Origin of the sequence: Shewanella pealeana ATCC 700345, assembly GCF_000018285.1 — a bacterium.
GTDB classification, from domain to species: Bacteria; Pseudomonadota; Gammaproteobacteria; order Enterobacterales; family Shewanellaceae; genus Shewanella; species Shewanella pealeana.
Window position 1 is genome coordinate 3,472,280 of record NC_009901.1, and the last position, 230,686, is coordinate 3,702,965.

The following is a 230,686-nucleotide window of genomic DNA, read 5'->3' on the forward strand; positions in this document are numbered from 1 at the left end:
TACGTGATCAGACCATTTCACAGCAGGATCATTTTTAAATGCATTAGACACATTTTTACAGTGGGTTAAGTCTGAAATTTGTTTAACGTCTGCGTGGGCATTTGAAGAGACTGAAATATTAAGACTAAAGACTATTGCCAGTGAGGATATTGATTTGCATGATTTTAGCTTCGCGAACATAGCCTAAATACACCTTATTTTTATTACTCAGCCACAGTCTAAGAGTAAGGGTTGTGATGACAATTAAAACGTAGTTTAACAGAATGAAGCCCCGAATCTGAGATAAACTCTCTCATGGCTTATAACGCCCAAATAATGGGCTAAAATGGAGCGAAGCGAACAGCCCGCTGTTTTTAGTCCTGATTAATTTGCTTGTTAGCTTTAATTGTATTCCGAATACTGTTCAATTTGTCTTTTAAGGCCATTCATAACAGTATTTATAAGCGTATTAGGCCAGCCATATACTGCATAAGTGTTGAAGCTGCCTTGATTAATAATTTGCTTTCTACAATTCCAAGCATTAGGAATGCCACTCGGAAATGAATCAGGGTGCACACCAAATTGCGCTTCTAAATTGTGCGTGTATAGGTTTCTAACTTCATACAAATACTTCTTCTTATCTGCTTCATTGCCAAATTCGGAAGTATCGTCATTAATTCCATTTTGATAAATTCTTATAGAGTTCAACAGTTCATTCAGATGATTTTTATCAAGTATGTTATCAATGAAATTAAAAAAGGAGTTTTTGACTCCATATAACCTCTGATATTCTGAATGGTATAGCTCTGCTATTTTGTCTTGAGCTGTGTTTGTTGGTATTAAAACGTTGTCTCTTTCTGATTTATACTTACTCCCTTTAATCCAGCCTCCAAAATCAGTATATCTTTCTTTTTGACCCAGTAGGTCGAAACAAGTAAGACAGTGATATTCTATCAGCGGAGACCAATGAGAAGACAATCCTCGGCCCACATCAGGATTCATAAGAATTCTGCACAAATCCATTCTGTTAAGAACTCGCACCCATTTTCTAAATTGCTGACACTCAAGCTCCCTTGTTTTATGTAACTGCTTTGAACGAATCTTATTAGCAGAATACATAACGGATTTTTGAACCACATTCTTTGATACTTTATTTTCTACAAAGTGACCATTTAACTCGCCAAAGATATAATCGACTTCACCTTCGATATTAAGTGATCCGTCATGAACTTGAATAACGCAGCTTTTTTTTGCAATGTGCCCAATATAATATTTTTCAAACTTCTTCTTTGGGTGCAAGGCTACTTCTTTAGTATTTTCATTCACATATATGGCATCACCCAACTTTAAATAATCTATATTTAATTCACATTCAAAACGAAACGCTGTGTCGTAATATATTGTAACTAAGGTCATGACATTCCTATGCTTTATAATCACCCACTGACATTCAAGCGTTCCTCATACGAAAGCTAACGCCTTTAGCAGCGGCCGAGCAAAGCGAGGTCCAGACCAGCCGTCTTTTTGGCTGGGCCATGCTGGCTAAACTTGTTAGTTGCATTTATTTTCTAGGCCCCAATATTACTCTTTTTATGGTGTTCTTGTTGTAGTTACCACCATATGACATTACCGCTTTGTGGAACCGAGCCCCTGCCAAGTAAAACGGGAATAGAAAGACCGCCAACCACAACAGAAATAGCAGAACAAAAAGCGGAGCAGACCAATTTGAAATACTTACATCAGCTGCCCTTGAAATCATAGTGCCAGTTGTAAGAGCAACATATAATTGATAGCAGGCAAAAAGCCACAACAATGTACCGAAAAATATGTTCCAAGTTTTATTCATAGTAAGCAACTAACAGCTTATTATCTAGCTGCTCGATAATCTTCCGGCTAAAATTCAACTTAGCAGCAACCATAACAAGGCAACCGACTGTTTTATATTGATAAAACTAAAATATAAGACCAATTTTATTAATATCAAACCCGCAAAAGTGAGCATCTTGATGTCGAGAGGTCTCTACAATCTTTTACCAATAATTGTAAATTCAATAAGTTATCAAAAAACTAGAAGTTTATCGAGCATAAATCACCCGATTTTTGCTCACTTTACTCACGAGTCATCAACGTACAATTATAACTGTATATCTATCTAGTACTTTAAAGTCAGATCTGAGTGCCCAAGACATTAGAAAATATAAGGCGCTATTGCAGTTCTCCGGTCGAAAATTTCTATCGCTAAATCGTTTTGGGGCATTTCCTCGTTAGAAACCGAACAGCTACAGCCAAAAGGTTCCACCAATTATCCCGTGTAGATAATTGGACTCCCCACTCTTTAATTCGTTACGGTATAAGTCAATTCTCACGAGATTTCGGAGTTTAAAATGAAAGGTACGATTGTTGGCGTTGATCTGGCTAAAAATGTAATTCAAGTTTGTGTCTTCACAAATAACAAGGTGCACTCAAATACTGAAATGACACCGAATGAATTTATCGACTGGCTGGCTAACTTTGCCACCGTAACCATCGTGTTCGAAGCTTGTGGAATGTCTAATTACTGGAAACAAAAAGCAATGACGTTTGGCCATGAGGCTAAGTTAATTTCAGCAAAGTTAGTCTCAGCTGTCAGGCAAAATCAAAAAACAGACAAAAATGATGCTTTAGCGATTGTTCAGGCGGCACTCTTGCCCGAGGTCAACTTCATCACGGGTAAATCAGTCGAGCAGCAGCAACTGCAATCTATTATGAGACTACGAGAGCTGGCTATTAAACAAAAAACGGCGATGACTAACCAGCTCACTTCATTATTAGCAGAGTTTAATCTGATGACGTCAACCAAACATGGCGGCTTACGCGGTGTGATTGAATCAACGTTAGAAGACGCTGAAAATGATTTTTCTTCTGAGTTTCGTAACGCTCTTGCGGCGGCCTGGCAACAGTATTTAGCTGTCGTCACATCTATAGCAACTTATGACCAGTGCTTGGAAAAGTCACTTAACACTCATCCTGAGGCTAAAAAACTATTAAAAATTGAAGGGGTGGGTACTCTCAATGCTATTAATCTTTATATCGCATTAGGTTGCGCTGATATTGGTGTTGTTTCCACAGGAAAAGATGCATCTGCCTGTATTGGATTAACGCCGATTCAATATTCTTCAGGTGGAAAGGCCAAACTGGGGTCCATAGGAAAACACGTTAAGAATAGCATTCTCAGAAGCCAGTTAATCACAGGTGCGTTGTCAGCGGTTAGTCAAATGGTCAAAAGAGAACCCAAAACGACGAAGGAGCGCTGGGTTCAGGCTTTGGTTGAGCGACGGGGTAAGAAATGCGCCGCGGTGGCGTTAGCCAATAAGACGGTCAGAACTGCCTATGCCATGCTTACACAGGGTACAGAATATAAAGCAGAGTTAATTTCAGCGTAAAAGCGTTCAAACAACAAAAATGCACAATCGAAGATTAAAATCAGCCAGTTAAGGTAGCCCGTATCAAAGAGTCTTGAACTCGTCGTGTAGAATTATCAACTGGTTCGCGTAAATATCATAGAGCCTGAGTTCGCTACTCAATTGAGAGCTCGTACATAAGTTCGCATTTATTCTTTAAGAGTGCCTGTTTGTTGTTGACACAGGGGAGTCCACATAAGATACGGCTGCGGGCTTCGGTTTCAGGGATGAAACCGCAGAGCGTATAGGGACATATTTACAGCGTCTCGCAGCAGTATCTGCACATGCCCGCTGGAGGCGATTGATAGCCATGAAGCTAAAATGAAGAACACGTTTCCCCGTAGAGCCAGATCAGAGACAATGTGATGGTCAAGAGGGGGAAGCTGTTGCCCCCCTCTTGCCCAGGTGTGGGATGGAATCCCACGACGTTTATCAAGCGCAGCTTGATTGCTTAAGTTCAGGCGCAGCCTGATACCCTACTAGGGCTAAAGCCCAGGCCAATGGGCTATAAATTAGGTTTATACTCAAACCCAGCTTGTGCTTCACTATCACTAAAGCTTGCGATTTTCTGCTTACGTACCAAGATGCTATTAATAAGCGAGCCAGGGAACATCTCAATGGCGTTGTTAAAGTCTTCTACATTGGCGTTGAAAATACGAATTGCCGCACCAATCTGCTCTTGTTGCTCGCTAATTTCTGCCATCAATTTCATGTACACATCAGATGCTTTAAGCTCTGGATAAGCTTCTACTGTGACTTTAAGGCCTTGCAATAACTCATTGGTGCGCTGCTCAGCTGCTGCGAGCTTTGCGGTATCAACACCGGCGCTCATATCAGCAATGGCGCTACGTAGCTCAGTCACCTTGGTTAATACTTCAGACTCGTGCAGTTTATATTGCTCGACTAACTGCTCAACCAGAGGAATAATCTTATTCTTCTGGCGCTCTTGAGTCAGTACCGACGCCCATGCGCGATCCACAGCGTTATGTTTACCGATAATGCCGTTGTACACCATGATGATCGCGACGACCACTACGGCAACAACAATCAAGCCTATTACTGAACTATCCATTTAACTTTCCTTTTTATCTTTTCTTTGACTAGTAGAGGGTATAACTCACTGGCTATAACCGAATGGGTATAACTGGGTAAATTGTTTTGGGCTTAAAACGATTAAATACCTTGCCACCTATTTAAGCGCTGACCTTAAAGTTGTTATCGCTATATCGCATCATCTCGTGCACTATTTCGAGCATTTGGTTCATTTGCTTTAACTCGGTATGTCCTGCTAATTCTTCGGCAAAGGCTTTAGGATTATCTAAACCATGTACCCGTTTAACCGCTAGTAAGTCATCGGTTACCGCCAAACACAGTCGTCCTTGTTGACCGAACTCAAATACTGGCTTTTTTAACTGCTTAGCAAATACAGCGAGCTTTTCTTCAACCGCAGGCGATAGCAAACGTGCTGCAACCATCAACTCCTTGGCATGCACTCGATATTGGCGATTAAACTCATTAGAAGCACTTTTATAGCGTTCACCTCGGCGTTTAATGCCAAAGTCATTGCTAATACTCATGTCCTCTGCAAACGGAAAATCTAATAACACACCGTGGCGATAGTAGCTGTCTCTAACCGTTCGCGTAGTGGTTTTACCATTAGCGTCAGTGGTGGTTTCAGTGCGCTTTACAATGTAGTGAAAACGATACAGCTGATAATCAAATTGATGAATATCGCCTTGATAAGTGCTTTTATAGAGGCTTTGAATTTCTCGTAGATCATTACCACGATCAAACTCTTTAAAACTGGCTTCTAACTCTTTAGCCAGCTTTTTGCCCTCAAATGGCACTGCTTGTAGATTATTATTAAACAGCGCATCTTTTAAAAAGATGTTATCCGACAGCTTGTTACGCCACTTCATTCGGCTTCTAAGCCAAAACAGTATAATTACGCCTATCACGCCATTATGGGCAGCAAAACCTGAGCTCGGATACCACAAGCCCAAAAACGAGGCTAAGGTATCGAAATACATATCCCAATACCAATGCGGCCATTGTGGGATAAGATTTAGCGCCGCGCCCACAGCTGCCATCAATAGCATCCGTCCCCATTGTGGGCCGGGGATAGGTAAGCACTTACCCTTGTCTTCAAAATAGCGGGTTAATGTTGCTAAGCCCAACATCGGGTACCAGATCACACTGTAGCCCAGTGCGCTTTTAAGGATCTGCATCACAAAATCGGGGACCACTAACCCCAACTCAAAAGCTATCGGCAACAAGGCGAAAAACAACGAAAGCGCGCAGAAAAAACGATACCAGTTATCCCGGTAATCTAGTGGCCCCTCATGGTGCTCGACTCGATGCACTAATGCTATCAAGTCATCTTGGCTTTTTGCTGCTTCAACATCACCGCGAATAGCCGCAATATTGCGAGTCACTTGAGCGTTATAAGCCAGCATGAGTGTTGATCTCCCTATCATTTAATTGCGTTGAGTCAGTTGTTTTATTCGCATCACTTACAAAATTGTTATCCGACAGACGCATAAGCTCATGGATCGCTGCAAGCAGTTTTTGCACCCGCTTTAACTCGGTATGGCCGGCAATTTCCTTATAAAATTCATCTGGCTTTGCCAGTGAATGTTTACGTTTTTCAATAATCAGCTTACTGGTAGAGGCTATACACAAACGGCCATCGGGGGCGATCTCTACCATAGGCGAGATAAAATTGCGGTTGAGATCGAGTAAGGTTTCTATCATTGCGGGCGTTAAAAAGCGTGCTGCGGTGAGTTTATCGCAGGCCTGTACTCGATAAATGTCATTAAATGCATTTGACTCTGTTTGATACTTTTCTTGATAAACCGAACCTTTAAGCTTTACCTCGTCTTCAGCATCTAGGCACAAACCGTTAGCGAATGGAAAATCGAGCAACATACCGTAACGGTCCCGATGCTCATGCACGGTTTTGGTTTTATAACCGCCATTACCATCAGAACTAGTTTGAGTGCGTTTTACCGTATATTGAAAGTGATAAAGCTTATAGTTAAAGCTGTGCTGCTCACCTTGATATTGCCCCTCAAACATCTGCTCTATATCACGCGTGCCACTACCGCGACGAAACTCTGCAAACTGCTTTACAAGTGCATCTAGTTTGTCTTCGGGTGCAGGCTTACTCTGTGTTAAGCCATTATTAAATAACGCGTCACAGAGGAATATTTTATCGGAAAGATGTTTACGCCAATTAGCGCGATAATCTAACCATACCCAGGTGATTGAACTGGTGATGATCAGAATAAACCACAACGCAAACTGCTGGTTGTCAATTTCTCCAACACTAATCACATAGCCAAAAATACGCAGCGCAGTCCAATAGGCTTCTGGCCATTCAGGTACATATATTGTCACCAGAGCCATTGCCGCCACCAGCAAAGCAAAGCTAACCGGCACGGGTATTGGTAGCCATCCGCGCTCGTGGCAAAAACTGACTAACAATGTGCTCAGCGCTACTGGAAGCCAATAACAAGAGTAATCAATCACTAACTTAGCTAATGGCTCAACTTGTTCATACCAGAGGCGCATAAAGATGAAGACGATACACAAGACGCTAGCGCTGATCAGTAACCACTTAATCCCGTGGGTGATCTTATCGCGGTAATCTAACGGCCCAGGATGATGTTTAACTTGAGTGATGATATCGAGCAGATCATCTTGTGAACTAGCTGCATCTACATCACTGCGTAACTTGGCAATATGCTTGGCAACTATTTGGTTATGCTGCATTGTGTGTCCTTTACCACTTTCCTTTTACTTCTATCCTTTTACTACATGCACAAGGTTAGATTTAGAGCCGTATAATAAACGGGGATTATAATGAAAGGCGGCAATAACAACAGAGACTTAAGTCCGTTAACCTATAATTAAACACAAGTTTTTAGTTATTAACTCTGTCTCTACGCTATGTGGGCTATAAAGAAGCAATCACAGATATATCGAATAGCAAGGATCTTAAGGTTTCACTCCCTGATAGCGATGATAGCTTTCATTCAGGCAGGTATTAATCGGCAAAATTCAAAGAAGTTGACCAATAAAAAAGGCTAACACCATAACAGCGTTAACCTCTTTTATTTCTCTGGACTCAGTAATACCAATCACTATAAAGATTTGGTCGCTCAGCGAGAGTTTAGCGGTTCTGAGGCTAGGCAACGAGTGAAGAGCATAGTTATTCTACGTTTAAGCTCGTTAACACAGTATCAGAGCCGCTAAAACTCGCCATTCTGGAGCGTTTTTGGCTGCCTACTTCTGCGTTGAACAGCTTCACAAGGGAATAACCATTCTTTCAACTATTCGCCTTGAATTAGTTTGCCAAAAACCGCTCTGAGTAGATCAACTTCTTATACTGATTGGTATAAAACCTAATCCCAGATAAATTCCCTGAAGTGCTTACGGCACACAGACTCGTAGCTTTCGTTACCACCAATCGCCACCTGCTCACCTTCACGCATTGGCTTACCATTACCATCGAGGCGCACCACCATATTGGCTTTACGGCCGCAATGACAAATGGTTTTTAGCTCAACTAATTTGTCTGCCCAAGCTAACAAATATTGACTACCACTGAATAATTCGCCCTGAAAGTCAGTTTTCAGGCCATAACAAAGCACTGGAATGTCGAGAATGTCGACTACATAAGTTAATTGCTTAACCTGCTCTTTGCTTAAGAACTGAGATTCATCAATCAATATACAGTGTAAGGTCTTTTCGGCGTGGCTAGTGCTGATCATCTGAGTCAGATTATCGTTGCTACCAAAGACTTGAGCGTCGGTTTCGATACCTAGACGTGAAGCCACTTTACCCACACCATAACGATCGTCAATTGACGCTGTCATCACTAAGGTATGCATTCCGCGTTCGCGGTAATTATAAGAAGACTGCAATAACGAAGTTGATTTACCCGCATTCATCGCTGAGTAATAGAAATATAGCTGCGCCAAACTAATGTCCTTAAAGGTGGATTCGGCGCTAGTTTAGCACTATTCACAATAAAAAATCATCTTACAGGCCCCATTCAATGACGCTTTTCATCGAGAAAACGATAAAAATCTGCGCCTGACAATGTACTTAGATTTGAGTGAACTTTGGCAGGTACAGCTTAGAATTTTATTAAAGTGGTTAAATCTCACTATTTTGAATGTTGAAATAGGCATAAACCATAGTGCAAACACTTAGTTACTCACCACCACATTATGTGACAAACACTACAAAACTCACACAAAACCATGCATCTGCGCACAAAATCAATCAAATTAAGACACGTTTAATACTCAAATATTAGATTAAAAGCACAATTATAATAAAGGAAGTCAAAAATCTATGCATAAGACAATCATTGCTGCGGCCATTGCCGCCACCTTAGCCTTGAGTGGCTGCTCATCAACAGCTCCGTCTCAAAGTTCGTCGGTAGAGATGGTGCAAAGTCAAAACCCATTCCTTCAAGCAAGCAAGTTGCAATATGAGGCGCCAGACTTCACTCTGATAAAAGATGAGCATTTTCAGCCTGCACTAGAGCTTGGGATCAAAGAGCATTATCAAGAGATCTTAACCATAGCTAACAACCCTAAGGCGGCAACGTTTGAAAACACCATTGTGGCGATGGAGAAAAGCGGCGAACTACTCAACCGTACCTCAAAAGTGTTCTACAACTTAACTGGATCGAACAGTAATCCAGAACTGCGCAAAATACAGGGCGAAATGGCCCCAAAAATGGCCGCCCACTCAGATAATATCAATCTCAACCCTGCTCTATTTAAACGGATTGAGAGCCTCTATAAACAACGTGCGGATCTGAGCTTATCAGCGGAAGAAAATCGCTTAGTCGAGGTTTACTACAAGCGCTTTGTTCGCGCTGGTGCCAAGCTCACAGAAGATCAAAAACAGCAGATCCGAGTGCTCAATGAAGAGCAATCGACTCTGACCAATGAGTTTGCTCAGCGTTTAATGCGCCAGACAAAAGAGATTGCCGTCGTCGTCGACAGCAAGGAGCTACTAACTGGTTTGTCTGACAGCGCTATCCGCGCAGCAGCACAAGATGCAAAAGCAGCAGGCCATGAAGGTAAGTATCAACTTAATATTACCAATACCACTCGCCAACCCGTTTTGACTCAGTTACAAGACCGGGAGTTGCGTCAACAGATCTGGCAAGCCTCTGCTAATCGTGGTCTTGAGGGTGATAATGAAACAGCCTCTTTAGTTGCTCGTCTAGCCCAACTGCGCGCCGAGCGAGCAGAGCTGCTTGGCTATGAAAACTGGGCCGAGTATCGCCTAGAGCCACAGATGGCTAAGACCCCAGAAGCGGTTTATAAGATGTTTGGCTCTATGGTGCCAGCTGTTGTTAAGAACACGCAAAAAGAAGCCAGCGATATTCAAGCCATGATCGACAAAACTGGCGGCGATTTTGAGCTAGCACCTTGGGACTGGGCTTATTACGCCGAATTAGTACGTAAAGAGAAGTTCGACCTAGATGAGAACGCCATCCGCCCCTATTTTGAATTTGACCGTGTACTTGAAGACGGCGTGTTCTTTACCCTCAAAGAGCTCTACGGCGTAACGCTAAAGCCACGCCCTGATCTGCCTGTTTACCATGAAGATGTGAAAGCCTACGAGATGTTTGATGAAGATGGTAGCAGCATGGCGATCTTCTATGCCGATTACTTCTCTCGTGAAGGCAAGCGAGGTGGTGCATGGATGAGCTCGTTCGTGACGCAGTCGGAGTTACTTAATAGCAAGCCCGTTGTCGTTAACGTGATGAACATTAAGAAGGCGCCAGCAGGCGAGCCAACTTTTGTCAGCTACGATGAAGTGACTACCATGTTCCATGAGATGGGCCACGGCACCCACGGCATGTTCTCGAAAGTCGTTTATCCAACTCTTTCAGGTACCGCGGTTTCACGTGACTTTGTTGAGTTTCCATCAACCTTCGAGGAAGATTGGGCTGCACATCCAAAAGTATTAGCCAACTATGCTAAGCACTATGAAACGGGTGAGCCTATCCCGCAGGAGCTACTCAGCAAGCTATTAAAATCGCGCAGCTTTAACCAAGGTTTCGACACCTTAGAGTATATGTCTGCCGCTCTTTTAGATCTTGAATGGCATACACTCAAGGCCGGTAGCCCACTGCAAGATGTTGCCAGCTTTGAGGCGGCAGCGCTTAAGAAGCACGGCGTCGATCTTGCTGCGGTTCCACCTCGCTATAAGTCGACCTACTTTGCCCACGCTTTCCCAGGTGGTTACTCTGCAAGCTACTACGCTTATATGTGGAGTGAAATCTTAGCGGCAGATGCCTTCGCCTACGTACAAACACAGGGCGGCTTAAATCGCGAAATAGGTATGAAGTTTAGAAAGACCATTCGTGAAGTGGGCAACACCGTTGCGCCTATGGATGCCTATAAGGCTTTCAGAGGCCAAGAGCCAACAACCGATGCCTTGTTAGAGCGTCGTGGCTTAAACTAAGGCTAAGTCAGTTTATTGCTTGCCGATGTCATGATAAATGGCTCCCTTTAAAGGGAGCTTTTTTTATGGCTGAGCTAGATAAATTCAGCCCACAAAAAAACCGCTCGATAAGGAGCGGCTTTAGGAGAGTCGATTAGATTTTATAAGCAGCGACTAATACAAGCAGTATAGCGCTAGCAGTATAGCGCTAGCAGTATAGCGCTAGCAGTATAGAATCACCTTCTCATGCAATTTAGATTATAAACCCTTACTGTTTACACGCTGCATCTGGCGAACATGCCTTGATGCGCAGTACGATAATGCTAATCACAAACAGTACGCTACAAGCTATTAGGCCAGCTGTTACTGACTCAGTGAAGCCCAGTACTAAGTAACCTACCAAGCTAATGCCTGCAACGATTAAGGCATAAGGTAACTGAGTCATCACGTGGTCAATATGGTGACAGTTTGCACCTGTTGACGACAAAATCGTGGTATCAGAAATCGGTGAACAGTGGTCACCAAATACCGCACCAGCGAGTACTGACGCAAGCATAGGTAGCATCATTCCGGTATGACTACCCATCGCCATATCGGCAGCGATTGGTAACATGATACCGAAGGTACCCCAGCTGGTACCGGTCGAGAATGCGGTTAGGCCTGCAAGAATAAATAGCACGGCAGGTAACATAGCAAAAGGAATATTGCCTGTTGCTAAGCTCGCCATATATTTACCGGTTTCAAGCTGACCAATCACACCGGCGATTGTCCAAGCAAACAGTAGAATATAAATCGCAGGTAGCATCGACTTAGCACCTTCAAACAGCCCTTTAGCGATCATCAATTTCTCTACGCCTTGGTAGATAACCAAAGCTAAAGTAACCGCTAGACCAATTGCAGCACCGAAGAACAATGATGAACCCACATCGGTATTTTCGAATGCACCAATTAGGCTAAATGCTTGGCCCTTTGCCGCTAGCGCATCGCCGCCGCTGCTAACCATAAAGTAGAAAGTGGCAAACACTAATACTGTGATAGGTAGGAATAGCCCCATGATCTTACCGGTATCCGCTTCTGGTAAGTCTGAATTGGCTCCTGGTGGTAGACCTTTAGATTCGTCATAAAGCTCGCCCTTCTGCGCTTTTAATTCATGTTGGCGCATTGGACCAATATCTAGACCCATCAAGGCAACACAAAGTAGCAGCAAGAGTGCAAAAATGGCGTAGAAGTTCATTGGGATCATCTGTACGAACACACTTAAGTGTCCTGTATCTGTGAAGCCGTGAGCCGTAAGAATGCCGCCAATCAAGGCGATAATATAAGCCCCCCAGCTCGATACTGGCGAGATAACACAAATCGGCGCTGCTGTAGAATCAAGCAGGTAAGCGAGTTTGCTGCGTGAGATGTAGTAACGGTCGGTCAGTGGTCTGGCGACGCTACCCACAACTAAGCTGTTAAAGTAGTCATCGATAAACACAACACAACCTAAGAACATAGTCAGTAGTTTAGCATCACGTTTATTGCGGATATGGGTACGAGCCCAATCGGCAAAGGCTCTGGCCGAGCCACTAACGGTGATTAGCGCGGTGATCATTCCAAGTAACACTAAGAAACCAAGAATATATAGGTTCCAACTGTTCAAGGCGCCATCATCCCAAACCAGAGCTGACACCTTTTCACCAAGGTACTGCGCTGTTTGCATGGCAGAGAAATCGGTAAGCAGCAATGCCCCCAATACGATACCCACACCCAAAGACAGTAAAACACGGCGCGTTAACATCGCCAGTACGATTGCCACTACCGGAGGCAGTAGCGACAGAGCCGAATCGGCATAGCTTATAATTGTCATTTTTTAATTTCTTCGCTAAATACGAATGGAGGCCGACTGAACTGGTGGGATATAGCATAGATATCTGTTTACACCTGCCCTATCAGTAGCGCTCCATAGCCATATTAATGGTTCGTCATTAATATAAAAATTCTTATCTTCCAGATAAGAAATACTATGGCAGTGCTGTCCCTATTTGGTCACAGCCCCAGCAACTAGCCCCGATATGCTATGTCACTTCGGCATCAAATCCTTTCTCGATAGATCAGCGGCATCACCCTACTTATCGATACTGATATTTAATGCACCTCTACTTCTCAGGACGCAATTTAAGGCTAGCTCAAAAAGCGTGACGGACATAAAAACATAAGCGGCTTTAGAGATGCTACCCTAAAGCCGCTTATCGTGACACAGATCACGAACAATACCAAATTAACTCACATCCACTAACAAGCTGACTACTAGTGTGAAACAACTTCACGCTGCATAGGTGTTGCACAGGATATAATCATTAGATTAAAGCTTGGCTAATAATTCAGGTACCGCTTCAAACAGATCCGCCTCTAAACCGTAATCCGCAATTTGGAAAATCGGCGCCTCAGGGTCTTTGTTAATTGCCACTATCACCTTAGAGTCTTTCATGCCTGCTAAGTGTTGGATAGCACCAGAAATACCGACGGCAATATACAAGTCAGGCGCAACTATCTTACCAGTCTGACCCACCTGTAAGTCGTTTGGTACAAAGCCTGCGTCAACTGCAGCGCGAGATGCACCAACGGCGCCACCTAGCTTATCTGCTAGTTGCTCAAGAATACCAAAGTTTTCGCTGTTACCTAGGGCACGGCCGCCTGAAACAACTACCGACGCACTGCCTAGCTCTGGACGCTCAGATTCAGTTAGGCTCTGTTCAACAAACTCAGATTGTGCCGCCATGTCTTGGGCAAGGGGCACACGCTCTGCATTGCCATCTGTTGCGACAGCATCAAACGCACTCGAACGTACCGTCATCACTTTCTTATCGTCTAGGCTCTGAACCGTTGCAAGCACGCTACCGGCGTAGATAGGACGGACGAATGTATCGCTGCTAACCACTTCTACAACTTCTGAGAGTTGAGACACATCCAAAAGTGCAGCCACTCGCGGCAGCACATCTTTACCAAAACTTGAGGCTGGCGCTAACACATGCTCATAATCAGACGCGACGCCAAGCACTAGTTCAGAAATATTTTCAGCGAGATGATTGGCATACGATGCTGAATCGGCAAGCAGTACATTACGCACACCTGTTAACTGTTGCGCTTCGCTTGCCACGCCATCACAGTTATGTCCGACTACTAATACGTCTATATCTCCACCAATGGCTTGACCGCATGCAACCACTTTAGCGGTATCTAGCTTTAAACTGGCGTTATCGTGTTCTGCTAATATTAAAATTGCCATTAGATCACCTTCGCTTCATTCTTTAACTTTTCAACCAACTCTTCTACAGACGCAACCATCACACCACCGCTACGCTCAGCTGGTGGGGCAACCTTAAGGATATTCTGGTGAGACTTAAGGGTGACATCAAAATCTGCTGGTGTCAGAGCTTCAAGAGGTTTGCGCTTTGCTTTCATAATATTAGGAAGCTTGGCATAGCGTGGCTCATTTAGACGAAGGTCCGCAGTCACAACCGCTGGCAGTGGCAACCTGATTGTTTGTAGGCCACCATCGATTTCACGGATCACAACGAGCTTATCACCATCGAGTTTAACTTCTGAGGCAAACGTTGCTTGTGGCATCTTGGCAATAGCGGCAAGCATCTGTCCGGTTTGATTGTTATCACCGTCAATTGACTGCTTACCTAAGATAACCAACTCTGCCTGCTCTTTTTGTTGCACAGCATGAATCAGCTTGGCGATCGACAGCGGCACTAAGTCCTCTTCTGTTTCGATATGAATGGCACGGTCTGCTCCCAACGCAAGCGCTGTTCTTAACTGCTCTTGGGATGCTTTAGGGCCGATGCTTAATACGACAATTTCAGAGGCGCTTCCTGCTTCCTTTAAACGAACGGCTTCTTCAACGGCAATTTCACAAAAAGGGTTAATCGCCATTTTTAGGTTTGCGGTATCAACACCAGTATTGTCAGCATTAACCCTGACTTTTACATTGGCATCGACGACACGTTTAACTGGCACCAATACTTTCATAGGGCTTCCTTCTTACGTCTCTTATAATGTTCGAAATTAAGTAACGAGCCACAGGTATAACGCTGTTGCGACTATTACCGAAATTAAAGCCACTTTACGTGCTGTTAACGTTAACGTCAACCAAGTTTCAAACACCTGTCCACCCAGCTTGACACAACATAAGCCTTTATTGAATTAAACACTCTTAAAACATTTATTAACCCACAATGATAGTTAAGTTATTCATATTAACGATTTAACGATATAAATAATTCAAAAATAATATTTGATCCTTATCCAAATAGTTTCTATTATTTAAGCCAATAGAGTTATTACCTATCTTATTCTTAATTGGACCTAAATAATTATGAGCGATTTTCTTGAAATATTGACACATGGTCGTCGTTTTAAAGCTGCAGTGAAAGACTTGTCACTAAATGATTTAAAAGAACTATCAGTGAAGTTAGAAAAAATCATTGAAGAAAAATCTTCTCAAGATGCTGCAGAACAAGAAGCGATGGCTGAGCGTAATGCTAAAATCGAAGAGATCCGTAAGCAAATGGAAGCTATCGGTTTATCTGTTGACGATATTGGTGGCGCTGCCGTTAAAGCCGCTCCTAAGAAGCGTGCTCCTCGTCCAGCTAAATATCAAATTGAAGTTGATGGCGAAATGGTACAGTGGACTGGTCAAGGCCGTATGCCAACTGTATTTAAGAACCAACTTGAGAACGGCCGTACAATGGAAGACTTCTTGATCTAATATCGAGTCATCCAAACTAAGAGCCCTGCGATTGCGGGGCTTTTTCATTTTAGGTTAAAATTTTCACATTGGTCGTTACAATTACTGCTTAGTCATTGTTAATAAGTTAGGATATGCTCATCATTTCCCTGTTTATCTAACAATAATAAGTAGAATAATGCGTAAACATATAATCACATCTCCTATCGCTTTACTTAGCTTGTTATATAGCCAAGCGCTATTTGCTAATGAGCAATTGTCCGACAACACCCCCAGACTCACGGCATTAAGCCATGCAAACCTGATGCTGGCACCAGGCAACATGCTAAAAGATGCTACCCTATTGATTGAAAACAATAAAATCAAAGCCGTCATTAAGGATAACGATATTCCCGATGGGGCATTTGAAATAGATTTGTCGGGGCACACTATATATTCAGGCTTTATTGATCCCTTTACTGAATATGCCATCGACTATGAAAGAGAGATTCAAGATAAATCAGGCCCCGTATATGAAATTAAACGTATCGGCGGTAACGCAAGCAATGGTGCAATCCATTCAGAGATGCAGTGGTTCAATTATGTCTATCCAGATAAAGAACAAGCAAAGAAATGGGTTGATAATGGTTTTACCAGTGTCCAGTCTAGCTATTTAGATGGAATATTTCGCGGGCAGGGTGTGACATTATCGTTAGCCAATAAGAAGGCTAATGATGTTATTTATAATGCACATACGAGCCAATTTATGGCCTTTAACAAAGGCTCTTCTGTTCAAGATTATCCACAATCTTTAATGGGCAGTATGGCATTAATTAGACAAACCTTGTCCGATGCAAACTGGTATAACCAAAATAAGAATAAAAGTTCTGGAGAGACGGTTGAGTTTAATATTGCATTTGAGCGGCTAGCCGACGCCAAAAAGCAAAGTTTCATCTTTGAAACTAAAAACCTCAATAATCAGCTCAGAGCTGCTCAATTATTAAACCAACATGAGTTAAGCGGCAGCCTAATTGGCAATGGTCGTGAATATGCAAGATTAACGGAATTAAAGTCCTACCCTTTCAGCCTCGTCCTGCCACTTAATTATCCCGCCGCACCTGAAATAATCGACGGTGATAGTGAGCGTGAAGTCAGCCTAGCTCAATTAAGGCATTGGGAGCGCGCCCCAAGTAATTTAGCCAAGGTTGCAGATGCCGAAATTCCGTTCGCATTAACTCAATACGGAATAGAGTCTGATAAATTTTGGCCAAGGCTTAAATTAGCCGTTGAAAGAGGTTTGTCTGAAGAAGCGGCCCTAGCCGCATTAACCACCGACGCCGCTGAAATATCAGGGATCGATCATTTAGCGGGTAAACTCGAACCTGGCTTTATGGCAGACTTGGTCATCAGCGACGGTAATATTTTCGATGACGGTAAGATTGTCAGTATCTGGTTACAGGGTGAAGAGCGCCAGCTTATCAATCGCAATAGAGCCCTACTCGACAAGCCCTATCAGCTGCAGCTTAACGAGCTGGCCTTCGATCTCAACATTAGCCAATCTCCGTCTTTAAGTGGTACGCTTTCTAGCGGTGAGAATACCATTGAGCTAGCCAACCTTGATTACCAACAAGGACGGCTCACGTTTAGCGCCGACCTATCTGAGGCGGGATTTAAAGGCGTTAGTCGCTTCACCCTCTGGTTAGATGACCAAGGCCTGACGGGTAGACTGCTCGACAGCAGTAACCAAACCATTCCTTTTGGTGGAATAAAGCTCAAGCCAGTTACTATAGAGAGTAAGCAAGATAAGCCAACGCAAACCGCGCTTATTTCCAAGCTAACTTCGCCTAATGTGGCTTATGGTTTAAATGAGCGCCCGGCGCTAGATAAGGTACATATAAAAAACGCCACTATCTGGACCTCAGATAAGAGCGGCGTACTCAGCAATAGCGATCTGATCATTGCCCGAGGAAAAATTGAAGAGATAGGCCAAAACCTCAAGACCCCTTCTGGCTATGCCAGTATCGATGCCACAGGTAAGCATGTCACCGCTGGCATTATCGACGAGCACTCTCATATTGCCCTTAACGGCGGTACAAACGAAGGCACTGACGCTATCACCTCTGAGGTGCGTATTGGCGATGTGATCAACCCAGATGATATCGCCATCTACCGCGGTCTTGCTGGCGGTGTCACCACAGCACAGATCCTTCACGGCAGCGCCAACCCCATTGGTGGCCAAGCGCAGATCATTCAGCTTAAATGGGGCGATAATGCCGAGCAACTGAAGTTTGAAGATGCGCCAGCAAGCATTAAGTTTGCCTTAGGTGAAAACGTTAAACAGAGTAACTGGGGTGACGATTATACCCGTCGCTTCCCTCAGAGCCGCATCGGGGTTAAATCCCTATTTAGCGAGGCTTTCAACGAAGCACTCGCCTATCGCAAGGCTCACTCCGATTATAAAAAAATGCGCTCAAGCGAGCGCAGGCGCACGGTCGCGCCGCAGTATAACTATCGCTTAGAAGCAATTGCTGAGGTGTTAGAACAAACCCGCAATATTCATATTCACTCTTATGTGCAATCTGAAATACTGATGTTCTTGCGGCTTGCCGAGGCGTACAACTTCAAAGTCAGCACCTTTACCCATATTCTGGAGGGCTATAAGGTCGCCGATGAGATGGCCGAGCACGGCGCCCATGCCTCCACTTTCTCCGATTGGTGGGCATACAAGTTTGAAGTCTATGATGCTATCCCACAGAACACCTGCTTGATGCAAAACAAAGGCGTTCTCACCAGCATCAACTCCGACGACTATGAAATGCAGCGCCGACTTAACCAGGAAGCGGCAAAGTCGATGATGTATTGCGGCATGGCGGCAGAAGATGCGTGGAAGATGATCACCATCAACCCTGCTATTCAACTCGGTATTGAAGACAAGGTCGGCTCATTGGTTGAAGGTAAACAAGCCGATATCGTGTTATGGGATCACCAGCCACTTTCTGTTTACGCCAAGGTCGACTCTACCTGGATTAGCGGCCGCCGCTATTTCAGCCGCGAACAAGACAGAACTGCACAAACTGAGGTTGCAACAGAGCGCGCTGCACTTATCCAAAAAGTCCTTCGCAGCGATGATGCCCATAAACAAGGCGAAACCCCGATAGAGTTAACCGAGCCTGAATGGCACTGCGATACCCACTTTAATGCATGGCAGCAGTCAGCCAAAGGAGCACTGTAATGACGTTAAATGCCTCTTTTAGAGCCACTGCTTTTAAGCAAACAATTTTGAAGCAGACTATCGCCCTACTAAGCCTGCCACTGTGTTTTATGGCCAATGCCCATGACATGCTGCCGGCTAAGGCGCAAAGCCAAACCATACTATTTACTAATGCTACGGTGCACACCGTTACTAATGGCGTGATGCAAGACAGCGATGTACTGATTGCTGATGGTAAAGTTATTGCCGTGGCGCAAGACTTAGATGTAGCCAAAGCTGAAGTAACTGAGCCAGCAACAAGCAATTCATCAAACACGTCATTAAACTCCTCAATGAGCCAGGACTATTCAGAGCTGCTTGATGGTGTACAAATTATCGATGCCAGTGGTAAACACCTGTATCCTGGGTTAATTGCGCTGGATACCACCATGGGCCTGATTGAAGTGGAGATGATGCGCCCAAGCAATGACGCCTACGAGGTGGGTGACATCAACCCTCAGCTAGAGGCTATTTCAGCCTTTAACCCTGACTCGGAGATCATTCCAACGGTCAGAGTCAATGGTATTACCCATGCCCAAGTCGTACCTCAGGGTGATGGGTTAGCCGGACAATCTGCGCTAGTGTCGATGGACAGCTGGACTGTTGAAGATGCCTTAGTCGAATCGAATAAGCAGTTCCACCTTTACTGGCCTCATATTCGTTGGTTATCCAAAGATAGCGACAAACGTAAGGAACAACAGCAAGATTTAAAGCTTCGAATCGAGAAGGTTTACGCCGCGTTTCTAGATGGTCAGCGTTATCAGCTTGCCGCCAAGTCGGGCAATGTGAATAAGAAAGATCTTCGCTGGCAGGCTTTAGCGCCACTCTATGAAGGCAAGGCGCAGCTATTTGTTCATGCTCAGTCGCAAAAGCAGATTGAGGAAGCTATCGCCCTAAGCAAACAGTTTGGTTTTAAGTTGGTGATTGTTGGTGGTTACGACGCCTGGCGCGTCGCTGGCGCACTTGCCGAAGTTAACGCCAAGGTGATTTATAACCGAACGCTAACGCTGCCTAAACGTAACGATGAACCGATCGATCTGGCCTTTAAAATTCCTGCTCTACTCAAGCAGGCTCAGGTGCCGTTTGCCCTCGCCTTCTCGTCTGACTGGAATAGCCGCAATCTGCCTTTTGCCGCTGGGCAAACTGTTGCCTATGGCTTAACCAAAGAGGAAGCGCTAAAGAGCATCACCTTAGATGCAGCCAAAGTGTTAGATATCCATGATATGGGAGCGATAGCACCGGGTTTTAGAGCCAATATTATCTTGGCAACGGGTGACATATTGGACCCAATGCAGGCAGGTATTGAGTCAATCTATATCGATGGTCGTAAAATTGATCTTAATAATCGTCATCAACAGCTTTATCAAAAGTACCTAAAGCGCTAAAATTTCAAACTTATAGTGCGAATAAAGCCTAACGGTAGGAAAAGTGCTCATTATGAGCACTTTTTTATTGCAGCTTTATTCATCAAAACGGCTCATTCACCTCAATAATAAAACAGGCCAACGATCATGAAATACCTATTACCTTCAGTTTTTATTCTTTTGCTCGGTGGCTGTGCGGGTGAGTACACCTTTAACAGTAATCTCGATAGCGATGCCATTAATGATTATTTTAAGGCATCCGATGTCACTGTCTATGAAGGTACACTTCAGCCTGTAGGCCCTTTTGAAGTGAAAGGCATGGTCGAAGGTGAAACCTGCCAAGTATCAGAAAATGATGCTCCGGCCTCGGTCAGTGAAGCACGCACTCTGGCTCGCCGAGCTGCAGCCGATAAACAGGCCAACGGACTAGTGATCAAAAACTGTTTATTGATTGAAGAAGCCAGTCAAAATTGCGTAAGCCGAGCGCTTTGTGTCGGCCAAGCGATTGTGACAACCAACATCCAACAGTAATTATTTACTATTTTATAAGTAGCCTTAATGTCTTTTAGTAACCAAATTCAAGCCGTCGCCTATTGCCGCACTCCTTATAAACAAAAGTTTGGTATCCCCAGACAACCAGGTTTGGTAAGCGCTGCACGCGGCTTTGTCGAGTTAGCCCCGCCCTTTAACCAAATTGATGCAGTTAGAGGCTTAGAGCAATACTCACATTTATGGCTGCTATTTTGCTTCCATGAAAACTTAGCGGCAGGCTGGAAGACAACGGTTCGTCCTCCAAGGCTGGGTGGCAATGAAAAGCTTGGCGTGTTTGCCACTCGCTCGACCTTCAGACCTAACGGCATCGGTCAGTCAGTGGTAAAACTGCATGCTGTGCATACCCATAACGGTAAGGTCAGTCTCGAGATCTCTGGTATGGATCTGCTCGACGGCACACCGATTATCGACATTAAGCCCTATATTCCGTTTTCAGATTCTATCGAGAATGCTCAAGGCGGTATTGCCCAGGACGCCCCGGTTTTAGCCAATGTTTACTTCAATCAGCAAGCACAAACTCAGCTTGAAAAATATCTGCAAAACCCCGCTTACCCGCGCCTTGCTGAATTAATTGAAGGGGTGTTAGCCCAAGATCCACGCCCAGCCTATAAGAAGGCCAAAGCCGATCCAAAGCTTTATCAAGTCGCATTATATGACTTAGATATCTTATGGGTGATCACAGATAAAGGTATTGAAGTCACTGAACTGCGCCCGTCAACGATTGGTAAAGATTTACCGTCTGCTCCGCAATCAGTTCAGCCAACATCGCAGAGTTAAGCAAACCTATGGAAAAGCCAGCAGTAACTAAGCCCGATTACCGAACTCAGCATCAAAAGCGCTTGTCTTACATGCCTTGGCTTTATTTCTCACTAAAAGAGAAACATCTTCAGTGGGCCAAGCCATGGCAAGCTGAAGTGCAAGCTCATTTTAGTGCGGTAGAAACCATCTCTATTGGCGATAACTGTTTCGTGGCGCCAGAGGCGAACCTTTTTGCAGAGCCTGGACGTGATATCAATATCGGCAATCAATGTATGATAGCCGCTGACAGCTTCTTGCACGGCCCTATTACATTAGGCAATGAAGTGGCGATTAATCACGGTTGCTCCCTCGATGGTGGCCGTCACGGGATCAAGATAGGCAATCAAACCCGCATCGCTAATAACGTTACCATCTACGCCTTTAATCACGGTATGGCGCCCGATACCCCAATCTATCAACAAGCCTCTAACTCCAAAGGTGTGGTGATAGGGGAAGACGTATGGATTGGCGCTCAAGCGGGGATTGTGGATGGTGTCACCATAGGTAATCACGCCGTAATAGGCATGGGGGCCGTGGTGACCAAAGATGTGGCCGACTACGCGATTGTGGCGGGTAATCCAGCTCGAGTAATTGGCGATAGACGAGAAAAGCGCTAACAGCGTCACTCTCGTTAAATTTCAAATCTACCAATGTGAAAGTATAAAAGTGACTATCGATTTAAATCACTTTCAATTTAGGTCACTTTATGCTCTTTTCTAAAAAATATACACGTCCATAGCTCGCCGCAGTAAAGATTGTTCCCCGTCATTTCCACTGTTTTAATTTTCGTTTACCAACAAATTTGAGCCGCAACATGTATCCGCCTATATTTAAGGCTTATGTTTAAGACTTATGTCTACGGCTTGTGGTTACGGCTTAGATTTTCCAATACTTGGTTTTTTATGGAGGGGTTATGGGTACTCACGATATCTTGTGTCCGATAGATTTTTCAGAAACATCGACTCATGCCTTAGGTTATGCCGTAGAGATGGCAAGCTTATATAAGGTCAACATTAGGCTATTAAATGTGATGTCCCTACCTAACGTTGCACCGGATTTTGGCATAGTGATAAACGGCCCAACCGAGCAGTTTCAAGATCCTGAAGCCTATGCCAACGATAAGATAAAACAGATTGTGGCAGAGGTGCGAGAGCAAATGCCTAGAGGGTTAATGGTACATACCAACGTTCGCAGTGGCGGCGTAGTCGAGCAAATTTTAGAGGAAGCTGACGAGCAAAAAGTGGGCATGATAGTGATTGCTAGCAATGGTTTAACAGGCCTGTCTCACCTGTTAAACCCCAACGTCGCCGAGGCCATCGCCAATCAGGCTAAGTGTCCTGTTCTCGTCGTTAAATAATCCTATCTACTAGCATGCATTAATGATGCTTTGTAGCCAGCTTAAAGGCTAAGGCTTATCACTTAAGGTTAGGACATAACACTGCATACTTAATAAAAGAAAATCACAAGGGCGATAAACGCGCTGACGACGCCTAAAAAGCTCAAGCCTCGTAGCACTGTCGATGAATACTGATTCTGGATCTCTGGGTACATATAAAAGAAGTATGAAATGGAAGGTATGCCAATATAAAAACTACCTAACCTTGAATTTAGGGGTAAGGTTAGCGTTGCTAACGTTACTGCGTAGGCGAGAAAAAACAGGGTAAAGCACCACTCTGAACGGCCGAATTGCTTGTACTTAAAAGGCACGATAAGTAGCGGTAAAAATATCAATTGCATTATCTAAACTTGTCTCTGAAAAAGCCCTTGGATAGAGCGACTACATCCTGCCTTAATCTAACACCTAGTTCACTAATGGGAAACTGGTATAAAAGGTGCTCTCACGCAAAAGTTAACACTGCTGAGTAAGTTTCGCTTAGTTAGCTCTGATTCTTAAAGCTGACTGGTGACTGACGAGACTTATCGACTTCTAATTTAAACACATCCGGCCTAGAATAATGCCCTGCAACATCCAGCGCCCGCTTTGAGCTAGCCGCCTTTGCCACATCAATATCTAACAGTAAATAGCCCTTCTCTTTAGACATGGGGCCTGCCATGATTTCGCCATTTGGGGAGACGATGAGCGAGTCTCCGGGATTAATCCAATCCTCATCTGCCGGGTAGAGTCTATCGAGATCGGGAAAGTCTTCTGGTAGATCTTTTCTTTGCAGCGCGACACCACAGCACAGTACCCAACACTTTCCCTCTCTAGCAATATGCTGCATAGTGCCAATCCAAGCTTCACCGCTGTCATAGGTTGGTGCGATATATATTTCTACCCCCTGTGAATATAGGGCGTACCTCGCCAGTGGCATATAATTTTCCCAGCATATGAGGCTCGCTATTTTTCCTACTGGCGTAGCAATCACGTTTAGCCCATGGCCATCACCAAAGCCCCAAACCATACGCTCCGGATTCGTCGGCATAAGCTTACGGTGATGGTTAACGATTTTCCCTTGGGGATCGATAGTGATGGCGGTGTTATAGATGGTCGACTGGCTATTAGCATTATCTCGCTCGTTTAACCCACAAACTAGAGTCACAGCTCTCTGTTTGGCCGCCTCTAATAGCGGCTTAAGATCATCCGATGACATATCCACCGAGTTTTGTAGCAAACGCGTATGTAAGGCTTCACTCACGCCCCAGTCCGCCCCAGGTCTTAAGCGCCATATCCAGGCTGGGTATCCTGGAATAAATGCCTCAGGGAAAACAATAAGTTCAGCACCTTTTTCTGATACCGAATGAACAATTTCTACGGCTTTTTGAATCGTTGCTTTCTTATCTAGCACACAGGGCGCCTCTTGAATAATTGCGACTTTTTTCATGATTTGCTCCCTTGTAATGAACGGTTTAGTTAATGGCGTGTTCATTGACGTATTAAAAGGATGGCGCCAGAAAGTTTTAACTCGAGGCTAGCCAGCATATTCAAGTTTAGCTTAATCGAAACAGATGGCTTTGCCGCCCTCTCAAACCCGAGCATTGCGATTACCGACGCTCCTATAATTAACGGCATAATGAACGACTGAGAAAGTAATAATGGCAAAGCGTCAGTGCAAGTCTATACGGCGCTGTATTGCTTAATTTTTAGTAACTTAATGCTGTTCGTTTTCACGCAATAGTCCATTGAGACAAAACAAAGCCAATAAATTCCACCTAATCGCGAAATCCATAGGTGACAGAACCCCTACAAATGATAAAATAGCGCCCATTCAACTCAAATTTGGACACCGGTAATGCGCGTAAGCAAGTACCTGCTATCAACTCAAAAAGAAACTCCTGCAAACGCAGAAGTCGTTAGTCATCAGTTAATGTTACGTGCGGGCATGATCCGTCGTAACGCATCAGGCTTATACAGCTGGTTGCCGACAGGTTTGCGTGTACTACGTAAAATCGAAGCGATTGTTCGTGAAGAAATGAACAAGGCCGGCTCAGTTGAAATTCTTATGCCTATGGTTCAACCAGCTGACCTTTGGGTTGAAACGGGTCGTTTTGAAAAATTTGGTCCTGAGCTACTTCGTTTCCAAGACCGTCACAACCGTGACTTCGTACTTGGCCCAACTCACGAAGAAGTGATCACCGATATCGTGCGTAAAGAGGTTAACTCATACAAGCAGTTACCACTTAACCTATACCAAATTCAAACCAAATTCCGTGACGAAGTTCGTCCACGTTTTGGTGTAATGCGTTCACGTGAATTCTTGATGAAAGATGCATATTCTTTCCATATCGATCAAGAAACTATGGATGAAACCTATGAAGCGATGTTCCAAGCTTATAGCAACATTCTTACTCGCTTAGGCCTAGCTTTCCGTCCAGTTATGGCTGATACGGGTTCTATCGGTGGCAGCATGTCACACGAGTTCCACGTATTGGCTAACAGTGGTGAAGACTTAATCGCTTACTCAACGGAAAGCGATTACGCGGCAAACATTGAAAAATGTGAAGCGCCTCTGCCAACTGAAACACGTCAAGCCGCAACCAGCGAAATGACGTTAGTTGACACACCAAACGCTAAGACAATTGCTGAACTTGTAGAACAGCACGGTATTGCGATTGAGAAAACAGTTAAGACACTAATCGTTAAAGGTGCGACTGAAGAAGCGCCATTAGTGGCTATCGTTATTCGTGGCGACCACGAGCTAAACGAAGTTAAAGCTGAAAAGTTAGATGCAGTATTAGCACCATTTGAGTTTGCTGATGAAGCGGCTATCCGTGATGCTATTGGCGCAGGCACAGGTTCTATCGGTCCTGTTGGCCTAAATATGCCAGTATTTGTTGACCACAGCGTTAGCATCATGAGCGACTTTGGCGCCGGTGCAAACCAAGATGGCAAGCACTACTTCGGCATTAACTGGGAGCGCGATCTACCAGAAGCACCAGCATTCGATTTACGTAACATCATCGAAGGTGAGCCTAGCCCATGTGGTAAAGGCACTATCGCCCTACTTCGCGGTATTGAAGTCGGCCATATCTTCCAGTTAGGTACTAACTACTCTGAAGCGATGAATGCCAACGTACTTGACCAAAATGGTAAGTCACAGACTCTACTAATGGGTTGTTACGGTGTGGGTGTAAGCCGTATGGTAGCTGCTGCAATTGAGCAAAACAATGATGATCGCGGTATTATCTGGCCTGAAGCGATTGCACCGTTCACAGTTGGTATTTTGCCAATGAACATGCACAAGTCGCATCGCGTTAAAGATATCGCAGAGCAGCTTTATCAAGACCTAAACGATGCAGGTATCGAAGTGATGTTCGATGACCGTAAAGAGCGTCCAGGCGTGATGTTTGCTGATATGGAGCTTATCGGTATTCCACACGTTGTGGTTATTGGTGATCGTAACATCGATAACGGCATGTTCGAATACAAGAACCGTCGTACTGGTGAGAAGCAAGATATTCCACTAGACCAAATCGTTGAGTTCTTAAAAGCGCAACAAGCTTAATCGTCTGCACACTTAACAGACCGTTCGCTAGAACAATAAAAAACGCCGATGACATCATCGGCGTTTTTTTTGTAAATACATCCGCTAAAACTGACTCCCGATACAAATTTGTTTAAGTTTCGCACTAACAACTTGAAGATCCTTGTTGACTCACATATTCTAAAATCAAGCAGATTTTTTGAATAAGTTTTAGTTTTCAAGCGATAAGGAGCGTCTAATTGCCAAATAAAACGGCCCTAGTACTAGGTGGTGGTGGCGCAAGAGCCGCCTATCAAGTTGGCGTGCTCAAGGCTATAGTGCAGTTTTATCCTCGTAACCATGGCATTCCTTTTAGAATTGTCTGCGGCACTTCCGCAGGTGCAATTAACGCGACCTCTATCGCTACCCATGCGTCTTGCTTCCACTTAGGAGTGCGTAAACTTGAATGGGTATGGCGTCACATCCATGCCCGAAAAGTCTATCAAGCATCGATTCATGGCGTGCTAAATCACTTAAGTAAAATGGCCTTAAAAGGGCTACAAAGTGATGGCGCATCTAGCAGTGCTGGCAGCCTATTTAATAGCGATCCTTTAAGAACATTACTCAACGATTTAATTAGCTTCGAGCGAATCGACCGTAATATTAATAGCGGCGCACTGGAAGCCGTTAGTCTCGACACCTCATGCTATAACAACTCGCGTTCAGTCACTTTTTTTCAGGCTAACGCCCATGTTGAGAATTGGCAAAGAGATAGACGACACGGATTGCGTACCCGCTTAAATACTGATCATCTACTGGCAAGCTCAGCTATCCCTATGGTATTTCCCTCTGTGCGTTTAAATCAGGAATACTACGGTGATGGCTCAGTACATCAGTTGGCGCCACTCAGCAGCCCCATTCATCTGGGAGCAGAAAAAATCATGGTGATTAACCTTGAAAGCCCCCATAAGATTCAGCCGAAAGAGCTTGAGCACCACCCAAAGACAGCAACAATAGCGGGTCACTTACTCGATACTATTTTCTCTGATACGCTCAATAGCGATCTAGAAAGGCTAGAAAGGATCAATAGCACCCTAGATTTGATCCCTGAAGCAAGTAAAAGCAAATTAGCGCTGAAAAATATTGAAACCTTAGTGATTAAACCTAGCGAAGATCTCAGTGCAATGGCATCACGGTACTTTCAAGATATGCCATTCGCCATTAAATCTATGATGAAGGTGCTTGGAATAAACGAGCACTCTGATTCGAGTATCGTTTCTTATCTACTGTTTGAGCAAGGCTACTGCAGTGCTTTAATAGAATTGGGCTATGAAGATGCCATGTGTCAGATTGATGAAATTAAGCACTTTTTTAATATCAATTAACGTCAGAGCTGCTTTCTTGCGCCAAAAGCACATTCACCACGCTCTTTCCCCAGTCTTTATAAATTAACTCTCCCGGATGAAAGCCATCAGTCGCCATTGCATCACAATTAAGTTGATGCCCAAAATCTAACAGAGTAAACCTTGGTTCTCGCTGTGCATAACGCAGTAACTGGCGATTGAAGGCTTGACTGCGCTGACCTAGAAACCAACGCAATGGCTGCGGCAGCACGGGAAAATCTCCCATAGGTGGCACTCGCGTCAGGATCAGGTGCCGGCAGTTCAACTCTCGAGTTATAAGCTCAATTAAAGCTTGTTGTTGTCTTATCCATTTATTGACGGTTAATGGACTTAGAACATCATTTACACCAAGCGAAACAACCACAGCCTCAAAGCGCATGCCATGCTGATTAGCTAACGCTTGTTGCAACATATCAATTGTCTGCGCAGTGTTATGGCCAGACTTAGCTAATAAACGCCAATCGACCTGATATAACTGAGCAAGATGATTAACAACAACGCCTGTTAATGCTTGATTCTGATATTCGACACCGACTCCCGCTGCCGCGCTATCACCTAAAATTAATACCGACATTGCTTTGCCTTCACCAGCAGAGCCATGCCTTGGACCTGCTGCTTCGGGTAATTGAGGGGTGATTTTCTTAACTATTCGGCCCTGAAAAAATAGGATGGGCGCTAGCAAGATAAACAAAAGATAATGCACTAGACCACTCCTTGCTTTTACGACTGCTTAAGCTAATAACAAACAACTATAGCCAATCTTTGCTCTCTAGCCGCAACCTAACCTTGCAAAAGAAATATCTCCGCTTTCTCTATTCGTCTTGGCTTGCCTAACAAGATCAGAATATCACCGGACTTTATCTTCCAATCTAATTCTGGATTTTCAACTTCTGCACCAGCTCGCCTTACCGCTCTTAACTCCACCTTGAGTTTACTCCAAGGGATCTGGGATAAGGTCTGCCCCACCGCGTTAGCGCCTTTTGGTAAAGCAACCGCATGCAATAGTTCCAAGGTTAAGTCAGTTTCCGCTCCAGAAAAAAAGCCGTGTAAGTATTGATAATGATTTCTCCGCTCGGATTCTAGCCGCTTTAAAATTCGTGCCAGGGGCACACCACACTGATACAGTACCTGCGACACCAACATCAAGCTACCTTCGAGTGTTTCAGGGATCACTTGACTGGCACCCGCCTTTTCTAACTCTTCCATTCCTGAGTCATCACGGGTGCGAACGAGAATTTTAGCTTCTGGAGCAAGCTGCCGGCATAGGGGCAAGACCTCTTCGAGTATTCTCTCGCTGCTGAAGGTCAACACGATGAGTTTTGCTTCGCGGATCTTGGCCTGCTTAAGGATGCTTCTCTTGCAGACATCCCCAAAATAAACTGGCTCTCCTGCCGTTTTCGCCTCAGAAACCCTTTTGGGGTCAAGATCTAACACTAAATAGGGGATCGCCTCTGTTTTCATAAATCGTGCAATGGTCTGGCCGACGCGACCATAGCCCAAGATTAGAACTAGGTCTCCCTTAGTGTCGACCTGAACATTAAGCGGCTCACTCTTCTCAGCCTTAGGCTTTAGCCCTTGAAGCATTCTGGCAATGTCTACACTATGGCGTACCAACCAAGGCGCTAATGCCATAGATAAAACCGCAACCATCACCAACATGGTACTGGTTTTAGCGTCCAATAACTGATAGTTGACTGCCAGCGCCAGCACCACAAAACTGAATTCTCCCACTTGCGCCAAACTCAGTGCCGTTGCCACCGAAGAGCGAAAAGACTCTTTAGCAAGCTTAAGTAATGAATAGATAATAAGTGACTTACCTAAGATAACAGCAATCAAAATTAAGATGATTTGCCACCAAAACTGCGCGACTAATCTAAAGTCCAACAGCATGCCTATTGATATGAAAAACAATCCCATCAATAGATCTCTAAACGGGCGAATATCGGCCTCGAGCTGACGCCGATACTGACTCTCCCCCAATAACATCCCCGCCATAAAGGCGCCCAATGCCATAGATAAACCCAGCCACTGGGTTATTGCTCCAGTCACTAAGGCAACGACTAAAGTCGATAGTACAAATAGCTCATTAGAGCGTGAGCGCGCCACCTCATCGAATAATTTAGGCAAAGCCCACTTACCAAACGCCATCAAGGCAATAAAGGCGAGAACCCCTTTGAGCAAACCGTAAACCACATCGCTCCACATCAAGGCGTCACCATCGCTTGCCAAGATGGGCATAAGAATCAGCAGGGGAACAACGGCAATATCTTGAAATAACAGCACACTTACGGAGAGCTCACCATGGCGTCGCCTCAGCCAACCTTGTTCATTGAGGAGTTTAAGCACAATCGCTGTAGAAGAAAGTGCGATTGCAGAACCAACGATAACAGACTCGGTTACGCTAAGATTACATAACAGCGCGATTGCCATGCTCAAAACGGTGGTCACAACGACTTGAGCGCTACCTAGACCAAATACAGTACGGCGCATCGCCCAAAGTCTTGGTAAAGAAAACTCGAGACCTAGGCTAAACATCAGTAACACAACGCCGAGCTCGGCAACCGACTGCATCTGATGCTGAGTAAACCAATGAAAACCACTTGGACCGCTTATCACACCTGTCACTAGATACGCCAAAATAGCGGGTAATTCGGCGCGCCTTAATATGGCAATTGAAACAATGGCAATGACCAGCATCAGCAATATTTGGATCAGAAAGCTGTGTTCCATGCGTGCGGTGTTCTCCTTAGCCCATCGATATCCGTCAAAATATCGACACCAATATTTTCCATTCGATTAACTAGAGATTAACTGAATGACAAATAAAGACAAATGATTATTCCTATCACACCAATTTCCATCTGTTCTTGCTGTTGTTCAAGTTCAATACAGTTAAGGGAAGTGATAATAAAAAAGATAACAACGAACCCTACAAAGATAATACACCACAGTAAAGGCACGATTTTTGCTTACTTAGACAAGGTAAGTCATATTGACGCTGTAACAAAACACTGGGAGAAAAAACCAATGGAACTTGGCTTAGCAACAGAGTCCTTCCCTATCAAGTATCGCCAGCAGACTGAGATAGGAATGTCGACGTCGTTGGATATCGATCTTGTCAATATTATCCAACAACTGCATCAACACTTAGATCCAAGGACAGTGTTTGCCTGCTTTGGCCAGATAATGGGACAACATTTGCCGCTTTACGGTGTACGTCTGACTTATAAACAATATCAGTTTCATTGGGGTCAAACATACGGCTATGCCTTCGAGCAAAAACTGACCTTTTCCGACCAGCAAGTTACCATTAACTATAATCTAAAAGCTGCCTTAGTGCCGTCGCAAACCTTGATGTTAAATCAGCTTAAAGACCTAGTGTTACAACCGCTTATTAACGCCATTCAATATCAAGAAATGTCACAGCAAGCCATGTATGATGCGCTCACTAAGCTAGGTAATCGTCATTACTACCAACAATCTCTAAAAAAGGAGATTGCCCGAGCCAAACGTAACCAAAGCAGCTTTTCTCTTATCGTCTTAGATTTAGACAATTTTAAACAACTTAATGACGATTTTGGGCATCAATTAGGTGACAGCGCCTTAGTTGAATTTGCCGACATGCTCAATGCCACGATAAGAGACACTGACCAAGCATTTAGAATTGGTGGTGATGAGTTTACTTTGCTAGTACAAGCCGATGTTGATGAGGCTCGAGTTTTATGCAATCGCATCCTCGATGCACTTCTCAATCATCACTACTTAGAAAAGTATCAAGTAAGCACCAGTATGGGGGTTACTCAATGGAAAGATAAAGATACTGAAAGTAGCCTATATCAGCGCGCCGATAATGCCTTATATGAAGCAAAAGCGGCAGGTAGACAATGCTACCAAATTTGTGCCGCTTAGAAGCAGTCAGATGAATGAAGAATTGTAGACAGGGCTAACTGCCCACTCAAGCGTGTCTAAGACTCAGATTGAGTCCCAAAGCTTGGTTGCTCGCTAAATAGGATTTCTCTACCCAATAACCACAAGCCGCCACCAGTTTACCGTCAAAACACAGCAGAGGCACTCGTCCACGCTCCCAAGGGGGTAATTCGAGTTCTTGCCACAACTTCTTTAGCTCGCGACCTTTGCTACGGTTATGGGGCTGACATCGCGTACTACCAGGCAGTGCAAATACAATGGAAACCTGTTCTAAGTCAGTTGGTAATCTAAGTCGAGCGCCAGTTGTACAAGTTTGTGCAAATAGATGGCTACCGGTTGGCAATAAAACGTCACCACTCAATAACACTTCAATATTATTAAGTGCTAACGCTGGATAGGTTTTCTTCGCTTTATGCTGCGTTGAAATTAGCGATAAAAAATATCCATCTCGTTTAAAGCGCCTGATGACCACATCTGCTAGGCGTATTTCAACACTCGCATCAGCCTTTGCCTCTAACAACTGAGTTAAGATCTCCTCACCTTGTACCTTAGATGGCGGAGCAAAGCCTAACGACTCCATATGGCCACGCAGCAACAGGGACTGCCAGGCCTTAGAATAAGTTGCGAGCTTGTCTAAATCTAAGGTGCACTCCCCGGCTTTGTGATGCTGAAGTTGCGGTAATCTAACTGCAGTCTCTTCATCGATAACCGATTGCTGCAGTGCACATATTTCGGCGCTGCGACTAGCCGTTGCCGCAATGGCACTCCAGCGCTGCTTAAGTGTTGGAATAACTTCTAAGCGAAGAAAGTTTCTGTCGTACTTATCATCGAAATTACTTTCATCTTCAATATGGGAAATATTGTGCTGTTTTGCGTAGACTTCAATCTCTACTTTACTGAAATCTAGCAGTGGCCTAATCAGCCAGTGTTGTTGTTCAAAGCACTGCACCTTGCCCATGGCGGCCAAGCCTTTAGGGCCGAGACCTCGCTTTAATGCCAGCAAAACGGTTTCGAGCTGGTCGTCTTGATGGTGCGCAGTCATCAACACATCACCTTGCTCAAGCTCAGATAACAGTGCCTGATATCGAACAGTGCGAGCCTGCGCCTCTACACTCACCCGTGGGGCGAGCTTAACCTCGACTCGCTTAATAGCGCAGCCGAGTTCATAGTACTGAGCCTGAGAAGCGCAGTGCTTTGCCCATGAGTCAGCATTGAGGCTTAAGCCGTGATGAACATGAACCAGAAGACACTCAATATCCAAATTGGCTTTAGCGAACTGTGAAAGGCCGTGAGCCAATATTTCAGAGTCGACGCCACCACTGTACGCCAGCACCAGCTTGCGCCTTTTCTGGCACACTTGTTCGCCTGTTACCTCGGTGTTTATTGAGCGCTGAGGTAACAACTTCATGCACTCTGAGATAGAAGCCGAGATATCCATATTAGAAAGCCATTACCTTAAAAAGAGTTTTAAAAACAGTATTAAAAAACGATCTTAACTTTGCCTGAACCTGTTAACGACTCTAGCGCCAACATAAGCTCATCGGTCGGGTTTACGCGCCACTCATCACCTAGGGTAAATTGCGCTTGTGATTGTGGCTGAGCATAGTTTATCAACACAGGCACAGCTCCTGCTTTCCATGGCTCTACTGCAGCCTTGAATTCATTCAACCACAGGGCATTAACCTTATCTGATTGCAGCTCCACCTCTACCGCATTAGCAAAGTGACTTCTTGCCTCGCCCATATCGATGATATTACGCGCCGTCATCCGGTTACCACCGGAGAAATCATCAAAACTCACCTCTCCTTCGATAATCAAAATACGGTCTTTCTCGAGCAGATGATTAAACTTCTCGAAAGCCTCGGTAAATAGCATCACCTCTAAACGTGCGCTCTTATCGTCAAGCGTAACAAGTCCCATCTTAGAGCCACGCTTGGTCATCATCACACGGGTTGCAACCACAAGACCGGCGGCCTTCATTGTCTTACCGCGCTCCGTTGGGTGGACATCTTTCAAGCGACCTGATGTATAGTGTTTTAGCTCTTTCAAATACTGATTAATCGGGTGACCTGTCAGATACAGACCTAAGGTATCTCGCTCACCTTCTAACCAGACTTTGTCAGGCCAAGGCGTACACTCAACAAATTGCTGCTTACTGTCTTCGGGCTCGCTATTAAGCAAACCAAACATATCGTGCTGGCCGATAGCTTCGGCTTTGGCATGTTGATCCGCTGCGCGAATCGCCTCTGGCAAGGTTGCCATCATTGCCGCACGATGCGGACCTAAGTTATCGAGTGCACCAGCGCAGATTAGCTTTTCAATCACGCGGCGGTTAAGTTTTTTTAAGTCGATACGAGCACAGAAATCAAACAAGTCGATAAAAGGTCCGTTCTCACGTGCTTTAAGAATAGAATCAACTGGGCCTTCACCCACGCCTTTAACTGCGCCAATGCCATAAACAATGTTTAAGTCATCATCGACGGTAAATCTAAACAAGCCCTTGTTTACATCGGGTGGTAGCAATGGCATTCCCATGCGCTCACACTCATCAACTAAGGTCACGATCTTGTCGGTGTTATCCATATCCGCCGACATTACCGCCGCCATAAACTGCGCCGGATAATGCGTCTTTAGCCACAGAGTTTGATAAGAAACCAAGGCATAAGCGGCGGAGTGTGATTTGTTAAAACCGTAACCCGCGAACTTTTCCACCAAGTCGAAGATTTTCATCGACAGGGGTCCATCTACACCGTTTTCTATTGCACCCGCTTCAAACGTACCACGCTGCTTGGCCATCTCTTCAGGTTTTTTCTTACCCATGGCACGACGAAGCATGTCGGCGCCACCCAAGGTATAACCGGCGAGCACCTGCGCAATCTGCATTACCTGTTCTTGATACAGAATAATGCCGTAAGTAGGTGATAACAGCTCTTTTAGCGACTCATGCTGATATTCAGCATCAGGATATGACACCTCTTCTCGACCGTGCTTACGCTCGATAAAGTTATCAACCATGCCAGACTGCAGAGGGCCCGGTCTAAACAGAGCAACCAGTGCGATCATATCTTCGAAACAATCTGGCTGAAGACGCTTAATCAAGTCTTTCATACCACGGGATTCCAGCTGGAATACCGCAGTGGTTTCATAGCGCTGTAATAACTTAAAACACTTAGGATCGGTCAGTGAAATCGACTCGATACGAACCCGCTCTTCACCATTCTTGTCTTTGACGCTGTTCACCATCTGTAGTGCCCAGTCGATAATGGTCAGCGTCCTTAGGCCCAAAAAGTCGAACTTAACAAGACCAGCTGTTTCAACATCGTTCTTGTCGAACTGAGTGACCGGATTTAAGCCTTCTGTATCGCAGTAAATAGGAGAAAAGTCGGTGATTTTCGTCGGCGCGATGACCACACCACCGGCGTGCTTACCCGCGTTACGGGTTACACCTTCAAGAATACGACACATGTCGATGAGATCTTTAACATCTTCATCGCCATCATAAGATTCTTGTAAGCCTGGCTCGACCTCGAATGCTTTAGCCAAAGTCATACCAGGCTCAGCCGGGATCATTTTAGAGATACGATCGACGAAACCATAGGGGTGGCCAAGCACACGGCCTACGTCTCGAATTACCGCTTTAGCAGCCATGGTACCAAAAGTAATGATCTGAGATACCGCGTCACGACCATAAAGGTCTGCTACGTGATCGATTACCTCGTCACGTCTATCCATACAAAAATCGACGTCGAAGTCGGGCATTGATACACGTTCAGGGTTTAGAAATCGCTCGAACAGTAAATCGTATTCGAGTGGGTCTAAATCGGTAATTTTAAGGGCGTAAGCCACCAAGGAACCGGCGCCTGAACCACGACCTGGGCCAATTGGGATATCGTTATCTTTGCCCCATTGAATAAACTCCATTACGATAAGGAAGTAACCCGGGAAACCCATCTGGTTGATTACTTTAAGCTCAATATCGAGACGCTCATCGTATTCAGGGCGCTTCTCCGCTCTGACTTCAGGGTCAGGAAAAAGAAACTCTAGTCGCTCCTCTAAGCCCTTTTCTGATACATCTACTAAAAAGTCTTCAATGGTCAAGTCGCCCGTAGGGAAGTTAGGCAGAAAGTACTCGTGCAGTCTTACTGTAGCGTTACAACGCTTAGCAATTTCGACCGTATTTTGAATCGCTTCAGGAATATCTTCAAACAGCTCACACATCTCATCGCTGCTTTTAAAATACTGCTGGTCGCTGTATTTCTTCGGTCTGCGGGGGTCGGCAAGGGTAAAACCATCGTAGATGGCCACTCGAATTTCGTGGGCGTCAAACTGCTCTGGCTTGTTAAATACCACCTGATTGGTAGCGACCACTGGCAAGTCTTTTTGCTCAGCAAGTGCGATAGCCATGTGTAAATAGCGCTCTTCGTCAGGACGACCGGTACGCAACAACTCTAAATAATATCTATCGGGGAAATGAGTCTTATAGAACTCAATTAGTGAGTCCACCTGGTTTTGGTTCTCTTTCAATAACGCACGGCCGACATCGCCATCTTTAGCGCCCGAAAGCAAAATGAGACCTTCGCTATACTTGGCTAGCCACTCGTGATCGATCACCGCTTTATCGTTGATGTTACCGCGAAGATAAGCGTCACTGATCAACAAGGTCAGATTTGAATAACCTGTGTTATCCATCGCTAAAGCTGTAATAGAGCAAAATTCATCGAACCCCGGGACTTTGACCCAAAAGTCGGTGCCGATGATTGGCTTAACACCGTTACCATGACAAGCCTCGTAAAACTTAACCAAACCACACATATTTGTTTGATCAGTTAACGCAACTGCCGGCATCCCAAGTTCAGCCACTTTAGCAATAATGGGCTTAACTTTAGACAGTCCATCAGACATTGAAAAGTCGCTGTGGACGCGCAAGTGAACAAAACGTGGTTCAGACATAATATGGAGTATCTTTCTATTTGATAGTTGAAGACTGCTAGTCAATCTTACAGAGTAAAACATGGGGTGACTGCAAACAAGTTTAACTGCAATCTCAGAGGCTGATGAGTTATTTTTCCGGCAAAAAAGAGGCTATGGCGAGCGATTTTTTTACCGGAAAATGATTCTGAGCTTAAGCCAATGCCTCGCGTACGGGTCTAAAGCTTTTACGATGTTCAGGTAGTACGCCGTGCTGTGCTAACGCTTCAAAATGAGCTTTGGTCGGGTATCCCTTATGCTTTTCAAAGCCATACTCAGGATACAGCAAAGCAAGGGCATCCATTTCGCGGTCACGGACAACCTTAGCTATGATGGAGGCTGCACTAATCGCATCGATAAGGCCGTCACCTTTAATGATAGCATGGCTTTCAACGCCAAAGTCTGGTGTGCGGTTGCCGTCAACTAGCACGCTACTTGGCTTAATATTTAGACCTGCTACTGCACGTTGCATCGCTAACATAGTAGCGTGCAAAATATTAAGCTCATCAATCTCGGCTGGTGTGGCAGAACCAACACTGACACTTAAGGCTTTTTGCTGAATTTGTTCAAACAGCAACTCACGCTTTTTCTCTGATAGCTTCTTAGAATCATTTAATCCCTCAATAGGATTGTTTGGATCTAAAATTACCGCGGCAGTCACCACGTTGCCAATCAAAGGCCCACGGCCTACTTCATCGACACCGGCATATTGTCCGACACAAATTTGAGCTATCTGCTCAGGTGTAATACCTTTAATCACCGCCATTAGACATTATCCTCTACTAACTTAATCACTGCATCAGCGGCTCGTGCGCTGGCATCACAGCGAAGGCCCTTATGCATCTGCATAAAGCGGTCATACATTGGGGTAAAGTCATTATCTAGCTGAGTTGCAACAGCCGCCGCTATTTTCTCTGGCGTACAGTCAGCTTGAATAAGCTCCTCAACCACATCATCATCCGCAAGGAGATTTGGCAAGGAGTAACGCTTAGTGAGCATCATGCCTTTAGCAATGCGATAAGTGATTGGGCTGACTCGATAAGCCACTACCATAGGGCGCTTAACAAGCATGGCCTCTAATGTTGCCGTCCCCGAGGCCAACAGTATGCAGTCAGCGGCAGCCATTACCTCTCGTGAATGACCTTCAATTAAATGGATCTCTAGATCCGGTGCATGCTCACGTAACGCTTGCTCAAATTGATCGCGACGCTTCTGGTTAACTAATGGCGTGACGAACTTAATATCAGGATAGCGCAGCTTGATTAGGCTAGCCGCTTTGACAAACGGCTCGGCCAACATCTTGAGCTCGCCACCGCGAGATCCGGGTAATATTGCTAAGTACTCGGCTTCTTTATCAAGCCCAAGTAATTCACGGGCCTGTGCTTTATCACTTTCAAGCTCAATATCATCGGCTAACGTATGACCAACAAAGGTACAAGGCACCTGATATTCATCATAAAACGCTTTTTCAAAAGGCAGCAGTGACAACACCATGTCGGTTGCCTTGGCAATTTTGAAAATACGCTTTGGTCGCCATGCCCACACAGATGGGCTAACGTAATGAACCGTTTTAATACCGCGGTTCTTAAGCTTTAGCTCTAGTCCAATATTAAAGTCTGGCGCATCGATACCGATAAAACAGTCTGGTTGTGTCTTAACCAACTCATCGATCAGCGTTGCCCGTACTTTTAGTAATCTTGGCAAACGCGATAAAACTTCCACAATGCCCATAACAGCCAACTCTTCATAAGAGAAGATTGACTCAAAACCAAGGGCTTCCATGCGGGGCCCACCAATGCCAACAAATTTAGCATCTGGGTACTGCTTTTGCAGTGCTTTAATTAAGCCTGCACCTAAAATGTCACCCGAGATCTCTCCGGCAACCATTGCAAATACACGAGGATTGTTTGAACTCATAGAAAGGCGTCTGTCACTGATGAGATGAAAACAAAGAACCCGCTTTTACACGGGTTCAGGTCTTGGACTAGCGAATGATGCCTCGTTGAGAGGAAGCAACAAAGTCTATAAGTGACTCAACCTGCTCATCATCCACTGCAGCCTCTTTAAGCTGCTCAATCGCTTCAGCAACCGTTAAGCTGCTGCGATACAAAGTCTTATAGGCTCTGCGAACCGAAAGCTGAGACTCTTTAGAGAAGCCTCGACGCTTCATGCCCTCGATATTCAAACCTCTAGGAATGGCTGGTTGACCCGATGCCATTACAAATGGAGGTACATCATTTAGGATCAATGAACTACCAGCGGTAAACGCATGTGCACCAATATGCACAAACTGATGAACGCCTGTCATGCCGCCTAAAATAGCCCAGTCACCAACGTGTACATGGCCTGCGATCGAAGCGTTATTCGCCATAATCACATTGCTGCCTACCACACAGTCATGGGCAATATGCACATAAGCCATAAATAGGTTATTTGAGCCAATACGTGTTTCCCACTCATCCTGAGTCGTACCGCGGTGAATCGTTACCGATTCGCGGATCACGTTATTATCACCAATTATCAAACGAGTTGCCTCGCCCGCATACTTTTTATCTTGGCAATCTTCACCTACAGAGGCGAACTGGTAGAACTTATTGCCTTTACCAATAACGGTAGGTCCTTTCACAACAACGTGTGAGCTGAACCAGCAATCATCACCAATCTCAACGTCAGCACCGATATAAGTCCAAGGACCGATCGTCACATTGTTGCCAATCTTGGCATCTGGGTGGATGTAAGCTAATTTATCAATCACTTAGAAATCTCTCTACGTGCACACATGATCTCGGCTGAACAAACTACCTCGCCATCCACTTTAGCAACGCCAGTAAACACGCCAATCCCGCGGCGCTCTTTAATCATTTGCACTTCAAAATGAAGTTGGTCACCTGGTTCAACTACACGCTTAAAACGCGCTTTGTCGATTCCGGCGAAATAGTATAACGCGTCATTAGACGGCTCTTCACTCATGGTTTTAAAAGCCAACAAGCCAGTTGCCTGTGCCATCGCTTCTAAAATCAGTACACCAGGCATCACAGGCTGAACCGGGAAGTGTCCCTGAAAAAATGGCTCATTGATGGTGACGTTCTTAATGGCATGTAGGGTTTCACCTGGAGTGAAATCTAGCACTCTATCGATCAATAAAAATGGATACCTATGAGGTAAAAATTTTAGGATCTCTTTAATATCCATTGTATTCAATTGATTTGACACGAATTTTTCCTTTATCTGCTCACTGCAGTCATTCATTTACTTTACGTTATTTTCCAGTGTTTTCACACGTTGGAATAGCGTATCTAACTGTCTAAAACGCACGGTATTCTTACGCCAAAGCTTATTATCCATCGCAACTGTGGCTGATGAATAAACGCCTTTATCGCGGATAATACTGGTAACATTGGTGCCACCAGAAATATGAACGCCATCAGCAATAGTTAAATGTCCTGAAATCGCACTATTACCACCAATAATACAATGCTTACCGATAGTCACGCTGCCTGCGACAACAGTACAGCCCGCAATAGCCGTATTAGCGCCGATGATATCGTTATGAGCGATCTGAACTTGGTTGTCGATAATCACACCATCATGGATTTCAGTATGCTCGATGGCACCTCTATCCACAGTCGTGTTTGCACCGATCTCAACCCTGTCACCAATGCGAACGCCACCTGTTTGTGGAATTTTAATCCATTGACCACGCTCGTTAGCATAGCCAAAGCCATCGGACCCCAAAACTGCGCCAGAGTGGATAATACAATCTTGGCCTAGATGGACATTGTGGTATACGGTAACGTTTGCCCACAAGCGAGTATTTGAGCCAATAACACTGTCTTGACCAATAACACTACCAGCACCAATCTGTACATTGTTGCCTAGAATAACATTCTCACCAATGACCGCGTTAGCACCAATCGCCACACCTTCGCCTAACATAGCTGATTCAGCTATTTGCGCTGAAGGGTGAATATTATCGGCTGCCTTTGGTGTTGTATCGAGAAACTGTGCGATGCGTGCAAAACCCACGTAAGGATCTTTTAATACAATCGCATTACCTGTGTAGCTTTCTGCATCTGTAGGCGTCATCAAGATCGCCGACGCAGCTGTGGTTTGCAGCTGCGAGCGATATTTAGAATTTGCCAAGAAAGAGATTTGACCTGGACCTGCACCGTCCAAGGTGCCTACAGCTGAGATCTCAACTGTATCATCACCTTGAACATCTGCATTTAAATGGTCAGCCAGTACTCTTAAAGTATAGCTTTTCATCTATTTACTTGCCTTTACCTAAAGCTTCAACCACTTTGTTACTGATGTCAGCGCTAGGCTTAACATAGATAACGGCGCCGCGTTGAAGCACCATGTCATACTGCTCTTTTTCAGCAATAGAGTTAATTGTCTTTTGAACTTCTAGAAGCAGCTTGTTTTGCTCTTCACCGTTACGACGACGCATATCTTCATCTAACGCTTTGCCCTTTAATTGTAGCTCAGCTTTCATAGACTCCATTTTACGCATCATGTCAGTCTTCTGAGACTCGCTCATTAGCGCCGCATCACGTTGTTGCTTTTCAAGCAAACTACGAAGCTCTTCCTGCATTTTTTGCACGGCTGCAACACGATCACCAAACTCAGCTTTTAATGTCTCATTCACTTGCTCACGCTGAGGTAACTGCTCAAATACAGCCTGCATATCAACTACTGCAATCTTCTCTGCATGCGCCGCTAAAGGTGCACCCATAAGAACCATAACCATCACTGCGCGATTCAACATCTTATTCAAAACATACTCCTTTATCTCAGCAAAACTTGCCGATTTTTTTAAATTGATTTTAGAAAGTTTTACCAATATTAAACGAGAAGATCTCTGTTTCATCATCCTCGTATTCCTTGATTGGCCATGCCAAGCTAAACACCATAGGTCCCATCGGTGATAACCACTGCACGCTCATGCCCCAAGAGGCACGAATACGGCTCGGATCGCTATAATCTTGCAGTCTATCAAACTCTTCAACCGGAAGATAACGATATGAATCGTAGTCAAACTCAGTGTCCCATACGTTACCAGCATCGACGAAGAAACTAGTCCGCACAGAATTTGTATAAGCCTCGTCCAAGAATGGTGTTGGCACAATTAACTCTAAGCTTGCTGTTGCAATGGCGTTACCACCAATTGAACGACCAGAGCTAACCTGAATTTGGTTAGGATCACCTGGCAAGCTACAACCTTCTCCCGATGGATCCGGTGAACATGGTTCACTTCCTCGGTACAAGTAGAACGAACGCGGACCGACCGAGTTAGATTTAAAGCCTCGAAGCGAACTACTACCACCTGAGTAATAGTTTTCCCAGAACGGTAGAATTTGGTCGTTATCATTGAACTGACCGTAACCGTTACCGTAACCTAAGCGACCACGCGCTAGCATAACAAAACTGTGCTTACGATCGATCGGGAAATAGAAGCTAGTGTCAAAGTCTGCTTTAAAATACTGCAGATCCGAACCTGGCACAGTCATCTTACCGTTCAAACGTTGTGATGAACCATCTGATGGGAAGGTTCCTCGGTTCAAGTTACTACGTGACCAACCTAGACTCAGTTCGAAGTTATCAAAACTTAAACCTGCATTGGGATCATCACTATCACGATAAATATCGTAGAAGCGAATCGCCTGCTCATAGGCTGAAATTTCAGAAATTTCGTTATGACGATAACCGATACCACCGTTAATACGGTTATATTCGTTAATAGGGAAACCAGAGTTTAATGACACACCATAAGAACTGTTCTTATAGGCTTCAAGGTTTGCCTCGTCTGCATCAAACTCACTCCAGTAGATGCTACCACCTAAGCTGACACCATCTTTAGTAAAGTAAGGGTCGGTGTAGTTGATATTAACGTTCTTCGAGTACTTGTTAGTGTTTAAGTTAACACCCGCTTGGTTACCCGTACCTAAGAAGTTACTCTGCTGTACGCCAAACTGTAGGCTTAGCCCTGATTCAGTACCGTAACCTACACCTGCGTTAAATGACCCAGATGGCTGCTCTTTAACGTTAAATGCCACATCAACTAAATCGTCTGTACCTGGTACTTGTACCGTTTCTGTATCAACGGTCTCAAAGTAACCTAGACGGTTAAGGTTTGATTTAGACAATTCAACTTGCGCAGAGTTAAGCCATGCACCTTCCATCTGGCGTAACTGACGACGCATCACTTCATCTTTAGTAACTGTGTTACCAGTGAAGCTGATGTTTCGTACATAAACGCGCTTACCAGGGTTGATGTTGATATTAAGATTAACTTCTTTAGTCTCATCATCAATTTCTGGATAGGTTTTTACTTCTGGATAAGCGTAACCGAATCGACCTAGGTATTTACCGTACATCTCTTCGGTAAATGTCACATCGCCGCCGTTATACATGTCACCAGCCTTTAATGGCAAGATGGCTTCTAACACCTCTTCCTTACCCATTAAGTCGCCAGTTAGATTAACGTCTTTGACTTTATACTGTTCACCTTCATCAACGTTAATCGTAATGTAGAGGCCTTTACGATCAGGTGTCATTGCAACCTGAGTAGAAGTCACGTCAAAACGGATATAACCACGGTTTTGATAGTAGGTCTTAATTGTTTCAAGGTCAGCTTGCAGCTTCTGCTTCTGATAGCGACGTTCACCGAACAGATCCCACCAAGCGACATAATCTTTAAGTTCTAGCATGCCAATCAACTCAGCATCACTAAACTCGGTGTTACCCACGACATTGATCTGGCGAATTTCAGCGGCTAGACCTTCGGTAAAGGTAAACTTAAGCTCAACTCGGTTACGAGGTAAGTTAATGATCTCTGCCTTTACTTTAGCGCCGTACTTGCCTACACCGTAATAGAAATCTTGTAAGCCTTTTTCGATACCAGATAGCATGGTGCGGTCTAGCGACTCACCGACTTTTACGCCGGAGCCATCAAGACTCTCTTGCAACTGCTCATCTTTAATATCTTTGTTACCTTCGAAGGTAACTGAGCTAATGGTTGGACGCTCGGTGACTTTAACTACGAGCACGTTTCCGTCTCGCAGCACTTCTATTTTTTCGAAGTTAGTTGACGCATACAAGCTTTTAATCGCCTGCTGCAATTTTAATTGATCAACAGTATCCCCAACCTTTACAGGTAGGTTAAGCAAAGCCGCACCGAGTGCCACTCGCTGTAAACCTTCAACTTGGATATCAGCTACTTCAAAAGGTTGGAATGTCTCTGCCCAACCGTTCCCTGAAAAAGACGCTCCGACTAATAACATCGAGGCAAAAAGTTTATTCAATCTCATAAAGCACTTCTAATTATTTGTCTGTCCTTGCTCAGAGTCGGGAAAAGTCATTGAAAAGCGCTACACTCATCAACATCAGCAGCATAGCTGCCCCAATTCTGAATCCAATTTCCTGTACCTTCTCCGGTACAGGCCTGCCTGTAATTACCTCTACGAAGTAATACAAAAGGTGTCCCCCATCTAACACTGGCAAAGGCAATAAGTTAATAATGCCTAAGTTCACGCTTATCAATGCAAGGAAACCTAAAAAGTATACCAGTCCGACGTTTGCGCTATTTCCAGCACCTTGTGCAATAGAAATAGGACCGCTCAAGTTTTTAACTGAAACGTCACCAGTAAGTAACTTGCCGATCATCTTAATGCTGACAGAGACAAGTTGCCATGTTTTATCGACCGCAACCGGAAATGAATCTAAAAACCCATACTCCAATTGCACTTTCATATTCTCAGGCCAAGGTTCTGAAGTCGGTGCCACACCGATAACGCCTTCGAGTTTACCTTCGCTATTTTCTCGTGATTTAGGTGTAACCTTAATTGCAAACTGCTCACCGTCTCTTCGTACCGTAATGGTGACAGGCTTATTCGCTGAGCCTTGGATTATCTCCACGAACCGAGGCCAATCTTTATAAGTTTCGCCGTCAATCGCAACTAAGGTATCTCCAACCTTAATCCCTGCCAGTCCCGCTGCGCCATCTTCACTGACCAAGCCAAGCTTAGGGAGAATAGCCGGACGATACATGCCAAGACCAATTGCGGTGATCGGTAACTCTTTCTCTGGATTAACCTTCCAGTCTTGAGTATCTAAAGAATAGGTTTTCTCATCGCCTGAAGAGCCCTCTAAACGAGACAATGGCGCAACAGTGATATCGACTCTACTGTCACCAATATGTCCAGCTAAAGCAAGGTTAACCTCTTCCCAGTCTCTGACCTTTTGAGTACCAACCGCCATCACCTGCATCGGCTCTTTCACCACGATTTGTGCCGCAGGTGTACCTGCAACAGTCGAGTCAATAACGGGTTTAATAGCGGGCACACCAATGAGATACATGGCGTAGAGAGCAATAATGGCGAAAAGGAAGTTAGCGATGGGGCCAGCGCTAACGATTGCGATTCGCTGCCAGACAGATTTACGGTTAAAAGCTTGATCTTTTAGTTCTTCAGGGACATCGTCGACACGCTCATCGAGCATCTTAACGTAGCCACCAAGTGGGATAGCAGCAACAACGTATTCTGTACCGTCTCGGCCTGTTTTACGCCAAATAGCTTTACCAAAGCCGATGGAGAAGCGTTCAACTTTAACACCACAGCGACGTGCTACCCAAAAGTGCCCATATTCATGGGCAGCAATTAAAATCCCTAAAGCAACAATAAAAGAACCTAAGTTCCATAAAAAATCGATCATTCCTTTCCTCTGAACTAATTCAGCTTAGTAATAGCGTTTAATGTGTATTGACGACTTTGAAAGTCTAAAGCCAAGATATCATCAATACAGTTTAATGGATGCGTCGCCGTATTCATTAAGCTTTGTTCGTTTATTTTTGCTATATCGGTAAAGCGGATCTTGCCATCTAAAAATGCCTGCACAGAGATTTCATTGGCGGCGTTTAATACGGTTGTCGCTTCTTGCCCTTGCTTACATGCTTCTATCGCCAATGCTAAACAGGGGAACCTATTAAAATCAGGTTCTAAGAAGCTTAACTGTCCGACTTTAAAAAAGTCTAAAGGTTCAACTCCCGAGCTAATTCTTTGTGGAAATGACATACAATGGGCAATCGGTGTACGCATATCTGGATTCCCCAATTGCGCTAACACTGAGCCATCACGGTATTGCACCATAGAATGAATCACACTTTGAGGGTGAATCACAACCTTTAACTGGTCGCTACTTGCATTAAACAACCAACGCGCCTCAATATATTCGAGACCTTTATTCATCATGGTCGCAGAATCAACCGAGATCTTACGCCCCATAGACCAATTAGGGTGTTTACAGGCCTGATCAGGCGTCATATTTACCAGTGACGATAAATCTGAGGTTAAAAACGGACCACCAGAACCTGTCAGCAAAATATGAGAAACCCCTGCACCAGTTAGGTCACAACGACCTATCTCAAGCTGTGAACGCTCAGATAAACACTGGAAAATAGCGTTGTGTTCACTATCTACCGGCAATACTTGTGCGCCAGAGTTTTGCATCGCTTCAATAAACAGCTGGCCAGACATGACTAACGATTCTTTGTTAGCCAGCAATACTCGTTTACCCGCATTAACCGCGGCGAGAGTTGAAGGTAGACCCGCGGCGCCGACAATGGCCGCCATCACGGTATCAACCTCACTGCAGCTCACAAGAGACAACAGCTCATCTTCACCAGTAGTCACTTCAATTTTGAGATGACTTGGAAGTTGCTGCTTGAGCGCTTGAGCCGCTTTTGCATCGACCATATGGGCAATCTTAGGCTGATGCGCAATACAGATCTCTAGCATTTTGGCGACATTAGTATTTGCCACTAACGCAAAAACCTTGTACTGCTCAGGATTACACGCCACAACATTCAAGGTGCTTGCACCAATGGAGCCTGTTGCGCCTAAAATCACCATATTTTGCATTTAGTTACATCCAAAAAGCTATATAGATTAATGTGAATACTGGTAGGGCAGCCGTTAAGCTATCGATGCGATCTAACACGCCACCATGACCTGGAAGAATGCTGCCAGAATCTTTAATCTTAGCGACGCGCTTAAACATACTTTCAGATAAATCACCAACAGCCGAGGCTAAGGCGATAAAGAGTGTCACGCCGATAATTAAACCTATCTCCTGCTCAGGAGAGAAATACATCACCCCCGCAACCACGATCATTGTGGTTAACAAGCCACCAAGCAAGCCTTCAATGGTTTTCGCTGGACTCACATTTGGCATCAACTTACGCTTACCAAACTTTTTCCCCGCAAAATAGGCGCCAGAGTCTGTCGCCCAAACGACCAACATCACCAAGAAGACCAAGATCCCACCGTAATACGGTGAAGCTTGAGTACTAAGAGCCTTAAGGGAGATAAGTGACACGAAGCATGGGATCAGCGTCAACTGACCAAACATCGATTTAAGCATGTGACTCTTTTCCCAGAAGCGAGCGCTTTTAGGGAAGGACAACACCATGATAAAGGAGATAAACCACCAGAAACCACCAATGAGGATGACCCCTAAGAATATCGGGTGCATCATGCCTCGTAGCCAAATTTCATCGGTTGGTACTAAGATATTCAGCGCGGTTAACAAGACGCCAATAGTGACTGTGAAACTCCACTGAGTCATTTCACAGTTACTATCGATAATACGCCCCCACTCTTTAGCGGCGATTAAAAAGACTCCCAATAGTGCCCAAGAAAAATACTCAGTAGGTAGACCGAAGATGGCACCAAAAACTAAGGGGATTAACCAAATTGCTGTTATTATTCGTTGTTTTAGCAAAAAACTTCCCTCACAAATTATTACAAAGATCGGATGGTATCGATTTGAGTTCCTGTCAAACCGAATCGACGCTGACGATTAGCAAAAATAGCAATCGCGTCTTTAAACGCATCCTCATCAAAATCCGGCCACAAGGTGTCAGTAAAGACTAACTCAGCATAAGCAGCTTGCCACAAGACAAAATTACTTATGCGATAGTCACCACCGGTACGGATCATTAAATCAACTTCGGCTTGATTTTGCATGCACAAATGCTCACTTAAGGCCTCTTCGGTAAACTGAGTGCTGCTCATTTCGCCAGATTCAACCTTCGCAGCCAATTTTTGTGCCGCTTGCATAATGTCCCAACGGCCACCATAGTTGGCTGCCACGTTAAGCACTAAATCTTTATTGTCGGCCGTTTTCTCTTCTGCCGCAGCAATTTGCTTTTGCAAACGCGGAGAAAATCGACTGATATCACCGATAATATTGAGGCGAACCCCATTGTTGTGCAGCAACTTAAGTTCACGCTGCAACACGGTAAAAAATAGTTCCATTAACAAACTGACTTCTTTGTCAGGTCTGCGCCAGTTTTCGCTAGAAAACGCAAACAAAGTTAATGATTCAACCCCTAAATTACGGGCCGTACTTACTGCTCGTCTAACAGCCTTCACACCAGCTTTATGGCCAATAACTCGAGGCTTTCCCTGAGCCTGTGCCCAACGCCCGTTACCATCCATGATGATAGCAACATGTTTAGGGATCGACTGTTTTACCAAGGCGGATATTTCGCTTGGTAAGGTCTGTGTCACTTCAGTGTCAGACTGGGAATCGATTGACATCTATTACAACCCTTAAAAATAGACAAACGCCGTGTAGTATACCTCTACACGGCGTCTTAACTCTAGGGCATGTTGACTATTCGAGTTCAATTTTTACTCAAGCTCAGCGCTTTTATTACAAGGCGTGAGCTATGAAGCTTAATAAGCTAGGCGAAAAGTTTGCTATCTCTCACTAAAAAAGCAAGAAACACTCAAAAGCGTATTAAAAACCAACTCAAACGGTGAACACCCCTTTAACTGAAGAGCTCTATTTAGAACTCCATCAGTTCCTTTTCTTTAGCAGCCAGAATTTCATCAATCAGCTTGATGTGAGCATCAGTTAACTTCTGCACGTCATCTTCACTGCGACGAACATCATCTTCTGTACACTCTTTCTCTTTCTCTAACTCTTTTACATTTGAGTTAGCGTCACGACGTACGTTACGAATCGCAATACGGCCGTTCTCGGCTTCAGCGCGAACAACCTTAATAAGATCTTTACGACGCTCTTCAGTCAATGCAGGTAATGGAATGCGAATTGTCGCCCCCGCTGACATTGGGTTCAGACCAAGATCTGAACTCATGATTGCTTTTTCAACAGCTGCAATCATAGTACGGTCGAATACTGATACAGTTAATGTACGCGCATCGCCAATAGATACACTTGCAACTTGCTTAAGCGGAGTGAGCGAACCGTAGTAAGGTACTTGGATGGTATCCAATAAGCTTGGATGTGCACGGCCGGTACGAACTTTAGCCATTTGAGTTTTTGTCGACTCAACACACTTGTCCATGCGAGTTTGCGCATCGCTTTTAATTTCGTTTATCACGTTATATGTCCTTTTAAGTCACTAAATATAGCTTAAACAGCTTTAATCATTGTGCCTTCTTGCTCGCCCATGATAACGCGGCGCAGTGCACCAGGTTTATTCATGTTAAAAACGAGCAATGGCATATTATGGTCTCTGGCCATAGTGAATGCAGCCAAATCCATTACTTTCAATTCTTTTTCGAGTACTTCATTGTACCCCATAACATCATACTTGACGGCTTCTGGATTTTTAACTGGATCATCTGAATAAACGCCGTCAACTTTGGTGCCTTTAATCACTACTTCTGCTTCAATCTCGATACCGCGTAAACACGCAGCAGAGTCAGTCGTACAGAATGGGTTACCTGTACCAGCAGCAAAAATAACAACACGGCCTGATTTAAGCAAACTAATTGCTTCAGCCCAGTTATAGTCATCACACACGCCTTTAAGCGGAATAGCTGACATTAAACGTGCATTTACATATGCACGGTGCAACGAATCACGCATTGCTAAGCCGTTCATCACTGTTGCCAACATGCCCATGTGATCGCCCACTACACGGTTCATACCCGCGTTCGCTAGACCTTCGCCACGGAACAAGTTACCACCGCCAATGACAACACCCACTTGAATACCTAGCTCAACTAGCTCTTTGATCTCCTGCCCCATACGATCAAGCACTTTAGGATCAATGCCGAAGCCTTCTTCACCCATTAGGGCTTCACCACTTAGTTTTAAAAGAACACGACGAAAAGCAGGTTTAGGATTGGTACTCATATTTATTAGTCCTGATTATGGCGATAGGGGATCTACACTGGAATAGTTTTACCGAATGTTACTTAACAAGACAAAAACTATTCGAGTATATACGATAAGACCGCAGCAATTGCTACGGTCTTATGTTTGCTAAATAAGGAGATTAAGCCTTAGTAGTAGCAGCGATTTGTGCAGCTACTTCAGCAGCAAAATCTTCTTCTTTTCTTTCGATGCCTTCACCAACTTCTAAACGAATGAAGTTAGTTACTGAAGCGCCTTTCTCTTTAAGAATTTCGCCAACAGTTTTCTTTGGTTCCATGATGAAAGCTTGACCAGTAAGAGAAACCTCACCAGTGAACTTCTTCATACGACCGATAACCATCTTCTCAGCGATTTCAGCAGGCTTGCCTTCGTTCATAGCGATTTCGATTTGAAGAGCTTTTTCTTTCTCAACAACTTCCGCAGGAACATCTGAAGGGTTAACGTATTCAGGCTTAGAAGCAGCAACGTGCATAGCAACGTGCTTTAGAGTCTCTTCATCAGCAACACCGGCAACAACAACACCGATACGCTCGCCGTGACGGTATTCAGCTAGGTTTGCACCATCGATGTACTCAACACGACGTACGTTGATGTTTTCACCGATTTTAGCAACTAGAGCAACACGAGTTTCTTCAAACTGCTCTTTTAGTGCTTCGATAGTTACTTTAGATGCTGCAGCAACATCTAGTACTTCGTTAGCAAATGCTAGGAAGTTAGAATCTTTTGCAACGAAGTCAGTTTGACAGTTAACTTCTAGTAGAGCAGCGTAACCTTCGCCTTGCTTGATAAGGATAGTACCTTCAGCAGCGATGTTACCCGCTTTTTTAGCAGCCTTAGCAGCACCGCTCTTACGCATGTTATCAATTGCTAACTCGATGTCACCGTTAGTTTCAGTCAGTGCTTTTTTACAGTCCATCATGCCAGCGCCAGTGCGGTCACGAAGTTCTTTAACTTGGGCAGCAGTAATTGCCATTGCTAAATCCTCTACAGATAATTTTTCAAATTCAATAGATAAGAAACAGGGGCCAATCATATTTAATGAAAGAGCCCCTGTTCACCAATCATGTATCTTGGTTAATAAGGGTGATGAAAATTCATCGACCGTTATTATTCAGCTTCTACGAAACCGTCTTGCTCAGCTTGAACAGCTAGGTCTTGACCACGGCCAGCTTTCGCAGCAGCAGCAACAGACTGAGTGTATAGACGGATAGAACGCATAGCATCATCATTACCAGGAATGATGTAGTTGATACCGTCTGGAGAAGAGTTTGTATCAACAACAGCAACAACAGGAATACCTAAGTTGTTAGCTTCTTTAATAGCGATATGCTCGTGGTCAGCACCGATAACGAAAATTACGTCTGGTAGGCCAGCCATGTTCTTGATACCACCTAGAGACTTCTCTAGCTTATCAAGTTCACGAGTACGCATTAGCGCTTCTTTCTTAGTCAGCTTGTCGAAAGTACCGTCTACAGACTGGCTTTCAAGGTCTTTAAGACGCTTGATTGATTGACGAACTGTTTTCCAGTTAGTCAACATACCACCTAACCAACGGTGATCAACATAGTACTGGTCACAAGAAACAGCAGCTTCTTTGATAGCTTCGCTTGCAGCACGCTTAGTACCAACAAAAAGAACTTTACCTTTCTTAGATGCAACGTTGCTGATGAAAGCAAGTGCTTCGTTGAACATTGGTACAGTGTGCTCTAGGTTGATGATGTGTACACCGTTACGAGCGCCGAAGATGAATGGCTTCATCTTTGGGTTCCAGTAACGTGTCTGGTGACCGAAGTGAACACCGGCTTGTAGCATGTCGCGCATTGAAACTGTAGTCATTTTATTTACCTTAAATAAATTAGGGGTTAGACCTCCACATATCCCATATCTTCGACCCAATAAGGGCACCCCGAAGAACGTGTCGATATGTGTGTGATTTAGTATTTATCAATAGCCATGTATAATGGCCGCCATCTTAACTCGGGCGAACCACCTTGAGGTGGGATCGACAAGAGTCAAACATAACGGCGCGCTTTATACCATAATTTGAAAAAAAGCACAAATATTTACGTCGTTTTTTGGACAAAATCGTTATATCGAAACACGACTAATTTTAGACATTGAAAGACATTAAGAGACATTAGAAATGAGTATAGTAATTAAGACTGCTGAAGAGATTGAAAAGATGCGTGCCGCGGGTAAGCTGGCCGCTCAAGTGCTCGAGATGATCGCCCCGCACGTAAAAGCAGGCGTAACCACAAACGAGCTTAACGATATTTGTGCCAAATATACCGAAGAGCAGGACGCGATTTCAGCTCCACTTGATTATCATGGTTTCCCGAAATCTATTTGTACTTCAATCAACAATGTGATCTGTCATGGTATTCCAAGCGATCGTCCTCTCGTTGATGGCGATATCGTCAATATCGATATCACGGTAATCAAAGATGGTTACCACGGTGACACTTCAAAAATGTTCCTTATTGGCGATGTAAACCCAAAGAACGTCCGTCTTTGCCGCATCGCCCAAGAAGCACTTTACACCAGCATTAAAAAAGTAAAGCCTGGCATGAAACTCGGTGAGATCGGTACCTTGATTGAAAAATTCATCAAGTCGAAGAAGACCGGCCTTGAGAAGTACAGCATTGTTACCGATTACTGCGGCCATGGTATTGGTGCTGGCTTCCATGAAGAGCCACAAGTTATGCACTATAAAAATAATGACAAAACCGTACTTAAAGCTGGCATGTGTTTTACTATCGAGCCGATGATCAATGCCGGTCGTCACACTAGTGTTTTAGATAAGAAAGACAACTGGACGGTTACCACTTCTGACGGTAAAAATTCAGCTCAGTGGGAACACACGCTTTTGGTCACTCAGACTGGCGTAGAAGTGTTAACCTTAAGAGAAGAAGAAAAAGAGCTACCAAGAGTGATTAACCACTAATTTTCGTTACCTCTTTGTAGGCTAAGTTTAGAAAGGCGTGATGATTCACGCCTTTTTTGTATCTATATATCCTTTAAAAGAGATTAATCTCCATGCAATTTTCTGCACCAAAATAAAGCAAGTGACTCGATTAATGCCCAGCTAAATATTAATCATGATAAAGCCCTTTAAATTCGTGGTTTTTGCATAGATAATCGTTGCCAACGGATCCGTTCTCGAAGAAGAGATTTGATGAATAGTGCTCAATCTGCCAAAAACGCTTTAATCGACTTAAACAAAACGATACTGGAAAGCTTTAACGCAAAATCAGATATTCGCTCGATAGTGAGTACTCGCTGTCAACATGTCGATAAGCTACTTCAGCAGCAATGGAGTGCGCACAATCTACAACAATACCCCATAGCTCTGGTTGCCGTAGGCGGCTATGGACGAGGAGAGCTACATCCTCAATCCGATGTGGATCTACTGTTTTTGACAGAAGGCGAGTTATCTCATGACGCCGAACAGGCATTAAGTGCCTTCATCGCCTTTATTTGGGATGCGGGGCTAGAGGTAGGCCATAGCGTTCGCAGTATTGAAGAAACGTTAGAACAAGGCCGCGCCGATATCACTGTTGCGACCAATCTACTCGAGTCGCGCCTTTTATGCGGCCCTCAAGCCCTATTCACCCTACTCTATCGCAATATTCGGCAAGATAATTTTTGGCCAAGTAGTGATTTTTATGTTGCCAAAAAAAATGAGCAAATGGCCCGACATAACCGAGCCAATGCATTTGACTTAGAACCGAATTTAAAAAGTTGCCCTGGCGGCCTTAGAGATATTCAGACTGTCGCTTGGGTCGCCATGCGTCACTTCAATGCTGAAAAGTTTGAAGAGTTGGTTTACCACGGCTTTTTAGACCCTATCGAACTCGATGAACTGCTAGAGGCGCAAGACTTTTTATGGCAACTGCGCTGTTCACTGCATTTAGTTTCAGGACGGGACGAAAACCGGCTATTGTTTGATCTACAGCCTCAAGTCGCCAAGTTGATGGGCTATGAAGATGGTACCCAATTGGCAGTTGAACAGATGATGAAGAACTATTACCGCACCGTAAGGCGCGTAATGGAGCTCAATCAGATGCTGCTTCAGCTGTTCAAACGCGCCACTTTAGGTCATATCAAAGCGCTCGAAGTTGTACCAATCGATGATAATTTCCAACGACGTGGAAAATTCATAGAAAGCCTAAGCAGTGAACTGTTTGATAACCCTGAAAACATCTTAAACCTGTTTCTGTGTGTGGCTAAGAACTCAAACATTCAAGCTATCTATGCAGTCACATTACGCAGTTTGCGCCGCGCACGACGTGCCCAGCCTCAGGCACTAATGTATCACGACTCTTGCCGTCAGTTGTTTATGCAGATCCTGCGTCACCCTCGCGGTATCGTGGCACTTTCTCTTATGCATAAACACGGCGTACTGTCGGCATACCTCCCGGCTTGGCGTGCGATCGAAGGTCAGATGCAATTTGACCTATTCCATGCCTATACCGTTGACGAGCATACCCATAGATTACTACTGAACATCGAAAGTTTTTCTCAGCCGGATCAGAAAGAAGAGTTTCCTCTAGGTTCAGTACTGATAAACCAATTGCCTAAGAAAGGCTTATTGGTACTGGCAGCAATTTTTCACGACATTGCCAAAGGTCGCGGTGGCGATCACAGCAAGCTTGGTGCAACTGATGCGCTTGATTTTTGCAAGTTACATGGAATGAACGATCATGATGGTCGCTTAGTCAGCTGGTTAGTTGAAAATCACCTAGTGATGTCTGTTACTGCCCAGCGCCGTGATATTTCCGATCCCGATGTGGTTGCAGATTTTGCTGAACGTGTACGCGATGCGGTGCATTTAAGTTACCTATATTGTTTAACCGTGGCAGATATCTGTGCCACCAACGAGCGAACCTGGAACAGCTGGAAAGGTTCACTACTACGTGATCTTTATTTTTCAACTCAGAGAGTCCTCTCTCGAGGCAAAGAAAAGCCAGTCGATATCCGCGCTCGGGTGCGTGAACACCAGGCTAAAGCGAAGAAAGAGTTACTGCGACGCGGCATCAAAGAGAAAGATCTAGACGCGTTATGGCAACGTTTTAAAGCCGATTATTTTCTGCGTAGCCAACCTAATCAGATTGCTTGGCATGCAGAAGCCATCATCAAGCATAAGCAAAATGAAACCTTAGTTCTGATCTCTAAACATGTGACGCGCGGCGGTACTGAGCTGTTTGTCTATGGCAAAGATAAACCCAAGCTATTTGCCACCGTGATGGCAATATTAGATAATAAAAATATTACGGTTCATGACGCTAGTATCATGACTTCCAAAGACAACTATGCACTAGACTCTTTTGTTATTTTGGAACAAGATGGCGAGCCAGTATCGCAACTGTCTCGGATCCAAGGGATCAAGAAGACGTTAATAAAAGCTTTAAGTAATGAAACGCCTAAGTTGCCAAAATTTAGAAATCTTTCAAGAAAGATGAAACCTTTTAAAGTTGCAACCCAAGTGAGTTTCCCTACAACCCGTAGCCATGGTAAAAGTATGATGGAGCTCATTGCTCTCGACTCCCCAGGGTTACTAGCCAGAGTCGGTGAAGTATTTTATCGCTGTGAAGTGACGTTACTCGCGGCAAAAATCACCACCATTGGTGAAAGAGCTGAAGATTTCTTTTTGTTGCAAAGCGCCGATGGCCAGCAACTAAATGACACGCAACAAAACACATTACGTGAAGCACTTATGAGTGCTTTATAGATTTATCATTAAACAAAATATGGGAGAAGTTAATGGAGGCTTTACGCCAACGAATTGAGGCGGCTTTTGAAGCGCGCGCAGAGATAACTCCGGCAACAGTTGAGCCAAGTGTTCGCGCTGATGTTGAAAAAGCGATTGCCATGTTAGACACTGGCGAAGCGAGAGTTGCTGAAAAAATTAATGGCGAATGGCATGTTCACCAGTGGCTGAAAAAAGCGGTACTACTTTCATTCCGCATTTTCGACAACGGCGTAATTGAAGGCGCAGAAACCAAATACTTCGACAAAGTACCAATGAAGTTTGCTGATTACGACGAAGCGCGTTTCCGTAAAGAAGCTATTCGTGTTGTACCACCAGCAGCGGTACGTAAGGGCTCATTTATTGGCAAGAACACAGTGCTAATGCCATCTTACGTTAACCTTGGTGCTTTTGTTGATGAAGGCACTATGGTTGATACTTGGGCGACTGTTGGCTCTTGTGCTCAAATTGGTAAGAATGTTCACTTATCTGGCGGTGTCGGGATCGGTGGCGTTTTAGAGCCTCTACAAGCCGGCCCTACCATTATTGAAGATAACTGTTTCATCGGTGCACGCTCTGAAATCGTTGAAGGCGTTATCGTTGAAGAAGGCAGCGTTATCTCTATGGGCGTATATATCGGCCAAAGCACACGCATTTTTGACCGTGAAACAGGCGAAGTTCATTATGGCCGTGTTCCAGCAGGTTCTGTCGTTGTGGCCGGTAACCTACCCTCTAAGTGTGGTACTTACAGCCTATACGCCGCCATTATCGTTAAGAAAGTTGATGCAAAAACCCGCGGCAAAGTGGGTATTAACGAGCTATTACGTATCGTAGACTAAGCGCTTATAGCTAACCGCTAAGTTGACTCAAAAATCCCGCCTTAGGCGGGATTTTTCTTATTCTTTCACAATTGACACACTTTGACATCTACAGACACACTCTGTGCTCTGTTCAACATTTTGATACAACTCTCCCCCCCTTATTTAGGTGAACATAGGACATTAAGCTTTACTCAAGAGTGAACCCCAATGAGAGTGAAGGAGCAAGACATGATTAAAACGTACGTTTTAGCAGGAGCCGCGCTAGCAATGTCATTTGGCGCTTCGGCAGCTATGTCATCTCAATTAGAAAACACACTAATCGCCGTTTGTAAGGCTGGAGCGAGTAACAGTGTTTTCCAATTTAATAGGACGATGAAAGATTATCGTATCAATAAACGCAGAGTGTTTCCCCGCTTAGTCTGTAATGGTGAGAGTTTCTATAACTTCACGGTAAGTGCAGGGGCCGACAAGACGGCTAAAAAAATTGCCCCATATAACCGAGGAACAGTGACGATTAAAGATATCGCGATGACAGAATATGATGCCGAGGTTTATGCAGTCAATTATGAATAAGTGATTTATGGCATGTAAAGCAGTAAAAGAGGCTGACGCCTCTTTTCTTTTGTCTAAAACTTATCAATTACATGGGCTATGAAGGCTAGCTAGGGCTAGCGAATATAACCCAATAAATAGCAGTGTTAAGCAGCAAGTTCGGTATCTATCAGCAGATTCCAACACGGTAGCCAAGCTAGGGCCTCGACTTCAGGCTCCATTGTTTCACCCGCGTCTATTTTTAAAAACTCTCCTAGCTGTTTCGCCCCTAACTCTTCAAATAGACCTAAGAGTTGCTCTGCCGCACCGCAGTAGGTTTCATAGCTAGAATCCCCTAACCCAATCAATCCAAACTTAAGCTTAGGTAGATAAGGAGCCTTCGATTTCATCTCGTTAAACCAAGGCTGAATATCATCCGGAAGATCACCTTGGCCGGTTGTGGAGCAGATGATTAAGAGCAGCTCGTCTTCAGGTGGTACAAAACCGACAAGTTGCTCTGGTTGGTAAAGACAAGTCTCTCGGCCTAACTCAAGCAAAGCCTGCTCAAGCATCTCTGCAACGTATTGAGCGCCACCATAAACTGTCCCAAAAACTAGATTCACTTTTTTCATGTTTTACTTCGCCTAAAAGCCTTTTAGTTATATCCTTACCATACTGTACTGATAAACGTTGCGGCAAGCGTTGTCGCAATCAAGAAGTGAATGCTAACAGGGATCCACCTCAATGAGACACTCTTGCAGACAAAGACACCGTAAACATCTTCAGCGCAGCGCCCACGTTCGCAGGATGTGCTATTTCCATACGGTGCAGTGCTTCAAATTAAGTATGACCCCGATTAGTAACCTTGAACTCGACTCCAGCAAAGATAACACTCAACAGAAATCATAGTTCCAATAGAAAATATAGTGCTATTTCACTAGGTTTTTAGCTATAACTGCTAAGCCGATTACTGATTGCGACTATCAGGCTATAATAATCGGCTGAGCGTCCAGGGATAGTGTCTCCTCATGCCAACCTAGACCTTCAAACAAACTTAACCACTCCGCCTCAAGCTCGGTCTCTACGCTCATGCGCTCACCGCTCCTAGGGTGATTAAAGCTCAGTTTCTTGGCGATTAGCCACAATCTATTGATGCCAAAATGAGAACGGAAGAACTTATTCTGTTTACCGTCGCCATGAGTAGTATCACCCAGAATAGGGTGGCGTAAATGTGCCATATGACGTCTTAATTGATGCTTACGACCAGTGTGAGGAGAAAGTTGAACTAAAGCGTAACGACTGGTTGCATAACGACCCGAAGAGAAAGGGATCTCACTGTTCAATAATGGCTTATAGCTAGTTACTGCATCTTGCGCAGCCTTGTTAGGATCCACATCTTTATCGCCTAGCTCATCAAGCTCCTCTTTGAGGGCATAGTCTAGCGTACCCGCCTCATGCATGTTGCCACGAACAATCGCTAGATACTCCTTATCGACCGTATGAGCAGCAAACTGCTCACACAGGACATTAGCCATTTCACTGCTTTTGGCAAACAACAAAATACCTGACGTCGGTCTATCTAGCCTATGCACCGGGAATACGTGACAACCAACTAGATCTCGAGTCAGTTGCATAGCAAAGAATCGCTCACGTCTGGCAAGATAACTGCGGTGCACCAACAAGCCTGCAGGCTTGTGGATCACCACAATATCATCATCTTCAAATAGCACTTCGATATGCGGCGCTATCTCTTGTTCTTCATCTTGACATAAGTCTTGTTCGAGTAGGCTCTCATCAAGTTGTTCACTTTGAGAGGGATTTTTAGTGTTATCACTCATTGTATATATCTCTTGTAATACCGTTATGGTGCATGACTCAACAATGCATCTAGCTCAGTGAGCAGCTGAATGACTCGCTTATACTCAATGTTAGCGGCCCAAACATGTTCCGCCATTGGTGCTATCGATATCGCTGTCGGTAGCGGCATTTGATTGTCTATCAAGTAATGCATTTTCGGTAAGAATATAAACTGTAACCATTGCTCAAATGGCATCACATCGCACGCAAATGGCGTAGTGCTAGCCAACGCTTGCTCTGTTGGTGCAACTGTACTTAACAAGCCTTGTTTCGCCAACTCGGTTTCTAAAGCTAATAGCTTTTCCCTTGCATTTACAGTTCTCAATTCGCCCCTCTCACTGTCATCAATTTAATCTTTTCACCGCTGGAAAATTCGCGCGAGATGATACCATCTAGACTGACTTATCCCTATAATATGCGCTAATTAACCTACACTCGATAACGATATGACTCAAATAACAACTCTCAGCGATTTTTTAAAAACGGCTAATACTCAATTCCAAGTTTACGACATGGGCCGTCGAGTACAACATATCGATATGATGGCGTTTCATCAGATAGAAGAGCTACACTGCCCTTACCCTGCACCTATCCAAGGACACGCGCAGTTTGCCATTGTGTTCTGGGATGCCAGCCAGCAACACTATATTTGGTTTATTAAACTTCCTCTCGATGAGCGTGGATTATTGTCTCCTGCACCACGAACACAATTCATCAAAATGATTGTTGAAGCCCTAGGTCGTGATCCGACTCAGCCTCTAACCGAGCAGCAGCAAGAGCAATTAGCTAATCATCCATTTAATTTTAAACCGAGCCAAGAGAAACTGGCTGTCTTTAACGCCTTAGTCCGCAAGCAACTAGGCCAAAAAGCATCGCCACAGTATGAGTTTGCTTATCAATACCTGTCAGGGCAACATCCGAGTGAAAACTGGCAAAATATCGGCCTACAAGGCATTGCTGATGTGTGCATCAGAGCCAACGAGCTTGACCACCAAGCCCAGCTGACAAACGGCTTTGATAATTGGGCTATAGAGGTTCAAGTTGCGGTGTGCCAATGTTTAGAGCACTTAAATATTGATGAAACACTGGCGATGAAAATATTGAATAAGTTCGATAGTGCTGAAGATAGCGATAAGGCCTATTTTCTGCGTGCTTTAGCGTCCCGCCCTGAACTTAGTCAACAAGCAATTGCGAGCTTAAATAACGCTAACGCTTTATCCGCCGAGATGCTCATTACTATTGCAGCACGTAACTGGTCGGCATTAAAAGATGAGCAAACTCTCACTATCTACTTAGAAGCCTTAGCAAAACAGCAACAACACTTCTTTAACCAGATTTTTGCTGATATTGTGGCTATTCCATTAATTCGCACTCAGCTACTCGCTCAACTACGTAATCCAAATCGTAGCACAGAGCTTGCAACTGCAATCGGCGGTTTGTTCAAGGTAACGAAAGGATGATGACAGATTTTTTGATTATTGCCGCAGTGATCATGGTTGCTGCATTTTTTTGGCAATTGAGGCAAATGGCTGAAATAAGCCGTGTTTTTACTAATAAAGAGTGCCAAAAACAAAAAGTTCAGCTGCTCGCGATTGCACAAGAATCCGCAAAACCTAGCCTTGGCGGCAGCAGTGGATTGACCTGGAAAGTTAAATATCTATTTGAATTTAGCACCGATGGTATCAATCAGTATCGTGGTAACTTATGGATGCACGGTAAAAAGATACAAAAAATACAGTGGCCAATATTCCCTGAGCCAGAGTGGAGTGAAGCGCCAGAGGCGAAGGGGTCGTTAGGTGGTGGATGTGGCGGACGCTCTCGAGGTGGTTGTAATTCAGGCCGTTGTAAATAAATATCCGCAACACCAGCCCTGAATGAAGTAAAGGCACGGCCCCAGAGGAGACGTGCCTTTTCTATTTTTGTGTAAGCTCATCCAGCTATATGAGTGCTCCCTGCACCATCCATGCGTAACTTTGCTCCTGCATCATCCATGAACCTTACTCTTCCTTGTACCTTACGATACATGTCCATTTGTTCTCGGTATTCCATTTACCAAGCTTGCTCTATCCTGAGCGTGCCCAACATCTTCCTTGAGAATCCATTCAGATACCTTCCGTAGCATTCCACCTTCCTAGGTAGTAAACCTTCCATCCTGGAGTGTTTAGCCGCCCTTGGTCGTATCCTTAGATGTCGTTCCTTCAACACCAGATTATCCTGAACCTTTGAGATAACCAGCTTCCTTGCACATATAAATAATAATTCAAAAGTTAACTAAAAATACGGGGTTAAACATTTATTTAACATGCCAGTTATCAAGCGTCACGATTGCACTACTTGTTAATTAACTGTATTTAATGAGTTTATTGATAAATCCCTAGACTTAACAACCATAAGTAGGACTCATTTCTTACGAAGCTGTAAGAGATCTCTCACATCAAAGTAACTAATAGTCCTAATCAGCATTGGAAAAAGAAAGGGCGTACCATTCGGTACGCCCTAGCACTACTTTATTTTAGCTTTCCCGCTATAAACGTGCATTCCCTGCATCATCCTTGGTTAACTTGCTTCCAGCATCTTCCTTGTAAATCCATTTATATCCTTGTACTTACGTACCGAATCCTTTCATTAGCTTATCCTAAGCTAAATTCCTCTTCCTGAGGTTGTCCTTGTTGCATCCTGCAAAACCATTATGTTCAACTAAAAAAGCTTGATAAGCATAAGTTTAGGCAAAAATAATTGGTTTCATTACTAAACAACTAGAAAGAGCTAAGTGCTATCCTTAGTACTCGTCACTTTCTGATGATAAGTTTACTCATAAACCTAAGATTTTTCTTACCGAACATTAAAGACACATGTGCACAACAAACAACCAACAAGACGAGCTTTGCATAACATATTGATTTTTAGATATTTAAAACCCAGAGCCAACTATTATCTTCATGTTCCCCAATTTATCTCCCACAGCAAGGTGAGAGATCTCGCACATAATCACTGTCTCAAAGCGAATAATCAGTACTTTCTATGAGTTAGCGCTCTATACAACATTACCCAATCCGCCATAAAGCTATACAAAGGGTATTTGAAAGTCGCTGGCCTATTTTGCTCAAAAACAAAGTGCCCGATCCAAGCAAAGCCATAACCTATTACGGGTAACAGCAATAACATGCCCCATTGCGAATTTAACACACAATAAACTAGTGTTAGGATCACCAAGCAACTTCCAATGTAGTGAAGTATTCGGCATGTCTTATCTTGGTGTTGCGAAAGATAAAAAGGATAAAACTCAGCAAATGAGGAGTAAGGTTTATTCATTCACCAGTCCTCTATAGAACAGTAGCTCTCCGCTTACTTTACCTATGGTAAGGGGCTCTATCATTTCAAAACCATGGTGTGTAAATAGTTTGATATGAGCGGAATGGTTGGCAAATACTCCGATGCCATCAAGATGAGGCTGTTCATCACACCAACTCAGTACGGCGTTCACCAGTAGTCCACCATAGCCCTTACCTTGCTCATTATTGGCAATCGCGATAAATTGCAAAATACCGCACTGCTTGCTGGGCAAGTTTTCGATTATTTGGTTTTCTTTATTAATCAGGGCTTGAGTTGATTGCCAGCCTGCACTTAACAGCATTTTTAGCCGCCAGTGCCAATAACGAGCCTCACCTAAGGGCACTTGTTGAGTCACGATACAGGCTACCCCCACCAATCGCGCCCCTGCGAACATACCAATAAGCGCTTGCTCTTGTTGCCACAATTCATTCAATTCTTCTCTAATAGCGCCACGCAATTTTTGTTCATATTGTGTTTGGTCACCGGTAAAAAGCGCTTCAATAAAGAAAGGGTCATCATGGTAGGCGTTATATAGGATTGAGGCCGCAATGCGTAAATCTTCTGCAGTTAAATATACAGCGCGGCATTCTTCCATGGCTTGGTTTTCCATTGCAAATTCCTTGATCTAGATCACTCTCAACCAATGTATCAAGCTATTGAGAAAGTGCAATTAATAATCAATTAAAAGTGCTAATGCCTATAGTTTTGTAAATGAAAGCTATCAAGAATATTGCAGCCAATTCTGCTATTTCAACCATACTTATGTCAGCAGCAATAAAATTTTCAGGAATGAAGATGGATATGACGACACAAAACTTTGCCAATTTGTTTTTGCAGCTAGGGCTTGAAAATGATGATGCAGCAATAGAAACATTTATTAAGGATCATCATCTGCCCGATGCGATGCAGTTATATGAGGCACCATTTTGGAATGAAGCGCAAAAGCATTTCTTGGCTGAATCACTAGCACAAGATGCCCAATGGTCGGAAGTTATCGATCACTTGGACACCTTGCTAAGAAAGTAAGCTTATCTAGATCTTGCTATAAGCCATTTCCCCCCACCCCACTACGGTATTATTACTGATCACCACTGGCGTACATTCATCTTTTGTCGTTTTTCCATCACCATGGGTGCGTTGGGTACGATAGAAAAGCACATACACTTCTTTATTTTGCTGCACATAGGCTTCGTTAAAATCGGCGGTTCCCATTAGGGTCACAACTTGATCCTTAGACATACCCAAGGAGATTTTTGATAAGTTAGCACGATTTTTTTCCTGAACTTTTTCCCATGACCCATTATTATCCCAGCCAGATTCCCCATCACCGAGATTGACCACACAGCCTGTTAGCCCTAAGCTTGCAATCCCAAAAAACGCTAAACTTAATAATTTATTTTTCACTTTAATTCCCTGTATGAACATTGCTTTTAGTTTTATTTAAAAAGCAATTAACATGCCAAACATCAAGCGACTGTTTTTACTTACATTTATATTTAAGTAGACCTTAACAATTATGAGTCGGTTGACAAAAAGACTAACGAGTAAGGAATTTAACTAACCATGAGTCCATTAGAACAAGTACTCAGTGCTGCTAAGAAGATCAGTGATGAAGGTAGAACACCAAGCCTCGCACTCGTTAAAACCAAGCTCGGCACTAGCATTCCAATGCCAATACTGATCCAAGGATTACAGCAATTTAAATCCATGAGCGCCGACGATATTAAACAACTATCGGCAGATTGTTCCGTTCAAGCTGTAGAGGATGCTCCTAAACAGTCATTAATGGCGCAACAAGCCTATGCGATAACGAGGCTCGAGCAAGAACTTTCCGAGCTTAGAACTGAGTTTGGCTTGCTAAAACAGCAGCTAATCAAACTAGAAAAACAATGTAATAACAGCGAAGGATAGAAAACAGATGCATGTGGTTGAGTTAAGATTCGAATGCTTTGATAACACTACCATTAGCGCTGCTGAAAAAGCGATAAATGGCCTACTAGAAGCTTATCGTGCTAATGGCCAAGTTTTAGGACGCGAATTCGCCGTCGCTTTTAACGAAGGTGAGTTTAGAGTAAGGCTATTAATGCCTGAAAAGAGCAGCTTATCTAAGCGCTTCAATAGTCCTTGGGTTGAAACAGCATTAAGTGAGCTAACAGACGCTAAACTACTCGCACCACGGGAGAAATACATTGGCCAAGACATTAATTCAGAAGTGTCGAGTCTAGACACGCCAAGTTGGCAACTACTTTACACTAGCTACGTACATATGTGCTCACCACTGCGAAACGGCGACACTTTGCAGCCCATTCCTCTATATCAAATTCCGGCAACTGCCAATGGCGATCACAAGCGCATGATCCGCTGGCAAACTGAATGGCAGGCCTGTGATGAACTACAGATGGCCGCAGCCACAAAAGCTGAATTTGCAGCGCTTGAAGAGTTAACTAGCCATCAGAGCGATCTATTTAGACGTGGCTGGGATCTGCGCGGAAGAGTCGAATACTTAACTAAAATTCCGACTTATTACTATTTATATCGTGTAGGCGGCGAAAGCCTAGCGGTAGAAAAGCAGCGTCCCTGTCCAAAGTGTGGCAGTAAAGAGTGGTTACTCGATGAACCTTTATTAGATATGTTTCACTTTCGTTGTGACACTTGCCGTATCGTGTCTAATATCTCATGGGATCACTTATAACTTTCAGACTGGCATATAAACAATTATAAAAATGGCGCTTATATTTCAGCGCCATTTTTGTTTAACCCTAATATTTAAGCACCACTCCCCCATGACGAGAAGATACCTTCACATTTAAACTGGACTATTTGCCGCGTAAATTATTCCACATCAGCTTCATACGCTGCCAAATACCGGGATGGTCAAGCTCTGGCATAGACTCCTCTATCGGTTTTACTGGCGGCATGACTCTTGGTGTCAATAAACTAATAAACTCATCTAATGACTCAGCAAGTTTAGTGCTTTGAAGCTCACCTGGGATCTCAACCCAAACACTGCCATCGGCATTATTCACCGTTAGCATCTTATCTTCATCGTCTAACACACCGATAAACCAAGTTGGCTCCTGCTTAAGCTTTTTCTTCATCATCAAATGACCAATGATGTTCTGCTGCAGATACTCAAAATCGGTTTGATTCCACACCTGAATAAGCTCGCCACTTCCCCACTTGGAGTCAAAAAACAGCGGCGCAGAAAAATGGCGTCCATAAAATGTGTTTATCTCAGGACAAAGCGTCAACTCAAGCGCCGATTCGACGTTCTCAAACTGCCCAGGATTATCGCGAACAACCCCTTGCCAAAATACAGCTCCGTCGCTATCCATTTCGCCCACAACGCAGTCAGACTCTTGCTCTTGGGCATAATATCTTGGCTGTTCGCCGAGTTGATCAACGTAGGCTTGTTGATATTTAGATAAAAAAAGATCTAAAGCGGGTAAAGAAGACACTGAAGACAGTTCCAAATCAGTTATAATAGGGGTCTATTTTGACATGGAAACCGTATTGATGACACAACATCATGATCCCTATAGTAACGCCCCCGAACTTTCTGAATTAACATTAGGAAAGTCGACAGGTTATCAAGAGCAGTATGATGCATCTTTACTTCAAGGCGTGCCGCGTAAGTTAAACCGTGATGCAATAGGCCTCACTCAAGAGTTGCCATTTCATGGCTGTGATATCTGGACAGGCTACGAGCTCTCTTGGTTAAACGCTAAAGGCAAACCTATGGTTGCCATCGCCGAGTTCAGCCTAAGTTTTGACAGTAAAAACCTTATTGAGTCTAAGTCATTCAAGCTGTATTTAAACAGCTACAATCAGACACGATTCGAAAACGCACAAGCGGTACAGGAACGACTAGTCCAAGACTTAAGTGCCTGTGCTATGGGTGATGTTACCGTTAAGGTTATCGAGCCTAAACAGTTCAGCCACCAGCGCATTGTTGAGCTACCGGGTACTTGCATCGACGATCTTGATATTGAGGTTGATGACTATAGCTTCAACCCTGACTACTTAGTTGAAAGCGTCGATAATAAAGCGATTGTTGCAGAAACGCTGACATCTAACCTGCTTAAATCAAACTGCTTGATCACCTCGCAACCTGACTGGGGCACTGTGATGATCCGCTATCAAGGGCCAAAGATTGATCGTGAGAAGTTGCTGAGATACCTCATCTCATTCAGACAACATAACGAGTTTCACGAGCAATGTGTTGAGCGTATTTTTGTTGATCTCAAACGCTTCTGCCAATGTGCCAAGCTGACGGTTTATGCCCGTTATACTCGCCGTGGTGGTTTAGATATCAATCCATATCGTAGCGATTTTGAACACCCGGCTGAAAATCAACGTCTCGCCAGACAATAATCGAACTCCAAGCAAAGACCTGTAACGCCCTGCATTACAGGTCTTTTTTATTAAGTTCAAAGCTAAAACTAAGCCTGTGTTCGCCGTGTTATCGCTTGATTAAGCAAATCCCTTAACCAAATATTGGCACGGTTTTGCTGCAGTTTATGACTCCATACCATGTAATACTCGATAGGCTCTGCCGCAAAGGGCAGCTCAAATACCTGTAAGCCAAACAGCTGTGCATACTCATCGGTATAAGACTTAGACACAATAGCTAAGGCATCACTTTTAGAGGCCAAGGCCATCATACTTAAAATTGATGATTGTTCACTGTGCATCTTGCGAGCAGGCAAAACTTGCTTGGTTAAAAGATCTGCAACACTTAAGTTATCTCGGCGCATCTTAAAGATGATATGCTTTTCATTAAAATACTGCTCCTGCGTAATCGCACCACTTATACGCGGGTGGCCTTTTCTGGCCACACACACCAATTTATCCTGCATCACCTTCTGACTCTTGAAAGAGCTCGATTCCGGTAGCCAGATATCCAGTGCTAAATCCACTTTCTCAAGTTGCAGATCCATCTGCAGCTCCTCTTCGATTAATGGTGGTTCACGAAACACCAGATTAATCGACAACTCTTCAAGGAACTGCTCAACAATCCCCTGCAGCAACAAAATCGCAGACTCACTGGCATAAACATAGAAGGTGCGTTCACTACGCTTTGCATCAAAGAGCTCAAAGCTTGAAGCTACCTGCTCAATTTCAGATACGGGACTTGCAAGCTGCTGATACAAGTTCATCGCACTCGCCGTTGGCTTAACTCCCCTGCCTACGCGAATAAACAGCTCCTCCCCCACCGCGAGTTTAAGCCGCGTAATAGCGTTGCTCACCGACGATTGAGTCAAATCCAGCTCCTCGGCTGCGCGACTAAATGACGAGGTACGGTACACCGCAGTAAAGATACGAAATAGATTAAGATCGAACGACTTCTGCTGTGACATAAATTGTTTCGCTTACCGTTAATAACATCAGACTTAATATTCATATTATAAATATTAAAAGTAAAGTCTACGCTAATTATTAATCAAATGACCATGGTTATACTGGCTACATTCAATCGAAAGACGTCTTCTATCACAGAGTTAATCAGCTAGGATTAAGACGTAAAACTTTGAACTAAATCAATTTACTAAGGGGAACTCATGAAGCAGACTCTACTTACTCTCTCAATCTTGTCAGTTTTTTCATTTAACGCCGCAGCTGCCCAGCACGAACATGATCACATCACTGTGCACTATCAAGGTAAAGATGCCACCGAGCACACCATAGCGCATAACCAAGCTGTAGCGGATACCCTTAACTTTGCCGATACCCGCGCATTCGAGCAATCTTCTAAGAATCTCGTAGCCAAGTTTGATAAAGCTACTGCTGATATTTTACGGGCCGAATTTGCCTTCATCACCGACAAGACGCCGGACTCAGTTAACCCGTCGCTGTATCGCCAAGCCCAACTCAACATGGTACCCAACGGCTTATACAAGGTCAGCGATGGGATCTATCAGGTACGCGGTACCGATCTGTCGAACTTAACCCTTATTCGCAGTGACAATGGCTGGATTGCCTACGATGTTCTATTAACAAAAGAAGCTGCTAAAGCATCACTTGAGTTTGCTTTAAAGAATCTCCCAAAAGATGGCGACTTACCTGTAGTTGCCATGATTTACTCTCATAGCCACGCCGATCACTTCGGTGGCGCTCGCGGTATTCAAGAGATGTTCCCTAACGTAAAAGTCTATGGCTCAGACAACATCACTAAAGAGATTGTTGATGAAAACGTGCTGGCCGGCAACGCCATGAGCCGCCGCGCCGCCTATCAATATGGTGCCACTCTAGGTAAGCACGATCACGGTATTGTCGATGCGGCACTGGGTAAGGGCCTATCGAAAGGCGAGATCACCTATGTCGCTCCTGACTACACTTTAAACGGTGAAGGAAAGTGGGAAACCCTGACGATTGATGGTCTAGAGATGGTATTTATGGACGCATCGGGTACCGAAGCCGAGTCTGAGATGATCACCTATATACCCTCTAAGAAAGCACTTTGGACCGGTGAGCTTACCTATCAGGGGATGCACAATATCTACACCCTTCGCGGGGCAAAAGTGCGCGATGCTCTGAAATGGTCAAAGGACATTAACGAGATGATCAATGCCTTTGGTGATGATGTAGAGGTGCTGTTTGCTTCCCATTCGGCGCCAGTTTGGGGAAATCAAGATGTGAATGAGTTTCTGCGTCTACAGCGTGATAACTATGGCTTAGTGCATAATCAAACCTTGAGACTAGCTAACGATGGCGTAGGTATTCAGGATATAGGCGATGCAATTCAAGATACCATCCCAGAGTCTATCTATAAGACATGGCACACCAACGGTTACCATGGTACTTATAGCCATAATGCCAAGGCGGTTTACAACAAGTACCTGGGTTACTTCGACATGAACCCTGCCAACCTTAATCCGCTGCCAACTAAGCTAGAATCGGCTAAGTTTGTCGAGTATATGGGCGGCGCCGATGCAGCGGTTAAACGCGCGAAGAATGACTACGCACAAGGCGAATACCGCTTTGTGGCAACGGCATTAAACAAGGTGGTAATGGCCGACCCGCAAAATGATGAGGCTCGTCAACTGCTCGCCGATACTTATGAGCAGCTAGGCTATCAATCTGAAGGTGCTGGCTGGAGAAATATCTACCTAACCGGCGCACAAGAGCTCAGAGTGGGTATTCAAGCTGGCGCACCAAAAACTGCATCTGCAGATGTGATTAGCGAGATGGATATGCCGACGCTATTCGACTTCTTAGCGGTTAAAATTGATAGCCAGCTTGCTGCGAAACACGGCTTAGTGAAGATGAATATCATCACCCCAGATACTAAAGATATTCTCTATATCGAGCTAAGCAACGGTAATCTAAGTAACGCAGTGGTCGATAAAGAGCAAAAGGCCGATGCTAACCTTATGGTGAACAAGGCTGATGTGAATCGTATCTTACTAGGGCAAGTTACTCTCAAAGAGTTACTCGCTAACGGAGATGCAAAATTGACTGGTGATAAAGAAGCCTTTAATAAAATCGCCAGCAGTATGGTTGAGTTCAATCCAGACTTTGAAATTGTGCCTAAGCCAGTGAAGTAGGCTGCGCTAAGTATCAATTAAACACAAAACGGGGCGCATTTAGCGCCCCGTTTTAATAAACCTACCGATAATGGCATTAACGAAGACCGTGATTTCTCTGCGTCTGCGCATAAAAACTATAAGCTTGCTAACAAGCTTGGCAGGTTTACCAGCTTAGCTTCGATGCTTGCCTGCTGGCACTTGCCTACACTCACCGCAAAACGATAACTGTCATCCAGATGACCAAGCCAGCAATGCCAATCTTTCGCAGGTTTCATCAATTGTGACTGTGGATCATTTACTGCTTGTTTATCTTCACTCGCTTGTTGCAGCGAAAGACCGATATTCTGCTTACAGAGGACATGCTGAGTATCGAGTCTGGCTTTAGTTGTCGCTGCAATAAGATTAACGCTTTGGCTCACATCAAGCTCGAGTGAGGTTTCAATTGAAGGGGCAAAATCAAAGGCAAACGATTTAAGCGATAGGGCTAAGCCCAATCCCTTAGCTTTAATATAAGACTCTTTAAGCGCCCATAGATCGAAGAAACGCGTCCTTTGTAACTCTTGTGGTAGTGCTAAAAGAGCCGCCTTTTCAGGTTCAGAGAAGTAATTGCTAAGTATAGAATGGATATTAGTACTATCACGACAACGCTCAATATCTACGCCAAACTCAACAGCCTCCATACCATTAATGTTTTCACTTCTTGAATTGGGCAAACAAATACCAACCAATAACCAGTCACCACTGTGACTTAAATTAAAATGGATCCTAGTTTGCTTAAACTGAGCTTGATTTAATCTAGGTTTACCTTTGCCTCCATACTCGAAGCACCATTCATGTGGCAAAATATCGCTATGCTTAGATAATAAGGCACGCAGATAGCCTCTCACCATCAAGCCCTGCTCCTGCGCATCTTGCTTAATATAACGGTTAATTTTCGCCAGCTCGTCGGCAGGTAACCAAGATCTAATCTCTTCACTTGATTCACTATCTAGCGCCGATACCGATAAGGGACAAATGTATAAGGTAATGGAATAACGCTCTAACAAGGGATTCTCAAAAGCAAACTCATGATAAAGACTATTGTTACTTGTTTAGTTAAAAAATAATAGCTATCAAACTCATTGATTTCTATCATCACTAAGCCTATCTCAACTTGCTAAACAGGCCGAAACTAAACATTGCTGAAAATCTTTTACCACAAAAAACACCACGCAAGGCAACAATATCGCAAACACCACCAAGCAAGATTTAGATCACACTTTTTTATTCATCACTGATTTAACTACATAAAATACCGACTTAGCTTACAAGTGTTCACTCAATCTGGTCGTATCAGCAATTAATCAGTCCCAGGTGATTGTATTGCCGCACAGCCTCAGGTAGTCTGCTCTTCCATTAGCCAAAAAACATCGGCTTTATTGCGATAGAGAGTGACCTAAGGTCCAATCCACTAAGAGTGTCATCGCCATAGAGTCCCAACAGATTATTAACGGGTAGCCGCTAAACTGATGGTAAAAACAAGCAGTAAACACTTGAGGGAAGAAAACAACAACCCGAATGAGTGTACGCAACATGAGGCGGAAACAAGGCATAGTAACGCCACAACAACGCCAGAGATGCGCCGATTCATCCAGGAATCGGATCTCAGTGTCAGCCAATTATCTAAGATACTGAATATCAGTGAAGCCACCGTTCGCAAATGGCGTAAACGCGACTCTGTCGAAAACTGTCCAAATACACCTCACCACCTTAATACCACGTTAACCCCCCTACAGGAGTACGTGGTGGTTGGACTGCGTTATCAACTGAAGATGCCGCTAGATACCCTATTAAAAGCCACGCAAAAATTTATTAATCCGAATGTATCCCGTTCTGGCTTAGCAAGGTGCTTAAAGCGCTATGGTGTTTCTAGGGTCAGCGATATTGAAAGTCCCCATGTCCCCATGCATTACTTCAATCAGATCCCCGTCACCCAAGGCAGCGATGTGCAAACCTACACCTTGCACTATGAAACACTCGCGAAAACCTTGGCCTTGCCTAGCAACGACGGCGACAATGTGGTTCAGGTGGTTTCACTCACCATTCCACCGAAATTGACAGATGCAACACCCAGTTCAATTTTGCTCGGAATCGATCCACATAGTGATTGGATCTATCTCGACATCTATCAAGACGGCAATACCCAAGCCACCAACCGTTATATGGCCTACGTGCTTAAGCATGGGCCGTTCCATCTTCGAAAGTTACTCGTGCGTAACTATCACACCTTTTTACAGCGCTTTCCTGGTGCGACGCCAAATCGCCACACCTCTAAAGAAACGCTTATAACAAACAACAAGACGCCTGACACTCAGGCACCCAGCGGAGACTCATAATGAGCCAGACCTCTAAACCTACAAAGTCAGCTAAAGTGACTGAGCAAGCACAAGACTCACAAGCTGATTCACGCTTAAATAAGCGCCTTAAAGACATGCCTATCGCCATCGTTGGCATGGCAAGCATCTTTGCTAACTCTCGTTACTTGAATAAGTTTTGGGACTTAATCAGCGAAAAAATCGATGCCATCACCGAATTGCCATCGACTCACTGGCAACCTGAAGAGTATTACGATGCGAACAAGAGCACCCCAGATAAGAGCTACTGTAAGCGCGGTGGCTTCTTGCCAGATGTTGACTTCAACCCAATGGAGTTTGGCCTGCCGCCAAATATCCTAGAACTAACCGACTCATCACAGCTGCTTTCTCTGATTGTTGCTAAAGAAGTACTAGCCGATGCCAACCTGCCTGAAGGTTACGACAGAGATAAGATTGGTATCACTTTAGGTGTCGGTGGCGGCCAAAAAATTAGCCACAGCCTAACGGCGCGTCTACAGTACCCGGTACTGAAGAAAGTATTCGCGAGCAGCGGCATTAGCGACCAAGACAGTGAAATGTTGATCAAGAAGTTCCAAGATCAATATGTTCACTGGGAAGAAAACTCATTCCCTGGCTCTCTCGGTAACGTAATTGCTGGTCGTATCGCTAACCGTTTCGATTTTGGTGGCATGAACTGTGTGGTCGATGCAGCCTGTGCTGGCTCACTCGCGGCTATGCGCATGGCTCTTACCGAGCTGACCGAAGGTCGCTCAGAGATGATGATCACCGGTGGTGTGTGTACCGACAACTCGCCGTCTATGTACATGAGCTTCTCAAAAACACCAGCCTTTACCACTAACGAAACTATTCAGCCATTTGATATCGATTCAAAAGGCATGATGATTGGTGAAGGGATTGGCATGGTCGCACTTAAGCGCCTTGAAGATGCCGAACGCGATGGCGATCGCATTTACTCAGTCATTAAAGGTGTGGGCGCTTCATCAGATGGTAAGTTTAAATCTATCTACGCCCCTCGCCCAGAAGGCCAAGCAAAAGCATTAAACCGCGCCTATGATGACGCAGGTTTTGCGCCGCACACTCTTGGGCTTATCGAAGCGCACGGCACAGGCACCGCTGCTGGTGACGCCGCTGAGTTTGCCGGCCTTTGCTCAGTATTTCGCGACGAGAACGACACTAAACAACACATCGCACTGGGCTCAGTGAAGTCACAAATTGGCCACACTAAATCAACTGCGGGCACTGCAGGCCTAATCAAGGCTGCATTGGCACTACACCACAAAGTGTTGCCGGCAACAATTAACGTCAGCCAACCAAGCCCGAAGCTTGATATCGAGAACTCACCGTTTTATCTCAATACTGAGACTCGTCCATGGTTGCCTCGCGCCGATGGTACGCCGCGCCGTGCAGGTATTAGCTCATTTGGTTTTGGTGGCACTAACTTCCACTTCGTACTCGAAGAGTACAACAATGAGCACAGCCGCATCGATAGCGAGAAAGCTAAGTATCGTCAGCGTCAAGTTGCCCAAAGCTTCTTAGTCAGTGCTAGCGATAAAGCGACGCTGATAAATGAGCTAAGCACACTGAGTGCTTCTGCTACTCAAGCTGAGTTCATCTTAAAAGATGCCGCAGCAAACTATCCACTGCGTGAACTTAAAGCCAATGCACCACGTATCGGCCTCGTCGCAAATAGTAGCGAAGAGCTAGTCAACCAAATCAAGCAAGCGGTCTCTAAGCTTGAATCGAGTGATGATAGCGCATGGCAGCTTCCAGGCGGCACTAGCTACCGCGCAAATGCTGCAATTGATGTTGCAAACAAAGAGTCGGGTAAAGTTGCCGCGCTGTTTGCAGGCCAAGGCTCGCAGTATCTAAACATGGGCCGCGAGCTGACTTGTTATTACCCAGAGATGCGTCAGCAATTTGTAACTGCCGACAAAGTCTTTGCCGCTAACAACAAGATGCCACTGTCGCAAACACTTTATCCAAAGCCTGTGTTCAATAAAGATGATTTAAAGACACAAGAAGCAACACTGACCAATACCGCTAATGCACAGAGTGCAATCGGCGCTATCTCTATGGGTCAGTATGAGCTATTCACTGCTGCCGGTTTTAATGCCGATATGGTTGCGGGTCATAGCTTTGGTGAGCTGAGCGCATTGTGCGCTGCCGGTGTTATCTCATCTGATGATTACTACAAGCTCGCTTTTGCTCGCGGTGATGCCATGGCGACTAAAGCACCAGCAAAAGATGGTGTTGAAGCCGACGCTGGCGCCATGTACGCGATTATTACCAAGAGTGCAGCAGATCTTGAAGCCGTTGAAGCGACTATCGCTAAATTTGATGGCGTAAAAGTGGCAAACTATAACGCCCCTACTCAATCCGTGATTGCAGGTCCTACCGATTCAACAGGCGAAGCGGCTAAAGCGCTAAGTCAGCTGGGTTACAAGGCGATTAATCTACCAGTATCAGGTGCATTCCACACCGAACTTGTGGGTCACGCCCAAGCACCATTTGCTAAAGCGATTGATGCAGCCAAGTTTACCAAGGCTTGCCGCGCACTTTACTCCAACGCGACTGGCACAGTTTACGATACCAGTGCAACAAAGATTAAAGCTTCGTTTAAGAAACATATGCTGCAATCGGTACGTTTCACTGCGCAGCTTGAAGCCATGTATGACGCTGGCGCTCGAGTATTTGTCGAGTTCGGTCCAAAGAACATTTTACAAAAGTTGGTACAGGGCACTCTGGCAGATAAAGCAAATGAAATTTGCACTATCTCAATCAACCCTAACCCTAAAGGCGATAGCGACTTCCAGCTTAAACAAGCCGCGGTTCAGTTAGCTGTTGCAGGTATCAAGCTTGACAACATCGACCCGTACCAAGCCGATATCGCAGCTCCAGAGAAAAAATCGCCAATGAGCATCTCGCTTAACGCTGCTAACCATATCAGTAAAGCGACACGCGCTAAGATGGCCAAATCATTAGAAACTGGCATCGTCACCTCTAAAGTCGAACATCTGATTGAAGAGAAAATTATCGAGGTCGAGAAAGTTATCGAAGTCGAAAGGATTGTCGAAAAAGTCGTTGAAGTAGAGAAGCTTGTTGAAGTCGCAGTACCAGCCCAAGCTGGTGTAGTACAAGGCAGTTCAATTCAAGCCAGTTCAGTTATAGATTCAGGTATAGAGAGTCAAGTCGTGTCTAAAAACAGTAAGCCAGCAGCTCATAGCGTTAGCGGTGATGCACTAAGCAACTTCTTTGCAGCCCAGCAGCAAGCTGCCCAGCTTCATCAACAGTTCCTAGAGATCCCGCAGCAGTATGGCGAGACCTTTACCACCTTGATGACAGAGCAAACTAAGCTTGCAGGTTCAGGTATTGCGATCCCAGAGAGCCTACAACGCTCGATGGAGCAATTCCACCAGCTACAAGCTCAAACACTACAGAGCCACACTCAATTCCTTGAGATGCAAACAGGTAGCAACATTGCCGCGCTAAACCTGCTAAATGGCAGCCCTGCAACTTATGCTCCTGTAATTGAGAATAAAGTCATTCAAACTGAAGTGGTTCAAAGAGAAGTTGTTGCTCAGCCTGCGATTATTGCAACGCCAGCCACTCCTGTTCAGCCTGCTCCTGTTCAAACTACAGCAGTTCAAACGGCTCCGACTCAAGCACCGCAAGTTAAAACAGCACCAGTTGCTACGACTCCTCAAGTGCAAGCACCGCAAGTTGTTCGCCAAGCTGCGCCAGCTCAAGCCGCTGTTGTACCGACTAATACAAGTCCAGTAGCAGTTATTAGCGCTGAAACAGCCCTGAGCGCGACTCTTTCTTCAGAGAAAGTTCAAGCGACTATGTTAGAAGTGGTTGCCGAGAAGACTGGCTACCCAACTGAGATGCTTGAACTTGAGATGGATATGGAAGCCGATCTAGGCATCGACTCTATCAAGCGTGTAGAAATTCTAGGTACAGTGCAAGACGAGCTACCGGGTCTGCCTGAACTAAGCCCTGAAGATTTAGCCGAGTGTCGCACACTAGGCGAAATCGTTAACTATATGAACTCTAAGCTGACTAATACAAGTGCCGCGGCGGCTCTTAATGTTAGTGCCGCTGAAGGCTCTGCTGTTTCATCTACGCCAGTACATAGCGGTCTTTCTGCAGAGACAGCCCTGAGCGCACAAAAGGTGCAGGCTACTATGATGTCAGTAGTTGCCGAGAAGACAGGCTACCCAACTGAGATGCTTGAGCTTGAGATGGACATGGAAGCCGATCTAGGTATCGACTCGATCAAGCGTGTTGAGATCTTAGGCACGGTTCAAGACGAGCTACCGGGTCTACCTGAGCTAAACCCTGAAGATTTAGCCGAGTGTAGAACACTGGGTGAAATCGTGGCTTATATGGGCAGTAAACTGCCGGCTGAAGGCTCTGCTAATACAAGTGCCGCCGCGGCTCTTAATGTTAGTGCCGCTGAAGGCTCACTATCTGCAACTCAAGTCCAAAGCACTATGATGTCAGTGGTTAGCGAAAAGACAGGTTACCCAACTGAAATGCTTGAACTGAGCATGGATATGGAAGCCGATTTGGGTATCGACTCTATCAAGCGCGTTGAAATTCTAGGTACAGTACAAGACGAGCTACCGGGTCTACCTGAGCTTAACCCTGAAGATTTAGCCGAGTGTCGCACACTAGGCGAAATCGTGGCGTACATGAACTCTAAGCTGACTAATACAAGTGCCGCAGCGGCGCAAGTTCCTCAAGTGAATGCTGCACCAACTACAAACGGCCTTTCTGCTGAAACAGCCTTGAGCGCAACTCTTTCTTCTGAGAAAGTCCAAAGCACCATGATGTCAGTAGTAGCAGAAAAGACGGGGTACCCAACTGAAATGCTTGAACTAAGCATGGATATGGAAGCCGATTTAGGTATCGACTCTATCAAGCGCGTTGAAATTCTAGGTACAGTACAAGACGAGCTTCCAGGTCTACCTGAGCTTAACCCTGAAGATTTAGCCGAGTGCCGCACACTAGGCGAAATCGTGGCTTATATGGGAAGCAAGCTTCCAGCTGAAGGCTCTATGAACTCTCAGCACTCTTCGACTGTTGTTTCTACAACAGAGACGCCAGTAAACGGTCTAAGCGCTGCCAAAGTCCAAAGCACCATGATGTCAGTAGTAGCAGAAAAGACGGGTTACCCAACTGAAATGCTTGAACTGAGCATGGATATGGAAGCCGATTTGGGTATCGACTCTATCAAGCGCGTTGAGATATTGGGTACAGTACAAGATGAGCTTCCAGGCCTGCCTGAGCTAAACCCTGAAGATCTAGCCGAGTGTCGTACACTAGGCGAAATCGTAAGCTATATGAACAGCAAGCTATCAACTGCTGGCGCAACAGTTGCTTCAACTGTTGCAGCTGCAACCGATGCAGTTAAATCAGTAGCAGACACAATAGCATCTACTCTAGAGCTTCCTCCTCATAGCGAGGTAGCGCTAAAAAAGCTTAATGCGGCGGACAAACTACAAGACTGTTTCGCCGCAGACACGACCATTGTGATCAACGATGATGGTCACAATGCAGGTGTGCTAGCCGAGAAACTGACTAAGCAAGGCCTTAAAGTAGCCGTAGTTCGACTACCTGACGGTCAGCCGCAATCTCCGCTTTCAAGTGATGTTGCCAGCTTCCAAGCGACCAGCATCGATGAAACAGGGATAACTGCCATTATCAATCAAGTTGAACAGCAACTTGGGCAAATTGGCGGCTTTATTCACCTGCAACCTGAGGCGAATGAAAGCAATCAAGCCGATGCGGTTAACCTTAACGAACAAGGCTTTACTCACCTAAGCCAAGCGTTCCTATGGGCTAAGCTGCTACAGCCGAAGCTGACAGCATCAAGTGATAAGCGCCGCAGCTTTATCACGGTTAGTCGTATCGATGGTGGCTTTGGTTATCTTAATATCGATGCGCTTAAAGACGCAGAGCTAAATCAGGCAGCGCTAGCAGGCCTAACCAAGACGCTAAGCCATGAGTGGCCAAGTGTTTTCTGTCGAGCGCTCGATATCGCTGTCGATGTTGACGCAACGCATTTTGCCGATGCTATTGCTAGCGAATTATTTGATGCTAACAACCAACTTGCAGAAGTAGGCATAGCAGCAGATAAGCAAGGTAATGTTAGCCGCGTAACCTTAGTTGCCGGTGAAGCAAGTGAGAAACACAGTGCATCAGCACTAAACAGTTCAGATAAAATACTGGTGACCGGGGGCGCAAAAGGAGTGACCTTCGAATGTGCCCTTGCTTTAGCTAAGCGTACACAGTCTCACTTTATTCTTGCAGGTCGTAGTGAGCTACTAGCTATACCTGCATGGGCTGAAAACAAGCAAATTAGCGAGCTTAAACCCGCTGCCATTGCGCATATTATCTCTACAGGTAGCAAGCCAACACCTAAACAAGTTGAAACCTTAGTTTGGACAGTTAAGAGTTCAATCGAGATCAACACAGCGCTAGAAGCATTTAACCAAGTTGGTGCAAGTGCTGAATATGTCAGCATGGATGTGACTGACACTGCAGCTATCACAGCTGCGCTTAATGGTCGCTCAAATGAGATCACCGGCCTTATCCACGGCGCTGGCGTACTTGCTGATAAGCATATTCAAGATAAGACAATTGAAGAGCTAGCTCGCGTTTACGGCACTAAGGTTAACGGCCTTAAAGCTCTGCTTGCCGCGCTCGACTCAAGCAAGGTAAAACTACTTGCTATGTTCTCATCTGCTGCAGGTTTTTACGGCAACACAGGTCAGAGTGACTACGCCATGTCAAACGACATCCTGAACAAGGCCGCGCTGCAGTTCTCTGCACGTAATCCACAAGCAAAAGTGATGAGCTTTAACTGGGGTCCTTGGGATGGCGGTATGGTTACCGATGCGTTGAAGAAGATGTTCACCGACCGTGGCGTATACGTTATCCCACTAAAAGCGGGAGCAGAGCTATTTGCTACTCAGCTATTAGGTGAGACTGGCGTGCAACTGCTAATAGGTACTTCTATGCAAGGCGGTGACTCTACTAAAGCTGACGGCTCTTCTCAGGCTGAAGGCTCTAAAGAGGCTGCTTCTGTAAAAAAGCTTAATGCGGGTGAGGTGTTTAACACATCGCGCCCGCTAGCACCTGTTGCTTTAACGCCTATGACGTTAACAAGAGCCTTAAACCCTAACGCGATGGTCTTTATCCAAGACCACCGCATTAGCGGTAACCCTGTGTTGCCCACTGTATGTGCAATACAGTGGATGCGCGAGGCAGCAAGTAAGATGCTCGGCGCTCAAGTTAAAGTACTCGATTACAAGCTACTGAAAGGGATTATCTTCGACAGCAAAGATGCTCAGGAGATAACCCTTGAATTGACGCCTACTGACAACGGCCAAATGAGCGCATTAATCAGCAGTCAAGGTCGCCCTCAGTACAAGGCTACGCTTGCAGTGTCAAGTGAGAGATTTACCACTAAATCGTTCGATTTAATGGGTGATGCTGTTACATCGGCATCTGAGCTCTACAGCAACGGTACCCTATTCCATGGACCGCGTTTACAGGGCATAAAACAGGTATTTAACTTTGATGATGCCGGTCTACTGGCGCATTGTGAACTACCACAGGTAGATAGCAGTGATTGCGGTGAGTTTGTCGCTACAACGCATATTGGTGGCAGTCAGCCGTTTGCTGAAGATCTACTGCTACAGGCGATGCTGGTCTGGGCAAGACTTAAGTACGGCGCAGCAAGCTTACCTTCTTCTATCGGTGAATTTATCTCAAATAAACCGCTAGCATTTGGTGACAAAGCAATACTTGAGCTTGAGGTCGTGAAAACAAATGCTCGCTCACTTGAGGCGAATGTTACGCTTTACCATGAAAATGGTGAGCTTAGCGCGATGATGAAAGGGGCAAAAGTCACTATCAGCAAGAACCTCAATAGCGCTTTTTTGAATGAAACAGCCTTGAGCGTTGGTGAATCAGCCTTGAGCGATAGCAAGAAAGCCTTGAGCGCTGAAGAAAAAGCCCTGAGCAAGGGAGAGCGTGCTTAATGGTCAACTCGACAACTAACGTTAGTACATCTAGCAATAGCGTCAGTGATCAAGTTATCAAGAGTGAGATGCCTCTGCGCATCGCACTCTTGATGCTTCCTGCATCACTAGACTTAAGCTTAAGTTTAACTGCAAAGTCTCAGGCTCCCTCAGAGATGGCCAAGCAGCTTTCAGTGCTAATGCCAGAGCTGTATAACTCTAAATTGCTAGAAACAACTGAGCTTGTCTCTATCAAGGTAGATGATTTTGAGGCTAATCTAACAGCCACTATCGAATCGATTGAGCAAGGTAAGATAGTGCAAATCTCAACAGCGACAAACTCGCTGTTGATGATGCATGCACTAAAAGCGGCGCAAAATAGGATCCATCCTCATGCGCAACTTGCTGCTATGCAAATACAAACAGGGCAGCTCCAAGCTGGTGCAGCAGCGGTTACTGACGCTTGTATAGCTGATGCTTGTATGGCCGATTCTTGTATGCAGAGCGCATTAAATCAGGCAAAGCGTCAGCCTGCGAGTGTTAGCAAACGCTTCGACCTACCACAGCTAAATAGCACAGAGCAGTTTGATGCCGTGTGTGAGCTCATCAAAGATCTCGCCTCTCGTACCCACCATAGAGATGCAGCATCGATTAGCCCTAAGCAAGCGACGAGTCATTACTGGTTTACCGAGCACCATCAAGCTCGCGTAGTGGCGATCAACCTAACTAACCATGCACCTAGCCGCTCTGAGCTCTGCTCAGACTCTAACAGTTGCATTAGTTTCGTGATCTCCCAAGGCACAGGCTTTATCGCCCCGAAATCGATTATCGGTACTAAGCGATTGCAGCTCATCGTTTGTGCCGATACCCAAGCCCAGCTTATCGCCGAGCTTGGTACACTACAGATAAAACTCAAAGCTCTGACAACAGAGCCAACGCCAAACGGCCCACTATTGACCCTGATGCGCGATAACTTACTTCGCTATGAGGCCACTCGCAGCGCCACCTACGCCATCACATTGCAGGCAAACTCAGTTGAAGCCATGCTTCAAGAGCTCAATGCAATGATTGAAAATGTGCCTAAGGTGCTAAGTGAAAAAGACGAATCGTCACAATATAAGACGCCGGCTGGGAGCTACTTTACAGCTGAGCCATTAGGTTCAAACGCATCTGGCGGCCTAGCGTTTGTCTACCCAGGTGTTGGAACTGTCTATAGCGATATGTTCAGTGAGCTACATGGATATTTTCCGTCACTGTATTCACACCTTGAGCGTGAAGGTGATCTAAAGTCCATGTTCCAAGCGGACGCCATCTATCACCTCGATCCAAGAGTGGCGTCAGCCATGCCACTGGGCGATCTGGCGATTGCCGGTGTGGGTAGCAGTTATCTGCTAACTCAGCTATTGGTGCAAGAGTTCCAGATCACACCTAACTTTGCACTGGGTTATTCCATGGGTGAAGCATCGATGTGGGCAAGTCTAGGTGTATGGAAGAACCCACACGCCTTGATAGAAAAGACTAAGACAGATCCACTGTTTACTCGCGCAATCTCAGGCAAGCTCACGGCAGTTAGGCAAGCGTGGCAACTGGATGACAATGCGCCAGATATTGTCTGGAACAGCTTTGTCGTTCGCTCTCCAGCGGCGCCAATAAAGGCACTTCTACCAGAGTTTCCCCATGCGTACCTTGCGATTGTTCAGGGGGATACCTGTGTGATTGCAGGCTGTGAAACTCAGTGCCGTGGTCTACTCACTCAGTTAGGCAAGCGAGGTATTGCTGCAAACCGCGTCACGGCAATGCATACCACGCCAGCAATGGAAGAGCATAGCAACGTAGCGCAGTTTTATGAGCAGCCGCTTGAAGAGTCATTACCGACCGACATTAAATTTATTAGTGCAGCCTCAGGCAATAGCTCTGTATCGAATAGCCAAGGCACCTTCGACAGCCAAGTTGTCGCAAACTCAATAGCCGATACCTTCTGCAACACCTTAGATTTTACCGCGCTGATCCATAGCGCGCAAAAGCAAGGCGCCAAGTTATTTGTGGAGTTAGGCGCAGACAGACAAAACTGCACTCTTATCGACAAAATAGCCAAACAAGATCGTCAATGTGGCGCCGAGTCAACAGACTATCCGTGCTGCACAGTACCTGTTAATGCCAAAGGTGGAGATGATATCACTACCCTACTCAAGGCATTAGGCCAACTCATTAGTCATCGAGTCCCACTCACCGTGGCGCCACTTATTGATGGCTTAAATCGTGAGATTGCTCAGACCCAACTGCAAGCTGCATCGACCGCACTACAAGTCACGGCAGAGCAGATGACAAACCTAACATTACAAGGAGAAGTCTAATGTCTTCTTCAGACAAGCAACAACAAACAGGTAAGCAGGGCAAGATCGCCATTGTCGGTCTCGCCACTCTCTACCCAGATGCAAAATCGCCACAAGAATTTTGGCAGAACTTACTCGATAAACGCGACTCGCGCACAACACTGACCAACGAAAAGTTAGGCGCGAACAGCAGCGATTACCAAGGCGTTCAAGGCCAGTCAGACCGTTTTTATTGCGATAAAGGCGGCTACATCGAGAACTTCCAATTCGACCCAAGCGGTTACCTACTGCCAAGTGAAAGTCTTTTAGGGTTAGATGACAGCTTCCTTTGGGCGCTAGACACCAGTCGCAAAGCACTCGATGATGCCGGTATTGCCCTTAGCAGTGATTCACTAACTCGAACCGGTATCGTCATGGGGGCGCTTTCGTTCCCAACGACTCGCTCAAATGATCTGTTTCTGCCTATCTATCACAGCGCCGTTGAAAAAGCCTTGCAGGATAAACTAGGAAACCAAGCATTTAAGCTAAACCCAACCAATGCTGGCAGTGAAAGAGCGCGCAGTGAAACTACGCTCGATAGCGCTAACGGAGCAATTGCTCACAACGCCTCTAAGGTTGTGGCTGATGCATTAGGCCTAGGCAGCGTACAGCTTAGCCTAGATGCCGCCTGTGCCAGTTCAGTTTACTCACTTAAACTTGCCTGTGATTACCTAAGCGCTGGCAAAGCAGATGTGATGCTAGCTGGCGCAGTTTCTGGCGCCGATCCCTTCTTTATTAACATGGGCTTCTCAATCTTCCACGCCTACCCAGATCATGGCGTGTCGGTCCCCTTCGATGCTAACAGTAAAGGCCTATTCGCCGGTGAGGGCGCGGGTGTTTTAGTGTTAAAGCGCCTTGAAGATGCCGAACGAGATGGCGATAAAATCTATGCCGTTGTCAGCGGTGTTGGCCTGTCAAACGATGGTAAGGGTCAGTTCGTTCTTAGCCCTAACCCTAAAGGTCAGGTAAAAGCCTTCGAGCGAGCCTATGCTGCCAGTGATATCGAGCCTAAAGATATCGAAGTAATTGAATGTCATGCGACAGGCACACCTCTGGGTGACAAGATTGAGCTGACTTCGATGGAGACCTTCTTTGAGGGTAAGCTTCAAGGCAGTGATGCACCGTTAATTGGCTCGGCTAAGTCTAACCTAGGTCACCTACTGACTGCCGCAGGCATGCCAGGGATCATGAAGATGATCTTCGCCATGAAAGAGGGTTTCTTACCACCGAGTATTAATATCAGCGACGCTATCGCCTCGCCTAACAAGCTCTTTGGTAAACCGACCCTGCCAAATATGGTTCAAGGCTGGCCAGATAAAAGATCAAATAATATTTACGGCGTTAAAACCCGCCATGCTGGTGTATCGGTATTTGGTTTTGGTGGCTGTAATGCGCACCTGTTACTGGAGTCCTACTCAGCTATTCAGGCTGCAGGCGCCCAAGCCGCAGGCGCTGGCTCACAAACTGTAAGCAAGCAAGCTGTGCAAGCAAGCAAACCTGAGTCGATGAAGATCACAGGCCTCGCATCACACTTTGGGCCTCTAAGCAGCATTAATCAGTTAAATGCTGCCATTGTGAGTAATAGCAACGGCTTTATTTCGCTACCTAAGCAGCGCTGGAAGGGACTAGAAAAGCATACTGAACTGCTTGCCGAGTTTGGTCTAAACGCAGCGCCAAAAGGTGGCTATGTCGATAGTTTCGAACTCGACTTTTTGCGCTTTAAGCTGCCGCCAAACGAAGATGATCGCCTGATCTCACAACAGCTGATGTTGATGAAAGTCACCGACGAAGCTATTCGTGATGCCAAGCTAAATCCTGGGCAGAAGGTTGCCGTGTTAGTCGCCATGGAAACTGAACTTGAGCTACACCAGTTCCGCGGCCGCGTTAATCTACATACTCAGCTTCAAGAAAGCCTGTCTGCCATGGGCGTGACCTTAAGCACTGAGGAATATCAAGCCTTAGAAGCTATCACTATGGATAGTGTGCTCGATGCAGCCAAGCTGAATCAATACACCAGCTTTATCGGCAATATCATGGCTTCGCGTATTGCGTCATTATGGGACTTTAATGGTCCAGCGTTTACTATCTCTGCCGCTGAGCAGTCGGTGAGTCGCTGTATCGATGTCGCCCAGAATATGATGGCAAGTGAAGCACTGGATGCAGTGGTGATTGCTGCGGTCGATCTCTCGGGTAGTTTCGAGCAGGTGATCTTGAAAAACAGTGTCGAGCCCGTATCACTCGATGCCACAGCCGCTCAAAACAGCCAAGGCTGGAATGTCGGTGAAGGCGCTGGTGCTATCGTACTAGTACCAAGCGATTCAAGCGCTGCTGATGGCCAAGGCGCTTATGGGCAAATAAGCTCACTTGCCTTTGGCAAGGCGACAGAGGCGAAGCAGGTCACTGATCGCTTGTTGACTCAAGTCGGCGCAGAACATAGCAGCATCAAGCTGGTTGAAACCAGTGTTGCACCGGGTAGCCTCTATTCATCGGTAAACGATATGTTCCCTCACGCCAACAGCACTAGTGCTGAAGAGCGTATCGGCCATAACTTTGCCGCTGCCGGAATGGCGAGTCTTCTTCACGGTCTACTCAACCTTTCTTTGCAAAATCAGCAAGGGCTAGCCCCACTGAGCGCATTGGTCGTCAACACCAACGAAAATCAAATCTCTCAGCTTTTGATTAGCCAAAGTGCAAACCAGCAGCGTGCGCTGTCATCTCGCTTAAGCTGTGAGCTTAAGTCTGATGCTAAGCATCAGTTACTCAAACAGGTAACCCTAGGTGGCCGTGATATCTACCAACATATCATGGATACACCGCTTGCCAGTTTAGCTTCCATTCAGAATAAGCTCGCCCAAGGCACAGCTTCATCTGTTACCAAGCTAAACAAACCGCTCATTACCCGCACTGTTGCACCTGTTAGCCCTACACCAGTATTAGGTAACCCTATGACCAATCAAGCTAAAACAATTACAACTGAAGCGCAGCCGACTAAAACTGCAACTATTGATGTATCTGCAGGCAACTTAAGCGCATTTCAACAAAACCAGCAACTGACTCAAGCGGCCCATCAGGCATTCTTACAGAGTCGCTCAGCGGGTATGAAAGTCGCCGACGCTTTGCTAAAGCAGCAACTAGTCCAAGAAATAGCTCACGCCACAGGGCAAACAGGGACGGAAACTGTCGAGACTATGCCAGCACCGGTTTCCTATGCTAATACCCTAAGCACACCGCTTAAGCCCGATCACGCTAACGTGCCACCTTACACCGCGCCGACGCCAGAGCTTAAGCCTTGCATCTGGAACTACGCCGATTTAGTCGAGTACGCAGAAGGCGATATCGCCAAGGTGTTTGGCTCTGACTACGCGGTTATCGACAGCTATTCACGTCGCGTACGCCTGCCAACCACAGACTACCTATTAGTATCTCGAGTGACTAAGCTCGATGCCACCATGAACGAATTCAAACCATGCTCGATGACCACTGAGTATGATATTCCTGTTGATGCGCCATACCTTGTCGATGGCCAAATTCCATGGGCTGTAGCGGTTGAATCGGGTCAGTGCGACTTGATGCTGATCAGCTACTTAGGCATCGACTTTGAGAACAAGGGCGAGCGAGTATATCGTCTACTCGATTGTACCCTCACTTTCTTAGGTGACCTGCCACGTGGCGGCGACACCCTGCGTTATGACATTAAGATCAACAACTATGCTCGCAACGGCGACACCTTGTTGTTCTTCTTCTCATACGAGTGCTTCGTTGGCGACACCATGGTCCTTAAGATGGATGGCGGCTGTGCAGGCTTCTTTACCGATGAAGAACTTGCCGACGGTAAAGGGGTTATTCGCACCGAAGATGAGATAAAAGCTCGCAACCTTGTGGTTAAGCAACGCTTTAACCCGTTACTGGATTGCCCTAAAACACAATTTAGCTATAGCGACATCCATAAGTTGTTAACGGCTGATATTGAGGGCTGCTTTGGCACAACTCATCAAGCTCTACAGCAACCATCGCTATGTTTCGCGTCAGAAAAATTCTTGATGATTGAACAGGTGAGCAAGGTTGATCGCACTGGCGGCACATGGGGTCTTGGCCTAATCGAAGGTCATAAGCAACTTGAAGCTAATCACTGGTATTTCCCTTGTCACTTTAAGGGCGACCAAGTAATGGCTGGCTCTTTGATGGCTGAAGGCTGTGGTCAGTTGCTGCAGTTCTATATGCTGCACCTAGGCATGCATACTCAAACCAAGAATGGTCGTTTCCAACCACTTGAGAACGCATCACAGCAGGTACGCTGTCGTGGTCAAGTACTGCCACAATCTGGCGAATTAACTTACCGTATGGAAGTGACTGAAATCGGTTTTAGCCCGCGCCCATATGCTAAGGCTAATATTGATATTTTGCTAAATGGCAAAGCCGTGGTGGACTTCCAAAACCTAGGCGTGATGATTAAAGAGGAAGATGAGTGTGCTCGCTACCCACTTTTGACTAACGCGGCTAACACTACAACAACTATAGCTCAAGCGCCTGCGGCTTCTCTTAACAAAAAGGCATATCAACCAGCATCGGTAAATGCGCCGTTAATGGCACAAATCCCAGATCTAACCAAAGAGCCTAACAAGGGCGTTATTCCAATCTCTCACGTTGAAGCGCCAATTACACCGGACTACCCTAACCGAGTGCCTGATACCGTACCGTTTACGCCGTATCACATGTTTGAGTTTGCTACGGGTAACATCGAAAACTGTTTCGGCCCAGAGTTCTCTATCTATCGCGGCATGATCCCACCACGTACACCATGTGGTGACTTACAGGTGACGACCCGTGTTATCGAGGTAAACGGTAAGCGTGGTGAATTCAAGAAGCCATCATCGTGTATTGCTGAATATGAAGTGCCAGCTGACGCTTGGTATTTCGACAAAAACAGCCATGGCGCAGTGATGCCATACTCGATTTTGATGGAGATCTCCCTGCAGCCTAACGGCTTTATCTCGGGTTACATGGGCACGACTTTGGGCTTCCCTGGGCTTGAGCTGTTCTTCCGTAACTTAGACGGTAGTGGTGAGCTACTGCGTGATGTCGACCTTCGTGGTAAAACGATTCGTAACGATTCACGTCTACTATCAACCGTGATGGCTGGTACCAACATTATCCAAAGCTTCAGCTTCGAGCTAAGCGTTGATAATGAGCCTTTCTATCGCGGAACCGCTGTATTTGGTTACTTCAAGGGTGAAGCGCTGAAAGATCAGTTAGGTCTTGATAACGGTAAAGTGACCCAACCTTGGCATGTGGCCAATGGCGTTGCAGCGACCACTAAGGTGAACCTGCTTGATAAGAACTGCCGTCACTTTACAGCGCCGGCTAACCAGCCACACTACCGCCTAGCCGGTGGTCAGCTGAACTTTATCGATAGCGTTGAGATTGTCGATAATGGCGGCACCGAAGGTTTAGGTTATTTGTATGCTGAGCGCACAATCGATCCAAGTGACTGGTTCTTCCAGTTCCACTTCCATCAAGACCCTGTAATGCCAGGCTCACTAGGTGTTGAAGCGATTATTGAAACCATGCAGACTTATGCTATTTCAAAAGACTTAGGCGCTGGGTTTAAAAACCCTAAGTTTGGCCAAATCTTATCCAACATCAAGTGGAAGTATCGCGGTCAGATCAACCCGCTGAACAAGCAGATGTCTATGGATGTCAGCATCACCTCTGTTAAAGATGAAAACGGCAAGAAGGTGATCACAGGTAACGCTAGCCTAAGCAAAGATGGCCTGCGCATATACGAGGTATTCGATATTGCAATTTGCATCGAAGAGGCTTAAAACGAAGTTTTAAGCCTAAGTTAATGACTAAAGAAAAACACTTTAGTCATTAACCTCCTTCGAAGTACAAGAATCAAAGATTAATTAGTGTGAAAGAGACTGATAAACAGCTTCACACTGAACTAAAAGAATAAATTACTAAGGGTCTACACATAATGAATCCTACTACAACCAGCGAAATGCTTTCACCGTGGCCATGGGCTGTGACAGAGTCAAATATTAGCTTTGACGTGCAAGTGATGGAGCAGCAGTTAAAAGACTTTAGCCGTGGCTGCTACGTGGTAAATCACAGCGAAAATGGTGTTGGTATCGCCCAGTCTGCAGCAATCGTATCAGAGCAGGCAGCTAACAACACAGGGCTGCCAGTCAGTGCCTTTGCCCCTGCTCTTGGTACAGAAAGCCTAGGCGACAGTAATTTCCGCCGCGTTCACGGTGTTAAATACGCCTACTACGCGGGCGCAATGGCGAATGGTATTTCATCGGAAGAGCTGGTTATCGCACTGGGTAACGCCGGTATTTTATGTTCATTTGGCGCAGCGGGTCTTATTCCAAGCCGCGTCGAACAGGCGATAAACCGCATCCAAGCAGCGCTGCCAAACGGTCCATACATGTTTAACCTTATCCATAGCCCAAGTGAGCCAGCGCTAGAGCGCGGCAGCGTTGAGCTATTTTTAAAGCATAAGGTTCGCACCGTTGAAGCATCGGCGTTCTTAGGCTTAACGCCACAAATCGTTTATTACCGCGCCGCAGGCCTAAGCCGCGATGCCCAAGGTAAAATCGTTGTCGCTAACAAGGTTATCGCTAAAGTAAGCCGCACTGAAGTAGCTGAAAAATTCATGATGCCTGCACCAGCCAAGATGCTACAAAAACTGGTTGATGACGGTTCAATCACGCCTGAGCAGATGGAGCTTGCGCTACTTGTCCCTATGGCCGACGACATCACTGCAGAAGCCGACTCTGGTGGTCACACAGATAACCGTCCATTGGTCACATTGCTGCCGACTATCTTGGCACTAAAAGATGAGATCCAAGCAAAATTCAATTACCCAACACCAATCCGCGTCGGTTGTGGTGGCGGTGTTGGTACACCCGATGCAGCGCTTGCGACCTTCAACATGGGCGCAGCCTATATTGTGACTGGTTCGGTTAACCAAGCCTGCGTCGAAGCCGGCGCTAGCGATCATACCCGTAAACTGCTAGCGACTACTGAGATGGCCGATGTCACCATGGCGCCAGCGGCTGATATGTTCGAGATGGGCGTTAAGCTACAGGTGGTTAAGCGCGGTACGCTTTTCCCAATGCGAGCTAATAAACTGTACGAGATCTACACCCGTTACGACTCAATCGAAGCGATTCCGGCGGATGAACGCGAAAAGTTAGAGAAGCAAGTATTCCGCTCAAGCCTTGATGAAATCTGGGCGGGCACAGTTGCACACTTTAATGAGCGCGATCCTAAGCAGATTGAGCGCGCCGAGGGTAACCCAAAGCGTAAGATGGCACTTATCTTCCGCTGGTACCTAGGGCTTTCGAGCCGCTGGTCTAATTCTGGCGAAGTAGGCCGTGAGATGGATTACCAAATTTGGGCTGGCCCTGCACTTGGGGCGTTTAACCAATGGGCTAAAGGCAGTTACCTAGATAACTACCAAGACCGTAATGCCGTCGACGTAGCTAAGCACCTAATGTATGGCGCGGCTTACCTAAGCCGAATTAACTCATTAACTGCACAAGGCGTTAAACTACCAGCAAGCCTATTACGCTGGAAGCCGACCCAAAGAATGGCTTAAGGGCAGCCTTGAGCGGCTCGTAGAATGTAGAGAGTCAGCCTTGAGTAGCTTTTATAAAAAGACAAACCAACCTAAAAGCCACTAATCTCCATTAGTGGCTTTTTTATTTTGACACTGAAGCCCCCTTCAGACCCAGCACTGGGCGCCCTTAACCAGTGGGCAAAAGGTAGTTACTTAGATAACTCATTCAGAAAACAAGCAAGCTCGTAATGCGGTCGATGTGGCCAAACACCTGATGTACGGCGCTGCGTACTTAAGCCGTATTAACTCAACCTTTCACAACATAAGGCTCAAGGCGTTAAACTGCCAGCACAGCTACTGCGCTGGAAGCCAACTCAAAGAATGGCTTAATCGCTCACTCTGTTTGCTACACAGAGGACACGAAGAAAACAAAAATCTCAGAGGCTTTTCTTCGTGATCTTCGTGTCCTCTGTGGTCGATTCTTATCTTTCAAAGTCATCAAATTTTGGCAAGCTCTGCATTGGGCGCCTTTAACCAGTGGGCTAAGGGAAGCTACTTAGAAAGTAGCTTTCAGAAAACTATCAAAACCACTAATTTTTATTAGTGGTTTTTTATTGATACGTTTGTACAAAATCAGTTGTCAGATCACGGAAGAATACCCCGTAAGCAACGCATACTACTGAGCATAAAATCTCTTATAAAATAAGCTGACTTCTAGTAAAAATCTGGATAGTCGTCAATTATTAAGCTTTACTAGAGTAATACTCTGTTTTGAAAGGTTTCTAATTATCATCCAGCTAAAATCTCAAACCTTTAATCAGCTGCAACTTAAGATTTCGGTCGCTATTTTTGTCTTGTTTGCCAGCGCCGTATTTGCCTACCGGATCTGGGTACAGGCTCCAGCTATTGAGCGCTCATTATTAAAAGTATCCGAGCAAGAGCTCGTTGCATTAAATTTCGCCTTTGAACAGATGAGCAAGCCACTGCATACCATCAATTACGACTATGCAGTTTGGGATCGAACCTACAGTTATATGAAATCAAACAGTGTTGCGGATAAGCGATATTATGAGCAACACGAATACCCAGATGACACCTTTAAAAGTTTAAAAGTTGATGGCGTATTTATCTTCGATAACCAAAATAATGTCGTTTTTAATAAGGGGTTTCGCCACAATAGCGAGCATGAGAAGCTTCAATTTGATTTGATGAACTTTGCAGAGTCGCCTGAAAATAAGCTCCTCTCACCTCTGAATAAAATAGCCCTACCGCCTCAGGAGCATCCTTTTAGCCACCCCAGTAGTGTGCCGACGAAAAGTGGGCTTATCGCCACAAAATATGGCCCAGCGCTATACAATTCCAGCAGTATTTTACAGTCTGACCGCACCGGGCCAATTATGGGCTACATTGTGTTTATCCGGCTCATTGATGAAGAATTTATGGCAGAGCTATCTAAGTATACTGCTGCTGGCATAGAAATGAGTGTGGTAACAGCTTCTGACGATGTCGCTCAAATTCCCTATTTAGGCGCGGATTTTGAATTAACTAAATTGCATGCGATTTCAGAGCGGCTTGTACGTAATATTGACGGCCAACCATTGATAAAGTTTACCTTATATCACACCGATGCCGAGCCCTCCCCTATATTAGGTAGCGATATCTATATCCTATTGGCAGAAATGTCAGTATTGCTATTATTAGCCTACTACCTCTATTCATACTTCTTAGTGCATCCAGTAAGAAAGCTTGCTGTCGATATTGAAGAGATGGCTAAGAGCCGAGAGATTAAAAAGCTCAAACACCGCTATCCAATAACTGAGTTAGTGAACGTTGCCACTCACTTCAACGCACTTATGGGCACGATTCAAGAACAAACAAAACAGCTCAACGAGCAAGTTTACATAGATAAGCTAACCAATATTCCTAATCGCCGTGGATTTGAGCAAAGGCTAGAAACTTATTGCCAACTGCTCGCTCGGCAACAAATTGGCTTTACCCTGATCATTGCCGACGTGGATCACTTCAAAGAGTATAACGACACCCTTGGTCATTTAGCCGGTGATGAGGCGCTGGTCAAAGTCGCTCAAACCTTGAGTCAGCAATTTTACCGTGCAGACGACATATGCGCGCGTTTCGGTGGAGAAGAGTTTATTATGCTCTACCGTGATATTCCTGACGAGCCGCTGCAACGTAAACTAGACGCCATGCTGCAGAGCTTTGAAGATTTAGCATTCCCCCACCCAAGCTCGAAAACGGCTAAGTATGTCACTGTCAGCCTTGGTGTCTGTAAAGTGTTAGCGGTCGAAGATTTTGAGTTCAAAAGTGACGCTAATATTATTGGCCGTCAAGCCGCATTACTAGCAGATAAAGCCTTATATCAAGCAAAGGCCTGTGGCCGCAATCAATACAAGAAGGTCAGCCTATTAATCGATGAAATAGAAGCATTAGAAAGCAATCACCCGAGCGCTCGACCATAAATGACTTGAACACAAGCTATAACAGCAAAGAGCTATTATTAGGAATAGATCAAATAAAATGTAAGTTTAACAATGTAAACTTGCGCCCCAAATTCAAATTGACCATAGATAAAGAGTAGTAATGAGGCAGAACACAAAAGGGTTTACATTAATTGAGTTGGTGGTTGTCATCATCATTTTAGGCATCCTTGCCATTGTTGCTATTCCCAAATTTATTAACTTACAAAACGATGCCAGAATGTCTGCAATGGCAGGGCAGTTTGGGGCATTTAAAAGTGCCGTAGGCCTTTACCATAGTGGTTGGGCCGCTGACGGAAATAGTGGCGCGATCGATAAGCTTGCTAGCTTTGGTGAGGGTAACGTGTCATCTAGCCCGACGGGGTACCCTTACTCTACATCTGGGGTTGATACTGAAGTCTTTACTGCATGCGAAGAGCTTTGGCATGGGATTACCTCAACAGATTTTACTATCGCACACGTGACCGATGACGACTTAATGACTTCGGATGTCGACATAGCTTACACATACCGTGCCGACCAATGTATCTACCGTGATCTCTACTTTATTCAGCGCGGCGAAACAACAAGGGTAATGAACTATAACTTCAACACAGGTGAAATCACCATCAACGATGCTTTCTATAATTCAGATGGTAGTGTTCAGCCTTAGCAAGCACGAGATAAAGCCCTCCTTAGACAAAGGCGCTTTATCTCGAACATATCAGCTAAATAGTTACTCATAACCCCGCTTCACTTCAGGGGTGATCTCCAGTCGATGAATCGCCTCTCCCGGGAGTAACGGTGTACTTTGCTGTGTCACATAGTCATCGAAACCGGAGCGATAAAAAGCGGATAGCGGATGCCCTGACTGGCCACCCGGTATCGTCATTATGGCATTGACTTCATCACCCGGCTGTACAATAAAGCGCTGGGATGCACCAAACGATGCACCTTGCACTGCGGGCATAAAGCTGTCACCAAAGCCTTCAACTACCGGCATATCCAGCAAGCTACTCAGCGCCGGGATCTGCTTAGAAAACGGATGCTGGATCTTAAGTTGATTCACCTTGCCCCAAGCCAAATCTGCCATGTCATTATTGTCACTGTATTTAGCTAAACTCGCCTCTTTAACGTTTAGGTAAATTTGTAGCAGATAGCCTGACCAGCTGTGCTCATCCTGAGGTAACCAGCTAGGCTCTTGCGCATTAATCAGCTGCCATATTCCCGGCTCTAAATAGCGCTTTATAGCTGAGAGACTGAGCTCACTTTTAGCAAGCTCAGTTTCAATTGGCGCAAAGGTGGTATCGATAACTCGCGTTCTAAAGTGGCGAACTAAGGTATAACCGACAGAATCACTGCAAGCACATGCCTGCCATGATGTTAAGTACTCAATATCTTTAGCAAAACGTTCAGGTTGTTGGCTTAATTGATTAAGCAGTAACTGCTGCCAGTCCATCAAAAAACGCGCTTCATTATCTAGCTGTAACTGATAAAAATCCTCGACCGAGAAACGGTCCGACTCAAACAGTCTGTCTCGGATCTGCATACTGCGAGCCCCAAGGGCATAACCACCATCTCCTAGCAGCTGTTGCTGTTCAACCGATACCACACGAGAGTTTCCGGTCCATAGTCGGTTATTTTCAGGATTGATAACCTGCGGTAATACTGCTTTATCTTGTTGCCAATTTACACTTTGAAAATCTGTTGTTGCCATGGCAACATTACTGGGATTCGTCCTCGATGGATATGCCCCCGCCGGTTTCCAAGCCACACTGCCGTTACTGTCAACTAACAGCATATTTTGCACCGGGATCCCCATTTTCTCGGCAACCTCAATGCCTTGCTCAACATTGCCGATGCTATCTAGCTCAATTAACTGCATATCCACCGCATAATCGCTATGGCCAACCCAAGATAGCGCATACCTTTTATCACCAACCTCTTTGACTGGCCCGAAAGGCGACATCTCGATGGTATAGCTTACCTCTGAATCGGGTAAGGCAATGGTTTCATGTTCAAAATAGATAGGTGTTTGCTCATCAATTGCTATCCAATCTGCGGTATCGATATAAGCATTGGTGAAGCCCCAAGCCACCTTGCCATTACTGCCCACAACAATCGCTGGCGCGCCGGGTAGTGAGACTCCGGTCACCTGTTGCTCAACGCCCTCTTTTTGATAATTCAATTGAGCCCGATACCAGATAATCGGCACGGCAAAAGACAGATGCATATCATCGGATAACATAGCCTTACCGTTAGCGGTTAACTCTCCGGTGACCGCCCAGTTATTACTGCCAATATCGAGTGGCTCAGCAATCTGTTGGAACTTGGCCTGTGCAAGCATGTTATTAGAGAGCGGTGGGATCGGCATTGCTGTTAACGCAAGTTGACTGCCATCCAGCGCCGCTTGATATTGACTCGGCTGAATAAGAAAATCGACCATCTTCTCGCCAAATAGATCTTGAATTTGAGTAAGCGCTAAGTCGCGCTTAATGGTGTTGCCCTGCAGGTCGAGATACATGCTGTAGATCACCAGCAAGCTGTCTGCTGGTACCCAAGGTTTTGGATTTGCCCCTGTTACAATATACTCAAATGAAGAGAGACTCTGAGCAGCAAGCGCATCATTCACCCCTTGAGCGTAGGTGGTGAGCACCTTCAAATGCGTTGCATCTAACTTTGTGACAATAAGCTCTGCACGTTTACGTAACTGATGAAAACGACGACGCTTATCTAAATCTAAAGCTTTTTCACCGAAGATCTCCGCGAGTTCACCGGCGGAGTTGCGGCGCAGCAGATCCATTTGAAAGAATCTGTCCTGTCCATGAGCATAACCTAGACCATAGGCCGCATCCTGTCGGTCACTAGCGTGAATAATTGCAGTACCTAGCCTATCTCGCGCTAGGCTCACTGGCTGCTTAATATTTTCGCTGATTACATCGGTATCGAGCTTGGGTAAACTCAAAGACAAAGTTAGGTACAAACCACCAGCAACGGCCGCTGCAACTGACGAGGTTCCAATGAGTGCTATTTTTATTGTTTTATGCATCGCTTCTGCTGTCCCTGCGCTAAATATATCTAATGCATCATAAACTGGGTTACAAAATTGTTAAACAGTCATTTGAATTTTATCTTTATTTCAAACAAATACAGCTCATCGTGCTGGCTATAGCCTCAATCCTAGCGAGCAACACTTTTCGATAGCTTCAAAAATTGATCCCTGTCTTCCCCCCCAATTTAGAGCGATTTATGGCAAAATAGCGGCAAGCAAATCTAGGAGTCATATGGCTAAACCCAATAAGAAAGGGCCGACACAAACGGTGGAGATCTTCTGCGCTAAATGTAAAGCCCAGTTATTTAAGTACCGAAAAGGTGGCAAGGGCTCGCTGGTTAAATGCTTTAAAGAGCGCATCGTCGATGACTACACCCAAATCCCCTGCCAATGCCCAAGCTGCGAGCAAGTCTTCGCACGCGATACCCTGATCCGCGGCGCGCCAGCGTTTAAGATGATAGGTGGTAAGGTCACAATGAAGTAGCCAGCCTTGGAATGAAGGCTGGTTACATTTTTCTTTGTGCTGTTGGCACATGTAAGGCTGAGCCTGACTAACATCATCAAGTTAGACTTCGTCTAACAATTAACGTCGTGGCGCTTCGCCCCTTTCTGTTGTTAAGAGTCGAGCCAAGAGGGAAAGCGCTTGTCCCCGCTCTTGATTTCATAAGAGTAAACCCTCAGCGCCCCTGACGAAGTTGTCACCCTCACGCTTATGGATAAATCACTAACGCTTCCGATGGGGAATTGGTGTTACCTGCGAGTTTCGTAACTTAGTTTTGCCCCTTTCCTCGTTAGTACAATTACTCTGTCATTTCTTAGTTCGCATAGTTATCCATAGTAAAGATAATGCGAACTCACAAATTCAGACCCTCGACAATACTTCCCGTTTGGCAATGCAGACATTACAAGGCTAGTTTGATTTTTTCACCTACAAATTAGAAATAATGCTTTTACAGCAATTAGTTGCAGATGATATCCTTACCTAAATGGTCAAGCAGACTAGAACATTATCGTGCCGCTATTGAATAAGACGTTATGTTTCAAATATGGAGCAATAAATGTACAAAGAGAAATTAGGAATTCCAGATGAGCATGAGTTTATTCAGACAAACTCAAAGAATGAGGCTCGAAAAGGTCGTGATACAGACATCTATAGCTACGATGAAAAAGATTCATCTGGAAAACTAGTTGGAAGTTATGTAATCCGCGACAGTATGAGTATTTACCCGCCACAAAGCACAATAGTTTCATTTGAAAAATTTGATTCTGATGGCAATAAAATTGATTCAGGCAGAATATAAACATAAGTACATAAGATACATTTATTTGATGATTGTTATATTTAACAAGGCTAATATATGAAAATGCAATGGAACAAACTACTTTCTAGTAAACGATTAGGTTCGTCAGAATGTCTAGGTGATGGAATTAGAACTGAATATTATAGAGATTATGATCGCATTGTTTTCTCTGCTTCATTTAGAAGATTAGCTAGAAAGACTCAAGTTCATCCTTTGTCATTTAATGACCATATTCATAATCGATTAACTCATTCAATTGAAGTTAGTAGTGTTGGTCGAAGTTTAGGTTTAGCTGTTGGTTTAGCGATTAAAGATAAGTTACCTACTGATATAACTGCCGTTGATTTCGCCTCTATAATTCAAGCAGCTTGCGTCGCACATGATATTGGAAATCCGCCATTTGGTCATGCTGGTGAATATGCAATTCGACAATGGTTTACTGAAAATGAAAATTTATTGAATAGTACATTAACCATTGCGGAACAAAATGATTTAAAGTATTTCGAGGGTAATGCTCAAGGGTTAAGAATTGTTACTCAATTGGAAGGTCATTATAAAGACGGTGGTTTGCGATTAACTTATGCAACCCTTGGAGCTCTAATTAAATATCCTTGGAAATCTGATAATAAATTAGCGTCAGAAAAGGAGAAGTTTAATGTATTCCAATCTGAAGTTGATATTTATTCAAAAATTTCTGAAGAACTTGGACTAATTAAGCTAGATGATGAGCGTTATTCAAGACATCCTCTAGCTTACTTAATGGAAGCAGCTGATGATATTTGCTACAAAATCTTAGACATAGAAGATGCTTTAGAACTTGACTTATTAAGAATTGAAGATGTGATCCCTATATTTAAAAAGCTATCTAATGCTGCTGAATTTAATGAAATTAATGATATTGGTTCTGAATTTTCATCAAGAAAACGTATTGTAGCTTATAGAGCTAAGGTTATTGATAATTTGATAAGAGAAGTTGTAGCGATCTTTGAACATAATTATAACGATATAATGGAAGGTAAGTTTGAAGGTGATTTGATATCTAAAGTTACAGGTGATTGCCAGGTTGGTATTCAAGAGATAAAAGAAATGACCACTGATAAAATATTTTCTTATAGAAGAAAAATTGAACTAGAAGTCGGTTCTTATTCTTCAATTGAAAGCATATTAAGTGCGTTCATAACGGCAATTAATCAAAAAATCGACAATATAGCTACATTTAAATCAAAGAGAATACTTGATTTAATGCAAGATGACCTTCCTAGTGGCGAGTCGACTACTCCTTATGAATATTATATGGCTATAACCGATTTTGTTTCAGGAATGACTGATAACTATGCAACATTCATTGCAAAACAAATTAATGGCAATGCTAAGTAATTCTTAATTGAAAACCCACTCCTTACTTATGTTAGGAGGTTTCAAGATACTTTTTGCTTATCTAAATTAACCTAGTTAGACTAAATATTCTAACTAGGTTCTGTCCAGTTCTGTGTTTCAACCTCTTTTCTTAAATTAGATAAACAGTAGTATCAATATCTCCTTCACTTTGCTTAGTAATTATCTTCACAGTTCTAGATTACTGCTAAATTGATGGGACTTGTAATTTATCAGTTAGTTATAAGGTTTTTAACGAATGAAAAATGTGGTTAATGACGATAAGATCGGAGACTTTCGAGATTTAGTGAATTCTAACTCAAGTTTTGTTTATCACACTTACAAAGATAAAAATGGAAAAAATCTCTTCCACCTAGTCTGCTCTTGTATGGACTGCGGTGTTTTTCAAGGTAGTTGGCACTCTTTACTTAAATTTTAAGCTGCATTTCTTGTTTCAGTTTCAGACTCTTTTTCTGGGTTCAACACTACCTCACCGATAACGTCACAGTTCCTTATACCGTTTGGCCAGCGTTTAGGGTTTCTTGATCTTGCTTCTTCTAGTACCTCCTTACGCTTAGATAAAATCGCTTTATCTTGCATCGCATGTCGCTCACTCGGTGATACAAAATTGAGCTTACTGTGCTTATGTTTGGTATTGTACCAAGTCACGAACGTTTCTACCCATTCCCGTGCCTCGGTGATGTTTTTAAAGCCAGAGCTAGGCCATTCTGGCCGATACTTTAAGGTTCTGAATAATGCTTCGGAGTAAGCGCGCAATGTCAGGGTAGATGCCCGCTATAGTGCGAAGAGTTATATTGATCACGAAAGAGCATGGGGCAATCTCTTTCCAACTCTCATTGCCTTTTGGCCACAGCGTATAAACCACTTCCGCTGTTTCTCACGTGACGCACCTTACGCGGATTCACTTATGTTCATCATACTGACTACCTAGCACTCACCCGATTTGTGGTTATCAGGAGGATCGTTCTCTCACGATTCAGCTCCCGCTCAGTTATGGTACTGAACTTCGTTACATTGTCAGACTCGCTACTTTATTCAGAGTCCTAGGGTCATCTGGTGATACAGATGGTTCACTCAAAAGCGGTGAACAGCGCTTCATACGACCTCACGTCGCACGCCCCATTGTGAGCTACAGGCGATAAGTTGCACCGTTGAGTAACAAGCCAGTTGACCTACTTTTACTAATCGATAAATGTCAGTTACTGATTACGTTCGTTAAGGCATCAATATCAATGCTCACTTCTCAATTCCCTATGCTCGTTTGTTCAGCATGACTCTGGTAGAGTGCTTATTAATCAATTAGCTGAGGTTCCCAGAATGAATTCATACTTGGTTTCGGATAAGCCTATTATTTATACCGACATGAACGTATTTAGATATTTGGCTTGCGGAGACATTTCTATTGCGGAACCAGAACGATTCAAGTGGGTTTACTCACATGTTCACCTTGACGAAATTTATAGGAATGGAAACCAAGATGCTCTCGAAGGAATGAAATTACTGAAAGCCATTGAGATTTCAGATGTTCTGAATCAAGACTTTCAATCTGAAGGTAATATTGTAATACGAGATTTCATAGATCCTTATTTAAGGTATGAGCAACACTTAGAAGCAATTGCTGGGTATGAGGGAACTTCAGATCATATGATCGAACACCTTATACGTTCTTTTGGAGCTGACAACTTTAACGAATTAAGTGAAACACCAGAGCAAATGCGAAATGAGATAGAAAGAATAACTAGTATTATTCCTGACGATAGGCGTGAAAATTTAATCAATAAAGCGTCAGCGGTGTCGAATGATATGAATGACACTATTGAAAAACACCTAAAAAATAGGATGCCGATTGATAAAACAAGAAGCGCTTTGGGGATTACAAGTGAAAATCGGAAAGGTATTGAGAAGTCTAAATCCGCAATAGATGACATTTGGGATTTAATTTCACCTTCAATACAAAATATCACAAAAAATCAATTCTTTGGCTTTGAGCCAATTCAAGGTATTGAGGGAGTTCAGCATACTCAGCACGGTGCAATATCTGGAGCATATATTGTACTTAATATGATAGGCATAAGCCCTGATAAAGGCTTAGCGAAAAGAGACAAAATCAAAAATGTAATGTCCGATGGGCAGCACGCTGGAATGGCTTCTTATTGTAACGCCTTAGTTTCTGCAGACAGAGGAATAATTAATAAATCATCGTGCATATATTCATACTTGAATAATATAACCAATGCTTTGCATTTTGAATTCCAAAAAGGGTTTCAGCTTAGTCTTGGTGTAAGTGAAACATAACAAGTAGCTGCAACGGACTTGCCATACTTTCCCTAATGCCAATCGTCGTTTTCAGAGCTTAAGCTCTAAAACGTTTCTGTCCACTTTCGAGTCAGCGAGATCTTCGCTGACTTACGCACGCCCTGAAATCACTTAGAGTAAAAGCTCATTCACATTCAGTTAGTGCGATTTTTCCTTATCACAAATTATTCGAAGGGGCACTCAAATGTCGAGCGTATTGACCTTAGCTGTGTAACGCCCCAACACAATACTGTTTTTATATCCAGTAGCATTGTTCAGTGTCCCATAATAAGCAAATTATGGACATTTGTCGTTTTTTACGCACAACGTATTTCTATTTCTAGATAAAACACCTTAAAATTTTATAGTTGACACAGTTCCCCGTCCTTGAACCTGGATTATAGGAAGTCCAACTAGTACACATTTTGTCAGCTAAGAACAACTGTTATATGGCAATGCAGCTCACGTTAAGTGGCAGGGTGGGATTATACTTTGTTAATTCCCCTAATATTTATCCTTTCTGTTCATTTTTCGACCCAAAAAGAGAGTATTGGTTTATATAAACAACCCGTAATCGAATAAAAAACGTTCAACCAAATAGGGTTGTTAATTAATTTTACAATGCATAATCCGGCCACTGCGTTAAGTGGGGATAATAATTAGAATAGGAATTTATACTAATGTATGAAGTTTATTGCATCAGTGCTGGGCAGTTGGATGTTAAGAAAGATGCAAATGTTATAAATAAAAAGAATAATTACTTGAACTATGGCTTACTGTCTTTGACATCAATTATTAATGAGTTTGGTCTAACTCCAATTCAGTTACATGGGCATTTTTCTGCGCCAAGGGCTTTTGCTGAATATTGTGTGCAGTTAGGTATTACTAAGACGAAGTTTCCTGTATTTATTTCTATACCTAGCTTTTATGCAATAAGTTGGGTTAACGATTTTACTAAGATACTTAAATATGAATTAAAAATAAAAGAAATTATAATTGGTGGACGCTGGGTAATAGATGGCGAAATTGCACAGTTAACTCAGTTATTGCCATATGCAGACAAAATAGTCGATGGCTTAGGTGAAAATCAGATAGCCACACTTCTCAACATAAAAGCAGATAGAGTTTCGGGTTATGTACCTTTAAATTACAACCTGGTTGATAAAAGAGAATTTTATCAACCAGGTATAGAAGTTTCTCGTGGATGTGGAATGAAATGTGATTTTTGTCAAGAACGTGATGAGAAGCTACAACCATTAAAATCTGCATTAGCTCTTACATCTGAAGCAAGCCATATTTTATTGGAAGATGACTTAAACCCTATGTCGCCGTACTTTGAGGCATCAATATTTAAACCTTCATCACAGTGGCTAGAAGAGTTAACTGAGCAGAGAGAGTTACATTCACAAACCTATTCTTGGCGAGCAGAGTCGAGAGCTGATAATTTCACATCTAAGGATATCTCAGCACTAGCTAAGGCTGGTATGAAAGTTTTAGATCTTGGTTTGGAAAGCGCGAGCCCGAAACAAATAAAAAATATGGGCAAAGCTAAAGATCCTGAAAAGTATCTAACGCGAGCTTCAAGGCTTCTAGAGGACGCTCATGAAGTAGGAATTGATGTTAAAGTTAATGTCTTACTTTATGCAGGTGAAACTAGTAAGACAATAGATGAAACATATAAATGGTTAGACCAACATAGAGATTACATTAAAGGTGTTTCTGTAGGCCCTGTATTAGCTTTTGGTTGGGATAATAGAAAATCAAACTTTATTAAAACCTTAGAATCGTGTGGGGCTAGTGTATGTCAAGATAGTTCGTTTACTGGAGTAACTGGTTTTAATTTAAGTGATGCAATTAATTATGAAAATTCATTACAAATTTCAAAGGAACTATCTAGAGATTTTATGACTGCAAATGATTATTTCTATCTGAAATCATTCTCATATTACTCTCGTGACTATAAATATCAGGATTTTTTAGATGATATTCAAAGGGAAAAAGGTAGTTATTCATTTGATGTGAAGTACTGAGGGGATCCCTCTGTACTTAGTGTTTGCTGTATTCCAGGCGTTTTCGAACTGCGCCATGGGTCTTTGCTTGTGATGTAGCGTTAGGGTAACTTTATCTGAACAACATACATTTACTAATCCCACGACCTACCTTTAGAGCATTTGCACTAACTGATAATTGTCCAAAAACTAGTTTGTAGCATCTAAGAGAGCTAAATAGGAAATGAATATTCAGATGTCGGTACGGCTGTGGGCTTCGGTTTCAGGGACGAAACCGCAGAGCGGCCAAGGACGGCTTTATAGCGTCCCACTGAAGTAACGACATCTGAGGTTACTGCGAACAGTAGCTTTTCTTCGTGTAGCGTAGCGCTCCGTGTCCTTCGTGGTGAATGGCTTTTGTCTAAAAATCAGCCAACTCTTTAGTCATAACTCTACATGCCAAAGGTTATGTTGTTCTAACTACTTTTAGAAACGGCTTAGACCTTCGAAAACAAGGATCTTTGCTGCGATAGCAAGCAACATCAATAAAGCGCATTAGGCTACATGCTGTTATAATGGCAAACAGCAACACAGTTATCAGCGTCTGTCCAAAAGACTAGCCACCCATTCTTAATCAATTACATACTTACCTATTCCTGCTACTCACAGTTCTGCGTCGAGAATGAAGCAGTCAGTTTCTCTTAAAGCGTGATATGTCGGTACACAATGCGCTAACCTAATGTATTAAGCTAAGATTTGACGAATTTGAGACAAAGAGAAACAGCTCTGAGGATGAGCCTAAGAATTGATCAAGAAGGTTGTTTGGGGTATTTGGATTGCTTAGCTTACCAAAAGGTACTGACAACTATTGGCAAAGTGCCGTCGTCGCTTTTCTAAATGCTCACAATAGTCAGTTAACTCCTGAAGAGAACCAACAGGCCCATGGAACAACTTGCCAAAATCAGAAGTGATTTTAATCCAGTTATCAGTTGCAATATTAAGCCTATTCAGGATGTTCTCTACTTTGGCACAAAGCGCGCCACGTTTATCATCACGAATGATGCGACCCGTTTCATCTACCAGCATTAAATAATCTTGCAGTAAGAAATTAATTCCTTTTGGCTGATGCTTTCTTTCATTGCCAATAAAAGGTAGTAATTTAGCAGGCTGATTTCCTTTAAGTGCCGCATTTACCCTTAATTGCAAACTGGTGTAATCTGACTTTTCGGGCGTTTTAGCCATCTTGGCACGAATGGGGTTGAGCTCTACATAAGCCATGCAAGCAAGTACAGCCGCTTCATCAAGTAATGCTTGGCTCTTGAAGCGCCCCTCCCAGAAGTGGCCTGTACAGTTATCTTCATAGTTAGCTTGTCGTGCGATAGGTTCATTCAGACAACGCATAAACCAGCTAATGTCACACAAGCGCGAACGATAGGTCGCTATTAGCCGCTTTAGTAATGCAACCATACACTCATCTATCACTTCACCTTTAGCAAACTTTTGTGTTAAATCAGTCCCTTTAAACAACTTTTGCCATTGCTCAACGACCTCCCTATCTGACCAGCTATTGACCGTATCAAGGTCGATATAAAGCACCACATGCAAATGGTTACTCATCACAGAATATGCAGCAACATCAATGGCAAAGACCTCTGTTAACTTGAGAATTTGCGCTTCAACCCAGCCGCGGCGATGGTCATAATTCTTACCTGTAAACTTATCATCACCGCATAAGAAAGCGCGCCTAACCACACGGCTACAACAATGATAATAAGGCGTGTCTTCAAGACTGATTTGTGTACTTCTGGCACGGGGCATAACAACCTCCTACTTCAGCAATAATTAAAGCTTAGTTAGAGGCCGGTAAACATGCCATTATGTATGGGTGTCTAGGGTTGCTATTTTTTGCCATTATGTATGGGTGTCTAGGGTTGCTATTTTTAATATCAGAAATAACAACTACTTATCAGGCAGTTAGGTTTCAGCTTTAATCTAACAAGAGACCCGATAAATGTTCTGCATTACTTTGCGGGGATGGTAAATTCAAACTTTGTTAATACCAGTAAGATTAACTGCTTTACATCAATGAGTTACGTTGCTAGTTTTGATGTAGACTAATAAAATGCAGAGATTTATCCGAGACGCTGGATAATAAGCTGTTAGCAATATTGCAGGAGGCATAGTTGGGTAGATATCAATTTAAAAAGCATTATTATATTAGTCCCTTAAGTGAACCTCTATTATGTCTTCTTTTATGTATTCCATTTTGGTTTTTTAGAGAAAGCGTTCCTGATAATCTCTGGGGAAAAGCTATTTTTCTTATAGGAGGTATACCGTTCCTATTAATTTGGCTAGTGGAACGTATTTATAAGGTAATTAAACACCCAAAATTATTTATATTTGATTTAACTTCAAACAGTTTAATTATTGATGATGCTGCTTACTCCTTTGATGACTTAAAGTTTTTTTACATATCAGAAAAAGATGATGCTTTTAAGATGGAGTTTGAGTTTCCTAGCCCTAAACAATTTGAAGCTGGATATAACCTTAAAACACTTGGCATGTATAAACTTGACTCATCACTACAGGAGTTTAATGATTCAATACAAAACATGAAGCATATAAAAACGTTCTCATCGGATTAAACATATTGCTAATAAGGCAATTAAACGGAAAATTTACAGTTGGCTATTTTTCGTTACTCAAACATTTTTGCCAACAGTAATTTTCCGCTTATTGCGGTGTTATGTGAAGTGAAGGATTCGAGATTGAGAAAAATATTAGTTTTTGGAAACTCCGGAGCAGGCAAGTCTACGCTCTCAAAAAGATTAAGTGCTGATGGTAATCTAGCTCATCTTGATCTCGATACATTGGCATTTAAAAAAGAGTCTCCAACAGAAAGAAGAGATATTCAGGAATCTCTCAAAGAAGTTAATGCATTCCTTGAAAAGAATGATAGTTGGGTTATTGAAGGAGGATATGCTGATATTTTCGAGCAAATCCTTAGTCATGCAAATGAAATGATTTATCTCGACTTATCAGCAGAAAGTTGCCAAGAGAATGCACGTAACAGAGAATGGGAGCCTCATAAATATGAATCAAAAGAAGCTCAAGATAAAAATCTGGATATGCTTATCAATTGGATTTTAGATTACTATTCAAGAGAAGATGCTTTTTCAGAGTTAGCTCATAATAATCTTTTTGATCAGTTCTCTGGCAATAAAAAAAGGTTCACAAGTAATCAGGCAATCACATAGCAAGCGCCAGCAATCTGACCTCCGGCAGTTGAGGCGGGCGTTATGCGTAAAGGAAGTCATGAGAATCATTCAGGAAATTAAAGAGTCATGGGGCTGGGTCGGGATTGACCCTATCGAGATCGTAGGACAAAACGATTTCGGAAATCTTATGATTGAGGATTCAAAGGGTCAGTACTGGCGGCTATGCCCAGAAGACGTCTACTGTGAAGTTGTTGCCAAGAATAGAGAAGATCTTGATCGCTTATCCACAGATCAAGAGTTCTTGGAAGATTGGTACATGCAAGCGTTGGTAGAGCAAGCTAACCAACATCTTGGTCCGCTTAGCGAGGGAGATAAATATTGTCTCGTTACACCCGGTGCTCTCGGTGGCGAGTATGCTATCTCTAATATTAAAACGGCACCACTAATTGAGCTTGTGCGTTTCTCTGGTGATTTGGCCAACCAAATCAAAGACCTCCCCGACGGCGCTCAAATTCAACTAAAGGTTGTAGATTGATCACGAAAAAAATAGGACAGTCATATCTTTCTGCCTTTCCTCCTTTACTAGGCTTTTAGTTACCTTATTTGTACTGCGATATTAAGGGGAGAGCTCATGACCTCCGCTAGAAGAACTCTCATCGATGCTGAAACAACACCCTTCTACCACATCGTAAGTACCTGTGTAAGAAGGAAAATCTAGGACAGGCATAACTCTTTAAAAGCTCGAATCTCACCACGAAGCGCTTCGCTTTCACGGAGGTCACGGAGAAGATCGTAGAGCAAAAGATCAAAATGTTTGATGCCGAGCCTTTTACTGTTGCTTTGTTCTAGCCGTTGCTTTTCTTCGTGTAGCGTAGCGCTCCGTGTTCCAATAACATCCTTGTTTAACAGCCAGTTCGCTATCCCTAGCTCTCGCTTATTAGCGCATGGTTTAACCATATTCGCCGTGGTGAATGGATTTTGTCCAAAAATGAGCAGGGGCTTTAGTCATAACTCAAAATTTCAAAGATTGTGCTGTTCTAACCTCGTGTAGATACGGCCGTGACCGTCCATGACATGGATGTCATAGCCGAGCTTCCAGAGATGGACTTGTTGCGTGTCACGGAAGTGTCTGCACATATGCCGGCCGCAGGCCATTGGAACCACTTTTGTTGGATGCCACTCTTAGCCTAAAAATATATCGAGCTTATATGGGCTTTGATATAAAACGAAGTTTGATTGATTTGCCTTTTAGATGTGGCTGAGCTGCTAGCTCCAACAAACTTTTGTCCATAAAAGAGTTATTAATCTTTCCCATAACACTATTTTTAGCTTCTCCAGAGAACCGATAACATCAATAAAGCGCACGAGGCTACATGCTGTTATAATGGCAAACAGCAACACAGTTATCAGCGCCAATCTGCGCAAAATCGATAGCTGCAATAGATAAATCAGACACATTATCGAGACTCGCATGCCGTTTTCTAAGCTTGGATTAAGCACACCTATCGTTAAAGCCGTTACCGAGCAAGGCTACACTAGCCCTACTCCTATTCAAGCTAAGACCATTCCCGTTATATTAAGTCAACGCAACTTGATTGCCGCTGCGCAAACCGGTACGGGTAAAACCGCCAGTTTTGTACTACCAATTCTAGAGATGCTGAGTAAGAGCGAGACCCAGCGTAAGAAGCGCATTCGCGCCTTAATACTTACGCCAACTCGTGAGCTCGCGGTGCAGGTTGAAGACAACATCAGTCAATACGGCAAGCATTTAGATCTGACGTCAATGGCCATGTATGGCGGCGTCGACTCTAAGCCTCAGCGTGAGCGCTTAATCCAAGGTGTCGACATCTTAGTCGCGACGCCGGGGCGTTTACTCGACATGTATACCCAGCGCGCAATTCATTTCGATGAGCTAGAATTTCTAGTACTCGATGAAGCCGATAGAATGCTGGATATGGGCTTTATTGAAGACATCAATAAGATCATCGAAAAGCTGCCAGTCGATAGACAGAGCCTGCTTTTCTCGGCGACCTTATCACGCCAAGTAAAAGAGCTGGCAAGAGCGACCATCACTCGTCCAATCGAGATTTCGGTCACCCATAACACTGATAACAAGCCTAAGATTGAGCAGTGGTTAGTTACCGTAGATAAAGACAAGAAGTCAGCCTTATTAAGCCACTTAATTCAAGAGAATAACTGGCAACAGGCGCTTATTTTTATTGAGACTAAGCAAGGCGCAGCCAAGCTGGTGAGCCAGCTTGAAAAACGTGGCATTACGGCTGAATGTATCCATGGAGGCCGTAGCCAAGAGATCCGTGAGCAAATTCTGGCAGACTTTAAGTCCGGTAAAATTGGCTTATTGATTGCTACAGGTATTGCCGCCCGAGGTTTGGATATCGATGAGTTGCCTTTAGTGATTAACTACGACTTGCCATATCCTGCAGATGAATATATTCACCGTATCGGCCGTACTGGTCGTGCAGGTGCTAACGGTGAAGCGGTAGCGCTGGTATCTAAAGATGACTTTAAAAACCTGTGTATGATTGAGACCCGTTTAGGCCATTTGATTGAACGCAGAGAAATTGAAGGCTTTGCGCCACGTAAAGAAGTGCCAATCTCAATTCTGAATTTTAAGCCAAAGAGCAAACAAATTACTGGCGCCGATAGCAAGCCAACAAGTGATAAAAAGCCTGCGAGAGACACTCGCCGCACATCAGCGCACGAGACTAAAGTTCATGGAGCTAAAGTTCATGGAGCTAAGACTCACAAGGTGAAAGTTGATAGAGCTAATACTGATACAACTAAAGCAGGTAATGCTAGCAGTGATAGTTTACCGCAAGATCCTTGGGCATTTTCAAAGTCAAAGTTAACCAAATAGCCCAACATTAACTTTCACTTTCGACCTGACAGCATTTAACTAATTGCTATTAGCTAATGGCTCTTAACTAATAGCTAAGTGCTAAAAGCTTTGGCTGTCAGGTCGATAAGTCTTTATCTGCCAGCCCTCAAATCCCCACTACCTACCGCCAAAATTAAAAATATGATAATTGTTTTCAATCAAACAATTAAGCACCACATCCTTAGATTAATTCGTTTATACTAAACTAAATAAACTTAAGGATAAGTATGTTTGCATTCATCGAAAAACTCTCCCATACGCAGCGTAAATATGCGCTTATTCTAGGATCTGTTAGCTTAATTTTAGCCGCAGTCTTGCTATGGAGTTTAAGCGATTCTCAGCAACCTAAGCTCGCAAATGGCGCCATTATCGTACTGCCTATCAAGCAACAAACCGATAGTTATAGCACTGATTGGCAAGCCTATGCCCACATGGAAAAAGTAATTAACCAACTCGGCACGTCGACGAATTACCCCGTTCTATTGGTTGAAGATGTGATTACTATGCTGTCTCAAGCATCGAGCTTTATTGATGATGGACAAGCTATCGACCTTAACCGCTTATTTAATGTGTCAGGTGCTGCTTTAGTTGTTGAGTCATCTATCTCGACGAATTCAACTAACTCGAGTAACTCAACTAACTCAACTGCGCCTCAACTTCAGCTCAGCTATCGCTTACTCAACACTGAAAAAATTAAACAGGGAGTGATTAAGGCCGACTCAGTTGACGCTTTGCTGTCGGCTCTTGTCGAGACCGTTAAGCAATTTATTGATGTTCCCTACACCCAAACAGCCAACCGAGACTGGTTTAGCGACCCGCTCCTTATTGAAGCGCTAAGGCAAATTCAATATCGTGACATAGAACAAGCTAAATCCAGTCTGCAGCAGCTATTAACTAATGACTCTACAAACCTGATAGCCACTAGATTATTAGCACAGCTGCATATCGATGCGCAGCAGTTGACTGCGGCAGAGCACCTCCTCAACAGTGCGGTTGAACAAGCTAAGTCCAATAACAATCGCCAACTTGCCAGACTCAAGCTCAGCCTAGCCCAAGTCAAACTTGGAAATGAACAACTCGAACTGGCGATTAGCGAGCTGTCTCAGGCAAGAAGCTTAGCCGCCAATACACAAGACTGGTTATATCTGGGTTATATCTCTAACTGGTCAGGACATATCTATCAGCGGCTCAATCGATACAGCAATGCTAGGGCGCAGTATCAATACGCCTTCGAATACCAGAACAAATCAGGCTACCCCGCAGGCCAAGTTACCGCCTTAAACAATCTCGCCCGCCTTGAAGTGTTAGAGCATAACTACAGTGCGGCGTACAAAGCGATCAAACAATCGGTTGCGATTGTCAGCCAAAGACAGTTAACTCACCTTCATGAGGAAACCTTTACGCTGTTGTCCAAAATTGAAAATAAGCTGCAGCGTATACGTTAATTCATGTCCTCCCCTTTAGCCTCAAAGCAAGCTTTAAGCAAATAAGCTAAGACACAGATGAAGATTACATTTCTGCTTATGGCTGATTGAATAAGTCAATCGCGGCTTTGCTCATGGATCTAACCCCGGTACTAATCGTTACAGGGTAATCCGGTGCAAATTTACTGGAGTGCAGTGACGGTAAAGCATGGCCCGTGTCTAGGCTAGATTGATATTCACTCGGCTCTACAGCACCTAACCAAAAAATCGTGATTGGCCGTTTATCCTCGGTTAACCCGTAAAGCCCAAAATCTTCGCCCGCCATAACAGGCAAGGCATCTATCACATTATCATCACCCATCTCAGACTCAATACTCGCTCGCACTCGGCTCACTAACACAGGATCATTATAGGTTGATGGGATCCGCTCCTCTTCATGGACATACACCTCAGGATACAAAGATTCATCAAGGCCTGCGCTCATGGCAATTCCTTTGGTTAATCGCTTAAGTGCGGCTATTTGTTGCAGCCTAACCTCTGGATTATAGGAGCGCAGAGTAAGCTGTAATTTAACTTCATTAGAGATAATATTGTGCTTAGAACCGCCATGAATCGAGCCGACAGTTATCACGCTAGGCTCTAATGGCGATAACTCGCGGCTGGCAATCGTTTGTAACGCTAATACAATTCTCGAGGCTAATACCACAGGATCTTTGGTTAGATGAGGATATGCGCCGTGACCCCCCTCGCCTTTAACTGTGATATCGACTGAGTCTACATTCGCTAAGGCATAGCCAGAGACTATCCCCACCTTACCAGCAGGTATTGATGCGCTAACGTGCAAGCCGAGAATATAATCAGGCGTATCAAAATCAGTAAATAGCCCCTGCTTCAACATGGCTTTTGCACCGCCGCCAACCTCTTCAGCAGGCTGTGCGACCATCATCAAGGTACCTTGCCAATTGGCTTTATTGGCCACCAGCTGCTGAGCCGTACCCACCAAACTCGTCATATGGATATCATGACCACAGCCGTGCATGACTCCCACCTCTTGGTTATTGGCATTTGTTGTGATGACTTTAGAGGCGTAAGACTTGCCCGTTTCTTCCGTTATCGGCAAAGCATCGGTATCGGCGCGGATCATCACCGTTGGCCCCTCGCCATTTTTAAGGACACCTACTACGCCATAACCACCAAAATTTTCGGTAACCTCGAAACCCAATTTTGCTAACTCTTTGGCTATACGAGCGCTACTGGCTTTTTCTTGATAAGACAGCTCCGGGTTTTGGTGTAGATGCAGGTATAAGGCTTCTAGGTTAGGCATGGCCTTGGCCGTAGAGTCGGCTAAATTAGTTGCATGACACGGGGTTGCCAAACTACACCCAATGAGTAGTGCAAGCGAAGATACTTTTAGTAAGCTCATGATATTCCTCTACTATTATTTTTTATAGGCCATTAATTTCATGCGCGCGACACCTATTTACTGAAACTAAAACAGCTCTACACTTATATGCCAAGTGAGACATCTTTACTCACTGATGCTCTTATCCGATCTAGTTGATATATAACAAGCAACAAAGGTAACACTTAAATACTTTTGTTAAAAACAATTAACGGTTCGACTAATAAGTAGCCAGTTGTTTTTCTGAAGAAAAAGATAAATGTGATCCACTTTCAAAATTTGTTTTTTAGTCCAATAAAGCCAAGAAATTAGCCCTATCTAAACGAGACCCTACCTCAATTAGGGTATAAGATATCGCGCGTCAAAAAAGAGAATAATTCTCATTTGGTTAATCAGTTAAGGTGCGTAATGAACAAGCTTAAAGTTAGTGTGCTCGCTATCGCGGTAAGCACAGTGCTCCATGCCCAGGCTCAAGAGGCCTCTATCGATTCTCAATCTCCGCAAGCACCCAATGCTAAAATGCACGAAGTGATTGTTATTTCTGGTTCGCGTATGGAACAGGAAATTGAACAGGTTGCTGGCTCGATTATGGTCATCGATGAAGAAGCCATTGAAAAAAGCATGAGTAATGACTTTGGTAGCTTGTTCAGAAATGAGTCCGCTATTGCCGTTAAAGGCGGGGCTGGTAAACCAACCTCTGTGACCATTCGTGGTATCGGTGGTAACCGTGTAATGATGGTTAAAGACGGTGTACGCGTTAACAACCAATATGCTTCACCGCTAGGTCCTGGCGCTGAAGGCACAGGCCGTGGTCTTACCGAAGTGCAAAGCCTAAAGCAAGTAGAAGTCGTTAAAGCCGCCGCATCGACCATGTATGGCTCTGATGCATTGGGTGGCGTGGTCGTGATGCGTACCAAAGACGCCAGCGACTACCTAATGGGTGACGACTATTATGTGTCGGTAAATGCTGGCTATGCAGGCGTCAACGACGAATATGCAGCGGGCTTTACCAGTGCGGCAGCCTATGGCGGATTTGAAAACCTGTTGACCTACCAGCACCGTACAGGTGAAGAACAGCCTAATTACTATGACACTCAGCCAGACAGTGATCTTGTGCAAGACAGTGTACTGTTCAAGAGTAAATACCATTTCAATGACTACACCTCGGTGCAGCTGACCCTAGATTATCTAGAACAGACCCTAAAGCGCTGGCAATACGAATTCGATAAGGTCGGTGAACTGGACGAAAATATCGATACCGACCGTGACACTCAAGTCAATAACGGCGCGCTACAGCTAGTATCAAGCAAGCCAACTCAAATGCACGACACCCTAACGGTGACTGCTTACTTTGGCCAAACCGAACAGTTAGAGCATAGAGACTATTTCGAATGGAATAAGGCGAACACTGTTTACGGTTTAAGCGAAGTCCGAGATTACAGCTTCGAAGACCAACGTATCGGGCTTAATAGTACTTTTAGCAAATATGTTGGTGGCGACAACTATGGTCATCAGATCACCTATGGTCTGGACTATGAGTTTTCCACCATGTCACGTCACCGTACGGTAAATAACTCTCTTACAGGCGAAACGACGACACCGTTTACCTTTGCCACGACCGACAGCCAACGCCTAGGTGTGTTTGTGCAGGACGATGTCACTCTACTTGATGGTGATTTAAATCTAATCGCGGGTCTACGTTACGACTATTTCGATAACACGCCAGATCAACAACAAGCTATAGATGCAGGTAAAGATCCGGCAGATTTTCAGAGCATGAGTGATAACTTCTGGTCACCTAAGCTGGGCCTTGTTTATCAGTTATCAGACTCTGTAAGTGTCTATGGTCAGTACGCTTATGGCTACAAGATGCCAACCCCGGATCAGAAATGGGGTGAACTTGAAGTCGATGCAGGTTCGATGACAGATGTGCTTATTCAGGCTAACTATGATCTAGAGTCTGAGCAATCTCATACCTGGGAAATCGGCGTTCGTGGCAATCATAGCGACACAAATTATGAACTAACTGCCTTTTATACTCAGGCCAAAGACTTTATTGACTGGCAGTATGTGAGCTATAAGCCTCCTGTATTTTTCCCAGTGATGAAGCCTATGGAGTTTAAGTACCAGTACTACAACCGCGATGAAGTGATCTTGTACGGCGCTGAAGCTCAGGTTAACCATTGGCTAACCGATAGCATTGAGTTATGGGGTAACATCTCTTACACCTATGGTGAAGATGAAAATGGCGATTACCTTAACAGTGTCAGCCCACTCAAGGGTAACGCGGGTATTAACTGGTATACCGACATCGCCGATATGGAAGCAGACTTTGCCGCAGTAGTGCGCTGGGCGGATGATATGAGCCGGACTAATGACATTGAATTAGCCGAGGATGATATTTGTGCCATGGGGATCTGTATTCCTAAAGAGCAGTTTAATGAGGTATACGGAACAGCGGGTTATGCGGTTATGGATCTGACCTTTGGCTTACGTATTGATGATAACTGGAAACTACGCGCGGGTGTTTATAACCTGTTCGATAAAGAGTATATCGATTATGCCGATGTGGCTGGCCAATCAGTATTCTTACTAGGTGCGAGTATGGACTTAGAAAAAGAAGACTTTACCCAGCCGGGTCGCTACTTCAACGTGAGCGTGAACTATCAGTTCTAGCACTTAGCTTGATGATATAGCACGAATAAAAAATGCAGCCTAGGCTGCATTTTTTATTCGGCTAAAATCACGCTTAATCTGGATCTATAAACGATAGGTCAGTGTCAGCTTGGCATTGCGCTCTTCGCCCGGCATACCGCCTAAGAACATAGCCTTACTGTAATACTCTTCATTGAATAAGTTGTTCACATTCAACTGCAGCTTCCAGCTGTCAACATCATAGCTAATCGCACTATCTAGCACGGTATAACTTGGCACATAGCCGTCTGGAATACCAAATGAGGTTGAGTTAGTACTTCTGTCGTCAACATACTTGGCGCCAAGGCTGATGTTAATTGGACTGGATAGTGAGAACCAATCAGCCCCATAGGTTACCCAAGCACTTGCCGTGACATAAGGAACACCTTTTTGGCGGGTATCATAGCTAGAACGATTAGGATCTTTCTTGTCGCGGGCATCTTGATAAACCGCATTAACGTTAACCATCCACTGCTCATTGAGGTGAGCGTTCATATCCAGCTCAACACCCGTGGTTTCTTCGCTGCCATTATAGAAATACTTAGCTACGTTCGGCCCAGACACGCCCTCTTCATAATCCACATTTGTGTATTGCAAATTAGTACGTGAACTCTTAAACAACACAATTGAAGTCAACATTTGATCATCAAAAGCTTTAAAGCGCATCCCTAAGTCATCACTGACCGATTCACTGTCATCTCTATCGGTATCGTTTCCGGCAATGCTGCCAAGAATGCTATAGGCTGTGCGCCCTTTCGAGTGATTAACGAAAAACGACAAGTCGTCGGTTGGCATGTAAGTCAAACCTAAGTTATAGGTCATGCCATCATCAGTGGTATCGGCTTCTGGTGTTGGTTGGGCGCGGCTGGCACTGTATCTAGAGTCGACGCCTAAGTGCTCATAGGTCTGCTTAATTTGATTAAACGCCACGCCAATGCGAGAAGTAAAGCCATAACCTAAGTACCCCACATGCTGTACACCCACTCCCCAAGCACTGACTTTCTTGTCGTAGTTGCTGGTTAGTAGCGGATCATGATCTTCGAAGCTACCTTCCGCCCAATTAGGGTTACGGATATCATAAATGTACGGCAGGCTGCCTTGGTAGATCACCTCACCGGCTTTATTCTTGATGACTTTATCAGCATCGTAGATGGAGTATTGCTTGAACGCGATGTCTCTATCTTCATAGTTGGCATTTATCAATAATTCATTATCAATATCGCCTATTTGGAAGTCATAACGAAGATCTGCAAAATACTGCCAGGATGATTCATCGGCATCCACTTTACGATACTCCTGACGACGAGCGGCATAGGGATAAAGCACACCATCTTCGACAAGTGGTGCTCGAGGGTCGGCATTAATCACACCTCGGCGGTCCCAATACACATAGTTATAGGCACCCGTTTGGCGAGCAAAGCCTGAGGTGTAATCGCGATACTGCAATTGTTGATTCAAAAACAAGTTATCGGTGAAATAAATATTGTGGGTCAGCTTAAAACGCAGCTCTTCGCCCTCATTATCCTTGGCCATCGGTGAAATAATGCCTGCATTGCCAAATGCGTAGGGAGTTAAACCATCATTTGAGGCTAACGAGTCCACTAACTGCTTACGCTGGGCCTCTGTTAGCTGAATGCCGGCGTTGTTCGGATCGTTAATCAAATCTTCCCAGCTAACTTCACCTGCAGTTTTACCGCCAACAGATGCTGAGTTAAAAATGCGAATAGGATGACCAATTGAGTCCACAGCAATGGCGTCTTTGATATAGCTCGCCGACAACATCAGGTCTTGGCTATCATCGAGCACATACTTAAGCGAGGTGTAGATCTCATCACGGTCGGTGCCTATGTCTCGGTAACCATCGCTACGCGCCGTTTTAGCGACGACGCGATAGGCTAAATCATCGGTGATCGCCGCGGTGCTGTCGGCTTCTAAAGAATAAGTATTCCATTGACCGACTTCTGCTGTGAACGCATGCTTAGACTCAAATTGCGGCTTCTTCTCAATGAGGTTAATCACGCCACCCGCACTGCCCATACCGTAAAGCCCCGTCGCCGGGCCTTTTAGCACCTCGACCGATTCGACATTGGTTAACGAACGTGTAGGGTTAAAGGTGTTGCCAAGCCCCGCTCCGCCATACATACCATCATAGGTGTAGTTTGCCCCTAAACCGCGGATAACTAGGTTATCGCCAATGCCGTAGTTATTACCCGCTTGAGTCACACCACTGATGTTACGCACTAAATCTTGTAGATTGGTCAAAGCTTGAGCCTGTATGAGCTCTTGATCCACAACCACAACCGCAGCAGGCGTCTCCATTAAGGACATATCGGACTTAGTCGCTAAACCTGAATTCATGACAACCTGATTCTGGCGGCCATAGACAGTAATGCGCTCAACATTATCGAGTGCTGTATCTGTTACTTCAGCGTATACACTGGTTGGTAAAAAAGTCGATGCACAAGCAATTGCTAACATCGAATAACGGAAATGTTTCATCAAATAACCCCACTTTAGTATTATGCGGCGAGATGATAACGATTATCATTAGCTTTTCAACACTTGTTTCAGCACTGATACATCTGGGATTTGTTTGTGATTGTTTTGGCTTGATTTTATTGTTCGGGATTTACAATGTAAATTTAAAGGTAATACTTTAAAACCAATGAGATAGGTGACGAAGATCACAAAAGCGCTGTGCAAAAATCAGCCTCAAGTTTTACGCCAAAATGATTCAAACTCAAATGTGTTCAATCTTCATCCAAGCTATTTAAAGCCGCTTATATTTACAGCCATTCTATTTAAAGCCACTTCCTACTTAGAGCCACTTGCTACTTAAAACTATTTGCCCATCACCGCTCCCTTTTGGCAAAACTCAGCGAGCCAATAACTTAACGGGAACGGCAATCGATACTCAAATATTACGCTGACATTCAGTTTGCAAAGGCTAGACTGTGAAACACTTATCGCAATTACCTGTTTTTCAACGCACTAGAGTGTCGGTAACATAGCAGCGTAAGGAGCATTAACAACATAGCTATTGACACGCTACCGCCATGGTAATCCTCTTCAATGTAGTAATCGTCTCTATCACGGCTCTCCAGCGGCAGCGCATATAAGCTGTCGAAATCATTTGAGCTTACCGTAGCCACAATATCGCCATAGCCCACCTCATAGAGATCGATGAGCACATCGTAATGATCGGTTCGGTAACCAGACTCCAGCGTCGTTAACACTTCAAAGTCATCATCGGTAGCATTACCAACAATCCTGAAGATATCTGTGGTGTAGTAATGCTCCCAGGGCCCACCGTTGCGACTCAGGTATAGCTCGGCAAACACGTCTGCACGCTCATTAGCATAATAACCCTCTACATCGGCGTCGAAGGTCACGCTAAAGGTCTGATAGAAGCCGTCGTAATCGTTATCGACAAATAAACGGCTATAAGCATCGTAGATATAAAAATCACGATAAATGCCATTAGCAAACTGCTTAACCGAACCGCTCTTGGCTAACTCAAAATTCGCCTGCATCGCCTTGTCGATATGGGACTGGACTATTTGCTCACGGGTCAGTTTTTCTCGAGTAAGTGGCTCTGGGCTAGTAGTGCCTGTTGTCTGCATCGCCTGTAACTGCGTTTGCTTAACTCGCTGCAGTTCGAGCTTGCTGATTTGCAGCTCAGATAAGGTATTGCCGTCTTGAGCGGCTTGAGAACTTTGGTCGTCACTGGAAACAGTTTGTGCAACCGAGGTGCTTTGCGGCTGCGAAAGCATACTCATATCCGAACTGGCACTGGCAGACTGCACTAGCGTCATAGGCAGCATTAATAGTGCAACTCGCGCTAATTGCGCCAAGGTCCACTTTTGCTCACTTGTATTCGTTATGTGAGTTGTATGAGTTTGGTTTGTGTTCATCTTCACCTCGAAAATTCATGCTTAATGAGGCCATTAGAGTCCACTGAGTGTGAACACAAGCTGAACGTTATGAAGCGGATGCGCTTCATCCATATCTGAGATTTAAAGCATCAGGCTACGCCTGACTAAAGTCGTGGCGCTTCGCCCCTTTCTCGAGTCAAGAGTCGAGCCAAGGGGGAAAGCGCTTGTCCCCCTTAGCGAACCCTCAGCGCCCCAGACGAAGTTGTCTTCCTCGTACTTATTCGAAATAACCTAACGCTTCCGATGGGGCATCTGATGTGAATGGATTCACAAATGCCGTGATGGCATGGATGCCAAAGAACGGCCTGCCCCGCGAAAGCTATACCCACATCCGTGTGGGTATCACGGTACTCTTGTTTATAAAGAGTCTTCAACGTACTTCGGCAACTCCTATAGGGAATGGGTGTTTCCTGTGAGTCTCGTAACTTAGTTTTGCCCCAAAGTAAGTCAGCCTTCGAATGAAGGCTTATTACATTTATCTTTGTGCTTGTTGCTACGGGGGAGTGTGTTCTACATTTTCGCTTCATGGTTATCAATCGCCTGCAGCGGGTGCTGGACAGGATGTCCGAATGTCGTGATCACATGGATGTGAAGGAACGACCTTATGTGCAGACACTGCTGCGAGACGCTGTACTTCTTTATAACGGAAAGTATCCCTATACGCTCTGCGGTTTCCAATAACTTCCCTGTTAAACTGCCAGTTCGGCATCCATGCCGCTCGTTCGAACAGTATCTCTTTGAGATACCTCACCCTGAAACCGAAGCCCGCAGCCGTATCTTATGTGGACTCCCCTGTGTCAACAACAAACAGGCACTCTTAAAGAATAAATGCGAACTTATGTACGAGCTCTCAATTGAGTAGCGAACTCAGGCTCTATGATATTTACGCGAACCAGTTGATAATTCTACACGACGAGTTCAAGACTCTTTGATACGGGCTACCTTAACTGGCTGATTTTAATCTTCGATTGTGCATTTTTGTTGTTTGAACGCTTTTACGCTGAAATTAACTCTGCTTTATATTCTGTACCCTGTGTAAGCATGGCATAGGCAGTTCTGACCGTCTTATTGGCTAACGCCACCGCGGCGCATTTCTTACCCCGTCGCTCAACCAAAGCCTGAACCCAGCGCTCCTTCGTCGTTTTGGGTTCTCTTTTGACCATTTGACTAACCGCTGACAACGCACCTGTGATTAACTGGCTTCTGAGAATGCTATTCTTAACGTGTTTTCCTATGGACCCCAGTTTGGCCTTTCCACCTGAAGAATATTGAATCGGCGTTAATCCAATACAGGCAGATGCATCTTTTCCTGTGGAAACAACACCAATATCAGCGCAACCTAATGCGATATAAAGATTAATAGCATTGAGAGTACCCACCCCTTCAATTTTTAATAGTTTTTTAGCCTCAGGATGAGTGTTAAGTGACTTTTCCAAGCACTGGTCATAAGTTGCTATAGATGTGACGACAGCTAAATACTGTTGCCAGGCCGCCGCAAGAGCGTTACGAAACTCAGAAGAAAAATCATTTTCAGCGTCTTCTAACGTTGATTCAATCACACCGCGTAAGCCGCCATGTTTGGTTGACGTCATCAGATTAAACTCTGCTAATAATGAAGTGAGCTGGTTAGTCATCGCCGTTTTTTGTTTAATAGCCAGCTCTCGTAGTCTCATAATAGATTGCAGTTGCTGCTGCTCGACTGATTTACCCGTGATGAAGTTGACCTCGGGCAAGAGTGCCGCCTGAACAATCGCTAAAGCATCATTTTTGTCTGTTTTTTGATTTTGCCTGACAGCTGAGACTAACTTTGCTGAAATTAACTTAGCCTCATGGCCAAACGTCATTGCTTTTTGTTTCCAGTAATTAGACATTCCACAAGCTTCGAACACGATGGTTACGGTGGCAAAGTTAGCCAGCCAGTCGATAAATTCATTCGGTGTCATTTCAGTATTTGAGTGCACCTTGTTATTTGTGAAGACACAAACTTGAATTACATTTTTAGCCAGATCAACGCCAACAATCGTACCTTTCATTTTAAACTCCGAAATCTCGTGAGAATTGACTTATACCGTAACGAATTAAAGAGTGGGGAGTCCAATTATCTACACGGGATACTAGGTGCGTTTATTTAAGGTAATCTTGTACAGGTATAATGGTCTTGATGAATCAGACAGATTTATCGAGGCTAGAAAGTGAAATAGTTGCATCGATAATTTTATAACATATTAAATAACAATTGCTTATCATACAGTTAGGTTTCCGCTTTAATCTAACAAGAGACCCGATAAATGTTCTGCATTACTTTGCGGGGATGGTAAATTCAAATTTTGTTAATACTAGTAAAACTAACGGCTTTACATCAATGAGTTACGTTGCTAGCTTTGATGTAAACTAATAAAGCGCAGGGATTTATCCAAGACACTGGATAATAAGTTGTTATATTTAAAAGGAAAATTATGAATAAAATATTCACCTACCTAATTATAGCAACCGTTTTATCTGTATCCTCAGGCTGCGCTTCACAAAAGTTTTCAGAGGGTGTTGATTTAAACCTGAAAAGTAAAGAATACGAAGATTCCAAGGCTAGGTTTAATTTCTACGATGCATCAGAGGGTTGTCCCAGCTACAAAGATGGCCCCCTTGCTAAACATTATCTAGGGCGCACTATGGTTAGCAGCGCTGGAACAACTATGCACCTTCCTGCAAATAAAAAAATCCATGTTTTCTATTTTAAGCCAAGTAATACACCTGGAATTATGGCTAAAGGAGGTGCGAAAGAGATTAGACGACGCAGTGTTCAAATTGAATTATCTGGTGAAAATGCCGAATTACAACTGATAAAAGATGAAAATGATAAAATGAAGTGGGTTGTGCAAGGCTCTATACAACTTGAGCCAGCCACAAATTGTGCACCGAACGAAAATAGTAATAGTACCCCGCAAATATAACAAGTGGCTGCAACCGCATATCTGGTTGCATTACTTTCGCTGATGCCGATAGTCATTTCCAGAGTTTTAGCTCTAAAATGATTCTCTCTAAAAACGAGCTAGAGCTTTAGTCATAACTCAAAACCTAGTAGCGCGTTTAGGCCTGCAGAAAACCCCCTTTCCCCATCGAAGTTGCCGAAATAAGTTGAAGAAATAGTCGTAATGCCCACACGGATGTGGGCATAGCTTTCGTAAAAGATAGGACAGCCATATCTTTTTGCGATTTAGTCTATCCTATACTAGGCTTTTAATTACCTGATTCGATAGTGTAATTAAGGGGGGATCATGACCTCAGCTAGAAGAACTCTCATCGATGCTGAAACAACGCCTTTCTATCACATCATAAACCGTTGCGTAAGAAGAGCTTATCTCTGCGGTAATGATGAACTTACAGGTAAAAGTTTTGAGCATAGACGCGGTTGGATTGTCGATAAAATCAAAGCGCTTTCAAACATATTCTGTATCGATATCTGCGCCTATGCAGTCATGAATAATCACTATCATTTAGTCCTTAAGATTGACATCGATAAGTCTAAGTCCCTGACGAACCACGACATCATTACCCGATGGAATCAGGTCACTAAGGGGCATGAAGTCGCAACTAAATATTTGAATGGCGACACCTTGATTGAAGGTGAACGTATGCTCCTCGATGGTTTACTTACTGAGTGGAATGAACGTTTATCGAGTATCTCTTGGTTTATGCGGTGCCTTAATGAAGATATTGCCCGCAGGGCTAATCGCGAAGATGAGTGTAAAGGGGCTTTCTGGGAGGGACGCTTCAAATCTCAGGCGCTACTTGATGAACAAGCACTGTTAGCTTGCATGATGTATGTGGATTTAAATCCTATCAGAGCAGGAATTGCCGATACACTACAAGCCTCAGACTTTACTTCAATTCAAGAGCGGATTGTTGAGCTTAAAACAACTAGTTATAAATCAACAATAACCCTCTCGGAGCGCTCAACTGAGGAGCCATTAAAATCCCTTGTCCAACTTGATGGTTCAAGCCACCTTGCCACTGAATCAGAGGCTCAATCAGGTATTCCGTTTCACTTCTCTGACTATCTGGAGCTTATCGACTGGACTGGCAGAGCAATCAGACCAGATAAAACAGGCTATATCGATTCAAGCCAGCCCAAATTGCTTAATGAACTTGGCATATCCGCTGATGCATGGATAACGTCTTCCAAATCATTTAGGCGCCAATACAGTGGCGCTAGTGGTCGTTGGGAGGCTATGTGTGAGTTTAAAAAACAACATCAACATGGAAAATGGTGTAAAGGCAAATCCTATAGCGATGCATTGCACCCATCTCCCTAAATCACGTAGGCAAAACGATATCAATGATGTCGATTCCATTAGGGGGCTAAGTAAGCCAAAACGCTTCTTATAATCAACGCTACATGATTAGGACTCATCCCTCATAAAGCTAATTCCGTAACAACCTACAACCGAACTAGCCATATTCAGCCAGTGTTCATCTAACCTTATGTATATCTAAAGCGGTGTATTCTTGAAGCGTGGGATACGCCCCCCAACTTGGCATAGGCAGATAATGACTAATCGAATAGGATCTTTTAAACTGGCTGTATCTCAACCCTTTGGTACCTTTAATGAAAACTGCTTTATTTCTTATATTGCTCTCAGCCTCACTATTTACTGCACAGCCTGCTGCGGCGAGTACTGTGCATGCCGTTACATCTATGATGTCGGTCGCTATGAAGGCCAATAATAACCAGCAGCAGAAACAGAAATTAAAGGTTCGCAGCAAAGAGCAAGCTGTACAGCTGGCAAAGAGGCAGTATCGCGGCAAGGTGCTGAAGGTTCAATCTAGTCGAGTTAATGGCAATCCCGGTTATAGCGTAAAGCTGCTATCCAATGACGGCGTGGTTTTTTATGTCAATGTCGATGCCAAAACAGGCCGTGTTTCTCGTAATTAATAGCCAAAACCAGCGGCCTTAATAGGCATAAATAAGCATAAGCGCTGACTTAGAAACAACACCAGTTCAGAATAACTGAACGCGCCTTACCAACATCCAATAACGAGGGCTTAAGCATGAGATTGTTATTAGTTGAAGATGATTTAGAACTGCAATCTAACCTCAAACAGCACCTTATCGAGGCCAATTATACCGTCGACACTGCAGATGATGGCGAAATAGGCCTGTTTCAGGGCCGTGAATACAATTACGATGCGGCGATTATCGATGTTGGCTTACCCAAGCTTGATGGCATCGCCCTCATTAAAGAGCTTAGAGCGCTCGATATCGGCTTTCCTATTCTCATTTTGACTGCCCGTGATAGCTGGCAAGATAAGGTCGAAGGACTAGACGCCGGCGCCGATGATTACCTCACGAAACCCTTTCATCCTGAGGAATTGGTCGCCAGATTAAAAGCCTTGATCCGCCGCTCTGCCGGTAAGGCGAGCCCAATTGTTAGCAATGGGCCTTTTAGCCTAAACACCAGCAGTTTAGAGATCACCAAGTCTGGTGAAACCATCACCTTGAGTGGCTCAGAGTACAAGTTATTTGAGTACTTTATGCTGCATATCGGCGAGGTGAAATCGAAAACCGTGCTAACAGAACACATCTACGATCAAGATTTTGATTTGGACTCCAACGTGATTGAGGTGTTTATCAGACGCTTACGCAAAAAACTCGACCCAGATAATCAACTCGGCCTTATCGAAACTCTTAGAGGTCAAGGTTACCGTCTTGTCTCACTCGATAATGATGCTAAGAAATAACCCGTTGATGATTCGCCTTAAGCACTTACCCAGATTATTACACTCGTTAAAGGCACGCCTCATCGTCAGTGCCATGTTGTTGATCTTGGTCTTGCTGCCCATCGTGGGACTCACCCTTAACGATGCCTTTAAATTGCAGGTTAAAAGTGCCTCGCTCAAAGAGCTTAAAGCCTACGTTTACTCCATCTTGGCGGTGACTGAAGTCGACAATCAGCAAGTGTTTATGCCCGAGGTATTATTAGAAAACCAATTTAATGTGATCCAGTCTGGCCTGTACGCCTTGATTACCGTCCCCAATCAGCAACAGCCGCCCAAAACCAGTGAGGACAAGCAAGGAACTAACTTCGATGCTAAATTTGTTGGGCCAGACACAGACGAGTCCAAAGATGAGACGATAATGGCTGAGCAAACCGCTGACGGCAGAAAGGTCGCTTGGCGCTCCAATTCATTGCTTGGCATCGACCTCACTTCGGCAATCACCACTGCGGTTCATACTGACCCGGTGTTTCCCCAACCAGAAAAGGGTCAGGGAGAATTCAGCGAAATTATCCTTAACGGTGAACCCCACTTGGTCTATGGCTTTAGTGTCAGCTTTGAAACGCAACACACAGGGGCTGATGGAACAGATGAAAAAACCAGTCGTTTTCCTATCACTGTCTATATCATTAAAGATCAGAGCGACTATCTGCAGCAGGTTAAGGAGTTTAATCAGCACCTGTGGCGTTGGTTAATGATCTTGATGATTGCCCTTCTCACAATCCAAATATTATGGCTGTGGTGGACACTCAAACCCCTCACTCGCCTGCAGCGTGAATTAGCAGCAATTGAAAACGGTAAAGCCGATCAGCTAGCGGATAATTATCCCACCGAACTGAGCGCCGTTGCCAAGCAGCTCAATACCTTGCTCAATACCGAGCAAAATCAGCGTAAGCGCTATCGTAATGCGCTCGCAGATTTAGCCCATAGCCTTAAAACACCTTTGGCTGTTATTCAAAGTCAGAAAGATTTAAGTCCACAATCATTTGAGCAGGTCAGCCATATCAATCGCATTATCGGCCACCAGCTCAAACGAGCGCAGACGGCGGCGGGGTCGGCGTGGCACTTAGGCGTTGAGGTAGTGGAAGTGTCAGATAAGCTGGTGCGTAACCTGCCCAAAATTTACTGCCAGCCTCCCATCACTATCACTGAAGAGGTCGACAGGCACGCCGTCTTTAAAGGTGATGCCAGCGATTTAACCGAGATCTTAGGTAATCTGCTGGACAATGCCTGTAAGGCTGCTGTCAGCCAAGTGTTATTAAGCGTTAAAAGCGCCGGTGCGAGTTTAGTTATCAGTATCGAAGATGACGGTAAAGGCATCGACGAGAGCCTGCACTCTCAGATTTTTGAGCGGGGAATTCGAGCCGACTCCTACCAAACCGGCCACGGCATAGGTTTGGCAATCGTTCGCGATCTCGTTGACAGTTATCAAGGGCAACTGCAGGTTAGTCGCTCGGTTAAACTGGGGGGAGCAAAGTTCGAACTGCGCTTTAACACCTGATCTAACACTTAATCTCACGGCGCTAATCTAGCTGTTTTTTAGCTTTCAGCTTATGTTCATCTTGGCTTTTTTATACTGATGTTAACGTATACAAAGGTCAGGATTTCACATGAACAGACTTAAAAAATACTGTTGCTCATGGATCGGCGCATTGGTCATGGCAATACCTTTGATGATTGCCACCAGCTTTGCCAATGCACAGGATTACGATCAAAAAAACTCTGCATTTAGTGGGAGTCAGTACAGCGAAGGGCAATTGGCACAAATGCTGGCACCTATCGCACTCTACCCAGATAGTTTACTGACGCATATCCTCATTGCAGCCACTTATCCACTGGAAGTGGTTCAGGCCCATCGCTGGCAACAGAGTAAACAACACTTATCAACCCAAAAGCAGATAGACAAGGCAGAAGATAAAGACTGGGATCCCAGTGTGGTGGCGCTGATAGCCTTTCCAAATGTGCTACAAAAACTCAGTGAGGATCTCAATTGGACCCAATCTCTAGGTGATGCCTTCTTGCAAGATGAAGCGCAAGTGTTAGCCAGCATTCAAATGCTGCGACAAGAAGCGGATAATGCCAATAGTTTACAGCAGATGGAGAATATGCAGGTCACTCGCGTCAGTAATCAGATAGTGATCGAGCCTGTTAGAAAAGAGATTGTCTATGTGCCCTACTACGACCCGCGCACCGTTTACGGCTATTGGCGTTGGTATAACTACCCACCAATCTATTGGGCGGTTTACCCCGGATACGTAAGACCTAGCTATGGCCATTTTTATTGGCGCGCAGGGGTGCACATCAGCTTTAACTATTACTTCAGCGCGTTCCATTGGCATAAGCGTCATGTGGTGGTTGTGCATCACCATAACTCACATAAATATCGTCATCGCGGCCGTATCGTAACCAGTCATGGTGCAAAACGCTGGACCCATAAGCCTCAACATAGACGCGGCGTGGCATACAGTAACAATGCGTTACGACACAAGTATAACAGTCATCACCCAAGTCGTGCCCAAAGCAAGGCGCTGCGCCACAACGAGCGCAAACATATTAACCGTAACAACAGCCTTGAGCGGATAAAGAGCCCTCAGCGAGCTAAGAGTCATGAGCGAGCTAAGAGTCATGAGCGGGTAAAGAGCCCTGAGCATATTAAGAGCCATGAACGAATTAAAGGTCAAATGCGAGTTAACAGCCATGAGCGCATTAAAAGCCATGAGCTCAGTAAAGGTTATGATCGGACTAAAAGTCAGATGCAGACTCACCAGCAAATCAATCACAAACGTGAGCAGCAGGTGCGCAGCAAGCTCGATTCAAGCTCAAAACCGCATCATAAACAAAACAGCCAACCTAAAGCCAATAAAAACTACAGCAACAGGCAGAAGCATCAAAGCCCGCCTCGTCATAGCACTAAGCCACAGCAAACAGCTAGGAGCCAAGCAAGCCGCAACCCTTCGCCACGAGCCCAAACGCCTCGTAGCAATGGTCAACACAAACCAAGGAAAGATTAGCCAAAGACGGAGCAAATCTATCAAACTGTTCAAACAAAAACGCCGTCAATTGACGGCGTTTTTATGTTTAATGCTAAGCAATCTCTAAGCGCTAACTCTAAGCACTAACTCTAAGCACTTAAACAAGCTTCAGAATCGAGCTGCTCACTCATTTGCTGTAACAGCACATGTACCTCTTTAAAGCGTGGGCGTAATCCCAAACTTGGCTGTAAACATGCCTCTTTCAACTGCAATAACTCAGTAAGCATCACTTGGTTTACTTGCATTGGATTTTGCAGACAATGCTCGACTAAATCCTCTATTAAGCAACCTAAAGCTCGCACTTCTATTGCCTCCATAGCCTCTCTTTGCTGCATAGGTAACTGGCTTAAGTTGGTTGCAGCACCAAAGTCGCCAAATAGGATCTCAGCATGGGTATTGAACATGGTGTTATGAGCGTAGATATCGCCATGACTGATTTGATTTTGATGTAGATGAGCAAGACCCGACGCCATCTGTTTCAAGATAAGCAGTATTGCTTTAAGCTCAAACACAGACTCATTGGCGAAGGTATCTCGAGTACAAGTCTCTAGTGACGGTGGCAGACCTAAGTTTTGGTAGTGACTCGGAATAAGCTCCATCACGAGTCCCGTTTTATCCGCTTGCTTAAGCTCTGCAACAACCTTGATCAGATTACTGTGTTGCCCAGCTTGCAAACAATTAGCCAATTCATCTTTTGGGTAACCGTCACTGGTGACCTCCCCCTTAAATATTTTGACTGCAATATAGACAGGCGTTGTCATCAACTCAAGAGGTTGGTTAACCCATTTAGCGCGGTAAATCACACCCGATGCACCTTGACCAATGACTTCTTGCAGCTCGATATCGTCAAGACCCACTCTTGGCATAGAGATAAGCTCTACACCAGCTTCTGCGGTTGAGTCTTGCTGCGATATAAGTGGACTGCCATCAACTGCTAACCAGCTCAGGCGTGGTAGCTGAAATAACCAATCTGGCAATGAGTCAAAGTCATTTGCCGATAAGCGAGCTAATTCTAAGTTAGTACACTTAGCCATACCCTCGGGTAAGCAAGTGAGCTTATTACCCGCTAATGCAAGCTTTTGCAGTCGATGCAACCTGCCCATATCTTCAGGCAAAGAGGCAAGCTTATTATCCGTTAGAATTAACCAGCGGGTATTATCGGGCAGTGCTTTTTCAGGAAGTTGCGTTAAGTTGTTCGACTTAAAGCTGATCATTTCAAGCTTAGGGCACTGTGCAAGCACTAACGGAACAGATTCAAAACAATTTTCGGTGAGGAACAGGATCTTTAACTGATGCAAATCACTTAGATTATCTGGTAACTCACTCAGTTTATTGCCTGATAGATCCAGTACTTCCAAGCTATCGGCTAGAGAGAAAATTTCTTGTGGAAACTGCGTTAAGCCTTCAGCAATCTGTACGCGTTTAATTCCTTTTAACTGCCCCGATTTTAACTGCTCGATGGTGTGCAAAATCTTAATCCTAAATGCCGATGAAAAACAGCGCGCAATATTATACGATTCAAAGGCTATCGTCGCGGAAAATTCAAAAGTTAGAGATTAATCATCCAACTTAAACTTATTGGCCCTTTCAATCTTTAGCAGCTCCTGGCCTCTAGTAATCGCCACCACGGCCTTAGATTTAAACTCGCGTCGATAGAGTGTGTACACCACAAAAACACTGGCAATAATCAAGACAAATGGATGGTAAAACCAACACAGTGCCGCCATGGCAAAGTAGTAACAACGCAAACCGTAATTATAAGAGTGAGCCGCCTGATCTTGCACCACCGCCATCTGCTCAGCATAGCGAAGTAGGTTGTCATTAGAGCCAGTTTTATCGACAGGTGCAGCTCCCACCATCACATTTAAGAAGCCATATTGGCGCATCGACCAAGTGAACTGGAAAAATGCCATCACAAAAATAAATGTCAGCATGCCTAGCTTAACTTGAACTAACGCGTGATTCGGGTTGGCAGCATAAGGAATGGTTGCTATCACAGTTTCGAGACGTTCGGCCTGAGCAAACAGGGTTAACACACCCGCAAGCACAAACATGGTAGTCGATGCGAAAAAGGCAATATTGCGCTCAAGATTAGCAAGCAAGGCGGCATCACCGACTCGTACCTCACGGCCTAATAATTCATACATCCAGTTGATGCGGTGCTTATGTAAACAGCGAGCGATGCAGTTAGTGTCTTTGGCTTTACGCTTAGCAAAATAGGCATAGCCGACCCAGCAAGTAATAAAACAAAATGGCGCAAAAAGGTCGAGTAACGAAATAGTCATGCATGAGTCCATCGAGGATAAACGAGTCAAAATCAGTTCTAACAACTGGCTATTTCCAGTCTGTAGATTTATAGGTTAATCAAATACAAAAATAAGCCTAGTGTTATTAAGTCAGCTTTGCCTCTAGATCCATTTTAACGATTTCAAGCGCAGCTAAGGCAACACTAGGCTCAATCTGATGACTCTCTAACAAAAAGATAAGATCCACTGCAAGTTTCACCTCTTCAGGGGCCGTATCTAACTCACTTGCTGGCGTGCGGTCACTCATATTTAGTTAACTCTAATTTTAAGGATAAAAGGGTGGCTAAGTATACTCAGAGCCTTTAGGCATCTCAATTAAGAAACGGCTAGGGCTAGAGCAAACTCAAATAATCTCCCTTAATTGCTATTCATAACACTAAGGCTTTATTACCGCTGCAAGCCTAGATATACTCGGCCTTAGAAGACGCAATCAATATTGTGGATAGACATTACAAAGGCAAAAATTATTTATGGCAAAAATGGATTTCTCGGTGATCAATGACACCACAGCAAAATCTTTTAATGAACAGAAAAACCTCATAAAAAGAGTTTTTAAAGGTAACACTGTTCTGTGCCCAGTGTGCAATCAAGCGCTTGAGATGAAATTGCCTGTAAAAGGACAACAAGATAGTGTTTCTGGGATCTGCTGCAAGAAAGGCTGCACCGATATTGAGTTAGATATGGAACTGGTGCTTTAAAGCACATCAGCTTCTCTCAATAAAAAATAGTCGAATAAAAATGGCTGTCAGCCTATGCTGTACAGCCATTTTTGCTTTCTGCGACTTACTAGCCCTTCAAAGGCTAACTCTCACTCGTCCAGTGTCTGTAATCGCGCAGCGTATGCAAAGCACCAGTGTGGTTGATACCGATATAGATAAAGTAACGAAAATAGCCACCGAGATCACCAGTTGATACTTAATGGCAATAAGCGGATCCACGCCGCCTAAAATCTGTCCGGTCATCATGCCAGGCAAGGTGACTAAGCCCATGGTGGCCATAGAGGCTAGAATAGGTGCGAAAGATTGCTGCATTGCCGTTTGCATAAAGGGTAAGCTCGCCTGAGCCGGAGAAGCCCCTAGTGCCAGCGCACCTTGATACTCAGACTTTCTATCATTAAAGGCACCAAATAGCCGCTGCAGTGCAACAATGTTGCCGCTCAAACAATTACCCAACAGCATGCCCGCCGTAGGAATTAAATACTGCGCGGTATAAAGCGGCTCAGGTGACAATAGATAAACCATCATCAGCCAAAGCACCGGAAACATTCCCAATGCTAAGCCAAAAAATACTGGCGAATAGAGTAATCTTTTAGGTAATTTAGCCTTACTAATAATGGCGCTCGAACCTACCAGTAACATCACCAGTAACCACCCAAGATTGACCCAGAGGTTATCGAGCAAGAATAGGTATTGCAGGTAGAGACCAACCAAGATCAGCTGTGCCGTCATGCGTATAACCGCCCATGTCATATCGCGGCTTAGGCCTAATTGAAAATATCGCCCAATTGCCATAGGGATCAGTAGCACCAGCATAAATAGGCCTAACTGCAGCCAACCTATATCCATTTATATTTATCTCTTAAACAACAAAACCAGTGGCCTAATATAACCAAACTATGAGCTGTGCGGTAGCGGCGCACTCGCTGATATTTATCTCTATATTAGCCTCACTAAAAATTCACCTATTGAGAAAAACTTGATCAATATCTAATGAATTCATATTTTGCCTTGTTAGACTCTGATCACTTTTTGCTATTTTAGAAACCAAGATTATGAAGCAGCAGTTACTTGAGCGATTCTTAAGTTACGTCAGTTTTGATACCCAATCTGACGGCCAAAACCAGAATGTACCTAGCACTCATAGCCAATTTGTATTTGCCCAGCATTTACGTCAAGAGCTTGTCAGCCTTGCCTTTGAAGATGTACAACTTTCTGATAAAGGTTATTTAACCGCTACGGTGCCAGCTAATGTTGAAGGCGTACCAAGCATAGGTTTTATCGCTCATTTAGACACGGCTCCCGATTACAGTGGCAAAAATGTTTCACCTCAAGTGATTGAAAACTATAACGGCGAAGATATTCAATTAGGCCTTGCAGAGGTGTTGTCACCTAAGCAATTTAGCAGCCTGAACCAATATATTGGCCAAACGCTTATTACGACTGACGGGACTAGCCTATTAGGTGGTGACGACAAAGCCGGTATTGCCGAGATCATCAGTGCACTGCATCATCTACTGACTCATCCTGAGATCCCTCACGGAAAAATTAGGCTCTGCTTCACCCCAGATGAAGAAATTGGCCGCGGCGCCGACCATTTTGACGTTGAGAGTTTTGGCGCTCAATGGGCCTATACCATTGACGGGGGGCAAGTTGGTGAACTGGAATATGAAAACTTTAACGCAGCAACGGCGATGATCACTGCAACAGGTAATAACTGCCACCCAGGTACCGCCTATGGCGTGATGGTCAACGCCCAAACCATCGCTGCACGCTTTCACGCTAAAATGCCGTTAAAAGATACACCTGAGCACAGCCGCGATTATGACGGTTTCTTCCACCTGCTTGGCATGGAAGGCGTGACCGAAAAGGCCACACTGACTTATATTATTCGCGACTTCGACTTGGAGCTTTTCGAGAAGAGAAAGCAATGGCTAACTGAGTTAGTGGAAAAATATAATGCCGATCTCAGCATAGGTCAGCTAACCATAGATGTTCAAGACTCCTACTTGAACATGAAACAGCAAGTGTTACCGCATCCGCATATTATCGACATTGCCAAACAAGCGATGCAGAACTTGGGCATTGAACCGATCATTAAGCCTATTCGTGGTGGTACCGATGGCTCACGCCTGTCCTATATGGGATTGCCTTGCCCTAACCTGTTTACTGGCGGACATAACTTCCACGGCAAACACGAATATGTATGTGTCGAGTCTATGGTGAAGGCTACCGAAACCATCATTGAAATAGCCAAACTCACGGCTGAGCATAAATAACTCGCGCTAGTTATTCACCTAATAAGGTCTACCATGCAGGTAATGCTATTCACTTAAGTTGGTTACTCAGAAAAGTCTTATGACTTTGAAAGATAAGAATGAACCACAGAGGACACGAAGAGCACGAAGACAATCCACTTTAAGTTTGTTGTTTTCTTCGAGTCCTCCGTGTAGCAAACGAAGTGAGCGCTTCGTGGTTTATAGCTTGTAAGGCAAAGAACCTGTTTGTGCTTGGTTCTTAGATTTCTGTTTTAGATTAACTTACCGGCATTACCGCCATGTAGGCTTTTTTTGTTTGCCCTGCCCCATAAGTAAATAGTATTTGCTTCCCAGTACACACTCTCTAAACTGACACTATTAACCCTCTTAGCTAAGACTGAAATGAACGCTGCGATCATAGGTGCCACAGGACTTATCGGACAACTTCTGCTACAGAAGTTAATCGACTCGGGTCAATATGAAAATATTCTTCTGCTGGGTAGAAGTCAGCCGCACTACCGTAATGAGCATAGCGCAAACGTCTGTTTCATCTCGTGCCAGCTAAGTGAGCTCCCCACTCTAGAGTTACCCTTTAGCATCGATCACGCCTTTTGTTGCCTAGGCACTACGATTAAAAAAGCCGGTAGCCAAGTCGCATTTATCGCTGTAGATAAAGTTGCCTGTATCGATTTTATTGCCAAGTGCCAGGCCACGAATAACTATGTGGTTACGGCGCTCGGGGCCAACAGTCAATCAAAGACCTTCTATAATCGCGTCAAGGGTGAAACTCAAGAGGCGCTTGCTGAACTGCTAAACCAAAGCCAAACGCCAACATCGGCTAAACGCTTGTGGCTGTTTCAACCAAGCTTACTATTGGGTAAGCGTAGCGAAGCTCGATTGCTTGAAGATATTGGTAAACAGCTATTTAGACTTATCTCGCCTATGTTTATCGGCCCACTCAAGCAGTATCGACCTATCGAGGCCGAGAAAGTCGCCAGCGCCATGCTAGCTCATGCCCTGTCTGTACAAGCTAAGTCAGTACAAGCCTTGCCTACACAAGACAGGTCTACACAAGTGACGTCAACTCAGCTTGTCACCCTAGTTTCTAATCGCGAGATGCTCTAACTCACACTCCTGCGCATCCAATACTCTGGGACTAGAGCTGGCGGCTATTGACTCACCACCTATGAGATCATTTAAAATAGCCGCCCTTAATAGATGTTACCGAGAACTCCCTTGAAGATTAGCCAGCGCCTGCAGCACATAAACACCCTAATTAACGCTCATTACGACCATATTTGGGATTGTTGCTGTGATCATGGCTTATTAGGCGCCGCGCTGTTAAAACGAAAGGCTGCTAGCAATATACATTTTGTCGATGTGGTCCCAAGCCTGATGCTTGAGGTCGAACAAAAACTACAATACTTTTATCCAAAATCCGCAATAGACTCGCCCAGCAGTCAATGGCAAGTACACTGTTTAGATGTGGCTAAGCTCGCTCTAGCCGACAAAGAGCAGCGCCAACTCATTATCATCGCAGGAGTGGGCGGTGAACTCACCATAGAACTGGTTCAGCAGATTATTGCCCGTCACCCTGAGCATACACTTGAGTTTATTCTTTGCCCCGTGCATCACATCTATAAGGTTCGTACTGCGATGCAGCAGTTAGGTTTGGGATTGGTCGATGAGCATTTGATGCAAGAGAACAAGCGTTTCTACGAGATCTTACATCTATCAACGTCTAGCCAAATACCACTGAGCCCTGTGGGTTCCAGCATGTGGGACTTAAACCGTGAGCTTGATCAGCGCTATTTACGCAATACACTAAAGCATTATCAACGGATAGCTCAGGGCTTTTCGAAGCCGCAAGTATCAGTTGAGCTACAATCTGAACGAGCCTTTATCGATACTGTTATCGCTGATTATCAGGCGTTAAGCCCGTACACTAGCATTTAGGTAATGCTTACCGATACTAAGCTGTAGGCTTCAACTTTCAATATACCAATTTATGAGTCACTCAATGCGCCTGTTAAAATCCACTATTCATGCCGATATCGCTCACCTAACCGCAGATGAGCTTAAGGCAAAGAGTTTTCACCGCCAAGCTGCTCGCGGCATTATTTTAAAGGGTGAAGAGATCTTAATGCTCTATACCGAGCGCTATCATGATTACAGTATTCCAGGTGGTGGCGTCGATGAAGGCGAAGATATTTGCAGTGGCCTCATTCGTGAATTAGAAGAAGAGACTGGCGCGCAGCATATCGAGATCATCAGTGAGTTTGGCCGCTACGAAGAGTTTCGTCCTTGGTATAAAGACGATTTTGATGTGGTTCACATGGAGTCGTTCTGCTTTGTCTGCGATATTCATCCAGAGCTTGGCGAAACCAAGTTAGAAGCCCATGAGATCCAAAACGGCATGACCCCAGTTTGGATCAATATTCATCAAGCCATCGCCCACAACGAACACACTATGGCCAACAGCCCTAAGAAAGGCATGTCGATTGAGCGAGAAACTTTTCTGCTAAAGCGTATCGTGGCTGAGCTTTTATAACCGACAAAACCTCATAGCTAAACTGTAATTGCTAGGCCCCAAAAGCGTGAACCGATCCGAATACAACTGCAATAACTCAGTTGTAGTATCCCTGTCGTAATAGCTCGGTCCACGCTCCATAAACTAATCATCTACGGATTTAAGTTTAGCGATAGCCAGCTCCAATCGTTTTATCTCCCGTGCAGTCGCATTACGATTCATTTCATTATAGATCCACATCTTAATCGCGATCTGCATCATACTTGCCAGCAGAAGCGTCACGCCCCACTTGATTAGCGCCACTGGGCTCTCGACCACAAAAAAGAATTGATAGCCGGACCACAACATAAGCAGACTCAACAGAAAGGCGATAATGCTCATTAAGATCATCCAGCCACCAAGGCGCCCCTTAAAAGCATCGCCCAACATGGCAAACAGGCTAGGATCACGTTTAAGCTGACTGTTTATCTGCTCTGATTCTTTTAATAACTGCTGGCGGATCTTTTCATCGATATCCATAACTTATCTCCTACTCTGACTCTTGTTCTTACGCCTTTTTTCAAACAGCCTTGGCTAAGTGCCGAACTCTAACACTTGCTTTAGCCGCTCTCTGGCTCTGAACAAACGTGACTTAACGGTTCCATGTGGGAGCTCAAGCACCGTGGCGATATCCTTTAAGCTTAACCCTTCAAGATAAAACAGATGTATAACTTGCCCCTCAATACTGGGGAGCTTGCAATCGCTTTCGCTAGATCACGATCTTCAAACTTGTCATCACTGTAAATTGGCTCACTACCTTTTATTTATTTCTTTTCCATCTAAGTAAAAAGGGAGCATTTGCTCCCTTCTACTAACCACGATTACCGCTAAGTCTGAAAGATTAAATCTTAAAAATAGACGAATAAATTAATGATCATCGCATTGATAATATCGATAAAGAAGCCACAGACTAGCGGCACGATAATAAAGGCCCTGTGAGCCGCACCGTACTGCTGCGTCACAGCTGTCATATTCACAATCGCCGTTGCCGTCGAACCTAAGGTCACGCCACCAAAACCTGAGCAAATCACTGCCGCCTCATAGTCTTTGCCCATCATTCTAAATACCACAAAAATGGTAAATACCACCGACAAGAATACCTGCACCGACATGACCACCGATATATAGAGTAAGCTGCCCTCTAATTCCCACACCTTAAGACTCATCAAAGCCATGGTCAGGAACATACCCAAACAGATATCTTGAATAAGAGACAAGCCCTGTGAGGCATCATCTAAGTAGGCTCTATCTTTGACCTCTCTGCGATTGATGATGGCTCTTCCTACATTACCGATAATAATACCGGCTAATAGGCAGGCGACGAACATAGGCAGTTTAACCCCTGCCTCTTGTAGGGCCAGATCGATAAAGTAGCCAATAATCAGGGTGACGTTTAACCATAACCAAGCTCGTAATACGCCAAAGTAGTCGACCTTAATATGTGATGAGCCCGCCTGATGGCTAGTACCAATATCCAGCTCTGAGTCATGATTAGCTTGCACCTTATGACGTTTCATCAAGTAAGCCGCAATAGGGCCACCAATCACACAGGCAGAAATAAGTCCTAGGGTGTTAGATGCTATACCCAACTCACTGGCGTTGACGATACCCAATTCTTCAACAAAAGTAGGGGTCCACGCCATGGCAGTGCCAACCCCACCGATGAGTGAAATGGAGCCAGACATCAAGCCAGCCTTGGGATCTAAACCAAACAAGGTGGCAATGGTGACGCCGGTAAAGTTTTGCAAGAAGATGAACACACTCGCTAGGGCAATTAAGATAAGTAGCGGCTTTCCGCCCTTTAATAGGGTGGCAAAGTCGGCTTTCAAGCCAATACCTGCAAAGAAATAGAGCAATAGCACATCGCGGATCTCGAGGTTAAACTCGATTTGAATATCGAAGGCATAATAAAGAATGCCTACAATCGCGGCGCAAGCAAAGCCGCCAACAACAGGCTCTGGGATACTGTACTTTCTGAGTAACTCGTATCGAGAGATAATATATTTACCGATAAATAGCGCTATTATCGCTAAGGTAAAAGAGACAAAGTCTTTTATTTCAATTAACTGTGGTTCCATGACAATCGTTCAATCCCTTTATATCTATAAAATAAGAAACAGCTGAAATGCCCCTCCTCGCTAACGACCAAGCCCGCACAAGCTGAAGCCCGCTGGGGGTCGAGAAAGTAATCAGCAGTAACATCATCATAGAGGCATTAAGCAAATTAATCACCCCGTTATTTTACAATCAGTTAACCTAACGTCAATCAAGTCATACTCACCACCGTGGCCACAGCCTATCAGCCACAGACCCGCCACGACACAAGGCTAACGCCCTAGCAACAAAACGGCAAACTTGCAAACAAACATCGGAAGATATACGTTAAACAACACAAAAAGGTTAACAGCTTGATAAAGACTAGTTTTATTGCTGAGTATAAATAATACAAATCACATCAAAAAGCTTGGTCGGACTTGTGAACCACGTCTCTTTAGTTGAATACTTTTTATACCAATCAGGGAGCGTTTATCTAAGGAAGGAAGTAACCAACATCATTGAAGGCAGCAGACTTATGTTCAAATCATTATCATCCCGTATATTCGTTGGCTTATTTGCCGGCTTATTACTGGGCACACTTTTCCAATATGGCTTTAGCGAAAATAGCTTTGCCAATACCACACTTGTCGATATCGCATCAGGCGCTGGCAGCATGTTTGTCCAGCTCATCATGATGCTGGTTGTACCGCTAGTCTTTTTCAGTATCGTTAGCGGTATTATCGAGCTGAAAGATCTAAAGTCATTCGGCCGACTCGGCAGTAAGACGTTTGGCTTGTACCTAGTCAATACCGTTATTGCGATTGCCGCAGCGATAGGTCTAGCACTACTGATAGCTCCTGGGCAAGGCATGCAGCTAACCGGAGAAGATGGCGCAGCCCTTACCTCCACCAGCTTGCCTAGCTTTATCGATATGATTGTTAATATTATTCCAAGCAACCCTTTCCAGGCGTTTGCTGACGGCAATATGTTACAGATTATCTTTATGGCATTGCTCACTGGCGGCATCATTAAGGCCCTAGGCGAAGATGTAAAACCCATAGTCACCTTCTTCAAGTACGGCAATAAAGTCATGCTTAAGGCGATTACCGTTGTTATGCAAGTCGCCCCTATTGGTGTGTTTGCGTTAATGGTAAAACTGGGTGCCACCTTCGAGCCATCGGCATTTGTCAGCGTATTGAGCTACATGGCGGTGATCTTAAGCTTACTCGCTGTATGGGCGCTTGTGGTGTATCCGGTAGTAGTTGGTATGACAACCAATATCTCCGCGGGTGAGTTTCGCCGTAAGACCCGCGAGCAGTTTCTGTTTGCCTTGTCGACCGCGAGTTCAAATGCGACTATTCCCGTCACCATGCGCACCTTAACCGACAAGCTTGGCGTAAAACCTAGCGTTGCAGGCTTTGGTGTACCTATGGGCGCGACCATGAATATGAGTGGTGTCGCGATATATATTACTGTCGCCGCTTTCTTTGTCGGTAATGCCTTTGGCTACCCTATCACCACAGATCAAATTCCAGCACTCGCCTTTAGTGTATTCCTACTGTCTATTGGTGCCGGTGGCGTTCCTGGTGGCGGTATTGTGATGATAGGTGTGCTTATTCATCAGATGGGCTTGCCTGTCGAAGCTATCGCATTAGTTGCTGCACTGGATCGTATCATCGATATGTTCTGTACTAGCACCAATGTGGTTGGTGACTCTGCTGTCGTCAGTATTGTTGATCACAGTGAGCAGCATGACTTATCTGCAGCAGCGTCACTGGATCTAAATACACAAACGCAAACTTAGCCGCGTACATAATCAGCTAGCTCGTCAATAGTCACCTATCACGTTAATAAACACTGATACGAAAAAAGGCACCCTAAGGTGCCTTTTTATTCGCTATCACTTTCGCTTACTTAGCGTATTCAACCGCAATGTTTGCAGCCAATTTTGCGTTATTAAACACAAGCTCGATGTTTGCCGCTAAGCTTACGCCTTTAGTGGTTTCAGCAACTTTAGCCAGTAAGAATGGTGTAGACGCCTTACCAAAAATGCCTTTGCTGTCCATTTCAGCAACCGCGTCAGCAATCACCTGATCGATCATAGCTCTGTCTAACTGATGTGCCTCTGGGATTGGGTTAGCAACAACGATGCCGCCTTTAAGATCCATATCCCACTTAGCTTTCATTGCCGCAGCAATTTGTGCTGGCGTATCAAGTTGGTAGTCAACACCAAACTCGCTCTCACGAGTATAGAAAGCAGGTAGTGTGCTAGTTTGATAACCGATAACTGGTACACCTTGAGTTTCTAGGTATTCAAGTGTTAAACCGATATCTAAGATTGACTTAGCACCCGCACAAACAACTGTTACATCAGTATTGGCTAACTCTTGCAAGTCAGCAGAGATATCGAAAGTCTGCTGCGCGCCGCGGTGAACGCCGCCAATGCCGCCCGTTGCGAACACTTTAATGCCCGCCATCTGCGCCAAAATCATAGTCGATGCAACTGTCGTCGCACCGTCAACACCTTTAGCAACGATAAACGGAATATCACGGCGGCTGGTCTTAATCACATCAAGACCTGCTTTACCTAAATATTCGATTTCTTCATGGGTCATACCCACTTTAAGACGACCTTTTAGAATCGCGATAGTTGCCGGTACAGCACCGTTGTCACGAATGATCTGCTCAACTTTAAGCGCCGTTTCTACGTTTTGCGGATAAGGCATACCGTGAGAAATGATGGTCGATTCCAATGCAACCACAGGCTTACCTGCTGCTAATGCTGCTGCAACTTCTGGATTAATATCTAGGTACTGCTCTAACATAACGACTCCTTGATAACGCGCTTAACGGTAATTTCAGACATATTAGGGTTTATTGTGGCTAAGTGAGACAGCGCGACGACTGCAGCTCCTATAGCAAATTGAGTTGACTCTTCAGTGCTCCACTGCTGGATCCAGCCGTGGGCAAGACCTGCAAGAAATGCATCACCCGCACCGTTGGCATTGACCATAGACACTGTCATAGCGGGAACTAAGGCTTGTACGCCCTCATCGCTATAAAACACGCCATCGCTACCTAAGCTTAAGAAAATGCGCTTCACGCCTTGGCTGTGGAACCAGTTTGCCAATTCAGGCAGTTGATCATGGCTATCGATGCTGATCCCAGACAACTGCTCAGCTTCTTTAAGGTTAGGTTTTAGGGTATGGACTGAACTTAAGAAAGGCTTAATTTTCTCGGCTTTGGCACATGAAACCGTATCAACAAAAATCGGTCTATCTGAGAAATTACTTAACAGGTACTCCAAAGACTCCGCCGATAAGTTGGCATCGACAATAATCAGCTCGGCTCGGCGTAACACTTCTTCATGGGTCTTTAACACAGCAACGCTGAGTTTTTCCAAAATCGCCATATCATTGATGGCAACATGCATATCGCTGTCCCCATCAAGTACTGATAGATAGGTTGAGGTCGCAAACTCATCGAGTTGAATGCAGCCCTTCATATCAATACCAGCCTGTTGGCACTGAGTCATGATCATCTGGCCATAAGTATCTTTACCAAGTGCACTAATCAGATGAGTATCCGAGCCAAGTCTGGCAAGGTTTTCTGCGATATTGCGGCCCACGCCACCCGGTGAACAGCTCACACTGCCAGGGTTAGAGTCGCCAACTTGTAGGGTATGTAGGGGACGGCCAAGAATATCCATGTTGGCACCACCGATCACGATGGCATAACGAGATTCGGCAAGAATATAACCTTTACCTTTAATCACGCCTTTATGGGTTAGATTCATGATGTGACCAGCCACTGCAGAGCGACTGATCCCCAGTTGATCGGCAATATTCTGCTGCGGGATCAGTGGGTCTTGTTTAAGTAGTGCTAGTATCTCGAGTTCGCGTTCTGTCATTATTATTATCCAGTCGACACGGCCAAACAAACATTTGTTTGGATACCAAACTTTTGTTTAAACTTGTGCGGAGAATATGCTTAATTAATTGATTAATCAAGAGCGACAATGTTTGATTGGAGGAAATTGTGATCGAGATGCTAAAAGGATATTAGATTAAACAGCACTAAATTAGGTGTGAATTAACAACATGTATTCAGCAGACCAATAGAGTGTTCTCGTAATTTAAACGGCGCGAACACAGTCAGAACAAGCTCTAAGGGAGAGCAACGGCTCTGCTATTTTATGAGTGATAGCTGGAGATGAGACGCTTTGGTTTAATAAAAAAATGCTAGTAATGGATACAACTAGATATGACGGCGGAAAACAAAATTAATATCGATGAGTACAATAAAAGGCCGATACTCACACTCCAGAAGGACTGTCTCACAAAGAGCTGTCTTGGCAGTAACTGTGAGTATCGTAAACCTATTATCTATCCTCTCACTCTTCTCACTCTAAACAAGCGCTTAACCTAACGCTAAGTACTTGTTCTAAGGTCTTGTTCTAAGTGCTAAAGCACCATAGTTAAATAGCCTAATACCAGCACTATCATAGAGGTGAGTGCATAAGGTACAGGGTAGCCAACCGCTGGCATATCACTTTGACATACATCTTGAGCCCCTTTCATTGCAGGCGTGCTATTACGTCCACCGGCGCAGGCGCCAGCCAATATCGCAGGGTTCATCTTGCGGAAATACAAGCCATATAGCCAAGCTAACAAAGGAGGAACAAGTGCAGCAGTTAAACCAAGAGCCGCGATTTTAATCACCACAATACCTTGAAATGAAGCCAGAATCTTAGGGCCAACCGTTGCAGCAAGTACCGCGACAAATAAGCTTAAGCCGATATCTTGTAAGAAGCTTCTTGCGCCTTCACTCATAGGACCACCAAAGGCCGGGTTACGAGTCCTTAAGAAGGAAAATATAATCCCGGTTAACATACAGCCCGCAGAGGTGCCTAATGCAAAAGGGATCCCACCTAAGGTCACGCTAAAATGTCCGCATACATAACCAATCAGCAAGGATATGGCTAGGTAAAAAGTTTCCGTTAAGGTACTTTCTACTATCGGTGTACTATTTAACTTTTTAGCGACTTGCTGAACGCACCAATCCGATCCGGCAACTCGCAATACATCGCCAACTTCGACAACTGCTTGCTGGGTAACGGGTAGCTGGTGCCCTTGTCTAAACAGCGCTTTAATGTAAACGCCAAAGCCCACCTCATCGCTAATTTGAGCAATCGTCTTACCAGTATATCCTGACTTACCTAGATGAATATCAGCCACTTCAATGTCGACGTTTCTAGCTCTAGGCTCATCGACCTCTACACCAACAAAAGCACCATCGTCTATCAAAACATGATAGTCGCCTCGAATACCGATAACATCACCTAAGGCGAGTTTTGGATTATCAGCAGCATCAAATACTTGCTCGCCTCGAACCACTTTTAAAATCGCGGCATGGGGAAACTTCTTAAACAGTGACTCAACGCTTTGACCAACTAACTCTTGGTGCTCTACCCGATAGGCGCGAATGTCTAACGGCAATACACCAAGGTTTGAGAATCCATTAGTACTTGGCAGCGCCTCAACATCATCACCTACGCCAAATTCTGCCTCAGCATCTTTACCCGCCTTAACGGGATCGATACCAAACATCGCTGGTAAATACTTAATAAGTAAAATAATGAAAACACTGGATAAGACATAGCTAATAGCATAACCCGCGGCAATATTAGCGCTGACTTGATCTAAGGTCATGCCTGCTGGCGCCTTAAACGCACCAGATGAGATAGCAGATTGAGCAACCCCCATCACGGCAGTTACCGTGTAACTGCCCGAGATGATCCCTGCAGCATAACCCGGTGCTAAACCGAGTAATTTTGCTCCGAAAAATACAATAAGAAAGTTACTAAAGACCACGATCAGGCCTATCACAACAAAGTCGAGCCCGCCTCTGGCAAGGCCGGAGAAAAACTGTGGCCCTACCTTCATGCCTATCGCATACATAAACATCATCAAGAAAATGTCAGACACTAATCCGGGTTCTTCGATTTTCAAGCCATAAACAGAAAAAGCCGTCAGGGCGATAGCAACACCAACGACTAAGGTTCCGGCTGTAGAGCCTAGCGCTATTCCCTTGATAGAAATTTTTCCCAGTGGGTAACCGATAGCGATGGCTAAAAACAAAAATACGAAGGGGTTATGAGCGATATAACTAAACACAAAACTGAATAACTCAGAAATATTCATAATCATTTCTCACTAAGTTATATAGAAAAAGGCCGTCTTTATGGACGGCCTCTCGACTAATTAACCATGATTAAAGCCAGACGACTCTTTGGCATCACTACCATGTGAAATTGGGTGTTCGGCAAAAAATTCAACACAGTGCTTCAAGTCAGCTACTAATAAGTCCGCTTGATCTCGGCTAAACCCATGCCGTACCAGAATACGCATAATGACTAAATCCTCTCTCTTCGGCGGCATGGCATAGGCCGCAATCTGCCAGCCTCGAGAACGGATACGATCAGAGAGATCAAACAAGTTAAACCCTGGGTCAACGCCCTCTTTTAACGACCAACTCATCGCAGGGATCCCGTCATGACCATCATAAATGATCTCGAACATCCCCAGTTTCTCAATCTCACTCGACAGGTATTGCGCGGTGTCGTAACAAGCCTGATGGATTTTTCTGTAGCCTTCTTTACCTAAGCGCAAAAAGTTGTAGTATTGCGCAACTATCTGTCCACCAGGTCGAGAGAAGTTCAGCGCAAAGGTCGGCATGTTACCGCCAAGGTAGTTCACATTAAAAATAAGGTCTTCATCTAAGGCCGACGCATCGCGCCAAATAACCCAACCCACACCAAGAGGGCTCAAGCCAAATTTATGCCCAGACGCATTAATTGATTTTACCCTTGGTAATTTAAAGTCCCATTCTAGTTCTGGTTGGCAAAATGGCGCTAAGAAGCCTCCACTGGCGGCATCAACATGCATTGGAATATCCAGTCCAGTCTCTTTTTGCAACTTATCGAGCGCATCATGTACCGCCTTTACAGGCTCGTACTGACAGGTGAACGTCACCCCTAAAGTCGGTACAACACCTATGGTATTTTCATCGCAGCGCTTAATCACTTCTTCAGCATTCATGATTAAACGATCGCCTTCCATCGGGATCTCACGTAACTCTATATCCCAATAGCGCGCGAATTTATGCCAGCAAACTTGCACCGGTCCACAAACCATATTGGGTTTATCCGTTGGTTTACCTAACGCTTTCATCTTCTTACGCCAAGCCCATTTCAATGCCATACCACCGAGCATCGCAGCCTCACTCGAGCCAGTGGTTGAGCAGCCTAAGGTATTTTCAGCGTCGGGAGAGTTCCAAAGGTCGGCAAGCATATGCACGCAACGGGCTTCAAGCTCTGCAGTTTGAGGGTACTCATCTTTATCGATCATATTCTTATCGATACATTCGTCCATCAATTGATGAACTTCATCCTCAACCCAAGTTTGGCAAAATGTCGCTAGATTTTGACGGGAGTTTCCGTCCATCATCAGCTCGTCGTGTACGATTTGATATGCATGACGTGGATTATTTTCCTGCTCAGGCATCTTATATTTAGGCATGGATAAAGCTAAGTCAGACGATGAGTAGATATCATCTAAGAGGTCATCTCGCACAGTATCTTTTGAGTGAAGAGGCATTATATTTTACTCCAATGAATTCAATAAAATTTCCTACTAGCTGGCGATGGTCAGCTGACGTAACCAACATAGAAGATAGCGCCCATCGCCGCAACACCCAACCGAGTGTAAAACTACGAATTAATCAAAAGTTAATCTAAAACATAAGATTGACTATGAACGACAGTCGAAAACAACAACAAAGCAACCATTCGCGACACTTTAAACCATCAAAAAAATATCAAAACAACATTAAACCCAAACCAATAACTCAGTGCTAGTTTGTTGGTTAGTGCTTAAAATGTACAAATGAGTATGGGAGCAGTTGTTATTATTCGCCAATTTTAAAGGCTGATTTACAATGCAGTTACAGATTAGGTTATGGCGTAATAGTTAATTCTGAATATTATTTTGACAATGAATCAATCAAGATACCGTTATTGCTAGCGACTAAATCGATTACTCTTAGTGCCACACTCAATAGAATTTTGATAGAGAAACAATATGACTCAATCGACGCCCCCATCAACCACGCAATTAACGACTCCTTTGACTACTCCTTTGACAATAGTGGCAAATATCACAGCCCATGCCGATAAAGTAGAAATAGTAAAAGCAGAACTGATAAAGGTGATTGCAACGACTCGAGAAGAGAAAGGCTGTTTGCAGTATGATCTGCACCAAGATAACGAAAATCCAGCGCATTTCACTTTTTATGAGAACTGGGCTTCAAGGGAAGATTTAAAAGCTCATCTGAATACACAACACATAAAAGACTATGTCGCGGTAACAGAGGGAATGGTTAAGGAGTTTACCCTCAATGAGATGACACTTATTGGTTAAGTGAGCAAAGGCTAGCAATACAAACCCGACTACCCTGACTCACTTAGCGATTAACACAGTTGCGCTTAACACAGTGGCGACTAAGCATCCTCTTCATGCATATAGCCTTCAATTAGCACCATCTGCTCTGATAGCTTGTCATCTAAGTTAGCTAAGCGATAACTGCCATGAGGCAGTTTTTCTAGGCTAATACTATCACCCGCCTGTATATGTAACTGATCGATGACCTCTCTTGGCAGGGTTAATCCTAAGCCTTCACCGACTACCTGTATTTTAAGTTCAGCCATAATCATCACCTACTCTATCTATTAACCTAACAGTGTACTTTTGTGCGTCCTCCGAAATAAGAGAATTCACTATCATTATTATAGTTGAACTCTCCTTTTTCAGTGCTTATTCACTGCTATGTTAATCCCAGTTCAAACTCGGTTGCAACACGCTTCCAATAGACCCCGGACTCATGACAGGTTTTATCTCTATCTAATATAAATAAGCCTTTAAAGCGATACATGGTCTGCCCCAGCTCATCTTTTACACGAGCAAAAACCATCTGCTGAATATTTTCAGACAAATTTTTATCGATAAACTGACGTTTCTTAGTTTCTGATTCAATGCAGTATTCATGAATTTCACAGCCATCATAGCTGATATGATTAAACCACTGCTCGTTGGGGTACAGTTTTGGGAACCACAGCCTTATATTGGGATAGTGAGGTACGCTGGCTGAAGATCGCTGCCAGCCTTTATAGTTATGCCCGAGCAGATTACAGACCTCAGCAGAAGTGCGCAGCGCCACGTTTTCACTGGCACGAATAACCCCGCGGCTCTGTAGGTAGCTTACGCTGTGCTCAGTCTCAGGATCCCAAGCTTGAAAATTTCCCGCAGCTTTCTGCACTTCAACGCTTTGCAGGATCTCGGCCACGATTTGGTCAACCTGTAAGTTAATCTGCTCAATTGCTACTGAGGCATCGATACGTTTAACCTGATGATCGGTCGCGGTAATAATATCGAGCTCTCGAACCTTGTCCGCATCGACCTGCTGCTTATGAAAGCCTTCATCGATCTCTATGTGCAACTTAAGCTGGGGAAGATACAGATCGGTCAGTGCAAAACCATCTGGTCTAGCAACGTATTGCTGGGTGATAAACTTAATATCAAGATCATCGACCTTATGAATAATTCGGGTGATAGCATACAACTCAAAACGCTTATTCTTACAACGTTGTAGCTGTCGAGTCATGTGTAGGGTTTTCATACCGTTCGAACAAGAGTCAATACATAAAAATTGGGGCGATAATTTTATAGATTTTTCAATTTAAGTTAAATCCCCACAAAATAATATTCACTCTATTCGACCACTCTATGAGCTACACACGATAAATCTAATTAAGCACTTATTTTTATTGATTTTTTATTGCGATCTCAATCCGGTATTTATGAAAATCTTCAATACTCACTCTACTATCCTCAGCTAGAATCCTTACGCCATTTACTTACCGAATGGTGTTTCCTATGAGCCTAAGCGCTCATTCCTAACTAGGATTTACAATGAAAAAGTTAAGCTTACTTGCCGCCTCTATCGGCATCATTTTAGCAGGTTGTAGCAGTGATGATGACAATGCCATTAGCACGTTTGAAGTTAAAGCTATCGACGGCTATCTAGTTAACGCCGATATCTACGCGGGCGACAAGTGCGACACAAAGGCTGGCGTCACCGATGAGCGCGGCATAGCTAAAATCGATGAAAAATTCAAAGACCAAAAACTGTGTGTTAAAGCTGTTGTAGGACAAACAATTGATAGCGACCGCGGCATTGTCACCAAAGCATTCGAATTATCGGCTCCAGCTGACTCTACGGTTATCAACCCGATGACCAACCTTGTTGTAGAGAAAATGCAGGCAACACCAAGTCTAACGGCTGAAGATGCAAAAGCTGAAGTTACCAAGCAATTCGCGGCACTAAACGCTAAGCCAGAGCAGTTATTTGGTGACTACATTGCTGACGCCAATGCTGGCAATAAAGTCGCAGAAGGTATCAAGGTTATCGGCGAGACCTTAGTCGATGCGCAAGTAGAAGACACTGATGTTTCTGAAGTGATTTTAGACGACTTAGTGACTGATGTTGCTGACAAAGTTGAAAGTAATGAAGACCTTGACGATTACGCACCAGTAATTGATAAAGAAGAAGGCTTCAAACCAAACCACAGACCAAACATCACTTTAACTGACGCAGAGCAAGATAAGCTTGAAGAAATTAAGCTTGAACTTGGTCAAACTATTGCAACTATCGAGCTATTGTCAGCCTTTGACGATAAAGATAATGATCTGTTAACTCTTGAAGTTAAGAGCGAAGATGGCGAAACATTGGCTGAACTAGGCCTAGCATTCAACAGCGACACAGGTCTACTTAGCGGTAAACCATTAACAGCAGGTGAGATTGAGCTACATGTCTATGCGACAGACAGCAAAGGTGCTCGCTCATACCCACTAGAAATCGAAATCGATGTTACTAGCCCGAACTCTGCACCAACTATCGATAATGAAGAAAAATCTGAAATTGAAGCTGAGCTAAAAGAGTTAAACCTAACTCAAGGTGACACTGTCGATGCAACAATCGAACTTGACGATCTGTTTAACGATGTCGATGAAGATGCACTTAAGCTAGTTGCAACCACTGACATGCAAGGCGTAACGCTTAAGATTGAGCAACAAGACGACCTGCATCTAACGGGCACGCCAGAACTTGCTGGTGAGTTCACCATCACAGTAACGGCTGATGATGGCATTAATGCTGCTGTTAAAGCAGAGCTAAAAGTTACTGTTGCTAATAACGACATCACGCCAGATCCTGAAGTACATCCACTGGAAGGCAAGAATTGGTATGTGCTAGAGCACGGCAGTGATGATGGTGTTGATAACAGCTCAGATTTCCAACGTGTTTGGTGTGAAACTTATAAGTTCGTAGACGGTAACGTGTTGATGAACAAGCGTAATCTAAGTAACTTAACCGAATGTGCTGCAGAAACAACTGAAAAAGTCGGTACCTATACAGTCAACGGTGACAAGCTTGAAGCTAGCTTTGTGATGGAAGGTGGTGTGGCAGAAGCCTCAACTATCACAGCTAAGCCTGCATTAAATGGCATTGGCGCTGGCGCTGGCGCACAAACTGTTGCTATTCATGGTGAGCGTTATACCTTCTTCAAAAACGATGATGACGCAGAGAAACGTCTCGATATCGAATCTGATGACAATGCAAACGATCGTAGCTTCGCCATTGAAATGCCTGCTCTTGAACAAGAAGATGAGCAAAACATCCAGTACAACCTAGTACAGATCAGCTTACAGACCAACGATATGGGTGATGACGTTGATATGTACTTTGATCTTCCAGGCAAAGACCTAACCTGTGAAGAAGTTAGCGAATTCTATAACCCAACACTAACAGCAATAGGTCTACCTAAATACGGTGTTTCAGCTCAGCTAATGGACAATGATAGCGAAGAGTTTAACTTCTGTGTTGCTCAATTCACCATTAACGAAACAGTTCCAACGGGCACTATCTTCAGCATTATTGGCCAACTAAAGTATGACGACGATGCTGGCATTGTTGAGCCAATCAAGGCTAACATCGAATGGACAGGTGAAGCCGATAACGAATAACTCGTTAAAACAGGTTTAAGTTCATACAAAAAGGAGAGCTTCTGCTCTCCTTTTCTATTCTGCCAATTTTAGAGTTGGCCAAATCTACTATTAACTATTAATCAAGTCTGAGCGACTGCACCTTAACTTGGCTTATGATTCTTAGTTATAAATCGGTCCAATTGATTGCCAAATGCTTGCTTTTCACTAGCACCAATTGCTGCTGGCCCACCAGTTTGTACGCCGCTGGCGCGCATGGTGTCCATAAAGTCGCGCATATTTAAAATCGACTTGATGTTCTGTTCAGTATATAGCTCACCACGCGGGTTTAAGGCAAAGCCGCCTTTATCGATTACCTCTGATGCGAGTGGAATATCTGCCGTAATCACTAAATCACCCGCGCTGAGCAGTTTAACGATTTCGTCATCGGCCACATCAAAGCCCGAAGAGACCGTTTTCAAGTTAATATAAGGTGATGGAGGGATACGCATCCAATGATTAGCCACCAGCGTCACTTCAACTTTGGCTCTATCTGCGACTCTAAATAAAATCTCTTTAATCACACCCGGACATGCATCGGCGTCAACCCAAACTTTCATTACTGCTCCTCACATTGACCCACAGCCAAATAAAATCAGCTGAGAATTATAACAGCAATTTTGCATTACCCTTAGCCAAAGCCGCCAATAAAAACTAGATAAAATACACCTGCCTAAGATATGATTTCGCTATATGCCTCTTCTATAAATTACAGCTAGGTCGTTATTCCTATGAGCGAATTTACTCCTGAGTGTTTTAATTTCTTAAACCTACTTTCGGTTAATAACGACAGAGAGTGGTTTAAAGCCAATCAACAACAATATGAAGATAAAGTCCGCACCCCGGCATTAAAGTTTATCGAAGCCATGCAGCCGCATATTCTTGGGCTATCGCCGCGATTAACCGCTGTGCCTAAAAAAGTCGGCGGCAGCATGATGCGCCCTCAACGTGATAGTCGCTTTAGTAAAGATAAGACGCCCTATAAAACCAATGTCGGCATTCAGTTTAGGCATTTTCAGGGCAAAGATGTACACGCCCCAGGCTTGTACCTACACATTGCCAACGATGGCTGCTTTATTGGCGCAGGAATTTGGCATCCAGAATCTAAGACCCTAAACGCCATTAGAAGCTGCATAGATGAAAACCCCAATGGCTATAAAAAAGCGCTGCGTGAATTAACAGCCCAAGGTTTTGAGATGCAAGGCAGCACGCTTATTCGCCCACCAAAAGGCTATGACAAAAACCATCCAATGTTAGAGGAGCTTAAGCGCAAAGACTTTATCGCCATAAAGCCGCTAAGTATCGAGCAAGTGTGTGCACCTGAGTTTGTCGATGTTTGCGCCCGAGAGTTCGCCGCATGCCAGCAACTGATGCGCTACTTGTGCTTTGCGTTAGATCTCGATTACTAAGGCCCTCCTATCTAGCAGGCGTTTCTATCAAGCGCCTCTACACGCAAGTGTAATCTCTGCTACAATTGCGCCAGTTTTAATTTCCAGCCAATTTAGGCTAGCTCAGGCACATTCTAATGATAGAACCGTCATCATCTCCTCAAGATGCTTTTCAAGCAGGTACTCCCGCACAAAAACGAGCGTTAAGCTATAGCAACACCATACATCAGCTGTTTATCAGCGTGATGAATGAGAAGCTACCTGCAGATCGCATTGTTGGTGAATACTTTAGAATCAATAAGAAACATGGCTCTAAAGATCGACGCGTCATAAGAGAAAGCCTGTTTGCTCTATTTCGTTGGTGGGGCTGGCTTAAAAAGGTTCACACCAGTGAACAACAAGATGCAACCTGGTTTGCTTGTTTAAGCCTCGTTGCTGAATTAGAAGCTCATAAATGGCCTCAATTTAGTGAGGCGTGGCGCGAGTTTGCCAACCAGTCAGCTGAGTTTAGTCTCAGCCAAGCCAGTCAAATATTGACCAGTGTTAGCGACAGATGTGAGTACTTAAACCAGCAGTTTTCCCACTTAAGCTTTAATGATGCTGAGTTATTACCAGAGTGGTTTTGGACTGTCTCTCAAGTCAATGACGCAGATAAGCAAGCTGTTATCGAAGCCATGTGTTCACGTCCGCCAATCTGGGGCCGCGCGCAAACATTGACTCAAGAGCAGCTTATCGCGTCACTTGCAAGCAAAGATATCGTTGCTATTGCCAGTGAGTTTTTTGATGATGCAGTGAGTCTTGGACATAAGAGCATTAACCTCAATGCTATTGATGCCTATCAGCGCGGTGAGCTTGAGATCCAAGATCTTGGTTCTCAAGTCATCGGTCAAATCTGTGCCCCTAAAGCGGATGAGCAGTGGTGGGATACCTGCTCAGGCGCTGGTGGTAAAACACTGCAGCTGCGCTCTTTAATGCTAAGACAAGACTCATCCGCGTCTGGTGAGATCGTCTCATCAGATATTCGTCGCAAACCGTTAGAAGAATTGCTAAAGCGCGCTAAACGAGCAGGCTTTAATGGCATCACGACTGCGCCTTGGAAAAGTGATGACTTACCCGTAAAGGCCAGCTCTTTCGATGGAGTATTAGTCGATGCCCCTTGTAGCTGTACAGGCACCTGGCGACGTAACCCAGATATGCGCTGGCTAGATGAGGCAAGCGTTGTTACCGATAAGCACGCACTACAGTTAGATATCCTCACTCGTAGCGCCAAGGCAGTTAAGTCTCAAGGTCAGCTGGTCTATGCCACTTGCTCATTGTCACCTATCGAAAATGAGCAGGTAGTGAATGCCTTTTTAGCTGAAAATAGCGAGTTTGAGTTACAAACTCTGACGCACCCGTTTACCGGCGAGCAAACACAGCTGCTCACCATCTGGCCCCATGAGGCCGATACCGACGGCATGTTTGTCGCTAAGATGAAAAAGCGCTAATACCGGTTCTCAAACGCTTAAAGTAAAAAAACGCCATACATTGTATGGCGTTTTTGTTAGCAATTTTGCCGATAATCACTTGGTTTAATCTAGGCCTTGTCTAATGTCTAATGACATTCTATATAAACTTTAACACCAGAGTCAGCACACAGGGGAATGGCTTATACCAAAAGTAAAGTCGCCCTATATGTGACTTATATGTGGCTTAGGCTTTGCACATATCGTTCTCGGCGCTTAACACTTTGATTCTTGTATAAGTCATGCTCTGATTGCCGCAACCATTGGCCGCTATCATTCACATCCCGATTAAAGCTGGCACCAAAATGAATGCTCACATCGCTATAGTGGTCAATCAAATAACCGGATTGGAGCCGTGAGACCTGCTGCTGTATTTTATGGGAAATATCAGCCTCACACACAACGACAAAACTATTGTCTGCAATTCGATAGGTATTGGTTAACTCACTCATAGAATTTGAGTGAGTATCTGAACTTGTGTCTACATACTCATAAACCTGTCTAAGTGACTCTGCTACACTACAAATAACCTTATCGACCTCATTATGACCTAGTTTTCGAGTCAGCAGCGGTAACCCCTCCAACGAAACTAAGGTCAAACATAACTGCCTAGAGGCTTGAGCACCGAAAGGCAACCCCTTAAGCATAGATTCATCAAATGCAAAACGATTGGGTAGACCCGTTAGCTTATCTGTGCGAGCGTTTTTCCTAGCAACTTCGAGTATTTCGATATGACGCTCTTTTTCCTCGGACAGCAAGCGAATTTTATAGGCTAACGCAAATGACAATAACAAGGCATCGGCTGCACCGCCGATTAAAGTAGCCAGTTCTGCGTTATCAAAAAAATCAGGCGTCAGTCCCATATTTCCAGGCAAGATCAGCACTGCGGGTAACAGTAAACAAGTAAAGGCTAGCAGGAAATATCGTGCAGGATGGAAGCCCTTTAACAGGCAGACATTGCCACAAAACATCGCAAGCCCTATCCATAACATGATCAACACCGACGCGATTATCGCCGTATAGGACACCAAATACATACTTGTTGGCAGGGCGATGATACATAGCCACAAAAGCCCTAAACTTAGCCGATAAAGTTTCGGTGACAACTCTGGGAGCTGCAAAAAATGTATATAGAATAGGATATTAAATATTGGTAGCCCAATAAAAAACAGATGATGAAGCTCTAAATTGTGAAAATCAAACAGATGAGCCGGTAAGTGGAAAGTTAGCGCCCAGCCAGTTAAATAACATAGTACGTAACAAGCATAATAAAGAAATGCTTTATCACGGATGGAAACATAAATGATGCCATTATAGAGTGTGATAAATATTAACCCACCTATGCAAAGAATGATAAACAAGGCATAGATATCTGACTGACGCTTATGCTCTTTGTATTCTTCAACTTGAAGTTTAGGCTGGGATGAAAAGTAACGACTATTAACTCGAGTGATAAACCAGTAGTTTACTCCTATGCTCATCTCAACGCTTCTGGCATAGTCGAACAAGAATTCGTAAGGAGCGTAATAACCACTATGAAAATATTGAGTTGAACCGTCCTCTCCAATTAACCAGTAATCGACGGACTCAATAATGGAATTTTTGACATTAACCGTCCAGTGCTTGTTGTAGTTATTCACCTGCACCGCTGACACCATCCAGTAATTACCACCAGAAAGCGATACCCTGTTCAACTCCTTTTTATCTTCCATCCAAGAGATAGTCTTCAAGAAGTCTTTGGGAACTTCATCTTCAGCCTCGGCACTAAAAATAAACGTTTTTTCCATCACAGCGGCTTGGCGAGCATAACTCACATCGCAATATACAAACACCGACAGTAACAACAGTAGTCGCATTATTATTTTTATTAGCATTAACCGCGTCACCTACACTTTCCCCATGCCGCCGAACTACTCCAGCTCACACTTCACCTGAATTTGTGACAACAGTTTACATAAACAACAAATAAGCAGCAATTCAATCATGTACCGAAATCGATAATCTCGCTTAACCTAGGCTCTCAAGCTAAGGGGGGATGAGGGTATTTTAAAGCGTGAATTTGTGCAGAAGCAAAAATAGAGCCGAAAGACTCGAAGTGAGTTCAAAGGTGTCAAACTCACTAACAGGGGAAGTGACTTAGGCGGATAAAATACCTGCCTAAGCCGATTTTATATATCTGAAAACAATTAGAAAGAGGCTTTAGCGCCTAAATAAAATCCTGAGTCTAAGCTAGTATTAGATGCATGATCATACTGTAAACGAATATCGCGATACCCCACAAACAGGGCTAGAGCGGGATTGAGACTGTACTGCACTCGACCATCTAACTGCCACGAACCGTCAATATCACCAAAGGACAATACCGATGGTGAATAGTATCCCGAACCATGAACAGAAACATTCGAGCCTAAATGCATCGCGTAGCGACCGCCGATACCAACAAAGTTACCGTTTTGACTCTTCTTTGACCACACTTGAGAAAACTTAGCCCCCAATTCAAAGTGATGAATACCTGCGTCATGGGCGATATGCAGTGCACCCGATAGCATCTGCCCTCCCTTATCGGCATAGATATAATCAAGGGATGCGTTAACGTCTTTATTGAGATCAAACTGTAACTCTGTCGACAACATGTCGTCATTTAGACCGAATGTAAAATCTGTCGCATAGGCATTGATAGACAAAGCGCTCAGCACAAGCGTTGTCATTAAGGTTTTTACTGTCATTTATGATCCCGAAACTTATGAGCTTTCGTCAAGCATACCTAAAGGGCTGACGCATTTTTATAGAAACCTAAACTTAGACTGTACATTTAAATAAACACGGACAACTGGCAAACCTAAAAGCAACAGCAGCAACCATAAGCACACAAGCGCATCCAGATGTAACATTGGGAGGGATTATTAATTTTACCTATAAATTCTTTATGTTAGCGATCGCTTTATCACTACATAGACGCTTTACTGAAAAAAAATAAATATCGAACTTTTTGATGTGATAACTTAGGCCCAACGTTATCGAGCAGCAGTCCTCAAAGCCTTGCCAGCATTAGGCTTGAAGCAGATTTATTTTATTCAAAACCTACACTGCTTATTAGGCAAGGACTATACTCAATTATCAGAAAAAATTGCTTTGGAGCACAGATGAAACAATTAAAATTAACCCCAATTACCATCGCTATCGCCACAGGCTTGATGCTATCGGGTTGCGGGTCAGACAGTGATTCTAATGAGCCAGAACAAGCTCTGTTCAGCCTTGGCGTTTCAGATAATCCTGCAGACGCTAACATAGTCAATGTGGCTTTTAAGCAGGTTATTCTAAAGAACAGTGAGGGCGCGTTCTCATTCGATGTCTCAACTGGGGATGATGGTTTACAACATGTCGACCTATTAAGCTTCCAGGGTCAAGATGTTGAAACATTAGTTAGCGGTCAATCTGTTCCCGTAGGTGAATACCAGATGTGTATTTACATGGAAAATAACACCATCTCTAGCGATGAAAGCTCTTATGTATTAAGTGGTGCAACAGAAGATGAAAATGGTGACTTTGTTGGCGGTGACATTGAAGGCTTAGTCACTAACAGTAACGGCTCTTGTGGTGGTGTCGGGGCCGATGAAGATAACACAGGTCGCCTCTTCTTTAATAAATCCTTTACAATCGCGGCTGGTAACAACAATTTTGTTGCCGAGTTTAACCTAGCTAAAGGCCTGCAAGCTCCCCACGGCAATAAAGAATACTGGACACTAAAACCAACTTCCGTACAGCTGGTTAATGCCTCTGACGTTGGTGCAATTAAAGGCCAGATAAGTCAAGCGACAATGGATAATTGTGAGGCTGCTGCAGGCGGTTCAGAGTTTAGCCCTGCGGTTTACCTTTACCCAAGTGAAACAGCACTGGATCAGATGGCAGACTTTAGAACGGGTCCAAATGTCTTAACTCAGGTAGCACCAATCACATCGGCGAGAGTTAACCCAATCCTTGATGGCAGCGATAATGTCACTGGCTATGAATACGAATTTGGTTTTGTGGTCGCCGACACCTATAGCCTTGGTTACACCTGCCTAGCGCAAAATGATGATCCAGAAGAGTCTAACGTCCGTGAACCTGAAGATGGTAGCGCGCCGTTTTTTATCGACTCTGCTGAGCAAGACGTCACTGTTACTCTAGGTGAAACGACTACACGTCATTTTCCTGAGTCATTTGAGCCTGTCACGCCTTAACTCAATGTGACAGTTACAATCACTATAAAGGGGCTTAGCGCCCCTTTTCTGCCACTTATAGAACCGCCCCCTCCCGCTGTAAGCTAACGCCGCCAACAAAAACTCTGCACAAACCCATAAAATACCGTTAGAGTATCCCTAGCTAAACAAAGGGGGAAATGATGACAGCTTCCATTTACGATTTTTCAGTTAACAATATTCAGGGAAAAACGGTTTCACTGGCGAACTTTAAAGACAAAGTCATATTGATTGTTAATACAGCCAGCGAATGTGGCTTTACGCCTCAATATAAGGAGCTTGAGGCTCTGTACCAAAAACACCAGTCTCAAGGGCTGGCGGTGCTTGGGTTTCCATGTAACCAGTTTGGCGAGCAAGAAAAAGGGGATAACCAAGCCATTAGCTCATTTTGTGAATTAAATTTTGGTGTGACCTTCCCACTATTTGAAAAAATTGAAGTAAATGGCGCCAATACCGCTCCACTGTATGCACATTTAAAGCAATCTGCTAAAGGCTTACTGGGTTCTGAAGCAATAAAGTGGAACTTTACCAAGTTTTTAGTCGATAGGCAGGGCAAAGTCACCCAACGCTTTGCGCCAACGACGAAGCCAATGGCAATTGAAGGTGAAATATTAAAGCTACTTTAGTCATTAAAATGAATAACTTAAAATCACCTTTTAAAAAGATCATATATTCTGGATTCTTTTTTGAACTTTATCACAATACTCATCTCTAACTTCTTGAGCATTGATTTTTATGTTCATCATTCTCCCTGGGGCTTCTAGCGCAGCCCCCTTGGTCTCAATGTAGATCAATCAGGCAACCCCTTGGGTTGCCCTTTTTTTATCCTGTTTTCGCTCGCTGCATATTTTTGTGCATTTTTATGAAAAATTTCTAGCATCGATTGAACTAAATATAAAATGATGAGTCTGACTATATGAACCGATTCTCTTTGAGTGAATATATTAAAGATTAACGACTTAATATATTGGCTTAACCTTAGTTTCATTGTTCATCATCATTCCCTTAGGCATTCCTTATAGGTTTGCCATCGAGTTAAGTCTTTCGCTAGCGCATTAAGGTTTAACTTTTGAACTAATTCTTTATGGCAATCTCATTAGGTTGCCATTTTTTTTATTGCCTATTTGACTCAAGACTGTCTGCCACTCGAAATGACGAGCCAAAGCAAAAAAATTCTGTCTGCAAAACAATTCATTAAACTAATGATTAGAAATAATGCCTGCAAATAATCTTAATTATTTAGATACTTAGAATCACTTAGTTCCAAACTAATAAAATATTTGCTGATAAATTTGAAACTTGACGGAACTAACTGAGATTTATTGACTCTGACTATATGAAGCGATTCTCGTTAAGTGAATATTTTAGCCCATAGGTGCTGATGTTGGCTTAACCTTAGTTTCATTGTTCATCATCATTCCCTTGGCATTCCGATTAGGTTTGCCCTTGGAGATAAGCGGTTAGCTAGCGCAAAAACAGCTTGTTTCTCCTTCGCTATTGTTATGGCAACCTATTTAGGTTGCCATTTTTTTTACCGCTAATTTGACTAAAGACTGTTAATGACTCGACATGACTTAGGCAAAACTATTCAGCCTAAAAGCAATTAAGCTAACAACTTGAATGACAGGAAATAATTCTGATAATTTAGGTGCTTAGTAAAAATGCATTCCAATCTAATAAAATAATTGCAGATAAATTGAAACTTGAGGGAACTAACTGGGATTTATTGACTCTGACTATATGAACCGATTCTCGTTAAGTGAATATTCGAGCCAGTAGGCTAAAAATGTTGGCTTAACCTTAGTTTCATTGTTCATCATCATTCCCTTGGCATTCCGACTCGGTTTGCCCTTGGAGGTAAGCGGTTAGCTAGCGCAAAAACAGCTTATTTCTCCTTCGCTATTGTTATGGCAACCTCTTTAGGTTGCCATTTTTTTTACCGCTAATTTGACTAAAGACTGTTAATGACTCGACATGACTTAGGCAAAACTATTCAGCCTAAAAGCAATTAAGCTAATAACTTGAATGACAGAAAATAATTCTGATAATTTAGGTGCTTAGTAAAAATGTATTCCAATCTAATAAAATAATTGCAGATAAATTGAAACTTGAGGGAACTAACTGGGATTTATTGACTCTGACTATATGAACCGATTCTCGTTAAGTGAATATTCAAGCCAGTAGGCTAAAGATGTTGGCTTAACCTTAGTTTCATTGTTCATCATCATTCCCTTAGGCATTCCTTTATAGGTTTGCCATCAAGTTAAGCCTTTCGCTAGCGCATTAATGCTTAACTTTAGAACTGATTCTTTATGGCAACCTCATTAGGTTGCCATTTTTTTTACTTTTTATTGCGCAGCTTTTAATAATTGCTGATCCAACATCACAGCAATGGAGGGATGATAGCCCTCACGAGCAATCGTATAGATTTGCTGTACTTGAGTCTCGAATCCAGCCTTCATCAACTCTGCATAAAGGGGCTTAACAAACTTTCCGCGACCAATTTTGACTAGATAAGCACTCACAGCCTCGAGTACCGCCTCATAGCGGTTACGAATCGCGACTCTAAACCAATCACAGGCAATCTCAGCATTGTTAGTCTGAGTGAAACCAAAGGTGCTGTCTAAATCGGCTAAGGCTTCATGGGACAGCTGCTCAGGTAAGTTAGTTAAAAAGTACTGCCAATGATGTACACGCCAGCCCGTTGTCATCAAACTTGAAGCTGCAGCACCATCATCGAAAGCACGCAGTGCCATAGTCACTTTATCTAAACTGGTTGATTTCGGCTCAACAAACCAGCTAGGCATGCCCTCACCATAAATCCACTCTAGCAACTCAGCCTCGGTGATCTTGTCACAGTGCTCTTTAAGCAATGTTTGCTTAGCGTAATCGACAAAGATTTCAGTGGTGATCGCCTCAAAGGCAAATGCTTGTACGTATTCATATAAAAATGCATCAAACGCTGTACGACCGAGACGCTTTTCCAAGTCATGAACAAACATCGACGCTTTATCATAAGTAAAGCGATTAAAGGCTTCATTTGGATCTTGATCTTGCATATTGGCAGGCAGTGTTTGCGCCTCAATACTGGTAGCTGAAATCGCTTCCTGCAAACGGCCATTTTCAAGCACCACTTCAAGCTCTGCTAACTCTTTACCGTAAACTTCTTCAACAATACGATTGGTGAAGTAAGTGGTAAAACCTTCATTTAACCAAAGATCACGCCATGTCGCATTACTCACAAGGTTCCCAGTCCAGGAATGTGCTAGCTCGTGTGCAACCGTTGACACTAAGCTTTTATCACCCGCTATAAGAGTTGGAGTCATAAAGGCCAAGCGCGGGTTTTCCATGCCACCAAATGGAAAGCTAGGCGGCAAGACTATCATGTCATAACGCCCCCAAGGGTATGGCCCTAATAATGACTCCGCCACCTCAACCATGCTCTCCGTGTCTTCAAACTCCGCCACGGCTGCAGCCACGACCTCAGGTTCTGCATACACCCCCGTTCTTGGGCCTAGTTCACCAAAGGCTAAATCTCCTACCGCTATTGCTAATAGATGAGTCGGCATTGGCTTTTCCATGGTAAAGCTAAACTCACCAGTTAAAGGTGCATTAGCATCATTCATGGCACTCATCACCGCTCGCATGCCTTTAGGGGCTGTGATCACTGCATCGAAAGTAATTCTGGCTTTTGGGGTATCTTGCACAGGGATCCAGCTGCGCGCATTAATAGGTTGAGACTGACTAAAAAGAAATGGCAGTGTCTTACCGCTGGTTTGCTGTGGTGTCAGCCATTGTAGTCCTTGTGCTTGTGGCGATGTACGGTAATGGATAATCACACTCGAGACGTCTGCAGTCAGCTCAATATTCAACCTCTGGCCTAATGTGTCATCTTGTTGATCTAAGCTGAACTGCAGGGCTTGTTGCGAATTAGAGTAAATCGCTTCAATGGTTAGATCACGAGTATCTAACCAGAGCGCTGTAGTCTGTTTATCAATGTAATCTAGCTGTAACTCGACCTGCCCTGCTAATTGCTTAGTATCAAAATCCACATCGAGTGATAGCGACAGGTGTTTAACTCTGACCTGTTCGGTATTGGCAAACGAGTGGTAATCATGATTATTATCCCATTGCTTTAACACGGCATATCCTTTTTAAGTAACTGGTTAATTGATTACATTTTAACGCTATTTTATGTGATGAAAAGCCTAGTTTGACTTCAATAGAGCTAAATGAAACACTTGAGGATATTGTATGCAAAACTATAAATCAGAGAAAGCCTCAATGAAAAATAAACATATCTTACCTACATTAGCCGCTCTATCACTGCTCCCTGCAAGCTCCTATGCGGCAGAGGTGGCGAGCCTAGAAAGCGTTTTAAGCCAGAATCATGCCTGTAGCGACACAATTGTCATTCGCTCACAAGCCTTAACAGAAAAGCAGCTCAGCTCCGCTTGTCAGTTGTTAATCAAACAAGAAGCGAGTTTCCATAAGCTATTTGGCACCCTCAATAAGCCGGTAGCCGATGACAATAATCACAAGATGCGCGCCAATGTTTATCACTCAAGACAAGACTATGTCGATCATGTCACCAACCATTTCGACGTGCCAAGCGACAACGGCGGCATGTATCTAGAGGGGTTACCCTGGGAAAGTGATAACCAAGCCGAGTTTGTGGCCTATGAGAAAAAGGGCCAAGTTTGGAACTTAGCGCACGAGTACGTACATTACCTCGATGGTCGCTTTAACCTCTACGGCGACTTCTGCCTCTCACTCCATGACTCCCACAGTGGCCCTGAATACTGCCCTAAGCCTGCACCACTTTATCCTCATACCGTGTGGTGGAGTGAAGGTGTCGCTGAATATATCTCCCTCGGTGATAACAACCCGAAGGCTATAGCCTTAATTGGCGGCGAGCCAAGCTATAAGCTTAGCGAAATCTTTAATACCAGCTATGAAAAAAATGGCGGCACAGACAGAGTTTATCGCTGGGGTTACCTTGCGGTGCGCTTTATGATTGAAAACCATAAAGATAAAGTTGATACCATGCTTGGCTTTACTCGAAAAGGTGACTATCCACGATATCAAGCATTGCTAGCCGGCTGGGGAACATCTATGGATGCTGAGTTTGATACTTGGCTTGAACAGCTAAAATCAGCGAAAAAGTAGCTTTCACTAGAAATAACCCATTAAAAAGGCCTCAATTGAGGCCTTTTTTGCTTTTCATTCATCTATTAAGATGAATAGCGACCATCATTAAAGACGGATCCCCGCTTTAGCTAAGTCTTTTGCGATAACGCTGCGTGGTAGTGCAACGTAACCGTCTTTTTCAACAATTTGCTGACCTTGCTGAGATAGCACGTAACGGATGAATTCGCGATCCATTGGTGATAAATCTTTGTTTGGATGCTTGTTGACGTATACGTATAGGTAGCGAGACAGTGGGTATTTACCCGTTGCTGCATTGTCTGCTGTTGCAGCAATATAGTTAGTGCCTTTCTTAGAAATCGCAACCGCTTTAACACCGGCAGTCTTATAACCAATTCCCGAGTAACCAATCGCGTTAAGTGATTGAGATACAGACTGTACTACAGAAGCAGAACCTGGTTGCTCGTTTACGTTCGCTTTGAAATCACCTTTACATAGTGCTTTCTTTTTAAAGTAACCGTAAGTGCCCGATACTGAGTTACGACCGTATAGCTGTATATCTCTCGCTGCCCAGCCACCATCAAGGCCAACTTGCCCCCAACGTGTCACATCACCACCGCCACACTTATCTGTAGAAGAGAAGATGCCGTCGATCTGTTCGATGCTCATACCTTCGATTGGGTTATCTTTATGTACAAATACTGCTAGAGCATCAATTGCAACACGGATAGCCGTTGGCTGGTAACCGTAATGCTTTTCAAACGCTTCAACTTCGTTTGGCTTCATCTTACGGCTCATAGGGCCAAACTGAGAAGTGCCTTCAGTTAATGCTGGTGGCGCAGTAGAAGAACCTGCCGCTTGGATCTGGATGTTTACGTTTGGATAAAGTTGTTTAAAGTCTTCAGCCCATAGTGTCATCATGTTTGCCAGAGTATCAGAGCCTACTGACGATAAGTTACCAGACACGCCGCTTGTCTTTTCGTAAGTCGGTAAAGACTGGTCGATTGCAGCCATTGATGCTGCAGAAAATACAGTCGCTGCAGTAAAGCTTACCGCGCCAACAAGTTGTTTCAGTTTCATTCTTTGCTCCAGTGTTTAACTATCTTGGTTTCTTAAAACGCTGTCAGTATTGACTCCATTGATGACAAGTCTATTACTACTAAGTGACACTTCGATGACAAACCAAGCTAATTTGGATCTTTTTATACTAAAAAACAGGCAGCAGCCTGTTTTTATATGACATTTATTTTAAAACTTATCTGTAACGGCTTATCTTTAAAACTTAACCCTGCTGATTGCTTGCCTGCGGGGTAAACTCGATTAAATTCGCTGGAATAACAAAGCTAAAGGTACTGCCCTTCCCCAATTGACTGGCGATGTTAAGTTCACTCTGGTGGTTATGTAAAGCATGCTTAGTGATGGCAAGTCCCAGGCCTGTGCCACCGCTTTGGCGTGAACGAGCGCTATCGACACGATAAAAACGTTCGGTTAAACGACCGATATGGTGAGGCGCAATTCCCTCACCATTATCTTTAACACTAAATAGACCGCCGATAGCAATCTTACGCCAACTTATTTCGACCTTGCCACCAGGCTCGGTGTAACGGATAGCATTAGAAATTAGGTTAGAACACACGCTTCTTAGCTGTAATTCATTGCCATATATATTCAGCCCTGGCTCACAGTAAAAACTGATCTCGTACTGCTCTTGCGCTAAGGCTAAGGCTTCATCACGCAAGATATCCATCATCTGCTTCATATTCACCTTAACCTCTAAGCTCACGTCGCTAGCATCCTCAATCCTCGATAATGCAAGTAACTGCTCAACCATAGAGCGCATGCGCGTGGTTTGCTGCTGCATCTGCTCCAAGGCGCGAACATTTGGCGAATCAGGCTCCGCCATCGAATGCATCATCTCTAAATAGCCTTGCAATACGGTGAGCGGCGTTTTTAGCTCATGGGATACATTGGCGACGAACTCTTTACGCATCCCCTCTAACTGACGTACTCGAGTGATATCTCGGGCAATCAATAAAAGCTGCCCCGCCCCGTAACCCATGATTCGGATCTCAAGGATATGGCCTTCTGATTGCGGCGATGACAACTCTAAGGGCTCTTGGTATTCTTTATTTTTAAGATAAGCGGAAAAATCAGGATGACGAATGAGGTTATCGATGCGCTGACCGTTATCTTGTGGCCATACAAAACCGAGCAGCAATTGCGCCAGTTTATTACACCATAAAATATTATGTTCAGAATCTAATACTACAGCGGCATCGGGTAGCGCTTCTGCGCCTTGCCTGAAACGTCCGAGCAAGAAAGCAAGCTGCGACACTCGTTTACGATTCTTCCCTTGTAAACGATAGATACCATTGAACACCCCCTCCCAACTACCGCTGCCATTAGGGGGCGTGAGGCGGCGATCATGCCATAGCCAAAAATTTAAACGGGATAACTGGCGATAATGCCAAATGAGTAGAAGAATCGACCCTAGCAATAAGATCCAAAGCACTTCACCGAATATCAATCCAATCAACAAACACGAGGCCAAATATATCGCCAAACGTGAAATTAAACGGTACCCAGAATATGAATCAAACATGTTTTACCAATATATCGGCCATATAGAAAGCTCGGCACAAGATAAGCTAAAAATCACCTTGTACCTATCAACTAGAGGCGAGTAGAGAAACGATAACCAGCGCCGCGAACTGTTTGGATCAGGCGATCATGCCCTGAATGAGTCACTGCTTTTCTTAAGCGTCTAATATGTACATCCACAGTGCGGTCTTCAACATACACATTGGTTCCCCAGACATTGTCTAGTAGCTGTTCACGGCTATAAACTCGTTCTTGATGGGTCATAAAGAAATGCAGCAGTCGAAACTCAGTCGGTCCCATATCAAGCACTTCATCACCCACTGTGACTCGGTGGCTAACAGGATCCAATTGCAGGCCTTGAACATCGATTGGATCTTCTAGGCAAGTCGGAGCACTGCGACGCATAACGGCTTTAATCCGCGCCACTAGCTCTTTGGGAGAGAAAGGCTTAGTCATAAAATCATCGGCCCCCACTTCTAGCCCGCGAACCTTGTCTTCCTCTTCACCACGTGCAGTCAACATGATAATCGGAATATGACGAGTGAATTCGTCTTGGCGTAAGCGCTTAGCTAACTGAATACCGCTACCACCAGGGAACATCCAATCGAGTAAAACAAGATCAGGGTATGGCTCGGTTAACATATCTAGTGCAGAGTCGTAATCCTCGGCGGCGACTGTGGTATAACCATGCTGTTCCAAAACAAAAGTTAACATCTCTCGGATGGCTAACTCATCTTCAACTATCAAAATCCTTGCAGTCATAATCGATCTTCTATCAGTGAATTTCTACGATGGTATTATTGGTCACTTTTATGACATTAATATTAAACACTGGGATATTTTGCCATATTAAGCGATATTTTTGTCATAAATATTCTTGTTAGCTTATATCAATTTGGTTAATTAGCTAATCGCGCTCTTGTGCTGGAGCGCCGCCTCTTCCTCTATAGATAACACGATATAACGGCTAAAAAGAAATTGAGCCCCGCTAATTAAAACAAGACTCGCCCTTCTGCCCAAGTATAAAGCGCTCATTGGCTAACTGCTCGTCTCTTACATTAAATCCGTACGCTGATACCGAAAGGTTGTCGTTATAGCCGCACATAATGAGTGCTTATTCAAAGCACTAAATCATACCTACAGTTAGGCATCAAACACCTATTTTAATTCAAGATCAAAAAAGAGGCCTAAGCCCCTTGTTATCAATATGCCGAAGCCGGTTTAGAACTTATGTTCTAGACCTATACCGAAGTAGCTATCGTCATTTTCAACGTTCTCAAATGAACGATTTGTGTAGAAAGCGAACAACTTAGTTGGCTTACCTAGCTTATAATCACCACCTAAAGACCAAGAGTCACCCTTGTCTTCCATGTCTTGATACTGAGCTTTCAGTACGATGGCTTCAATTTGGTAAGCAGCACTAAGTAGGTAACCGGTTTTGCTTTCGCTACCAACAATGGCTGTACCATCTTTGCTATAAGTCTCTTCCTGCTGCTGATACATAGCCCCCAACTTAAGACCAGCAATCTTGCCTTGTACGGTTGCACGTGCAACTTCATAGCCTTTTACGTCCGAATCATAAGCAACCGATGCGTAGATTGGTGACTTCTTAAGTTTGGCATCACCGTACATGGCGGCAACACTGAAACCATCTTGTGTATATTGTGAGCTAGCGCCTTCAGCAGCGTAAGTTACACCAACTTTGAAACCACCAAAAGATGGCGTGATATAAGTTGCGGTTTGTTCAATACGGTTTTCCCCCTTGAACAAGTTCTTCAAATCACCCGATAGGTCGTTGAACTGATCAACCTTACCTTGTGAAGCTTTGAGCATAGTGTCGTTACGACCTACAGAGAAAGCACCAAAGTTACCTCTAAGACCAACAAATTGATTACGTGCTTCGAAATTGTCTTTGCTGCTATCACCGGTATCAACTTCATATTCTACTGTGTAAAACGCTTCTAGCGAGTTACTTAACTCGAAAGCACCTTTAACACCAAAACGAGAAGCATTAGATTGAATCGTAGTTGTTGATTCATCGTTTACGTCATTTGACTGAGCTGTCACATTAAGCTTGCCGTAAACTGTTAGTGGGTCAGCCGCGTAAGCAGAAGACATAGTTGCAGTCGCAACAGCAGAAGCCAGTAGAGTTTTACAGAAAACGTTCATCATTTAATCCTTTTGACGTTATTCGTCTTGGTTATTGGTTTGGACGAGCGTCATAATGAAGATGATTTGTTGCACTTTTATTTCAGTAAGAACTGAATAACGGCAAATCTATTAAATTATCGGTAACAGATACTCGCTAACCCAGAGCTAGCAAGGGCTTTAGAGAAAGGGGAAGAAATGTGACACTTTGATGAAATGTCACATAGCCATGATTCAAGATGACAATGAGGCGGTTTACCCGAACCGGACAATGGCTTACACTGCGGCTTTAATTTTGATTGAGCACTTATCTATGTGGTTTAAAAATCTAACTGTATACCGCTTTAACAAGCCTTTCTCTGTTGACCCTGATTCACTAGAAAAATCACTGGAAGACTTCACTTTCTCTCCTTGCTCAAGCCAAGACATCAGCAAATTTGGATTCTCTAAGGCGATGGGTAAGCATGGCGAAACCCTGATCCACACAGCCGGTGACAGACACCTTATCTGTGCAACTAAAGAAGAAAAGATTCTACCGTCTCAAGTGATCAAAGAAGCACTTGAAGAGAAAGTCAGCCAAATTGAAGCTGAAGAAAACCGTAAGCTCGCTAAGAAAGAAAAAGATGCGATGAAAGATGAGATCACTACGACCTTGTTACCGCGTGCTTTCTCTCGTCGTAGCCAAATTCGTGCACTGATTCTACCTGAGATCCAAATGGTGCTCGTTGACAGCTCTAGCGCAGCTAAATCTGAAGAGCTAATGGCATTATTGCGTAAAGCAATTGGCACCTTACCTATCATTCCGATGAGTTTTAAAACGCCAATTGAAACTCAGCTGACTGAGTGGCTAAAAGAAGGTAAAACACCTGCTGCGTTTGAAATGCAAGATGAAGCCGAGCTAAAGAGTGACTCTGATGAAGGCGGTATCGTTCGCTTCAAGCAGCAAGACTTGAGTGAAAATGAAGTACTAGCGCATATCGAAGTGGGTAAACAAGTTCATAAGCTTGCGCTTCACTTCGGTCAGTCGATTGCATTCCTACTGCAATCAGATGCCGCGATTAAGCGTCTTAAGTTCTCTGAAGAATTTAGAGCGGGCAACGATGACTTAGGTAATGATGACCCAATGGCAAGACTTGACGCAGACTTTGCCTTGATGAGCAGCGAGCTTATCGCATTGATCAATGCAACGGTAGAGGCTCTTGGCGGCCTAGAAGACAGCATCTAATTAACTGCATGTGTTAATAAAAAGGCGCCTAATGGCGCCTTTTTGCTCTCCCAGCCAATTTATTTGACCGCTTTTAGCTGACCTTGTTTATCAAACGGCCAATCGACACCAAGCCAAGCCTCAAAGAAAGCCTTTTGTGAACGACTTGGCTTGTCGACACTGGTGATTGCCAACTTGCCACTTTGCTTCTCGCCGAGCTTAAGCTCCACCTCTTTCAACCTGTCATTGCTAAATAAGGTTACTTTAATCGTGTCTGTAGCGTTAAAGTCTTTAATGCGTGACTCGAAACCCGCCGCTGTCACTTTAAGGCCGTTTATCGCCACTACCTCGTCGCCAAGTACGATGCCCGCATTCCAAGCAGGACCATTACGCAGCACCTGAGACAACACCAATGAACCAGACTTCAAGGTCACTCCGGTAAAAGGCTCGACTTTAGTGTCTTTACCGTAACTGGTTTTTAGACCGGCCTGACCGAGCAAGGCATCAAAGTCTAAACTGACTGGCGAGTTAACATACTCCTGCCACCAGTTTTCATAACTTGTCCCCGATACTTGGTTTAAGATCCCTTTCACATCAGCAATGGTATAGCCCACGGGGAGCTTGTATTCATTGTAGAGCTTACGGTGTACGTCGCGATATGAGCGCTTAAGTTTGGTTTGTTCAAGCAAAGAGAAATCGAGAGCCAAAGAGGTTAAGTACCCCTCTGAGTAGATGTTAGTGCTGTGGTTAACCGCGTAATCACCACCGCTACTTGCCCACTGATTAGCACTGGCCTCTGCAATTGATTGCACTTCACGTCCCGGTGTTTTCTCGCTTTGCGCTACACGTTTTGCCAAGTCTTCTAAAAACTCCTTCGGGGTCATCACTCCAGCACGTAGCAATAACTGGCTTTGGAAGTAACTGGTTGAGCCTTCAGCAATCCAAAGTAGCTCGGTGATCTCTTCATCTTGATAGTTGTAAGGGACTAATCCATCTGGGCGATAAGCCTTGACGTTCCAAGTATGAATAAACTCATGAGAAGCGGTTTTGATAAATCCTAAATAATCTTTACGATCTCGATAACTAAAACGTGGGCGCTGAATAATGGTTGAGTTCAGATGCTCTGTTGCGCCGCGGGCACCGCTCGTGGCATGGACCATGTAAACATAACGCTCAAACGGATAATCATCCCAAATGACCTCGGCCTGACCACTGAGTTTGCTCAAGTCGGTAACTATTTGGTCGATGTCGTAGTTGCCCTCCCCCCAAACCACTAATTCATACGCTCTGCCGTCGGCTCTAAAAGTTCGATGCTCGCTGAGCCCGGTTTCGATTGGAGAGTCGACTAAGATATCGTAATTATCGGCTATAAAAGAATGTGCCTTCTTGCCACTGTCCATACCGGAATAACTATTCCAGTCACTAGGTACATCTAAGGAAACAGTTAAAGGCTCATTTCTAAACTCTGGGCTATAAACAAAAGTGCCACTCGCATCTAAAAAAGCATGGGATGCATCGATATGATTGACCCTTTGGCCTAATTTGTTGGCATAGAGTTGATAACTGACGGTTACGCTCGTTGGTTCAGTTAAGGCAACTGTCCACTCACCACTCGCGGTTCTTGTCCAAGGTAATACTGAACCGCTATCATCGGTAGCCGTAAAGGTTCTAACAGCATCCGCCAATGGCAAGACTTGATACTTACCCGTGCGCCATACAGGCAAATTAACCACTAATGAATTTGACTGGGTTTCTGGAAAGACGACTTCTACCTTTGCCAAATGATGTTCTGGGCTAGTTAAGTCAATCTGGTAGTTTACATTGGCAATGGCATTAGTACTGGCTAACGCCCCAAAAGTTAAGATAAAGGGAACTACAGGTTTCACTCTCACATCCTTCTGTTATTATTATTCTAATTGAGCAAAAAAAATATAACACAAGACTCAACCAAGCCAAAGAATAACAAAAATCAGGCGCTTAATTTAACATTTAGACGCAAGGAGTGGCCTTTTAATGCGTATTGTAATTTCCCTAGTATCCTTGATATTTTTATCACTCTCTCCTAGCCATGTTTATGCCGCGTCAAGAGATGAAGTGTTAACAGAAGTGCAATTAAGAGAAGCGCCGAAAGCGCTTGAACAATCATTAGCGAAAACGCTTCCCGTGCTACCTCAATTCACTTCTGCTGAGATGTTTACTGCTTTTACCCAACAGCGACGACTGCCAAGCGAGGAGGTAAAACGTGACATCCAACTTTCTGCTCGCTTAACAATGGAGCTTTATAACAAAGATAAAGACCGTTATATCGCTGCAAAACGCCTCACGGATCAACTGGAATATATTAGTCACAGTGCATTCGACAAGAGTTATTTGTTAATGCTTAAAGGACGCTACGCGGGGAAAAGCCAACAAGACTACCTCAGCGCAATCGAATACTATCAACAAGCCGTAGCACTGCTTGAGCACTCAAATCTTCAGACTGATCGCGTTCTACAGTATACATTGCAAGAACACCTCAGTGTCATGCACATGATTTTGCGTGAGGAAGTTGTCGCTTTACAGCACTTAAGAAAACTGTCGACACTCTCCAAGCAGCTCAATAACGATTATCTGCTCGCCCATGCTGAATCAATATTGGGTAAATATTATTATCAACAAGATCAACTCGGTAAGTCACTTTCTCATTACACTGAAGCGGTAAAGTACACTAGAACGGGGAAAAACGCTTCTCAAAATGCCCATATAGAGCTTCAACTTGCCAGGGTCTATCGAGATATCGAGTCTTGGGATGAGGCACTAAAAGCGGCTCATAATGCCGCCGATGCTTTTAGTCAGCTTGGTAACGACAATTATTTGTCCTCTTCGATGACGGTCATAGCCATGATTTATGCCCGCCAAGGGCAATGGTACAAGTCGATTGATTACCATTTGAATGCACAACAAATTGAATCAAGGCTAGGTAACTATATTGGCTTAGCGCTTAACCTGCATAATCTAGGCGAAGCCTACTTCAAAGTTGGTGACTCCCAAAGTTCACTGGCTAACTTAGAGCGAGCCAACGAAATTTTCACATCCAAGAAGAGTGACCACTATTTAGTTTATAACGACCTACTCATCGCCGAAGTGACTGCGAGTACTAACGACTGGACTAAATCACTCGATTACGCCACAAAAGCGGTTGCTATTGCCGAGTCTAAACAGCTAAATGAAGAGTTAAAAGAAGCATTAACAAGGCAAACCTATGCCTTCGAAAAGCTTGGCCGCTATGAAGATGCCTTCAACAGCCTTCAGAGGCTAAATAAATTGAATAACCAGACTAAGCCGCAATCGATAGGAATAGAGCAGCAGTCACAAGTCATCGAGCAAAAACTTAAGCTCAATTTAAGTCAGAGTAAAAATGAATTACAGGCAAAAATTGAGCAGCTTAATATCAGCCGATTAGTCAGCATATTCTGTATATTTGCCCTATGCTTGGCCCTGTTGTTTTTAATTAAGCAATGGCGCCTCAAGAGTAAACTCGTCGCTGTAAATTCAAACCTAAGTAAGGCTCAGCTGCTGGAACCTTTCACTGGCCTTCCAAACTATTTGGCCTTCAAACTGGATTTTGAGCGGCAGAATAAACCAACAAAAACATTGGTATTGGTTTCACTCTCTGAACAGCTTGATTTTGATCTAGTTCAGGGATTTCAATGCAATTCTGATATGAATACTCAGCAAGTATTAGCGATCAAGAATGCATTAAACTGCCAAGCGTACATTATCCGCCCGGGGGTATTCTTAATCAGTTTTGACTCACTCATAGACCCTAATGACCTACTCACAATGCTAACGGATGTTATTGGTGAGCATCATGGGGAGACAAGCCTTCATATGGGAATATTACACCTGCCATTATTAGGGGATTCTGCCATCAAATTATCGGCCGCTCAGCATTTCGGCAGCTTGCAGATGTTGTTATCCGCCGCGAGAACATTAGGTAGCGAGCAAGACTACTTTGTCACAATGAAGGCTCTTAAGTTTGCTTCGGCTGGAATATTCAATAAGCCCCTTTACCTTAACATCGAAAAGAGTATCGTTCGCGGCATAATGAAGGTCGAAACCAATGGCAATAAAGAAGATATCATTTGGCCAAGATGGAAGAGCCATCAAAACATCGATATCGATGAAGATAAAATCGCCATATAAGCAGTTAAATCTCAGCTTATGCCGATGTTGATTTCTCTATTTTGAAGACTACTGATAAGATAAGTGATTAAATTTAAGCTTCATTTTTAAATTGCGCAATATATAGGAACCCAGATAAGCATGAAGGATGTCGCCATAAGTACGTCTCAAATAAGCTTGTTACAGCAAAAACTCTTTGCTGCTAGACAGGCATTAGAAGAGATGACCGAAGAGCAAAATGAAAAGCTACACATCCTCATACAGTTTATTGGACAACTAAGCCTCGCCTGTAAAGGTCAAAATCTAGAGCTTGATAATAAGCTCGCTAAATTGCGTCATAAATTAGTAAAGTTTAACCAATTCGAAGATTCACTTCCCGCTCTTAATGAAGCCGATACCATCCTTAAGCAGCAATATGCCCGTGTGATGCTGCAGCTCGAAGATAGCCGCCAATCATTAGCGAATATGGTGAGTCAAATTCAGCGTATCGACTCGCTTCCAAGTAAGTTAAAGCTAGAAATTACTTACTTTAAAAAAGAGCTAATTAAGCCGTTTCACACCCACTGGGATTACATTCCAAAGGTGGAGAAGGTGGTTAATTTTTATGATGAGATCTTAAAAGAAAAACTTAACCTTGGTGAACAGTTCGAGATCTTACCTCGTCATCGACAAGCCGCTCATGAGCTTGCACTGCTGTTATCAGAAATAGAGTTTAGAAAAGAGCAACGACAACAGATCTCAGAAATGAAGAAGTCGTTAACCGAAGAGTTTGAACTCGACACCTTGCTTGAAGCTTATCAGGTGGTACTTAATCTACTACTGGATAACATTGCTAGAGAAAAAACCGCCTCGCAAGAGTTTCTATACGTACTCAATAATGCACTGAGCAATGTTCAAGAGGTAGTCACAGATAGCTACAGTCACTCGGTAAAGAATTTTCAAGTGACCAAGCAGCTTAATCGCGATATCAATTTCCAAGTTGATAACGTTGGCGAAGCCGTGATTGAAGTCGATGATATTGATGAGTTAAAAAACCAAATAGCCCTTCATTTATCCTCTTTGCGAAAATCTCTTGGGCGTAAAGAACTGCTCGAAAATAGAGAGCAAACCCAGCTAAAGCAATCTGTTGAGGCCTTACGTCAAGAACTCAAAGCCCTTGGAAAAGAAACTGACTCATACAAAGAGCGCTTATTTGAGCAGCAAAAGCTTAATCTATTAGACTCATTAACCCAGCTACCTAATCGCAGCGCATTAGAAGAGCGCATGGATATTGAATATCGCAACTATAAGCGAACCAAACAGCCATTATGGGTCGCAGTCGCCGATATCGATCACTTCAAAACAATTAATGACAGTTTCGGCCATAGTACTGGGGATAAAACACTGCAAGTAATTGCTATGGCGCTGAAAAATGCCTTAAGAGAGTCGGAGTTTGTCGCACGTTATGGCGGTGAAGAGTTTGTACTCTTGCTGCCTAATGTTGCCGAGAGTGACATCCAACCTTTACTTAACCGTGTGAGAGAAAAAGTAAAAAGCATACCGTTTAAGTTTAAAAATCAGCGAATTACAGTTACAGTATCTATAGGTGCTGCGCAAATAATCGAAAATGAGCTCATCACAGAAACATTCGACCGAGCCGACGCTGCGCTTTATAAAGCCAAAAATGAAAGCAGAGATAGGGTCATCATTGACTTCTAAGTTTCTCCCCTTGTGATAACACCCGTTACCACTCTCTCTTTAAGGGACAGCTTGCTTATCACTGCTTAAGGAGTTGCTATGATAGTAAAAATAAGCCCAAGAGGAAGCCTAGATCAACTTTCGCAACTGGAAGTTGATAGACTAAAACAGAACGCTAAAAGTGAGCTTTATCAGCTCTACCGCAACTGCTCACTCGCCGTACTCGCATCGGGCCTTAAAAGCGATAATGCCCAGGGACTTTTCAACCGCTTTAGTGACTTTAATATTAATGTCTTACGCCGTGAGCGTGGCATTAAAATTGAGTTGACCAACCCACCGGAAGAAGCCTTCGTGGACGGCGAGATTATCGCAGGGATCCAGGAGCACCTATTTGCGGTACTTAGGGATATCGTTTATATCAACGATAAGTACGATAACCTTAAACATATCAACTTAACGAATGCCAGTCATATCACCAACGTTGTATTTGATATCTTACGTAACGCCCGCTCAATGCCGATGCTTGATCCTAATATTGTCGTCTGCTGGGGCGGACACAGTATCAATCAAATAGAATATCAATACACCCGTGAAGTCGGTTATGAGCTCGGGTTACGCCAGCTAGATATCTGTACAGGTTGTGGACCTGGCGCGATGGAAGGACCAATGAAAGGTGCCGCCATTGGCCATGCCAAACAGAGAGTGAACCTCGCCCGATATATCGGTCTTACCGAGCCAAGTATTATTGCAGCTGAGCCACCAAATCAGATTGTGAATGAGTTAGTCATTCTGCCTGATATTGAAAAGCGCTTAGAGGCCTTTGTTAGGCTGGGACATGGGATTATTATCTTCCCAGGTGGTGCAGGGACAGCGGAAGAGCTACTTTACCTCCTGGGTATTTTACTCAACAAAGATAACCAAGATATCCCCTTCCCTCTAGTGCTAACAGGCCCTAAAGAGAGTGAAGAATACTTCTTACGTATCGATGAGTTTGTCGGCGCCACATTAGGTGAAGAAGCACAAAGCAAATACCAGATCGTTATTGACGACCCGGTCAAGGTCGCTCGAATACAGAAACAAGCTATGGAGCAGATCAAGACCTTCCGTAGGGAAAATGGCGACTCATATCAGTATCAGTGGTCTTTAAAAATTGAACCTGAGTTTCAGCTTCCATTTGAGCCAACCCATGAGGTCATGAGTAACCTAGATCTGTACTTTCAGCCGAATAAAGCAGAGTTAGCCGCTAACTTGCGTAAAGCATTTTCTGGTATCGTGGCCGGTAATGTTAAAATGGATACCATTAAGGCAATCGAAGCCAAGGGCCCCTTCGAAATCAAAGGAGATCCTGAGCTGATGCGATTGATGGACGACCTTTTAGGCGCCTTTGTTAGCCAACAACGAATGAAGTTACCGGGAAGCGAATACGTTCCCTGCTACAAAGTCATAAAGTAGAACGAATCTGATGTTACAGGTAAGCGAATACGTTCCCTGTTATGAAAGCTATAAAGTGGAAAGTCGTAGAGTATTAAATGAATAAACTGCTAATTATCTATGGCATAAACTTCATGAACTTGCAGCAACGGATCCGCATCGCACAGCAAAACGAACTGGTGTTACAGGTGAGCGAGTTCGTTCCCTGTTATGAAAGTTATCAAGTAGAAAGTGGAAAGTCATAGAGTATTAAATGAATAAACTGCTAATTATCGATGGCATGAACTTAGTGCGGCGCATCCACGCCGCACAGCCTAACGAATCTGATATCACAGGACTGAAAGAACGTGTTCATGGTGCCTGTCGCAAACTACTTAAATATCATATACCAACACACGCAGCTATCGTATGGGATGGTGATGCAATCTCATGGCGAAAAACACTATTCCCTGACTACAAAAAAGGCCGTAAGCCCATGCCTGAAGCCTTGGCAAACGGCCTCAATGACATCAAAGCTTATCTAGCGGAGCATCATATCCACTCAGTCGATGCCGACTCCGAAGCGGACGACGTTATCGCCACCTTGGCAACAAAGCTGGTTAACATTGATGGCGAAGCCATTATCGTCTCAACAGACAAAGGTTTTAGCCAATTAAATCATCCAAAGATCAAGCTGTGGGATCACTTCAATCAAACCTACCTGACGATTGAAGAGATGGAGAAAAAGCTAGGCATCGAGCGCAGCCAATTAATTGATTACCTTGCACTCGCGGGGGATAGTGGCAATAAAATTCCAGGCGTTCCCGGGATCGGGCCAAAGTCCGCCGTTGAGTTGCTGAGAATATATCGCTCTCTCGCAAGCATCTATAACTCTATCGACAAGGTAGGCGCTAAGCAGGCTAAAAAACTTGAAGCGGGTAAGCAGATGGCGCGCCTAAGCTATAAACTGGTTCAACTTAAAACCGATATGCCCCTAAGCGTCAACTTAAAGCAGTTTAGGATAAAAAAGCCGGATTCCGAATGAGCTTACATTTGTTAACACAAAGTTGCTGCTCAAGCATTTACCATTGCTTTACCAAATAGTATCTTAAGGTTTTCGAAAGAACAGTATGAAGGAAGCATTGCTAGGATGAAATCTAAACTCCCTGTCATCGTCATCAGTATTTTTATCACGTATGTTGCCTTCGTTGCCGTGATTATGCTGACCTACGAACCAACGCCCGACGAGATGGATTGGGAAGATAGGCAAGCCTATAATAAAGCTATGATGACCGAAGTTGTGATCGGACAAAACATCGATGAGATTAAAACTCTCTTTGGCAAGGCGGACTTTACCGAAGCAAAAATATCTAATGAGCAGAACTTAGAAGTACTGTTCTACCGGACTCACCATAAAACTTCAGATGGTGAAACCTCCAAAGAGGAGTGCACACCACTGCTGTTTAAGCAGGGAAAGCTGATCGCATGGGGTGAAGATACATATCACCAATACCTATCGAGCCCAATCGATAGTTAACACAATTGACAGTAAACATCGGACTCATTAAGCGCTTACGAGCTTGGTCTTTTCTATGAAGCAAAAAGCAGCGAAGTTATCGCTGCTTTTTTGTGTTTGGTTTCGAGAAAAGATCCTATCAAATCTTTACTAAATGCTTCTCACTAAACTCTAAACTCTGTTATCTAATCGTCTTTTTCAGTCTCTTCCAATCGTTTCAGCTCTAGCAATAATCGCTCCCTTTCAATTTGCTTCGCGTCATTTTCTACCGGTGGTAGCTTGCGGGCCTCCCAATCAGGCTCTCCCTCTAATACCAATCAGTATAAACCTTTCGCATTAGCCGTTAACGGTAAAGCAAGCACAAACAAACTCATTAAAGTGACACTTTGGATCTTATTCATATACGCTCCTTGTTAATGAATTCAAATCTTGGCTACAAAGTAATAAGACATACTCATTACCAGTCTTACTATTCGTCTAAATCTTAAAAAAGTCTTGTTACAGAAAACCATTTCACGACTAACCTAGCACCTTAAAAGCCCCTTGCAACCCCTCTACGGCCATTTGCGTTCCGATAACAGCGAGAATGAGCCCCATCATCCTCGTGATGGCCCCAAGCGCAGCGCTGCCTAAATAGCTCACTAAGCGCCCACCAAAGACAAAACAAATATAAGTAATCAGGCATAACAAACCGAACGAGACTATGGTGCTCACAAGCTCAGGCATGCCTCCTGCAGCAGTAAAGTTCATCGCTGTCGCAATAGTGCCAGGTCCGGCCAAAATAGGTAAAGCCAAAGGAGATACTGCGACACTCAACTTAGATTCAAGCGACTCACCAGTAGGCAACTCTTTATCATGATGAACTGTAGATTGATTACCCTGCAACATATGAAAACCAATTAAAAATACCAACAAACCACCTGTAATTCGAAAAGCGGGTAAAGAAATGCCAAAAAGATTGAAAATAAGCTGGCCAGAAACCGCAAATAAACAGGTGATGGCAAATGCAATGATTAACGCCCTAAAAGCGATGGCTCGAGTTGTCTTCTCATCATAGTCAGAGGTGAGTCCAAGAAAAATAGGCACATTGGCAACAGGATTCATAATCGCAAAAAAGCCCATAAATACCGTAGCAAAGTGCATCCAAATTCCATCCATTTTTTACTCTCCCATAATAGTTTGCAGCTATTTGACTCAGTTTACACTCTCAGTCTATTTTTCAAGACAAAAAAAACCGAGATAATCATCTCGGTTTTTTAAAAGTTAACAAATCTGGCTTAATCAGCCTTTTTGTACTCGGTATAGGCCTCACCTTCGCTTAACCATTTAGGTGCAGGCTTACCCTTTAGGTAATGATCGAAATACTCCATCATTCGAATGCTGTAATCGAGCTTATTTGGATACTTCTTAAGGTGGTGTGGCTCATCTTGATACTGTAAGAACACCACGTCTTTACCCGCACGGCGCATCGCCAAGTATAATTCAACCCCCTGCTCCCAAGGCACCGCATCATCTTTATCGCCGAACATGATCATCATAGGCGTTTTAATACGCTCGGCGTAAAATACCGGAGAGTTCTCTATGTACAACTGCGGCGACTTAAATAAGCTTTCGCCAATACGACTCTGGCCGGTTTCATATTGAAACTGCCTAGCAAGACCACTACCATGGCGAATACCGCTGTACGCGCTCGTCATGTTAGACACCGGTGCGCCTGTCACTGCCGCTTTAAAGATATTGGTTTTCGTCACAGCAAATGCTGTTTGATACCCGCCCCAAGAGTGTCCTTGAATGCCTACTGCTTGTGGATCGGCAATTCCAATATCGATAAGATGCTGTACACCTGAGGTTAAGGCTTGTACCGAGGTCTCACCAGGATAACCGACTTCAAAGCGAATATCGGGTAAGAAGACTGCGTAACCATTATCGGCATACCATGCAAAGTTTGGACGGTGGTTGATCTTCATCTGAGGGAAAGCATGCAGCCTGTCACTCATAAAGCGATAGAAGTAAACCAGCACTGGATAACGTTGTCCTTCGACATAATTGGTTGGTTTGATCAAAACCCCATCAAGCGGTTTGCCGTCACCATTGGTCCACTGAACCAACTCTGACTGACTCCAGTTAAAACCTTGACGCTGTTGGTCAAGATCTGTCTGACGCACAGCATCTTGTGGCGTATCATAATTAGCAGTATAGAGATCGGGAAACAGGTCGTACTGCTCTTTGGAATACACTATCGTTTGCGCATCTTTACTGCGGGCTAAAAGTTTAAGCTTATAGTCTCCTTCAATCAAAGGTGTCACGCCCGCAACACCGATTTGAGCCTGATAAAAACCATCTCCTTTATCGATATCACTGTAACCATGTAAAAGAACTTTTTCATCACTCTTAAACACACTTGGATGCTCTTTATCTTCAACTAGGCCTGTAACTCGATATTGCACTCCGTGTTTGCGGCCTTCCCCGGCAGTCAACTTGAATGCATCATGGGAACCCGTATGAACCTGCCAGATATCATATTTATCGTAAAGTAGAAGGCCTGTATCTTCGTTAATCCAAGGCCCAAAGCCATAACTAGGTGCATTCGATGGATAATCGTGATCTTCATCGGCAAAAGAAACACCTAACTCTTTAGTGATATTTGTACGTCTATCTTGAGCGATTTCATACAGGAATACATTGCCATGTAAGTAGTAGGAAACAAACTTCTCACCTGGAGACAAATTTGGCTCTTCAGAGCTACTTTGCTGAGTCAGTAGCGGGATCTTACGCCCTGTATTTAGGTCAACTAGATAAAAATCGCGATAAAAACCGGCCCAAGTGATCATTTTTCGATACGGCAGATCTGAGCTGGCGAGTGCAAAGCGCTTCTGCTGCTGCACTTCAACGTCTGGCACATTAAGATCTGCAAGCTGCACCAGGTTATTGCCGTTTACATGCAGTACAGCTAAATAAGTGCGTTTAAGCTCCTTTTTATACTGTTTTACTTCATGGGGCTTAATACGTGCATCGTCACCATGCCACACTCTAAGTGCACGGTTTGAGGTGATAATCTGTTTATCAAACAGATCTGCCTGCTCCTCATATTTAGTCACTTGCAACTGCTGACTCACCTGCGGCACCCGGCCAAAGAACAAGCGTTGGCTGTCATCAGAGAAGCGCAGTTTTGTGTAACGATTCAAGGTCCAGTCTTTTGACTTAGCCGTCTCAACAACCTGACTGGTTTCAAGGTTTAATAACGACAGCTTATATTCGCGACCAAAAGGTTTGGCTTTTGCATCGCCATAAGTAAAGCCTAAATACTTACCATCGTCAGATAAGTCTATCGAGCCAAACTGCTGCTGTTTTAAACTGTGGACTATCGATGCTGTGTTATTGGCAAGTTTAACGAGCCTCAACTCATGCTTATTGGTTTCGATATTATTTATTGCTAAAGCAAAATTAAGCCCTGACTTATCGAAACTAAAAGCCGTCACATCTTTAAACGTAATAGATTTAAGGTCATTAAGAGAAAACAGTTCAACTGTAGAGCCTTTGTCATCTTTATCGACTTTTAGACTTTGAGCCTTATCTTCTGATTTATCATCTTTTTTGAGTTCTTCAGCTTCGAACCAGATAGCTAGATGTGTGCCTTTCTCATTGAACTCAAAAGATTTTACACGTTCAAAACGCTGCTCTTCACCTGTACTTGTATCTAATAAAACCAAGCCTGACTTGAGCTTCTTTTTGGCTTTTTTACTGGCTTTCTCAGAGTCGAGTAATGGAATTGCATCGATAAACGCTACAAAACGACCATCGTGGCTGATTTTTGGCTTGCTACCGCCTTTAACACTAAACTCATTATTGCCACGAAGGTTTTTGACTAGGCCGTGGCTATCACCGCGATCTGGTGTAACCTCGACAGCTAACATATTGCCGGTATCAGAGATCACAGGATTTTTAAGTGATTCGAATCGCATGATATCGTCAGGAGTGATTCGATTGGTGGCCGCCAATAAGTTTGCAGATAACAAACTCGTCGAGAATAGTAATAGGGACGTGATAGGTAATGACTTCAAGGTCTTCCTCATTATTTATTATTAGACTAAAGTAGACTTTTTAACCTTCTAACGATCAATCATCGTCATAAGCAGTTATTTATGCAAGTTACCCTACAGAAAAAAACGTGAGATCGCTCACTCTTTCCTGTAAAATTGTTTAAAAGTGTTTAAAATAGATCGAACAAAAAGAAAAAATTCAAGTCACTTACCGTGTCCCAAGACATGGTCAGACAATTGCAGTAACGCCTAACCGTGGTAGGACTATCCATGACAAAAAGAACTATAACCGTTATCCCTGGTGATGGGATTGGCCCAAGCATTATTGATTCAGCACTTAAGATCCTTGATAAAGCAGGTTGTGATTTTGAGTATGAATTTGCAGATGCGGGTTTAACTGCTTTAGAAAAGCACGGTGAATTATTACCCCAGCGCACCCTTGAGCTTATCGAAAAAAACCGCATTACTCTGAAAGGCCCTTTGACGACCCCTGTCGGTGAAGGCTTCACATCGATAAACGTAAGTCTACGTAAGCAATTCTGCCTTTACGCAAACGTGCGCCCAGTGCTGTCTTTTAAAGGCACACAGGCTCGTTATGACAATATCGACATCATCACGGTACGTGAAAACACCGAAGGTATGTATTCTGGCCTAGGTCAAACAGTCTCTGAAGACGGCACTACCGCTGAAGCGACCAGTATCATTACTCGCCAAGGCGCTGAGCAGATCACTACATTTGCCTATGAACTTGCTCGCAAAGAAGGCCGTAAAAAGGTCACTATCGTACATAAAGCTAACATCATGAAGTCAACTTCAGGCCTGTTCCTGAAAGTCGCTCGTGAAGTCAGCCTGCGTTACCCAGACATCACTACTGAAGAGATGATTGTTGACGCAACTTGCATGAAGCTGGTGATGAACCCTGAGAACTTCGACGTGATTGTTACCACTAACCTATTTGGTGACATCTTATCTGATCTATGTGCAGGCCTTGTAGGCGGCCTAGGTATGGCACCTGGCGCTAACATAGGTAGCGACGCGGCAATCTTTGAAGCGGTACACGGCAGTGCACCAGATATCGCTGGTAAGAACCTAGCTAACCCAACATCTGTCGTGCTTGCATCGATTCAGATGCTGGAATACTTAGGCATGTCAGATAAAGCAGAACTGATTCGCGGCGCGATTACTGCAGTGATTGAAGAAGGCGACCGTACTACACGCGATCTTGGTGGTACTCACGGTACAACTGATTTCACTCAGGCCGTGATTGAGCGTTTATCTTAATTCTGTTGAGTGACTAAAAAGGCCCCATGTTTGCACATGGGGCCTTTTTTAATGCTCAGTGCCGTCCTGAGATAAGCCGACACTTTCGTCAATATTTACCAAGGTTGACTTGGTCGCAAGCAGAGGTGAACGGTCACTTCGTCACGGTCGTGATATAAATGTTTCGCCGCGATAGAGAAGTCATCTACACCGTTCTCTTTTAAAATCTCTTCCATCGTAGCTAGAATGGTCGACACTTCTTTATAACGCGCCTTCATAGGCAGTTTTAAGTTGAAGATTGACTCTTTAAACCAGCCATTGATTGCCCAGGCTTCGATCAGCTCTGCCACGCGAGATGGCTTTTCAATCATGTCGCAAACTAACCAAGTGATGTTCTTTCTTGGTGGCTCGAATCTAAATCCGTCAGCTTGGTAATGTTTTACCTGCCCGGTATCCATCAAGCCTTGATCCATCGGGCCGTTATCGACAGCCGCAACAAACATACCGCGTCTCACAAGTTGATAAGTCCAACCACCAGGACAAGCACCAAGATCCACAGCCTTCATACCACTGCTTAGACGCGTTTCTTGCTCTTCTTTAGGAATGAAGTGAATAAAAGCTTCATCTAACTTAAGAGTAGAGCGACTCGGTGCATCAGCAGCAATCTTAAGTCTTGGGATCCCCATGAAATAAGGTGAGCTATTGTTACTTAAAGAGTAACCGACATATGCTTGGCCAGAGGCAACAAAACACACATGAATAATAGGTCGCTTAGGGTTTTCTTTCTCAAGCAAGGCGCCAGATTTCTTTAACGCTTGTCTAAGCGGTACAGTAAACTTACGGCAGAAGTTTGAACGTTCTTTCGCTTCGTTGGTATCTGGCGTCTCAACGCGCAGTTCACCCGCTTTGTTCACCTGAGTTAAGGCTTCAACAATCGGACTAATTCTATCTTGCTCAGGTAAACCTTTTAGCAACTCTTTTGCTGCAAACATCTGTCTGGCAAAAATAAGCGAGTCTAGACTGATATTTTTAGCTAAAACTTCAGCATCACCGGCTTGGAAGCACTGAAAAATCACATAAGCATCATTAGTATTGGTTTTTACAAATCCACCAATATCGAGCTCAGCTGCGCGCACTTGGATCTCTGCTGCGCAATCTTTCTCATAGCCAGCACGGCAAAATAAAAATAGGTTTATCATTGAATTTCCTGAAGATAAAAATAATATCAATCAAAGCACCATGATTAAAAATGGCACTGTCACTCCAAAATCATAGTGCTTAAATCCACTAGCATTATTGAATAATTGATATAAAAAAGCGGCCAACAAAGTTGTTGCCCGCTATTTTACACTGTTCATGCTTAGCTGGGTACTGTCTAAAATTTAATATTCAGCGCTATCTTTTCCCCAGCCCATAAGCAGTCTTATCAGCATGCTTAATCTAATCGAGCTCTTTGACTCGATTACGCCATACCGCGACTGCAATAAGTAGCCAACCGAGTAGGAAGCACACACCGCCCATAGGGGTCACGGGGCCGGTCCACTTTGCACCAATCAATGCATATAAATAGAGTGAACCAGAGAACAATACCATGCCGGCAATAAATAAGTAGCCAGCCCAATCAAGTAGTCGTGACTTGATCCAGTGACCGGAGAACGCCACTGCAATCAAGGCAAACGTATGGTAGAACTGATATTCGACACCTAAGTTAAAGATGGCAATTAACTCAGGCGGAGCCACATTCTTCAGTCCATGAGCACCAAATGCACCCAATGCGACAGCAATAAAACCACTCAATGCTGCTAGCAGCAAAAATCCATTACGCATCTAACCTCCAAAAGGCTATCAAACAGCCAAAGATAAATCATAAATATGGTTAACGACTGCCCAATTAAAGTTTTTGTTACTGCACAATAAACGCTTTGATAAGCGCGACAGTCTCAGCTAGGTTAGCCTCTAATGTCGTACCTGACGACTTTCTTGGCTTAAAACTATGATCACCATCGGTTAACCAATGCAGTTGTACTTTTTTCATTATTGGCCAAGTTTCAACTAAGCCCTTATGACCAAACTTATCGCGCTCGCCTTGGATCACCATCATCGGTGCCAAACACTTCTCTATGGGCTCTAATCTTGGCTCACCACCGCTTAGGGGAATAAATGGGTAACCTAAACAAATGACCCCATCCACAGATAGGCTCTCGGCCAAAATCGCCGACATACGCCCTCCCATGGACTTACCCACTAAATAGATTTTCTTAGGCTTAAACTGCTGGCTCAAAATCGCTAACTGCAGTGCATAATCGGCAAGTAACTTAGGCGCTCTATCCGGTGGGCGACGCTTGCCATCGATGGCATTAGCGCGCATGTAAGGGAAGTTAAAGCGAACCACTGTGGCGCTCGAACTCAAGCCTTTGGCCATTACCGTCATAAACTCATGTTGCATATTGGCACCTGCACCATGAGCCAGTACGATTAAGGTGTCGCTGTGACTCCGGAGTGTTTCTTCGGCGTTAGCAGCATCGACAAGATACTGACTAACATCGAAGAGCAAATCCTCACTCTTGAGCGCAGCAACAGCCGCTGCTAACTCGCCATCTAAATACGCTTGCTTTAAGTTATCCAGTAAGCAACTCACTACGGGTCTCCTCTTCGAACATATCCAGCATCCATTCTCTAAAGGCTACCACTTTACCGATCTCGGCATGGTTTTGTTGACACACTAAATAATATGCACTTTTACTGACTAGAACTTCAGGGAAGGGACAAACTAGACGACCCGCTTTGATATCGGGTCTTGCTAGTACGCTGTAGCCTAGCGCCACACCTTGACCATGTGCGGCAGCTTGCAACACAAGAGAGGAGTGACTAAATATCGGACCTTGGTTCACATTAATATCAGTAATTCCACATTGCCTAAACCAAGCCAGCCAATCTTGGCGGCTAGAGTCATGTAGCAAGGTATGATTTCTAAGATCGCAGGGCTTTTCTAATGGCTTAGGACCATTGAGTAATAGAGGTGAACAAACTGGGATAAGTACTTCGTTTCTGAGCTTATCGGCACGCATTCCTTGCCAGTTGCCCATGCCATAATAAATTGCCACGTCAACATCGTCGGTGAGTGAACCATCCTCGTCGTCCACGGCCTTAATTCGCACGTCAATCTCTGGGTTTTTCTCGCTAAACTTGGCTAGTCTAGGTACCAGCCACTGAATCGCAAAGCTAGGTGATGTCGCTACTGTAAGCGAGCCTATGGCACTTCTCGCTAATAATCTGTCTGTCGCATCGGCAAGCTGAGTGAAGATATCTTTTATATCGAGAAAGTAGCTTTGCCCTTCCTCGGTTAACAGTAATGAACGGTTCTTACGACGAAATAATTTTAACCCAAGGTACTCTTCTAATGCTTTAATTTGATGACTCACAGCAGCCTGAGTAACAAACAATTCTTCAGCTGCTCGAGTGAAGCTTAAATGCCTAGCTGCAGCCTCAAATGCCTTTACTGCATTTAGGGGAGGTAATCGTCTTGCCATAGTGATCCAGATCCCGATTTTTAATTAGTTTTTCTAATGACTATTGTTACATTTTATCGTTTGTAAAGGCCAGCCTTTTTGTACAGAATTTGCCCCAACGAAATGATACCAGTTGGACAGCCTCTACGACGTAATTGGGGAGTGTCTAACAACCCAAATTTAAGCCTGGAGGCTAACACGAATGTTAAACCTAAAATCAGTATTTGTTATTGCTATACTCAGCGCATCAGCATCTGTTAGCGCTGACGAAATCACAATCGACACTAAAGATATTGAAGCGACATTAACAGCTAACTTAGCAGAAAGCATGGAATTAATGCAGGCTCAGCTAACTTCTGAACTTGATACCATGCTAGTAACAGATGAACAAAAGAAGAACGAAGAAGCCACCGCTCAGGTGTTATTAGCCGACTAATATCGCTGCTAACTCTTCAACTTTTAAACCACCAGCTAGGTGGTTTTTTTGTGCCTACCTAACACTCTCAACCAAATAACAGCCGTACTCTAGATACAAAAAAGGCGACTGATTTACAGTCGCCTTTACCATACTTACGCCAATAAGCGCTAGTTAGCTCATATTAAGGGCGGTAAACCTTAACGTTGTTATAACCTTGCTCCTGTAGATATAGCGCCTGAAGCTTACTCATGACACCACGATCGCAATAAAGCAGGTAATTCTTCTCTTTATCTAAGTCGGCAAACTGAGTCGCTAACTTAAAGAAAGGAATCGCTTTAACTTCGACACCATCAAGCTCTAGCGGAGACTTCTCTTCCTCTTCTGGTGCACGGACGTCAATAATGATCTCACCAGCACTAATCGCATCGACAGTTTCTGTTGCGGTAATTTTAGTATCCATCTGCGTTGCTATCTCCTTAATATCGATAATTTCAGCATCGGCAATCACACGGTCGAGCAGATCTTCAGAAAACTTTGCTTCTTCGGCTTCAACTTTCGCTAATACCGCTTTAACCGTTGGCTTTTGAGAAATCACGCCACAATATTCCGGAATTGACTTGGCAAAGTCTTCGGTGCCGATTTGACGGCTAATATTAATGATGTCTTGCTTATCCATTGCAATCAAAGGACGTAAAATTAACTGCTCTGTACAGCGGTCGATGACATTCAGGTTAGTTAAGGTTTGGCTAGATACCTGCCCCATTGCCTCACCGGTGACTAATGCCTGAATGCCCATCTTCTGTGCAACACGCGTTGCAGCTCGCATCATCATACGCTTTAAGATAACGCCCATTTGACCGTTATCTATACGCTCAAGAATTTCTTGAACCACAGGATCGAACGGTACTGAGATAAACTTAACTTTATGTGACTCACCGTATTTCTGCCACAAATGATATGCCACCTGCTTAACACCGATTTCGTGTTGATCGCCGCCTAAGTTAAAGAAGCAATAGTGGGTACGAGAACCACGCTTGATAAACTGGTAACTCGATACACCAGAGTCAAAACCACCAGAGATCAGTGACAACACATCTTCCTGCGTCGCCATAGGGAAACCACCTAGGCCTTCAATACGCTTATCGATAAGGTAAAGATTGTCATTATCGATCTCTAGGTGCACTGTCATATCAGGATTTTTTAAACGAACACCTGCCGCCTCGGTAAACTGATTTAATCCACCACCAACATAGCGCTCAACTTCAATCGAGTTAAAGTCATGCTTACCTGCACGCTTTACACGTACACAAAATGTTTTGCCTGCTAATTGCTCTTTATAGGCAACTAAGGTTTGTTGGTAGATGTCATCAACAGTTGTAAAGGTGCTAACATTAACTTGCAAAACATGGGCAATACCCGGAATACAGGCTAAACGTTCAGCAAATGCTTCAACCAGATCAGGCCTATCATCTGGTACCATCACCATGATCTTGTCCCACTGGCGCTGTACTTTCGCAGTCTCATCGACTTTTTTAAGTACGTTACGAATGTTAGTCTCAAGCATTTTGGTAAAGCGCATTCTTACCGGCTTGCTTTTCATCATGATTTCAGGAAACAGTTTTACGATAAATTTCATTGGTCTTCCGCGAGGGGGTAGTTTAAACAGCAATTCACCAATTATAACAAGATCGCGTAGCAATTGCGTATATCCAATCTCAGTTTGTCTCGACAAAACCGTAAATATTGGGGGTTAAATAGTCCGTTTAGGGTCTAATAAACAAAAACACGCAACAGAGTGGCCTCATATTGCGTGTTTTCTAGTGCCTATAAAGATGACTACTGATTGACTTGGATCTCTTGCGACTCTTTAGCTTTGCCCTGCTCAATCGCAATTTCAACCCGGCGATTTCGCGCGCGATTAGCACTGGAGTTATTTTCTACTAACGGGTCCGATGATGCCATTCCCACCACTTTCATCCGATTTGGCTCAAAGCCCTTCACCTTAATCAACTCGTGTCCAACGGCTACGGCTCGCTTGCTCGACAGATCCCAGTTAGAGCTATAGAGCTCATTAGAGATGTTCCAGTCATCGGTATGCCCAGACACAGTGACAATACCAGGCACATCTTTAAGTAGTTCACCAACACGGCGTACCACAGGCTTAAACCTAGGTTGGAGGAAGCCTGATCCCGAGGCAAACGCGCCTTTTTCTCTAATGCGAATAATAATCTGCTGGCCTAAAGACTCTATTTCGATGGCACCATCGACAATCTCTTTATTGAGTTCCTGCGCCATCTTCTTCACCTGCTCGTTAATTTTATCTTGAGCAGAGGCTTGAGTCTTAGTTGACTGGGTATCCGATTGAGCAGCGTTTTCAGCCTTAGCTTCAGCTTCACTTTGTTCTACCGCAGTCGCCGATGCCTGACCGCCACGCTGCTCGCCCCGTTGTTGCTGAATTCCACCGGCGCTATCATCCTCACCCTCTTGAAATTCGAGCATGGGCTCTGTCATCTCATTGGTTTGCTGGTTGATGATCTCTATCGGCGTCGGCTCTGGTTTGCCAGGCCTAAACTCTAGGGCTATCACCGAGGTTCCCTTTGGAATGTCTTTCACTTCGACTTTATTTTGTACACCAAAAGCGTACTTCATCGAACCAGCAATCTGTTTGAACTTCATCACGTCCATTTCTGAAAACGCGAGCAGTAGTACGAAGAAACACATCAGCAACGACATCAAGTCGGCAAATGTTGCCAACCAAAGCGGCGCACCTGCAGGCGGACAATCACATTTGGCTTTTTTAGCCATCCGCTTACGCCCCTTCCAAGGTATCTATTTTTCTCGATTTTTCAGATAAGTAATTCTTGAGGAAACCTTCAATCACGCGTGGGTTCTGACCGTCTTGAATCGCCAAAACCGCATCCATGATCAGGTTACGGTTTAGCATCTCTTCATTCATTCTAAGAGATAATTTATCGGCAATAGGTAATGCGACCATGTTAGCAACGACTGCACCATATAATGTGGTTAGTAGTGCAACTGCCATCGCAGGACCAATAGACTTGGGGTCATCCATATTAGATAGCATGCCAACTAGTCCAATCAAGGTACCGATCATCCCCATAGCTGGCGCCACATCACCGATAGATTTAAAAATCCCTATGCCGGTTCTATGACGTTCTTCAGTCAGAGCGATGTCCTTTTCCAGAGCGTCTCGCACTACATCGCCATCGTGACCATCAACCAGCATATCAACCGCTTTTTGCATAAAGCTATTACTGATCTCCGCCTCTTCTAAAGCTAAGAAGCCCCCTTTACGCGCAGCATCGGCCATTGAGATAGATTGTTCGATAAGATCTTCTGGTTTATCTAGCTTGAAGATAAAGGCTTTGGCTGCAATCTTAGCTGAGCCTAAAAACTGTTTAAGGTTGTACTTCATCATGACAACAAACAGTGTACCTATCATAACAATAAGAATCGAAGGCACATTGATAAAAATGCCAATACCGCCACCACTGACCATTGCCATGATAACGAAGGCAAATGCGCCAATAAGTCCTATCAGGGTTGCTAAATCCAAAACCGCTCCTCAATACCAATCAAAACACTGTCTACCACAGCCTCGAATGCTAATTGCTACCTAAATACAAACAATTAAATAAGTAGCGACAATATTATGCCTTTGATGCCACGGCAAGTGCCAAGGCGCGAAACAAGCCATTGCAATCATATTTTTAGCATTTCAACTTATATAACGACCAAAAAAAGGATCTCTTGAGTAATATTTCCGTTAAAATGCGCCTTAGTTTGCAGGAATACCTTTGATGCTTAGCGACTGAATAGCTTATCTATACTCAGTTAGCTCACGTATAATTGACTCACTTTACAGGCAAGTTTGATATTGAAAGCGTGCTTTTGCGCAAATAGTCAACGGCTTGATTTGACCCTTGTGCCCTGCTGATATACTTTGTGTACCGCTTATTTCTAGGAATGATCATCGTGGCAAAAAAACCAGAAAACCTCTCATTTGAAGATTCACTTTCCGAGCTAGAAAAAATCGTTACCGACTTAGAGCATGGCGATATTGCTCTCGATGACGTATTAAAGCAGTTCGAGCGCGGAATTAAACTAGTGCGTAACAGCCAAAGCAAGTTAGAAAATGCTCAACAGAAAGTGGCCATACTAATGCAAGAAGAGGGTGTAGACTCTCTTAAACCTTATGATATTGAGGGTGAGTAATTGTTACTAGAGTCACTAAAGCTGTACCAAGAGCGTATCAACCAACAACTCGAGTTACGTATCGACTCACTTGCCGATATCGATCCGCAATTAAAAGCGGCGATGAAGCATGGTGCCTTAATTGGCGGAAAACGCATTAGGCCCTTTCTGGTTTATGCCATTGGCGACATGTTAGGCGTTAAGTTATCCACTTTAGACTCTTGTGCAGCAGCTATTGAGTGTGTACATGCTTACTCACTGATCCATGATGACTTACCCGCCATGGATGACGATGCACTGCGCCGCGGCCAACCTACAGTTCATATTGCATTCGATGAAGCAACTGCCATATTAGCGGGTGATGCATTACAGGCTCTCGCCTTTGAAATCATCAGTGAGCCCATCGAAAACATCACTCCATCACAGAATTTGGCTATGGTTAGAGCGTTAGCGAACGCCTCTGGGTATAGTGGCATGTGTGGTGGTCAGGCAATGGATTTAAGTGCCACCGATAAGCAGATCGAACTCGCCACCTTAATACAGCTACACAAACTAAAAACTGGTGCGCTTATTCGTTGTGCGGTGGAGTTTGCCATCATAGCCGCAAAAATCGAGGGACAAGAGCGTCAGGCTTTACTCGATTTCGCCGACGCTATTGGCCTCGCTTTTCAGGTGCAAGACGATGTGCTCGATATTATCGCTAGCACCGAAGAGCTTGGAAAGCCGCAAGGTTCAGATACAGATTCAAACAAAAGCACCTATCCAAAGTTGCTTGGATTAGAGGGCGCTCAAGAAACTGCCAGCAGTTTGATTGAGGACGCACTATCAGCGCTGGCCAAATTACCATACAATAGCCAGCTAATTGCAGAATTCGCCCGTTACATCATTGAGCGAAGAGTTTAATAAAGAGACAAAGAATCTCGATATGAGTTTTGATATTTCTCAATTTCCTGTGCTTGCACAGGCTAATACCCCAGATGAGCTAAGACAGCTCCCTCAAGCCGTGTTGCCACAATTGGCAGATGAGCTTAGAGGTTTCCTATTGAAGTCTGTTGGTAAATCAAGCGGTCACTTCGCATCGGGTCTTGGCACGGTGGAGCTCACCGTAGCACTTCATTATGTGTACAACACACCATTCGACAGACTGGTCTGGGACGTGGGTCACCAAGCCTACCCTCACAAGATCTTAACTGGACGCCGTGAAAGAATGCACACGATTCGCCAAAAAGGCGGCGTGCACCCTTTCCCATGGCGTGAAGAAAGTGAATACGACACCTTTAGTGTTGGTCACTCAGGTACCTCTATCAGTGCCGCTCTTGCTATGGCTGTCGCTGCAGAAAAAGAGCAAGCCGGTCGTAAAGTAGTTGCCGTAATTGGTGACGGCGCAATGACAGGTGGCATGGTGTTTGAAGCCATGAACCACGCAGGTGACTTGCATAACGACATGCTAGTCGTGCTCAACGATAACGAGATGTCTATCTCAGAGAACGTTGGCGCACTCAATAACCATCTTGCACAACTGATGTCAGGCCGCTTCTATACCACGATTCGTGAAAGCAGCAAGAAAGTGCTTAAAGGCATGCCTGTTATCAAAGAGATGGCTAAGCGCACCGAAGAGCACCTGAAAGGCATGGTGGTTCCTGGCACTTTATTTGAAGAACTTGGCTTTAACTATATTGGCCCTATCGATGGTCATGACGTGGACGCTCTTGTTGAAACCATGCGTAATATGCGCAACTTAAGTGGTCCACAAGTGCTGCATATCATGACGAAAAAAGGTCGTGGTTATGAGCCTGCAGAGAAAGATCCTATCGGCTGGCACGCGGTACCTAAGTTTGATCCGTCAACCTTTGAAAAGCCTGCGGCTAAACCATCAGACCCAACCTTCTCTGAAGTGTTTGGTAAATGGTTATGTGATATTGCCGAAAAAGATGAAAAGGTATTAGGTATTACGCCGGCCATGCGCGAAGGCTCAGGTATGGTTGAGTTTTCTCAGCGCTTTCCTAAGCAATATTTCGATGCAGCGATTGCCGAGCAACACGCGGTCACCTTAGGTGCGGGTTTTGCCTGCGAAGGCTATAAGCCTGTTGTGGCAATCTACTCTACCTTCCTACAACGCGGCTATGATCAAATGATCCACGACGTGGCTCTACAGCGACTGCCTGTACTGTTTGCTATCGACCGCGGTGGTATTGTGGGTGCCGATGGCCCAACTCACCAGGGTGCATTCGATTTAAGCTTTATGCGCATAGTACCCAATATGGTGATCATGGCGCCATCTGATGAAAACGAATGTCGCCAGATGCTATATACAGGTTATTGCTACAATGATGGCCCAACTGCCGTACGTTACCCTCGCGGGAGTGCAACTGGTGCTAAACAAGTCGAAACCATGACGGCTATGCCAATTGGTAAAGGCTTGATTAAGCGTCAAGGTAAGAAGATTGCCATTCTTAACTTTGGTACCTTGCTAGCAAGCAGTTTAACTGCTGCTGAAGCATTGGACGCCACCGTTGCCGATATGCGCTTTGTGAAGCCACTGGATGTTGAGCTGGTTAAACAGCTGGCAGAGAGTCACGATATGTTAGTCACTGTGGAAGAGAACGCCATCATGGGCGGCGCAGGTTCAGGCATACTTGAACTATTGCAAACTCTTAAGTTACCAAAGCCAGTATTACTAATTGGTTTACCTGATGAGTTTATTAAGCATGGTGCCCCAGATGAGATCATCAGTGAACTAGGCTTAGATGCCACAGGTATTCAAAAGCAGATCGAAGACTTTATCGCCTAATCAATCAGCGAGAGTGTTTATTTCTTGAATCTGTAAGAGAATAGCTAAATAAAAAGGACTGCCATGGCAGTCCTTTTTTTATTGCCAGTACTCACTCAATGGTTAGCACAAGCTTGTCTCTAGCGAATCATTAGCCTTGAGAAACCATAACCATTGCTGGGCGCAATAGACGCTCATTCAATGTGTAGCCCTTCTGCATAACCATCATAACTGTGTTTGCAGGAAAATCGGCGCTTGGTTGCATGCCAATAGCTTGATGTAACTCAGGGTTGAAGGTATCACCTTGTGGATCAACTTGAACTAGACCAAACTTCTCAACTGTGCTCATAAAGCTCTTAGCCGTCAGTTCAACACCTTCATAAATAGCTTTGGTCGCTTCAGCTTCTGCATCGGTACCTTGCAGAGCTCGCTCCATGTTATCTAATACAGGTAACAATTCATTGATGAACTTTTCTAACGCGAACTTGTGCGCTTTTTCTACATCCATTGCCGAACGACGACGAATGTTGTCAACTTCAGCCGCTGCACGGATCACTGAATCTTTTTGCGCATCGACTTTAGCTTCAGCTTCTTGCAAAGCCTTCTCTAACTCTTCTACGCGGAAGTTAGCTTGAGTAAGCTCATCCATCAAAGAGGCTTCATCAGTCGCTTCTGTAGCGTTCTCGTTAAGCAATTCGCCTTCTACGATCTCTTCGACTTGGTTATCTTGTGCTTTATTTGTTTGGTTGCTCATTTTTGCTCCAGCTAAAAATGCTTTGTTTCTGCATGCTCTGAGCATATTATGGGGATCAAATTTAAGGTTTCAAGGCCTAAAGCTGGATCTAACATAATTTATGAGCAATACGTTTCACACAATTGGTCTAATTGGTAAGCCTAACCATAAAGGTACCACCCAGACCTTAAAAAGATTGCATCATTGGCTTAGTATGCAAGGCTACAAAGTCTTAGTCGAAGAGCGAGTAGCCGGTGAACTTGGCCCTCAAGCTCAATCTGTTGACCTGTTAGAGATAGGTAAGCAATGTGATTTAGCCATCGTCGTCGGTGGTGACGGCAACATGCTAGGTGCCGCTCGCGTGCTTGCGAGGTTCAATATAGGTGTTATCGGGGTTAACCGTGGCAACTTAGGCTTCTTGACCGACCTGCCACCAGACTCATTCGAAGAAACATTATCAAAAGTACTCGAAGGCGAGTTTGAAATAGAACAGCGGTTCTTACTCGAAGCCGAAGTACACCGGCATGGTGAATTAAAGTCCAGCAACACAGCGGTTAACGAAGCGGTACTTCATCCTGGCAAGATTGCGCATATGATCGAATTTGAAGTCTATATCGACGACAAATTCATGTATAGCCAGCGCGCAGACGGCATGATTATCTCGACGCCTACTGGATCGACGGCCTATTCACTCTCTGCTGGCGGCGCGATTTTAACTCCTAACTTGTCTGCGATGATCTTAGTACCCATGTTCCCCCATACGCTTTCCTGCAGACCAATCGTTGTCGACGCTGCCAGTATCATCAAGTTAGTCGTATCACCACATAACGCCGATAATTTAGAGGTCAGCTGTGATGGCCACGTCCACCTGTCTGTTTTGCCTGGTGATGAAATTATAATCAAACGTAGCGACGAAACCTTAAGACTTGTTCACCCTAAGGGGCACAACTATTTTCACGTTTTACGTACTAAACTTGGCTGGGGCAGCAAACTGTTCTAAGTTCTTAAGTTCTAAGTGCCTAAGCTCTAATCCTTAAATATTGCCGATATGCCAAACTAGAGGCTATCGGCAACACTATCGCCCGCTTTACTCTCTCGTAAACTTCATTACATTCACTGTTAGTAAACTACAGCTTTTACTACTGCATAATTTTATGCGTAAAAGTAGAAACAATTCTTAGCAAATCATTAAACTCGCCAAAACATTAACTTAGATTAATAATGAGAAATAAACTCAGAATGGCGACCACGAAAACAAGACACCGATCACACTGACAGTATAAAGTAAAACCATCTTCCAGTATCGAATAAGAAAGTTTACGATCAGCTTACTCGCAAATCCCACTCGAAATGACCTCCAGCAGATACGTTTGTCGATAAAAATGTTGCGAGCAGTCCTAACAACATGACAATCTAGCATTAAGCACTACATTTTAGGTGACACAGGTCACACCAATACCAAATGCAAAACCGTGACAGATCTCACAATCAGCATTACCAGGCATAATGACAACTGAGCATGATCCAGATCATCTTTATTAATTACTAATTCACGTTTAGTACACACTTCTAGTCATAACAACGAAAAAATAACAGCTGTACTGTTTAGCAAAAATTGAAGTTAACCGCTCAAAATTAGCCATTCAAATCTAGTCATTTGAATTCGAAATGGAAGTTAGATACAAAAATATAAATCAAACGAGGCAAGCATGACCTTTATTCAACTTCTCGCAAGTTTAACGCCGATTATCAGCGTTATGCTGTTTTTAGTCCTACTCAGGATGCCTGCATCCAGAGCCATGCCAATTTCTATGGTGTTCACCGGCCTCGCTGCAGTATTCGTTTGGCAGATGGACACCACCTTCTTAGCCGCCTCAGTGGTTGAAGGATTACTTTCGGCCCTAACTCCACTGACGATTATCTTTGGCGCAGTATTCTTGCTTAACACGCTTAAATACTCAGGAGCTATGGATACCATTCGCGCAGGTTTCACCAACATCAGCGGGGATGCTCGAGTTCAGGTCATCATCATATGTTGGTTGTTTGGCTCATTTATCGAAGGTTCAGCTGGTTTTGGTACGCCTGCAGCGATTGGTGCACCATTACTGGTATTATTGGGAATTCCACCTATTGCTGCTGCGGTTGTCGCCTTGATTGCCGACTCGACCTCGGTATCGTTTGGTGCTATCGGCCTGCCTGTTCTGTTTGGTATGGAGCAAGGGCTGACACAAGGTGGCAGCAATATGGCCGCAGAACAAATCGCTCAACATGGCGGTAGTTTTGCCGAGTACGCGCAGTTTATTGCCATGCACATGATCACTATCGATTTAATCACTGGCACGCTGATCCCATTGACTATGGTGGCAATACTTACAGGCTTCTTCGGGCGTAATAAATCCTTTAAAGAAGGTTTAGCCATCTGGAAATTCGCTCTATTTGCAGGCCTTGCTTTCACCGTTCCCGCCTGGTTAATCAACTACTTTGCCGGTCCTGAATTCCCATCAGTGATTGGTGCACTTGTGGGTATGGCGCTAGTAATTCCAGTCGCCAAGAAAGGCTATCTATTACCAAAAGAGCAATGGAATGATTTTGCGGAAAATGACGGCCAAGAGCGTAAAGAGTTGGCCACCGAGGTAAAGTTTTCTCAACTTGCAGCATGGTCGCCTTACTTGATTATGGCTACGCTACTGGTACTTTCTCGTACCATCGCGCCGCTTAAAACCTGGTTATCTAGCTTTAACATCAGCTGGACAGGCTTGCTAGGCACAGAGCTCAAAGCAGGCTTCGCCACACTTTATGCGCCAGGCGCCTTCTTCGTCTTAGTCTGTATCCTTGGCTTCTTCCTATTTAAGATGAAGTCTCCCGCGATAAAAGAGTCCATCTCAGTCTCTTGTAAGTCTATGGTGCCAACTATTATCTCCCTTGGCGCATCGGTACCTATGGTGAAAATCTTCCTTAACTCTGGTGAAAATGCATCGGGGCTTGCCTCTATGCCTGTCGCTCTGGCCGATACGCTGGCTAACAGCATGGGCGCAGTATGGGCTTGGGTATCACCGATTGTCGGTATATTTGGCGCTTTTCTATCGGGGTCTGCAACCTTCTCCAACATGATGTTCTCAGGTCTGCAATACAGTGTTGCCGATAATATTGGTGCCAACCACGCGCTAATTTTAGCCATGCAAGGCATTGGCGCTAACGCCGGTAACATGATGTGTGTAATGAATGTAGTGGCTGCGGCTACGGTTGTGGGTATGGCGGGACGCGAATCAGAGATCATCCGTAAGACGATGCCTGTTGCACTAGGCTATGCTTTAGTCGCAGGAACTATCGCCGCGGTTTGGGGTGGTTTCTAACACCTGTTAAACCTGATTAGCAAGCATAACCTAACAGAATAATCATATCGTGAAAGCCGCAGAAACTGCGGCTTTATTCACTCAAAATAAGTGTGTGAGAGAAAGTTCATGTCGATTAATTATGAAGCTGTATTAAGAGATTTACGCAGACAGGTGGGCGAACACGCCGCCACTAACGATCCGGTACGCCGTTTTGCCTGGTCAACCGACGCCAGTTATTTTCGCATCGTGCCCGAGATAGTCGTTCACGCCGACACCTTAGAGCAAGCCAAACGCACACTCGCGATTGCTCGCACCTATGGCGCGCCAGTCACCTTTCGCGCCGCTGGTACCAGCCTTTCAGGCCAAGCCATTGGTGAAGGCATATTACTCATTCTCGGTCACGATGGCTTTAGAACTTTAACGGTCAGTGACGATGCCTCGAAAATTACCTTAGGTACCGCTGTTATTGGCGCCGATGCTAACGCAGTACTCAAGCCGTTAAATAAAAAGATTGGTCCCGATCCTGCCACCATAGCATCGGCAAAAATAGGTGGAATCGTCTCGAACAACGCTTCGGGCATGTGTTGCGGCACGGCGCAAAACAGTTATCAAACGATTGCCTCTGCCAAACTACTGTTTGCCGATGGCACTGAGCTAGACACCGGCTGTGAATCGTCAAAAGAAGCCTTTAGTCAGTCGCATCCACAGTTACTCAAAGAGCTTACTGAACTTGCCGAGCTAACCGTTAACAACGCCACGCTTGCTGCACGAATTCGTAAGAAGTTCTCCATTAAAAACACCACAGGTTACAGCCTCAATGCACTGGTAGACTTTACAGATCCATTCGAGCTGATCAACCACCTGATTGTCGGCGCCGAAGGCACGCTCGCCTTTGTTGAAGAGGTCACTTACTACACGGTTGATGAGGCGCGCTTTAAAGCCTCTGCCATGGCAGTTTTTTTCAATATGGAAGATGCCGCTCGCGCTGTTCCGCCACTTGTTGGTGATAGCGTCGCCGCAGCCGAGTTGCTCGACTGGGCATCAATTAAAGCGGTAACGGGTAAGGCTGGCATGCCAGAATGGTTAGCGCAATTACCTGAAGGCGCCGCAATCTTATTGATTGAGTCACGTGCGAACGATAAAGAGACCTTAGAGATTTATACTCAGCATGTTATCGCTAAACTTGCCCATATTGAAACAGAGCGTCCAATTAGCTTCAGTGACGATCCAGCCGTATTTGGTCAGTACTGGGCGATGCGTTCAGGGCTGTTCCCCATTATTGGCGGCGAACGCCCTAAGGGCACCTCTGTTATCATCGAAGATGTGGCTTTCGAGCTAGAACACTTGGCTGCTGCGGCTAATGATTTAACCGAGTTATTCCATAAGCATAATTACCCTGAAGGGGTGATTTATGGTCACGCACTCGCGGGTAACTTCCACTTTATCATCACTCCCACCTTCAACACTCAGGCTGACATCGAGCGTTTCCACGCCTTTATGCAAGATGTTGCCGAGATGGTGATCAATAAATACGATGGCTCGATGAAGGCTGAGCACGGCACCGGCCGCGCCGTCGCACCTTTCGTTGAGATGGAATGGGGCAGCGATGCTTATACCTTGATGAAACGTATCAAGCAGATCTTTGACCCTGAAGGGTTATTGAACCCTGGAGTTATTCTTAACGATGATAATCAAATACACGTTAAAAACATCAAGCCCTGCCCCGTGGTCGATGACTTAGTCGACAAGTGTATCGAATGCGGTTTCTGCGAAAAAACCTGCCCAACCTCAGCCTTAAATATGTCACCGCGTCAACGTATCGCAACCCTGCGTGAAATTGAGCGCCTAGAGCAGTCCGGCGACAAGCAAGCCGCAGAACAGATGCGCGCCGCAGCCAAGTATGATGTCGTCGATACCTGCGCCGCCTGTCAGCTTTGTACCATTGCCTGCCCAGTTGATAACAGCATGGGCGAGCTGGTACGTAAACTGAGAACGCCGTATATCACCAGCACTGAGCAAAAGGTACTCGACTTCCAAGCTAAGCACTTTGGCGCGGTAAATCAGGTGATCAGCACAGGTTTTGATGTACTGGGTACCATTCATAAAATCACCGGTAGCGCGATAACTGGCGCAATAATGAAAGCGGGACGCGTAGTCACTAAAGAAGTGCCTTATTGGAACCCAGATTTCCCCAAAGGTGGCAAGCTACCTAAGCTAAGCGCGCCGCTTCCGGGTCAAGAAACTGTGGTTTATTTCCCTGCGTGCGGTGGCCGCACCTTTGGACCAACGCCAAAAGATCCCGATAACCGCTCCCTACCGGAAGTGGTCGTCACGTTACTCGAACGCTCTGGTTATAACGTCATCACTCCAGAGAAGACTCGCGAGCTATGTTGCGGTCAGATGTGGGAGTCTAAAGGAGACTTCAAAAATGCCGACGCTAAGCGCAAAGAACTGATTGAAGCCGTTTCGACCATGACTCAAGTCGGCAAACTACCGGTTATCATCGATGCGCTTTCATGTACTTACCGTACTCTTACCGGCGACAAGTCACTGACCGACAAAATCGAGATTGTCGATATGGTTGATTTTATCCATGACAAGCTACTCGATAAACTGACCATTACCAGCAAGAAACCAGCCGTCGCGCTGCACTTGGGCTGTAGTGCACGCAAGATGAAACTTGAACCTAAAATGGAAGCCATCGTCGATGCCTGCAGTAAACAAGTTGTTCGCCCGGCAGGAATAGATTGTTGCGGCTATGCCGGTGAAAAAGGGCTTTATAAGCCAGAGATAAATGCCAGCGCACTGCGTAACATCAAGAAGCTTATCCCGGTTGATGTGAGCGAAGGCTATTACGCTAACCGCATGTGTGAAGTAGGTTTAACTCAACATAGTGGCATCTCTTATCGCCACCTTGCCTACCTATTAGAGGAGTGTACTCGCTAGTACCTTGCAATATTAAGCCTAAATCTTAGCAAGATAGAATCCATTAGGGGCAGCGACTGCCCCTAATTCTTTTCATTTACATCCAGATAAATCCCAGCCGCCATAAATACTCCATTTTTAGTTAGTCATATTCAACCTTTAGAGCTTTAACTCAACAATTATCTTGTTATACAAATAGATAGCTTGTTTTCATTTTTGCAAAAATGCTCGTTATTATTTACTAAATTAGCACTACTTTTTACAAGGTTATCGGCCTATATTTAGAGTGTGAGTAAGTAAAAGCGAATGTCCGCTTACTAAAAAGTCGGCTTTTTAAGCAGACTTTTTGCGGCTACTTTTTACAATTAGAAAGTCGCTAACAATGTCTGCAAAATAGAAGAGAAAACACAATGAAGATTGCACTTTTCATTCCGTGTCTAGTGAATCAGATGGTCCCAGAAGTGGGAATAGCCACCTTAGAATTATTAGAAAAGCTCGGACACCAAGTCATACTGCCAAAAGGCCAAACATGCTGCGGCCAGCCAATGACCAACTCAGGTTGCTATAACGAAGCCAAGAAGACCACTATGAAATTGCTTAATGCCTTTAAGGGCGTTGAGTGTGATGCCATAGTGTGCCCAGCCGCTTCATGCCTTGTAGCCGCTAAAGAGAACTTTCACGAGTTTGATACAAGCTCTGAGGCTCAAGCTGTTATCGACAAGCTATATGAGTTAACTGAGTTTCTGCACGACGTCTCGCCTATTCCAGCATTTACTAAGCCTTTTCCCCACAAGATCAGTCTACAGATGAGCTGTCATGGCATTCGCATGCTAGATCTGGCCACCCCAAGTGAGCAGATGGGCCCACGGATGAACAAGTTCGAAGCTGTACTTGCATCTATCCCCGAAATTGAAATTGTCTATCCAGAGCGCCGCGATGAATGCTGTGGTTTCGGTGGTACCTTCGCCCTAGATGAAGGCGCTGTCTCGGCTAAGATGGGCAAAGATAAAGCTCAGGCTCACGCCGAAACGGGCGCAGCTTATGCGGTTGGCTTCGATCCCTCTTGCCTGCTGCACATCGATGGTATGGTCAGACGACAGAAACTGCCAATTGAGACTCGTCATATCGCCCAAGTTATCAACGCAGCGCTTTAGGAGAAGATATGTCCACCTCTAATTCAGCGGTACACGCCCATAAGGCGGAGATCTTCTGTAAAGATGAATCCCGCGTTGATTGGCACTCTAAAGCCCTTTGGCTACTGCGTGAAAAACGCGACCGCGCGGCGGGCAGTTTGCCTGAGTGGGAACAGTTACGCCAAATTGGCTCGGAGATGAAGCTTCATACGCTGACCCACTTGGGCCAGTACTTAGAAGAGTTTGAGCAAAACTGCATAAAGAACAATATTCAAGTGCATTGGGCCAGAGATGGTGTAGAACACAATCGTATCGTGCATGAGATTTTGGCCAAACATCAGGTCAAGAAGTTAGTTAAGTCTAAATCTATGCTCACCGAAGAGTGCCATATGAATCCATATCTGGAGCAACATGGCATTGAGGTCATTGATACCGATTTAGGCGAACGCATTATTCAGCTTGCAGGCCAGCCACCATCACACATTGTTGTGCCTGCTATTCACTTGAAAAAAGAGGAAGTCGGCGATCTATTCCATGACAAACTTGGCACTGACGCCGGCGCTTCTGACCCACTTTATCTAACCCGCGCCGCCCGCGCACACTTGCGTGAACAATTCTTGTCTGCCGATGCGGCGATGACAGGGGTGAATATGGCGATTGCCGATAAAGGGGCTGTGGTAGTGTGCACCAACGAGGGCAACGCCGACATGGGCGCCAACCTGCCAAAGCTGCAACTTCATTCGATGGGCATAGACAAGCTAGTGCCTAATATTGATAGCGCGGCAGTTCTGCTGCGTACGCTTGCCAGAAACGCAACTGGTCAGCCTATTACCACCTACAGCTCTTTTTATCGCGGCCCACAAGATGGCGGCGAGATGCATGTGATTATTGTCGATAACGGCCGTACTGACATGCTAAAAGACAAAATCTTAGCCGAATCTTTAAAATGTATTCGCTGTGGTGGCTGCCTTAACACCTGTCCTGTGTATCGCCGCAGCGGCGGTTACAGTTACAACTACACCATTCCAGGGCCAATCGGTATCGCGGTGGGCTCGCAAAGGGATGATACCAACTCAATCCCTTGGGCATGTACCTTATGTGGCAGCTGCTCTTATGTTTGTCCAACTAAGGTACCACTGGATAAAATCATCCATCATCATCGCCGCCTAAAAGCCGAGGCAGGTAAACTCCCCTACGGCAAAGCCAGCTATATGCCGCTAGTCGGCAAGTTTATGGCCAGTGAAACGGCTCTTAATTGCTCGATGAGCGTTGCTCGTATAGCGCTTAGGATTTTACCGGGTAGCCTATTAAAACCATTTTCAGGCGCTTGGGGGAAATACCGTGAGCTACCCGTAGCCCCCAACTCAAGCTTCGAAGCTTGGTTTAAGAAAAACAGAGGGTAGAAATATGTCTAGCAAACACGACATTCTTAACGCATTAAAAAGCGCCGCGATTGCGCCTCAATCCATGCCTGTTATCGATATTTCGCCGCGAATCGACGATTTAATCGGCCAGTTTGAAACCAGCTTAAACACAGTGGCAGGCACATTACACCGTGAAGGTGGCTTAGCTAAGTTGCAGGCACAGGTTGATGAACATATTGCTCAAGGGATGCAAATCATCTCTATGGTTGACGGTGTTAAAGGTAATCGCGAAGTGACCGATACCGCCCACCAGCTAAGAGATATCGATTACGCAGTGATCCCAGGAGACTTAGGCGTTGCCGAAAATGGTGCCATCTGGGTTAACAATAAAAACCTTGGCCATCGCGTGACGCCCTTTATCTGCGAAAACCTATTTTTGGTACTAAAGGCGAGCACAATTGTGGCCAATATGCATCAAGCAGCGAGTCGCATCACTCTTGAATCCGGAGAGTTCGGTACCTTTATCGCCGGACCATCTAAGACTGCCGATATTGAACAAGCACTCGTTGTGGGTGCTCACGGTGCCTGTAGCTTAAACGTGTATCTAGTTTAAGGTTACAGCTTGATAAAATATCCAATAAGCATATGACTTTCCAAAAGAAGTTAGTTTAAAACATCCATATAAAAAGCCCTAAGCTCACTAGACGTAAGTTTAGGGCTTTTTTAATATGTTAATCGACAATATTAACGTCGCGTCGTCTCAAGCCAATAATCTAGCTTTACACTCATTCCTTGTACTTCAACAGCCTTACCATCTATAAATTTTGGTGCATAACGCCACTTTTTAAGTGCCTTTAATGATTCTTTCTTAAACTTGCTGCCACCTTGTGTATCGGTAACCATAGGGTCTTTAACAAAACCCATTTTATCTATGGTGAAACTCATCGTAGTACTCCCTGTTTTACCCGCTTTGGCATAAGCCAATGGATATTTAGGTTCCTTACGAAACAATGGAGTAGGCTCGATATTATCGTTCCAGGGCGTCATGTTGCCGATAGCGATGCAATGCTTTGTCGACTTATCACTCTCCCCATCAAGCTCATAGAGTTGAACTAATCTAGCATGTGCAGCAAGCTCATAAGGGTGACTATAATCGAGCATTTCAAACTGTTTAATAACCGCTAAAAATAGCTCCTCTGCCTCATCATAATCTTTTTCTGCAAGGCGAACATTACCCAAGGTGAAACTCGTTAGTACGCGCTTCATTGCATCTTCAGGTAATAAATCTGCATAGGTTCGTTGAGCATCGAAAGCGTAATCGCGTACCTTAGGTCTGTAATAAGGGGTATTAACTAAGCGCTCAAAGTAAGCCATCTTTGTGTCGGCAAGCAACATTGCATTGTTTGCATAATCGGCAATTTCCAGTGCCTCATCTAAATAGCTTCGAGCCTCTTTATCTGTGCTGGCATCACTTAACCCTAGGAGCGGATCGATCAGTTCTTTCGCCTTATCGCCGTAGGTTTTACGGTATGTCACTAGCGCTACCTGATACAGCTCGAACGCCTGTAGCTTTAGCTTATTAGTCTTAGCTGCGTTTTCTTCCTCGAAGGTATTCTTAGGTACATTGACAATCAAGGCATTGCCCGCATTTAGTGCCAATATAGCCGTATCTAGGCTATCAGGGCCAAACTTCACTGTACCAAACTCGTAAGCCTTAAGCGCATAAAGCTCTATTTTCGCTTCATCCTTGGCGGTCACAGCGGCTTTATAAGCGGAATACGCGTCACCAAATTCAGAGGCTACAGCTTGAGGAGATAGCGCTAGAGCGCTTGCCAATATGGCGGCATAAAACAAGTTTCGGTTAGTTATACTTTTTCGTGAAGGCAAACTGCTATCTAGACTTGCTGTTTTTCCTAAATTAGGTGGAAGTAACATGAAAAATCCTTATTCACTGTTATTATCTTTTATTAGTATTTTTTGCAAAACTGAACTAGTACAACTTTTGCACTATAGATAGAGCAAATTAACATAACGACTAACTTATAAGCAAGCTGAGCAGCCCCCGTTAATTTAGTAACAATTAAATTAAAATTAACGGGTTACGCCGTGTACCTATGTTCTACAAGTCAATATTAGGCTAACAGCTTGCTATGAGTACGCTTCATTATCCAGCCCATCCAGATGGCTAATACCGTGCTACAAGTAGCCAGTGAGATCCACACCCCTGTCACACCAAATGCCCAGGCAAACACACACAAGATAGCGCTAAACAGGATCAGCTTGGCCCCGGTTAAAATCGATGCTTCTTTTGAGTAATTAATTGCTTGGAAAAATGATGCACCCACTAATAACAAGCCTTCCATAGGTAAGCCCCAGAAATACCAACGCATTCCCTCGATGGCTATCGGCGTGAGTAAGTCGTTGTCACCGGCAAAGATATAGACAAAAAGTTGCGGCACAGAATAGATAAAGACGAGACCTAAGGCGGCGCACACTAAGGTCACAGAGAAGGCCATTTTAAGTGCCTGTTTAACCCTATCGAAGCGTTTGGCACCAGCATTAAAACTCAAAATAGGCTGTACGCCAAAAGCGATACCTTCAAATAAGAGGTAAAAGAAGGCTTCGGTATAACTCACGACCCCATAGGCAGCAACATGCAGCGGCGTGCCTACCGTAAGAAATGCCACATTGTGTAGCGTCAGCACCACGGTCAAGTACATGTTCATCAAGAAACTTGGGGTACCTACACGAATGATATTGGCGCAGTGATCCCATTTGAGCTTCATCTGCTCAAGGTTGATGCCTATCTCGGTTTTACTACTGAAGAAATGCTGTAAACACAGGGCCCCCGTCACCGCTTGGGAAATCATGGTGGCTATCGCTGCGCCCATTAACCCATAAGGGAACACCACGATTAACAACCAATCGAGCACTGTATTTAGCACGCCACCTAAGATCAAAACGAAAGTCACGAATCCGGGCCGACCATCATTACGCAGCAATGCAGTAAATGCCATCGACACTATGGGGAAAGTGCCTAGGGCAAAATACCAAAAAAGATAGTCGTCGGCGCTATTTAGGATCTCACCTTCAGCGCCGAGCATCATCAAGATATCTCTAGAAAAGTAGCAACCGAGTACTGTGGTGATAAGGCCCGAGATAAGGCACAGACTAAAAGTATTGCCCAATATGCGCCGAGCAATGCTAGTTTCACCTTGCCCCAGATGAATCGACACTAAAGCAGCGCCGCCCATTCCCAGCGTTGCGCCAATCGCGTAGAGCACAGCAGCGATAGGGTAAGCCAAAATCATGCCCGCTAAGCCGACTTCCCCGAGGTAGTGCCCAATAAACATGCCGTCGATGGTGACGTATATTCCCGTCACTAACATTGAGAGGATCGTAGGGAGTGAATAGCGCCAAAACAGTTTTCCGATTGGCTCGGTGATCATTGGCGAGTCGGTTGCGACTCGATTAGTTCCCGCCGGTGGCATAGGTTGGCTCATGGTCATTCTCTTATTATTGTTATTTTTTTCACTGGCTTACGGATTACAGATTTACAAATGACAGCTCTACAGCTTAATCGCTTATAAAATACTTAAAATAGTCGCGAGTTAACATACTGCATGGCAAAAGTAATTTTTTTAATAGATAGTTAAAAATAGATAGCTAGAACCCAAGACGTGAAGACAGAGCCAACAAAGCCGCCTCAAGCCCCTCTATATCGATTTCAGACATAGATAGTATTTCGATACGTGAATCCATCGCATCATCGAGCTCTACGATGGACAATTCAGACTCTACGCAGTTAAAGCCTGCAATCCCCTCCTCGGTGATCATCACGGCTTTAAGGCGAGGTACATGCAAACTTTTTATTAAGACTAGTAGTTTGTCAAAGTCGAACTCATAGCTTGGGTCAAATACCCAGCCACAGCTGTAAAAGCCATCGCCTTGATTGCTCTTACGCAGCAGGCCACGCTCATCAAATTCAATATTTTGCTCTGTTGATGGACCGCCTGCTTGCTCTGAAAATAGCGGGCTATAGTTAATATCGACCAAACGAGGCGCCTGTATGCTCTCCTCGCTTTTTCTTAATATTTTAGGCTTGCTGCCTAAATTTTTAGCATTTGTTAAAGTCGCGCCTCTATGCGGTCTATCTAACAACGACATAATCGAAGCACTAAGCTCTGCGGCCTGCTCTAAACTCCAAGGTATAATCGGCACACTTTCTCTGTCACTGTCAGCAGATTGAAGTGTAGGGGCTAAGGGATTAATCATATCTAGATATGCAGCCAAGTCCGATATTAGTGAGGCCGGATAACTATCGACTTTACTCGCCAAGACAATATCGGCAACTTGCAGCTGTTGATTAAATATCTCATGTTCGGTGTAGCGGCTATCCTTAAGCTTTCTCGCATCCACTAGGGTCACGCAAGCCTTCATCGCTAACACTTGCCGATAGTGGGGTTGAGTCAGCACCTTAAGTACCTCTTTAGGGTGGCCAAGGCCCGTCGGCTCAATCAATAATCTGTCTGGTTTCGCCTTCGCGATAAGTTGGTTGATAGCGACCTGCATGGGCAGGCCCGCCGCGCAGCACATACAGCCACCTGCCACCTCTTTGATCTGCACCTGCTCACTGCCAGTATCGAGTAAGCCAGCATCTATGCCTATTTCGCCAAACTCATTGACCAGTACCGCCCATACCTCCCCCTCGGGCTTATGTTTAAGCAGAGTCTTAATTAACGAGGTCTTGCCGACACCTAAAAAACCGGTAATCACATTGGTTGGGATTATTTTCTGGATCATAGCTAAGCTCTATCTATCAAATTGCCTAAGATTCTAATCGCTATTAAGCAGAGCTGTCACGCCATAGGCGTATTTTAGATTAATTAGGCTGGGTGCTGAATTTAGCTCTTAGAGTTACGGCTGACTCATATACTGCTTATCGATATAATCGCACCACAGATCTGAGCCTAACTCAGGGTTAGACTCATTGCCTCTAATTCCCAATTTAAACTCCACCACAGAGCGCCACTCTAACGAGCCAAGATCGGGGCCATGGCCTTGACCATCGCCCGTTATCACTTGTTGATCCACCTTTTCATACCAAGCCAAATCACACCTTTGGCCTGACTGAGTATAAATCTCCTCAACGCTATCTATATTCTCTAGCTTCTTAGGGCTATCGCTACGCTCTAATTGAGCGCAACCGGTTAGAAAAATAGCCACGATCACACCACTCAAAATCGAAAATTTAATCATCAGTGTTTCCTCCCCTATTGAATTTAATAGCACCACAGTATCAAATCATGCTCATATTAAAAACAGCTTAAGCTCCGGCTAAATAACGATTAATCGATACATAGCCGGCTAGCAATAAACCCGCATCGACAGCATCACTCTGAGATAATCCTCATGATAAAAACAGCATAGAGTTCTCACTTTAACCAAGAACAATACCCACCACATATACAACTATATAGAATGTCGACGAAGCTCAAATAATTGAGTTCATTATTATAATTATTATTGATGGGTCAAAACATGAAATTTCTAAAAACTGCCGCTGCGGCTGCTATCTCTGTTGCGTTATTAGCGGGTTGTAACGATGAAACCAATAACTACCACCCAACTGAGCCAACACCAGATCCTATTGAACCAATAGAAAGAGACGGCCGCTTTGCCGCATATAACTTATCATTCGATCGTACTAGCTTTGAGCAGCTTGTTAGTGAGATGACACTAACGGCTGAAAAGCAAGACGAATTAATGGATAAGTGGTTCGCAGGTACCTTAACTGACGAAGAGAAAGCCGTTGCAGAGAAAGTAATTCAAATCCGTAACGTTGCAGCAGTGATTCAAACAGAGCGCCCAGCGGTATTGATGATGGGAGAATTTAACAACGATGGTACTGGTGAAAACCAAGATGCCATGGTTGGCTTCCGCCTTAACTACTTGTCTGTACCTCAAAATGGCCTTGGCGCGACATCAGATGACAAGAAGATGCTTGAGCCAATTCAATTTGGTTACTCAGAAACATTCGCCACTAACACTGGTTTACTTAGCGATTTTGACTTAGATCGTGACGGCAAGATTGCCTTACCTGGTGATGCTTGGGGCTTTGGTTTCTATCACGGTCAATACGCATTTGGCCTGCTCTCTATGTATCCAATCGACACTGCCAATATCCGTACTTTCCAAAACTTCAAATGGAAAGATATGCCGGGCGAAACCAATCCAACTATCGTTAATTGCGATGATGAGAACAATCCGATTCCAGCAGGCATGAAGTGTGGCGATGAATGGTACTCTGCAGAAGCTTGGGCTGAAAAACCACTTTCTTCAAAGAACCATGTTGATGTGCCAGTATTAATCCCTACATCAGACGGCGGCACTCAAACTGTTCACCTGTTAATGTCACACCCAACACCACCGGTATTCGATACAGTAACTAAAAACAATGTACTTCTAAACAGTGCAGAAGTAGCATTCTGGAATGACTATGTATCTGGTTCTGATTACATGTATGACGACAAAGGTCTACAAGGCGGTTTAGCTGACGACGCATCATTTATGATCATGGGCGACCTTAACGCTGATCCTAACGATGGCGACGGTAAAGTTGAAACGATTGCTAAGCTACTAGCCAATGACAATATCAATACTCACGCAACATTGGGGGTTTACGCACCTAGCAGCTTAGGTGCCGATGAGTGCTTTACTAATGACGAATGTGGTGACTGGGGAGCAGGTAGCCCACAATACGTAACAAGTACATTTGGACTACGTGTTGACTATGTGATGCCATCAAGCGACCTAAACATCACTGACTCAGGTGTATTCTGGCCAGCCACCTTCGAAGAAGGTCGTCTACTAATGAATGATGAGCGTGTAGGTAAATATGGTGACGGCAAAGATATTTCATCTGATCACCGCCTTGTTTGGGTTAAAGCTGAGTTCTAATTAAGCCATTTATTGAGAACATATTCGCAATAAAACTTAATCAGTATTAGATACAAAACGCGCAATAGAGTCTTTCTACTGCGCGTATTTTTATGGCTTTCGCGGATTAATTGAAAGAGTAACTAAATAGAAAACTGCATCGACGAATTAAAGCAAGCAATAGGTTCCATGTCGGTATAGGGCTCATTAGCCCAACACTCAAGCCTAAATTTTTCATATACCTCTCGAAATGGCGTATAGACAAGCGTCGACTCATCAAGCATGATTTTCGAAAAATCTTCAGACTTAATTACTATATAAATAGACTCGTATTCAGGGGACGATTCGAAGAAAACACTGTCCCAATAGTAACCCTTCTGTTCCATCTCACTCATAGGAAATTGGATATTTTCACGCATATAGCAAATCAAAACGTCTAGCTTTTCTCTTGAGCCAAGCTTGAGATTTATCTTCAATAACTTAGATTCCATTCATTCCTCATTAATAACACTGGAATTTCCTTTATGAGGCAAAACTTTACCCATAAAAAAGTGAACATTCTAGTAGTAGATATGTTCACTTTGATTAAGCAATATTACTCGGTATTGACGCTATTTCTTAGCTTTGTCTTTCGAGCGACCGTAGCTACTTTTTCCCGATGCTGCGCTGCGATAATTACTCTTTCCTACCGCATTTTTAGCTGGGCGGTTTTTATCTTCATACTTACGTTTGTTGTGGCCTTTCTCTTTTACAGGCTTTACCACCACATCACGATAACGAGCCGGTAGAGGCGCGCCCTCTTCATAGCCAGGCATAGTAATCCGTGGCAGAGTCTGCGCTATCAGCACTTCAATTTCTTGCATCATCTCACGGTCTTGTGGTGACACAAATGAAATTGCACGACCAGCAAGACCCGCACGGCCAGTTCGACCAACACGGTGAACATAGTCCTCGGCGGCAAATGGTAATTCAAGGTTAATCACCAAAGGCAGGGCTTCAATATCTAGGCCACGAGCAGCAACATCGGTTGCCACCATGACACGAAGCTTACCAGATTTGAACTCCTCTAATGCACGGTTTCTCGCGCCTTGAGTTTTCTCGCCATGGAAAACGGCGTTTTTCACACCATCGAGTTTTAGCTCTGCATGCAGATGCTCAGCACTCTCTCGGGTACTAACAAATACCAACACTTGCTGCCAATTATTACGGCCGATGAGTTCTGATAGCAGTTCAGCTTTTCTGCGAGTATCTACCAAGTAAATTTCTTGGGTAATAAGGCTAGCTGTGGCAGAGGTTGCAACATTAATCCACTCTGGCGCAATTAACATTTTTTCCGCAAGCGTTTTAACTGCGTCACTGTAGGTCGCAGAGAAAAATAGTGTTTGATGAGCCGGGGCCACCAACTTCTTCACTTTTTCGATATCACGTACAAAACCTAAGTCCAGCATGCGATCCGCTTCATCCACCACTAAGTGTGTCACGTTCGACAAATCCAAACCAAATTGACCAATATGATCGAACAACCGACCAGGGGTCGCGACTAATATATCGACTCCGGCTTGCAACGCCTTGCGCTGTGGGTTCATGTTCGAACCACCGTAAACGGCTGTCGTCTTAAACGGTAAGAACTGCGCATAGGCAGTGATATTATCGGCAACTTGAATTGCCAGCTCACGCGTAGGAGTAAGGACTAGCACCTTAACACTTGACTGATGCGTAAGCTCAGCTTCGCTATCTGTGAACAGGCTATATTCCTTAATCAAAGTATTAAGTAGCGGCAGAGCAAAAGCCGCTGTTTTACCTGTACCCGTTTGGGCGCAAGCCATAATATCTTTACCTTCCATGGCTACGGGTAATACCTGCGATTGAACTTGGGTCAACTGCTGGTAACCGCGGGCAGAAACTGCATCTAATATTTTGGGATGTAAATCGAATGCATCAAAATTCATGGTCGGCTCAATAGGATTAATATAAAGAATGGAAGGAATAAAAGTGAGCGCGGAGTCTAGCAAAATCCCGCGCCAGATTATATAGCCAAACGAAGTCTATCTAACTGATTCTAAGTTTACTCAATTTAAGCGGGACTATATCGTTTTTAAGTTAACAATTCTTGAATGAAAATACTCTCCTCAGCAGTGCCCTCAGTCTTAGTCACTTCAGAGTAATCTTAAACGACGCGGTATAACCGCGCAGAATATTTACTCAGCTTAAATCTGTTTTTCTCTACTGACTCTTTCCTACAGATGCATTTTCTTCAGAGCTATACTCTACGGAAATTCTTTTCTACTGAACTATCATCTACAGAAACGCTTTCTACTGAGCTATCATCTACAGAATCGATGTCTACTGAACTCTTTTCTACAGAAATGTTTTCTACAGAAACGTTTTCTACAGCGCTGTCATCTGCGCGGCAGTTTTCGTTCTGAGTATTTACAGGTACAAGAAAGGCCTGCTCAAACTTTTCAACGGGTACAGGTCTTGAGAATAGATAGCCTTGACCAAAGTCACAACCTGCATTGGCTAAGATTTTGCGTTGATAATCGGTCTCGACACCTTCGGCAATAACTTTCATCCCCAGCTTATGCGCCATCACAATAATCGCTTCACATAAGGTGAAATCATCACTGTTACTGTCTAAATTTCGCGTGAAAGACTGATCTATTTTTAAAAAATCTATATCAAACTTCTTAAGATATGCCAGTGAAGAATAGCCTGTTCCAAAGTCATCGAGGGAGATCTGGATCCCTGAATCACGATATTGGGTCAGTTTAGATGAGATCGCACTATTGCCATCGAGTAACAAGCCCTCTGTGATCTCGATACAGATATTATTATTAGTTAAGTTCAGCGTCTTTAACAGATTCACCCAAGAATTTATGCTCTCACCTTCATCCCTAAACTGAACCGGGGATTTGTTAATACTGATCTGCACCTCAATGCCAAAACGATCGCGCCACAAAGCACTCTGACGGGCGGCTTGCTGGAAAACCCAATTGCCAATTTCAATAATAAGACCTGTCTCTTCGGCGACCGCAATAAACTCTATTGGCGACACGAGACCGCGTTTAGGGTGACGCCAACGGATCAAGGCCTCGGCCTTAAGCCCCAGCCCCCCCTGCAAACTGACGATGGGTTGGTAATAGAGCTCAAATTCATGGTCGGCAATGGCTGAACGAAGGTCTTGAATCAGACGCATTCTATATTTGGCGTATCGCTGCATCGATGGAGTAAAGTAATGAAAGCGGTTTCGCCCTTCGTCTTTTGCGGCATACATGGCTTGGTCAGCGTGCTTTAATAATCCCTCAATGGTTGAGGCATCATCTGGGTAGAGAGTAATACCAATGCTGGCACTAATATAGGCGGTCTCTTCCCCTAAGTTATAGGGCTCAGCAATGCGAGTTAAAATGTGTTTCGCCACTTTATCGACACCTTTAATATCAGTAACGCCAGATAAAACAATCGTAAACTCATCCCCCCCTAACCTTGCCACCACGTCAGAATCTCGAATACAGGCCTTTAGACGCTTAGCTGCTTCCGATAGCAACATGTCTCCCATATCGTGCCCGAGTGTGTCATTAACTTCTTTAAAGTAATCTAGGTCTAAAAACATCAATGCAAAGTGCTGCTCGCGGCTATCTGATTTTAAGATCTCCGCATTAAGATAGTCGAGCAACATACGCCGATTTGGTAGGCCTGTTAATGTGTCATAATTAGCCTGCTTCCAGATAATCTTTTCGGCTTGCTTCTTTTCTGTGATGTCTGAGAAAAGAGCTACGTGGCGCTGAGTCTGCGCTTCGGCATCAAATAAGGCATTCAAGGTTAGCCATACCACAAACTCTTCACCATTTTTACGCCTTAGCCAAACCTCTCCCTGCCAGCGCCCCTCCTCTTCAACCGCCATGTGCATCTGCTCATAGGCACTACGGTTATTACGGCTGCACTGTAATATCTTGATGTTTTGATTTTTAACTTCCGACTCTGTGTAACCGGTAATATCAGTAAATGCGGCATTAATATTAATAATCAAGCCTTTATCATCCTGCACACTCATAGCTTCACGGCTGTTGTTATAAACAGATGCTGCAAGCTTTAATGATTCTTCAACCCGCTTTCTATCTGTGATATCTGTGTGTATACCGCACATTCTTAAGGGACAACCACTTTCATCGCGGCTCATTACTTTTCCAGAGTCTAAGATCCATAATGTTTCACTCGCTAAAGTACGAATACGGTATTCGACTTTATGCTGTTCCGTTTCACCACTTAGATGCGCCTTTATCGACCTCAGTACTCTGACTCGGTCTTCAGGATGAATCGAGTCGCCCCACAGTTTCTGCTGGCGATTTAGAGTGTCGATATCACAGCCAAGTAAGGCTGCACAGTGCTCATTTCGCTCGATAATGTCGTTACGAATATCCCAATCCCAAAAGCCTAACTCACTGCTGCCAAGCACTAAGCCCAATTGCTCTTGACTGGCAAGCTTCTCTTTTTCGGCTTCCTTCTGTGAGGTGCGGTTTAAAAAACCAGTAATAATCAATTCGACTCTGGATTGCACTCTTTGACAAGCCACTGTCATATGGGTATAGACAATCGTCTCATCTTTAGCAATAAGACAGAGATCAAGCTCAAACTCGTTAATCCTTCCATCGAGCATCCTTAAAAGGTGATGCTTATAGAGTTGAAAATCATCAGCAGACATAAGGTCAAGCCAAGACAAACTGAGTAACTCTTGCTCGGTATACTTGAGCATCTGGCACAAACTGGGGTTAACCTTAATCCATTCATGGGCTATATCGGTAATTGCTATTCCCATATTTCCGCTGTGGAAATGCGACTTAAACAGCAAGTGGTCCTGCAACTTTATTTTTTGATCCCGCTCTATCTCTATACGCCTAGATAGCAATATGCCGAGCAAAACGGTGGTGATGGGAAAGATGGCCAGAAGGGGAACGGTGATCTGTTTCAGTAGATTTATGGCGATTTCGGTGGGCATGGTTAAGCCCCAGAGTAAGGCTACGCTATGGGTCATCAGCCCAAAGGCAAATAACTCACTGATACGGATATCACCGATATCACCTTTGCGGTACTTCCCCCAGAGATATCCCATTAGGCCTGATGACACTATAGTGCCAATACCAGACCATACCGCTATGCCCCCTTCACTTAGCCGATATAAACAACTTAAGATTACGGCTACTAAAGTGGGCACGCCTCCGAAGAAAAGACCGCAGACACTTAAAATAACGGTTCTTGAATCGATAAATACACCGTTACTGTGTTGCCAAGGCATTAACATGACGGAGATAGTAATAATCGCAACGAGAACACCGATGCCCACACGCCATAGTAGATCCAGAGAGCGCTTATGGTTGCGTGGAAAGGCGTCGTACACGAGAACTATCGCGAGCAATAATGCGGCATTTTGTATAAGAGAGAGAATTAAGCCTTGATCCATAAGAAGCTATTCATCCTTGGAAATTCATTTAAAAGTCCGTGTTTTTTGTTATCCATTAACCTATCTAGAAAACGATTATTTAAACCTGACTGGTTATCGCTTGAGCCGACGACTCTCTTAGCTATCTATAGGAGGCTTCAGAAAGTGCAATCTATTGTCAGTATACGAAAATATCAGAAATTAGCGTTATTTTTAGACGACTACCTTTACAAAGATAAACACTAAAGAACTAAAGTTCAAAGGTCTGAGACGAATTTTTACTCTAAATAAAACTAGGAGTGTAAAAAGGGAAGATAAAACTAGGTCTTAATCAGCCTCTAACAAGTTAAAGGCTGTGTCTAATCGAGGCTTAGCTAATACAGCTATTGGCCTGAAAAAATAAGCTTAACATGAGCCCCTCATCAGCCTAACTCAATTAGCGACCTGTCAGCTGTAAACAATTAGCTAGCTTGATGAGTGACTAAGGTCGGCTTTAGTAAGTTGTCATGCACTGGACAACGATGGCAAACCGTATCAAGGAACTCATTCTTTTGCTGATCAAATAAGGGCTCTTGATTCATTGTCGCATCCATATCCACTGTAATGTCGATATGCTTAAAGCCTACGGGATCATCTGTCGCTTTTCCAAGTAGTCCAGCCGTATTTAATTGTGCCTTAATCGATAAATCAAAATGGTTAAGTGTAATGTTCTGCTCTCTAGCAACCATTCTAGCTATGGTAGAAATGCATCCTGCTAGAGAGAAAATAAATGTCTCTAATGGGTTAGCACCTTCGTTACCTGCTGTAGGCTGATCTATCACAAGTTGGTGATCTCTCACTTGGGCCGTAATTTTCCAACCTTCACCCATGTGAGTGTTAACTTCAACGCTCTTCTCTGGCATTTTAATATAGCTCCATTAGTTTTATTTCAATGAGATTATTCTAATGAAGTTTTAAAGTAAAACTCAAGCGCAACTCACAGTTTATTGTATTTATACCCAAACAACTTCAAGATGCAGGATTCAGCATGTCGAGAAGTGACAGAGTTCAAGGCATGAAATTGTAGGACTAGTTATTCTAATTCAATATTTCATAACACAGAACAATGTTGCTTCTCGCCGTGCCCTACGGGAGTTCCCGTAGAATACCTGCACGGCGTTAGTGATATCGATAAGGGAATAACCATTATCCTCAATCACTGCCTTGTTCAGCTATCCTACGGGAGCTCTGAAACGAGCATCTTGAGGTAGCTTGGGTATATCAGTTAGTCGTTTACAGATTATTTACTGTGATAGACTGATAACCCAATACCCTACACTGACAAAAATAAAGCTAAATCACTATGTCGCAAACTCATACCATGCAAGCTAATACTTCTGATACCAAGTCCGTGCAATACAGTAAGACCTACAGTTTTCCCGTGCAGATTTATTATGAAGATACTGATTTTTCAGGTGTGGTTTACCACCCAAACTTTCTAAAATACTTTGAACGCGCCCGTGAACACGTCATTGGAGCAAACGACTTAGCCAGCTTATGGGATGAACATGACTTAGGCTTCGCGGTATATCGCAGCGACATGCTATGTCACGACGGTGTGGAGTTTGCCGATATTATCGATATTAGAACCAAGTTCTATTTTGAGAGTAAGTACCGTACGGTTTGGTTGCAGGAGATCTGGCGCCCTAATGGAAAAAAACCCGCCGTAACCGCGCAGGTTGAGATGATCTGCATGAATAAGAAACGTCAACTGAGCCCTATGCCAGCGCAGTTAATTGCTCGCTTAGGTGAAGCTTTTTCTGAAGCTGTTATTTTTTAAGATCTTTTCCAATTAGGCTTTGATAAAAGCGTTACCAATACTGATGAAAAAGGTAAGTCTCAAATTGCTAGATTATCGACATAACCGACTTACCTTTTCTCTTATTCTGGTCTTAGCCTGCCTGACTTATTTTCAACCAGCGGGCTCCCAGCTCTTTCGCTGTTAAGGGCTTAGAGAAGATATCACCTTGAATTTTATCCACGCCCATATCGAGCAATAACTGTAACACATCCTCAGTTTCCACCCCTTCGACTGTCACCTTAAAGCCAAGACCTTTCGCCAATCGAATACTGGTATCCATTATGTGTCGAGCCCTAGCATCGACTTCAAGATCTTCTAAGAAGGCTTTATCAATCTTAACCTCATCGACAGGCAAATATTTAAGGTAAGCCAAAGAAGAATGACCAGTCCCAAAATCATCGATAGCGACATCGACTCCGAGGCAGCGCAATCGCTTAATCGTTTCAACCGCCCCCTCAAGATCTTGCATCAACTTACTTTCGGTGATCTCTATCGAGATGGCACTCGCCTTTAATTGGTATTGCTCAAGCCTAGCTTCTATGCCAGCAATCAAAGAGGCGTTACGCAGATCTTGAGTCGATAGATTTACCGCCACCTGAAGCTTAATATCACTTTTGCGCCATACTGCTTGCTGTACAAATACTTGATCTAAGGCCCATTGGCTGACGATATCGATCATGCCAGAATATTCGGCTAAGGGGATAAATTCAGCAGGAGATATATTGCCTAATAAAGGATGCTGCCATCGCATTAAGGCCTCTACTTGCTCACAGCCCCCTTTGGGGAGGCTTTGTTTTGGCTGATACACCATATAAAGCTCGCCATCACGCAGTGCCTTAGCAAGGCTATTAATAATCGACACTTCTCTAAGCTGCGCCGCATCATCACCCAACAGATATTCAGATAGTGCCACATCATGAGTCTTAGCTTTTTTTAGCGCCAAGTCGAGTCGTCGCAGCATGGTGCTAATATCACTGTGAAAAGGCTTTAGTGCCAAGTGCCCCATCTGCACTCTGGTGGTTATGATACTGCCGAAAATGTCATAGGGTAGTTGTAACTTATCGATGATCTGCTGCAGTTGTAGCTCCGTCATTTCGCTAGTGAAATAGATGAGAAATTCATCTTCATTCATCCTAGCAATTAACGAACCTTCCGCGGCTAGACTTTTCACCCGCACCGCCATCTGCTTAAGTAGCTCGTCGCCAAAGTTAAAGCCAAACAGATCGTTTACGTATCGAAATCGATAAATATCGAGTAATACCAAGCTACCATTATTTAATGGCATTAAATCGGCCATTTTACGCTTCATGCTCAAACGGTTATCGAGTTCAGTGAGCTTATCTCGTTCTGATTGCTTGCTTTGGGTATAGAGTGTACTGAATAGATCTTTTAAGCTGGAGAGTTTGGCCGTTAATGACCCGTTACTGGAAGGGAGCTTAATCCCCTTCAAGTCAAGAAACTCAAATAACTGTTTGAGCTGATGACGCAGTCTGAGCTGCCACAAGAGTGCGCATACTAACAAAACCAGTAGCAACAAACATACAATGGAAATAATCCAAAAACTGCCCATCAATGAGTACTTTTACCGTTATAAAATCTCAATTTATTCTGTTATAAACTATAGTGCCTGCTAGTCCTTACGCCAGCAAACACTATCGTTTAAGTTTCATAGCATCGCTATTCAAACATCTAAATTATTCGTAACTTGCCTTGATAGATTGATAAGCCTCTTGGAATGCATCACTCGCTAATTCTTCAGCCGATACAGGTAAACCACGCTCGATAAAGGCTGTCATCCTTTGTTCTAAATCGTCTCCCGCCCTTAACTCTCCGGTATAGAAAGCCGCCGCGCGAATAAAGTCTAGGTAACTCACTTGTTCCGAGGTATAGGTTAGATCTGCCCAACGTTCTACCACTTGCATCACATCTGGCGAAAACTCCCAGCTCTTTAACACGGCGCGCCCTAATGGGCCTTGTAACTTCTTAACTAAAGCACGTAATAGATCTATGCTATCAAAGAGTTCAGGCTGAGCTTCAGCTTCTGTCAACACTGGCAAGGCACCGATATTATGCACCAGGCCAGCAAGCGTCATAGTGTCAAAGTTAAGCTTACTCTCTGGGAGCTTCTTATTATAAATCTGTAGCATGGCACAAGCGGCAGAGGTCACGTCGATAGATGCACTCCATACCTCATCCATTACCTCCCAAACCATTTGGTTGGTAGAGATAAACAGCTGCTCCATCGCAATAGAAGTCACAATGGATTTAATCTGAGTCAAGCCAATACGGTTTATGGCCGCATTGACGTTATCAGCAGGGATCCCCCGACTGTACATGGCGCTATTCGCGATACGGATGACCCTAGCTGAAATAGCCGCATCTTGACCAATAATACTAGCAACATCTTTTAGGCTGGCATCTTCTTGACCCACCACCTCCTGCACCCGCATCGCAACCTCTGGCAATGTAGGTAAAACTAAGGCGTCGGACTTTAATTTTTTTAACAAACCAACTAATACTTGATGCTCTGTAGACATCTCAACTCCCTTATAACTCGTATTAATTTGCAGCAAATCGAGTATAACAGTTGAACGCTTTGAGGTACGTGCAAAATGCTATTTATGGGTCAATACTTAATCAAGCGTCGAGATTAGGGTTAAATCACTTAAAAAACGATAAGCAGATCACAATATTTTATTATAAAAGACTCAGATCTACCCGAGTCCACTTATTATATTCGGCTGACTTTCTTGCATTAGCACAGCCGCATTCAGTAAAATGCGCGGCCGATTGTCGAATCCTTATCCGTTAACAGAGAAGCTATTATGTTTAAACCTGAGCTATTGTCCCCTGCTGGCACATTGAAAAATATGCGTTACGCCTTTGCCTATGGCGCCGATGCTGTTTATGCCGGCCAGCCAAGATATAGTCTTCGCGTACGTAATAACGACTTTAAAATGGAAAACCTTGCTGCGGGAATCAAAGAAGCCCACAGCCTGAATAAGAAGTTGTATGTGGTTAGCAACATTGCACCGCACAACGCCAAGCTGAAGACTTATATCAAAGATATGGAGCCTGTGGTTGCTATGCAACCTGACGCGTTAATCATGTCAGATCCTGGTCTTATCATGATGGTACGTGAAGCGTTTCCTGACCAAGTGGTGCACCTATCAGTTCAAGCAAACGCAATTAACTGGGCGTCGGTTAAGTTTTGGGAATCTCAAGGCATCAAGCGTGTCATTCTTTCTCGTGAACTATCACTAGATGAAATCGAAGAAATTCGTCAACGCTGCCCAGATATCGAACTAGAAGTCTTTGTTCATGGTGCGTTATGTATGGCGTACTCAGGCCGTTGTCTATTGTCTGGTTACATCAACAAACGTGACCCTAACCAAGGTACTTGCACTAACGCATGTCGCTGGAAGTACGATGTCCATGAAGCGCAGCAAAATGAATCAGGTGATATAGTTCCGGTTAACCCTGCTGTACAAATTGAAACGCCTACATTAGGTGCGGGGCAGCCATCTGATCAAATCGTACTGCTTCAAGAAGCGGGTCGTCCAGGCGAGTATATGCCTGCGTTTGAAGATGAGCATGGTACTTACATCATGAACTCAAAAGACTTACGTGCGATTCAACACGTAGAGCGCTTAACTAAGATGGGTGTAGACTCACTGAAGATCGAAGGCCGCACTAAGTCGTTCTACTATGTAGCACGTACGGCTCAACTTTATCGCCAAGCGATTGAAGATGCTGCTGCGGGTAAAGATTTCGATCGTACCTTGATGCATAACCTAGAGGGTCTTGCACACAGAGGTTACACCGAAGGCTTCCTACGTCGTCACGTGCATGATGAATACCAAAACTACGATTATGGTTATTCAATCAGCGATACTCAGCAGTTTGTCGGTGAGTTCACAGGCGTTCGCAATGAAGCAGGTTTTGCAGAAGTTGACGTGAAGAACAAGTTCCTTGTTGGCGACAGTGTTGAAGTTATGACCCCACAAGGTAACCTAACCATAAAAGTTGATAGCCTAGTTAACCGTAAAGGTGAAAGTGTTGAGGCGGGTCTAGGTTCGGGGCACTTTGTATTCCTAGACGTACCAGCAGGTGTCGAGCTAGATAAAGCCGTGTTACTACGTAACTTGCCACAAGGCCAAGATACCCGTAACCCGCATCAGCCAACAGCGTAATCTTTAGCGCTGAACTTGATGAAAGGCCTCAATTTTGAGGCCTTTTTTGTTTTCAGCCCTAAACCACCTACTTCAGTAGGTGGGTTCATTACATTAACCGTTAATTAAAAACTCACCCTGGCTCTTAAGCCAATAACCCAAGTATCATCCTCAGTTGAAATCGCTGGATTGTCGATATACTGAATATTAGGGGTTAACTGCACAAATTCCCCCAAACTCATGTTGTAATACACCTCAGAAGTAAATTGCTTGTCGTCAGTAACGCCATAGGCCTTGCCTAAATTCTCATTGACTTCACTGAAGTTAATCGCAAAGCCTAAGTTATTTTTCTCACCGCCTAAACCAAAATAGCCAAGCCCCATTGTTAACGAATTATCGTACAGTGCGACATCGCCCTGTGATATACCGCCTCTAACAAACGGCATTAATTGAGGCGTAACAAAGAAGCTAGCAGAAAAGTTTATCCCTTGGCCACTTTCACTTGGCTGAGTGAGATTATGTTGAGTGCCGCCGTCCATATGCCACAGAGTCACATGGACATTATCGGTATAGATATGTTCCTGTGACGCAGTCCAACCTAATTCAAATGTGGTAAACAGCTTATGGTCATTAAACAAAGTCTCAAAGCCGTCACTTGGTTTATCTGAGCGCCCTTTCGCGTCGGCTGCGCCGGCAATAATATAAAAGTTGTCATCGAGCATATGGCCAACAGCCAAACCTAAAACCCCGTCATCGGGTAAACCTATTGCGCCCGCGCCGGTACTAAATGCCAAATTGGTAAACCCTGTCCACGGGCTCGCTAACGCGTAGGTATCAACATAATCTGATGTATCTAAGTAGCCCGCCATTAATGCGGTTTTTCCTTGATTGAATTGCTGCTTCCAATAAAGGTTGGTGAGTCGCCCACCTTGGTCGCTATATGCAGGCCCTATCATGCCGATATAGCCAAGTCCCGGCTCAATAAATGAATAGGCTTTTGGAGCGGTATCGGTATAAGCATGTCGATGCTCAACTTTCCACACCAGACCACCGACATTGCCGCTCTCTAACCCAGTTAAGTTCCAAGAGCCATAAAATCGAACCACACCCGCCGCAGAATTATCATCACCACCTGCGGTAGGTGAACTTGCCGACAACCCAAGCACTTGATAATCCAGTCCCAAAGTCAGGTTATGCTCACTGGCTAGCTTTTCTCGCCAAGACTCTTTCTTACGGGTGTTATCTTTAATAGTGTTATCGACAGTATTTGGGCTACCAAAGCTGGTACTGGCATAACTATCAATGCTAAAAAGACTGCCAACACAAGCAAGACTCCCCCCTAATAAAATGGTTAAACGTAGCTTATTCATACTGATTATCCTTGTTTACCTTTCATTCCCTTTGCATAAATCAATTAGTGAGCGTGCCCTTTATGATCTAGGCTATCTTGCAGTTCTAAGCCCGTGACAGGGTTAGATATCGCATCACCATAGTATTTATCAATCGTTAGTGCTTCCATGGCGTAACCCATAGTGACATTCATTTTGCCATCAACCAGCTGCACCAGCTCAGTTTGCTTATCTGCGTTAATAGTGCCGCTAACGGTTACTGGGAATTGCACATTTTCAACCTCGAATCCTGACGGATATCGGAGCTTAATGATTTGATTCGCCGCTGGTGGCGGCATATGAATACAGGCTCCGGCATAGGGTAAAAATAAAAACTCTGTCGCTTTGACGCCGTTAAACTTTGTCGGCACGACAAAGCCTGACATGCTGACCTGCTTACCATTAACCTCAGTATTTAAACTCTCGGCTTTGCGCTGGGCAAGCGACATATAGCGCGCCCTTGCATCTAGGGCTGCATCTACATCGATTCCCTGTTGAGTCAATGATTCGCGGGCGGCTTTAACTTTGGCGCTAGCCGCGCTGTCAGGACTGTTTTGATATTGAATAACGCTTGCTAGCAATCTTTTTTGAGCTTCGGTCACATTAGGCAAACTGACCTCTTGCTCATTGATAGATGGGGCTAGTACTTGCCAATCTAGCTTTTGTAAATCTAGCGCCTCAGAGTTTGCTTGAACAGCAAATGATAGTGTCGAGGTTAACAACAAAATTTTCTTCATAACTCTCATTAAAAGCTCTCTCTGCAAAGTTTATCTCTAAAAAGCAACTCTAAAAACTAGTTCTAAAAGTTAGCTCTAAAAGTTAGCTCTAAGAGTTAGTGCTTTAAAAAAGGCAAGCAACGCTGCTTGCCTTAGGTACTAAGTATACCCAAGCCACCTCAAGATGCTCGTTTCAGAGCTCCCGTAGGATGGCTGAACAAGGCAGTGATTGAGGATAATGGTTATTCCCTTGTCGATATCACTAACGCAGTGCAGGTATTCTACGGGAGCTCCCGTAGGGCACGGCGAGAAGCAACATTTTTCTGTGTTATGAAATATTGAATTAGAATAACTAGTCCTACAATTTCATGCCTTGAACTCTGTCACTTCTCGACATGCTGAATCCTGCATCTTGAAGTTGTTTGGGTATAAAAAGCTATTACAGGGTATTTTTATAGATCACGCCGTCTTTCATGATGATCTTCATGGTCTCGATGCCATCACGCTTTGGTGCATCGAACCACTTTTCATTGGCGCCAATCACGCTCAAGTCTTCTAATGGGTTACCATCAACCAATAACAGATCCGCATAAGCGCCCTCTTCGACAACTCCAAGTTTGCCCTCAAAGTAAGGATCCAGTACTTCACCCGCCAGCTTAACGATTTCACCGTTAACCGATGTCATCGAAATCAAGGTGTAATGGTTACCAAAGAACTTCCCGCTCAGGTAGATAGAATGGTCGGCTTGCTGCTCACACGCCGCAACGCCACCAACACAGTCCACATGGAAGCCTAGCTTAGGCTTATACTTGTTCACATTATCAATATAATTGCCAAATGCTGCCTGAGCAGTTTTGGCTTTACGCGCAGAAGCAGGGTTTGAATTAATGGCTTCTATTTCGCCTAAATAAGGTGAAAACGCCGTCATATTGGTGGTCATATAGGCGTCGTTTTTCTTCATTGCCTTATAAACATCTTTATCAAACATAAAAGCATGCTCTAAGGTTTTCACCCCGGCTTCTAAGTTTCGCAGCAGTGATACCTTACTGTAGGCATGTGACATGGCGTAGGAGCCATAGGCATCTGCCACTTCAACTGCCGCCTGTAACTCTTCAAGCGAGTAAGCATTGAGCTGCCATGGGTCAAACGATGACGCCACGCCGCCGCTAGACATCAACTTAATCTGTGTTGCCCCTTGCATATAGTTCTGGCGAGCACAGGCTTTAATGTCGCCGATACTGTCTGCGGTGCAGCTCATACCGAGTCGACCGCCTGAGGAGTTATGTCCATAGAAAGTTTCGTTAGGGGTGTTGAAATTACGAAAGTCGGCATGAGAGCCTGTCGGGCCAATAAATGCACCGGACGGATAAATACGCGGACCGATAAGTTCGCCGCTATCGATGGTTTTCTTAAGGCCAGCGCCCATCCCCCCCGCGTCACGCCATGTGGTAAAGCCTGACAGCAACGCCGAGTTTGCTCTGGCTGCAGAGCGTGCAGCCAACTCTTCCCAGTTGCGATTATTTTCAATATCCGGCAAAGAGGTGCCATTCATTTGCAAGTGACCGTGACCTTCAATCAGTCCCGGCATTAATGTCATACCTTTACCGTCGATAACCTTGGCACCTTGCGCTGAAATCGCTTCGCTAGACACCTTGCTGATCTTATTATCCACCACTAACACTTGATAGTTTTCTAGCAACTCATCTTTCTTACCATCAAACACATTGACGTTAGTAAACAAGATTGACTCAGCACTAACAGAAAAAGCTAATGAGCAAGACACAGCAACAACAGACATCTTCAACGTTCGGTATTTCATTCGTGCACCTCTAGTTATCCATGCTTGGTGAGTTTTCACCTCGCGTAACATTCCATACTTAAAAAAGCGTTACAAAATCAGCGACAACAAACACACTATTTGCCACTAACACTTCGTAAGCTAGGTTAAATTTTGAACCAAATCAAGGCTAGGTAATAGCCATTTGATGACAGCTAATGACAGAATGGTAAATGAATTGTTTGATATCTGGTGCGTATTAGTCGAATTGGCGACGGTACGCTGTAGGCGTCATCTGCATTTGACGTTTAAACGCGCGGGTAAAATGTGCAGCGTCGGAGTAGCCCATTCTAATCGCGATGGAGGTGATCTTTAATGAAGGGCATTTTAATAAGTCCAAGGTTTGCTCCAGCACCATCTCCTCAATAATAGCGCCGTATTGAACACTTTCTTTCGCTAATCGGCGCTGTAAGGTTCTCACGTTCAATTGCAGAATTTGCGCCGCCATCTTGATAGGCAGCTTGCCCATAGACAAATAGGGCTGAATCGCCAACTTGAAGGTGCCTAAAAAGCAATCGCGTGATGGTATTGCTGCGATAGGATCTTTAGTGGAAATATAGGGGTGGCTAACAGGCGCCGTCATTAAGCTTTCTTCAATAGAGAAAGCCGTCACAGGTCTATTGGTAAAAAACTGACTCCGTGTTAGTTGCGGCAAAGTAGAAAACACGGCCTCATCAGCAGATTGGATCCCCACTTGCTTTGGTCGCCATTTATTAGAAGTGAGAGCAGATAAGAGTTCGCAGGTAAAAATAACGGAAAACAGTTCTGCATGGGTAAACCATGCCTCATCCACGCCCTCTTTTTCTCTCACCAACCACCAACTTCCTCCCGAGAACTGGGTATAAACATTAGTATGGGTAATGTTGGACTTTAGCTGCTTGGCAAACTCGTCTAATGCCTCTCTTAAAGACCCGCTCTGTGTCAGACGCCGGATAAACTCCGGAATATAGATATTCTTGCAGGCACTACTAATTAGTTGAATAAACTCTTGATGTTCTAATCTTTCTCCCAAGGCTTGGATCAGGTTTTTCACCGTATTTTCAGGTAAGTAATCATAATTACTTTCACTTGAATACAGATCAATCGGTACCTTTGCTTGCTGTAAGATCGGATAAATACTGCCTTCTAGCCCCCTCAGCAAGCTGGCAAAAAAGACCACATCTTGGCGCTGAATAAGCGCAATTGCGCCATTATTAGAATCCGACGGCATAGTTTCTTCCTAAGTGACAGTTACTGCCTAAGTGATATTTTTATTTATAAATCAATATAGAAAGCCTGTCTATATAACCAGCGGCGCCGCTCTTCATCCTGATAAGATCCAAACCGCAACGTAAAGCATACTAGCCGCATGATAATAGTCGGTCTTCGCCACGCGACGAGCCTAGTTTGCGCCCCTTTGTATGGTATAATTGTTAGGTATCACTTTTTAGACTGCTCCGCATAGGCGGGGTTTTAGTAAATTTAATAGGCACGCTAATTCAATGGCATTATTAATCGACGACAGCTGTATCAACTGCGACATGTGTGAACCCGAGTGTCCTAACCAGGCCATTACTATGGGGGAAGAGATCTATGAAATTGACCCTGTACTTTGCACCGAATGCGTCGGCCATTACGACAAACCTACATGTATTTCTGTGTGCCCTATCGACTGTATCGCGGTCGACCCTGACCATAAAGAGTCAGATGATGAGCTATTAATTAAATACCACATCATTACAGGTAAGCCGGTTGAATAAGCTTTCTTAGCGATAACAAATGGAGCCAATCGGCTCCATTTTTGTTTTTAACATCTGTCACTCAAAAAACACTCATCGACTAATGACTTCGTTATCGTGACAGCGTAAAATCTCGCCTCCTAAAGTGCTAGCCTAGCTTAGCGCTCGTTTATAAAGATATTAACTGCCCATGTATTCTGCTCAGCACTGTTTTACCCCTTTTAAATCAGCTATCGATAGTTACGAGCTGCCACAGCGTTTTACCTTTCCGTTTTACTATGAGCCGCACCCGCTGTGTTTATTGGCTGCCTCAGAGCTACAAGAATACTTAACCACTCAAACTGACTGGCAGCATAACTTTGGCTTAGAGAATGATTCAAACAAGGATGCTGACACGGCTAAAACTGCGGCCATAGGTAAAATGTTTGGTGTACTTATCGTGCGAAACCCAAGCGGACAGCTTGGGTATTTAGCGGCGTTTTCTGGCAAGTTAGCCGAGCAAAACCTACTCAATGGTTTTGTGCCCCCCGTGTTCGATATGTTAGCTGAGGAAAGCTTCTTTCATGGCGGCATGCAGGCGCTTAACCAGCTCACAGAGCAACTAGAAAGTGCCCAGAATAATCCTGATATTGCTAGGCTGACTGCCGAGTTAGCTCAATTACGCAGCCAAGCAGAAAGTGAATTAGAGGCTATTCGTGCGCAAATCATTGAAAATCGCAAAGCGCGTAAACTTCGCCGCGCGAGTACTGAAAAGCTGCAAGACACAGACAAGCTAGCCGAGCTTAATGTGCAATTAGGTAAAGAAAGTGTCGCCGAGAAATTCCATCTCAAAGCCACTAAACAAACTTGGGACACTCGATGCGATGAAGTTGCCACACAGCTTAACGCGCTAAAGGCTGAAATCTCGGCCATCAAAGCGACCCGCGCCCAACAATCTAATGGTCTACAAAAACAGATCTTTGCCCAGTATCAGTTTTTAAATCAGGCTGATGAGCTAAAAGATCTCAACCAGATTTTTAAAGATAGCCCTACACAACAACCACCAGCCGGAGCCGGCGAGTGCGCTGCGCCTAAACTACTGCAATTTGCTTTTAGTCATGGTTTAACACCTATTGCTATGGCGGAGTTTTGGTGGGGGTTATCACCAAAGTCTGAAATCAAGCAACATAAAAACTTTTACGGTTCATGCCAGGGTAAATGCCAACCTATTTTAAGCCATATGCTTGCTGGGATTGAGATGGATGAAAATCCATTGCTGACTAACCCTGCCGAAGGTAAATCGCTTGAGATTATCTATCAAGACGAGGTCATGGCAGTGGTTAACAAACCCGCCGAATTTCTGTCCGTACCCGGAAAAAATGTCACCGACTCTGTATATGCTCGCATGAAGGCGCAATTTCCACAGGCAACAGGTCCGCTTATCGTTCATAGGCTGGATATGTCGACCTCAGGTTTAATGGTTATTGCACTGACTCGTGATGCCAACAAGTCTTTGGCGCAGCAGTTTATTGCCCGCACGGTAGAGAAGCGTTACCTGGCGCAGGTACCTGGTGTTGTGCTGGGTGAAAAAGGTGAGATCTGTTTGCCACTACGGGGCGATATTGATGACAGACCGAGACAATTGGTCTGTTATGAGCACGGCAAGCATGCGCTAACTCATTGGCAGGTCAAGTCCCGCAGCAACGACGCCACTATGTTGTATTTGTATCCTCACACCGGACGCACCCATCAACTTCGAGTGCATTGTGCTCATCATGAAGGCTTACATCTGCCAATTATTGGCGATGACCTTTATGGCAAGAAAGCAAACCGCTTACATCTACATGCTCAGCGCTTAGTGCTAAATCACCCTGTTAGCAGAGAAAGATTAACTTTTGAGGTTGATGTCGATTTTAATCAAGAAGACTAATTCAAGAAATAAAGTTCAAGAGATTAAGCTCAAGGGATTAAGTTTAAGAGGCTGAATGTAATATACATTTAAAAGATTAGGCCAAAAAAGTAAGTCATGCATAACCGACAAGTGATGCATGACTCATTGAGCAAAAATTATCGATTAGACAAGCGCTGGCTCTGCTTTTGCTTGTAACGCCTGCAGCGCCTGCGCCAACTTTTCAATTGCCACTCGAATGGCAGCAGGCATGGCATCAAACTCGACGCTTAACAGCAAGTTTTTCACCTCGAGCCCTAACTCGGTATCGCCTTCAATACAAAGTTTACGCTGGAAAAACAAGGTATCAGGATCTTCTTTTGCCGCGGCAATCAGTAGCAAGTCTTTTGATTGTGCCGTAAAGGTGACTTCGGCCTCTTGCAGCTGACGAACTTGCCAAGTGTCGGTGTAAGTCACTTCAAATGTCAGGCCTAAATCTTCAATTTTAATCGCCACCCAGCGGCCATCTAGAAAGTCTAATTCTTCATCAGCAGCTTGCTCTGCTAGCAATAAACCTAAGATCCGCTTTAGTAACTCAGCTTTTAGCGTAAATGGCACGATAGCTAATGGACCCGCAATCACTTTGGGCCCGATTTCGAGCACTTTATGAGCTAACTTGTGAGGAAAGAAACCTTGCATGTAAATATGTATCCAAAATGAGGCAAAGAAGGGAATATTACCTAGATTTTATGATCACAAACCTGTTTTACATCAAAAATATGATCTTCATTCCCTTTTAAACTCCTGTTTCAATATTTTTGGAGCATCCATATGGAATTACTGTGCCCCGCGGGAAATCTCGCATCCCTAAAAACCGCCCTTAATGCAGGTGCTGATGCGGTCTACCTCGGTCTGAAGGACGATACCAATGCACGGTCGTTTGCAGGTTTAAATTTTACCCCTAAGAAACTTCAGCAAGCCGCCGAATATACAAAGAAGTGTGGCAAGAAGATATTTTTGACCATCAATACATTTCCTAAACCCGGTGAAGAAAGCCGCTGGTATCAAGCAATTGATCTTGCTGCAGATACAGGCGTTGACGCATTAATCATGGCGGACTTATCTTTACTCGATTACGCCCACAGTAAATACCCGCACCTGCCCTTACACCTTTCGGTACAAGCAAGCGCCACTAACTTAGGTGCACTTAAGCTTTATAAGGAAGAATTTAATATCGAGCGTGCCGTGCTGCCACGGGTTTTATCGATGAAGCAAGTGCGCGACTTGGCCAAGGTCACTCCAGTAGATTTAGAAGTTTTTGCTTTCGGCAGCTTATGTATTATGGCTGAAGGCCGCTGCCACTTATCTTCTTATGTGACGGGGCAATCCCCCAACACTGGCGGCTCCTGCTCTCCAGCAAAGCATGTTCGTTGGCAGGAAGTGGGAAGCGATCGTTTAACCCTACTAAATGATGTACTAATCGACAAGTCAGGCTTAGATGAGCAGATGGGTTACCCTGTGGTATGTAAAGGCCGTTACACCACGACTGAAAATAATACGCCAAGCCATATTCTTGAGTCACCTACAAGCCTTAACACCCTAAGCTTGCTGCCTGAACTTGCCAAAGCCAACGTGGTGTCGCTAAAGATTGAAGGCCGTCAACGTAGTCCTGCCTATGTAGAGCAAGTCACCAAAGTATGGCGCGCTGCTATCGATAGCTACATGTCTGCCCCCGAGAAATACCAGACACAGCGGGAGTGGGATCTTGCACTAGCAAAAGTCTCCGAAGGGCAAACTACCACACTTGGCGCATACGAGCGCAACTGGCAATAGTCATAGGCTAAAAAGGACAAATAATGAAAATCTCACTTGGCCCATTGCAGTATTGCTGGGAAAAACAAAAAGTTAATACTTTTTACGACCAAGTCGCCCAAAGCGATATCCCTTTAATCTATTTGGGTGAGACAGTGTGTAGCCGTCGTCGCCAGCTTAAGTTTGCAGATTACTTTGCACTGGCACAGATGCTAAAGGAGTCTGGTAAACAAGTGGTACTTTCCACTCTCGCTCTATTAGAAGCACCATCGGAATACAATGAACTGAAAAAGCATGTCGATAATGGCGAGTTTATGATTGAAGCCAACGATATGGGCGCCGTGCAGGCGGCAAAAGAGCGCAAGCTACCTTTTGTCTGCGGTCCAACAGTGAACAACTACAACTTTGCGACATTGAAGAAACTGCAGCAATGGGGTATGCAGCGATTTGTTATGCCGATTGAGTTATCAAAAGATTGGCTGACTCATGTTATCGAGGCTGAAAAGCCAACACCTTTTGAAGTTGAGGTCTTTGGTCATGGTTATCTGCCACTCGCTCACTCGGCGCGTTGCTTTACCGCCAGACAGCAAGGCTTACAGAAGGATGATTGCCAAATAGTCTGCTTGTCACACCCTAAGGGCTTACTGGCACAGACGATGGACGACCAGCCTTTACTGAGATTAAATGGCATTCAAACCCAATCGGCCAGTTTAATCGATCTGTCCAGTGAAGTTGACCAGATGAAATTGATGGGAGTCGACTATTTCAGGGTGTCACCAACTAGTCTACAGAGTATTGAAATCGCTGAGCAGATCTTATTGCAACCAACAAGTGACAAAAGCTTAGCTTGTAACGGCTATTGGCATCAAAGCGCCGGCTTTAGCCAAGTGGTTTCCAACTAAACAGATAACTTCTTTACCTAATCACTCATTCAATACCCAAGCCCGCTTATCAAAAATAAGTGGGCTTTTTATTCGTTGATATTCATCATGGCGCTAATGGCAAAGTTATGCCTAATAGCCCCAACTATATGACAAGCGGGTCACTTTCTATAAAGGCTAACGGGTAATATCCGAAGTTTTAGCGGCTGCGCTCAATTGAGTTCAAATCCAAAACAATATCTCGGAAAGAACAAAACTTAGCCACTATGCTTATCGTAAGTTATCCCTATTAGGCAAAAATAACCATAAGCCAGTTCTTAGCTTAA

General features: G+C 44.3%; 177 protein-coding genes, 3 pseudogenes and 1 riboswitch (1 of these 181 only partly in view). Of the genes and pseudogenes, 87 read left to right on the forward strand and 93 right to left on the reverse strand.

The window, feature by feature from the left end:
* Positions 1–180, reverse strand: partial view of a hypothetical protein gene (locus SPEA_RS15030; RefSeq protein WP_012156069.1) — the 5' portion only. The gene continues 528 nt to the left of window position 1, outside the view; only the first 180 of its 708 coding nucleotides appear in the window; its start codon is at positions 178–180; its stop codon lies beyond the left edge, outside the window.
* A 201-nt stretch (positions 181–381) separates the two neighbouring features.
* On the reverse strand, positions 382–1,395 hold the full coding sequence (locus SPEA_RS15035; RefSeq protein ID WP_012156070.1) for a hypothetical protein: 1,014 nt from the start codon (positions 1,393–1,395) through the stop codon (positions 382–384).
* Positions 1,396–2,363: 968 nt separating this feature from the next.
* On the opposite strand from SPEA_RS15035, the gene SPEA_RS15045 reads away from it, so the two are divergent.
* The gene (locus SPEA_RS15045; RefSeq protein WP_012154898.1) at positions 2,364–3,401 is read left to right on the forward strand and encodes an IS110-like element ISSpe4 family transposase; all 1,038 of its coding nucleotides are present in this window, start codon (positions 2,364–2,366) and stop codon (positions 3,399–3,401) included.
* Between the two features lie 523 nt (positions 3,402–3,924).
* Here SPEA_RS15045 and SPEA_RS15050 read toward each other — a convergent pair.
* From SPEA_RS15050 to SPEA_RS15065, 4 genes are all read right to left on the reverse strand, one after another.
* Entirely contained in the window at positions 3,925–4,491 is a 567-nt protein-coding gene (locus SPEA_RS15050; protein ID WP_012156071.1) for a LemA family protein, read from the reverse strand.
* Positions 4,492–4,612: 121 nt separating this feature from the next.
* Positions 4,613–5,875, reverse strand: coding sequence for a DUF3137 domain-containing protein (locus SPEA_RS15055; protein WP_012156072.1), 1,263 nt, complete (start codon positions 5,873–5,875; stop codon positions 4,613–4,615).
* Positions 5,862–7,193, reverse strand: a complete 1,332-nt coding sequence (locus SPEA_RS15060) for a DUF3137 domain-containing protein (protein WP_012156073.1) — start codon at positions 7,191–7,193, stop codon at positions 5,862–5,864. The genes SPEA_RS15055 and SPEA_RS15060 overlap by 14 nt, the downstream gene beginning before the upstream one ends.
* A 632-nt stretch (positions 7,194–7,825) precedes the next feature.
* Entirely contained in the window at positions 7,826–8,404 is a 579-nt protein-coding gene (locus SPEA_RS15065) for a thymidine kinase (RefSeq protein ID WP_012156074.1), read from the reverse strand.
* A 379-nt stretch (positions 8,405–8,783) separates the two neighbouring features.
* Here SPEA_RS15065 and SPEA_RS15070 point away from each other — a divergent pair, with 379 nt between their 5' ends.
* Positions 8,784–10,919 (forward strand): M3 family metallopeptidase, encoded by a 2,136-nt coding sequence (locus tag SPEA_RS15070; RefSeq protein WP_012156075.1) that lies wholly within the window; start codon positions 8,784–8,786, stop codon positions 10,917–10,919.
* A 247-nt stretch (positions 10,920–11,166) separates the two neighbouring features.
* Here the strand turns inward: SPEA_RS15070 and SPEA_RS15075 are convergent, their stop codons facing one another.
* The 3 genes from SPEA_RS15075 to SPEA_RS15085 form a co-directional block, all read right to left on the reverse strand.
* Positions 11,167–12,747 (reverse strand): Na+/H+ antiporter NhaC family protein, encoded by a 1,581-nt coding sequence (locus SPEA_RS15075; RefSeq protein WP_012156076.1) that lies wholly within the window; start codon positions 12,745–12,747, stop codon positions 11,167–11,169.
* 78 nt (positions 12,748–12,825) lie between these two features.
* Positions 12,826–13,047: riboswitch (Lysine riboswitch) on the reverse strand.
* A gap of 195 nt (positions 13,048–13,242) precedes the next feature.
* The gene (locus SPEA_RS15080; protein ID WP_012156077.1) at positions 13,243–14,166 is read right to left on the reverse strand and encodes an electron transfer flavoprotein subunit alpha/FixB family protein; all 924 of its coding nucleotides are present in this window, start codon (positions 14,164–14,166) and stop codon (positions 13,243–13,245) included.
* The gene (locus SPEA_RS15085) at positions 14,166–14,915 is read right to left on the reverse strand and encodes an electron transfer flavoprotein subunit beta/FixA family protein (RefSeq protein ID WP_012156078.1); all 750 of its coding nucleotides are present in this window, start codon (positions 14,913–14,915) and stop codon (positions 14,166–14,168) included. The genes SPEA_RS15080 and SPEA_RS15085 overlap by 1 nt, the downstream gene beginning before the upstream one ends.
* A gap of 346 nt (positions 14,916–15,261) precedes the next feature.
* On the opposite strand from SPEA_RS15085, the gene SPEA_RS15090 reads away from it, so the two are divergent.
* From SPEA_RS15090 to SPEA_RS15120, 7 genes are all read left to right on the forward strand, one after another.
* On the forward strand, positions 15,262–15,654 hold the full coding sequence (locus SPEA_RS15090) for an H-NS histone family protein (RefSeq protein WP_012156079.1): 393 nt from the start codon (positions 15,262–15,264) through the stop codon (positions 15,652–15,654).
* 157 nt (positions 15,655–15,811) lie between these two features.
* Positions 15,812–18,844 (forward strand): amidohydrolase family protein, encoded by a 3,033-nt coding sequence (locus SPEA_RS15095; protein WP_012156080.1) that lies wholly within the window; start codon positions 15,812–15,814, stop codon positions 18,842–18,844.
* Positions 18,844–20,247: an amidohydrolase family protein gene (locus SPEA_RS15100; RefSeq protein ID WP_012156081.1), complete on the forward strand. Its 1,404-nt coding sequence runs from the start codon at positions 18,844–18,846 to the stop codon at positions 20,245–20,247. The genes SPEA_RS15095 and SPEA_RS15100 overlap by 1 nt, the downstream gene beginning before the upstream one ends.
* A gap of 126 nt (positions 20,248–20,373) precedes the next feature.
* Positions 20,374–20,757, forward strand: coding sequence for an Rcs stress response system protein RcsF (rcsF, locus tag SPEA_RS15105; RefSeq protein ID WP_012156082.1), 384 nt, complete (start codon positions 20,374–20,376; stop codon positions 20,755–20,757).
* Positions 20,758–20,784: 27 nt separating this feature from the next.
* The gene (tsaA, locus tag SPEA_RS15110; protein WP_012156083.1) at positions 20,785–21,555 is read left to right on the forward strand and encodes a tRNA (N6-threonylcarbamoyladenosine(37)-N6)-methyltransferase TrmO; all 771 of its coding nucleotides are present in this window, start codon (positions 20,785–20,787) and stop codon (positions 21,553–21,555) included.
* 8 nt (positions 21,556–21,563) lie between these two features.
* A complete protein-coding gene (locus SPEA_RS15115; protein ID WP_012156084.1) occupies positions 21,564–22,193 on the forward strand; it encodes an acyltransferase in 630 nt (209 codons plus the stop codon).
* A gap of 296 nt (positions 22,194–22,489) precedes the next feature.
* On the forward strand, positions 22,490–22,933 hold the full coding sequence (locus tag SPEA_RS15120; protein ID WP_012156085.1) for a universal stress protein: 444 nt from the start codon (positions 22,490–22,492) through the stop codon (positions 22,931–22,933).
* 89 nt (positions 22,934–23,022) lie between these two features.
* Here SPEA_RS15120 and SPEA_RS23115 read toward each other — a convergent pair whose 3' ends face one another.
* Positions 23,023–23,313 carry a hypothetical protein gene (locus tag SPEA_RS23115; RefSeq protein WP_150102239.1) on the reverse strand — a complete coding sequence of 97 codons (291 nt, stop codon included), beginning with the start codon at positions 23,311–23,313 and terminating at the stop codon, positions 23,023–23,025.
* A gap of 140 nt (positions 23,314–23,453) precedes the next feature.
* On the reverse strand, positions 23,454–24,398 hold the full coding sequence (locus SPEA_RS15125; protein WP_012156086.1) for a carbon-nitrogen hydrolase family protein: 945 nt from the start codon (positions 24,396–24,398) through the stop codon (positions 23,454–23,456).
* A 408-nt stretch (positions 24,399–24,806) separates the two neighbouring features.
* Between SPEA_RS15125 and SPEA_RS15130 the strand changes: the two genes are divergently transcribed.
* Together SPEA_RS15130 and SPEA_RS15135 are read left to right on the forward strand one after the other, a co-directional pair.
* The gene (locus tag SPEA_RS15130; RefSeq protein WP_012156087.1) at positions 24,807–26,519 is read left to right on the forward strand and encodes a proline--tRNA ligase; all 1,713 of its coding nucleotides are present in this window, start codon (positions 24,807–24,809) and stop codon (positions 26,517–26,519) included.
* A gap of 218 nt (positions 26,520–26,737) precedes the next feature.
* Entirely contained in the window at positions 26,738–27,862 is a 1,125-nt protein-coding gene (locus SPEA_RS15135) for a patatin-like phospholipase family protein (protein WP_012156088.1), read from the forward strand.
* Here SPEA_RS15135 and SPEA_RS15140 read toward each other — a convergent pair.
* Together SPEA_RS15140 and SPEA_RS15145 are read right to left on the reverse strand one after the other, a co-directional pair.
* A complete protein-coding gene (locus SPEA_RS15140; protein ID WP_012156089.1) occupies positions 27,855–28,583 on the reverse strand; it encodes an SGNH/GDSL hydrolase family protein in 729 nt (242 codons plus the stop codon). The two genes, SPEA_RS15135 and SPEA_RS15140, sit on opposite strands and share 8 nt — an antisense overlap.
* Positions 28,584–28,660: 77 nt before the next feature.
* Positions 28,661–30,610: a monovalent cation:proton antiporter family protein gene (locus tag SPEA_RS15145; RefSeq protein WP_012156090.1), complete on the reverse strand. Its 1,950-nt coding sequence runs from the start codon at positions 30,608–30,610 to the stop codon at positions 28,661–28,663.
* A 297-nt stretch (positions 30,611–30,907) separates the two neighbouring features.
* Here SPEA_RS15145 and dgcS point away from each other — a divergent pair, with 297 nt between their 5' ends.
* A complete protein-coding gene (dgcS, locus tag SPEA_RS15150) occupies positions 30,908–31,789 on the forward strand; it encodes a diguanylate cyclase DgcS (protein ID WP_012156091.1) in 882 nt (293 codons plus the stop codon).
* 46 nt (positions 31,790–31,835) lie between these two features.
* Here the strand turns inward: dgcS and tilS are convergent, their stop codons facing one another.
* From tilS to rpsB, 17 genes are all read right to left on the reverse strand, one after another.
* Positions 31,836–33,245 carry a tRNA lysidine(34) synthetase TilS gene (tilS, locus tag SPEA_RS15155; RefSeq protein WP_012156092.1) on the reverse strand — a complete coding sequence of 470 codons (1,410 nt, stop codon included), beginning with the start codon at positions 33,243–33,245 and terminating at the stop codon, positions 31,836–31,838.
* A gap of 41 nt (positions 33,246–33,286) precedes the next feature.
* On the reverse strand, positions 33,287–36,757 hold the full coding sequence (gene dnaE / locus SPEA_RS15160; RefSeq protein WP_041411019.1) for a DNA polymerase III subunit alpha: 3,471 nt from the start codon (positions 36,755–36,757) through the stop codon (positions 33,287–33,289).
* Between the two features lie 172 nt (positions 36,758–36,929).
* Entirely contained in the window at positions 36,930–37,541 is a 612-nt protein-coding gene (gene rnhB / locus SPEA_RS15165; protein ID WP_012156094.1) for a ribonuclease HII, read from the reverse strand.
* Positions 37,541–38,692 (reverse strand): lipid-A-disaccharide synthase, encoded by a 1,152-nt coding sequence (gene lpxB, locus SPEA_RS15170; protein WP_012156095.1) that lies wholly within the window; start codon positions 38,690–38,692, stop codon positions 37,541–37,543. The genes rnhB and lpxB overlap by 1 nt, the downstream gene beginning before the upstream one ends.
* Before the next feature lie 67 nt (positions 38,693–38,759).
* Positions 38,760–39,530, reverse strand: a complete 771-nt coding sequence (gene lpxA, locus SPEA_RS15175) for an acyl-ACP--UDP-N-acetylglucosamine O-acyltransferase (RefSeq protein WP_012156096.1) — start codon at positions 39,528–39,530, stop codon at positions 38,760–38,762.
* Positions 39,527–39,988 carry a 3-hydroxyacyl-ACP dehydratase FabZ gene (fabZ, locus tag SPEA_RS15180; RefSeq protein WP_041411562.1) on the reverse strand — a complete coding sequence of 154 codons (462 nt, stop codon included), beginning with the start codon at positions 39,986–39,988 and terminating at the stop codon, positions 39,527–39,529. The genes lpxA and fabZ overlap by 4 nt, the downstream gene beginning before the upstream one ends.
* 36 nt (positions 39,989–40,024) lie before the next feature.
* Positions 40,025–41,041, reverse strand: a complete 1,017-nt coding sequence (gene lpxD / locus SPEA_RS15185) for a UDP-3-O-(3-hydroxymyristoyl)glucosamine N-acyltransferase (RefSeq protein WP_012156098.1) — start codon at positions 41,039–41,041, stop codon at positions 40,025–40,027.
* Between the two features lie 4 nt (positions 41,042–41,045).
* Positions 41,046–41,543 (reverse strand): OmpH/Skp family outer membrane protein, encoded by a 498-nt coding sequence (locus SPEA_RS15190; RefSeq protein WP_012156099.1) that lies wholly within the window; start codon positions 41,541–41,543, stop codon positions 41,046–41,048.
* 58 nt (positions 41,544–41,601) lie between these two features.
* Positions 41,602–44,085 (reverse strand): outer membrane protein assembly factor BamA, encoded by a 2,484-nt coding sequence (gene bamA, locus SPEA_RS15195; protein ID WP_012156100.1) that lies wholly within the window; start codon positions 44,083–44,085, stop codon positions 41,602–41,604.
* A gap of 31 nt (positions 44,086–44,116) precedes the next feature.
* Entirely contained in the window at positions 44,117–45,487 is a 1,371-nt protein-coding gene (gene rseP / locus SPEA_RS15200) for a sigma E protease regulator RseP (protein WP_012156101.1), read from the reverse strand.
* Positions 45,488–45,501: 14 nt separating this feature from the next.
* On the reverse strand, positions 45,502–46,692 hold the full coding sequence (gene ispC, locus SPEA_RS15205; RefSeq protein WP_012156102.1) for a 1-deoxy-D-xylulose-5-phosphate reductoisomerase: 1,191 nt from the start codon (positions 46,690–46,692) through the stop codon (positions 45,502–45,504).
* A gap of 4 nt (positions 46,693–46,696) precedes the next feature.
* Positions 46,697–47,554, reverse strand: coding sequence for a phosphatidate cytidylyltransferase (locus tag SPEA_RS15210; protein ID WP_012156103.1), 858 nt, complete (start codon positions 47,552–47,554; stop codon positions 46,697–46,699).
* Between the two features lie 20 nt (positions 47,555–47,574).
* The gene (gene uppS, locus SPEA_RS15215) at positions 47,575–48,375 is read right to left on the reverse strand and encodes a polyprenyl diphosphate synthase (RefSeq protein WP_012156104.1); all 801 of its coding nucleotides are present in this window, start codon (positions 48,373–48,375) and stop codon (positions 47,575–47,577) included.
* 251 nt (positions 48,376–48,626) lie between these two features.
* Complete coding sequence (gene frr, locus SPEA_RS15220) at positions 48,627–49,184, reverse strand: ribosome recycling factor (RefSeq protein WP_012156105.1); 558 nt, start codon at positions 49,182–49,184, stop codon at positions 48,627–48,629.
* A 32-nt stretch (positions 49,185–49,216) separates the two neighbouring features.
* On the reverse strand, positions 49,217–49,945 hold the full coding sequence (gene pyrH / locus SPEA_RS15225; RefSeq protein WP_012156106.1) for a UMP kinase: 729 nt from the start codon (positions 49,943–49,945) through the stop codon (positions 49,217–49,219).
* Positions 49,946–50,087: 142 nt separating this feature from the next.
* Positions 50,088–50,939 carry a translation elongation factor Ts gene (gene tsf / locus SPEA_RS15230; protein ID WP_041411563.1) on the reverse strand — a complete coding sequence of 284 codons (852 nt, stop codon included), beginning with the start codon at positions 50,937–50,939 and terminating at the stop codon, positions 50,088–50,090.
* Between the two features lie 134 nt (positions 50,940–51,073).
* Entirely contained in the window at positions 51,074–51,802 is a 729-nt protein-coding gene (rpsB, locus tag SPEA_RS15235) for a 30S ribosomal protein S2 (protein WP_012156108.1), read from the reverse strand.
* Between the two features lie 307 nt (positions 51,803–52,109).
* Here rpsB and map point away from each other — a divergent pair, with 307 nt between their 5' ends.
* The 4 genes from map (at position 52,110) to SPEA_RS15255 (ending at position 57,109) form a co-directional block, all read left to right on the forward strand.
* A complete protein-coding gene (gene map / locus SPEA_RS15240) occupies positions 52,110–52,910 on the forward strand; it encodes a type I methionyl aminopeptidase (RefSeq protein WP_012156109.1) in 801 nt (266 codons plus the stop codon).
* Between the two features lie 231 nt (positions 52,911–53,141).
* A complete protein-coding gene (gene glnD / locus SPEA_RS15245; protein ID WP_012156110.1) occupies positions 53,142–55,697 on the forward strand; it encodes a bifunctional uridylyltransferase/uridylyl-removing protein GlnD in 2,556 nt (851 codons plus the stop codon).
* A 32-nt stretch (positions 55,698–55,729) separates the two neighbouring features.
* On the forward strand, positions 55,730–56,554 hold the full coding sequence (gene dapD / locus SPEA_RS15250; RefSeq protein ID WP_012156111.1) for a 2,3,4,5-tetrahydropyridine-2,6-dicarboxylate N-succinyltransferase: 825 nt from the start codon (positions 55,730–55,732) through the stop codon (positions 56,552–56,554).
* Positions 56,555–56,764: 210 nt separating this feature from the next.
* A complete protein-coding gene (locus tag SPEA_RS15255; protein ID WP_012156112.1) occupies positions 56,765–57,109 on the forward strand; it encodes a DUF3718 domain-containing protein in 345 nt (114 codons plus the stop codon).
* A 125-nt stretch (positions 57,110–57,234) separates the two neighbouring features.
* Here the strand turns inward: SPEA_RS15255 and SPEA_RS15260 are convergent, their stop codons facing one another.
* The 3 genes from SPEA_RS15260 to SPEA_RS15270 form a co-directional block, all read right to left on the reverse strand.
* Positions 57,235–57,699 carry a flavodoxin gene (locus tag SPEA_RS15260; RefSeq protein WP_012156113.1) on the reverse strand — a complete coding sequence of 155 codons (465 nt, stop codon included), beginning with the start codon at positions 57,697–57,699 and terminating at the stop codon, positions 57,235–57,237.
* Positions 57,700–58,050: 351 nt separating this feature from the next.
* Positions 58,051–58,905: a tRNA pseudouridine(65) synthase TruC gene (truC, locus tag SPEA_RS15265; RefSeq protein WP_012156114.1), complete on the reverse strand. Its 855-nt coding sequence runs from the start codon at positions 58,903–58,905 to the stop codon at positions 58,051–58,053.
* Positions 58,906–58,928: 23 nt separating this feature from the next.
* A complete protein-coding gene (locus SPEA_RS15270) occupies positions 58,929–59,249 on the reverse strand; it encodes a YqcC family protein (RefSeq protein ID WP_012156115.1) in 321 nt (106 codons plus the stop codon).
* A gap of 121 nt (positions 59,250–59,370) precedes the next feature.
* Between SPEA_RS15270 and SPEA_RS15275 the strand changes: the two genes are divergently transcribed.
* The gene (locus SPEA_RS15275; protein WP_012156116.1) at positions 59,371–60,384 is read left to right on the forward strand and encodes a DUF3549 family protein; all 1,014 of its coding nucleotides are present in this window, start codon (positions 59,371–59,373) and stop codon (positions 60,382–60,384) included.
* The gene (locus SPEA_RS15280) at positions 60,381–60,776 is read left to right on the forward strand and encodes a DUF3301 domain-containing protein (RefSeq protein ID WP_012156117.1); all 396 of its coding nucleotides are present in this window, start codon (positions 60,381–60,383) and stop codon (positions 60,774–60,776) included. The genes SPEA_RS15275 and SPEA_RS15280 overlap by 4 nt, the downstream gene beginning before the upstream one ends.
* A 1,157-nt stretch (positions 60,777–61,933) precedes the next feature.
* Here SPEA_RS15280 and SPEA_RS15285 read toward each other — a convergent pair.
* Together SPEA_RS15285 and SPEA_RS15290 are read right to left on the reverse strand one after the other, a co-directional pair.
* Positions 61,934–62,236: an Mpo1-like protein gene (locus SPEA_RS15285; RefSeq protein WP_012156118.1), complete on the reverse strand. Its 303-nt coding sequence runs from the start codon at positions 62,234–62,236 to the stop codon at positions 61,934–61,936.
* Complete coding sequence (locus SPEA_RS15290) at positions 62,229–62,867, reverse strand: GNAT family N-acetyltransferase (RefSeq protein WP_012156119.1); 639 nt, start codon at positions 62,865–62,867, stop codon at positions 62,229–62,231. The genes SPEA_RS15285 and SPEA_RS15290 overlap by 8 nt, the downstream gene beginning before the upstream one ends.
* Before the next feature lie 185 nt (positions 62,868–63,052).
* Here SPEA_RS15290 and SPEA_RS15295 point away from each other — a divergent pair, with 185 nt between their 5' ends.
* Positions 63,053–63,283 carry a DUF2789 domain-containing protein gene (locus SPEA_RS15295; protein WP_012156120.1) on the forward strand — a complete coding sequence of 77 codons (231 nt, stop codon included), beginning with the start codon at positions 63,053–63,055 and terminating at the stop codon, positions 63,281–63,283.
* 6 nt (positions 63,284–63,289) lie between these two features.
* Here SPEA_RS15295 and SPEA_RS15300 read toward each other — a convergent pair whose 3' ends face one another.
* Complete coding sequence (locus SPEA_RS15300; protein ID WP_041411021.1) at positions 63,290–63,682, reverse strand: DUF3192 domain-containing protein; 393 nt, start codon at positions 63,680–63,682, stop codon at positions 63,290–63,292.
* A 138-nt stretch (positions 63,683–63,820) separates the two neighbouring features.
* Here SPEA_RS15300 and SPEA_RS15305 point away from each other — a divergent pair, with 138 nt between their 5' ends.
* Both SPEA_RS15305 and SPEA_RS15310 read left to right on the forward strand, forming a co-directional pair.
* Positions 63,821–64,168, forward strand: a complete 348-nt coding sequence (locus SPEA_RS15305) for a hypothetical protein (RefSeq protein ID WP_012156122.1) — start codon at positions 63,821–63,823, stop codon at positions 64,166–64,168.
* Between the two features lie 7 nt (positions 64,169–64,175).
* The gene (locus SPEA_RS15310; RefSeq protein WP_012156123.1) at positions 64,176–64,949 is read left to right on the forward strand and encodes a Zn-ribbon-containing protein; all 774 of its coding nucleotides are present in this window, start codon (positions 64,176–64,178) and stop codon (positions 64,947–64,949) included.
* Positions 64,950–65,073: 124 nt separating this feature from the next.
* Here SPEA_RS15310 and syd read toward each other — a convergent pair whose 3' ends face one another.
* Positions 65,074–65,715, reverse strand: coding sequence for a SecY-interacting protein (syd, locus tag SPEA_RS15315; RefSeq protein WP_012156124.1), 642 nt, complete (start codon positions 65,713–65,715; stop codon positions 65,074–65,076).
* A 43-nt stretch (positions 65,716–65,758) separates the two neighbouring features.
* On the opposite strand from syd, the gene queF reads away from it, so the two are divergent.
* Complete coding sequence (gene queF, locus SPEA_RS15320) at positions 65,759–66,631, forward strand: NADPH-dependent 7-cyano-7-deazaguanine reductase QueF (RefSeq protein ID WP_012156125.1); 873 nt, start codon at positions 65,759–65,761, stop codon at positions 66,629–66,631.
* Positions 66,632–66,699: 68 nt separating this feature from the next.
* On the opposite strand, the gene SPEA_RS15325 is transcribed toward queF, so the two are convergent.
* Positions 66,700–67,617 carry a LysR family transcriptional regulator gene (locus SPEA_RS15325; protein WP_012156126.1) on the reverse strand — a complete coding sequence of 306 codons (918 nt, stop codon included), beginning with the start codon at positions 67,615–67,617 and terminating at the stop codon, positions 66,700–66,702.
* A gap of 201 nt (positions 67,618–67,818) precedes the next feature.
* Between SPEA_RS15325 and SPEA_RS15330 the strand changes: the two genes are divergently transcribed.
* Positions 67,819–69,804 carry an alkyl/aryl-sulfatase gene (locus SPEA_RS15330; protein WP_012156127.1) on the forward strand — a complete coding sequence of 662 codons (1,986 nt, stop codon included), beginning with the start codon at positions 67,819–67,821 and terminating at the stop codon, positions 69,802–69,804.
* 116 nt (positions 69,805–69,920) lie between these two features.
* Here SPEA_RS15330 and SPEA_RS15335 read toward each other — a convergent pair whose 3' ends face one another.
* Positions 69,921–70,832, reverse strand: coding sequence for a 4'-phosphopantetheinyl transferase family protein (locus SPEA_RS15335; protein WP_012156128.1), 912 nt, complete (start codon positions 70,830–70,832; stop codon positions 69,921–69,923).
* Positions 70,833–71,294: 462 nt separating this feature from the next.
* On the opposite strand from SPEA_RS15335, the gene SPEA_RS15340 reads away from it, so the two are divergent.
* The 8 genes and pseudogenes from SPEA_RS15340 (at position 71,295) to SPEA_RS23475 (ending at position 93,277) form a co-directional block, all read left to right on the forward strand.
* Positions 71,295–72,161 carry a transcriptional regulator gene (locus tag SPEA_RS15340; RefSeq protein ID WP_012156129.1) on the forward strand — a complete coding sequence of 289 codons (867 nt, stop codon included), beginning with the start codon at positions 71,295–71,297 and terminating at the stop codon, positions 72,159–72,161.
* Positions 72,161–80,212 carry a type I polyketide synthase gene (locus SPEA_RS15345; RefSeq protein WP_012156130.1) on the forward strand — a complete coding sequence of 2,684 codons (8,052 nt, stop codon included), beginning with the start codon at positions 72,161–72,163 and terminating at the stop codon, positions 80,210–80,212. Before SPEA_RS15340 ends, SPEA_RS15345 begins: the two co-directional genes overlap by 1 nt.
* Positions 80,212–82,545, forward strand: coding sequence for a PfaB family protein (locus tag SPEA_RS15350; RefSeq protein ID WP_012156131.1), 2,334 nt, complete (start codon positions 80,212–80,214; stop codon positions 82,543–82,545). Before SPEA_RS15345 ends, SPEA_RS15350 begins: the two co-directional genes overlap by 1 nt.
* A complete protein-coding gene (pfaC, locus tag SPEA_RS15355; protein WP_012156132.1) occupies positions 82,545–88,385 on the forward strand; it encodes an eicosapentaenoate synthase subunit PfaC in 5,841 nt (1,946 codons plus the stop codon). The genes SPEA_RS15350 and pfaC overlap by 1 nt, the downstream gene beginning before the upstream one ends.
* Before the next feature lie 155 nt (positions 88,386–88,540).
* On the forward strand, positions 88,541–90,169 hold the full coding sequence (gene pfaD / locus SPEA_RS15360; RefSeq protein WP_012156133.1) for an eicosapentaenoate synthase subunit PfaD: 1,629 nt from the start codon (positions 88,541–88,543) through the stop codon (positions 90,167–90,169).
* 132 nt (positions 90,170–90,301) lie between these two features.
* Positions 90,302–90,520 (forward strand): annotated as a pseudogene (locus SPEA_RS23120) (2-nitropropane dioxygenase); the annotation flags it as partial.
* 464 nt (positions 90,521–90,984) lie between these two features.
* Positions 90,985–92,607 carry a diguanylate cyclase domain-containing protein gene (locus SPEA_RS15365; RefSeq protein WP_012156134.1) on the forward strand — a complete coding sequence of 541 codons (1,623 nt, stop codon included), beginning with the start codon at positions 90,985–90,987 and terminating at the stop codon, positions 92,605–92,607.
* Between the two features lie 121 nt (positions 92,608–92,728).
* A complete protein-coding gene (locus SPEA_RS23475; protein ID WP_012156135.1) occupies positions 92,729–93,277 on the forward strand; it encodes a pilin in 549 nt (182 codons plus the stop codon).
* A 63-nt stretch (positions 93,278–93,340) separates the two neighbouring features.
* Here the strand turns inward: SPEA_RS23475 and SPEA_RS15375 are convergent, their stop codons facing one another.
* Complete coding sequence (locus tag SPEA_RS15375; protein ID WP_012156136.1) at positions 93,341–95,653, reverse strand: penicillin acylase family protein; 2,313 nt, start codon at positions 95,651–95,653, stop codon at positions 93,341–93,343.
* 235 nt (positions 95,654–95,888) lie between these two features.
* Here SPEA_RS15375 and SPEA_RS15380 point away from each other — a divergent pair, with 235 nt between their 5' ends.
* The 3 genes from SPEA_RS15380 to SPEA_RS15390 all read left to right on the forward strand — a co-directional run bounded on the left by SPEA_RS15380 (position 95,889) and on the right by SPEA_RS15390 (position 98,334).
* A complete protein-coding gene (locus SPEA_RS15380; RefSeq protein WP_012156137.1) occupies positions 95,889–96,140 on the forward strand; it encodes a hypothetical protein in 252 nt (83 codons plus the stop codon).
* 574 nt (positions 96,141–96,714) lie between these two features.
* The gene (locus tag SPEA_RS15385) at positions 96,715–96,957 is read left to right on the forward strand and encodes a hypothetical protein (RefSeq protein ID WP_012156138.1); all 243 of its coding nucleotides are present in this window, start codon (positions 96,715–96,717) and stop codon (positions 96,955–96,957) included.
* Between the two features lie 57 nt (positions 96,958–97,014).
* The gene (locus tag SPEA_RS15390) at positions 97,015–98,334 is read left to right on the forward strand and encodes a deoxyguanosinetriphosphate triphosphohydrolase (protein WP_012156139.1); all 1,320 of its coding nucleotides are present in this window, start codon (positions 97,015–97,017) and stop codon (positions 98,332–98,334) included.
* A gap of 432 nt (positions 98,335–98,766) precedes the next feature.
* Here the strand turns inward: SPEA_RS15390 and SPEA_RS15400 are convergent.
* Positions 98,767–99,099: pseudogene (locus SPEA_RS15400) on the reverse strand (integrase core domain-containing protein); the annotation flags it as partial.
* A 570-nt stretch (positions 99,100–99,669) separates the two neighbouring features.
* On the opposite strand from SPEA_RS15400, the gene SPEA_RS15405 reads away from it, so the two are divergent.
* Together SPEA_RS15405 and SPEA_RS15410 are read left to right on the forward strand one after the other, a co-directional pair.
* Positions 99,670–100,647 (forward strand): hypothetical protein, encoded by a 978-nt coding sequence (locus SPEA_RS15405; RefSeq protein ID WP_012156142.1) that lies wholly within the window; start codon positions 99,670–99,672, stop codon positions 100,645–100,647.
* A gap of 680 nt (positions 100,648–101,327) precedes the next feature.
* Complete coding sequence (locus tag SPEA_RS15410) at positions 101,328–102,677, forward strand: radical SAM protein (RefSeq protein WP_012156143.1); 1,350 nt, start codon at positions 101,328–101,330, stop codon at positions 102,675–102,677.
* A gap of 798 nt (positions 102,678–103,475) precedes the next feature.
* On the opposite strand, the gene SPEA_RS15415 is transcribed toward SPEA_RS15410, so the two are convergent.
* A complete protein-coding gene (locus SPEA_RS15415) occupies positions 103,476–104,453 on the reverse strand; it encodes a hypothetical protein (protein ID WP_012156144.1) in 978 nt (325 codons plus the stop codon).
* A gap of 365 nt (positions 104,454–104,818) precedes the next feature.
* Between SPEA_RS15415 and SPEA_RS23125 the strand changes: the two genes are divergently transcribed.
* From SPEA_RS23125 to SPEA_RS15445, 6 genes and pseudogenes are all read left to right on the forward strand, one after another.
* The gene (locus SPEA_RS23125; protein WP_150102241.1) at positions 104,819–105,280 is read left to right on the forward strand and encodes a hypothetical protein; all 462 of its coding nucleotides are present in this window, start codon (positions 104,819–104,821) and stop codon (positions 105,278–105,280) included.
* Between the two features lie 123 nt (positions 105,281–105,403).
* Positions 105,404–105,892, forward strand: a complete 489-nt coding sequence (locus SPEA_RS15425; RefSeq protein ID WP_041411023.1) for an AAA family ATPase — start codon at positions 105,404–105,406, stop codon at positions 105,890–105,892.
* A gap of 58 nt (positions 105,893–105,950) precedes the next feature.
* Positions 105,951–106,388 (forward strand): T6SS immunity protein Tdi1 domain-containing protein, encoded by a 438-nt coding sequence (locus tag SPEA_RS15430; RefSeq protein WP_012156147.1) that lies wholly within the window; start codon positions 105,951–105,953, stop codon positions 106,386–106,388.
* 96 nt (positions 106,389–106,484) lie between these two features.
* Positions 106,485–106,562, forward strand: a pseudogene (locus tag SPEA_RS23515) (transposase); the annotation flags it as partial.
* 762 nt (positions 106,563–107,324) lie between these two features.
* A complete protein-coding gene (locus SPEA_RS15440) occupies positions 107,325–108,731 on the forward strand; it encodes a DEAD/DEAH box helicase (protein ID WP_012156148.1) in 1,407 nt (468 codons plus the stop codon).
* Positions 108,732–108,979: 248 nt separating this feature from the next.
* Positions 108,980–110,197, forward strand: a complete 1,218-nt coding sequence (locus SPEA_RS15445) for a tetratricopeptide repeat protein (protein WP_012156149.1) — start codon at positions 108,980–108,982, stop codon at positions 110,195–110,197.
* A gap of 76 nt (positions 110,198–110,273) precedes the next feature.
* On the opposite strand, the gene SPEA_RS15450 is transcribed toward SPEA_RS15445, so the two are convergent.
* Positions 110,274–111,599 carry a M20 metallopeptidase family protein gene (locus SPEA_RS15450; RefSeq protein ID WP_012156150.1) on the reverse strand — a complete coding sequence of 442 codons (1,326 nt, stop codon included), beginning with the start codon at positions 111,597–111,599 and terminating at the stop codon, positions 110,274–110,276.
* Positions 111,600–111,986: 387 nt separating this feature from the next.
* Here SPEA_RS15450 and SPEA_RS15455 point away from each other — a divergent pair, with 387 nt between their 5' ends.
* Positions 111,987–114,254, forward strand: a complete 2,268-nt coding sequence (locus SPEA_RS15455) for a TonB-dependent hemoglobin/transferrin/lactoferrin family receptor (RefSeq protein ID WP_012156151.1) — start codon at positions 111,987–111,989, stop codon at positions 114,252–114,254.
* Between the two features lie 84 nt (positions 114,255–114,338).
* On the opposite strand, the gene SPEA_RS15460 is transcribed toward SPEA_RS15455, so the two are convergent.
* The 3 genes from SPEA_RS15460 to SPEA_RS15470 all read right to left on the reverse strand — a co-directional run bounded on the left by SPEA_RS15460 (position 114,339) and on the right by SPEA_RS15470 (position 120,240).
* On the reverse strand, positions 114,339–116,771 hold the full coding sequence (locus SPEA_RS15460) for a TonB-dependent receptor (RefSeq protein WP_012156152.1): 2,433 nt from the start codon (positions 116,769–116,771) through the stop codon (positions 114,339–114,341).
* 473 nt (positions 116,772–117,244) lie between these two features.
* Positions 117,245–118,186, reverse strand: coding sequence for a choice-of-anchor H family protein (locus tag SPEA_RS15465; protein WP_012156153.1), 942 nt, complete (start codon positions 118,184–118,186; stop codon positions 117,245–117,247).
* A gap of 1,016 nt (positions 118,187–119,202) precedes the next feature.
* Entirely contained in the window at positions 119,203–120,240 is a 1,038-nt protein-coding gene (locus tag SPEA_RS15470; RefSeq protein WP_012154898.1) for an IS110-like element ISSpe4 family transposase, read from the reverse strand.
* 423 nt (positions 120,241–120,663) lie between these two features.
* Between SPEA_RS15470 and SPEA_RS15475 the strand changes: the two genes are divergently transcribed.
* The 6 genes from SPEA_RS15475 to SPEA_RS15500 all read left to right on the forward strand — a co-directional run bounded on the left by SPEA_RS15475 (position 120,664) and on the right by SPEA_RS15500 (position 126,990).
* Positions 120,664–121,155 (forward strand): hypothetical protein, encoded by a 492-nt coding sequence (locus SPEA_RS15475; RefSeq protein ID WP_041411026.1) that lies wholly within the window; start codon positions 120,664–120,666, stop codon positions 121,153–121,155.
* Between the two features lie 324 nt (positions 121,156–121,479).
* Complete coding sequence (locus SPEA_RS15480; RefSeq protein ID WP_012156154.1) at positions 121,480–122,517, forward strand: transposase; 1,038 nt, start codon at positions 121,480–121,482, stop codon at positions 122,515–122,517.
* A gap of 293 nt (positions 122,518–122,810) precedes the next feature.
* On the forward strand, positions 122,811–123,137 hold the full coding sequence (locus SPEA_RS15485) for a PepSY domain-containing protein (protein WP_012156155.1): 327 nt from the start codon (positions 122,811–122,813) through the stop codon (positions 123,135–123,137).
* Between the two features lie 116 nt (positions 123,138–123,253).
* On the forward strand, positions 123,254–123,943 hold the full coding sequence (locus tag SPEA_RS15490; protein ID WP_012156156.1) for a response regulator transcription factor: 690 nt from the start codon (positions 123,254–123,256) through the stop codon (positions 123,941–123,943).
* On the forward strand, positions 123,927–125,480 hold the full coding sequence (locus tag SPEA_RS15495; protein WP_012156157.1) for an ATP-binding protein: 1,554 nt from the start codon (positions 123,927–123,929) through the stop codon (positions 125,478–125,480). The genes SPEA_RS15490 and SPEA_RS15495 overlap by 17 nt, the downstream gene beginning before the upstream one ends.
* Positions 125,481–125,589: 109 nt before the next feature.
* On the forward strand, positions 125,590–126,990 hold the full coding sequence (locus SPEA_RS15500) for a DUF3300 domain-containing protein (protein WP_012156158.1): 1,401 nt from the start codon (positions 125,590–125,592) through the stop codon (positions 126,988–126,990).
* 110 nt (positions 126,991–127,100) lie between these two features.
* On the opposite strand, the gene SPEA_RS15505 is transcribed toward SPEA_RS15500, so the two are convergent.
* The 3 genes from SPEA_RS15505 to rsmS form a co-directional block, all read right to left on the reverse strand.
* On the reverse strand, positions 127,101–128,480 hold the full coding sequence (locus SPEA_RS15505; protein ID WP_012156159.1) for a leucine-rich repeat-containing protein kinase family protein: 1,380 nt from the start codon (positions 128,478–128,480) through the stop codon (positions 127,101–127,103).
* A gap of 87 nt (positions 128,481–128,567) precedes the next feature.
* Entirely contained in the window at positions 128,568–129,296 is a 729-nt protein-coding gene (locus tag SPEA_RS15510) for a DUF599 domain-containing protein (RefSeq protein ID WP_041411028.1), read from the reverse strand.
* A gap of 106 nt (positions 129,297–129,402) precedes the next feature.
* Positions 129,403–129,564, reverse strand: coding sequence for a pleiotropic regulatory protein RsmS (rsmS, locus tag SPEA_RS15515; protein WP_012156161.1), 162 nt, complete (start codon positions 129,562–129,564; stop codon positions 129,403–129,405).
* A 223-nt stretch (positions 129,565–129,787) separates the two neighbouring features.
* Here rsmS and SPEA_RS15520 point away from each other — a divergent pair, with 223 nt between their 5' ends.
* Positions 129,788–130,015, forward strand: a complete 228-nt coding sequence (locus SPEA_RS15520; RefSeq protein WP_012156162.1) for a hypothetical protein — start codon at positions 129,788–129,790, stop codon at positions 130,013–130,015.
* Between the two features lie 96 nt (positions 130,016–130,111).
* Here SPEA_RS15520 and SPEA_RS15525 read toward each other — a convergent pair whose 3' ends face one another.
* A complete protein-coding gene (locus tag SPEA_RS15525) occupies positions 130,112–130,882 on the reverse strand; it encodes an ABC transporter permease (RefSeq protein WP_012156163.1) in 771 nt (256 codons plus the stop codon).
* A 206-nt stretch (positions 130,883–131,088) separates the two neighbouring features.
* On the opposite strand from SPEA_RS15525, the gene pepT reads away from it, so the two are divergent.
* The 4 genes from pepT to SPEA_RS15545 all read left to right on the forward strand — a co-directional run bounded on the left by pepT (position 131,089) and on the right by SPEA_RS15545 (position 134,842).
* Positions 131,089–132,312: a peptidase T gene (gene pepT / locus SPEA_RS15530; protein WP_012156164.1), complete on the forward strand. Its 1,224-nt coding sequence runs from the start codon at positions 131,089–131,091 to the stop codon at positions 132,310–132,312.
* 381 nt (positions 132,313–132,693) lie between these two features.
* On the forward strand, positions 132,694–133,416 hold the full coding sequence (locus SPEA_RS15535) for a Rossmann-fold NAD(P)-binding domain-containing protein (protein WP_012156165.1): 723 nt from the start codon (positions 132,694–132,696) through the stop codon (positions 133,414–133,416).
* 111 nt (positions 133,417–133,527) lie between these two features.
* Complete coding sequence (locus SPEA_RS15540; protein WP_041411568.1) at positions 133,528–134,247, forward strand: tRNA (adenine(22)-N(1))-methyltransferase; 720 nt, start codon at positions 133,528–133,530, stop codon at positions 134,245–134,247.
* Positions 134,248–134,311: 64 nt separating this feature from the next.
* Entirely contained in the window at positions 134,312–134,842 is a 531-nt protein-coding gene (locus tag SPEA_RS15545; protein WP_150102242.1) for an NUDIX hydrolase, read from the forward strand.
* Between the two features lie 123 nt (positions 134,843–134,965).
* On the opposite strand, the gene SPEA_RS15550 is transcribed toward SPEA_RS15545, so the two are convergent.
* The 3 genes from SPEA_RS15550 to gltS form a co-directional block, all read right to left on the reverse strand.
* Positions 134,966–135,340: a DUF6768 family protein gene (locus SPEA_RS15550; protein WP_012156168.1), complete on the reverse strand. Its 375-nt coding sequence runs from the start codon at positions 135,338–135,340 to the stop codon at positions 134,966–134,968.
* Positions 135,341–135,394: 54 nt separating this feature from the next.
* The gene (locus SPEA_RS22820) at positions 135,395–135,544 is read right to left on the reverse strand and encodes a sigma factor-like helix-turn-helix DNA-binding protein (RefSeq protein WP_083766687.1); all 150 of its coding nucleotides are present in this window, start codon (positions 135,542–135,544) and stop codon (positions 135,395–135,397) included.
* Between the two features lie 164 nt (positions 135,545–135,708).
* Positions 135,709–136,938: a sodium/glutamate symporter gene (gltS, locus tag SPEA_RS15555; protein ID WP_012156169.1), complete on the reverse strand. Its 1,230-nt coding sequence runs from the start codon at positions 136,936–136,938 to the stop codon at positions 135,709–135,711.
* Positions 136,939–137,432: 494 nt separating this feature from the next.
* Here gltS and SPEA_RS15560 point away from each other — a divergent pair, with 494 nt between their 5' ends.
* A complete protein-coding gene (locus SPEA_RS15560; RefSeq protein WP_012156170.1) occupies positions 137,433–138,701 on the forward strand; it encodes a dicarboxylate/amino acid:cation symporter in 1,269 nt (422 codons plus the stop codon).
* Positions 138,702–138,807: 106 nt separating this feature from the next.
* On the opposite strand, the gene SPEA_RS15565 is transcribed toward SPEA_RS15560, so the two are convergent.
* From SPEA_RS15565 to gad, 4 genes are all read right to left on the reverse strand, one after another.
* On the reverse strand, positions 138,808–139,722 hold the full coding sequence (locus SPEA_RS15565; protein WP_012156171.1) for a pseudouridine-5'-phosphate glycosidase: 915 nt from the start codon (positions 139,720–139,722) through the stop codon (positions 138,808–138,810).
* The gene (locus tag SPEA_RS15570) at positions 139,716–140,807 is read right to left on the reverse strand and encodes a PfkB family carbohydrate kinase (RefSeq protein WP_012156172.1); all 1,092 of its coding nucleotides are present in this window, start codon (positions 140,805–140,807) and stop codon (positions 139,716–139,718) included. Before SPEA_RS15570 ends, SPEA_RS15565 begins: the two co-directional genes overlap by 7 nt.
* A 553-nt stretch (positions 140,808–141,360) precedes the next feature.
* Complete coding sequence (locus SPEA_RS15575; protein ID WP_012156173.1) at positions 141,361–143,100, reverse strand: aspartate:alanine exchanger family transporter; 1,740 nt, start codon at positions 143,098–143,100, stop codon at positions 141,361–141,363.
* A gap of 60 nt (positions 143,101–143,160) precedes the next feature.
* Positions 143,161–144,555 (reverse strand): glutamate decarboxylase, encoded by a 1,395-nt coding sequence (gad, locus tag SPEA_RS15580; protein ID WP_012156174.1) that lies wholly within the window; start codon positions 144,553–144,555, stop codon positions 143,161–143,163.
* A gap of 483 nt (positions 144,556–145,038) precedes the next feature.
* Between gad and SPEA_RS15585 the strand changes: the two genes are divergently transcribed.
* Entirely contained in the window at positions 145,039–145,377 is a 339-nt protein-coding gene (locus tag SPEA_RS15585; RefSeq protein WP_012156175.1) for a putative quinol monooxygenase, read from the forward strand.
* 80 nt (positions 145,378–145,457) lie between these two features.
* On the opposite strand, the gene SPEA_RS15590 is transcribed toward SPEA_RS15585, so the two are convergent.
* Both SPEA_RS15590 and SPEA_RS15595 read right to left on the reverse strand, forming a co-directional pair.
* Positions 145,458–145,664, reverse strand: coding sequence for an AbrB/MazE/SpoVT family DNA-binding domain-containing protein (locus SPEA_RS15590; protein ID WP_012156176.1), 207 nt, complete (start codon positions 145,662–145,664; stop codon positions 145,458–145,460).
* A gap of 116 nt (positions 145,665–145,780) precedes the next feature.
* On the reverse strand, positions 145,781–146,632 hold the full coding sequence (locus SPEA_RS15595) for an AbaSI family restriction endonuclease (RefSeq protein ID WP_012156177.1): 852 nt from the start codon (positions 146,630–146,632) through the stop codon (positions 145,781–145,783).
* A gap of 293 nt (positions 146,633–146,925) precedes the next feature.
* Here SPEA_RS15595 and SPEA_RS15600 point away from each other — a divergent pair, with 293 nt between their 5' ends.
* A complete protein-coding gene (locus SPEA_RS15600) occupies positions 146,926–149,037 on the forward strand; it encodes a dystroglycan-type cadherin domain-containing protein (protein WP_012156178.1) in 2,112 nt (703 codons plus the stop codon).
* A gap of 122 nt (positions 149,038–149,159) precedes the next feature.
* On the opposite strand, the gene SPEA_RS15605 is transcribed toward SPEA_RS15600, so the two are convergent.
* A complete protein-coding gene (locus SPEA_RS15605; protein WP_012156179.1) occupies positions 149,160–149,615 on the reverse strand; it encodes a YaiI/YqxD family protein in 456 nt (151 codons plus the stop codon).
* 171 nt (positions 149,616–149,786) lie between these two features.
* Here SPEA_RS15605 and SPEA_RS15610 point away from each other — a divergent pair, with 171 nt between their 5' ends.
* Together SPEA_RS15610 and SPEA_RS15615 are read left to right on the forward strand one after the other, a co-directional pair.
* Positions 149,787–150,464, forward strand: coding sequence for a DUF2461 domain-containing protein (locus SPEA_RS15610; protein WP_012156180.1), 678 nt, complete (start codon positions 149,787–149,789; stop codon positions 150,462–150,464).
* Between the two features lie 116 nt (positions 150,465–150,580).
* A complete protein-coding gene (locus SPEA_RS15615; protein ID WP_012156181.1) occupies positions 150,581–151,930 on the forward strand; it encodes an RsmB/NOP family class I SAM-dependent RNA methyltransferase in 1,350 nt (449 codons plus the stop codon).
* Between the two features lie 194 nt (positions 151,931–152,124).
* On the opposite strand, the gene SPEA_RS15620 is transcribed toward SPEA_RS15615, so the two are convergent.
* Positions 152,125–153,822: a sensor domain-containing diguanylate cyclase gene (locus SPEA_RS15620; protein WP_012156182.1), complete on the reverse strand. Its 1,698-nt coding sequence runs from the start codon at positions 153,820–153,822 to the stop codon at positions 152,125–152,127.
* A 312-nt stretch (positions 153,823–154,134) separates the two neighbouring features.
* On the reverse strand, positions 154,135–154,674 hold the full coding sequence (locus SPEA_RS15625) for a YfaZ family outer membrane protein (RefSeq protein ID WP_012156183.1): 540 nt from the start codon (positions 154,672–154,674) through the stop codon (positions 154,135–154,137).
* A 417-nt stretch (positions 154,675–155,091) separates the two neighbouring features.
* Between SPEA_RS15625 and SPEA_RS15630 the strand changes: the two genes are divergently transcribed.
* On the forward strand, positions 155,092–156,168 hold the full coding sequence (locus SPEA_RS15630; RefSeq protein WP_012156184.1) for a DUF4382 domain-containing protein: 1,077 nt from the start codon (positions 155,092–155,094) through the stop codon (positions 156,166–156,168).
* 161 nt (positions 156,169–156,329) lie between these two features.
* Entirely contained in the window at positions 156,330–156,812 is a 483-nt protein-coding gene (locus SPEA_RS15635; protein ID WP_012156185.1) for a glutathione peroxidase, read from the forward strand.
* A gap of 1,722 nt (positions 156,813–158,534) precedes the next feature.
* Here SPEA_RS15635 and SPEA_RS15645 read toward each other — a convergent pair.
* On the reverse strand, positions 158,535–160,328 hold the full coding sequence (locus SPEA_RS15645; protein ID WP_012156186.1) for a M1 family metallopeptidase: 1,794 nt from the start codon (positions 160,326–160,328) through the stop codon (positions 158,535–158,537).
* 112 nt (positions 160,329–160,440) lie between these two features.
* On the opposite strand from SPEA_RS15645, the gene SPEA_RS15650 reads away from it, so the two are divergent.
* The gene (locus SPEA_RS15650) at positions 160,441–161,355 is read left to right on the forward strand and encodes a collagenase (protein ID WP_012156187.1); all 915 of its coding nucleotides are present in this window, start codon (positions 160,441–160,443) and stop codon (positions 161,353–161,355) included.
* Positions 161,356–161,442: 87 nt separating this feature from the next.
* Here SPEA_RS15650 and SPEA_RS15655 read toward each other — a convergent pair whose 3' ends face one another.
* The 4 genes from SPEA_RS15655 to SPEA_RS15670 form a co-directional block, all read right to left on the reverse strand.
* Positions 161,443–162,414, reverse strand: coding sequence for a PstS family phosphate ABC transporter substrate-binding protein (locus tag SPEA_RS15655; protein WP_012156188.1), 972 nt, complete (start codon positions 162,412–162,414; stop codon positions 161,443–161,445).
* Between the two features lie 202 nt (positions 162,415–162,616).
* Entirely contained in the window at positions 162,617–163,936 is a 1,320-nt protein-coding gene (gene phoR, locus SPEA_RS15660) for a phosphate regulon sensor histidine kinase PhoR (RefSeq protein WP_012156189.1), read from the reverse strand.
* 71 nt (positions 163,937–164,007) lie between these two features.
* Positions 164,008–164,697, reverse strand: a complete 690-nt coding sequence (gene phoB / locus SPEA_RS15665; protein ID WP_012156190.1) for a phosphate regulon transcriptional regulator PhoB — start codon at positions 164,695–164,697, stop codon at positions 164,008–164,010.
* 459 nt (positions 164,698–165,156) lie between these two features.
* Entirely contained in the window at positions 165,157–166,107 is a 951-nt protein-coding gene (locus tag SPEA_RS15670; protein ID WP_012156191.1) for a porin, read from the reverse strand.
* 289 nt (positions 166,108–166,396) lie between these two features.
* Here SPEA_RS15670 and rdgC point away from each other — a divergent pair, with 289 nt between their 5' ends.
* On the forward strand, positions 166,397–167,308 hold the full coding sequence (gene rdgC, locus SPEA_RS15675; protein ID WP_012156192.1) for a recombination-associated protein RdgC: 912 nt from the start codon (positions 166,397–166,399) through the stop codon (positions 167,306–167,308).
* Positions 167,309–167,367: 59 nt separating this feature from the next.
* Here rdgC and SPEA_RS15680 read toward each other — a convergent pair whose 3' ends face one another.
* Complete coding sequence (locus SPEA_RS15680; RefSeq protein ID WP_012156193.1) at positions 167,368–169,173, reverse strand: M61 family metallopeptidase; 1,806 nt, start codon at positions 169,171–169,173, stop codon at positions 167,368–167,370.
* 127 nt (positions 169,174–169,300) lie between these two features.
* On the opposite strand from SPEA_RS15680, the gene SPEA_RS15685 reads away from it, so the two are divergent.
* The 6 genes from SPEA_RS15685 (at position 169,301) to SPEA_RS15705 (ending at position 176,075) form a co-directional block, all read left to right on the forward strand.
* The gene (locus SPEA_RS15685) at positions 169,301–171,472 is read left to right on the forward strand and encodes a tetratricopeptide repeat protein (protein WP_012156194.1); all 2,172 of its coding nucleotides are present in this window, start codon (positions 169,301–169,303) and stop codon (positions 171,470–171,472) included.
* A gap of 120 nt (positions 171,473–171,592) precedes the next feature.
* Complete coding sequence (locus tag SPEA_RS15690) at positions 171,593–173,149, forward strand: GGDEF domain-containing protein (RefSeq protein WP_012156195.1); 1,557 nt, start codon at positions 171,593–171,595, stop codon at positions 173,147–173,149.
* Positions 173,150–173,227: 78 nt separating this feature from the next.
* The gene (gene ppnN / locus SPEA_RS15695) at positions 173,228–174,580 is read left to right on the forward strand and encodes a nucleotide 5'-monophosphate nucleosidase PpnN (RefSeq protein ID WP_012156196.1); all 1,353 of its coding nucleotides are present in this window, start codon (positions 173,228–173,230) and stop codon (positions 174,578–174,580) included.
* A 77-nt stretch (positions 174,581–174,657) separates the two neighbouring features.
* On the forward strand, positions 174,658–174,804 hold the full coding sequence (locus SPEA_RS23285; protein ID WP_190272075.1) for a hypothetical protein: 147 nt from the start codon (positions 174,658–174,660) through the stop codon (positions 174,802–174,804).
* A gap of 8 nt (positions 174,805–174,812) precedes the next feature.
* Positions 174,813–175,583, forward strand: coding sequence for a flap endonuclease Xni (gene xni / locus SPEA_RS15700; RefSeq protein ID WP_012156197.1), 771 nt, complete (start codon positions 174,813–174,815; stop codon positions 175,581–175,583).
* Between the two features lie 105 nt (positions 175,584–175,688).
* Entirely contained in the window at positions 175,689–176,075 is a 387-nt protein-coding gene (locus SPEA_RS15705; RefSeq protein ID WP_012156198.1) for a DUF3192 domain-containing protein, read from the forward strand.
* A gap of 498 nt (positions 176,076–176,573) precedes the next feature.
* Here the strand turns inward: SPEA_RS15705 and SPEA_RS15710 are convergent, their stop codons facing one another.
* Entirely contained in the window at positions 176,574–177,212 is a 639-nt protein-coding gene (locus tag SPEA_RS15710; protein WP_012156199.1) for a MarC family protein, read from the reverse strand.
* 119 nt (positions 177,213–177,331) lie between these two features.
* Positions 177,332–180,115, reverse strand: coding sequence for an alpha/beta hydrolase family protein (locus SPEA_RS15715; protein WP_041411033.1), 2,784 nt, complete (start codon positions 180,113–180,115; stop codon positions 177,332–177,334).
* Between the two features lie 249 nt (positions 180,116–180,364).
* Here SPEA_RS15715 and SPEA_RS15720 point away from each other — a divergent pair, with 249 nt between their 5' ends.
* A complete protein-coding gene (locus tag SPEA_RS15720; RefSeq protein ID WP_012156201.1) occupies positions 180,365–181,375 on the forward strand; it encodes an isocitrate dehydrogenase in 1,011 nt (336 codons plus the stop codon).
* A 95-nt stretch (positions 181,376–181,470) separates the two neighbouring features.
* On the opposite strand, the gene rlmM is transcribed toward SPEA_RS15720, so the two are convergent.
* From rlmM to SPEA_RS15740, 4 genes are all read right to left on the reverse strand, one after another.
* On the reverse strand, positions 181,471–182,553 hold the full coding sequence (rlmM, locus tag SPEA_RS15725) for a 23S rRNA (cytidine(2498)-2'-O)-methyltransferase RlmM (protein ID WP_012156202.1): 1,083 nt from the start codon (positions 182,551–182,553) through the stop codon (positions 181,471–181,473).
* Positions 182,554–182,794: 241 nt separating this feature from the next.
* Positions 182,795–183,181 carry a DUF423 domain-containing protein gene (locus SPEA_RS15730; protein ID WP_012156203.1) on the reverse strand — a complete coding sequence of 129 codons (387 nt, stop codon included), beginning with the start codon at positions 183,179–183,181 and terminating at the stop codon, positions 182,795–182,797.
* 76 nt (positions 183,182–183,257) lie between these two features.
* Positions 183,258–183,992, reverse strand: coding sequence for an alpha/beta fold hydrolase (locus SPEA_RS15735; RefSeq protein ID WP_012156204.1), 735 nt, complete (start codon positions 183,990–183,992; stop codon positions 183,258–183,260).
* A complete protein-coding gene (locus tag SPEA_RS15740; protein WP_012156205.1) occupies positions 183,973–184,884 on the reverse strand; it encodes a transcriptional regulator GcvA in 912 nt (303 codons plus the stop codon). The genes SPEA_RS15735 and SPEA_RS15740 overlap by 20 nt, the downstream gene beginning before the upstream one ends.
* Positions 184,885–185,065: 181 nt before the next feature.
* On the opposite strand from SPEA_RS15740, the gene SPEA_RS15745 reads away from it, so the two are divergent.
* Positions 185,066–185,299, forward strand: a complete 234-nt coding sequence (locus tag SPEA_RS15745; protein WP_012156206.1) for a hypothetical protein — start codon at positions 185,066–185,068, stop codon at positions 185,297–185,299.
* Positions 185,300–185,462: 163 nt separating this feature from the next.
* On the opposite strand, the gene thiI is transcribed toward SPEA_RS15745, so the two are convergent.
* The 3 genes from thiI to pomA all read right to left on the reverse strand — a co-directional run bounded on the left by thiI (position 185,463) and on the right by pomA (position 188,858).
* Complete coding sequence (gene thiI, locus SPEA_RS15750) at positions 185,463–186,917, reverse strand: tRNA uracil 4-sulfurtransferase ThiI (RefSeq protein ID WP_012156207.1); 1,455 nt, start codon at positions 186,915–186,917, stop codon at positions 185,463–185,465.
* Positions 186,918–187,117: 200 nt separating this feature from the next.
* On the reverse strand, positions 187,118–188,086 hold the full coding sequence (locus SPEA_RS15755; RefSeq protein ID WP_012156208.1) for a flagellar motor protein MotB: 969 nt from the start codon (positions 188,084–188,086) through the stop codon (positions 187,118–187,120).
* 4 nt (positions 188,087–188,090) lie between these two features.
* Positions 188,091–188,858: a flagellar motor protein PomA gene (gene pomA / locus SPEA_RS15760; RefSeq protein WP_012156209.1), complete on the reverse strand. Its 768-nt coding sequence runs from the start codon at positions 188,856–188,858 to the stop codon at positions 188,091–188,093.
* Between the two features lie 419 nt (positions 188,859–189,277).
* On the opposite strand from pomA, the gene xseB reads away from it, so the two are divergent.
* Genes xseB through dxs form a run of 3 tightly spaced genes read left to right on the forward strand, consistent with a single transcriptional unit; the run spans position 189,278 to position 192,287 of the window.
* Positions 189,278–189,517, forward strand: coding sequence for an exodeoxyribonuclease VII small subunit (gene xseB, locus SPEA_RS15765; RefSeq protein WP_190272076.1), 240 nt, complete (start codon positions 189,278–189,280; stop codon positions 189,515–189,517).
* A gap of 21 nt (positions 189,518–189,538) precedes the next feature.
* The gene (ispA, locus tag SPEA_RS15770) at positions 189,539–190,399 is read left to right on the forward strand and encodes a (2E,6E)-farnesyl diphosphate synthase (RefSeq protein ID WP_398353680.1); all 861 of its coding nucleotides are present in this window, start codon (positions 189,539–189,541) and stop codon (positions 190,397–190,399) included.
* A 22-nt stretch (positions 190,400–190,421) separates the two neighbouring features.
* Positions 190,422–192,287, forward strand: a complete 1,866-nt coding sequence (dxs, locus tag SPEA_RS15775; protein WP_012156212.1) for a 1-deoxy-D-xylulose-5-phosphate synthase — start codon at positions 190,422–190,424, stop codon at positions 192,285–192,287.
* A gap of 130 nt (positions 192,288–192,417) precedes the next feature.
* On the opposite strand, the gene grpE is transcribed toward dxs, so the two are convergent.
* On the reverse strand, positions 192,418–193,020 hold the full coding sequence (gene grpE / locus SPEA_RS15780; protein WP_012156213.1) for a nucleotide exchange factor GrpE: 603 nt from the start codon (positions 193,018–193,020) through the stop codon (positions 192,418–192,420).
* A gap of 100 nt (positions 193,021–193,120) precedes the next feature.
* On the opposite strand from grpE, the gene nadK reads away from it, so the two are divergent.
* From nadK to SPEA_RS15810, 6 genes are all read left to right on the forward strand, one after another.
* A complete protein-coding gene (gene nadK, locus SPEA_RS15785) occupies positions 193,121–193,999 on the forward strand; it encodes an NAD(+) kinase (RefSeq protein ID WP_012156214.1) in 879 nt (292 codons plus the stop codon).
* 709 nt (positions 194,000–194,708) lie between these two features.
* Positions 194,709–196,352, forward strand: coding sequence for an L-lactate permease (locus SPEA_RS15790; RefSeq protein WP_012156215.1), 1,644 nt, complete (start codon positions 194,709–194,711; stop codon positions 196,350–196,352).
* Positions 196,353–196,460: 108 nt separating this feature from the next.
* Positions 196,461–199,280: an FAD-binding and (Fe-S)-binding domain-containing protein gene (locus SPEA_RS15795; protein ID WP_012156216.1), complete on the forward strand. Its 2,820-nt coding sequence runs from the start codon at positions 196,461–196,463 to the stop codon at positions 199,278–199,280.
* Between the two features lie 389 nt (positions 199,281–199,669).
* Complete coding sequence (locus tag SPEA_RS15800; protein WP_012156217.1) at positions 199,670–200,413, forward strand: (Fe-S)-binding protein; 744 nt, start codon at positions 199,670–199,672, stop codon at positions 200,411–200,413.
* An 8-nt stretch (positions 200,414–200,421) separates the two neighbouring features.
* Positions 200,422–201,795, forward strand: coding sequence for a lactate utilization protein B (locus SPEA_RS15805; RefSeq protein WP_012156218.1), 1,374 nt, complete (start codon positions 200,422–200,424; stop codon positions 201,793–201,795).
* A 4-nt stretch (positions 201,796–201,799) separates the two neighbouring features.
* Positions 201,800–202,369, forward strand: a complete 570-nt coding sequence (locus SPEA_RS15810; RefSeq protein WP_012156219.1) for a LutC/YkgG family protein — start codon at positions 201,800–201,802, stop codon at positions 202,367–202,369.
* 131 nt (positions 202,370–202,500) lie between these two features.
* Here the strand turns inward: SPEA_RS15810 and SPEA_RS15815 are convergent, their stop codons facing one another.
* From SPEA_RS15815 to SPEA_RS23390, 4 genes are all read right to left on the reverse strand, one after another.
* Positions 202,501–203,691, reverse strand: a complete 1,191-nt coding sequence (locus tag SPEA_RS15815) for an energy transducer TonB (RefSeq protein WP_012156220.1) — start codon at positions 203,689–203,691, stop codon at positions 202,501–202,503.
* A 197-nt stretch (positions 203,692–203,888) separates the two neighbouring features.
* Positions 203,889–205,247 (reverse strand): MATE family efflux transporter, encoded by a 1,359-nt coding sequence (locus SPEA_RS15820; protein ID WP_041411573.1) that lies wholly within the window; start codon positions 205,245–205,247, stop codon positions 203,889–203,891.
* A 175-nt stretch (positions 205,248–205,422) separates the two neighbouring features.
* Positions 205,423–206,559, reverse strand: a complete 1,137-nt coding sequence (locus SPEA_RS15825; protein ID WP_012156222.1) for a CobW family GTP-binding protein — start codon at positions 206,557–206,559, stop codon at positions 205,423–205,425.
* 114 nt (positions 206,560–206,673) lie between these two features.
* Complete coding sequence (locus tag SPEA_RS23390) at positions 206,674–207,015, reverse strand: hypothetical protein (protein ID WP_012156223.1); 342 nt, start codon at positions 207,013–207,015, stop codon at positions 206,674–206,676.
* Between the two features lie 282 nt (positions 207,016–207,297).
* On the opposite strand from SPEA_RS23390, the gene SPEA_RS15835 reads away from it, so the two are divergent.
* Positions 207,298–208,716 (forward strand): endonuclease/exonuclease/phosphatase family protein, encoded by a 1,419-nt coding sequence (locus tag SPEA_RS15835; protein ID WP_012156224.1) that lies wholly within the window; start codon positions 207,298–207,300, stop codon positions 208,714–208,716.
* Positions 208,717–208,838: 122 nt separating this feature from the next.
* Here the strand turns inward: SPEA_RS15835 and SPEA_RS15840 are convergent, their stop codons facing one another.
* The 4 genes from SPEA_RS15840 to SPEA_RS15855 form a co-directional block, all read right to left on the reverse strand.
* Positions 208,839–209,186 (reverse strand): DUF6176 family protein, encoded by a 348-nt coding sequence (locus SPEA_RS15840; protein ID WP_012156225.1) that lies wholly within the window; start codon positions 209,184–209,186, stop codon positions 208,839–208,841.
* Positions 209,187–209,306: 120 nt separating this feature from the next.
* Entirely contained in the window at positions 209,307–210,644 is a 1,338-nt protein-coding gene (locus SPEA_RS15845) for a DEAD/DEAH box helicase (RefSeq protein WP_012156226.1), read from the reverse strand.
* 311 nt (positions 210,645–210,955) lie between these two features.
* Positions 210,956–214,150 (reverse strand): EAL domain-containing protein, encoded by a 3,195-nt coding sequence (locus SPEA_RS15850; RefSeq protein ID WP_012156227.1) that lies wholly within the window; start codon positions 214,148–214,150, stop codon positions 210,956–210,958.
* A gap of 440 nt (positions 214,151–214,590) precedes the next feature.
* Positions 214,591–215,031: an OsmC family protein gene (locus SPEA_RS15855; protein ID WP_012156228.1), complete on the reverse strand. Its 441-nt coding sequence runs from the start codon at positions 215,029–215,031 to the stop codon at positions 214,591–214,593.
* 440 nt (positions 215,032–215,471) lie between these two features.
* Here SPEA_RS15855 and SPEA_RS15860 point away from each other — a divergent pair, with 440 nt between their 5' ends.
* The gene (locus SPEA_RS15860; RefSeq protein ID WP_012156229.1) at positions 215,472–215,948 is read left to right on the forward strand and encodes a thioesterase family protein; all 477 of its coding nucleotides are present in this window, start codon (positions 215,472–215,474) and stop codon (positions 215,946–215,948) included.
* A 112-nt stretch (positions 215,949–216,060) separates the two neighbouring features.
* Here the strand turns inward: SPEA_RS15860 and SPEA_RS15865 are convergent, their stop codons facing one another.
* Positions 216,061–217,539, reverse strand: a complete 1,479-nt coding sequence (locus SPEA_RS15865; protein WP_012156230.1) for a putative bifunctional diguanylate cyclase/phosphodiesterase — start codon at positions 217,537–217,539, stop codon at positions 216,061–216,063.
* 124 nt (positions 217,540–217,663) lie between these two features.
* On the reverse strand, positions 217,664–218,506 hold the full coding sequence (locus tag SPEA_RS15870) for an HDOD domain-containing protein (protein WP_012156231.1): 843 nt from the start codon (positions 218,504–218,506) through the stop codon (positions 217,664–217,666).
* A gap of 288 nt (positions 218,507–218,794) precedes the next feature.
* Between SPEA_RS15870 and trhP the strand changes: the two genes are divergently transcribed.
* The gene (trhP, locus tag SPEA_RS15875; RefSeq protein WP_012156232.1) at positions 218,795–220,162 is read left to right on the forward strand and encodes a prephenate-dependent tRNA uridine(34) hydroxylase TrhP; all 1,368 of its coding nucleotides are present in this window, start codon (positions 218,795–218,797) and stop codon (positions 220,160–220,162) included.
* 104 nt (positions 220,163–220,266) lie between these two features.
* Here the strand turns inward: trhP and SPEA_RS15880 are convergent, their stop codons facing one another.
* From SPEA_RS15880 to SPEA_RS15895, 4 genes are all read right to left on the reverse strand, one after another.
* Complete coding sequence (locus SPEA_RS15880) at positions 220,267–221,511, reverse strand: carbohydrate porin (RefSeq protein WP_012156233.1); 1,245 nt, start codon at positions 221,509–221,511, stop codon at positions 220,267–220,269.
* A 44-nt stretch (positions 221,512–221,555) separates the two neighbouring features.
* Complete coding sequence (locus tag SPEA_RS15885; protein ID WP_041411034.1) at positions 221,556–222,266, reverse strand: DUF3299 domain-containing protein; 711 nt, start codon at positions 222,264–222,266, stop codon at positions 221,556–221,558.
* Positions 222,267–222,684: 418 nt separating this feature from the next.
* Positions 222,685–224,064, reverse strand: a complete 1,380-nt coding sequence (locus SPEA_RS15890; protein ID WP_012156235.1) for a metal-dependent hydrolase family protein — start codon at positions 224,062–224,064, stop codon at positions 222,685–222,687.
* Positions 224,065–224,281: 217 nt separating this feature from the next.
* The gene (locus tag SPEA_RS15895) at positions 224,282–225,292 is read right to left on the reverse strand and encodes a helix-turn-helix domain-containing protein (protein ID WP_012156236.1); all 1,011 of its coding nucleotides are present in this window, start codon (positions 225,290–225,292) and stop codon (positions 224,282–224,284) included.
* 271 nt (positions 225,293–225,563) lie between these two features.
* Between SPEA_RS15895 and SPEA_RS15900 the strand changes: the two genes are divergently transcribed.
* Both SPEA_RS15900 and SPEA_RS15905 read left to right on the forward strand, forming a co-directional pair.
* The gene (locus SPEA_RS15900; RefSeq protein WP_012156237.1) at positions 225,564–225,821 is read left to right on the forward strand and encodes a YfhL family 4Fe-4S dicluster ferredoxin; all 258 of its coding nucleotides are present in this window, start codon (positions 225,564–225,566) and stop codon (positions 225,819–225,821) included.
* Between the two features lie 169 nt (positions 225,822–225,990).
* The gene (locus SPEA_RS15905) at positions 225,991–227,709 is read left to right on the forward strand and encodes an RluA family pseudouridine synthase (protein ID WP_012156238.1); all 1,719 of its coding nucleotides are present in this window, start codon (positions 225,991–225,993) and stop codon (positions 227,707–227,709) included.
* 144 nt (positions 227,710–227,853) lie between these two features.
* Here SPEA_RS15905 and ubiT read toward each other — a convergent pair whose 3' ends face one another.
* On the reverse strand, positions 227,854–228,366 hold the full coding sequence (gene ubiT / locus SPEA_RS15910) for a ubiquinone anaerobic biosynthesis accessory factor UbiT (RefSeq protein WP_012156239.1): 513 nt from the start codon (positions 228,364–228,366) through the stop codon (positions 227,854–227,856).
* A 132-nt stretch (positions 228,367–228,498) separates the two neighbouring features.
* On the opposite strand from ubiT, the gene ubiU reads away from it, so the two are divergent.
* Both ubiU and SPEA_RS15920 read left to right on the forward strand, forming a co-directional pair.
* Positions 228,499–229,500 (forward strand): ubiquinone anaerobic biosynthesis protein UbiU, encoded by a 1,002-nt coding sequence (ubiU, locus tag SPEA_RS15915; RefSeq protein WP_012156240.1) that lies wholly within the window; start codon positions 228,499–228,501, stop codon positions 229,498–229,500.
* Positions 229,501–229,523: 23 nt separating this feature from the next.
* Positions 229,524–230,381 carry a U32 family peptidase gene (locus SPEA_RS15920; RefSeq protein ID WP_012156241.1) on the forward strand — a complete coding sequence of 286 codons (858 nt, stop codon included), beginning with the start codon at positions 229,524–229,526 and terminating at the stop codon, positions 230,379–230,381.
* Positions 230,382–230,686 lie beyond the last annotated feature (305 nt).

What these genes read in the sequence shown, in the direction of transcription:
- SPEA_RS23285 (WP_190272075.1), top strand. Translation starts at nt 174,658, where the DNA reads ATGAATAAACTGCTAATTATCTATGGCATAAACTTCATGAACTTGCAG.
- SPEA_RS23115 (WP_150102239.1), bottom strand. Translation starts at nt 23,313, where the DNA reads ATGCAATTGATATTTTTACCGCTACTTATCGTGCCTTTTAAGTACAAG.
- dapD (WP_012156111.1), top strand. Translation starts at nt 55,730, where the DNA reads ATGGAGGCTTTACGCCAACGAATTGAGGCGGCTTTTGAAGCGCGCGCA.
- SPEA_RS15595 (WP_012156177.1), bottom strand. Translation starts at nt 146,632, where the DNA reads ATGAAAACCCTACACATGACTCGACAGCTACAACGTTGTAAGAATAAG.
- ppnN (WP_012156196.1), top strand. Translation starts at nt 173,228, where the DNA reads ATGATAGTAAAAATAAGCCCAAGAGGAAGCCTAGATCAACTTTCGCAA.
- SPEA_RS15905 (WP_012156238.1), top strand. Translation starts at nt 225,991, where the DNA reads ATGTATTCTGCTCAGCACTGTTTTACCCCTTTTAAATCAGCTATCGAT.
- SPEA_RS15710 (WP_012156199.1), bottom strand. Translation starts at nt 177,212, where the DNA reads ATGGATGGAATTTGGATGCACTTTGCTACGGTATTTATGGGCTTTTTT.
- SPEA_RS15390 (WP_012156139.1), top strand. Translation starts at nt 97,015, where the DNA reads ATGAAAATGCAATGGAACAAACTACTTTCTAGTAAACGATTAGGTTCG.
- SPEA_RS15575 (WP_012156173.1), bottom strand. Translation starts at nt 143,100, where the DNA reads ATGAATATTTCTGAGTTATTCAGTTTTGTGTTTAGTTATATCGCTCAT.
- SPEA_RS15630 (WP_012156184.1), top strand. Translation starts at nt 155,092, where the DNA reads ATGAAACAATTAAAATTAACCCCAATTACCATCGCTATCGCCACAGGC.
- dgcS (WP_012156091.1), top strand. Translation starts at nt 30,908, where the DNA reads ATGGAACTTGGCTTAGCAACAGAGTCCTTCCCTATCAAGTATCGCCAG.
- SPEA_RS15795 (WP_012156216.1), top strand. Translation starts at nt 196,461, where the DNA reads ATGTCGATTAATTATGAAGCTGTATTAAGAGATTTACGCAGACAGGTG.
- SPEA_RS15705 (WP_012156198.1), top strand. Translation starts at nt 175,689, where the DNA reads ATGAAATCTAAACTCCCTGTCATCGTCATCAGTATTTTTATCACGTAT.
- SPEA_RS15350 (WP_012156131.1), top strand. Translation starts at nt 80,212, where the DNA reads ATGGTCAACTCGACAACTAACGTTAGTACATCTAGCAATAGCGTCAGT.
- SPEA_RS15525 (WP_012156163.1), bottom strand. Translation starts at nt 130,882, where the DNA reads ATGGATATAGGTTGGCTGCAGTTAGGCCTATTTATGCTGGTGCTACTG.
- SPEA_RS15480 (WP_012156154.1), top strand. Translation starts at nt 121,480, where the DNA reads ATGACCTCAGCTAGAAGAACTCTCATCGATGCTGAAACAACGCCTTTC.
- SPEA_RS15835 (WP_012156224.1), top strand. Translation starts at nt 207,298, where the DNA reads ATGAAATTTCTAAAAACTGCCGCTGCGGCTGCTATCTCTGTTGCGTTA.
- SPEA_RS15550 (WP_012156168.1), bottom strand. Translation starts at nt 135,340, where the DNA reads ATGGATATCGATGAAAAGATCCGCCAGCAGTTATTAAAAGAATCAGAG.
- dnaE (WP_041411019.1), bottom strand. Translation starts at nt 36,757, where the DNA reads ATGTCTGAACCACGTTTTGTTCACTTGCGCGTCCACAGCGACTTTTCA.
- trhP (WP_012156232.1), top strand. Translation starts at nt 218,795, where the DNA reads ATGTTTAAACCTGAGCTATTGTCCCCTGCTGGCACATTGAAAAATATG.
- SPEA_RS15125 (WP_012156086.1), bottom strand. Translation starts at nt 24,398, where the DNA reads ATGAAAAAAGTCGCAATTATTCAAGAGGCGCCCTGTGTGCTAGATAAG.
- SPEA_RS15050 (WP_012156071.1), bottom strand. Translation starts at nt 4,491, where the DNA reads ATGGATAGTTCAGTAATAGGCTTGATTGTTGTTGCCGTAGTGGTCGTC.
- SPEA_RS15500 (WP_012156158.1), top strand. Translation starts at nt 125,590, where the DNA reads ATGAACAGACTTAAAAAATACTGTTGCTCATGGATCGGCGCATTGGTC.
- glnD (WP_012156110.1), top strand. Translation starts at nt 53,142, where the DNA reads ATGAATAGTGCTCAATCTGCCAAAAACGCTTTAATCGACTTAAACAAA.
- thiI (WP_012156207.1), bottom strand. Translation starts at nt 186,917, where the DNA reads ATGAAATTTATCGTAAAACTGTTTCCTGAAATCATGATGAAAAGCAAG.
- SPEA_RS15920 (WP_012156241.1), top strand. Translation starts at nt 229,524, where the DNA reads ATGAAAATCTCACTTGGCCCATTGCAGTATTGCTGGGAAAAACAAAAA.
- SPEA_RS15450 (WP_012156150.1), bottom strand. Translation starts at nt 111,599, where the DNA reads ATGAGCTTACTAAAAGTATCTTCGCTTGCACTACTCATTGGGTGTAGT.
- ubiT (WP_012156239.1), bottom strand. Translation starts at nt 228,366, where the DNA reads ATGCAAGGTTTCTTTCCTCACAAGTTAGCTCATAAAGTGCTCGAAATC.
- truC (WP_012156114.1), bottom strand. Translation starts at nt 58,905, where the DNA reads ATGAGTGATAACACTAAAAATCCCTCTCAAAGTGAACAACTTGATGAG.
- SPEA_RS15380 (WP_012156137.1), top strand. Translation starts at nt 95,889, where the DNA reads ATGGCTAAACCCAATAAGAAAGGGCCGACACAAACGGTGGAGATCTTC.
- SPEA_RS15255 (WP_012156112.1), top strand. Translation starts at nt 56,765, where the DNA reads ATGATTAAAACGTACGTTTTAGCAGGAGCCGCGCTAGCAATGTCATTT.
- SPEA_RS15620 (WP_012156182.1), bottom strand. Translation starts at nt 153,822, where the DNA reads ATGCTAATAAAAATAATAATGCGACTACTGTTGTTACTGTCGGTGTTT.
- SPEA_RS15655 (WP_012156188.1), bottom strand. Translation starts at nt 162,414, where the DNA reads ATGAAACTGAAACAACTTGTTGGCGCGGTAAGCTTTACTGCAGCGACT.
- SPEA_RS15800 (WP_012156217.1), top strand. Translation starts at nt 199,670, where the DNA reads ATGAAGATTGCACTTTTCATTCCGTGTCTAGTGAATCAGATGGTCCCA.
- xni (WP_012156197.1), top strand. Translation starts at nt 174,813, where the DNA reads ATGAATAAACTGCTAATTATCGATGGCATGAACTTAGTGCGGCGCATC.
- SPEA_RS15890 (WP_012156235.1), bottom strand. Translation starts at nt 224,064, where the DNA reads ATGAAATACCGAACGTTGAAGATGTCTGTTGTTGCTGTGTCTTGCTCA.
- SPEA_RS15870 (WP_012156231.1), bottom strand. Translation starts at nt 218,506, where the DNA reads ATGTCTACAGAGCATCAAGTATTAGTTGGTTTGTTAAAAAAATTAAAG.
- rseP (WP_012156101.1), bottom strand. Translation starts at nt 45,487, where the DNA reads ATGATCGATTTTTTATGGAACTTAGGTTCTTTTATTGTTGCTTTAGGG.
- SPEA_RS15635 (WP_012156185.1), top strand. Translation starts at nt 156,330, where the DNA reads ATGACAGCTTCCATTTACGATTTTTCAGTTAACAATATTCAGGGAAAA.
- SPEA_RS15845 (WP_012156226.1), bottom strand. Translation starts at nt 210,644, where the DNA reads ATGAATTTTGATGCATTCGATTTACATCCCAAAATATTAGATGCAGTT.
- gltS (WP_012156169.1), bottom strand. Translation starts at nt 136,938, where the DNA reads ATGGAACCACAGTTAATTGAAATAAAAGACTTTGTCTCTTTTACCTTA.
- SPEA_RS15095 (WP_012156080.1), top strand. Translation starts at nt 15,812, where the DNA reads ATGCGTAAACATATAATCACATCTCCTATCGCTTTACTTAGCTTGTTA.
- SPEA_RS15745 (WP_012156206.1), top strand. Translation starts at nt 185,066, where the DNA reads ATGTTAAACCTAAAATCAGTATTTGTTATTGCTATACTCAGCGCATCA.
- SPEA_RS15115 (WP_012156084.1), top strand. Translation starts at nt 21,564, where the DNA reads ATGGAAAAGCCAGCAGTAACTAAGCCCGATTACCGAACTCAGCATCAA.
- rnhB (WP_012156094.1), bottom strand. Translation starts at nt 37,541, where the DNA reads ATGGCGGTGATTAAAGGTATTACACCTGAGCAGATAGCTCAAATTTGT.
- SPEA_RS15385 (WP_012156138.1), top strand. Translation starts at nt 96,715, where the DNA reads ATGTACAAAGAGAAATTAGGAATTCCAGATGAGCATGAGTTTATTCAG.
- SPEA_RS15740 (WP_012156205.1), bottom strand. Translation starts at nt 184,884, where the DNA reads ATGGCAAGACGATTACCTCCCCTAAATGCAGTAAAGGCATTTGAGGCT.
- SPEA_RS15410 (WP_012156143.1), top strand. Translation starts at nt 101,328, where the DNA reads ATGTATGAAGTTTATTGCATCAGTGCTGGGCAGTTGGATGTTAAGAAA.
- SPEA_RS15685 (WP_012156194.1), top strand. Translation starts at nt 169,301, where the DNA reads ATGCGTATTGTAATTTCCCTAGTATCCTTGATATTTTTATCACTCTCT.
- rsmS (WP_012156161.1), bottom strand. Translation starts at nt 129,564, where the DNA reads ATGAGTGACCGCACGCCAGCAAGTGAGTTAGATACGGCCCCTGAAGAG.
- SPEA_RS15260 (WP_012156113.1), bottom strand. Translation starts at nt 57,699, where the DNA reads ATGAAAAAAGTGAATCTAGTTTTTGGGACAGTTTATGGTGGCGCTCAA.
- grpE (WP_012156213.1), bottom strand. Translation starts at nt 193,020, where the DNA reads ATGAGCAACCAAACAAATAAAGCACAAGATAACCAAGTCGAAGAGATC.
- SPEA_RS15485 (WP_012156155.1), top strand. Translation starts at nt 122,811, where the DNA reads ATGAAAACTGCTTTATTTCTTATATTGCTCTCAGCCTCACTATTTACT.
- map (WP_012156109.1), top strand. Translation starts at nt 52,110, where the DNA reads ATGAGTATAGTAATTAAGACTGCTGAAGAGATTGAAAAGATGCGTGCC.
- SPEA_RS15120 (WP_012156085.1), top strand. Translation starts at nt 22,490, where the DNA reads ATGGGTACTCACGATATCTTGTGTCCGATAGATTTTTCAGAAACATCG.
- SPEA_RS15035 (WP_012156070.1), bottom strand. Translation starts at nt 1,395, where the DNA reads ATGACCTTAGTTACAATATATTACGACACAGCGTTTCGTTTTGAATGT.
- ubiU (WP_012156240.1), top strand. Translation starts at nt 228,499, where the DNA reads ATGGAATTACTGTGCCCCGCGGGAAATCTCGCATCCCTAAAAACCGCC.
- SPEA_RS15730 (WP_012156203.1), bottom strand. Translation starts at nt 183,181, where the DNA reads ATGCGTAATGGATTTTTGCTGCTAGCAGCATTGAGTGGTTTTATTGCT.
- SPEA_RS15085 (WP_012156078.1), bottom strand. Translation starts at nt 14,915, where the DNA reads ATGAAAGTATTGGTGCCAGTTAAACGTGTCGTCGATGCCAATGTAAAA.
- SPEA_RS15590 (WP_012156176.1), bottom strand. Translation starts at nt 145,664, where the DNA reads ATGGCTGAACTTAAAATACAGGTAGTCGGTGAAGGCTTAGGATTAACC.
- SPEA_RS15820 (WP_041411573.1), bottom strand. Translation starts at nt 205,247, where the DNA reads ATGCCACCGGCGGGAACTAATCGAGTCGCAACCGACTCGCCAATGATC.
- SPEA_RS15670 (WP_012156191.1), bottom strand. Translation starts at nt 166,107, where the DNA reads ATGATGAACGTTTTCTGTAAAACTCTACTGGCTTCTGCTGTTGCGACT.
- SPEA_RS15440 (WP_012156148.1), top strand. Translation starts at nt 107,325, where the DNA reads ATGCCGTTTTCTAAGCTTGGATTAAGCACACCTATCGTTAAAGCCGTT.
- nadK (WP_012156214.1), top strand. Translation starts at nt 193,121, where the DNA reads ATGAGCAATACGTTTCACACAATTGGTCTAATTGGTAAGCCTAACCAT.
- SPEA_RS15810 (WP_012156219.1), top strand. Translation starts at nt 201,800, where the DNA reads ATGTCTAGCAAACACGACATTCTTAACGCATTAAAAAGCGCCGCGATT.
- SPEA_RS15130 (WP_012156087.1), top strand. Translation starts at nt 24,807, where the DNA reads ATGCGCGTAAGCAAGTACCTGCTATCAACTCAAAAAGAAACTCCTGCA.
- SPEA_RS15330 (WP_012156127.1), top strand. Translation starts at nt 67,819, where the DNA reads ATGAAGCAGACTCTACTTACTCTCTCAATCTTGTCAGTTTTTTCATTT.
- phoR (WP_012156189.1), bottom strand. Translation starts at nt 163,936, where the DNA reads ATGTTTGATTCATATTCTGGGTACCGTTTAATTTCACGTTTGGCGATA.
- SPEA_RS15610 (WP_012156180.1), top strand. Translation starts at nt 149,787, where the DNA reads ATGAGCGAATTTACTCCTGAGTGTTTTAATTTCTTAAACCTACTTTCG.
- SPEA_RS15465 (WP_012156153.1), bottom strand. Translation starts at nt 118,186, where the DNA reads ATGAACACAAACCAAACTCATACAACTCACATAACGAATACAAGTGAG.
- SPEA_RS15190 (WP_012156099.1), bottom strand. Translation starts at nt 41,543, where the DNA reads ATGTTGAATCGCGCAGTGATGGTTATGGTTCTTATGGGTGCACCTTTA.
- uppS (WP_012156104.1), bottom strand. Translation starts at nt 48,375, where the DNA reads ATGTCAATCGATTCCCAGTCTGACACTGAAGTGACACAGACCTTACCA.
- rdgC (WP_012156192.1), top strand. Translation starts at nt 166,397, where the DNA reads ATGTGGTTTAAAAATCTAACTGTATACCGCTTTAACAAGCCTTTCTCT.
- pfaD (WP_012156133.1), top strand. Translation starts at nt 88,541, where the DNA reads ATGAATCCTACTACAACCAGCGAAATGCTTTCACCGTGGCCATGGGCT.
- SPEA_RS15815 (WP_012156220.1), bottom strand. Translation starts at nt 203,691, where the DNA reads ATGTTACTTCCACCTAATTTAGGAAAAACAGCAAGTCTAGATAGCAGT.
- SPEA_RS15600 (WP_012156178.1), top strand. Translation starts at nt 146,926, where the DNA reads ATGAAAAAGTTAAGCTTACTTGCCGCCTCTATCGGCATCATTTTAGCA.
- rlmM (WP_012156202.1), bottom strand. Translation starts at nt 182,553, where the DNA reads ATGATAAACCTATTTTTATTTTGCCGTGCTGGCTATGAGAAAGATTGC.
- SPEA_RS15305 (WP_012156122.1), top strand. Translation starts at nt 63,821, where the DNA reads ATGAGTCCATTAGAACAAGTACTCAGTGCTGCTAAGAAGATCAGTGAT.
- SPEA_RS15080 (WP_012156077.1), bottom strand. Translation starts at nt 14,166, where the DNA reads ATGGCAATTTTAATATTAGCAGAACACGATAACGCCAGTTTAAAGCTA.
- SPEA_RS15860 (WP_012156229.1), top strand. Translation starts at nt 215,472, where the DNA reads ATGTCGCAAACTCATACCATGCAAGCTAATACTTCTGATACCAAGTCC.
- SPEA_RS15310 (WP_012156123.1), top strand. Translation starts at nt 64,176, where the DNA reads ATGCATGTGGTTGAGTTAAGATTCGAATGCTTTGATAACACTACCATT.
- pyrH (WP_012156106.1), bottom strand. Translation starts at nt 49,945, where the DNA reads ATGAGTACCAATCCTAAACCTGCTTTTCGTCGTGTTCTTTTAAAACTA.
- SPEA_RS15605 (WP_012156179.1), bottom strand. Translation starts at nt 149,615, where the DNA reads ATGAAAGTTTGGGTTGACGCCGATGCATGTCCGGGTGTGATTAAAGAG.
- SPEA_RS15490 (WP_012156156.1), top strand. Translation starts at nt 123,254, where the DNA reads ATGAGATTGTTATTAGTTGAAGATGATTTAGAACTGCAATCTAACCTC.
- phoB (WP_012156190.1), bottom strand. Translation starts at nt 164,697, where the DNA reads ATGACTGCAAGGATTTTGATAGTTGAAGATGAGTTAGCCATCCGAGAG.
- SPEA_RS15790 (WP_012156215.1), top strand. Translation starts at nt 194,709, where the DNA reads ATGACCTTTATTCAACTTCTCGCAAGTTTAACGCCGATTATCAGCGTT.
- SPEA_RS15900 (WP_012156237.1), top strand. Translation starts at nt 225,564, where the DNA reads ATGGCATTATTAATCGACGACAGCTGTATCAACTGCGACATGTGTGAA.
- SPEA_RS15690 (WP_012156195.1), top strand. Translation starts at nt 171,593, where the DNA reads ATGAAGGATGTCGCCATAAGTACGTCTCAAATAAGCTTGTTACAGCAA.
- SPEA_RS15825 (WP_012156222.1), bottom strand. Translation starts at nt 206,559, where the DNA reads ATGATCCAGAAAATAATCCCAACCAATGTGATTACCGGTTTTTTAGGT.
- SPEA_RS15850 (WP_012156227.1), bottom strand. Translation starts at nt 214,150, where the DNA reads ATGGATCAAGGCTTAATTCTCTCTCTTATACAAAATGCCGCATTATTG.
- SPEA_RS15455 (WP_012156151.1), top strand. Translation starts at nt 111,987, where the DNA reads ATGAACAAGCTTAAAGTTAGTGTGCTCGCTATCGCGGTAAGCACAGTG.
- SPEA_RS15325 (WP_012156126.1), bottom strand. Translation starts at nt 67,617, where the DNA reads ATGTCACAGCAGAAGTCGTTCGATCTTAATCTATTTCGTATCTTTACT.
- SPEA_RS15495 (WP_012156157.1), top strand. Translation starts at nt 123,927, where the DNA reads ATGATGCTAAGAAATAACCCGTTGATGATTCGCCTTAAGCACTTACCC.
- gad (WP_012156174.1), bottom strand. Translation starts at nt 144,555, where the DNA reads ATGCCTCTTCACTCAAAAGATACTGTGCGAGATGACCTCTTAGATGAT.
- SPEA_RS15075 (WP_012156076.1), bottom strand. Translation starts at nt 12,747, where the DNA reads ATGACAATTATAAGCTATGCCGATTCGGCTCTGTCGCTACTGCCTCCG.
- SPEA_RS15405 (WP_012156142.1), top strand. Translation starts at nt 99,670, where the DNA reads ATGAATTCATACTTGGTTTCGGATAAGCCTATTATTTATACCGACATG.
- tilS (WP_012156092.1), bottom strand. Translation starts at nt 33,245, where the DNA reads ATGGATATCTCGGCTTCTATCTCAGAGTGCATGAAGTTGTTACCTCAG.
- SPEA_RS23475 (WP_012156135.1), top strand. Translation starts at nt 92,729, where the DNA reads ATGAGGCAGAACACAAAAGGGTTTACATTAATTGAGTTGGTGGTTGTC.
- SPEA_RS15880 (WP_012156233.1), bottom strand. Translation starts at nt 221,511, where the DNA reads ATGAATAAGCTACGTTTAACCATTTTATTAGGGGGGAGTCTTGCTTGT.
- SPEA_RS15345 (WP_012156130.1), top strand. Translation starts at nt 72,161, where the DNA reads ATGAGCCAGACCTCTAAACCTACAAAGTCAGCTAAAGTGACTGAGCAA.
- SPEA_RS15840 (WP_012156225.1), bottom strand. Translation starts at nt 209,186, where the DNA reads ATGGAATCTAAGTTATTGAAGATAAATCTCAAGCTTGGCTCAAGAGAA.
- SPEA_RS15415 (WP_012156144.1), bottom strand. Translation starts at nt 104,453, where the DNA reads ATGCCCCGTGCCAGAAGTACACAAATCAGTCTTGAAGACACGCCTTAT.
- SPEA_RS15470 (WP_012154898.1), bottom strand. Translation starts at nt 120,240, where the DNA reads ATGAAAGGTACGATTGTTGGCGTTGATCTGGCTAAAAATGTAATTCAA.
- bamA (WP_012156100.1), bottom strand. Translation starts at nt 44,085, where the DNA reads ATGAGATTGAATAAACTTTTTGCCTCGATGTTATTAGTCGGAGCGTCT.
- SPEA_RS15520 (WP_012156162.1), top strand. Translation starts at nt 129,788, where the DNA reads ATGGCAAAAATGGATTTCTCGGTGATCAATGACACCACAGCAAAATCT.
- lpxD (WP_012156098.1), bottom strand. Translation starts at nt 41,041, where the DNA reads ATGAAAAGCTATACTTTAAGAGTACTGGCTGACCATTTAAATGCAGAT.
- SPEA_RS15090 (WP_012156079.1), top strand. Translation starts at nt 15,262, where the DNA reads ATGAGCGATTTTCTTGAAATATTGACACATGGTCGTCGTTTTAAAGCT.
- SPEA_RS15535 (WP_012156165.1), top strand. Translation starts at nt 132,694, where the DNA reads ATGAACGCTGCGATCATAGGTGCCACAGGACTTATCGGACAACTTCTG.
- SPEA_RS15295 (WP_012156120.1), top strand. Translation starts at nt 63,053, where the DNA reads ATGGATATGACGACACAAAACTTTGCCAATTTGTTTTTGCAGCTAGGG.
- SPEA_RS15560 (WP_012156170.1), top strand. Translation starts at nt 137,433, where the DNA reads ATGTTCAAATCATTATCATCCCGTATATTCGTTGGCTTATTTGCCGGC.
- pfaC (WP_012156132.1), top strand. Translation starts at nt 82,545, where the DNA reads ATGTCTTCTTCAGACAAGCAACAACAAACAGGTAAGCAGGGCAAGATC.
- SPEA_RS15290 (WP_012156119.1), bottom strand. Translation starts at nt 62,867, where the DNA reads ATGGAAAACCAAGCCATGGAAGAATGCCGCGCTGTATATTTAACTGCA.
- SPEA_RS15285 (WP_012156118.1), bottom strand. Translation starts at nt 62,236, where the DNA reads ATGAATAAACCTTACTCCTCATTTGCTGAGTTTTATCCTTTTTATCTT.
- tsaA (WP_012156083.1), top strand. Translation starts at nt 20,785, where the DNA reads ATGTCTTTTAGTAACCAAATTCAAGCCGTCGCCTATTGCCGCACTCCT.
- SPEA_RS15460 (WP_012156152.1), bottom strand. Translation starts at nt 116,771, where the DNA reads ATGAAACATTTCCGTTATTCGATGTTAGCAATTGCTTGTGCATCGACT.
- SPEA_RS15375 (WP_012156136.1), bottom strand. Translation starts at nt 95,653, where the DNA reads ATGCATAAAACAATAAAAATAGCACTCATTGGAACCTCGTCAGTTGCA.
- SPEA_RS15865 (WP_012156230.1), bottom strand. Translation starts at nt 217,539, where the DNA reads ATGGGCAGTTTTTGGATTATTTCCATTGTATGTTTGTTGCTACTGGTT.
- dxs (WP_012156212.1), top strand. Translation starts at nt 190,422, where the DNA reads ATGAGTTTTGATATTTCTCAATTTCCTGTGCTTGCACAGGCTAATACC.
- SPEA_RS15045 (WP_012154898.1), top strand. Translation starts at nt 2,364, where the DNA reads ATGAAAGGTACGATTGTTGGCGTTGATCTGGCTAAAAATGTAATTCAA.
- SPEA_RS15060 (WP_012156073.1), bottom strand. Translation starts at nt 7,193, where the DNA reads ATGCAGCATAACCAAATAGTTGCCAAGCATATTGCCAAGTTACGCAGT.
- SPEA_RS15570 (WP_012156172.1), bottom strand. Translation starts at nt 140,807, where the DNA reads ATGACAGAACGCGAACTCGAGATACTAGCACTACTTAAACAAGACCCA.
- SPEA_RS15430 (WP_012156147.1), top strand. Translation starts at nt 105,951, where the DNA reads ATGAGAATCATTCAGGAAATTAAAGAGTCATGGGGCTGGGTCGGGATT.
- ispC (WP_012156102.1), bottom strand. Translation starts at nt 46,692, where the DNA reads ATGCAAAATATGGTGATTTTAGGCGCAACAGGCTCCATTGGTGCAAGC.
- SPEA_RS15275 (WP_012156116.1), top strand. Translation starts at nt 59,371, where the DNA reads ATGACTCAAATAACAACTCTCAGCGATTTTTTAAAAACGGCTAATACT.
- SPEA_RS15615 (WP_012156181.1), top strand. Translation starts at nt 150,581, where the DNA reads ATGATAGAACCGTCATCATCTCCTCAAGATGCTTTTCAAGCAGGTACT.
- SPEA_RS15545 (WP_150102242.1), top strand. Translation starts at nt 134,312, where the DNA reads ATGCGCCTGTTAAAATCCACTATTCATGCCGATATCGCTCACCTAACC.
- SPEA_RS15510 (WP_041411028.1), bottom strand. Translation starts at nt 129,296, where the DNA reads ATGACTATTTCGTTACTCGACCTTTTTGCGCCATTTTGTTTTATTACT.
- SPEA_RS15720 (WP_012156201.1), top strand. Translation starts at nt 180,365, where the DNA reads ATGACAAAAAGAACTATAACCGTTATCCCTGGTGATGGGATTGGCCCA.
- SPEA_RS15070 (WP_012156075.1), top strand. Translation starts at nt 8,784, where the DNA reads ATGCATAAGACAATCATTGCTGCGGCCATTGCCGCCACCTTAGCCTTG.
- SPEA_RS15585 (WP_012156175.1), top strand. Translation starts at nt 145,039, where the DNA reads ATGACTCAATCGACGCCCCCATCAACCACGCAATTAACGACTCCTTTG.
- SPEA_RS15625 (WP_012156183.1), bottom strand. Translation starts at nt 154,674, where the DNA reads ATGACAGTAAAAACCTTAATGACAACGCTTGTGCTGAGCGCTTTGTCT.
- SPEA_RS23390 (WP_012156223.1), bottom strand. Translation starts at nt 207,015, where the DNA reads ATGATTAAATTTTCGATTTTGAGTGGTGTGATCGTGGCTATTTTTCTA.
- SPEA_RS15650 (WP_012156187.1), top strand. Translation starts at nt 160,441, where the DNA reads ATGCAAAACTATAAATCAGAGAAAGCCTCAATGAAAAATAAACATATC.
- rpsB (WP_012156108.1), bottom strand. Translation starts at nt 51,802, where the DNA reads ATGACTACAGTTTCAATGCGCGACATGCTACAAGCCGGTGTTCACTTC.
- SPEA_RS15855 (WP_012156228.1), bottom strand. Translation starts at nt 215,031, where the DNA reads ATGCCAGAGAAGAGCGTTGAAGTTAACACTCACATGGGTGAAGGTTGG.
- SPEA_RS15100 (WP_012156081.1), top strand. Translation starts at nt 18,844, where the DNA reads ATGACGTTAAATGCCTCTTTTAGAGCCACTGCTTTTAAGCAAACAATT.
- SPEA_RS15055 (WP_012156072.1), bottom strand. Translation starts at nt 5,875, where the DNA reads ATGCTGGCTTATAACGCTCAAGTGACTCGCAATATTGCGGCTATTCGC.
- SPEA_RS15885 (WP_041411034.1), bottom strand. Translation starts at nt 222,266, where the DNA reads ATGAAGAAAATTTTGTTGTTAACCTCGACACTATCATTTGCTGTTCAA.
- queF (WP_012156125.1), top strand. Translation starts at nt 65,759, where the DNA reads ATGGAAACCGTATTGATGACACAACATCATGATCCCTATAGTAACGCC.
- SPEA_RS15895 (WP_012156236.1), bottom strand. Translation starts at nt 225,292, where the DNA reads ATGCCGTCGGATTCTAATAATGGCGCAATTGCGCTTATTCAGCGCCAA.
- SPEA_RS15755 (WP_012156208.1), bottom strand. Translation starts at nt 188,086, where the DNA reads ATGGCTAAAAAAGCCAAATGTGATTGTCCGCCTGCAGGTGCGCCGCTT.
- SPEA_RS15475 (WP_041411026.1), top strand. Translation starts at nt 120,664, where the DNA reads ATGAATAAAATATTCACCTACCTAATTATAGCAACCGTTTTATCTGTA.
- SPEA_RS15805 (WP_012156218.1), top strand. Translation starts at nt 200,422, where the DNA reads ATGTCCACCTCTAATTCAGCGGTACACGCCCATAAGGCGGAGATCTTC.
- pepT (WP_012156164.1), top strand. Translation starts at nt 131,089, where the DNA reads ATGAAGCAGCAGTTACTTGAGCGATTCTTAAGTTACGTCAGTTTTGAT.
- SPEA_RS15340 (WP_012156129.1), top strand. Translation starts at nt 71,295, where the DNA reads ATGGTAAAAACAAGCAGTAAACACTTGAGGGAAGAAAACAACAACCCG.
- SPEA_RS15145 (WP_012156090.1), bottom strand. Translation starts at nt 30,610, where the DNA reads ATGGAACACAGCTTTCTGATCCAAATATTGCTGATGCTGGTCATTGCC.
- lpxB (WP_012156095.1), bottom strand. Translation starts at nt 38,692, where the DNA reads ATGAGTTCAAACAATCCTCGTGTATTTGCAATGGTTGCCGGAGAGATC.
- rcsF (WP_012156082.1), top strand. Translation starts at nt 20,374, where the DNA reads ATGAAATACCTATTACCTTCAGTTTTTATTCTTTTGCTCGGTGGCTGT.
- SPEA_RS15445 (WP_012156149.1), top strand. Translation starts at nt 108,980, where the DNA reads ATGTTTGCATTCATCGAAAAACTCTCCCATACGCAGCGTAAATATGCG.
- tsf (WP_041411563.1), bottom strand. Translation starts at nt 50,939, where the DNA reads ATGGCAATTACTGCTGCCCAAGTTAAAGAACTTCGTGACCGCACTGGC.
- SPEA_RS15565 (WP_012156171.1), bottom strand. Translation starts at nt 139,722, where the DNA reads ATGTTAGAGCAGTACCTAGATATTAATCCAGAAGTTGCAGCAGCATTA.
- SPEA_RS15280 (WP_012156117.1), top strand. Translation starts at nt 60,381, where the DNA reads ATGATGACAGATTTTTTGATTATTGCCGCAGTGATCATGGTTGCTGCA.
- SPEA_RS15300 (WP_041411021.1), bottom strand. Translation starts at nt 63,682, where the DNA reads ATGTTCATACAGGGAATTAAAGTGAAAAATAAATTATTAAGTTTAGCG.